Origin of the sequence: Kitasatospora gansuensis (assembly GCF_014203705.1) — a bacterium.
Classification (GTDB): Bacteria; Actinomycetota; Actinomycetes; order Streptomycetales; family Streptomycetaceae; genus Kitasatospora; species Kitasatospora gansuensis.
Window position 1 is genome coordinate 3,543,234 of the sequence record NZ_JACHJR010000001.1, and the last position, 229,767, is coordinate 3,773,000.

204 protein-coding genes, 5 tRNA genes, 3 rRNA genes, 5 pseudogenes and 1 riboswitch (2 of these 218 running past the window's edge) are annotated in these 229,767 nt (G+C 71.8%); of the genes and pseudogenes, 115 read left to right on the forward strand and 102 right to left on the reverse strand.

Annotated elements, in window-relative coordinates:
- The 3 genes from tilS to dacB form a co-directional block, all read right to left on the reverse strand.
- Positions 1-204: the beginning of a tRNA lysidine(34) synthetase TilS gene (tilS, locus tag F4556_RS15445; protein WP_184915705.1), read on the reverse strand. It extends 930 nt beyond the left edge of the window; the window shows 204 of its 1,134 coding nt (coding positions 1-204); it begins with the start codon at positions 202-204; its stop codon lies off the left edge, out of view.
- A 211-nt stretch (positions 205-415) separates the two neighbouring features.
- Positions 416-1,570, reverse strand: coding sequence for an Rv3626c family coenzyme F420 biosynthesis-associated protein (locus F4556_RS15450; RefSeq protein ID WP_246511025.1), 1,155 nt, complete (start codon positions 1,568-1,570; stop codon positions 416-418).
- Between the two features lie 192 nt (positions 1,571-1,762).
- Positions 1,763-3,190, reverse strand: a complete 1,428-nt coding sequence (dacB, locus tag F4556_RS15455; RefSeq protein WP_184915707.1) for a D-alanyl-D-alanine carboxypeptidase/D-alanyl-D-alanine endopeptidase — start codon at positions 3,188-3,190, stop codon at positions 1,763-1,765.
- A 94-nt stretch (positions 3,191-3,284) separates the two neighbouring features.
- Between dacB and F4556_RS15460 the strand changes: the two genes are divergently transcribed.
- Positions 3,285-3,773, forward strand: a complete 489-nt coding sequence (locus tag F4556_RS15460) for an inorganic diphosphatase (protein ID WP_184915710.1) — start codon at positions 3,285-3,287, stop codon at positions 3,771-3,773.
- Between the two features lie 211 nt (positions 3,774-3,984).
- On the forward strand, positions 3,985-4,653 hold the full coding sequence (locus F4556_RS15465) for a biliverdin-producing heme oxygenase (RefSeq protein ID WP_184915714.1): 669 nt from the start codon (positions 3,985-3,987) through the stop codon (positions 4,651-4,653).
- 67 nt (positions 4,654-4,720) lie between these two features.
- Here F4556_RS15465 and F4556_RS15470 read toward each other — a convergent pair whose 3' ends face one another.
- Complete coding sequence (locus tag F4556_RS15470) at positions 4,721-6,274, reverse strand: HtaA domain-containing protein (RefSeq protein WP_184915717.1); 1,554 nt, start codon at positions 6,272-6,274, stop codon at positions 4,721-4,723.
- 41 nt (positions 6,275-6,315) lie between these two features.
- Positions 6,316-7,761: an HtaA domain-containing protein gene (locus tag F4556_RS15475; RefSeq protein ID WP_184915719.1), complete on the reverse strand. Its 1,446-nt coding sequence runs from the start codon at positions 7,759-7,761 to the stop codon at positions 6,316-6,318.
- A 159-nt stretch (positions 7,762-7,920) separates the two neighbouring features.
- Here F4556_RS15475 and F4556_RS15480 point away from each other — a divergent pair, with 159 nt between their 5' ends.
- The 3 genes from F4556_RS15480 to F4556_RS15490 are packed head-to-tail and all read left to right on the forward strand — an operon-like array spanning position 7,921 to position 10,792.
- Positions 7,921-8,928 (forward strand): heme/hemin ABC transporter substrate-binding protein, encoded by a 1,008-nt coding sequence (locus F4556_RS15480; RefSeq protein WP_246511026.1) that lies wholly within the window; start codon positions 7,921-7,923, stop codon positions 8,926-8,928.
- On the forward strand, positions 8,925-9,986 hold the full coding sequence (locus tag F4556_RS15485; RefSeq protein WP_184915726.1) for a FecCD family ABC transporter permease: 1,062 nt from the start codon (positions 8,925-8,927) through the stop codon (positions 9,984-9,986). The genes F4556_RS15480 and F4556_RS15485 overlap by 4 nt, the downstream gene beginning before the upstream one ends.
- A complete protein-coding gene (locus tag F4556_RS15490) occupies positions 9,977-10,792 on the forward strand; it encodes a heme ABC transporter ATP-binding protein (protein ID WP_184915729.1) in 816 nt (271 codons plus the stop codon). Before F4556_RS15485 ends, F4556_RS15490 begins: the two co-directional genes overlap by 10 nt.
- A gap of 21 nt (positions 10,793-10,813) precedes the next feature.
- Here the strand turns inward: F4556_RS15490 and F4556_RS15495 are convergent, their stop codons facing one another.
- Positions 10,814-11,029 (reverse strand): dodecin, encoded by a 216-nt coding sequence (locus tag F4556_RS15495; protein ID WP_184915732.1) that lies wholly within the window; start codon positions 11,027-11,029, stop codon positions 10,814-10,816.
- 62 nt (positions 11,030-11,091) lie between these two features.
- Complete coding sequence (locus F4556_RS15500) at positions 11,092-11,634, reverse strand: RsiG family protein (RefSeq protein WP_184915735.1); 543 nt, start codon at positions 11,632-11,634, stop codon at positions 11,092-11,094.
- A gap of 376 nt (positions 11,635-12,010) precedes the next feature.
- On the opposite strand from F4556_RS15500, the gene dtd reads away from it, so the two are divergent.
- The gene (gene dtd / locus F4556_RS15505; RefSeq protein WP_184915738.1) at positions 12,011-12,460 is read left to right on the forward strand and encodes a D-aminoacyl-tRNA deacylase; all 450 of its coding nucleotides are present in this window, start codon (positions 12,011-12,013) and stop codon (positions 12,458-12,460) included.
- A gap of 1 nt (position 12,461) precedes the next feature.
- Here the strand turns inward: dtd and ygfZ are convergent, their stop codons facing one another.
- From ygfZ to F4556_RS15520, 3 genes are all read right to left on the reverse strand, one after another.
- A complete protein-coding gene (ygfZ, locus tag F4556_RS15510; RefSeq protein ID WP_184915741.1) occupies positions 12,462-13,418 on the reverse strand; it encodes a CAF17-like 4Fe-4S cluster assembly/insertion protein YgfZ in 957 nt (318 codons plus the stop codon).
- Positions 13,419-13,428: 10 nt separating this feature from the next.
- A complete protein-coding gene (locus F4556_RS15515) occupies positions 13,429-13,878 on the reverse strand; it encodes a Fur family transcriptional regulator (protein WP_184915744.1) in 450 nt (149 codons plus the stop codon).
- Positions 13,879-13,957: 79 nt separating this feature from the next.
- The gene (locus tag F4556_RS15520; RefSeq protein ID WP_184915748.1) at positions 13,958-14,542 is read right to left on the reverse strand and encodes a heme-binding beta-barrel domain-containing protein; all 585 of its coding nucleotides are present in this window, start codon (positions 14,540-14,542) and stop codon (positions 13,958-13,960) included.
- Between the two features lie 271 nt (positions 14,543-14,813).
- On the opposite strand from F4556_RS15520, the gene F4556_RS15525 reads away from it, so the two are divergent.
- Positions 14,814-15,176 carry a DsrE family protein gene (locus F4556_RS15525; protein WP_184915749.1) on the forward strand — a complete coding sequence of 121 codons (363 nt, stop codon included), beginning with the start codon at positions 14,814-14,816 and terminating at the stop codon, positions 15,174-15,176.
- On the opposite strand, the gene F4556_RS15530 is transcribed toward F4556_RS15525, so the two are convergent.
- The 6 genes from F4556_RS15530 to F4556_RS15550 form a co-directional block, all read right to left on the reverse strand.
- The gene (locus F4556_RS15530; RefSeq protein WP_184915752.1) at positions 15,170-15,430 is read right to left on the reverse strand and encodes a DUF3099 domain-containing protein; all 261 of its coding nucleotides are present in this window, start codon (positions 15,428-15,430) and stop codon (positions 15,170-15,172) included. The genes F4556_RS15525 and F4556_RS15530 overlap by 7 nt on opposite strands.
- Before the next feature lie 76 nt (positions 15,431-15,506).
- Positions 15,507-15,797 carry a DUF1416 domain-containing protein gene (locus tag F4556_RS15535; RefSeq protein ID WP_057227860.1) on the reverse strand — a complete coding sequence of 97 codons (291 nt, stop codon included), beginning with the start codon at positions 15,795-15,797 and terminating at the stop codon, positions 15,507-15,509.
- A gap of 30 nt (positions 15,798-15,827) precedes the next feature.
- Positions 15,828-16,664: a sulfurtransferase gene (locus tag F4556_RS15540; protein WP_184915755.1), complete on the reverse strand. Its 837-nt coding sequence runs from the start codon at positions 16,662-16,664 to the stop codon at positions 15,828-15,830.
- 216 nt (positions 16,665-16,880) lie between these two features.
- Positions 16,881-16,961, reverse strand: coding sequence for an Ms5788A family Cys-rich leader peptide (locus F4556_RS39730; RefSeq protein WP_369405619.1), 81 nt, complete (start codon positions 16,959-16,961; stop codon positions 16,881-16,883).
- Positions 16,962-17,146: 185 nt separating this feature from the next.
- Positions 17,147-17,860 (reverse strand): hypothetical protein, encoded by a 714-nt coding sequence (locus tag F4556_RS15545; protein ID WP_184915758.1) that lies wholly within the window; start codon positions 17,858-17,860, stop codon positions 17,147-17,149.
- Positions 17,861-18,021: 161 nt separating this feature from the next.
- A complete protein-coding gene (locus tag F4556_RS15550; RefSeq protein ID WP_184924645.1) occupies positions 18,022-18,267 on the reverse strand; it encodes a MoaD/ThiS family protein in 246 nt (81 codons plus the stop codon).
- Positions 18,268-18,983: 716 nt separating this feature from the next.
- Between F4556_RS15550 and F4556_RS15555 the strand changes: the two genes are divergently transcribed.
- The 5 genes from F4556_RS15555 (at position 18,984) to F4556_RS15575 (ending at position 24,280) form a co-directional block, all read left to right on the forward strand.
- The gene (locus F4556_RS15555) at positions 18,984-19,715 is read left to right on the forward strand and encodes a response regulator transcription factor (RefSeq protein WP_184915761.1); all 732 of its coding nucleotides are present in this window, start codon (positions 18,984-18,986) and stop codon (positions 19,713-19,715) included.
- Positions 19,716-19,819: 104 nt separating this feature from the next.
- Complete coding sequence (locus F4556_RS15560) at positions 19,820-20,863, forward strand: LacI family DNA-binding transcriptional regulator (RefSeq protein WP_184915764.1); 1,044 nt, start codon at positions 19,820-19,822, stop codon at positions 20,861-20,863.
- Between the two features lie 88 nt (positions 20,864-20,951).
- Positions 20,952-22,040, forward strand: a complete 1,089-nt coding sequence (locus F4556_RS15565) for a S1C family serine protease (RefSeq protein WP_184915768.1) — start codon at positions 20,952-20,954, stop codon at positions 22,038-22,040.
- Between the two features lie 45 nt (positions 22,041-22,085).
- The gene (locus F4556_RS15570) at positions 22,086-22,859 is read left to right on the forward strand and encodes a response regulator transcription factor (RefSeq protein WP_184915770.1); all 774 of its coding nucleotides are present in this window, start codon (positions 22,086-22,088) and stop codon (positions 22,857-22,859) included.
- On the forward strand, positions 22,856-24,280 hold the full coding sequence (locus F4556_RS15575; protein ID WP_313068316.1) for a HAMP domain-containing sensor histidine kinase: 1,425 nt from the start codon (positions 22,856-22,858) through the stop codon (positions 24,278-24,280). Before F4556_RS15570 ends, F4556_RS15575 begins: the two co-directional genes overlap by 4 nt.
- Before the next feature lie 3 nt (positions 24,281-24,283).
- Here F4556_RS15575 and F4556_RS15580 read toward each other — a convergent pair whose 3' ends face one another.
- The 7 genes from F4556_RS15580 to F4556_RS15610 all read right to left on the reverse strand — a co-directional run bounded on the left by F4556_RS15580 (position 24,284) and on the right by F4556_RS15610 (position 32,288).
- Positions 24,284-24,694: a nuclear transport factor 2 family protein gene (locus tag F4556_RS15580; protein WP_184915773.1), complete on the reverse strand. Its 411-nt coding sequence runs from the start codon at positions 24,692-24,694 to the stop codon at positions 24,284-24,286.
- A 155-nt stretch (positions 24,695-24,849) separates the two neighbouring features.
- Positions 24,850-26,673, reverse strand: a complete 1,824-nt coding sequence (locus F4556_RS15585) for a bifunctional metallophosphatase/5'-nucleotidase (RefSeq protein WP_184915776.1) — start codon at positions 26,671-26,673, stop codon at positions 24,850-24,852.
- A gap of 161 nt (positions 26,674-26,834) precedes the next feature.
- The gene (locus F4556_RS15590) at positions 26,835-28,184 is read right to left on the reverse strand and encodes an ATP-binding protein (protein ID WP_184915779.1); all 1,350 of its coding nucleotides are present in this window, start codon (positions 28,182-28,184) and stop codon (positions 26,835-26,837) included.
- A gap of 21 nt (positions 28,185-28,205) precedes the next feature.
- Entirely contained in the window at positions 28,206-29,774 is a 1,569-nt protein-coding gene (locus F4556_RS15595) for an SCO6880 family protein (RefSeq protein WP_376775705.1), read from the reverse strand.
- Between the two features lie 7 nt (positions 29,775-29,781).
- A complete protein-coding gene (locus F4556_RS15600) occupies positions 29,782-31,023 on the reverse strand; it encodes a hypothetical protein (RefSeq protein ID WP_184915783.1) in 1,242 nt (413 codons plus the stop codon).
- Complete coding sequence (locus F4556_RS15605) at positions 31,013-31,819, reverse strand: hypothetical protein (protein ID WP_184915785.1); 807 nt, start codon at positions 31,817-31,819, stop codon at positions 31,013-31,015. The genes F4556_RS15600 and F4556_RS15605 overlap by 11 nt, the downstream gene beginning before the upstream one ends.
- Positions 31,820-31,955: 136 nt before the next feature.
- Positions 31,956-32,288 carry a DUF8827 family protein gene (locus F4556_RS15610; protein ID WP_184924651.1) on the reverse strand — a complete coding sequence of 111 codons (333 nt, stop codon included), beginning with the start codon at positions 32,286-32,288 and terminating at the stop codon, positions 31,956-31,958.
- Positions 32,289-32,551: 263 nt separating this feature from the next.
- Between F4556_RS15610 and F4556_RS15615 the strand changes: the two genes are divergently transcribed.
- The 4 genes from F4556_RS15615 to F4556_RS15630 all read left to right on the forward strand — a co-directional run bounded on the left by F4556_RS15615 (position 32,552) and on the right by F4556_RS15630 (position 35,983).
- Complete coding sequence (locus F4556_RS15615) at positions 32,552-33,604, forward strand: C40 family peptidase (protein ID WP_184915788.1); 1,053 nt, start codon at positions 32,552-32,554, stop codon at positions 33,602-33,604.
- A gap of 136 nt (positions 33,605-33,740) precedes the next feature.
- A complete protein-coding gene (locus tag F4556_RS15620; protein ID WP_184915791.1) occupies positions 33,741-34,403 on the forward strand; it encodes a phosphatase PAP2 family protein in 663 nt (220 codons plus the stop codon).
- Positions 34,404-34,841: 438 nt separating this feature from the next.
- Positions 34,842-35,693 carry an SCO4651 family lipoprotein gene (locus F4556_RS15625; protein WP_184915793.1) on the forward strand — a complete coding sequence of 284 codons (852 nt, stop codon included), beginning with the start codon at positions 34,842-34,844 and terminating at the stop codon, positions 35,691-35,693.
- A gap of 122 nt (positions 35,694-35,815) precedes the next feature.
- Positions 35,816-35,983 carry a hypothetical protein gene (locus tag F4556_RS15630; RefSeq protein ID WP_184915797.1) on the forward strand — a complete coding sequence of 56 codons (168 nt, stop codon included), beginning with the start codon at positions 35,816-35,818 and terminating at the stop codon, positions 35,981-35,983.
- A gap of 3 nt (positions 35,984-35,986) precedes the next feature.
- Here F4556_RS15630 and F4556_RS15635 read toward each other — a convergent pair whose 3' ends face one another.
- On the reverse strand, positions 35,987-36,337 hold the full coding sequence (locus tag F4556_RS15635) for a metal-sensitive transcriptional regulator (RefSeq protein WP_184915800.1): 351 nt from the start codon (positions 36,335-36,337) through the stop codon (positions 35,987-35,989).
- A gap of 307 nt (positions 36,338-36,644) precedes the next feature.
- Between F4556_RS15635 and F4556_RS15640 the strand changes: the two genes are divergently transcribed.
- Both F4556_RS15640 and F4556_RS15645 read left to right on the forward strand, forming a co-directional pair.
- Entirely contained in the window at positions 36,645-37,265 is a 621-nt protein-coding gene (locus F4556_RS15640; RefSeq protein WP_184915803.1) for a DUF47 domain-containing protein, read from the forward strand.
- Between the two features lie 5 nt (positions 37,266-37,270).
- On the forward strand, positions 37,271-38,266 hold the full coding sequence (locus tag F4556_RS15645) for an inorganic phosphate transporter (RefSeq protein WP_184915806.1): 996 nt from the start codon (positions 37,271-37,273) through the stop codon (positions 38,264-38,266).
- A 119-nt stretch (positions 38,267-38,385) separates the two neighbouring features.
- Here F4556_RS15645 and pstB read toward each other — a convergent pair whose 3' ends face one another.
- From pstB to mshD, 8 genes are all read right to left on the reverse strand, one after another.
- Entirely contained in the window at positions 38,386-39,162 is a 777-nt protein-coding gene (gene pstB, locus F4556_RS15650; protein ID WP_184915809.1) for a phosphate ABC transporter ATP-binding protein PstB, read from the reverse strand.
- 46 nt (positions 39,163-39,208) lie between these two features.
- The gene (gene pstA, locus F4556_RS15655) at positions 39,209-40,279 is read right to left on the reverse strand and encodes a phosphate ABC transporter permease PstA (RefSeq protein ID WP_184915812.1); all 1,071 of its coding nucleotides are present in this window, start codon (positions 40,277-40,279) and stop codon (positions 39,209-39,211) included.
- Positions 40,279-41,259: a phosphate ABC transporter permease subunit PstC gene (pstC, locus tag F4556_RS15660; protein WP_184915815.1), complete on the reverse strand. Its 981-nt coding sequence runs from the start codon at positions 41,257-41,259 to the stop codon at positions 40,279-40,281. Before pstC ends, pstA begins: the two co-directional genes overlap by 1 nt.
- 143 nt (positions 41,260-41,402) lie before the next feature.
- Entirely contained in the window at positions 41,403-42,530 is a 1,128-nt protein-coding gene (pstS, locus tag F4556_RS15665; protein ID WP_184915819.1) for a phosphate ABC transporter substrate-binding protein PstS, read from the reverse strand.
- Positions 42,531-42,764: 234 nt separating this feature from the next.
- Entirely contained in the window at positions 42,765-43,253 is a 489-nt protein-coding gene (locus F4556_RS15670) for an NUDIX hydrolase (protein ID WP_184915822.1), read from the reverse strand.
- On the reverse strand, positions 43,238-44,293 hold the full coding sequence (locus F4556_RS15675) for a CHAD domain-containing protein (RefSeq protein ID WP_184915825.1): 1,056 nt from the start codon (positions 44,291-44,293) through the stop codon (positions 43,238-43,240). The genes F4556_RS15670 and F4556_RS15675 overlap by 16 nt, the downstream gene beginning before the upstream one ends.
- Positions 44,294-44,372: 79 nt before the next feature.
- Positions 44,373-46,700: an RNA degradosome polyphosphate kinase gene (locus tag F4556_RS15680; RefSeq protein WP_246511027.1), complete on the reverse strand. Its 2,328-nt coding sequence runs from the start codon at positions 46,698-46,700 to the stop codon at positions 44,373-44,375.
- Positions 46,701-46,791: 91 nt separating this feature from the next.
- Positions 46,792-47,715, reverse strand: coding sequence for a mycothiol synthase (gene mshD, locus F4556_RS15685; protein ID WP_184915828.1), 924 nt, complete (start codon positions 47,713-47,715; stop codon positions 46,792-46,794).
- Positions 47,716-47,833: 118 nt separating this feature from the next.
- Between mshD and F4556_RS15690 the strand changes: the two genes are divergently transcribed.
- Entirely contained in the window at positions 47,834-48,298 is a 465-nt protein-coding gene (locus tag F4556_RS15690; protein ID WP_184915831.1) for an NUDIX hydrolase, read from the forward strand.
- Positions 48,299-48,391: 93 nt separating this feature from the next.
- Here the strand turns inward: F4556_RS15690 and rrf are convergent.
- The 5 genes and pseudogenes from rrf to F4556_RS15715 form a co-directional block, all read right to left on the reverse strand.
- Positions 48,392-48,508: ribosomal RNA gene (rrf, locus tag F4556_RS15695) — 5S ribosomal RNA — on the reverse strand.
- 88 nt (positions 48,509-48,596) lie between these two features.
- A 23S ribosomal RNA gene (locus tag F4556_RS15700) occupies positions 48,597-51,718 on the reverse strand.
- A gap of 284 nt (positions 51,719-52,002) precedes the next feature.
- Positions 52,003-53,526: ribosomal RNA gene (locus F4556_RS15705) — 16S ribosomal RNA — on the reverse strand.
- Together the 16S, 23S and 5S rRNA genes form the textbook arrangement of a ribosomal RNA operon.
- Positions 53,527-54,183: 657 nt before the next feature.
- Positions 54,184-55,431: pseudogene (locus F4556_RS15710) on the reverse strand (PP2C family protein-serine/threonine phosphatase); the annotation flags it as partial.
- 233 nt (positions 55,432-55,664) lie between these two features.
- On the reverse strand, positions 55,665-57,029 hold the full coding sequence (locus tag F4556_RS15715) for an NAD(P)/FAD-dependent oxidoreductase (RefSeq protein WP_184915837.1): 1,365 nt from the start codon (positions 57,027-57,029) through the stop codon (positions 55,665-55,667).
- A 371-nt stretch (positions 57,030-57,400) separates the two neighbouring features.
- Between F4556_RS15715 and F4556_RS15720 the strand changes: the two genes are divergently transcribed.
- The 3 genes from F4556_RS15720 (at position 57,401) to F4556_RS15730 (ending at position 61,794) form a co-directional block, all read left to right on the forward strand.
- Positions 57,401-58,219, forward strand: a complete 819-nt coding sequence (locus tag F4556_RS15720; protein WP_184915840.1) for a TetR/AcrR family transcriptional regulator — start codon at positions 57,401-57,403, stop codon at positions 58,217-58,219.
- A gap of 305 nt (positions 58,220-58,524) precedes the next feature.
- Complete coding sequence (locus F4556_RS15725) at positions 58,525-60,522, forward strand: sigma-70 family RNA polymerase sigma factor (RefSeq protein WP_246511028.1); 1,998 nt, start codon at positions 58,525-58,527, stop codon at positions 60,520-60,522.
- 63 nt (positions 60,523-60,585) lie between these two features.
- Positions 60,586-61,794, forward strand: coding sequence for an IS701 family transposase (locus F4556_RS15730; protein WP_184915846.1), 1,209 nt, complete (start codon positions 60,586-60,588; stop codon positions 61,792-61,794).
- Positions 61,795-62,121: 327 nt separating this feature from the next.
- On the opposite strand, the gene F4556_RS15735 is transcribed toward F4556_RS15730, so the two are convergent.
- The 3 genes from F4556_RS15735 to F4556_RS15745 all read right to left on the reverse strand — a co-directional run bounded on the left by F4556_RS15735 (position 62,122) and on the right by F4556_RS15745 (position 65,516).
- Positions 62,122-62,811, reverse strand: a complete 690-nt coding sequence (locus F4556_RS15735) for a DsbA family oxidoreductase (protein ID WP_184915849.1) — start codon at positions 62,809-62,811, stop codon at positions 62,122-62,124.
- A gap of 118 nt (positions 62,812-62,929) precedes the next feature.
- Positions 62,930-63,448: a universal stress protein gene (locus F4556_RS15740; protein WP_184915852.1), complete on the reverse strand. Its 519-nt coding sequence runs from the start codon at positions 63,446-63,448 to the stop codon at positions 62,930-62,932.
- Between the two features lie 52 nt (positions 63,449-63,500).
- Positions 63,501-65,516, reverse strand: a complete 2,016-nt coding sequence (locus F4556_RS15745; protein WP_313068318.1) for an asparagine synthase-related protein — start codon at positions 65,514-65,516, stop codon at positions 63,501-63,503.
- A 945-nt stretch (positions 65,517-66,461) separates the two neighbouring features.
- Here F4556_RS15745 and F4556_RS15750 point away from each other — a divergent pair.
- From F4556_RS15750 to F4556_RS15790, 9 genes are all read left to right on the forward strand, one after another.
- Positions 66,462-67,883: an NsdA family TPR-like regulatory protein gene (locus F4556_RS15750; RefSeq protein WP_184915858.1), complete on the forward strand. Its 1,422-nt coding sequence runs from the start codon at positions 66,462-66,464 to the stop codon at positions 67,881-67,883.
- Positions 67,884-68,442: 559 nt separating this feature from the next.
- Positions 68,443-70,002 (forward strand): TROVE domain-containing protein, encoded by a 1,560-nt coding sequence (locus F4556_RS15755; protein ID WP_313069215.1) that lies wholly within the window; start codon positions 68,443-68,445, stop codon positions 70,000-70,002.
- 38 nt (positions 70,003-70,040) lie between these two features.
- A complete protein-coding gene (gene lhgD, locus F4556_RS15760) occupies positions 70,041-71,276 on the forward strand; it encodes an L-2-hydroxyglutarate dehydrogenase (protein WP_184915860.1) in 1,236 nt (411 codons plus the stop codon).
- Between the two features lie 58 nt (positions 71,277-71,334).
- Positions 71,335-72,165 carry a tRNA (guanosine(46)-N7)-methyltransferase TrmB gene (trmB, locus tag F4556_RS15765; protein WP_344371839.1) on the forward strand — a complete coding sequence of 277 codons (831 nt, stop codon included), beginning with the start codon at positions 71,335-71,337 and terminating at the stop codon, positions 72,163-72,165.
- 108 nt (positions 72,166-72,273) lie between these two features.
- Positions 72,274-73,527: a PrsW family intramembrane metalloprotease gene (locus F4556_RS15770; RefSeq protein WP_184915866.1), complete on the forward strand. Its 1,254-nt coding sequence runs from the start codon at positions 72,274-72,276 to the stop codon at positions 73,525-73,527.
- A 53-nt stretch (positions 73,528-73,580) separates the two neighbouring features.
- A tRNA-Met gene (locus F4556_RS15775) sits at positions 73,581-73,654 on the forward strand.
- Positions 73,655-73,783: 129 nt separating this feature from the next.
- A tRNA-Met gene (locus F4556_RS15780) sits at positions 73,784-73,857 on the forward strand.
- Between the two features lie 501 nt (positions 73,858-74,358).
- Complete coding sequence (locus F4556_RS15785) at positions 74,359-76,869, forward strand: tetratricopeptide repeat protein (RefSeq protein WP_184915869.1); 2,511 nt, start codon at positions 74,359-74,361, stop codon at positions 76,867-76,869.
- 49 nt (positions 76,870-76,918) lie between these two features.
- Positions 76,919-77,845 carry a hypothetical protein gene (locus F4556_RS15790; RefSeq protein WP_184915872.1) on the forward strand — a complete coding sequence of 309 codons (927 nt, stop codon included), beginning with the start codon at positions 76,919-76,921 and terminating at the stop codon, positions 77,843-77,845.
- Here the strand turns inward: F4556_RS15790 and F4556_RS15795 are convergent.
- Together F4556_RS15795 and F4556_RS15800 are read right to left on the reverse strand one after the other, a co-directional pair.
- On the reverse strand, positions 77,842-78,537 hold the full coding sequence (locus F4556_RS15795; RefSeq protein WP_184915875.1) for a class I SAM-dependent methyltransferase: 696 nt from the start codon (positions 78,535-78,537) through the stop codon (positions 77,842-77,844). The two genes, F4556_RS15790 and F4556_RS15795, sit on opposite strands and share 4 nt — an antisense overlap.
- Positions 78,538-78,626: 89 nt before the next feature.
- Entirely contained in the window at positions 78,627-79,364 is a 738-nt protein-coding gene (locus tag F4556_RS15800; protein WP_184915878.1) for a sensor domain-containing protein, read from the reverse strand.
- A gap of 125 nt (positions 79,365-79,489) precedes the next feature.
- Here F4556_RS15800 and F4556_RS15805 point away from each other — a divergent pair, with 125 nt between their 5' ends.
- A complete protein-coding gene (locus F4556_RS15805) occupies positions 79,490-80,365 on the forward strand; it encodes a hypothetical protein (RefSeq protein ID WP_184915880.1) in 876 nt (291 codons plus the stop codon).
- A gap of 43 nt (positions 80,366-80,408) precedes the next feature.
- Here F4556_RS15805 and F4556_RS15810 read toward each other — a convergent pair whose 3' ends face one another.
- Positions 80,409-81,233: a M23 family metallopeptidase gene (locus F4556_RS15810; protein ID WP_313068319.1), complete on the reverse strand. Its 825-nt coding sequence runs from the start codon at positions 81,231-81,233 to the stop codon at positions 80,409-80,411.
- A gap of 11 nt (positions 81,234-81,244) precedes the next feature.
- Positions 81,245-81,409, reverse strand: a riboswitch (cyclic di-AMP (ydaO/yuaA leader).
- Positions 81,410-81,624: 215 nt separating this feature from the next.
- On the opposite strand from F4556_RS15810, the gene F4556_RS15815 reads away from it, so the two are divergent.
- The gene (locus tag F4556_RS15815; protein WP_184915883.1) at positions 81,625-81,915 is read left to right on the forward strand and encodes a YiaA/YiaB family inner membrane protein; all 291 of its coding nucleotides are present in this window, start codon (positions 81,625-81,627) and stop codon (positions 81,913-81,915) included.
- 39 nt (positions 81,916-81,954) lie between these two features.
- Here the strand turns inward: F4556_RS15815 and F4556_RS15820 are convergent, their stop codons facing one another.
- A complete protein-coding gene (locus tag F4556_RS15820; protein WP_184915886.1) occupies positions 81,955-82,152 on the reverse strand; it encodes a tautomerase family protein in 198 nt (65 codons plus the stop codon).
- Between the two features lie 102 nt (positions 82,153-82,254).
- Here F4556_RS15820 and F4556_RS15825 point away from each other — a divergent pair, with 102 nt between their 5' ends.
- The 12 genes from F4556_RS15825 (at position 82,255) to F4556_RS15875 (ending at position 93,091) form a co-directional block, all read left to right on the forward strand.
- The gene (locus F4556_RS15825) at positions 82,255-83,079 is read left to right on the forward strand and encodes an alpha/beta fold hydrolase (protein ID WP_184915889.1); all 825 of its coding nucleotides are present in this window, start codon (positions 82,255-82,257) and stop codon (positions 83,077-83,079) included.
- The gene (locus tag F4556_RS15830) at positions 83,079-83,657 is read left to right on the forward strand and encodes a TetR/AcrR family transcriptional regulator (RefSeq protein ID WP_184915892.1); all 579 of its coding nucleotides are present in this window, start codon (positions 83,079-83,081) and stop codon (positions 83,655-83,657) included. The genes F4556_RS15825 and F4556_RS15830 overlap by 1 nt, the downstream gene beginning before the upstream one ends.
- Positions 83,658-83,779: 122 nt before the next feature.
- Positions 83,780-83,989, forward strand: a complete 210-nt coding sequence (locus tag F4556_RS15835) for a hypothetical protein (protein ID WP_184915895.1) — start codon at positions 83,780-83,782, stop codon at positions 83,987-83,989.
- A gap of 85 nt (positions 83,990-84,074) precedes the next feature.
- Positions 84,075-85,205 carry a PP2C family protein-serine/threonine phosphatase gene (locus F4556_RS39450; protein ID WP_184915898.1) on the forward strand — a complete coding sequence of 377 codons (1,131 nt, stop codon included), beginning with the start codon at positions 84,075-84,077 and terminating at the stop codon, positions 85,203-85,205.
- 202 nt (positions 85,206-85,407) lie between these two features.
- On the forward strand, positions 85,408-87,633 hold the full coding sequence (locus tag F4556_RS15845; protein ID WP_184915901.1) for a SpoIIE family protein phosphatase: 2,226 nt from the start codon (positions 85,408-85,410) through the stop codon (positions 87,631-87,633).
- 162 nt (positions 87,634-87,795) lie between these two features.
- Positions 87,796-88,983, forward strand: coding sequence for an ATP-binding protein (locus F4556_RS15850; RefSeq protein ID WP_246511564.1), 1,188 nt, complete (start codon positions 87,796-87,798; stop codon positions 88,981-88,983).
- On the forward strand, positions 88,967-89,380 hold the full coding sequence (locus F4556_RS15855; RefSeq protein ID WP_184915906.1) for a roadblock/LC7 domain-containing protein: 414 nt from the start codon (positions 88,967-88,969) through the stop codon (positions 89,378-89,380). The genes F4556_RS15850 and F4556_RS15855 overlap by 17 nt, the downstream gene beginning before the upstream one ends.
- 34 nt (positions 89,381-89,414) lie before the next feature.
- Positions 89,415-89,756, forward strand: coding sequence for a DUF742 domain-containing protein (locus tag F4556_RS15860; protein ID WP_184915909.1), 342 nt, complete (start codon positions 89,415-89,417; stop codon positions 89,754-89,756).
- The gene (locus F4556_RS15865) at positions 89,734-90,342 is read left to right on the forward strand and encodes a GTP-binding protein (protein WP_184915912.1); all 609 of its coding nucleotides are present in this window, start codon (positions 89,734-89,736) and stop codon (positions 90,340-90,342) included. Before F4556_RS15860 ends, F4556_RS15865 begins: the two co-directional genes overlap by 23 nt.
- Positions 90,339-91,745 (forward strand): cytochrome P450, encoded by a 1,407-nt coding sequence (locus F4556_RS38220; RefSeq protein ID WP_246511029.1) that lies wholly within the window; start codon positions 90,339-90,341, stop codon positions 91,743-91,745. The genes F4556_RS15865 and F4556_RS38220 overlap by 4 nt, the downstream gene beginning before the upstream one ends.
- The gene (locus F4556_RS15870) at positions 91,709-92,818 is read left to right on the forward strand and encodes a cytochrome P450 family protein (RefSeq protein ID WP_313068320.1); all 1,110 of its coding nucleotides are present in this window, start codon (positions 91,709-91,711) and stop codon (positions 92,816-92,818) included. The genes F4556_RS38220 and F4556_RS15870 overlap by 37 nt, the downstream gene beginning before the upstream one ends.
- A gap of 48 nt (positions 92,819-92,866) precedes the next feature.
- A complete protein-coding gene (locus tag F4556_RS15875) occupies positions 92,867-93,091 on the forward strand; it encodes a hypothetical protein (protein ID WP_184915918.1) in 225 nt (74 codons plus the stop codon).
- Here F4556_RS15875 and F4556_RS15880 read toward each other — a convergent pair.
- Both F4556_RS15880 and F4556_RS15885 read right to left on the reverse strand, forming a co-directional pair.
- Positions 93,088-93,900: an isocitrate lyase/PEP mutase family protein gene (locus tag F4556_RS15880; RefSeq protein ID WP_184915921.1), complete on the reverse strand. Its 813-nt coding sequence runs from the start codon at positions 93,898-93,900 to the stop codon at positions 93,088-93,090. The two genes, F4556_RS15875 and F4556_RS15880, sit on opposite strands and share 4 nt — an antisense overlap.
- 59 nt (positions 93,901-93,959) lie before the next feature.
- Positions 93,960-94,439 (reverse strand): carboxymuconolactone decarboxylase family protein, encoded by a 480-nt coding sequence (locus tag F4556_RS15885; protein ID WP_184915924.1) that lies wholly within the window; start codon positions 94,437-94,439, stop codon positions 93,960-93,962.
- 50 nt (positions 94,440-94,489) lie between these two features.
- On the opposite strand from F4556_RS15885, the gene pdxR reads away from it, so the two are divergent.
- Positions 94,490-95,911: a MocR-like pyridoxine biosynthesis transcription factor PdxR gene (gene pdxR / locus F4556_RS15890; protein ID WP_184915926.1), complete on the forward strand. Its 1,422-nt coding sequence runs from the start codon at positions 94,490-94,492 to the stop codon at positions 95,909-95,911.
- A gap of 24 nt (positions 95,912-95,935) precedes the next feature.
- Here pdxR and F4556_RS15895 read toward each other — a convergent pair whose 3' ends face one another.
- The 8 genes from F4556_RS15895 to tsaD all read right to left on the reverse strand — a co-directional run bounded on the left by F4556_RS15895 (position 95,936) and on the right by tsaD (position 105,053).
- Positions 95,936-96,091 (reverse strand): DUF6126 family protein, encoded by a 156-nt coding sequence (locus F4556_RS15895; RefSeq protein ID WP_184915929.1) that lies wholly within the window; start codon positions 96,089-96,091, stop codon positions 95,936-95,938.
- A gap of 14 nt (positions 96,092-96,105) precedes the next feature.
- Positions 96,106-96,690 carry a helix-turn-helix domain-containing protein gene (locus F4556_RS15900; protein ID WP_184915932.1) on the reverse strand — a complete coding sequence of 195 codons (585 nt, stop codon included), beginning with the start codon at positions 96,688-96,690 and terminating at the stop codon, positions 96,106-96,108.
- A 70-nt stretch (positions 96,691-96,760) separates the two neighbouring features.
- Positions 96,761-98,494: a pyruvate dehydrogenase gene (locus F4556_RS15905; RefSeq protein ID WP_313068321.1), complete on the reverse strand. Its 1,734-nt coding sequence runs from the start codon at positions 98,492-98,494 to the stop codon at positions 96,761-96,763.
- A gap of 213 nt (positions 98,495-98,707) precedes the next feature.
- A complete protein-coding gene (locus tag F4556_RS15910) occupies positions 98,708-101,113 on the reverse strand; it encodes a glycoside hydrolase family 65 protein (protein WP_184915935.1) in 2,406 nt (801 codons plus the stop codon).
- Positions 101,110-101,865 (reverse strand): HAD family hydrolase, encoded by a 756-nt coding sequence (locus F4556_RS15915; protein ID WP_184915938.1) that lies wholly within the window; start codon positions 101,863-101,865, stop codon positions 101,110-101,112. The genes F4556_RS15910 and F4556_RS15915 overlap by 4 nt, the downstream gene beginning before the upstream one ends.
- A gap of 93 nt (positions 101,866-101,958) precedes the next feature.
- Entirely contained in the window at positions 101,959-102,741 is a 783-nt protein-coding gene (locus F4556_RS15920) for a VOC family protein (RefSeq protein ID WP_184915941.1), read from the reverse strand.
- Between the two features lie 91 nt (positions 102,742-102,832).
- On the reverse strand, positions 102,833-103,945 hold the full coding sequence (locus F4556_RS15925; protein ID WP_184915943.1) for a winged helix DNA-binding domain-containing protein: 1,113 nt from the start codon (positions 103,943-103,945) through the stop codon (positions 102,833-102,835).
- Between the two features lie 46 nt (positions 103,946-103,991).
- Positions 103,992-105,053, reverse strand: coding sequence for a tRNA (adenosine(37)-N6)-threonylcarbamoyltransferase complex transferase subunit TsaD (gene tsaD / locus F4556_RS15930; protein ID WP_184915946.1), 1,062 nt, complete (start codon positions 105,051-105,053; stop codon positions 103,992-103,994).
- A gap of 118 nt (positions 105,054-105,171) precedes the next feature.
- Between tsaD and F4556_RS15935 the strand changes: the two genes are divergently transcribed.
- The gene (locus F4556_RS15935) at positions 105,172-106,896 is read left to right on the forward strand and encodes a hypothetical protein (RefSeq protein WP_184915949.1); all 1,725 of its coding nucleotides are present in this window, start codon (positions 105,172-105,174) and stop codon (positions 106,894-106,896) included.
- On the opposite strand, the gene F4556_RS15940 is transcribed toward F4556_RS15935, so the two are convergent.
- On the reverse strand, positions 106,886-108,982 hold the full coding sequence (locus tag F4556_RS15940; RefSeq protein ID WP_313068322.1) for a tetratricopeptide repeat protein: 2,097 nt from the start codon (positions 108,980-108,982) through the stop codon (positions 106,886-106,888). The two genes, F4556_RS15935 and F4556_RS15940, sit on opposite strands and share 11 nt — an antisense overlap.
- A gap of 156 nt (positions 108,983-109,138) precedes the next feature.
- Here F4556_RS15940 and F4556_RS15945 point away from each other — a divergent pair, with 156 nt between their 5' ends.
- Complete coding sequence (locus F4556_RS15945; protein ID WP_184915952.1) at positions 109,139-109,663, forward strand: PadR family transcriptional regulator; 525 nt, start codon at positions 109,139-109,141, stop codon at positions 109,661-109,663.
- Positions 109,660-110,370, forward strand: a complete 711-nt coding sequence (locus tag F4556_RS15950; protein WP_184915954.1) for an ABC transporter ATP-binding protein — start codon at positions 109,660-109,662, stop codon at positions 110,368-110,370. Before F4556_RS15945 ends, F4556_RS15950 begins: the two co-directional genes overlap by 4 nt.
- Positions 110,371-110,586: 216 nt before the next feature.
- On the opposite strand, the gene F4556_RS15955 is transcribed toward F4556_RS15950, so the two are convergent.
- Positions 110,587-111,369, reverse strand: coding sequence for a glucosamine-6-phosphate deaminase (locus F4556_RS15955; RefSeq protein ID WP_184915957.1), 783 nt, complete (start codon positions 111,367-111,369; stop codon positions 110,587-110,589).
- Between the two features lie 332 nt (positions 111,370-111,701).
- Between F4556_RS15955 and sigJ the strand changes: the two genes are divergently transcribed.
- Positions 111,702-112,574 carry an RNA polymerase sigma factor SigJ gene (gene sigJ / locus F4556_RS15960; protein ID WP_184924661.1) on the forward strand — a complete coding sequence of 291 codons (873 nt, stop codon included), beginning with the start codon at positions 111,702-111,704 and terminating at the stop codon, positions 112,572-112,574.
- Between the two features lie 55 nt (positions 112,575-112,629).
- Here the strand turns inward: sigJ and F4556_RS15965 are convergent, their stop codons facing one another.
- A complete protein-coding gene (locus F4556_RS15965) occupies positions 112,630-113,310 on the reverse strand; it encodes a TetR/AcrR family transcriptional regulator (RefSeq protein ID WP_184915961.1) in 681 nt (226 codons plus the stop codon).
- 94 nt (positions 113,311-113,404) lie between these two features.
- Positions 113,405-114,271: a pirin family protein gene (locus F4556_RS15970; RefSeq protein ID WP_184915963.1), complete on the reverse strand. Its 867-nt coding sequence runs from the start codon at positions 114,269-114,271 to the stop codon at positions 113,405-113,407.
- Between the two features lie 114 nt (positions 114,272-114,385).
- Between F4556_RS15970 and F4556_RS15975 the strand changes: the two genes are divergently transcribed.
- On the forward strand, positions 114,386-115,150 hold the full coding sequence (locus F4556_RS15975) for an MBL fold metallo-hydrolase (protein WP_184915966.1): 765 nt from the start codon (positions 114,386-114,388) through the stop codon (positions 115,148-115,150).
- A gap of 22 nt (positions 115,151-115,172) precedes the next feature.
- Here F4556_RS15975 and F4556_RS15980 read toward each other — a convergent pair whose 3' ends face one another.
- The 6 genes and pseudogenes from F4556_RS15980 to F4556_RS16000 all read right to left on the reverse strand — a co-directional run bounded on the left by F4556_RS15980 (position 115,173) and on the right by F4556_RS16000 (position 121,401).
- Entirely contained in the window at positions 115,173-115,409 is a 237-nt protein-coding gene (locus tag F4556_RS15980; RefSeq protein ID WP_184915970.1) for a hypothetical protein, read from the reverse strand.
- Positions 115,410-115,507: 98 nt separating this feature from the next.
- Positions 115,508-115,717: pseudogene (locus F4556_RS39865) on the reverse strand (transposase); the annotation flags it as partial.
- Between the two features lie 113 nt (positions 115,718-115,830).
- The gene (locus F4556_RS15985) at positions 115,831-116,049 is read right to left on the reverse strand and encodes a hypothetical protein (protein WP_184915984.1); all 219 of its coding nucleotides are present in this window, start codon (positions 116,047-116,049) and stop codon (positions 115,831-115,833) included.
- 241 nt (positions 116,050-116,290) lie between these two features.
- On the reverse strand, positions 116,291-117,604 hold the full coding sequence (locus F4556_RS15990; RefSeq protein ID WP_313068323.1) for a DNA sulfur modification protein DndB: 1,314 nt from the start codon (positions 117,602-117,604) through the stop codon (positions 116,291-116,293).
- Positions 117,605-118,864: 1,260 nt separating this feature from the next.
- Positions 118,865-119,335 carry an ASCH domain-containing protein gene (locus F4556_RS15995; protein ID WP_184924665.1) on the reverse strand — a complete coding sequence of 157 codons (471 nt, stop codon included), beginning with the start codon at positions 119,333-119,335 and terminating at the stop codon, positions 118,865-118,867.
- Between the two features lie 5 nt (positions 119,336-119,340).
- The gene (locus F4556_RS16000; protein ID WP_184915987.1) at positions 119,341-121,401 is read right to left on the reverse strand and encodes a GNAT family N-acetyltransferase; all 2,061 of its coding nucleotides are present in this window, start codon (positions 121,399-121,401) and stop codon (positions 119,341-119,343) included.
- Positions 121,402-121,560: 159 nt separating this feature from the next.
- Here F4556_RS16000 and F4556_RS38225 point away from each other — a divergent pair.
- Positions 121,561-122,215, forward strand: a pseudogene (locus F4556_RS38225) (IS5 family transposase); the annotation flags it as partial.
- Between the two features lie 352 nt (positions 122,216-122,567).
- On the opposite strand, the gene F4556_RS16015 reads toward F4556_RS38225, so the two are convergent.
- Together F4556_RS16015 and F4556_RS16020 are read right to left on the reverse strand one after the other, a co-directional pair.
- Entirely contained in the window at positions 122,568-122,987 is a 420-nt protein-coding gene (locus tag F4556_RS16015; RefSeq protein WP_184915993.1) for a hypothetical protein, read from the reverse strand.
- A 363-nt stretch (positions 122,988-123,350) separates the two neighbouring features.
- Positions 123,351-123,821, reverse strand: coding sequence for an NUDIX hydrolase (locus tag F4556_RS16020; RefSeq protein ID WP_057234058.1), 471 nt, complete (start codon positions 123,819-123,821; stop codon positions 123,351-123,353).
- Positions 123,822-123,838: 17 nt separating this feature from the next.
- Between F4556_RS16020 and F4556_RS16025 the strand changes: the two genes are divergently transcribed.
- The 15 genes from F4556_RS16025 (at position 123,839) to F4556_RS16095 (ending at position 132,849) form a co-directional block, all read left to right on the forward strand.
- A complete protein-coding gene (locus F4556_RS16025) occupies positions 123,839-124,618 on the forward strand; it encodes a GntR family transcriptional regulator (protein ID WP_184915996.1) in 780 nt (259 codons plus the stop codon).
- A 137-nt stretch (positions 124,619-124,755) separates the two neighbouring features.
- Positions 124,756-125,103: an SCO3933 family regulatory protein gene (locus F4556_RS16030; protein WP_184915999.1), complete on the forward strand. Its 348-nt coding sequence runs from the start codon at positions 124,756-124,758 to the stop codon at positions 125,101-125,103.
- A 5-nt stretch (positions 125,104-125,108) separates the two neighbouring features.
- Positions 125,109-126,488 (forward strand): FtsK/SpoIIIE domain-containing protein, encoded by a 1,380-nt coding sequence (locus F4556_RS16035; RefSeq protein ID WP_184916002.1) that lies wholly within the window; start codon positions 125,109-125,111, stop codon positions 126,486-126,488.
- A gap of 84 nt (positions 126,489-126,572) precedes the next feature.
- Complete coding sequence (locus F4556_RS16040; RefSeq protein WP_184916005.1) at positions 126,573-126,749, forward strand: hypothetical protein; 177 nt, start codon at positions 126,573-126,575, stop codon at positions 126,747-126,749.
- 83 nt (positions 126,750-126,832) lie between these two features.
- The gene (locus tag F4556_RS16045; protein WP_184916009.1) at positions 126,833-127,513 is read left to right on the forward strand and encodes a DUF2637 domain-containing protein; all 681 of its coding nucleotides are present in this window, start codon (positions 126,833-126,835) and stop codon (positions 127,511-127,513) included.
- Positions 127,514-127,528: 15 nt separating this feature from the next.
- Positions 127,529-127,720: a mobile element transfer protein gene (locus F4556_RS16050; RefSeq protein ID WP_184916012.1), complete on the forward strand. Its 192-nt coding sequence runs from the start codon at positions 127,529-127,531 to the stop codon at positions 127,718-127,720.
- 13 nt (positions 127,721-127,733) lie between these two features.
- The gene (locus F4556_RS16055) at positions 127,734-127,922 is read left to right on the forward strand and encodes a hypothetical protein (protein WP_184916013.1); all 189 of its coding nucleotides are present in this window, start codon (positions 127,734-127,736) and stop codon (positions 127,920-127,922) included.
- A 14-nt stretch (positions 127,923-127,936) separates the two neighbouring features.
- A complete protein-coding gene (locus tag F4556_RS16060; RefSeq protein WP_184916014.1) occupies positions 127,937-128,470 on the forward strand; it encodes a DUF6197 family protein in 534 nt (177 codons plus the stop codon).
- 38 nt (positions 128,471-128,508) lie between these two features.
- Positions 128,509-128,955, forward strand: coding sequence for a hypothetical protein (locus F4556_RS16065; RefSeq protein WP_184916015.1), 447 nt, complete (start codon positions 128,509-128,511; stop codon positions 128,953-128,955).
- A gap of 105 nt (positions 128,956-129,060) precedes the next feature.
- A complete protein-coding gene (locus F4556_RS16070; protein WP_184916016.1) occupies positions 129,061-129,246 on the forward strand; it encodes a hypothetical protein in 186 nt (61 codons plus the stop codon).
- A 5-nt stretch (positions 129,247-129,251) separates the two neighbouring features.
- Positions 129,252-129,422, forward strand: a complete 171-nt coding sequence (locus F4556_RS16075; protein WP_184916017.1) for a hypothetical protein — start codon at positions 129,252-129,254, stop codon at positions 129,420-129,422.
- A gap of 145 nt (positions 129,423-129,567) precedes the next feature.
- The gene (locus F4556_RS16080; protein ID WP_246511567.1) at positions 129,568-130,158 is read left to right on the forward strand and encodes an SAM-dependent methyltransferase; all 591 of its coding nucleotides are present in this window, start codon (positions 129,568-129,570) and stop codon (positions 130,156-130,158) included.
- 56 nt (positions 130,159-130,214) lie between these two features.
- On the forward strand, positions 130,215-131,516 hold the full coding sequence (locus F4556_RS16085) for a replication initiator (protein ID WP_184924670.1): 1,302 nt from the start codon (positions 130,215-130,217) through the stop codon (positions 131,514-131,516).
- A complete protein-coding gene (locus F4556_RS16090) occupies positions 131,509-131,730 on the forward strand; it encodes an excisionase family DNA-binding protein (protein WP_184916019.1) in 222 nt (73 codons plus the stop codon). Before F4556_RS16085 ends, F4556_RS16090 begins: the two co-directional genes overlap by 8 nt.
- The gene (locus F4556_RS16095) at positions 131,731-132,849 is read left to right on the forward strand and encodes a tyrosine-type recombinase/integrase (protein WP_184916021.1); all 1,119 of its coding nucleotides are present in this window, start codon (positions 131,731-131,733) and stop codon (positions 132,847-132,849) included. It abuts the gene before it with no gap.
- A gap of 90 nt (positions 132,850-132,939) precedes the next feature.
- Here F4556_RS16095 and F4556_RS16100 read toward each other — a convergent pair.
- Positions 132,940-133,013: transfer RNA gene (locus F4556_RS16100), tRNA-Gly, on the reverse strand.
- Positions 133,014-133,205: 192 nt separating this feature from the next.
- On the opposite strand from F4556_RS16100, the gene F4556_RS16105 reads away from it, so the two are divergent.
- Complete coding sequence (locus F4556_RS16105; protein WP_184916023.1) at positions 133,206-133,427, forward strand: hypothetical protein; 222 nt, start codon at positions 133,206-133,208, stop codon at positions 133,425-133,427.
- A gap of 73 nt (positions 133,428-133,500) precedes the next feature.
- Positions 133,501-134,076 carry a dCTP deaminase gene (gene dcd / locus F4556_RS16110; protein WP_184916025.1) on the forward strand — a complete coding sequence of 192 codons (576 nt, stop codon included), beginning with the start codon at positions 133,501-133,503 and terminating at the stop codon, positions 134,074-134,076.
- Positions 134,077-134,128: 52 nt separating this feature from the next.
- On the opposite strand, the gene F4556_RS16115 is transcribed toward dcd, so the two are convergent.
- The 4 genes from F4556_RS16115 to F4556_RS16130 form a co-directional block, all read right to left on the reverse strand.
- Positions 134,129-135,019 (reverse strand): alanyl-tRNA editing protein, encoded by an 891-nt coding sequence (locus tag F4556_RS16115; protein WP_184916027.1) that lies wholly within the window; start codon positions 135,017-135,019, stop codon positions 134,129-134,131.
- A 32-nt stretch (positions 135,020-135,051) separates the two neighbouring features.
- Positions 135,052-135,924: a Yip1 family protein gene (locus F4556_RS39100; RefSeq protein ID WP_184916029.1), complete on the reverse strand. Its 873-nt coding sequence runs from the start codon at positions 135,922-135,924 to the stop codon at positions 135,052-135,054.
- A 106-nt stretch (positions 135,925-136,030) separates the two neighbouring features.
- Positions 136,031-137,176, reverse strand: coding sequence for a mannose-1-phosphate guanylyltransferase (gene manB, locus F4556_RS16125; protein ID WP_184916031.1), 1,146 nt, complete (start codon positions 137,174-137,176; stop codon positions 136,031-136,033).
- A gap of 228 nt (positions 137,177-137,404) precedes the next feature.
- Positions 137,405-139,615, reverse strand: a complete 2,211-nt coding sequence (locus tag F4556_RS16130) for a (Fe-S)-binding protein (RefSeq protein WP_184916033.1) — start codon at positions 139,613-139,615, stop codon at positions 137,405-137,407.
- A gap of 283 nt (positions 139,616-139,898) precedes the next feature.
- Between F4556_RS16130 and dnaK the strand changes: the two genes are divergently transcribed.
- From dnaK to F4556_RS16160, 6 genes are all read left to right on the forward strand, one after another.
- Positions 139,899-141,740, forward strand: coding sequence for a molecular chaperone DnaK (gene dnaK, locus F4556_RS16135; protein ID WP_184916035.1), 1,842 nt, complete (start codon positions 139,899-139,901; stop codon positions 141,738-141,740).
- A complete protein-coding gene (gene grpE / locus F4556_RS16140) occupies positions 141,737-142,342 on the forward strand; it encodes a nucleotide exchange factor GrpE (RefSeq protein ID WP_184916038.1) in 606 nt (201 codons plus the stop codon). Before dnaK ends, grpE begins: the two co-directional genes overlap by 4 nt.
- A gap of 105 nt (positions 142,343-142,447) precedes the next feature.
- Positions 142,448-143,587, forward strand: coding sequence for a molecular chaperone DnaJ (gene dnaJ / locus F4556_RS16145; RefSeq protein WP_184916040.1), 1,140 nt, complete (start codon positions 142,448-142,450; stop codon positions 143,585-143,587).
- Between the two features lie 7 nt (positions 143,588-143,594).
- On the forward strand, positions 143,595-144,104 hold the full coding sequence (locus tag F4556_RS16150; RefSeq protein WP_246511030.1) for a heat shock protein transcriptional repressor HspR: 510 nt from the start codon (positions 143,595-143,597) through the stop codon (positions 144,102-144,104).
- A 198-nt stretch (positions 144,105-144,302) separates the two neighbouring features.
- A complete protein-coding gene (locus F4556_RS16155; RefSeq protein WP_184916043.1) occupies positions 144,303-145,319 on the forward strand; it encodes a TrmB family transcriptional regulator in 1,017 nt (338 codons plus the stop codon).
- Positions 145,320-145,879: 560 nt separating this feature from the next.
- Positions 145,880-146,503: a TIR domain-containing protein gene (locus tag F4556_RS16160; protein WP_184916046.1), complete on the forward strand. Its 624-nt coding sequence runs from the start codon at positions 145,880-145,882 to the stop codon at positions 146,501-146,503.
- A 17-nt stretch (positions 146,504-146,520) separates the two neighbouring features.
- On the opposite strand, the gene F4556_RS16165 is transcribed toward F4556_RS16160, so the two are convergent.
- The 5 genes from F4556_RS16165 to F4556_RS16185 all read right to left on the reverse strand — a co-directional run bounded on the left by F4556_RS16165 (position 146,521) and on the right by F4556_RS16185 (position 151,807).
- Entirely contained in the window at positions 146,521-147,462 is a 942-nt protein-coding gene (locus F4556_RS16165; RefSeq protein WP_184916049.1) for a LuxR C-terminal-related transcriptional regulator, read from the reverse strand.
- Positions 147,449-148,396, reverse strand: coding sequence for a LuxR C-terminal-related transcriptional regulator (locus F4556_RS16170; protein WP_184916052.1), 948 nt, complete (start codon positions 148,394-148,396; stop codon positions 147,449-147,451). The genes F4556_RS16165 and F4556_RS16170 overlap by 14 nt, the downstream gene beginning before the upstream one ends.
- Positions 148,389-149,348, reverse strand: a complete 960-nt coding sequence (locus F4556_RS16175; protein ID WP_184916054.1) for a LuxR C-terminal-related transcriptional regulator — start codon at positions 149,346-149,348, stop codon at positions 148,389-148,391. The genes F4556_RS16170 and F4556_RS16175 overlap by 8 nt, the downstream gene beginning before the upstream one ends.
- The gene (locus tag F4556_RS16180) at positions 149,345-150,301 is read right to left on the reverse strand and encodes a LuxR C-terminal-related transcriptional regulator (protein WP_184916057.1); all 957 of its coding nucleotides are present in this window, start codon (positions 150,299-150,301) and stop codon (positions 149,345-149,347) included. The genes F4556_RS16175 and F4556_RS16180 overlap by 4 nt, the downstream gene beginning before the upstream one ends.
- A 402-nt stretch (positions 150,302-150,703) precedes the next feature.
- Positions 150,704-151,807, reverse strand: coding sequence for a TDT family transporter (locus F4556_RS16185; RefSeq protein ID WP_184916059.1), 1,104 nt, complete (start codon positions 151,805-151,807; stop codon positions 150,704-150,706).
- A gap of 70 nt (positions 151,808-151,877) precedes the next feature.
- Here F4556_RS16185 and F4556_RS16190 point away from each other — a divergent pair, with 70 nt between their 5' ends.
- From F4556_RS16190 to F4556_RS16275, 18 genes and pseudogenes are all read left to right on the forward strand, one after another.
- Positions 151,878-152,780, forward strand: a complete 903-nt coding sequence (locus tag F4556_RS16190; RefSeq protein ID WP_184916061.1) for a LysR family transcriptional regulator — start codon at positions 151,878-151,880, stop codon at positions 152,778-152,780.
- Between the two features lie 79 nt (positions 152,781-152,859).
- The gene (gene clpB, locus F4556_RS16195) at positions 152,860-155,478 is read left to right on the forward strand and encodes an ATP-dependent chaperone ClpB (RefSeq protein WP_184916064.1); all 2,619 of its coding nucleotides are present in this window, start codon (positions 152,860-152,862) and stop codon (positions 155,476-155,478) included.
- 119 nt (positions 155,479-155,597) lie between these two features.
- The gene (locus F4556_RS16200) at positions 155,598-156,143 is read left to right on the forward strand and encodes a type III secretion system chaperone family protein (protein WP_184916067.1); all 546 of its coding nucleotides are present in this window, start codon (positions 155,598-155,600) and stop codon (positions 156,141-156,143) included.
- A gap of 193 nt (positions 156,144-156,336) precedes the next feature.
- Complete coding sequence (locus F4556_RS16205; RefSeq protein WP_184916070.1) at positions 156,337-157,485, forward strand: acyl-CoA dehydrogenase family protein; 1,149 nt, start codon at positions 156,337-156,339, stop codon at positions 157,483-157,485.
- Positions 157,486-157,668: 183 nt separating this feature from the next.
- A complete protein-coding gene (locus F4556_RS16210; RefSeq protein WP_184916073.1) occupies positions 157,669-158,244 on the forward strand; it encodes a TetR family transcriptional regulator in 576 nt (191 codons plus the stop codon).
- Between the two features lie 196 nt (positions 158,245-158,440).
- On the forward strand, positions 158,441-159,112 hold the full coding sequence (locus F4556_RS16215) for a class I SAM-dependent methyltransferase (RefSeq protein WP_184916076.1): 672 nt from the start codon (positions 158,441-158,443) through the stop codon (positions 159,110-159,112).
- Between the two features lie 23 nt (positions 159,113-159,135).
- Entirely contained in the window at positions 159,136-160,167 is a 1,032-nt protein-coding gene (locus F4556_RS16220; protein ID WP_246511031.1) for a pyridoxal-phosphate dependent enzyme, read from the forward strand.
- 70 nt (positions 160,168-160,237) lie between these two features.
- Complete coding sequence (locus F4556_RS16225; protein ID WP_184916078.1) at positions 160,238-162,007, forward strand: hypothetical protein; 1,770 nt, start codon at positions 160,238-160,240, stop codon at positions 162,005-162,007.
- A gap of 40 nt (positions 162,008-162,047) precedes the next feature.
- Positions 162,048-162,509, forward strand: a complete 462-nt coding sequence (locus F4556_RS16230; protein ID WP_313068324.1) for a DUF2000 domain-containing protein — start codon at positions 162,048-162,050, stop codon at positions 162,507-162,509.
- Positions 162,510-162,545: 36 nt separating this feature from the next.
- Positions 162,546-163,571 carry an NAD(P)-binding domain-containing protein gene (locus tag F4556_RS16235; protein ID WP_184916081.1) on the forward strand — a complete coding sequence of 342 codons (1,026 nt, stop codon included), beginning with the start codon at positions 162,546-162,548 and terminating at the stop codon, positions 163,569-163,571.
- A gap of 100 nt (positions 163,572-163,671) precedes the next feature.
- Positions 163,672-165,108 carry an adenosylhomocysteinase gene (gene ahcY / locus F4556_RS16240; RefSeq protein ID WP_184916083.1) on the forward strand — a complete coding sequence of 479 codons (1,437 nt, stop codon included), beginning with the start codon at positions 163,672-163,674 and terminating at the stop codon, positions 165,106-165,108.
- Positions 165,109-165,147: 39 nt separating this feature from the next.
- Positions 165,148-166,356 (forward strand): methionine adenosyltransferase, encoded by a 1,209-nt coding sequence (gene metK, locus F4556_RS16245; protein ID WP_184916086.1) that lies wholly within the window; start codon positions 165,148-165,150, stop codon positions 166,354-166,356.
- 43 nt (positions 166,357-166,399) lie between these two features.
- Positions 166,400-167,383, forward strand: coding sequence for a carbohydrate kinase family protein (locus F4556_RS16250; protein ID WP_184916089.1), 984 nt, complete (start codon positions 166,400-166,402; stop codon positions 167,381-167,383).
- Positions 167,380-170,907 (forward strand): methionine synthase, encoded by a 3,528-nt coding sequence (metH, locus tag F4556_RS16255; protein WP_184916092.1) that lies wholly within the window; start codon positions 167,380-167,382, stop codon positions 170,905-170,907. Before F4556_RS16250 ends, metH begins: the two co-directional genes overlap by 4 nt.
- A gap of 35 nt (positions 170,908-170,942) precedes the next feature.
- Positions 170,943-171,827, forward strand: a pseudogene (gene metF, locus F4556_RS16260) (methylenetetrahydrofolate reductase [NAD(P)H]); the annotation flags it as partial.
- A gap of 185 nt (positions 171,828-172,012) precedes the next feature.
- Positions 172,013-173,494 carry an FAD/NAD(P)-binding protein gene (locus F4556_RS16265; protein ID WP_184916098.1) on the forward strand — a complete coding sequence of 494 codons (1,482 nt, stop codon included), beginning with the start codon at positions 172,013-172,015 and terminating at the stop codon, positions 173,492-173,494.
- 52 nt (positions 173,495-173,546) lie between these two features.
- Positions 173,547-174,767, forward strand: a complete 1,221-nt coding sequence (locus tag F4556_RS16270) for an ATP-grasp domain-containing protein (RefSeq protein ID WP_184916101.1) — start codon at positions 173,547-173,549, stop codon at positions 174,765-174,767.
- A gap of 5 nt (positions 174,768-174,772) precedes the next feature.
- Positions 174,773-175,705, forward strand: a complete 933-nt coding sequence (locus F4556_RS16275; protein WP_184916104.1) for a hypothetical protein — start codon at positions 174,773-174,775, stop codon at positions 175,703-175,705.
- Positions 175,706-175,763: 58 nt separating this feature from the next.
- On the opposite strand, the gene F4556_RS16280 is transcribed toward F4556_RS16275, so the two are convergent.
- The 4 genes from F4556_RS16280 to F4556_RS16295 all read right to left on the reverse strand — a co-directional run bounded on the left by F4556_RS16280 (position 175,764) and on the right by F4556_RS16295 (position 180,928).
- Positions 175,764-176,936, reverse strand: coding sequence for a hypothetical protein (locus F4556_RS16280; protein WP_184916107.1), 1,173 nt, complete (start codon positions 176,934-176,936; stop codon positions 175,764-175,766).
- 217 nt (positions 176,937-177,153) lie between these two features.
- Complete coding sequence (locus F4556_RS16285) at positions 177,154-178,371, reverse strand: MFS transporter (protein WP_184916110.1); 1,218 nt, start codon at positions 178,369-178,371, stop codon at positions 177,154-177,156.
- 5 nt (positions 178,372-178,376) lie between these two features.
- The gene (locus F4556_RS16290; RefSeq protein ID WP_184916113.1) at positions 178,377-179,624 is read right to left on the reverse strand and encodes an ATP-grasp domain-containing protein; all 1,248 of its coding nucleotides are present in this window, start codon (positions 179,622-179,624) and stop codon (positions 178,377-178,379) included.
- A 23-nt stretch (positions 179,625-179,647) separates the two neighbouring features.
- The gene (locus F4556_RS16295) at positions 179,648-180,928 is read right to left on the reverse strand and encodes an ATP-grasp domain-containing protein (RefSeq protein WP_184916117.1); all 1,281 of its coding nucleotides are present in this window, start codon (positions 180,926-180,928) and stop codon (positions 179,648-179,650) included.
- A 190-nt stretch (positions 180,929-181,118) separates the two neighbouring features.
- Between F4556_RS16295 and F4556_RS16300 the strand changes: the two genes are divergently transcribed.
- On the forward strand, positions 181,119-182,336 hold the full coding sequence (locus F4556_RS16300; RefSeq protein ID WP_184916120.1) for an ATP-grasp domain-containing protein: 1,218 nt from the start codon (positions 181,119-181,121) through the stop codon (positions 182,334-182,336).
- A 224-nt stretch (positions 182,337-182,560) separates the two neighbouring features.
- On the opposite strand, the gene F4556_RS39105 is transcribed toward F4556_RS16300, so the two are convergent.
- Positions 182,561-184,480: an AfsR/SARP family transcriptional regulator gene (locus tag F4556_RS39105; RefSeq protein WP_184916123.1), complete on the reverse strand. Its 1,920-nt coding sequence runs from the start codon at positions 184,478-184,480 to the stop codon at positions 182,561-182,563.
- Positions 184,481-184,750: 270 nt separating this feature from the next.
- Between F4556_RS39105 and F4556_RS16310 the strand changes: the two genes are divergently transcribed.
- The 7 genes from F4556_RS16310 (at position 184,751) to F4556_RS16340 (ending at position 192,200) form a co-directional block, all read left to right on the forward strand.
- Positions 184,751-184,984: a hypothetical protein gene (locus tag F4556_RS16310; protein WP_184916126.1), complete on the forward strand. Its 234-nt coding sequence runs from the start codon at positions 184,751-184,753 to the stop codon at positions 184,982-184,984.
- Between the two features lie 9 nt (positions 184,985-184,993).
- Positions 184,994-186,154 (forward strand): pyridoxal phosphate-dependent aminotransferase, encoded by a 1,161-nt coding sequence (locus F4556_RS16315; protein WP_184916129.1) that lies wholly within the window; start codon positions 184,994-184,996, stop codon positions 186,152-186,154.
- A gap of 335 nt (positions 186,155-186,489) precedes the next feature.
- Positions 186,490-187,059 carry a DUF2617 family protein gene (locus F4556_RS16320; protein WP_184916133.1) on the forward strand — a complete coding sequence of 190 codons (570 nt, stop codon included), beginning with the start codon at positions 186,490-186,492 and terminating at the stop codon, positions 187,057-187,059.
- A 79-nt stretch (positions 187,060-187,138) separates the two neighbouring features.
- Positions 187,139-188,770 (forward strand): spermine/spermidine synthase domain-containing protein, encoded by a 1,632-nt coding sequence (locus tag F4556_RS16325; RefSeq protein WP_376775707.1) that lies wholly within the window; start codon positions 187,139-187,141, stop codon positions 188,768-188,770.
- A 69-nt stretch (positions 188,771-188,839) separates the two neighbouring features.
- The gene (locus tag F4556_RS16330) at positions 188,840-189,721 is read left to right on the forward strand and encodes an SRPBCC domain-containing protein (protein ID WP_184916136.1); all 882 of its coding nucleotides are present in this window, start codon (positions 188,840-188,842) and stop codon (positions 189,719-189,721) included.
- A gap of 26 nt (positions 189,722-189,747) precedes the next feature.
- Complete coding sequence (gene pyrE, locus F4556_RS16335; protein ID WP_184916139.1) at positions 189,748-190,284, forward strand: orotate phosphoribosyltransferase; 537 nt, start codon at positions 189,748-189,750, stop codon at positions 190,282-190,284.
- 92 nt (positions 190,285-190,376) lie between these two features.
- Complete coding sequence (locus tag F4556_RS16340) at positions 190,377-192,200, forward strand: alkyl/aryl-sulfatase (RefSeq protein ID WP_184916141.1); 1,824 nt, start codon at positions 190,377-190,379, stop codon at positions 192,198-192,200.
- An 80-nt stretch (positions 192,201-192,280) separates the two neighbouring features.
- On the opposite strand, the gene F4556_RS16345 is transcribed toward F4556_RS16340, so the two are convergent.
- Complete coding sequence (locus F4556_RS16345; RefSeq protein WP_184916144.1) at positions 192,281-192,988, reverse strand: DedA family protein; 708 nt, start codon at positions 192,986-192,988, stop codon at positions 192,281-192,283.
- Positions 192,989-193,309: 321 nt separating this feature from the next.
- On the opposite strand from F4556_RS16345, the gene fbaA reads away from it, so the two are divergent.
- Positions 193,310-194,332, forward strand: a complete 1,023-nt coding sequence (fbaA, locus tag F4556_RS16350; protein WP_184916147.1) for a class II fructose-bisphosphate aldolase — start codon at positions 193,310-193,312, stop codon at positions 194,330-194,332.
- A 77-nt stretch (positions 194,333-194,409) separates the two neighbouring features.
- Here fbaA and F4556_RS16355 read toward each other — a convergent pair whose 3' ends face one another.
- Positions 194,410-194,829 (reverse strand): DUF3151 domain-containing protein, encoded by a 420-nt coding sequence (locus tag F4556_RS16355; RefSeq protein WP_184916150.1) that lies wholly within the window; start codon positions 194,827-194,829, stop codon positions 194,410-194,412.
- Positions 194,830-195,021: 192 nt separating this feature from the next.
- Here F4556_RS16355 and F4556_RS16360 point away from each other — a divergent pair, with 192 nt between their 5' ends.
- Entirely contained in the window at positions 195,022-195,885 is an 864-nt protein-coding gene (locus F4556_RS16360) for a DUF3152 domain-containing protein (protein ID WP_184916153.1), read from the forward strand.
- A gap of 7 nt (positions 195,886-195,892) precedes the next feature.
- Here F4556_RS16360 and F4556_RS16365 read toward each other — a convergent pair whose 3' ends face one another.
- From F4556_RS16365 to purS, 4 genes are all read right to left on the reverse strand, one after another.
- On the reverse strand, positions 195,893-196,726 hold the full coding sequence (locus F4556_RS16365; protein ID WP_184916156.1) for a sterol carrier family protein: 834 nt from the start codon (positions 196,724-196,726) through the stop codon (positions 195,893-195,895).
- Positions 196,727-196,788: 62 nt separating this feature from the next.
- Positions 196,789-199,044: a phosphoribosylformylglycinamidine synthase subunit PurL gene (purL, locus tag F4556_RS16370; protein ID WP_184916158.1), complete on the reverse strand. Its 2,256-nt coding sequence runs from the start codon at positions 199,042-199,044 to the stop codon at positions 196,789-196,791.
- Positions 199,044-199,721 carry a phosphoribosylformylglycinamidine synthase subunit PurQ gene (gene purQ / locus F4556_RS16375; protein WP_184916161.1) on the reverse strand — a complete coding sequence of 226 codons (678 nt, stop codon included), beginning with the start codon at positions 199,719-199,721 and terminating at the stop codon, positions 199,044-199,046. The genes purL and purQ overlap by 1 nt, the downstream gene beginning before the upstream one ends.
- The gene (purS, locus tag F4556_RS16380; RefSeq protein WP_184916164.1) at positions 199,718-199,972 is read right to left on the reverse strand and encodes a phosphoribosylformylglycinamidine synthase subunit PurS; all 255 of its coding nucleotides are present in this window, start codon (positions 199,970-199,972) and stop codon (positions 199,718-199,720) included. Before purS ends, purQ begins: the two co-directional genes overlap by 4 nt.
- A gap of 465 nt (positions 199,973-200,437) precedes the next feature.
- Between purS and F4556_RS16385 the strand changes: the two genes are divergently transcribed.
- The 7 genes from F4556_RS16385 to F4556_RS16415 all read left to right on the forward strand — a co-directional run bounded on the left by F4556_RS16385 (position 200,438) and on the right by F4556_RS16415 (position 204,846).
- Positions 200,438-200,755 (forward strand): histone-like nucleoid-structuring protein Lsr2, encoded by a 318-nt coding sequence (locus tag F4556_RS16385; protein ID WP_057230366.1) that lies wholly within the window; start codon positions 200,438-200,440, stop codon positions 200,753-200,755.
- Between the two features lie 140 nt (positions 200,756-200,895).
- Positions 200,896-200,968: transfer RNA gene (locus F4556_RS16390), tRNA-Gly, on the forward strand.
- A gap of 24 nt (positions 200,969-200,992) precedes the next feature.
- Positions 200,993-201,065: transfer RNA gene (locus F4556_RS16395), tRNA-Gly, on the forward strand.
- 148 nt (positions 201,066-201,213) lie between these two features.
- Entirely contained in the window at positions 201,214-202,185 is a 972-nt protein-coding gene (locus F4556_RS16400) for an ABC transporter ATP-binding protein (RefSeq protein ID WP_184916167.1), read from the forward strand.
- Complete coding sequence (locus F4556_RS16405; RefSeq protein ID WP_184916170.1) at positions 202,182-202,976, forward strand: ABC transporter permease; 795 nt, start codon at positions 202,182-202,184, stop codon at positions 202,974-202,976. Before F4556_RS16400 ends, F4556_RS16405 begins: the two co-directional genes overlap by 4 nt.
- A 44-nt stretch (positions 202,977-203,020) precedes the next feature.
- Complete coding sequence (locus F4556_RS16410) at positions 203,021-204,241, forward strand: sensor histidine kinase (RefSeq protein ID WP_313068325.1); 1,221 nt, start codon at positions 203,021-203,023, stop codon at positions 204,239-204,241.
- Positions 204,238-204,846 carry a response regulator transcription factor gene (locus tag F4556_RS16415; RefSeq protein WP_184916173.1) on the forward strand — a complete coding sequence of 203 codons (609 nt, stop codon included), beginning with the start codon at positions 204,238-204,240 and terminating at the stop codon, positions 204,844-204,846. Before F4556_RS16410 ends, F4556_RS16415 begins: the two co-directional genes overlap by 4 nt.
- A gap of 144 nt (positions 204,847-204,990) precedes the next feature.
- On the opposite strand, the gene F4556_RS16420 is transcribed toward F4556_RS16415, so the two are convergent.
- From F4556_RS16420 to purD, 4 genes are all read right to left on the reverse strand, one after another.
- Positions 204,991-205,890, reverse strand: coding sequence for a phosphoribosylaminoimidazolesuccinocarboxamide synthase (locus tag F4556_RS16420; protein ID WP_184916176.1), 900 nt, complete (start codon positions 205,888-205,890; stop codon positions 204,991-204,993).
- A 47-nt stretch (positions 205,891-205,937) separates the two neighbouring features.
- Complete coding sequence (locus F4556_RS16425) at positions 205,938-207,488, reverse strand: N,N-dimethylformamidase beta subunit family domain-containing protein (protein ID WP_184916179.1); 1,551 nt, start codon at positions 207,486-207,488, stop codon at positions 205,938-205,940.
- A gap of 163 nt (positions 207,489-207,651) precedes the next feature.
- Positions 207,652-209,211, reverse strand: coding sequence for a hypothetical protein (locus F4556_RS16430; protein ID WP_184916182.1), 1,560 nt, complete (start codon positions 209,209-209,211; stop codon positions 207,652-207,654).
- 497 nt (positions 209,212-209,708) lie between these two features.
- Positions 209,709-210,950, reverse strand: a complete 1,242-nt coding sequence (purD, locus tag F4556_RS16435) for a phosphoribosylamine--glycine ligase (RefSeq protein ID WP_184916184.1) — start codon at positions 210,948-210,950, stop codon at positions 209,709-209,711.
- Between the two features lie 470 nt (positions 210,951-211,420).
- Here purD and F4556_RS16440 point away from each other — a divergent pair, with 470 nt between their 5' ends.
- Complete coding sequence (locus tag F4556_RS16440) at positions 211,421-212,206, forward strand: SLATT domain-containing protein (RefSeq protein ID WP_313068326.1); 786 nt, start codon at positions 211,421-211,423, stop codon at positions 212,204-212,206.
- Between the two features lie 71 nt (positions 212,207-212,277).
- On the opposite strand, the gene F4556_RS16445 is transcribed toward F4556_RS16440, so the two are convergent.
- From F4556_RS16445 to F4556_RS16455, 3 genes are all read right to left on the reverse strand, one after another.
- Positions 212,278-212,925, reverse strand: coding sequence for a putative DNA-mimic protein (locus F4556_RS16445; protein ID WP_184916187.1), 648 nt, complete (start codon positions 212,923-212,925; stop codon positions 212,278-212,280).
- A gap of 45 nt (positions 212,926-212,970) precedes the next feature.
- Positions 212,971-213,870, reverse strand: a complete 900-nt coding sequence (locus F4556_RS16450) for a GntR family transcriptional regulator (protein WP_184916190.1) — start codon at positions 213,868-213,870, stop codon at positions 212,971-212,973.
- Between the two features lie 157 nt (positions 213,871-214,027).
- The gene (locus tag F4556_RS16455; protein ID WP_184924683.1) at positions 214,028-214,825 is read right to left on the reverse strand and encodes a carbon-nitrogen family hydrolase; all 798 of its coding nucleotides are present in this window, start codon (positions 214,823-214,825) and stop codon (positions 214,028-214,030) included.
- A 168-nt stretch (positions 214,826-214,993) separates the two neighbouring features.
- On the opposite strand from F4556_RS16455, the gene F4556_RS16460 reads away from it, so the two are divergent.
- Complete coding sequence (locus F4556_RS16460; protein ID WP_184916193.1) at positions 214,994-215,815, forward strand: maleylpyruvate isomerase family mycothiol-dependent enzyme; 822 nt, start codon at positions 214,994-214,996, stop codon at positions 215,813-215,815.
- A 61-nt stretch (positions 215,816-215,876) separates the two neighbouring features.
- Here the strand turns inward: F4556_RS16460 and F4556_RS16465 are convergent, their stop codons facing one another.
- The 3 genes from F4556_RS16465 to F4556_RS16475 form a co-directional block, all read right to left on the reverse strand.
- Positions 215,877-217,187, reverse strand: a complete 1,311-nt coding sequence (locus F4556_RS16465; protein WP_313068327.1) for an MFS transporter — start codon at positions 217,185-217,187, stop codon at positions 215,877-215,879.
- A gap of 72 nt (positions 217,188-217,259) precedes the next feature.
- Positions 217,260-218,498, reverse strand: coding sequence for a M64 family metallopeptidase (locus F4556_RS16470; protein ID WP_184916196.1), 1,239 nt, complete (start codon positions 218,496-218,498; stop codon positions 217,260-217,262).
- Between the two features lie 157 nt (positions 218,499-218,655).
- Positions 218,656-219,867, reverse strand: a complete 1,212-nt coding sequence (locus F4556_RS16475; RefSeq protein ID WP_184916199.1) for a benzoate/H(+) symporter BenE family transporter — start codon at positions 219,865-219,867, stop codon at positions 218,656-218,658.
- 203 nt (positions 219,868-220,070) lie between these two features.
- Here F4556_RS16475 and F4556_RS16480 point away from each other — a divergent pair, with 203 nt between their 5' ends.
- On the forward strand, positions 220,071-220,895 hold the full coding sequence (locus F4556_RS16480; RefSeq protein WP_184916203.1) for an LPXTG cell wall anchor domain-containing protein: 825 nt from the start codon (positions 220,071-220,073) through the stop codon (positions 220,893-220,895).
- A 58-nt stretch (positions 220,896-220,953) separates the two neighbouring features.
- Here the strand turns inward: F4556_RS16480 and F4556_RS16485 are convergent, their stop codons facing one another.
- The 3 genes from F4556_RS16485 to pdhA are packed head-to-tail and all read right to left on the reverse strand — an operon-like array spanning position 220,954 to position 224,481.
- Complete coding sequence (locus tag F4556_RS16485) at positions 220,954-222,327, reverse strand: dihydrolipoamide acetyltransferase family protein (RefSeq protein ID WP_184916206.1); 1,374 nt, start codon at positions 222,325-222,327, stop codon at positions 220,954-220,956.
- A gap of 13 nt (positions 222,328-222,340) precedes the next feature.
- Complete coding sequence (locus F4556_RS16490) at positions 222,341-223,315, reverse strand: alpha-ketoacid dehydrogenase subunit beta (RefSeq protein ID WP_376775708.1); 975 nt, start codon at positions 223,313-223,315, stop codon at positions 222,341-222,343.
- Positions 223,315-224,481: a pyruvate dehydrogenase (acetyl-transferring) E1 component subunit alpha gene (gene pdhA, locus F4556_RS16495; protein WP_376775709.1), complete on the reverse strand. Its 1,167-nt coding sequence runs from the start codon at positions 224,479-224,481 to the stop codon at positions 223,315-223,317. The genes F4556_RS16490 and pdhA overlap by 1 nt, the downstream gene beginning before the upstream one ends.
- 361 nt (positions 224,482-224,842) lie before the next feature.
- Between pdhA and F4556_RS16500 the strand changes: the two genes are divergently transcribed.
- Entirely contained in the window at positions 224,843-225,502 is a 660-nt protein-coding gene (locus tag F4556_RS16500) for a response regulator (protein WP_184916211.1), read from the forward strand.
- A 59-nt stretch (positions 225,503-225,561) separates the two neighbouring features.
- Complete coding sequence (locus F4556_RS16505) at positions 225,562-226,641, forward strand: phosphotransferase (RefSeq protein ID WP_184916216.1); 1,080 nt, start codon at positions 225,562-225,564, stop codon at positions 226,639-226,641.
- A 167-nt stretch (positions 226,642-226,808) separates the two neighbouring features.
- Here the strand turns inward: F4556_RS16505 and F4556_RS16510 are convergent, their stop codons facing one another.
- Together F4556_RS16510 and F4556_RS16515 are read right to left on the reverse strand one after the other, a co-directional pair.
- Positions 226,809-228,503, reverse strand: coding sequence for a protein kinase domain-containing protein (locus F4556_RS16510; RefSeq protein WP_184916219.1), 1,695 nt, complete (start codon positions 228,501-228,503; stop codon positions 226,809-226,811).
- 156 nt (positions 228,504-228,659) lie between these two features.
- A pseudogene (locus F4556_RS16515) lies at positions 228,660-229,767 on the reverse strand (protein kinase domain-containing protein); its annotated part runs 236 nt beyond the window's last position; the annotation flags it as partial.

Here is a 229,767-nt window from a genome sequence, read left to right on the forward strand (position 1 = left end):
GGGCAGTCCTGACGGGTGTCGGCGGGCGTTGCCGATCAGGGTGGTGGCACCGGCGGCACCGGCGGCGCCGCTCAGGGCCAGCTCGGAAGGCCGGCTGCGGGGTGCCCGGGCGGCGGGGGTGGTCTCGCCCAGGTCGGCGGCGAGTTCGGCGAGGGTACGGCGGACGGCGAGGCGTATCGCCGCGACAGCGGGGTGTGGTCCCACGGGTAAGCACTCCTTGGCGGAGAGGCGGAGCGGATGGTGACGCGGCGTCAGCGCACGGTCACCGGGTGCTCCCAGATGGTCGCAGAATCCGGGCACCGGCTACGCCACCCGCGCCACCGGTACGACCACCGTCCCACGTACGAGTGAATGAAGAAACGTTCATCCGCAGCCAACGGGTCAACCGGCGCGAACGTGCGGACGAGTGGGTCGCTCAGGGCGCCACCCGGGCCACCCAGGCGCCCGGGTTGTGGATCTCCTCGCGGGTGGGCAGCGTGTTCGGCGAGGTCCAGACCCGGTTGAAGCCGTCCATCCCGACCCGGTCCACCACGCCCCGGACGAAGACCGCGCCGTCCTGGTACTGGCGCAGCTTGGCGTCCATCCCGAGCAGCCGCCGGATCACCAGGTCCAGCCGGCCCGCACCGCCGGCCCGGCGCCGCTGGAACTTCTCCCGGATCTCCGCCACGCTCGGCACCACGGCAGGCCCGACCCCGTCCATCACCACGTCGGCATGCCCCTCCAGCAGGGACATCACCGCGGTCAGCCGGTTCAGCGTCTCCCGCTGCTGCGGGGACTGGACCGCCTCCAGCAGGGTGCCCCGGCGCTCCTCACCCCGCCCGGCCAGCAGGTCCCTGGCCCGGTCCAGCATCGCCGCCGGATCGATGTCGGTCTGCGCCAGGAAGGACTGCACCTCGGACTGGATGTGGTCGCGCAGCCACGGCACCGCGGTGAACTGGGTCCGGTGGGTCTCCTCGTGCAGACAGACCCAGAGCCGGAAGTCGTGCGGGTGCACGTCGAGCTCGCGCTCGACCTGGACGATGTTCGGCGCCACCAGCAGCAGGCGCCCCGGGGTCAGCGGCGGGAGCGCCCGCCGCGGCGTGTCCAGGATGCCCGCCGGAGTGTCCGGCGCCGCCGGCAGCGCACCGGGGAACTCGGCCGGGGCGAAGGTCTCGTACTGACCGAGCACCTTCCCCGACAGGAACGCCAGCACCGCACCCACCTCGACCCCGGTGGCCTTCTCGCCGAGCGCACCCAGCGCGGCCGCACCGGGCGAGTCCGAGCGGCGCGACTGCAGCTTCTCCACCAGCGGCCGGACGATGGTCCGGAAGCCCGCCACGTTCGCCCTGATCCAGCCCGGACGGTCCACCACCAGCACCGGGGTGGCGTCCAGCGTCAGCAGACTGCTCGATCCCATCCGGGTGAAGGCCCGGACGTGCTCCTCCGCCTCCAGCGCGTGCCGCCGCAACTCCGAGACCACCGCCCGCGCCTCACCCCGGCTCACCTCAGGCCCCGACCGGGCCAGCCGGGTCGCCGTCGCGACCGCGAGATCCCAGTCGACCATCCCAGCCCCGCCGCTCGCGCTCGTCATGCCTTCACCGTACGGGACCGCGGGGCGCTCAGGCACGGGCTCAGGCATCTACGGTCAGGGGCTCGGGGAACTGCGAGGAGGTCTGGCGCCGGGGTCACTGCGAACGTGCCTGACCAGCTACGCACGGATCACCTTGCACGAGGTCGGCGTCGCCGTTCCCCGAGCCCCTGACCGTAGTCCTGGAGCGCCTGCCTAGTGGCACCCGCAGTTGGCGAGTTGCCCCACGACCCGGTCGACGGCCGCCCGGGCCGCGTCCGGAGCTGCGGTGGTGCGGATCATCAGGGCGAAGGCGAGCGCCCGCCCCTCGGCGTCGAGCACGGTGCCGGCCAGGGTGTAGATGCCGCTGCCGGCCAGTGTGCCGGTCTTGGCGCGGACGATGCCGATCCCGTTCTGCGCCCGGGTCGCGGCGCCGAACCGGCCGAGCAGCGTCCCGGTGAACCCGGCGATCGGCAGGCCGGTGAGCACCGGCCGCAGCCGGGGGTGTTCGGGCGAGGCGGCGAGCGCGAGCACCTTGGAGAGCACCAGCGGCGAGATCTGGTTGCCGGTGTGCAGGCCGCTGCCGTCGTGCAGGACCACGCCCGCCATCGGTACGCCGAGCTTCTCCAGGGTCTGCCGGGTGGCGGCGGAGGCGCCGTCGAAGCTCACCGGCTGCTGGGCGGCGATCGCGACCTGACGGGCCATCGCCTCGCTGAGGGTGTTGTCCGAGGTGGTGAGCAGACGTTCGATCAGGCGGGCGACGGTGGGCGACTCGACGGCGGCCAGCTGCTGGGCCCCCGCGGCGGCCGTACCGGCCTTGGGCTTGCCCTGGACGGCCACGCCCTCGGCGCCGAGCGCCGCGGCGAAGGCTTCGGCGGCCTGGCCGGCCGGGTCGAAGACCCGGGCCGGGCCCTCGTCGGTGGACTTCGGGTCGATCCGGCCCTCGTTGACCATCAGCGGGGTGACGGTGGCGATGTTCATCGCGTCGTGCTGCGGGTGGTTGAGCGGGCCGGTGTACATCGCGGTGTCGTAGCCGAGCTTGACCGAGGCCACCCCGGCGGACTTGAGGGCGGCCGCGGTGCGCTTGGCCAGGTCGGCCACGGTGGCGGGGGCGGTCTCGGCGTCCACCGGCAGGCCGCCGACCTTGACCTGGTCGGCCGGGAGGGTGGAGAGGGTCGGGTCGCCGCCGCCGACCAGGACGATCTCGTCCGGTGCGGCGCCCTTGACCACCTTGGTGGTCAGCCGGGAGTCGCCGGGGATCAGTTCGAGCGCGGCCAGCGCGGTGAGCAGCTTGGTGGTGGAGGCCGGGGTGGCCGGGTTGTTCTCGCCCGCGCCGTACAGCAGCTGCCCGGTGGCACCGTCGGTGACGGCGAAGCTCAGGGTGCCGAGCGCCTTGTCCTGGAGCACGGCGGCCAGGTCACGCTGGAGTCCGGCGCCGGTCGGCATCCCCTCCGCCCCGGTCGTACTGGCCGCGAGCACGGCCCCGCCGGTGGCAACCGCCTTGCGTCCGGCGGCGGTTGGCGGCTGCGGCGTACCGCTGCCGCTCTTGCCCGGGCTGGGCTCGGCCCACGCCGGGCTCAGCACGGCCGCCGTCAGTGCCACCCCGAGCACCCCGGCGACCGCCACTCTGCGGCCACGCCCCACCCCTGCACCTCGCTGCACCGACCGGCCCCTTTCCTGAGCACACCCTCCCGTAGGAGACACTTGGATTCTGTCAGTCCCTACCTTGGAGGAACCGTTGGAGTTCGACGTCCTGATCGAGATTCCGAAGGGCTCGCGGAACAAGTACGAGGTCGACCATGAGACCGGTCGCCTCCGTCTGGACCGGATGCTCTTCACCTCGACCCGCTACCCGGCCGACTACGGCTACGTCGAGGGCACCCTCGCGGACGACGGCGACCCGCTGGACGCGCTGGTCATCCTGGAGGAGCCGACCTTCCCCGGCTGCCTGATCAAGTGCCGCGCCATCGGTATGTTCAAGATGACGGACGAGGCCGGCGGCGACGACAAGCTGCTCTGCGTCCCGGCGACGGACCCGCGCTGGGAGCACCTGCAGGACATCCAGCACGTGTCGGAGTTCGACCGCCTGGAGATCCAGCACTTCTTCGAGGTCTACAAGGACCTGGAGCCCGGCAAGTCCGTCGAGGGCGCCGACTGGGTCGGCCGCGCCGAGGCCGAGGCCGAGATCACGGCCTCGATCAAGCGCCTCGCGGACGCCGGCCACTGAGCCCGGCACCGCCAACGGCCCTGCGGGCCACCCCGGCCGGGGCGAGCAGAGATGCTCGCCCCGGCCGTTTTCTGTCCGCTTAGCGCGACTTGACCCTGGTTTGGGGAGAATGGTGTCGACAGGTTTACCGACACCATGTCGGCATGACATTGACTTAGGTAAGGCTAACCATAAGAATCGGGGCCAGAGCCCGCCCCCATCGGAGGTCCGCATGACCAGCCCTGAGCCCACCCCGTTCTCCACCGTGCTGCGCACCGCCAGCGCCGCCGAGCACGAGGCCGCCGAATCCTCCTCGTTCATGGGGCACCTGCTGAACGGGCGGCTGGGCGTGGAGGCCTACGCGGAGCTCTCGGGCCAACTCTGGTTCGTCTACCGGGCCTTGGAGGGGCGGGCCGCCGAGCTCGCCGAGCACCCGGTCATCGGTCCCTTCATCGACCCGGCGCTGTTCCGCACCGCCGCACTGGAGGCCGACCTGCTGCACCTGCGCGGCGCCGACTGGCAGGACGGGCTGACCGCCTCGCCCGCCACCGCCGCGTACGTGGCCCGGCTGGAGCAGCTGATCGACACCTGGCCGGCCGGGTACCTGGCCCACCACTACACCCGCTACCTGGGCGACCTGTCGGGCGGTCAGATCATCCGGGGCATAGCCGAGAAGACCTGGGGCTTCGAGAAGAAGGGTGCCGGGGTGTACTTCTACGTCTTCGAGCGGGTCGAGAACCCTGCCTCCTTCAAGCGCGACTACCGGGCCAAGCTGGACACGGCCGGCGAGGCGCTGGACGAGGTGGAACGCCGCCGGGTGACCGAGGAGACCAAGCGGGCGTTCACCCTGAACGGCGCGATCTTCGCCGACCTGGACCTGCGGTACCCGCTCAGCGCCTGAGCACAGCAACGCCGTTGCCCCCTGGTGGAGTTGGCCAACTCCACCAGGGGGCAACGGCGTGGTCCGCCTACTTGACCGTGCGGCGGCGCAGCAGCACCGTGGTGCCGCCGCCGAGCAGCAGCAGACCGGCGGCGGTGGCCAGCAGCGGGACGACCGGGGTGTCCATCCCGGTGGAGGCCAACTCGCCTGCGGTGACCGAGGATCCGCCGCTGGTCAGCACTGCGCCGCCGGTGGTGCCGGTACTGCCGCCGAGCGCCGGGGTGGTCGCAGCCGGGGAGCCGGTGGTCGGCGCGGCGGTGGGCAGCGTGGCGCCCTTCTCGAAGGCCAGCGTGGCGGTGACCGGGTCCAGCACGGCACCCGCCTGGTAGAAGCCGCCGAAGGCGGTGGCCCCCTGCTCGGTCAGGGTGGCCGGGAGCCGATCGAGCGTCACCACGCCGTTGACCGGGGCGAAGCTCGCCTTCGAGACGTCGAGCGAGGCGATCTTCGCGCCCTTCAGCTCGCTGACCTTGCCGTCCAGCGCCTTGGACGTCACGTCGGCGGTGAGGAACGCCCCGGCCCGCTCGACCTGGACGCCCAGCTCGGCGAAGGTCAGGTCGAGCTCGTAGCCACCGCCCTTCGGGTGCGCCAGGAAGCGCACCGAACCGTCGAACCCGGCCGTGACGGCGTGGGTCTTCAGGTTGTACGCACCGCTGCCGCCACCGAACCGGTAGTCGGCCGCGCCGCCGCCGAACTCCACCTTGCCGGCCGCCGCCGGGGAGGCCAGGTACTTGCGGAAAGACTCCTTCACGCCCCAGTTCAACGCACCGTCCAGGATGGGCAGTTCGGTGGGCGCCGGGGTGGAGGGGGTGGCCGACGGCGAAGGCGACGCAGAGGCCGAGGCACTGGCCGACGCAGGTGCAGATGCAGAAGCCGAGGCTGAAGCGGAAGCGCTGGCCGACGCCGACGCCGACGCGGACGCAGACGCCGACGCGGTCGGCGTCGACTTGGTGAGCACCAGCTTGACCGGGTCCATCGCCGCACCGGCCTGGTAGAAGCCGCCGAATGCCTTGGCGCCGTCCTCGGTCAGCACGGTCGGCGTGGCCACCCCGGTGGTGGTGTCGCGGCCGACCGCAAAGGTCACCAGCGGGACGTCCGCGCGCTCGACCAGCTTGGTGCTCTTCGCCTTGGTGGCCGGGTCCTCGGTGGTCTCGGCGGTGACCGCGTCCACCGTGATGGTGCCGGTGCTGCCGGAGGTGGTCAGCTTGAAGTCGGTCAGCGCGATGTCCAACTGGCCCTGGTGGCCGGTGAAGTGCAGTCCGCCGGTGAAGGCGCCGCTGATCGTGTGGGCCGTGCCGTCGTACGCGCCGGTGCCGGCCAGGTGGAAGCTGCCGTCGGCGTTGCGGGTGGTGCCGCCGGTCAGCTCGATCTTCCCGCCCTGGGAAGCGGGGCCCTCCAGGTACTTGCGGAAGGACTCCTTGACGCCCCAGTCCAGCGAGCCCTGGTCGTAGACCACCGTGGCGGGCCCGGCGCCGAAAGCCACTCCGGGCATCCCGACGGCGGTCAGGCCGAGCCCGACCGCGACGGCGGCCAGGGCCGGCAGGGGGGTGCGGTTGCGGCGGGCGCTCTTGGTGGTGACGGGCATGGTGCTGGTACTCCTTCAGGGACGGCGGCGGGGGAGAGAGTTCAGACGATCCGGCGGCGCCGGACCAGCCGGGTAACGGCGACGGCCGTACCGGCTGCCAGCACCCCGCCGCCGACGGCGATCCACGGCCAGGGCGAGGAGCCCCGGCCGCCGACCGCCGCGACCGGTGCGGGGGCCACCGGGGCGGCGGGGGTGGCGGTCCGGGTGCTGCCGAGGTCCGGCAGCGGGGGGAGGGCCGCGGCCGGGTCGAGCGCGACGGCGAAACTCAGCGGGTCCATCGCGGTGCCCGCCGGGTAGAGGCCGCCGAAGGCCCTGGCGCCGTCCTCGGTGAGCAGCAGCGGCAGTTCGGTGGCCTTGAGCAGCCCGCCCTCGGGCTTGAGCGCGGCCGCGTCGAAGCTGCCGAGCGGGACGGCCTGGATCTGCTGAGCGGCACCGCCGGTGGTCTTCCCGGTGACGTCAGCCAGCAGCGTGCCCTTGCCTCCGGCCACCTGCACCGCAGGGTTGGTCAGGCTGAGGTCGAGCCCGTACGCGTCGCCGGTCTGCAGGCCGCGGAACCGGACGGCGCCGGTGAAGGCAGCGGTCAGTGCTCCGGTGGCCGGGTCGTAGCTGCCCTTGGCAGGGGTCCAGCGGAAGAACGCTCCACCGTCGGCGGCGCCGTCGGCGAGCTGCCAGTCGCCCCTGGCGATGGTGCCGGTGACGTAGTCCCGGAAGGTCCGGCGGACACCCCAGTCGAGCGCGCCCTTGGCGAACTCGGTCCGGCTCACGGCGGGCGGAGCTGACGGGGTGTCGGCGGCGACCGGAGGGGGCGTCGTGGTCGGCGCGGTGGCGGGCGGGGCGGCCGTGGTGGGAGCGGCAGCAGCCTTGAGGTCCACCGAGACGGTCAGCGGGTCGAGCGCGGTGCCGGCGGGGTAGAAGTTGCCGAACGCCACCGCACCCGAACTGGTCATCACCGTGGGCACGTTGGAGAGCGTCAGCGTCCCGGACCGGCCGCGCAGGTCGAGCCCGTCCAGGCCGAGGTCGACCAGCTTGGCCTGGGTGGCGTTGGTCACCACCCCGGTGTCCTTGGCCTTGCTGCTGACGTCGGCGTACAGCCCCGCGCCGCTGCCACCGGCCTTCAGGGTGAACCGGCTGAGCTTCAGGTCCAGGCCGTAACTTCCGTTGGCCTCATGCCCCTTGAAGGTCACTCCGCCGGAGAAGGCGGCCGTCAGCGCACCGCTCTCCGGGTCGTACGTCCCGGTCGCGGAGTGGAACCGGAAGGTGTTGCCGCCGACCGTGGCGGCTCCGCCGGTCAGACCCCAACTGCCTTTGGCGATCGGGCCGGTGACGTACGTCAGGAAGGACTGCTTCAGCCCCCAGTCGAGCCGTCCGCCGGAGACCGTGCCAGGTGCCGCCAGCGCCGGGACGCTCGGCAGCGCGACCAGCAGCAGTGCCGCGATCGCCGCGACCAAGGTGGCGGCGAGGCGGCGCAGACGTCGCGAAACGGGCATGGCGAAGCGCTCCTCGGCAGCGTGGGGCGGGGCAGGCCCAAAAGGAACCCCCCTTGCGTTACTCAGGTAAGGCTAACCTAATATATGCGTCAAGAGTCACCCCGGATCCACACCCGCTTCACGATCCGGACGTGCCAGCGCCCAGCCAAGGAGCAGCAGTTGACGGGGACCATCCGAAACCGCGCCCGTGCGCTGGGCCTCGCCCTGCTGCTGGCCACCGTCGCCGCCTGCGGCGGCAACGCGGCCGGCACCGGGGCCGGCACCGGGGCGGCGAAGGCCCCGGCCGCACCCGACCGGGTCGAGCCGCTGGCTGCCACCGCTCCCGTACTGCCCGCCACCGTCAGCTCGGCCGACGGCCGCCAGGTCACGGTGGCCGGCGCCGACCGGATCATCCCGCTCAGCGGCAGCCTGGCCGAGCTGGTGTTCAGCCTCGGCCTCGGCGACCGGGTGGTGGCCCGGGACGTCTCCACCACCTTCGAACAGGCCGCCGCGCTGCCCGTGATCACCCAGGCGCACGACGTCTCCGCCGAGGGCGTGCTCTCGCTGCACCCGACCGTGGTCCTGGCCGACCGCTCCACCGGCCCGGCCGAGGCGATCGCGCAGATCCGCGCCGCCGGCGTGCCGCTGGTCGTGCTGGACGACGCCAAGCGGCTCACCGACCTCGACAGCCGGATCGCCAAGGTGGCCGCCGCCCTCGGAGTCCCGGACGCCGGACGGCAGTTGACCGAACGGACCGCCGCCCGCACCAGGGAGGTGCAGGCCGCCGCCCGGCCCACCGGCGGCAGGCCCAAGGTCGCCTTCCTCTACCTGCGCGGCAGTGCCTCGGTCTTCCTGCTCGGCGGCGCCGACTCCGGCGCGGGCTCGCTGATCGACGCGGTCGGCGGCGTGGACGCGGGCACCGCCTCCGGCCTGACCGGCGACTTCACCCCGCTCACCAGCGAGGCCCTGGTCAAGGCCGCCCCCGACGCTCTGCTGGTGATGAGCAAGGGCCTGGAGTCGGTCGGCGGCATCGACGGGCTGCTCAAGCTCCCCGGCGTCGCGCAGACCCCGGCCGGCCTCGACCGCCGGGTGGTCTCGGTGCCGGACGGCGTCCTGCTCAGCTACGGCCCGCGCACCCCCGAGGTGCTCAGGTCGATCTCCGAGCAGCTCTACGGGGCCGCCAAGTGACCGCCACCGCCCTCCCGTTGACCCGCCGCCGCCTCGCCCGCACCACCCTGCTCACCGCCGGTCTCGCACTCGCCCTGCTGGTCGCCGCCCTGCTGGCGGCCGGGGTCGGCGCGTACCGCATCCCGCTCGGCGACCTGCTCGCCTCGGTCACCCACCGGCTCGGGCTCGGCGGCCACCCGCTCGACCGGGTCCCCGAGTCGGTGCTCTGGAACGTCCGCTTCCCCCGGGTGGTGCTGGCCCTGCTGGTCGGCGGCTCGCTCGGCTGCGCCGGAGCCCTGATGCAGGGCGTCTTCGGCAATCCGCTGGCCGAGCCCGGCGTGATCGGGGTGTCCTCCGGCGGCGCGGTCGGCGCGGTCGCCTGCATCGTGCTCGGCCTGGACGCCCTGGGCAGCTGGACGGTCACCGTCTTCGCTTTCGGCACCGGCCTGTTGACGGTCTTCGCGGTGTACGCGATGTCCCGCTCCGGCGGCCGGACCGAGGTGGTCACCCTGGTGCTCACCGGCGTCGCGGTGAACGCCTTCTGCGGCGCGCTGATCGGCCTCTTCCTGTTCACCGCCGACAGCGCCGCGATCAGCCAGGTGACCTTCTGGCAGCTCGGCTCGCTCGCCCAGGCGACCTGGGGCAAGGTGCTCGCGATCCTGCCGTTCGCGCTGCTCGGTCTGGCCGTCGCGCCGTTCCACGCCCGGAAGTTGGACCTGCTGGCGCTCGGCGAACGCCCGGCCAGGCACCTCGGCGTGGACGTCGAGCGGATGCGGCTGGTGCTGATCACCGTGGTCGCCCTGCTGACCGCCGCCGCCGTCTCGGTCAGCGGCATCATCGGCTTCGTCGGCCTGGTCGTCCCGCACCTGCTGCGGATGCTGGCGGGGCCGGGCCACCGCTTCCTGCTGCCCGGCAGCGCGCTGGCCGGCGCGCTGGTGCTGGTGCTCGGCGACCTGGCCGCCCGCACCCTGGCCCAGCCCGCCGAACTGCCGCTCGGGGTGCTGACCGCCCTGATCGGCAGCCCGTTCTTCTTCTGGCTGCTCCGCCGGACCCGTACCAAGCAAGGGGGTTGGGCGTGAAGCGACGCCGCCAGGTGCCCGAGCGTCCGCTCCCGGGCGCCGAACTGCTGACCGCCACCGGCCTCCGGCTGACCGTCGGCGGACGCGAACTGCTGGGCGGCGTCGACCTGGTGGTCCGGGCCGGGGAGGTGCTCGCGCTGCTCGGGCCGAACGGGGCCGGCAAGTCCACCCTGCTCTCCGTACTCGCCGGGGACGTCCCGCCGACCGCCGGCACGGTCACCCTGAACGGCCGACCGCTGACCGGCTACCGCCCGGCCGAACTCGCCCTGCACCGGTCCCTGCTGCCGCAGGCCGCCGCGCTCTCCTTCCCGTTCCCCGCCGGAGAGGTGGTCCGGATGGGCCGCGCGCCCTGGGCCGGGACGGCGGCCGAGGCCGAGGACGACGCGGCGGTGGCCGCCGCACTGGCCGCCACCGAGTCCGCCGCCTTCGTGGACCGCCCGTTCACCGCGCTCTCCGGCGGCGAGCGGGCCAGGATCGCACTGGCCCGGGTACTCGCCCAGCGGGCCGCCCTGCTGCTGCTCGACGAGCCCACCGCCGCCCTCGACCTGCGCCACCAGGAGCTCGTGCTGCGGGTGGCCAGGGACCGCGCCGGGGCGGGCGACGCCGTCGTGGTGGTGCTGCACGACCTGTCGCTGGCCGCCGCGTACGCCGACCGCGTGGTGCTGCTCGCGGCCGGCCGCGCGGTGGCGGACGGGCCGGTCGCCGAGGTGCTGAACGCCCCGCTGCTGACCGAGGTCTACGGGCACCCGGTCGAGGTCTTCCCGCACCCCGGCACGGGCACTCCGCTGGTCCTGCCCGCCCGCTGAGTGCCCGTGCCGGGGTCCTGCTCAGTCCTCGTCGTCCAGCCGGAAGCCGACCTTCAGCCCCACCTGGAAGTGCGCGACCCCGCCGTCCGCGATGTGCCCCCTGATCTGCGTCACCTCGAACCAGTCGAGATTGCGCAGCGTCCGCGAGGCCCGGCCGACCCCGTTCCGGATCGCCGCGTCCACCCCCTCGGTCGAGGAACCGACGATCTCGGTGACCCGGTACACGTGTTCGCTCATGGCTCTGCTCCCATCGATGCGTCCCCGGTCCACCGTGCCCCAGCCGGGCGGCTCCCGCACGCTCACCCGCCGGCGAGCAGGTCGTCCACCCTGGCCTCGCCCTCGCGGTAGCGGCGGGTGATCTCCGCGCTGCAGTCGTCCGCCCGCCGCTGGAGCGCCTGCCGCCGCCCGGAGACCTCCCGCTCGTGCACCGTCAGGCGCTCGACGGCGGCCACCAGTTCGACGGTCTGGTGGGCCTCCAGATCGGCCAGTTGGACGTCGCCCATCAGGGCGTCCGCCTCCCGCTGGTAGCGCTCCCCGCGCGGCGGGCCGAGCCGCAGGTGGCGGGCCGGGCGGCGGACCGGTGACGGGGTGTCCGCCAGGATCGCCGGGAGCTGGTCGAGCAGGGCGTCCGACAGCCCGTCGGCCCCGGGCTCGGCGGACCCGGTGGACCGCCGGCGGGCCAGCTCGGCCCGCAGGATGTCCAGCCGCCCGTGCAGCAGCCGGCGCAGGTACGAGAGGTCGGCCTCCTGGTCCTGTGCGTCCCGGCGGAGCAGCCGGAGCTGCTCCAGCCCGAGGCCGGTGAGGCCGTACTCCCGCTCGTGGGCCGTGCTGCTCGCGTCCATCAACCAACCACCTGCCGCTGTACCGGTCACTGAATCCCCCACTGACTCTCCGCCGCCGGGCGCCCCTGTCTGGTGCACGCCCGCCCGGCGCCGGGGGTTCCCGAAGGGCAGCGACTCCACCCGTGCGAGCGACCCCGGAACTCCGAACCCCCACGTGGCTGCTCGTCCACGCGTCGCCCACAGCGTGCCATCCGGGACCGGCCGGTGCACCGCCCGTGCACCCGAACGGCCCCCTGGCGAAGGGGGGTGGCTGATACGACCGGAACAATCCGCAGGCCGCACCACCCGTCCGACGGCGCGCAGAACGCGCCCCCGGCGCGCGCGCCCCTGCCACGCGCCTGCGGAACGGCCGTACCGCTCCGGCACAATGAGGCCCATGCGAGCAGTGGTACAGCGGGTCGCCGAGGCGGCCGTGACGGTGGACGGCGAGACGGTCGGCGCGATCGAGGGCCCCGGGCTCTGCGTACTGGTCGGGGTGACCCACGAGGACACCCCGGAGAAGGCGGCCCAACTCGCCCGCAAGCTCTGGTCGGTACGGCTCTTCGACGGCGGCACCCCCGACGATCGAAGCGGCGAGCTGTCCTGCTCGGACCTGAACGCCCCGCTGCTGGTGATCAGTCAGTTCACGCTCTACGGCGACGCCCGCAAGGGCCGCCGCCCCACCTGGAACGCCGCCGCCCCCGGCCCGCTGGCCGAGCCGCTGGTGGACGCCGTGGTGGCCGAACTCCGGGCGCTCGGCGCCAAGGTGGAGACCGGCCGGTTCGGCGCCGACATGAAGGTGTCGCTGGTCAACGACGGCCCGTTCACCGTCCTGCTGGAGCTCTAGGTCAGGCGGGGACGATGACGTCCTGGCTGCCCGGCACGCCGTCGGCCAGCAGCACCTCGTCCACCGGCGTGTTCCGCTTCACCAGGGCCAGCGCGATCGGTCCCAGCTCGTGGTGCCGGGCCGAGGAGGTCACGAAGCCCACCGGGCGGTCCTGGCCCGGCCGGAGCACCTCGGCGCCGTGCGCCGGGAGCTTCTCCTCCATGCCGTCCAGGTTGAGCAGCACCAGCCGGCGCGGCGGCTTCCCCAGGTTGTGCACCCGGGCCACCGTCTCCTGGCCCCGGTAGCAGCCCTTCTGCAGGTGCACGGCGGTGGACAGCCAGTCCACCTCGTGCGGGATGGTCCGGTGGTCGGTCTCGAAGCCCAGCCGGGGCCGGTGCCCCTCGATCCGCAGCGCCTCGTACGCCCACATCCCGGCCGCCGGGCCGTAGCCCGCGGTCAGCCCGGCCAGCTCCGCGCGCGGCACGAACAGGTCCCGCCCGTACGGGAGTTCACGGACCGCGGCGGCGCCCTCGGCGGAGACCTCGGAACCGGCCGGCAGGTACACCACGGCGTAGTCGGCGGTCGCGTCGGCGACCTCCACCCGGTAGAAGAACTTCATGCTCTCCAGGTACGCGATCAGCGCCGCCTGGGTACCCGGCTCGACGTGCGCCCAGGTGGTCTCGCCGTCGTCCACCAGGTAGAGCGCGTGCTCGACGTGCCCGTTCGGGGAGAGCACCAGCGCGTCGGTGGCCTGCTGCGGCGGCAGCGCGCTGACGTGCTGGGTGAGCAGCAGGTGCAGCCAGGACAGCCGGTCAGCGCCGGTGACGGTCAGCACACCCCGGTGCGAGAGGTCCACGAAGCCGCGCCCGGCGGCCAGTTCGCGCTGCTCGGGGAAGAGACCGCCGTAGTGCGCGGCCACCCCTTCGTCGGCTCCTTCGGCGGGGACGGCACCGGGCAGGGCAAGCAACGGACTCTTCATGACCGCAAGCTTACGACTGCTCCCCCGCGAGCTTCGCGGTGCAGTCGGCGCAGCGGCCGAAGATGGCGAAGTGCTTGAGGTCGGTGTCGAAGCCGTGCTCCGCGCGCAGGCTGTCGATCAGCGGCGCGGCGATCGCGGTGTCGGTCTCGGTGACGCTCTCGCAGTCCCGGCAGACCAGGTGCAGATGGGTGTGCCGCCCGGCCAGGTGGTAGGTCGGGGCGCCGTGGCCCAGGTGCGCGTGCGAGACCAGCCCGAGCTCCTCCAGCAGCTCCAGGGTCCGGTACACGGTGGAGATGTTCACCCCGCTGGCGGTCTTCCTGACCTCGTGCAGCAGCTCGTCCGGGGTGGCGTGGTCCAGCGCGTCCACGGCCTCCAGCACCAGCTGGCGCTGCGGGGTGAGCCGGTACCCGCGCTCGCGCAGGTCGGCCTTCCAGTCGGAGGGGGTCTCGGTGTCAGCCACGGTGCGCCTGCCCTGCTCTAGGTCGTGCGACAAGTGTAGGGACCGACCCGCGGGCCGGCCCCTACGTTGCACCACTGGCTCAGCGGAAGAAGGCGATGCCGTCGTCCGGCAGGTCCGCGATGTCCTGGATCAGCCTCGCCGGGTTCAGCACCTTCTTGAGCTGCGCCGACATGTACGGCCGCAGCGGCACCTCGGGGGCGGACTTCTCGCCGACCCAGAGCAGCTCCTCGGCGACCATGCCGTACAGCCGCTTGCCACCGCTGTACGGGGCCGCGCCCTCGATCCGGGCGACCGCGTCGGTGGCCAGGTCGATCTGCGGCTTGCCGTCGTGCAGCTTGCCGTACCAGATCTCCACGGTGCCGTCGTCGCGGACCGAGGAGACCTCGATCTCGCGCTCGCCGCTGGTGCCGTGCTGGTTGCTGGTGATCCGCCAGAACGAGTGCTCGGTCTCCAGCGGGCGGACCTTCTCACCCTCGTTGTCCAGCACCCAGGTGCGGGAGCGGAACTCCAGGAACGGGCGGCTGTCGTGCCGGAACACGATCTCCTGGCCGAAGTTGCACTTCTCGGTGCCCGGGAAGTCGTAGACGCCCGCGCCCTCCCAGGTGCCGAGGAGGAAGGCCAGCGGGACGACGTCCTTGTGGAGGTCAGAAGGGATCTCGATCATGTTCCTGGTCGCTGTCGTCGGTGGGGGACTGCGTCAACCGTACGGCAGTCGGGGTCAGCGCTGACCCTGGTAGAGCTTCATGACGGCGAAGATGGCGAACCAGGTGACCAGCACGGCCACCAGGACGAGCAGACCAGTGAAGACGATTTCCAGACCGGACACGGGGCGCTCCCATTGCGGCGTTGCGGTACAGAGCAGGACTGGCTGAGTCTATCGGCCCGGTATGCGCCGGTCTCGGTGAGCCCCACCACGTCCTCTATAGGGTGTCACTATGCCGAAGAAGCTGGTCATCAAGGTCACCGCCGGAGCCGACGCGCCGGAGCGCTGCTCGCAGGCCTTCACGGTGGCCGCCGTCGCGGTCGCCAGCGGGGTCGAGGTCTCGCTCTGGCTGACCGGCGAGTCGACCTGGTTCGCGCTGCCCGGGCGCGCCGCCGAGTTCGAGCTGCCGCACGCCGCGCCGCTGCCGGACCTGCTGGAGGCGGTGCTGGCGGCCGGGCAGGTCACCGTCTGCACCCAGTGCGCGGTGCGCCGGGGCATCGAGGAGAAGGACCTGATCGAGGGCGCCAGGATCGCCGGGGCCCAGCTCTTCGTCCAGGAGATCATGGCCGAGGACGTGCAGGCGCTCGTCTACTGATCCGGGCGGTCCCGGTCGTGCCCCGGCTCGTCCCACTCCGGGTCCTCCCAGCGCGGGTCCTCCCACCAGTCATCCTCGGGGTCGCGCTTGTTGGCGAAGATCGCGGCGACCGGCGGGATCACCATGGCGACCACGCACATCCCGATCGCGGCGCCCACCGAGAAGAACCGCACCACTCCCCAGGCCAGGACGAACATCGTCAGGCAGACGCCCATCATGACGAAGTAGTAGAGGTGCCTCCGCCGCTGCTGCACCCTTCCACGGTACGACCGAGGGCCCCCTGCGCGGCAGAGGGCCCTCGGTCGTACGTCAAAAGCAGCTGTCGGGTCGTCAGACCGCGATCGCGACCTCGGTCTGGGCGCCCTGGGAGGCGACCACGACCCGGTCCACGGTCGCGCCCGGGACCAGCGCGCGCAGCGTCCACTTGCCCGGACGGGCAAAGAAGCGGAACTGCCCGGTCGCCGAGGTGGGCACCTCGGCCGTGAACTCGCCGCCCTCGTCCAGCAGTCGGACGTAACCGTTGACGGGCTCGCCGTCGCGGGTCACCGAACCCTGGATGATCGTCTCCTTGGCCACGTCAACTCCTGCCAGATCGGGGCCACCGGCCTTCGCACCGCACATGATGTCTTCCCTCTTCCTACGGTTCGAGGCTCAGTTGTCGCCGAGCGCGATCGGCACGCCGACCAGGCTGCCGTACTCGGTCCAGGAACCGTCGTAGTTCTTGACGTTCTCCTGGCCGAGCAGCTCGTGCAGCACGAACCAGGTGAGCGCGGAGCGCTCGCCGATCCGGCAGTACGCGATGGTGTCCTTCGCCAGGTCGACGCCCTCGGCGGAGTAGAGCTCCTTGAGCGCCTCGTCCGACTTGAAGGTGCCGTCGTCGTTGGCGTTCTTCGCCCACGGGATGTTGCGGGCGGACGGGACGTGGCCCGGACGCTGCGACTGCTCCTGCGGGAGGTGGGCCGGGGCGAGCAGGCGGCCGGCGAACTCGTCGGGCGACCGGACGTCGACCAGGTTGAGGGTGCCGATCGCGTTCACCACGTCGTCACGGAAGGCGCGGATCGACTTGTCCTGCTCCTGCGCCTTGTACTCGGTCGCGGCGCGCTCGGGCACCTCGGCGACCAGCTCGCGGGCGTCCAGCTCCCACTTCTTGCGGCCACCGTCGAGCAGGCGGACGTCACCGTGGCCGTAGAGCTTGAAGTACCAGTAGGCGTACGAGGCGAACCAGTTGTTGTTGCCGCCGTAGAGCACCACGATGTCGTCGTTGCCGATGCCCTTCTTCGAGAGCAGCGCCTCGAAGCCGGCCTGGTCGACGAAGTCACGGCGGACCGGGTCCTGGAGGTCCTGCTTCCAGTCGATCCGAACGGCGTTGCGGATGTGGTTCAGCTCGTACGCGGCGGTGTCCTCGTCAACCTCGACGACGACGACCTTCGGGTTGTCCAGGTTCTCCTGGACCCAGTCGGCGTCGACCAGGACGTCACTGCGGCTCATGGTGGTGTCTCCATCCGGGGGCGGTACTGCGGAAGGGGGTACGAGGTGCCCGGCACCGGCCGTCCCGGAATTCTGTCCGAATACCGAGACAGCACAGGGGTGGCCAGGATCGAGCTGGAGTCAGGGGCGCCGAGGCGGTCCAAGGCATAAAGCTGCCTGGTCAGAGCCATCGGCAGGGAGTGGGCAGGGCCGGACGTACCGGTCAGAACCGCCCGTTCAGCGCATTCGACACAGGCAGGCGGCCACGCGGCACAGGTCTACCGCCCGCCGCTTCGTGAGGTCCGCCTGTCGCTTCATGCCGACGATGCTAGGGACTCGGACGGGTCGCTGTCATCAGCGTGTCGAATACTGAGACGATTCGCATCACATACTGAGATTTGGGGGTTTCCCGCCGTGGTGGCACCGGGTCCGCGCCGATCCGGCATCCGGGCGGACGGGCCCCGGGAGGGCATTGCTGGACAGTGCGTCTCGCAGAGCGGACGTCAGCCGAGCAGCCACGACCCGATCCAGGCCAGCGGAGCGGCCACCGCGAGCGGCAGCGCCACACCCGCCGTGAAGTGCACGAACCGGGACGGGAAGTCGTACGAGGCCACCCGTCGGCCGACCAGCGCACCGACCGCCGCCAGCCCCGCCACCACCGGCGGAGCGCCCGCGATCACCCCGGCGGCCGCACCCAACAGCAGCGCGGCGACCGGCGCGAGCGCCCCCTGCACCGGGGCCGCAGCCACCAGCGTGGTGACCGCCACCGCCAGCAGCGCGGCCGGGACGTGCCCCGCGAGCAGCACCGACGCCAGCAGCCCGGTCAGCAGTACGCCCGAACCGAGCACCGTCAGCGTGTAGAACCGCTCGGCCGGATCAGCCGGCCTGAACGTCTGCCACACCAGCACCGCCACCAGCCCGACCCCCAACGCCGCCGCGAGCCCGGCCGTCCCGCCCGCCGGCACCGCGACGTCGGCGGCGAAGCCCGCCACCGCCACCCCCGCGATCCCCTGCCGGGCGGGCCACATCCCGTGCAGCCTGAACCACCCCACCGCGGTCAGCCCCTGAGCCACCATCAGCCCGGCCGTCAGGCCGTACCGGCCGCCCAGGGTGGCCACCGCAAGCAGGGCGCACAGCACCCCGGTGAGCAGCGCCGGCAGCGGGCCCGGCTCCACGATCGGCGAACCGCTCTTCGCGGGGGCGGCGGTCAGGACCATCTGTACTTTCCAATCTGGCTCAGCCACGTGAGACCCAGGGGCTCGGGGAACTGCGAGGAGGTCTGGCGCCGGGGTCACATGCGAAAGTGCCTGACCACCTACGCACGGATCACCTTGCAAGGGTCGGCGTCGCAGTTCCCCGAGCCCCTGGATAGTGCAACTCAGCCGCCGGCGAAGGGCGGGAGGGCCTCGATGGTGCCGCCCTCGGTGAGGGGGACGGTGGTGTGGTCGCGGGTGCCGACCTGCTGGGCGTCGACCAGGTAGGAGCAGTGCGCGAGCACCTGGAGCAGCTTGGGGTTGTCCGCGTGGCGCAGCCGGACCGCGGCGAGCGCCTCGCCGAGGGTCGCGGCCTCGTACGGCTCCTCCGGGAGCCCTGCGGCGGCCTTGGCCGCGGCCCAGTACCGGATGGTGCCGGTCACCCTGGCGCCGGTGACTGCCGTCGCTCGTGCGGTGGAAGTGTTCGCTGCCATGGCAGCCCTCCTCGTCGTCCTCGCCCGGTGCGGTGCGCCGGCTCTGCTGCCGGGGCACCCACGCCAAAGGTGTACACGTACGGTGCGGCCGGTGCGGCTCCCATGATGGACCGGCCGGCCCCGGATGCCGTAACGACCCTGGTCGCGCGAGCGCGCGCCGGCTCCCGGTGAACGGTCCGGACGTGGTGGGAGTCACGCCCGGAGTGGCCCGATGTGGCCAACCCCCGGTACGAGGACCTCCCCGTGCGGGGAGTGGTCGGCTATTCTCGTGGCGTGAGGGACCTGGGCAGAGTCGCCCCCGGGTCCTTTTGTGCTTTCAGGACGCCAGGTACGAACGGCCTCCCGGGACGGTGCCCCACCCGCACCGCCGTCGGCGAGGACCGGTCGGCCGGAGCCGCACAACGATGTGCGGGAGCCCGGCCGGGCGGGAGTGCAGCGGGATGCAGACCGGAAGGTTCGCGGATGAGCAGGACTGAGTCGGAACGTCAGGGGTTGCGGGACCTCGGACGCACGCCCCGGCTGGTGCTGCGCACTCACGAACCGGTCGGATCTCACCCCTCGGACGTCCGCTCCCCCACCTTCCCCGCAGCCACCCACCGGCCCCCCGGCCGGACGACTGCGACCGCGACGACCCGGAAAGGGGACTACCGGGTATGAGTTCTCTCCTCCTCCTCACCAACGCACTGCAGCCTTCCGCGGAGGTGCTGCCGGCCCTCGGCCTGCTGCTGCACACCGTCAGGGTGGCCCCGGCCGAGGGCTCCGCCCTGGTCGACACCCCGAGCGCCGACGTCATCCTGGTGGACGGCCGACGGGACCTGCCGCAGATCCGCAGCCTCTGCCAGCTGCTCCGTTCCACCGGGATCGGCTGCCCGCTGATCCTGGTGGTCACCGAGGGCGGCCTGGCCGCCGTCACCGCCGAGTGGGGCATCGACGACGTCCTGCTGGACACCGCGGGCCCGGCCGAGGTCGAGGCCCGGCTGCGGCTGGCGATGGGCCGGCTCCAGGTGACCTCCGACGACAGCCCGATGGAGATCCGCAACGGCGACCTGGTCGTCGACGAGGCCACCTACTCGGCCAAGCTCAAGGGGCGGGTGCTCGACCTGACCTTCAAGGAGTTCGAGCTGCTGAAGTACCTGGCCCAGCACCCGGGCCGGGTCTTCACCCGGGCCCAGCTGCTCCAGGAGGTCTGGGGCTACGACTACTTCGGCGGCACCCGGACGGTGGACGTGCACGTCCGGCGGCTGCGGGCGAAGCTCGGCGTCGAGAACGAGCAGCTGATCGGCACCGTCCGCAACGTCGGCTACCGCTTCGTCATCCCGGAGAAGCCGGACAAGGGCGAGCGGCCGGGCCTGGAGCAGCGGTCCGCTGCGGCCCGCGAGCTCTGACGGACCGTCCGGTGTGACCGGCTTGTCCGACTACGCCCCGGCCTGTCCGGGGCGGGTCGGGCATCCCCCGCACCCCCCTTGCGCCACCCGCGTAGACTCCCCTTGTGGCCAAGGTGACGCGTGACGATGTAGCCCGACTGGCTGGGACCTCGACCGCGGTCGTCAGCTACGTCATCAACAACGGGCCGCGCCCGGTCGCGCCCGCGACCAAGGAGAAGGTGCTCGCGGCGATCGAGCAGCTCGGCTACCGGCCGAACAGCGTCGCCCAGGCGATGGCCTCCCGGCGGACCAACCTGGTCGGCATGGTCCTGCCCGACGCCCGGCAGCCATTCTTCGCCGAGATGGCGCACGCGGTCGAACGGGCCGCCTCCGAGCGCGGCAAGCTGGTCCTGATCGGCAACTCCGACTACGTGGACGACCGCGAGGTGCACTACGTCCGCGCCTTCCTCGGCATGCGGGTCTCCGGTCTGATCCTGGTCAGCCAGGGTCCGTCCCAGCGGGCCGCCGAGGAGTTCGCCGCGATGGAGGGCGCCAAGGTGGTGCTGCTGCACCGCCGGCCCGAGGCGATCGACGACGTCGCGGTGGTCACCGACGACGTGGGCGGCGCCGAGACCGCCGTCCGCCACCTGCTCGAGGTGCACGGGCACCCGTACGTGGTCTGCTTCGGCGGCCCGGTCGAGCAGCCCGCCCCCGGTGACCCGGTGATCGACCACGTCGAGGGCTGGCAGCGCGCGATGGACGCGCACGGCCTGCCGGTCGAGCCCAACCTGGTGGACGCCCCGTTCCACCGCTACGGCGCGTACGAGGTCGCGGTGGCCCTGCTGCGGTCGCCGCAGCGCCCGCCGGCGATCTTCTGCTCCACCGACGACCAGGCGATCGGCGTGCTCCGGGCCGCCCGCGAGGTCGGCCTGCGGGTGCCGGAGGACCTGGCGGTGGCCGGCTTCGACGACATCCCCGAGGCCGCGCTGGCCGACCCGCCACTGACCACCGTCGCCTCGGACCGGGACGCGATGGCCCGGGCCGCCGTCGACCTGGTGCTGGACGACTCGCTGATGGTGCCGGGGTCGGACACCGAGCGGGTCCGGAAGTTCCCGTCCCGGCTGGTCATCCGCCGTTCCTGCGGCTGCGGGGGCCCCTCCGAGGCCTGACCAGGCTTTATGAGAAGTCAACGGGCTTCTCGGGTGGCTCTGACCGCGCTCTCATCCGGCTCTCATCAACCGGGCGGACGTTGGATGCATGAGCGACCAGCACCGCAACTCCGAAGACCAGGGTCCGTACGGCTACCCGGGCTGGACCCCGCCGCAGCCGATCGAGCCGCCGACCGTTCCGACGAACGCCCACGTGATCGAGGGCACCGTGCTCCCGCACGGCCCGTACACCGAGGACTTCACCGCTCCCCCGGCCGAACCCACGCCCCCCGCGAGCCACGCCCGTAAGAGCTTCCTCAAGGGCCGGCTGGCCCTGGTCACCGCGGTGGCCACGGTGGCCGCGCTGCTCGGCGGCGTCACCGGTGGCGTGATCGCCGCCGCCGACGGCCCCGGCGGCTCCAGCTCCAGCACGCTGGTCAGCCCGGTCTCCTCGAAGTCCGACGGCACCGCCGACGTCACCGCGATCAACTCGGCGGTCTCGCCGAGCGTCGTCCAGATCACCGTCAAGTCCAACTCCGGCACCTCGACCGGCACCGGCGTGGTGCTCACCGCAGGCGGCCAGATCCTGACGAACTATCACGTCGTCTCCGGCGCCGTCAGCGGCGGCGGCCAGCTCACCGTCACCTTCAAGGACGGCTCCACCAAGACCGCCACCATAACCGGCACCGACGCCGCCCTGGACGTCGCCGTGATCACCGCCAACGGCGTCAGCGGACTGCCCACCGCCACCCTCGGCGACTCGGCCGGCGTCCAGGTCGGCGACTCGGTGGTGGCCATCGGCAACCCCGAGGGCCTGACCGGCACCGTCACCTCCGGCATCATCAGCGCCAAGGACCGCCCGGTCACCGTCCAGGTCGACGAGTCCACCACCAGCGGCAACGGCGGCTTCGGCTTCCCCAACCTGCCCGGCCAGCGCGGCTCCGCCTCGTCCGGTGGCGAGACCGCGAACTACAAGGCGCTGCAGACCGACGCCGCGCTCAACCCCGGCAACTCCGGCGGCCCGCTGATCAACGCCGCCGGCCAGGTGATCGGCCTCAACTCCGCGATGTACTCGGCCAGTGGCTCCAGCTCCACCGCCGGATCCAGCACCGCGGGCAGCGTCGGCCTCGGCTTCGCCATCCCGATCAACGACATCAAGAACGTGCTGCCGAAGTTGCAGGCCGGCCAGCGGCTCTGAGCTGGACAATGACAAGACGACCGGACTAGGAAAGGTCCCGCCCCGATGACACCCCCCGCCGACGACCGCACCCCTGTCGAGACCCCGGGCAGTACGGCCCGACTCCTCGTGGTCGACGACGAGCCCGCCCTGCGGGACGCCCTGGAGAGCAGCCTCGCCTTCGAGGGCTACGAGGTCACCACCGCCACCGACGGCTTCGAGGCGCTGGACGCCGTCGAACGCGACCACCCCGACCTGGTCCTGCTCGACATCATGATGCCCCGGATGGACGGCCTCACCGCCGTCCGCCGGATGCGGGCCCGGGGCGACACCGCCCCCGTCCTGATGCTCACCGCCCGCGACGCGGTCGGCGACCGGGTCACCGGCCTCGACGTCGGCGCCGACGACTACCTGGCCAAGCCCTTCGAACTCGACGAACTGCTGGCCCGGGTGCGGGCGTTGCTCCGCCGCTCCGCGCTGGCCAGCGAGGCCGCCGCCCGCGCGGCGGTCGAGGCCGAGGACTCCGAGGTGCTCGCCTTCGCCGACCTGCGAATGAACACCGCCACCCGCGAGGTCACCCGCGAGGGCAAGCCGATCGAGCTGACCCGCACCGAGTTCATGCTGCTGGAGATGTTCCTCTCGCACCCGCGGCAGGTGCTGACGCGGGAGCAGATCCTCAAGGCGGTCTGGGGCTTCGACTTCGAGCCCTCGTCCAACTCGCTGGACGTGTACGTGATGTACCTGCGCCGCAAGACCGAACAGGGCGGCCTGCCCCGCCTGATCCAGACCGTCCGCGGCGTCGGCTACGCCCTCCGGTCAGCCACCGGCACAGCGGCGTGAAGAGACTCACCGGCTGGTTCCGCAGCCGCTCCCTCCGGAGCCGGCTCGCCATGCTCACCGCCGCGGCGGTGGCGGTCGCCATCGCGCTGTCGGCGCTGGCCTGCTGGTTCATCGTCAGGGACCGCCTGTACGGGCAGGTCCACGACAGCCTGGTCGAGGCGAAGCTCCCACCGAACCCCACCGTCTTCTGCGGTTCCACGACAGCCGAGGCGCTCGTGAAGGCGAAGGAAGCGCCGAGCGCCGGCCGGTTCCCGAGCAACAAGTGGGACGTGCAGCTGGTCGCCGCCGACGGCCTCGTCTGCTTCCCGGGTGGCGCGGACCGGATCATCAAGACCAGTCCGTCCGACTTCACCATCACCGGCACCACCTACCGCGACGGCAGCTACTCCGACGGTGAAGCCGCCATGGTGCGCCTCGACCGGAGCACGGTCAGGTTCGACGGCACGCTGTACACCGTCACCATGATGACCGCGGTGTCCGTGACCAACGTGGAGGAGTCACTCCAGCAGCTGGCCCTGCTGCTGCTCGGCGTCGCCGCCCTCGGGGTGGTCGGTGCGGGCATCACCGGGCGGCTGGTGGCGCGTTCGGCGCTGAAGCCCGTCGACCAGCTCACCGACGTGGTCGAACACATCGCCCGGACCGAGGAGGTCGGCTCCACGATCCCCGTGCACGGGGACGACGAGATCGCCCGGCTCTCCTTCTCCTTCAACTCGATGTCCACCGCGCTCGCCAACTCCCGTGACCGGCAGACCCGTCTGATCGCCGACGCCGGTCACGAGCTCCGTACCCCCCTCACTTCCCTCCGCACCAACGTCGACCTGCTGATCCGTTCCAACGACACCGGCCGCCCGCTGCCCGAGGCGACCCGGACCAAGCTGCTCGGCAACATGAAGGCGCAGATGCAGGAACTCACGCTCCTCATCGGCGACTTGCTCCAGCTCTCCCGCCCGGACTCCCCCAGGCCCGAGCAGAACCCCACCGTGGTGGCCCTGCACGAGATCACCGCCCGCGCCGTCGAACGGGCCCGACTCCGGGGCCCCGGCCTGCACTTCGCCCTCGCGATCGACCCCTGGTACGTACACGGCGACGCCGCCTCGCTCGAACGCGCGGTGATCAACCTGCTGGACAACGCCGTCAAGTACTCCCCGCCCGCCGGCACCGTCGAAGTCGTGCTCGATCAAGGCAGGTTGACCGTTCGCGACCACGGCCCCGGCATCCCGCAGGACGAACTCCAGTACGTCTTCGACCGGTTCTGGCGTTCCCCGTCCTCCCGCCAGCTGCCCGGCTCCGGCCTCGGGCTGTCGATCGTCGCCCAGACCGTCCGCGACTCAGGCGGCGAGGTGGCGCTCGGCGCGCCCCCGGACGGGACCGGCACGCTGGCCACCGTCCGCCTCCCGGGGCAGCCCGACCGGCCGAGGTGAGGCTCAGGCCTCGGCGGCGGCCCGCACCATCGCGAGCAGGCCGCTGAGGTCCCGCTCGAAGGTGAACTCCCGGACCAGGGTGGTCCATCGGCCGTTCTCCCGCCGCCAGACGAAGGTGTAGAGCGCCGGCAGGCCGCCCTCGACCCGGCGCATCACGATCGTCCCCTGGTCGCCGTACTCGGTGGTGGCCAGGAAGCTGACGCCGTCGAGCGTCTCGCCGACCCGCTGCCCCTGAGCGCCCAACGCCCGGAACCGGGCCATGAACTGCTCCTTCACCAGGGTCACCACCAGGCCCGCCCCGTCGAACCGGACGTTCTCGAACTCCGGGTCGTAGAGGGCGTCCAGCGCCTCCACGTCCATCGCGAGCCCGGCGTTCAGGTACTCCCACATCCGGTCCACCAGCGTCTGATCCATGGTCAACTCCCCTCCCCGGGGCCGCTGGTACGGCCCGTCACTCCCCTAAGGTCGCAGACCCCGCTCACAGTTCACCGGCAGCCCGCTGTCGCCCCGCAAACGCGAGAGGAGCACCCCCGCAGGGGTGCTCCTCACAGTGCGTCAGGCGTCGGGCGTCAGTCGATGTCCTCGCCGACGCCGATGATCTTGATCCGGTCCTGCGCCGGGACCGCCAGCGGGGCGGTGGCGGAGGAGTTCGCGCCGAGGTAGGCGGCGAACAGGTCGAGGTCGGAGGCGCCGACCAGCTTGTCGGTGCCCGCCGCGAAGGTCGGGAAGCCGTCGCCGCCGCCGGCCAGGAACTCGTTGGCCGCGACCCGGTACTTGGCGGCCGGGTCGATCGGGGCGCCGTTCAGCTTGACCGAGTCGGCCGGCACCCGGTCGGCGCCGGTCTTGTTCAGGTTCAGGGTGTAGGTCAGGCCCTTGGAGACCTGCAGGATCTTCGGGGCGGCGGTGTTGCCGCCGCTGACCTGCTCCTTGAGCAGCTGGATGACCTGAGCACCCGTCAGGGTCTTGACCTGCATCATGTTGGTGAACGGCTGGACGGTGAACGCCTCGCCGTAGGTCACCACGCCGTCGCCCTCGGCCCCGCTGGCCTTGTAGACCAGGTCGGAGCGGATGCCACCGGGGTTCATGAAGGCGATCTGCGCGCCGCCCTTGTCGGCCGCCGCGAGACCGGCGAGCTGACCGTCGGCGATCACGTCACCGAGCGGCTTCTCGAAGGCGCTGGAGCCGCGGCCGTTGATGTCGGCACCGATGAAGCCGAGCGAGCGGTTGGCGATCGGGGCCGCCAGCTTGCTGTACTGGCTGATCAGCGAGGTGATGTCCGGCGCCTTCTCGACGGTGCGGCGCACCACGTGGTTGGCGGCGGTGACCGACGGGCGGACGATGGCGCCGGTCCGCTTGTCGAGCTTCAGGTTGATCTCGGTGTACAGGCGGCCGAACGAGGCGGCGCTGGTGACCGAGCGCGGCACACCCTGCGGGTCCGGGATGGAGCAGGCGTACGCGTTGTGGGTGTGCCCGGTGACGATGGCGCCGATCGCCGGGTCGAGGCCCTTGGCGATGTCGACGATCGGGCCCGAGATGCCCTGGCCGGCCGCGCCGCAGTCGTAGTTGTACGTGGTGGAGGCCGGGTAGCCGCCCTCGTGGATCAGCGCCACGATCGAGTCGACGCCACGGTGCTTGAGCTCCTTGGCGTACTTGTTGATGGTCTCGATCTCGTCGCCGAACTTGAGGCCCTGGATGCCGGCGGCGGTGACGATGTTCGGGGTGCCCTCGAGGGTCGCGCCGATGAAGCCGACCTTGACGCCGCGGACGTTCTTCACCCAGTACGGCTTGAGGATCGGGCGGCCGGTCTTCTCGTTGGTGACGTTGGCGGCCAGGTACTGGAAGTCGGCGCCGTCGAACTCGCGGCCTTCCTGGTAGCAGCCGTCGGTCGGGTGGCAGCCACCGTTCTGCAGCCGGAGCAGCTCCTTGGAGCCCTCGTCGAACTCGTGGTTGCCGACGCTGGTGACGTCCAGGCCGACCTTGTTGAGCGCCTCGATGGTGGGCTCGTCGTGGAACAGCGCGGAGACCAGCGGGCTGGCGCCGACCAGGTCGCCGGCCGCGACGGTGACCGTGTTGGGGTGGCCCTCGCGGGCCTGCCGCAGCGCGGTGGCGAGGTACTCCATGCCGCCGGCGGGGGTGTCGATCACCTTGCCGGTCGCCGGGTCGACCTCCTTGATGTTCCCCGAGGAGCCGGCCGGCGGCTCGAGGTTCCCGTGCAGGTCGTTGATGGCGAGGATCTGGAGGTCCTCGGTCTTCGGCTTGTGCCAGTCCCAGTTCCAGTCCCAGCCGTGCGCCTGGGCGGCGCTCGGCACCAGCAGCGTCCCGAACAGGCCGACGGCGACGGCTGCGGCGTACGCGGGTCGACGGAAGCGGCCGAGCTGACCGACATTGGGCATGAGGTTTCCCCTGCACCGTTTGGGGCTCCGTTGTGGGGGGAGCCGAGGGTGGTGTGACCCGATGCAGCCTAGAGTCAACGCGCGTAGCTGTCAGGACCTGTGAGGTAACGAGAGGGTTTCGTGAAGACGAAATACGCCAGGCTCGCCGAGCTGACCCGGCGTCAGCGTCGCGGCTCCGCCTCCAGATGCCGCTCGGCCCGGTCCCGCTCGGCCACCGCGTCCTCGGTCATCGCGCGGTCGGTGTACACCAGCGGGCGCTCGGCCTCGGTGATGATGTGCTTGACCACCTGGACGTTGCCGTTCACGTCCCAGACCGCGATGCCGGGCGAGAGGGTCGGGATGATCTCCACCGCCCAGCGCGGCAGGCCGAGCACCCGGCCGGTGGCTCTCGCCTCGTCGGCCTTCTGCATGTAGATGGTCCGGGTGGAGGCCATCTTGAGGATCGCCGAGGCCTCCTTGGCCGCCGCCCCGTCCACCACGTCGGAGAGGTGGTGGACCACCGCGACGAAGGACAGTCCGAGCCGGCGGCCGAACTTCAGCAGCCGCTGGAACAACTGGGCCACGAACGGGCTGTTGATGATGTGCCAGGCCTCCTCGACCAGGAAGATCCGCTTCTTCCGGTCGGGGCGGATCCAGGTGTGCTCCAGCCAGACCCCGACGATCGCCATCAGGATCGGCATCGCGATCGAGTTCCGGTCGATGTGCGAGAGGTCGAAGACGATCAGCGGCGCGTCCAGGTCGATGCCGTCGGTGGTGGAACCGTCGAACATGCCGCGCAGGTCACCGTCGACCAGCCGGTCCAGCACCAGCGCGACGTCCAGGCCCCAGGACTGCACGTCGTGCACCTCGACCCCGAGCGAGGCGATCGAGCCCAGTTCGGGGCTGCGCAGGGTGGAGATGATGTCCTCCAGCACCGGCTGACGGTCCGTCACGGTGGCCAGCACGTGGGCGTGCGCGGCCTTCAGCGCGAAGCCGGCCCGCTCCTCCAGGCCGCGCCCCATCGCCACCTCGATGATGGTGCGCAGCAGCGACAGCTGGCCGGTGGTGGTGATCGCCGGGTCGAGCGGGTTGAGCTTGACGCCGCCGTCCCTGGCGGCCATCGGGTCGAGCCGGATGGACTTTATCCCCAGCGCGTTCGCGATCAGGTTCCACTCGCCGACGCCGTCCTCGCCCTGCGCGTCCAGCACCACCACCTGGCGGTCCTTGAAGCGCAGTTGGCGCAGCACGTAGGTCTTCTCCAGCGCCGACTTGCCGTTACCGGACTCGCCGAGCACCAGCCAGTGCGGGGCGGGCAGCTGCTGCCCGTACAGCTGGAACGGGTCGTAGACGTAGCCCTTGCCGCTGTACACCTCGCGGCCGATGATCACCCCGGAGTCGCCCAACCCCGGGGCGGCGGTGGGCAGGTACACCGCCTGGGCCTGGCCGGTGGAGGTGCGTACGGGCAGCCGGGCGGTCTCCACCTTGCCGAACATCAGGCTGGTGAAGGCGTCGGTCAGGTTTCCGATGGCCATCAGTGGTCCTCCCGGAAAGGGTCAGCGGCGGATGCCCGTGGCGAACGGGAGGGTGTTGACGAAGGCCCGGTGGTGCTCGCGGTCGCACCACTCCAGCTTGAGGTAGCTCTTGCCCGCCGAGGCGCGGATGGTGCGCTTGTCGCGGGCCAGCGCCTCGGGGTTGCGCGAGGAGACGGTGATGTACCCGACCAGGTTGACCCCGGCCGCGCCGGAGGCCAGGTCGTCGCCGCGCTGGTCCACCCGGCCGGTGTGCGCCAGGTCGCGCGGGTCCACCGTGCGGTTCATCTTGGCGGCCCGGCTGACCTCCGCCTCGTCGTTGGTCTTCTCGGTCAGCATCCGCTCGATCGCGACGTCGGTCGGCTCCAGGTCCATCGTGACGGCGACGGTACGGATCACGTCCGGGGTGTGCACCAGCAGCGGGGCCAGGAAGTTGACGCCGACCGGGGTGAGCGGCCACTCCTTGATCCAGGCGGTGGCGTGGCACCACGGCTCCCTGGTGGCCGACTCACGGGTCTTGGCCTGCAGGAACTGCTGGTGGGTGGCGTCCAGTTCGGCCGGCCAGGCGTTGCGCTGGCTCATCGCCTGGATGTGGTCGATCGGGTGGTCCGGGTCGTACATCGAGTGCAGCAGCGAGGACAGCCTGGCGTGCCCGAGCGGCTGCCTGACCCGGATGTCGGCCTCGGCCAGCCGGGCGCAGATGTCGGTCAGCTCACGGGCCATCACCGCCGCCAGGCCCTCGTCGTCCCTGGCCCGCCGGGCACCGGAGGTACGGCCCATCGCGTGCGCCTCGGCCGCCAGGTCGCGGGTGTAGTGCATGCAGGCCACCAGGTAGGCCCGGTGCTGCTCGGAGGAGGTGGAGACCATCGACTGGAGCTGGTCGTAACTGTCCTGCAGCCAGCCGGGGGAGGACGGGTCGCCCCGCCGCTCGACGTCCTTGGCGTGCGCGTCCGGGTCGGCCGGCAGCGTCCGGGCCAGGATCTGAAGCCGCGTCACGAAGCCGTCCCCGTTGGCCACGTGCTTGAGCAGGGTGCCGAACCGGTCGACCAGCGTCTCCTGGTCCTCCGAGTCGCGCAGCCCGACGCCCGGCCCCTCGATCTCGATCGCGGCCGTCACGGTCCGGCGCTCCAGGTGCATCAGCACCCCGACCTCGTCCGGACCGAACGGCGCGGACAGCCAGCGCAGCCGCCCCACCCCGGGCGGCGGGCCGATCTCGATCTCCCGGCCGTCCAGCCGCGTCCCGGCGTCCACCACGTCGGACCGCCAGAGCCCCCGGCCGCTGCGCACGGTGCGGCGGTAGGTGCGGTTGATCTCCACCCACTTGTAGAACGTCCGGCGCCGGTAGGGCACGTAGACGGCCATCGCGGCGAGCAGCGGCAGGCCGATCAGACCGGCGATCCGCAACGGCAGGACCGGCATCGCCAGGCCCCACACCATGCCGAGGAAGGCGCCGAAGATGATCAGCACGATCTCCCCGGACTCCCGGTTGCGCCCGATCGGCGCGTTCGGGCGGGACTTGCCGATCAGGTAGGTGCGGCGCTGGTGCACGTACGGCTGGGCGTAGGACCCTCCGCCGTACTGATCGCTGCTCACTGGCCGGTCACGCTCCCTTCACTGGGTTGGCGGTCGGGGCGGGGGCCTGGGCCGGCGGGGCCGGGGTGCGGGAGGCATGCGCGGCGATACCGGGGGCGACCGAACCGCCGCCCGCTCCGGTGGAGGCGTTCGCGGTCTGCGGGCCGCCGCGCGAGCCGTGCGTGGAGATGCCCTGCTTGACCAGGTTGGCCGGGCCGTTGATCATCGCCGAGCCGGCCGAGACGGCGCTCGCCCTGGCGTTCCGCAGCTGCATCATCTCGTCGCCGAAGCCGGGGACGAAGCGGTAGACGGCGGCGCTGGCGAAGATCGACAGGAACAGGATGGCGAGGCCCGAGATCACCTTGGAGAAGTCGTCGGTGACCCCGGCGCCGGTGGCGACCGCGCCGGCCAGCCCGAGGATGATCACGATGATCGGCTTGGCCAGGTCGACCGCGAGCATCACCCCGGCCCAGCGCCGGACGTGCTTCCAGAGCTGCTTGTCCACCAGCCCGGCGTACACGGCGGTGCCGAGCAGCGCGCCGACGTAGAGCATCGCGGCCCGGATCAGCAGCTCGATCCAGAGCACCGCCGCGGCCAGCACCGCGACCAGCGAGATGATGATCAGGATCAGCGGCCCGCCGCCGATCGACCCCTTCTCCAGGGTGTCCGCGAACCCGCCCAGATAGGTGCCGGTGTCGGACTTGGTGCCGGCCGAGATCGCGTCGGTCAGACCGTCGGTGGCGGAGACCAGGGTGTAGAGGATCAGCGGGGTGAAGGCCGAGGCGATGACGGTCAGCCAGAGGAAGCCGATCGCCTCCGAGATGGCCCCGGCCAGCGAGGCGCCGCGGACCGCGCGCTTGGTCACCGCGAGCAGCCAGAGCACCAGGGTGATCACGGTGGAGGCCGCGAACACCACCGCGTACTGCTGCAGGAAGGCGGCGTTGGTGAAGTCCACCTGGGTGGTGCCGTCGATCGCGCCGGACAGCGCCCGCACCACGTACGAGGCGGCCTGGGCGCAGCCCTTGGCCAGCGAGCCGAGCGGGTCGGTGATGCCGCCGCCGACGCCGGTGACGCCGCCGCTGGGGACCACCACGGCTCCGGAGGGCGCGTTGCAGACGTTGCCCGCGCCCGGCAGCGGCACGTCACACCTGGACGTCGGCGAGGGCACCACCGGGTCGGCCCACGCCTGCTGGGCGGCCAGCAGCACCAGGACCGGAAGGGCGCCGAGCAGCGTGGCCGCCCGGCCGAGTCGGTGACCGTCAACGGGCATAGCGGAAGCCTCCGAAGTCCTGGACGGCGCCGGTGATCTCCTCGGCGGTGGCGGCCTGTTGGTCGCCGGGCAGTGGGGCCGGACCGGTGCGCCGGGCGAAGTCGGTCAACTTCCAGTCGGCCCCCGTCCAGCGCATCGTGACGGTGAGGGTGTACCAGTTCTCGGTGACCGGCAGCACCGAGCCAGGACCGGCCAGCCCGAGCAGGCCGGTGCACCAGATCTCGACCACGGTGGCGGTGTCGGCGGAGTTGGTGGTCTTGGTGCCGACCGGTACCGTCCGGCTGACGAAGGTCAGCCCCTTCGGGGCTTTCCCCTTCTCGTCCAGGCCGAGCTTGGCCAGCGTCTCCTTGCTGAACGCGGCGTCCAGCCGGGCGGTCAGCGCCGCCTGGCTGGTGCTGTCGGCGATGGTGGCCAGCACGGTGCGCCGCCCCTCGGCCCGGAGCATCTCCGCCGAGCCCAGCGCCACCGCGTAGTTGGCGGCGGCGGACTGCGCGCCCTGGTCGGTGTGCGGGTGGCCGACGCCGATGCCGTTCGAGGCGGTGGCGACCGGCAGCTGGCCGGACGGCGCGGTGGCGGCGGTCTTCGGGGTGGCCGCCTGGTCGGCCGAGGCGGTGCCGACCGGGTCCGGCTTGTCCCGGTTCGCGACGGAGATGGCCACCACCAGCAGGGTCACCACCAGCAGCACCGTCAACAGGGTGCGCAGCGGGCGAGGCTGACGGCCCGTCGACTGGTAGACGGACTGCTCGCCGACCGGCAGCCGCGTCCGGGTGTGCGGCTGGTCGTCGGACACCGGCACGGCGGCCCTCCTGGTACGGGGAGCCCGGCGGGCGCCCAAGCGTGGACTGACTATGCCGCGCGCACATGCTCGGAAGCGCGACAGCCCGGTGGCGACGGCCGCCTGGCCGCACCACCGGGGTAGGACTGTCTGATCGTCAGATGGCCATGCCGTACACAATGGTGAACAGAGTGCCGAGTGATCCGATGATGAACACGCCGGTCAGCCCCGCGACGATCAGCCCCTTGCCCTGTTCGGCCCCGAAGGTGTCCCGCATCGCGGTCGCGCCGATCCGCTGCTTGGCCGCACCCCAGACGGCGATGCCCAGGCAGGACAGGATGGCGACCGCCATCACCACCTGGACCATCGTCCTGGCCTCCGCGCCGAGGCTGGCGAACGGGCCCCAGTCCGGGGCGATGCCGCCGATGATGGTGTCGATGCCGGCCTTCTTGGGCTCTTCGGCCAGGAAGCCGATCCGGTCACTCAGCATGCTGCTCTGGTTCATTCCATCTCACCGCCCGATCAGGCAAATTCAAGGCCCCGGACCAGGGTTGCGCGAAGGGCCGCTACCCATTCTTGGCCAGATCTGATGCCGACTTGGCTGCTTCTCGCGGATTGGTCGTGGGGGATGGGACACGTACGCCAGGATGTCCACCGTACGAATGATACCGCTCACTCTTTGTATCTGCGATGATTGCGCTGAGCAATGCCTTCTCGTACACAGGAAACTGACGCCTCGTCGGGACGGTGCTGATGCTACTCGGGAAGGCCAAGGCCGCCGCAGCCGCCACCGGCGCGCTCGCCACCGGCCTCGTCGGCGTGATCGTGCTCGGCACGTACGCCGCCAGCGGTGCGCCCGCCGCCAACTCCAACACCCCCGGTCTCTCCAGCCGTTCGGTGCCGGCCGCGTTCCAGCCGCTGATCGAACAGTGGGGCACCCTGTGCCCGGAGATCTCACCCCCGATGCTGGCCGCCCAGCTCTACCAGGAGAGCGGCTTCGACCCGGCGGCCCGCAGCCCCGCCAAGGCGTACGGCCTGGCCCAGTTCCTGGAGGGCACCTGGGCGAGCTACGGCCGGGACGGCAGCGGCGACGGCAAGGCCGACATCTGGAACGCGGCGGACGCCATCGCCTCCGCCGCCACCTACGACTGCGCGCTGGCCAAGGACGTCGCCAAGGTCCCCGGCGACCACCAGGCCAACCTGCTGGCCGCCTACAACGCCGGCCCGTACGCGGTGATCAAGTACAACGGCGTGCCCCCGTACAAGGAGACCCAGGGCTACGTCCGCAACATCAAGTCGCTGGCGGTCAGCTTCACCGCGCCCGCGGTGGGCAGCTCGCTCGCGATGTCCGCCCAGTCCGCCGGAGCGATCTACTACGCCCAGCGGACGCTGGGCACCCCCTACCTCTGGGGCGGCAACGGCTGGGCCTCCCAGGACGGCCGGTTCGACTGCTCCGGTCTGACCCAGGCCGCGTTCGCCAGCGTCGGCATCGAGCTCCCCCGGGTCGCCAACGACCAGTGGAACTCCGGGCCGCACCCCAGCCGGGACCAACTCCGCCCCGGCGACCTGGTCTTCTTCGCCACCGACCAGGGCGACCCGCGCTCCATCGACCACGTCGGCATCTACGTCGGCGGCGGCTACATGATCAACGCACCGCACACCAGCGCGGTGATCCGCTACGACAGCATCGACCGGGCCAAGTACTTCGGCGCCACCCGGGTCACCCCCGACGGCGCGGTCGCCCTCCCGGTCCGGAACTCCGAGGGCGCCATCACCGGCAGCGGCCAGGGCACCGTGCGGAGCTGACCCCCGTTCAGACGTCTGTGGCCGCGGAGTGGACGGTCAGTCAAGTTTTCGTAACTCCACTCCGGGGCCGGAACCCGATACCCCGGTTCTGACGTTGTGTCCGGTGGCGAACAATCGGATCCAACGGAGGTGTGGCGTGTCGACGCTGCTCGGCGACACGACCGGGCCGGACCTGGAGCTGCTGCGCGCGGTGAACGGGCTGGCCGAATCCGCCCCCGACTGGATCGACAGCACCGTCGCCTGGTTCGGCGAGTACGGCATCCTGCTCGGCCTGGCCCTGATCGGCGTGGTCGCCTGGCTGCAGGCCCGCCGACGCCCCGACGCCCCGGTCGCCATCGCCGGCCTGCTCTGGGCCCCGCTCGCGGTCGCCCTCTGCGAGCTGGCCAACCTGCCGATCTCCGCCCTGGTGAACCGGCCCCGGCCGTTCGTCGACCACCCCGAACTCGACGTCCTGGTGGCCGGCAAGGAGGGCACCCTCTCCTTCGTCAGCGACCACTCGGCGATGTCGATGGGCATCGCGATCGCCCTGCTCCTGGTCAACCGCCGACTGGGCCTGATCGCCGCCGGGCTCGCCCTGCTCCAGGGCTTCGCCCGGCTGTACGTCGGGGTGCACTACCCGACCGACGTGCTCGGCGGGTACGCGCTGGCGGCCGCGGTGGTGCTGCTGCTCGCTCCGCTCGCGATGGCCGTGCTGGTCCCGCTCTGCCACGCACTCGGGCGGACCGCCCTCCGCCCGCTCCTGATCGCCCCGCAACCCCGCCGCCGCAGCCGGCACGCCGAGCGCGACCTCGCCGCCTAGGCAGGTCCCGAGGTTGCACTATCCAGGGGCTCGGGGAACTGCGAGGAGATCTGGCGCCGGGGTCACTGCGAAAGTGCCTGACCATCTACGCAGGTGCAACGTTTCCGAGGTCGGCGTCGCTGTTCCCCGAGCCCCTGTCTACCGAAGCGTGTGCCAGGTGCTCAGCCGCGTCGCGGCGGGAGCGGTCGCGGGAGCGACGGGCGGGTGCGGACCAGCCGCAGGTGCAGTGGGCGATGGCGAAGGAGCCGCGTTCGTCGATCGTCACCTGATGCTCGCGGGACACCCTGCCACCGTAACCGCTCCGCCGACCGGCGCGAAATGCGTATCGCGCGCCGGTCCGACCGTAACCCCTGGACCGTCAACTCGTTTGCCACGCAAGAGCTCTGCCCATCCGGGGTGGCGCTTGCCGGGTCCAGGCCCGAGGGGGTTGTCGCTGTCGTGAAGAAGTCCGCTCGTACCGCCACCGCCGTGGCGGTGCTCGCCGCCGCTCTGACCGCCTGCGGAGGCGGCTCGGGTCACCCGGCCGGTGCGTCCGCCGACCAGTTGTCGGCCGATCCGCTGACCGCCGTCCGCAGCGCGGCCGACATCACCGGACGCACCGGCTCCGCCCAGGCGGTCACCGAGCTGACCACCGAGTCCGGCGACAAGAAGGCGGTGTTCAACGGCGCCGGCGGCTACGACTACGTGAAGCGGATCGGCCGCCTGGAGATCACCGTCCCGCCGGGTGCCGCGACCACCGGGAAGATCGTCGAGGTGGTGCTGCCCGGCACGGTCTACCTGCAGAACAGCGGGGCGAAGATCCCCGAGGGCAAGTGGGTGAAGCTGGACATCCGCCAGCTCCCGGACGGCAACCTGGTCAGCAGCGGCGCGACCGACCCGGCCAGCGCGGCCGGGGCGCTGCGCGGTGCGCAGCAGGCCGAGCTGGTCGGCACCGAGTCGGTCGGCGGGGTGGAGCTCAAGCACTACAAGGGGATGCTCGACCTGGCCAAGGCCGCCGAGGCCACCGGTGGGCGCGGCGGGGACGGGCTGCGGATGGCCGCGGGCACGTTCACGGTGAAGGAGATCCCGTACGAGGTCTGGCTGGACGGGCAGGGGCGGCTGCGCAAGGTGGTGCAGACGTTCGGGTTCTCCGGGGTGGCCGGTTCGAAGCAGCCCAAGGACCAGGTGAAGGTGGTCTCGGTGCTGTCGCTGTCCGATTTCGGCAAGCCGGTGCAGGCCGTGGAGCCCGCGCCGGCCGAGATCTACTCGATGAAGCCCGGTCAGCCAGGGGCGTCGACCCCGCCGAAGTAACCGCCCGGATGGTGGCCAGAGATGGCCCGTCCGTGCCATGCGGCCGCGCACCCCGGCTCCCTACGCTGGAGTCGGGGGCGGCACGCCACCGGTCGGACGGGTCCATGGGGGTGGAGCGGGTGATGGCGTCCTCGGGGCCCCGTGGCGGCGGTCACGACCAGACCGCCCTGGACGAGATCGAGCTGACCGGGGAGCTGATGATCGCCGCCTCCGGCAGCGAGTGCGAGCGGCTCGCGCCCGAGCGGATCGACGAGGTGCTGCTCGCCGGTGACGAGGCGTCGGCTGACTGAGCCTCAGGTCCGCAGCAGCCGGGAGATGGCGGCGGTCGCCTCGGCCACCTTGGCGTCGAGCTCACCCTCGCCCGCCTCGGCGGCGGCGGCCACGCAGTGCCGCAGGTGCTCCTCCAACAGCGAGAGCGCGAAGGCCTGCAGGGCCTTGGTGTTGGCCGAGACCTGGGTCAGGATGTCGATGCAGTAGACGTCCTCGTCGACCATCCGCTGCAGCCCGCGCACCTGACCCTCGATCCGGCGCAGCCGCTTGAGGTGCTCGGCCTTCTGCGAGCTGTACCCGTGCGGGCCGTGCCCGGTCTCCTGCTGCCCGGTCTCCTGCTGGTGCTCGGCACCCTGTGTCCCGACGCTGGTCATGCCGTCCGCCTAAGTCTCGGTGCTCACCTGTCCGTAGGGCTCCAGTGTCCAACACCACGACCCCCCGGTCTGTTCCTCCGTACGAGCGGCGCGACCGATCCCCGGGCGCAACAGGGGGGTAATTGGGCCGAGGTTCCGTCAGACTGATGGCTCACGTCCGCACGCCGGTGTGCGGACCCGACCGCACCACTTCGCGCCGAAGTGCGGAACCGGACGCTCCGGCTCCTCGAACATCACCCCGTTTGCGTACTTCTGACGCCTTGCGCCTAGCATCGTTCAGTCCCTACCCCGCACATCGGAGATTTCCGTGCGTTTTAGCCTGACCCCGAAGGAGACGAGCTTCTACGACATGTTCGCCGCAGCCGCGGAGAACCTGGTCGTGGGATCGAAGCTCCTGCTGGAACTGCTGGGTTCAGACGTGTCGGCCCGCGCGGAGATCGTCGAGCGCATGCGCGCCGCCGAGCACGCCGGGGACGACACCACCCATGCGGTCTTCCACCAGCTCAACTCCTCCTTCATCACGCCCTTCGACCGCGAGGACATCTACAGCCTCGCGTCCTCGCTGGACGACATCATGGACTTCATGGAGGAGGCGGTCGACCTGGTCGTCCTCTACGACATCCAGACCCTGCCCAAGGGTGTCGAGCAGCAGATCGAGGTGCTCGCCCGGGCGGCCGAGCTGACCGCCGAGGCGATGCCGAAGCTGCGCACCATGGACAAGCTCACCGAGTACTGGATCGAGATCAACCGGCTGGAGAACCAGGCCGACCAGATCCACCGCAAGCTGCTCGCGCACCTGTTCAGCGGCCAGTACGAGGCGATCGAGGTGCTGAAGCTCAAGCAGGTCGTGGACGTCCTCGAAGAGGCGGCCGACGCGTTCGAGCACGTGGCCAACACGGTGGAGACCATCGCCGTCAAGGAGTCCTGACCAGCGTGGATACGGCAGCACTCATCGCCGTCCTCGGGGTGGCGTTCTTCTTCACGTACACCAACGGCTTCCACGACTCGGCGAACGCCATCGCCACCTCGGTCTCCACCCGGGCGCTCACCCCCAAGGTGGCGCTGGCGATGGCCGCGGTGATGAACCTGGCCGGTGCGTTCCTCGGCAGCGGGGTGGCGAAGACGGTCTCCAAGGGGATCATCGAGACCCCGACCGGCAACCAGGGCATGGGCATCCTGTTCGCCGCCCTGGTCGGAGCGATCACCTGGAACCTGGTCACCTGGTACTTCGGCCTGCCGTCCTCCTCCTCGCACGCGCTGTTCGGCGGCATGGTGGGCGCGGCGCTGGCGGGTGGCACCGAGGTGATCTGGTCCGGCGTGCTGGACAAGATCGTCATCCCGATGTTCCTCTCCCCGGTGGTCGGCCTGGTGGCCGGCTTCCTGGTGATGCTGGCGATCCTGTGGATCTTCCGGAAGGCCAACCCGCACCGGGCCAAGCGCAACTTCCGGGTCGCGCAGACCGCTTCGGCCGCCGCGATGGCGCTGGCGCACGGTCTGCAGGACGCCCAGAAGACCATGGGCATCGTGGTGATGGCGCTCACCATCTCGGGTCACCAGAGCGGCAGCGACATCCCGGTCTGGGTGAAGATCTCCTGCGCCACGGCGCTCTCGCTGGGCACCTACGCCGGTGGCTGGCGGATCATGCGGACGCTCGGCCGCAAGATCATCGAGCTGGACCCGCCGCAGGGCTTCGCGGCCGAGACCACCGCCGCGACGATCATGTACATCACCTCGTTCGTCTTCAAGGCCCCGATCTCCACCACCCACGTGATCACCTCGGCGATCATGGGCGTGGGCGCCACCAAGCGGATCCGCGCGGTCCGTTGGGGCGTGGCCAAGAACATCGTGCTGGGCTGGTTCATCACCATGCCGGCCGCCGCCATCGTCGCGGCACTGATGTACTGGGTCGTCCAGCTGTTCTTCGGCTGACAGGCTGACAGCTGACCGCCCGTCGGAAAAAGACGAAGGCCCGCCCCCACATCACGGGGGCGGGCCTTCTCTGACTTCGCGGCGGCACCGCCATGCAGCGCCGCGAAGCAGTCTGGGGTTTAGCCGAACCGGCCCGAGATGTAGTCCTCGGTGGCCTGGACCGACGGGTTGGAGAAGATCCGCTGGGTGTCGTCGAGCTCGACGAGCTTGCCCGGCTGACCGACCCCGGCGAGGTTGAAGAAGGCGGTGCGGTCGGAGACCCGGGCCGCCTGCTGCATGTTGTGGGTCACGATCACGATGGTGAACTGCGACTTGAGCTCACCGATCAGGTCCTCGATGGCGAGGGTGGAGATCGGGTCGAGGGCGGAGCAGGGCTCGTCCATCAGCAGCACCTGCGGCTCGACCGCGATCGCGCGGGCGATGCAGAGCCGCTGCTGCTGACCACCCGACAGACCGGAGCCGGGCTTGTTCAGGCGGTCCTTGACCTCGTTCCAGAGGTTGGCGCCCTGCAGCGACTTCTCCACCACGCCGTCCAGCACGGACTTCTTCTTCACGCCGGCCAGCTTGAGCCCGGCCGCCACGTTGTCGTAGATCGACATGGTGGGGAACGGGTTCGGCCGCTGGAAGACCATCCCGACGGTGCGGCGGACGGCGACCGGGTCGACCGCGGCGGCGTACAGGTTCTCGTCGTCGAGCAGCACCTTGCCCTCGACCCGGGCGCCGGGGATCACCTCGTGCATCCGGTTCAGGGTGCGCAGGAAGGTGGACTTGCCGCAGCCGGAGGGGCCGATGAAGGCCGTCACCGAGCGGGGCTCGACGGTCATCGAGATGTCCTCGATGGCCTTGGTGGTGCCGTAGTAGGCGGACAGTCCGCTGACGTCGATGCGCTTGGCCATGATCTTTCGTCTTCTCTCGTCTTCTGCTGCTGCGTCAGTCGGTGTGTCAGTGACCGGACTTGGGCGAGCGCCAGCGGGCGATGCCCCGGGCGACCAGGTTGAGCGCCATCACGAAGGCGATCAGCACCAGTGCGGCGCCCCAGGCCCGGGCGTACCCGAAGTCGTTGTTGCTCTGGTACTGCTGCCAGATGTAGAGCGGCAACGACTGCTGCGGCCCCTCGAACGGGTTCGAGTTGATGATCTCGGTCCCGAAGACCAGCATCAGCACGGGCGCGGTCTCACCGGTGATGCGGGCCACGGCCAGCATCACACCGGTGGTGATGCCACCGATCGCGGTCGGCAGGACGATCCGCAGGATGGTCTTCCACTTCGGCACGCCCAGGGCGTACGAGGCTTCGCGCAGCTCGTTCGGTACGAGCTTCAGCATCTCCTCGGTGGAGCGGACCACCACCGGCATCATCAGGATCGCCAGTGCGAGGCTGCCCGCGAAGCCGGAGTACTCGAAGTCGAAGAGCAGGATCCACAGCGAGAGGATGAACAGACCGGCGACGATCGACGGGATGCCCGTCATGACGTCGACGAAGAAGGTGACCGCCTTGGCCAGCCGGCCCCTGCCGTACTCGACCAGGTAGACGGCGGTCAGCAGACCCACCGGGGCGGCCAGCGCGGTGGCCAGCCCGACCTGCTCCAGGGTGCCGATCAGCGCGTGGTAGACACCGCCACCCGCCTCGGTGCTGATCACGCCCTTCATGGAGTGGTTGAGGAAGCGGGCGTCCACCACACCGGCGCCCTGCTGGACGGTGTAGAAGATCAGCGCGACCAGCGGGATGACCGCCAGCACGAAGGCCAGCCAGACCACCGAGGTGGCGAGCCGGTCCTTGGCCTGCCGACGGCCCTCGACCTTGGCCGAGGAGGCGTAGGTGATGCCGACGAAGAGCAGTCCGGCGATCAGGCCCCACTGGATCTTGCTGTCCAGGGAGAACCCGAGGCCGATCGCGACAGCGAGCGCGATCGAGAGGACGGCGATGCCGGCCGGGGCCCAGTTCGGCAGCCGATTGGTCGTCAGACCCCGGCGCAGCTGCGGCGCGACGGCCACCGAGTCGGTAACAGCGCTCATCAGTTGGCCCCCGAGTATTCCTTGCGGCGAGCGATGATCATCCGTGCGGCACCGTTCACCAGCAGGGTGATCACGAACAGGACGAGCCCGGAGGCCATCAGCGCGTTCCGGCCGTTCTCGCCGGCCTCGCCGAAGCGGAGCGCGATGTTCTGCGCGAAGGTGCCGCCACCCGGGTCCATCAGGTGCAGCGAGAGCAGCGGGCTGGAGGAGAGCACGGTGGCGACCGCGATGGTCTCACCGAGCGCCCGGCCGAGGCCGAGCATCGAGGCGGAGATCACGCCCGGGCGGCCGAACGGCAGCACCGCGGTGCGGATCATCTCCCAGCGGGTCGCCCCCAGGGCGAGCGCCGCCTCCTCGTGCATCCGCGGGGTCTGCTTGAAGACCTCGCGGGAGACTGCGGTGACGATCGGCAGGATCATGATCGCCAGGACGATGCCGACCGTGAACAGGGAGCGCGGGGCGGCACCGTTCTTGGTCGCGTCGAAGATGTACGTCCACCCGAGGTACTCGTCCAGCCAGCTGGTCAGACCGCTCATGTGCGGGACCAGGAAGAGCGCGCCCCACAGGCCGTAGACGATGCTGGGCACGGCCGCGAGCAGGTCCACCAGGTAGGCGAACGGCTGGGCGATCTTCCGCGGGGCGTAGTGCGAGATGAACAGCGCCACCCCGATCGCCACCGGCACCGCGATGATCATCGCGATGAGCGCGCTGGCGATCGTGCCGAAGGTCAGCACCGCGATGCCGAAGACCGGCTTCGGGGCGTCCGGCAGCCACTCGAAGGTGGTGAGGAAGTTGCCCTCGTTGTGGCCGAGCGCGAGGAACGAACGGTACGTCAGGAACCCGGCGATGGCGGCCATGATGACCAGCAGCAGGATGCCCGAACCACGGGAGAGGTTGAAGAAGATGCTGTCGCCGCGCCGGCTGTCCGATCGGCCCCGGCGGGCCCTGCCGCCGGTGGCGGCAGGGGGAGATGAAGTCATGGTTTCTACTCCGGTCTGGTGGTGCTGCCCCGCGGAGGGCGGCACCATGGCGGCGGTGCCCCGGACTTGTTGCTGATGCGGTGGTGCCGGCCGGGCAGCCCCGCCCCCCTCTTCGAGGGCTGCCCGGCCGGTGGTCAGTCAGATCAGGCGAGCGCGGTGACCGCGGTCTTGACCTTGTCGCTCAGCTCCTTGGGGAGCGGAACGTAGCCCTTGGTGGAGATGGCCTGCTGGCCGCCGTCGCTGATCGCGTAGGTCAGGAAGGACTTCAGGGTGTCCAGCGTCTCCGCCTTGTTGCCCTTGTCGCAGACGATCTCGTAGGTGACCAGGACGAGCGGGTAGGCGCCCTCGTCCTTGGTGCCGTAGTCCAGGCTCAGCGCCAGGTCGCTGCCGGTGCCCGCGATCTTCGCCTTGGCGAAGGTGGTCGCGGCGTTGGCGGCGGTGGCCTCGACCGGCTTGCTGGCGCCGGTCGCGATCGCGGCCGACTTCAGGTTGTTGGTCTGGGCGTAGGCCAGCTCGGCGTAGCTGATCGAGTTCTTGACCTGCTTCACCTGGGCCGAGACACCGGCGTTCTGGGCCGCCGACTGGCCGCCCTTGCCCGCCCAGGTCTTCGCGGCCTTGTACGGCCAGGCGCCGGCCGAGGTCTTCTCCAGGTACTTGGTGAAGTTGTCCGTGGTGCCGGAGTCGTCCGAGCGGTGGACCGCCTGGATCTCGGCGTCGGGCAGCTTGGCGGTCGGGTTCAGCTTGACGATCGCCGGGTCGTTCCACTTGACGATCTTCGAGTCGAAGATGCCCGCCAGGGTCGGACCGTCCAGGACCAGGTTGTCCACGCCGTCCACGTTGTAGACGATCGCGATCAGGCCGGCCACCAGCGGCAGGTTGATGCCCTGGCCGGTCTTGCAGACCTCCTTGGACGCGTCGACCTCGGCCGGCTTGAGCGCCGAGTCGGAGCCCGCGAAGGCGACCTTGCCCTGGTTGAACTGCTGGACACCGGCGCCGGAGCCGCCACCGGAGTAGGTGATCGTCGAACCGGCGCAGGCGTTGCCGTAGGCGACCTTCCAGACGTCGACCGCGCTCTGCTGCGCGGTGGAACCGGCGCCGAGCAGCTGGCCGGCCTTGCCACAGGCGATCGCGGCGGCCGACGGGGCGGCCGAGCCGGACGCCTTCGGGTCGGCGTTGTCGTCCGAGCCGCAGGCCGCGAGCGACAGCGAGCCAACGAGCGCCATGGCACCGATCGCGAGGGCCTTGGAGCGGCCGTTCCGCTGGAGCTTCACAGGGGTTCCCTTTCTGTGGCACCACCCGCTCTCTGCCTGCTCCCGGTGACGGGACGGCGGTACGGGTTCTGCTGTGGTCCGGGGCCCGTGCGGCCCTCCGGTGCTACCGAAGTTAGGCCGGGTAGGTGACGCGTCAGGCGGACGCGAGTGAACGGAGAGTGAACCTGTAGCGGATGACAGGAAACACCGATCGGTAGTAACGGTTGCGTCACAGGCAGAGCGCGGGCAGGTCTCTCATGACGCTCCGTCACCCAAGACCCGCAGCAGCGCGTCCACCAGCTCCCGGTCCCGCTCGTGGGTCAGCCGGGCCTTCGCCTTCCGCGGCGACAGCCACTTCAAACGGTCCACCTCCCGGTTGGGCGCGAACGAGCCACCGGTCGGCACCGCCGCCCAGTACCTGACCTCCTTGGCCCGCCCCTGGGCCAGGTAGTGCTGGGTGGGCAGCTCCACCCCCAGCACGCAGCGCAGCCCGGTCTCCTCCAGGACCTCCCGCAGCGCGGCCGCCCGCCAGCCCTCCCCCGGGTCCAGCTTCCCCTTCGGCAGCGACCAGTCGTCGTACTTCGGCCGGTGGATCAGCGCGATCCGCGGCTTCTTCCGGCCCGTCCCGTCCTTCTTCGGCGGCCCCGGCACCCAGAGCACCGCCCCGGCCGCCAGGATGGTCTGCCCGTGCCGGGCCGGCCGCCCACGCGTCCCCCGGACCGGTGCGGTCAGCAGCTTGCCCATTCATGCCATCCGTGATGCTGGAGAGTCGGCCACTGGTGGCCGAAGGCGTACCGCGCAGCCTCCACCTCCAGCCGCTGATCAGCATGCACCACACCGAGCACGTACGCCGTCGCCGGGGTGATCCGCGGCGTCCGCGCCGCCGTCGACACCGTCACCGCCGCGTCCGCCGCCTCCTGGTGACGGTCCAGCACCTGATCGATCCCGTCCAGCTCGGCCAGCGACGCCCCGCACACCTCCAGCGCGTACCTGGCCCGCTTCACCAGGATCCGCACCCGGTGCCACGGCGCGTCGTCCAGCGCCACCACCGCGTCGGCGTCCGCCGCCACCCCCTGGGCCGGCACCGCCCCCAGCCGGTGCAGACCCTCACCCCCGTACGGCGCCCTGGCCGGCGGCAGCGTCGCCACCCCCGCCGCCAGCAGCTCCAGCGCCGCCGCCACCCGCGGCCGCAGCTCACCGGCGCCCTCCGGCCGCACCGGCACCTCCCCCGCCAGCAGCGTCATCCGGTCGGCCAGCGCGTGCAGCCGGGCCGACCGCAGCTCCTGCAGCAGCGCGGTGTGCGCCCTGGTCCTGGCCAGCGTCAGCTGACGCTCCATCAACGCCCGGGCCTTCGGCGCACCGGCGTGCCCGGCCAGCATGCCGGGCCTGGCCGGATCGGTCTCGCTCAGCGAGTCCAGCGCCGCCAGCAGCCGCGCCGACCGCCGGACGTACCCCGGCTCCTGCGCCAGCAGACCCGACAGCCAGCGCAGCTCCGTCCTGGTCTCCTCCGCCCAGACCGGCTCGAAGACCGGCGAGAAGGTGTGCAGCGCCCCACCGATCCGCCGCACACAGCGCAGCAGCTCCCCCGTACCGGTCGCCACCCCCTGCCCGCCGCCGGTGCCCCCTGCGCTCGGCAGCGAGCCGGTCCTGGACCCGGCCTCCCCCACCGCCAGCGGCAACGCCCGCAGGAACGCCCCCGCCCGGGCGTTCAGGTACCCCTCCAGCACCTCCCCGGCCGGGGCAGGGTGGTCGGTGCGCTCCGTCGTCGTCGGCAGATCGGTCATGCTGATTCCTCGTCCCCCCGAGGGCTGTCCCCGCTGTGGTGGCGATGCCCCGGGGATGGTGACTGTCTCTCAGCTCCTGCTACGGCAGCTTGCGCCGACGCTGCCTGGAGTCGATCAGCAGGTCCTGCACGTGCCGCAGCCGCCGTCCTTCGGCGTCCTGCGAGTGTCTGCTCCACCGGCCGTCCGACCCCAGGTGCCAGGACTCGGTCTCGTCCGACATCCCGAGATCGATCAGCCCCGACAGCTCCGCACGGGCCGCCGGGTCGGTCACCTTCACCAGCGCCTCGATCCGCCGGTCCAGGTTGCGGTGCATCATGTCCGCGCTGCCGAACCACACCTCGGGCTCGCCGCCGTTGCCGAATACGAAGATCCGCGAGTGCTCCAGGAACCGGCCCAGGATGCTGCGCACCCGGACGTTCTCGCTCAGCCCGGCCACCCCGGGCCGGACCGCGCAGATCCCGCGCACCCAGACGTCCACCGGCACCCCGGCCTGCGAGGCCCGGTACAGCGCGTCGATCACGGACTCGTCCACGATCGAGTTGACCTTGATCTTCACGAACGCCGGACGCCCGGCCCGGTGGTGCGCGATCTCCTGCTGGATCCGCGCCACCAGCCCGTCCCGCAGCCCGCGCGGCGCGGTCAGCAGCCGGCGGTAGGACTCCCGGCGCGAGTAGCCGGAGAGCCGGTTGAACAGGTCCGACAGGTCCGCACCGACCTGCGGGTCCGCCGTCAGCAGCCCCAGGTCCTCGTACAGCCTGGCCGTCTTCGGGTGGTAGTTGCCCGTCCCCACGTGGGCGTACCGCCGCAGCGTGTCGCCCTCCTGACGGACCACCAGCGAGAGCTTGCAGTGCGTCTTCAGCCCGACCAGGCCGTACACCACATGGCAGCCCGCCTCCTCCAGCTTGCGGGCCCACTTGATGTTGGCCTGCTCGTCGAAGCGCGCCTTGATCTCCACCAGCACCAGCACCTGCTTGCCGGACTCGGCCGCGTCGATCAGCGCGTCCACGATCGGCGAGTCACCCGAGGTGCGGTACAGCGTCTGCTTGATCGCCAGCACGTCCGGGTCGTTGGCCGCCTGCTCCAGGAAGGCCAGCACCGAGGTCGAGAAGCTGTCGTACGGGTGGTGCAGCAGCACGTCCCGCTCACGCATCGCGGCGAAGATGTCCGGCTGCGAGGCCGACTCCACCTCGATCAGCCCGCGGGCCGTCCCCGCCACGAACTTCGGGTACCGCAGCTCCGGCCGGTCCAGGTCGGCGATGCCGAACAGGCCGGTCAGGTCCAGCGGCCCCGGCAGCGGGAAGACCTCGGCGTCGGTGATGTTCAGCTCCCGCACCAGCAGGTCGAGGATGTAGGGGTCGATCGACTCCTCCACCTCCAGCCGCACCGGCGGGCCGAACCGACGCCGCATCAGCTCCTTCTCCAGCGCCTTGAGGATGTTCTCGGTGTCGTCCTCCTCCACCTCGAGATCCTCGTTCCTGGTCACCCGGAACGCGTGGTGGGCCAACACCTCCATCCCCGGGAAGAGCTCCTCCAGGTGCGCCCCCATCACGTCCTCCAGCGGGACGTACCGCTGCGGGCCCGCCTCCAGGAACCGCGACAGCGACTGCGGGACCTTCACCCGGGCGAAGTGCTTGTGCCCGGAGACCGGGTTGCGCACCACCACGGCCAGGTTCAGGCTCAGCCCCGATATGTACGGGAACGGGTGCGCCGGGTCGACCGCCAGCGGGGTCAGCACCGGGAAGATCTTCTGCCGGAACAGCGAGTGCAGCCGGGCCTGCTCCTTCTCCGCCAGCTCGGCCCAGCGGACCAGCTCGATGCCCTCCGCCGCCAGATCCGTCAGCACCTCGTGCTGGAAGGTCGCGGCATGACGGGCCATCAACTCACGGGACCTGGTCCAGATCTGGTCCAGCACCTCACGCGGCTGCAGCCCGGAGGCCGACCGCTGGGCCACCCCCGTGGCGATCCGGCGCTTCAGCCCGGCCACCCGGACCATGAAGAACTCGTCCAGGTTGCTGGCGAAGATGGCCAGGAACTTGGCCCGCTCCAGCAACGGGATCTGCGGGTCCTCCGCCAGCTCCAGCACCCGCTCGTTGAACGCCAGCCAACTGCGCTCGCGGTCCAGGAACCGGCCCTGCGGCAGCTCCTCCAGCTCCTGGCCGTCGACCTCCAGATCGACCTCGGCCAGCGCAAGCGAGGGCGGCAGGGTGGTGGCGGGCCCCGGGGTCTGAGTCTTCTGGGCCTTCGGGACGGCGGCGGGACGGGGGATGCTCATGGGCTCCAGCTCCTCCAGCAGGACGTGCTCCGGGTACCCGGTGGCAGGCGCCAGCGCCCAGCCGCCGGGGGCGGTGGGCGACCGGTCGGCCGCGGGGTCTCCGGCCGACCGGGGGCTCGGCACTGCTGACGTCATCCTGTGATCTTTGCGGCGACAACTTAATCCACGGTAAACACCGCATGGCCAGGAGGAAAGCTGAGTCGGTCACCCCGTGTCCGGGGTCCGGTCACCTCCCTGCCGCGGTGTCGACGCGGTACACCAGGTCCACCTCGTGCACGGTGAACCCCAGTCGTTCATATACCCGCACCGCGGCCGGATTGTCGGCGTCCACATAGAGCAGTACGGCCGGCACCTTCCGGTCCTCCGCCAGGTGCCGCAGCCCGGTCGCGGTCAGCGCCCGGCCCAGCCCGCTCCCCTGCTCCGCCGGGTCCACCGCCACCACGTACACCTCACCCAGACCGTCCGGGTGCACCTTGGTCCAGTGGAAGCCGACCAGCTGCTCCCCCCGCCAGGCCAGGAACAGCCCCGCCGGGTCGAACCACGACTCGGCCAGCCGCTCGGCCAGGTCCTGCTCGGTCCAGCTGCCCTGCTCCGGGTGGTGCGCGAAGGCCAGCGCGTTCAGCCGCAGCCAGGCCGCCTCGTCCCGGCCCGGACGGAAGGTCCGCACCGTCACGTTGTTCGGCAGTACGGGCTCGTCCGGCACCGGCTCGGCCGGCCTGCGCATCTGCCGCAGCTCCCGGACCAGCTCCGCCCCGTACTCCTCCGCCAGCCGGGCCGCACCCGGGTGGCCGCCGTGCGCCCAGAAGTCCACCGGACCCGCGTCCGCCTCCGCCAGCGCCGCGTCCAGCAACTGCCGCCCGAGCCCGGCCCGCCGGTGGTCCGGATGGACCGTCAGCTCCACCGTGGTCCGCCCCTCGGCCGCCTCCAACTGCGCGTACCCCGCCGGCACCCCCTCCTGACGCTGCACCAGATGGGTCACCCCGGGCCGGGCACTGTCCACCCGCAGCCGCAGCCGCCCCGCCTCGGACACCGCCTCCCGCCCGTCCACCGCACTCGCCGCCGCGAGCACCGCCCTGGCTGCCGCCAGATCGTCCGGACCGAGGGTCTCGGTGCTGCGGATACCGTCCTGACTCGGGTTCGTCGTCTCCATGACGCCGACCATACGCGGCGTCAGGAGCCGGAAAGGGCTGGTCCACCGGGTCCGTCCGGTGATTGGCTGTCGGCTCCCAGCGGACTCGGGCGCCAGTCGCCGGAAAGGAAGCCCTGACATGACAGCGGAGCTGGAACGACGCCAGCGGGTGGCCGCGTACGGAGTGTGCGTCCAGGACGGACAGGTCCTGCTCGCCCGCTGGGCGGCACCCGACGGCACCCACGCCTGGACCGTCCCCGGTGGGGGCCTCGACCACGGCGAGGACCCGTACGAAGCGGTGATCCGGGAGGTGCGGGAGGAGACCGGCTACCAGGTCGAGCCCGAGCGGCTGCTCGGCATCCACTCCCAACGGCTCCTCGACCCGCCCTTCGCCCGGAAGGGATCACCGAAGGACTTCCACGGCCTGCGGATCGTCTACGCGGCCCGGGTGGTGGGCGGCAGCCTGCGGAACGAGGTCGGCGGTTCGACCGACCTGGCCGCCTGGTTCCCGCTCGGGGAGGTGGCCGGCCTGGTGCGGGTCTCGCTGGTCGACATCGCCCTGGAGCTGTACCGGTCGCGGCCGGAGGTCGGGCGGGTGCCGTAGCTGCTTTCTTGCGGTGCTCCTGGGTTGTCCGTCCGGGTCCGGAAATGCAGAAAGCCCCTCCGGGAGACCCGGAGGGGCTTTCTGTGAATGATTGTTCGGCGGCGTCCTACTCTCCCACAGGGTCCCCCCTGCAGTACCATCGGCGCTATGAGGCTTAGCTTCCGGGTTCGGAATGTAACCGGGCGTTTCCCTCACGCTATGACCACCGAAACACTATGAAACTGTATGACCGCACCACACCCGTGACCAAACGGTGTGGGGTCGTTGTTTCAGAACAACACAGTGGACGCGAGCAACTGAGGACAAGCCCTCGGCCTATTAGTACCGGTCAGCTCCACCCCTTACAGGGCTTCCACATCCGGCCTATCAACCCAGTCGTCTACTGGGAGCCTTACCCTCTCAAGGAGGTGGGAATATTCATCTCGAAGCAGGCTTCCCGCTTAGATGCTTTCAGCGGTTATCCCTCCCGAACGTAGCCAACCAGCCATGCCCTTGGCAGAACAACTGGCACACCAGAGGTTCGTCCGTCCCGGTCCTCTCGTACTAGGGACAGCCCTTCTCAATATTCCTACGCGCACAGCGGATAGGGACCGAACTGTCTCACGACGTTCTAAACCCAGCTCGCGTACCGCTTTAATGGGCGAACAGCCCAACCCTTGGGACCTACTCCAGCCCCAGGATGCGACGAGCCGACATCGAGGTGCCAAACCATCCCGTCGATATGGACTCTTGGGGAAGATCAGCCTGTTATCCCCGGGGTACCTTTTATCCGTTGAGCGACGGCGCTTCCACAAGCCACCGCCGGATCACTAGTCCCGACTTTCGTCCCTGCTCGACCCGTCGGTCTCACAGTCAAGCTCCCTTGTGCACTTACACTCAACACCTGATTGCCAACCAGGCTGAGGGAACCTTTGGGCGCCTCCGTTACTCTTTAGGAGGCAACCGCCCCAGTTAAACTACCCACCAGACACTGTCCCTGATCCGGATCACGGACCCAGGTTAGACATCCAGCACGACCAGAGTGGTATTTCAACGACGACTCCACAACAACTGGCGTTGCTGCTTCAAAGTCTCCCACCTATCCTACACAAGCCGAACCGAACACCAATATCAAGCTATAGTAAAGGTCCCGGGGTCTTTCCGTCCTGCTGCGCGAAACGAGCATCTTTACTCGTAATGCAATTTCACCGGGCCTATGGTTGAGACAGTCGAGAAGTCGTTACGCCATTCGTGCAGGTCGGAACTTACCCGACAAGGAATTTCGCTACCTTAGGATGGTTATAGTTACCACCGCCGTTTACTGGCGCTTAAGTTCTCAGCTTCGCCAACCCGAAGATTGACTAACCGGTCCCCTTAACGTTCCAGCACCGGGCAGGCGTCAGTCCGTATACATCGCCTTACGGCTTCGCACGGACCTGTGTTTTTAGTAAACAGTCGCTTCTCGCTGGTCTCTGCGGCCGGCCCCAGCTCAGAGTGCAAGACTCATCACCAGTTCCGGCCCCCCTTCTCCCGAAGTTACGGGGGCATTTTGCCGAGTTCCTTAACCATAGTTCACCCGAACGCCTCGGTATTCTCTACCTGACCACCTGAGTCGGTTTGGGGTACGGGCCGCCATGAAACTCGCTAGAGGCTTTTCTCGACAGCATAGGATCATCCACTTCACCACAATCGGCTCGGCATCAGGTCTCAGCCTTAATGAGTGACGGATTTGCCTATCACTCGGCCTACACCCTTACCCCGGGACAACCACCGCCCGGGCTGGACTACCTTCCTGCGTCACCCCATCGCTCACCTACTACAGACTTGGTTCAGCGGCTCCACCACGTCCCTTTGTCCGAAGACTCCGGGCCGGCTTCGCGGCTTTAGCATTACCTGGTTCGACGTTGGCGCTTCAAAGCGGGTACGGGAATATCAACCCGTTGTCCATCGACTACGCCTGTCGGCCTCGCCTTAGGTCCCGACTTACCCTGGGCAGATCAGCTTGACCCAGGAACCCTTGGTCAATCGGCGCAAGAGTTTCCCACTCTTGTATCGCTACTCATGCCTGCATTCTCACTCGTGAACCGTCCACAACTGGATTCCTCCGCTGCTTCACCCGGCACACGACGCTCCCCTACCCATCACAGCGGGCGTTGGCCCTATAGCTGCAATGACACGACTTCGGTGGTGTACTTGAGCCCCGCTACATTGTCGGCGCGGAATCACTTGACCAGTGAGCTATTACGCACTCTTTCAAGGGTGGCTGCTTCTAAGCCAACCTCCTGGTTGTCTCTGCGACTCCACATCCTTTCCCACTTAGCACACGCTTAGGGACCTTAGTCGGTGTTCTGGGCTGTTTCCCTCTCGACCATGGAGCTTATCCCCCACAGTCTCACTGCCACGCTCTCACTTACCGGCATTCGGAGTTTGGCTAAGGTCAGTAACCCGGTGAGGCCCATCGCCTATCCAGTGCTCTACCTCCGGCAAGAAACACGTGACGCTGCACCTAAATGCATTTCGGGGAGAACCAGCTATCACGGAGTTTGATTGGCCTTTCACCCCTAACCACAGGTCATCCCCCAGGTTTTCAACCCTGGTGGGTTCGGTCCTCCACGAAGTCTTACCTCCGCTTCAACCTGCCCATGGCTAGATCACTCCGCTTCGGGTCTTGGGCATGCAACTCAGACGCCCTATTCGGACTCGCTTTCGCTACGGCTACCCCACACGGGTTAACCTCGCTACACACCGCAAACTCGCAGGCTCATTCTTCAAAAGGCACGCAGTCACGAGACACACAGCAAGCTGCATGTCCGACGCTCCCACGGCTTGTAGGCACACGGTTTCAGGTACTATTTCACTCCGCTCCCGCGGTACTTTTCACCATTCCCTCACGGTACTATCCGCTATCGGTCACTAGGGAATATTTAGGCTTAGCGGGTGGTCCCGCCAGATTCACACGGAATTTCTCGGGCTCCGTGCTACTTGGGAGAAGCTCAAGTGAGCCGCACAGATTTCGTCTACGGGGGTCTTACCCTCTACGCCGGACCTTTCGCATGTCCTTCGACTATCCATACGGTTTCTGACTCACCGACCGGCCGGCAGACCGATCAAGAACTTTCCCACGACCCCGCTCTGGCAACCCCTGCCGGGTCTCACACCAAAACGGTTTAGCCTCATCCGGTTTCGCTCGCCACTACTCCCGGAATCACGGTTGTTTTCTCTTCCTGAGGGTACTGAGATGTTTCACTTCCCCTCGTTCCCTCCACACACCCTATGTGTTCAGGTGCGGGTGACAGCCCATGACGACTGCCGGGTTTCCCCATTCGGAAACCCCCGGATCAAAGCCTGGTTGACGGCTCCCCGGGGACTATCGTGGCCTCCCACGTCCTTCATCGGTTCCTAGTGCCAAGGCATCCACCGTGCGCCCTTAAAAACTTGGCCACAGATGCTCGCGTCCACTGTGCAGTTCTCAAACAACGACCAGACACCCACCCTCGCAGCGCTTTGACGCACCACTCAAGTAGGACCGGCACTGAAGCAACGACCATACGGCCGTTCCCTCAGGACCCAACAACGTGCCCGACACACCCGACCTTGCTTGGTCTCACTTTCCACGCCGAAGCAGTACTTGTGAGGCCAACAGACCGTGTGTGCCGAATAGTCAACGTTCCACCCATGAGCAACCGTGTGAGACATTCGCTCACATCCGGCTATGTGCTCCTTAGAAAGGAGGTGATCCAGCCGCACCTTCCGGTACGGCTACCTTGTTACGACTTCGTCCCAATCGCTGGTCCCACCTTCGACGGCTCCTCCCCTTACGGGTTAGGCCACCGGCTTCGGGTGTTACCGACTTTCGTGACGTGACGGGCGGTGTGTACAAGGCCCGGGAACGTATTCACCGCAGCATGCTGATCTGCGATTACTAGCAACTCCAACTTCATGGGGTCGAGTTGCAGACCCCAATCCGAACTGAGGCCGGCTTTTTGGGATTCGCTCCGCCTCGCGGCATCGCAGCCCTTTGTACCGACCATTGTAGCACGTGTGCAGCCCAAGACATAAGGGGCATGATGATTTGACGTCGTCCCCACCTTCCTCCGAGTTGACCCCGGCAGTCTCCTGTGAGTCCCCATCACCCCGAAAGGCATGCTGGCAACACAGAACAAGGGTTGCGCTCGTTGCGGGACTTAACCCAACATCTCACGACACGAGCTGACGACAACCATGCACCACCTGTATACCGACCACAAGGGGGCGACTATCTCTAGCCGTTTCCGGTATATGTCAAGCCTTGGTAAGGTTCTTCGCGTTGCGTCGAATTAAGCCACATGCTCCGCTGCTTGTGCGGGCCCCCGTCAATTCCTTTGAGTTTTAGCCTTGCGGCCGTACTCCCCAGGCGGGGAACTTAATGCGTTAGCTGCGGCACCGACGACGTGGAATGTCGCCAACACCTAGTTCCCAACGTTTACGGCGTGGACTACCAGGGTATCTAATCCTGTTCGCTCCCCACGCTTTCGCTCCTCAGCGTCAGTAATGGCCCAGAGATCCGCCTTCGCCACCGGTGTTCCTCCTGATATCTGCGCATTTCACCGCTACACCAGGAATTCCGATCTCCCCTACCACACTCAAGCCTGCCCGTATCGAATGCAGACCCGGGGTTAAGCCCCGGGCTTTCACAACCGACGCGACAAGCCGCCTACGAGCTCTTTACGCCCAATAATTCCGGACAACGCTCGCACCCTACGTATTACCGCGGCTGCTGGCACGTAGTTAGCCGGTGCTTCTTCTGCAGGTACCGTCACTTGCGCTTCTTCCCTGCTGAAAGAGGTTTACAACCCGAAGGCCGTCATCCCTCACGCGGCGTCGCTGCATCAGGCTTTCGCCCATTGTGCAATATTCCCCACTGCTGCCTCCCGTAGGAGTCTGGGCCGTGTCTCAGTCCCAGTGTGGCCGGTCGCCCTCTCAGGCCGGCTACCCGTCGTCGCCTTGGTAGGCCATTACCCCACCAACAAGCTGATAGGCCGCGGGATCATCCTGCACCGCCGGAGCTTTCCACCAACCCCCATGCAGAGGAAGGTCATATCCGGTATTAGACCTCGTTTCCAAGGCTTGTCCCAGAGTGCAGGGCAGATTTCCCACGTGTTACTCACCCGTTCGCCACTAATCCACTCCGAAGAGCTTCATCGTTCGACTTGCATGTGTTAAGCACGCCGCCAGCGTTCGTCCTGAGCCAGGATCAAACTCTCCGTGAATGTCTGCAGGTAATCCTGCAACCACTTCGGAAGAGCGGCACGGCAACCACCGGAATAGGCGGCCCCGCGCACTGCGTCCTCGCTAGTGTTTTACTTCATAAAGGAATCTCCAACCCCATCAAACGATGAGGCCGGGGATGTCAACATATCTGGCGCTGACTTTTGGCACGCTGTTGAGTTCTCAAGGAACGGACACTTCCTTCGAGCCGCTTATCAGGCGGACCCTCCGGGCGCTTCGTTCTTTCGTGTTCCGAGCTTATCATGTCCGCCGTTCGGCGTTTCCGACTCGCTCTTTCCTTCGGCCTTTCGGCGCTTCCGACTCTATCAGGTTTCCCTGACCGGCCGTTCCGCGCTTCCGGATCCTCAAGAAGCTTGTGCCGTAACCGACCTGACGGCCTGTCCGACGTTTCAAACCTTAGCCGATCCCCGCTTCACAAAGCGAATCCGGCCGCAATCCCTTAAATGTGCACACGCCAATTCGCACTGGGTCGCGACAAAGCACGAGCCAGCTCAAGAAGTGGAGAAGTGGTGTTTCAGGAGATCGGCTACCCCGGGAACGTCCGTGCAGAGCGCGCGTCCGTTTCTCCCTGTCAGGCAGCTCGAAGAACACTAGACCTCCGAAGGGCCCACGTCAACACCAGCTGGAGCGGCCGCCAGCTGGAAGGCCAGCACCGCCACGTCGTCGTCGTGATCGGAGCTGACACCCATCGCCCGCAGCAGGCGCGAGCAGACCACGTCAGGGGTGCCGACGGCGCCGGCCAGGGTGTGGGCGAGCTGGTCGATGCCCTGGTCGATGTCCTCGTCCCGGCGTTCGACCAGGCCGTCCGTATAGAGGACGCCGGTGGTGCCGGGGAGCAGGCGGAGGGTGTGGGAGAGGTGGGTGCCGCCGCCGGTGCCGAGTGGGGGGCCGTTCTGTTCCTCGCCGCGCAGGACGGTGCCGTCGGGGCAGCGGAGCAGGAGGGGGAGGTGGCCGGCCGAGGCGTAGACCAGGGTGCTGGGGGCCGGGTCCCAGACGGCGTAGGTGCAGGTGGCGATCTGGTTGGCGTCGATCTCCATGGCGAGGCCGTCGAGCAGGGTCATCACCTCGTGCGGCGGGAGGTCGAGGCGGGCGTACGCCCGGACCGCCGTGCGGAGCTGGCCCATCACGGCGGCGGCGCGCAGGCCGCGGCCCATCACGTCCCCGATCACCAGGGCGGTCCGGCCGCCGCCGAGGCCGATGACGTCGTACCAGTCGCCGCCGACCGCGGCCTCGGCTCCGCCGGGCTGGTAGGTGGCGGCGACGGTCAGGCCGTCGGGCTGTTCGAGCTTCTGCGGGAGCAGGCTGCGCTGGAGAGTGACGGCGGCGGCGCGGTGCCGGCCCTCGGACTCGCGGAGCCGGGTGGCGGCCTGGACCTGGTCGGTGACCTCGGCGGCGAAGATCAGGACGCCGATCGGCGGGCCCGGCTCCGCGCCGGCGACCGGGTCGGCCTCACTGCCGAGCGGGACGCAGGAGACGTTGTAGTAGCGGTTGCCGCCGAGGCCGAGGATGCACCGGGACTTCACGCTCCGGGGGCGTCCGCTGCGCAGGGCCTGGTCCATCAGCGGGAGCACGCCCATCGCGGCCAGCTCGGGGAGGGCCTCACTGGCGGGCAGTCCGTTGGTGCGGTCGCCGAAGAGTTCGCGGTAGGCGCGATTGGCGTAACCGAGCTGGTGCTGCGGCCCGTAGGTGACGGCGACCGGTGCGGGCAGCCGGCCCAGGACGTTGCGCAGGTCGTACAGCTCGTGGATCTCGCGCAGGTCGAGCAGCGGTCCCGGCCGGGCGGGCTCGCGCGGGCCGGGGACGGTGAACGGGTCGCCGGTCGCGGTGGGCGGGGCGGCGCGCCACGGGGCTCCGGCGAGCCGCGCGCTCCAGCGCATGAGGTTCAAACGACGGCCATTTCTTTGGGGCGGCGAGCTTTGGGGCGGGGACCAGCGGGACGGCGAGCTTCGGGACGGCGAGCTTGCGGACAGCAGAGATCATCTGACGGATCATCACATCGTGTGCCTGGCAAGACACTAGGCGTGATGATCCGGACGGGCTGATCCTGTCAGGCCGGGCCTCGATTCCGAAAGTCGTACGACGATTGCCGTGCGTCCCGGCCAAGTTCCCCGAGCCGTACTCACTGGCGGAACCCCGCCTCGAACTCCGAGCGCGGGTGCTCGACCGTCCCGAGCGAGACCACCTCCCGGCTGAACAGGCCGCCCAGCAGCCAGCCGGTCAGCACCCTGATCCGCCGGTCGGTGCTGGGCAGTCGCCGCAGGTGGCGGGCCCGGTGCAGCCACCAGGCCCGGCGGCCGGTGAGCTGGCCGCGCCGGGTGTGCGCGACGCCGCGGCCGAGACCGAGCGAGGTGGAGCAGCTCAGCCGGTCCGGCAGGTACGGGGCGGGTTCCCGTGCGTCGAGTACGGCGGCCAGGTTCTCGGCCAGCAGGGTGGCCTGGGCCAGGGCGTGCTGGGCGTTCGGCGCGCAGTACGCCCCGGCGCCCGCCGCCGGGTCGGGGACCGCCGCGCAGTCCCCGGCGGACCAGACGTCCGGCAGTGCGGCGCCGTCCGGGCCGATCGCCTGCAGGGTGGGCAGGCAGCGGACCCGGCCGACCCGGTCGAGCGGCAGGTCGGTGTCGCGGAGCAGCGGTGCGGGCCGGACGCCGGCCGTCCAGACCAGGGTGCGGGCGGCGAACCGGCTGCCGTCGGAGAGGCACATCAGCCGATCGGTGGCCGACTCCAGCCTGGTGGAGAGCCGGACGTCGACGCTGCGGTCGCGGAGCTCGGCCAGGGTGTGCGCGGCGAGGTCCGGCGACTCCTCGGGCAGGATCCGGTCGGTGGCCTCGACCAGCACCCACCGCAGGTCGTCGGCCGCCACGTTGTGGTAGCCCTTGGTGGCGTACCTGGCCATGTCCTCCAGCTCGGCGAGCGCGCCGACGCCCGCGTACCCGGCGCCGACGAAGACGAAGGTCAGCGCGGCCTGCCGGAGGGCCGGGTCCCGGGTGGTGGAGGCCAGGTCGAGCTGTTCCAGCACGTGGTTGCGCAGGCTGACCGCCTCGCCGACGGTGGCGAAACCGAGGCCGTGTTCGGCGAGGCCGGGCACGGGGGCCGTCCTGGAGACCGAGCCGGGCGCCACCACCAGGATGTCGTACGGGAGTTCGGCCGGTTCGGGTCGCTCGCCCCGGCTCGCGCCGTCCACCCGGACCAGACGGGCGGCGTGTTCGATCCCGGTGACCCGGGCGGTCAGCACCCGGCAGTGCGGCAGCACCCGGCGCAGCGGGACCACCACGTGTCTGGGATCGATCGAGCCGGCCGCGACCTCGGCCAGCAGGGGCTGGTAGGTCAGGTACGGCTGCGGTTCGACCAGGGTGATCTGCACCCGGCCGTCCCGGAGTTGGGCCTTGAGCAGCTGCTGGAGGCGGAGTGCGGTGGCGGTTCCGGCACAGCCGCCGCCGACGATCAGGATCCTGATGGGGGCGCCTCCTTCCGGTGTGAGCTGGTTCACGCCTCCATGACGCCCTGTCGGGTGGCTTCTTGTCCACAGGCCGTACCGGATCGGGTGGTTCGATCCGGCCGCCGGTGCGTCGGCGGTCCGTCGCCGATACGCCGTCGGAGTGTCGGTTTTGCCGCGAGGGCGGGGTTTCGGTCCACTTCTGCCGCGAACTTCCTTGAACTATGGTCGGATTGTGCGTCGGGCCGGACCGTTGTCCGGCCTGAGCGGTATCTGACTGCGGCAGGGCCAACCGGGGAAGGGTGGTCCACAGCGGCCGCCCGACCGGGGACGGCCCCGTGGGATCGGGCGCGGTGGCGCACCTGGGGGGTGTGCCACGGCCGGACTGTGGCGCCCGGTGCCGGGCACCTGTGGGGGAGGTTGGGATGACGGATCAGGATCAACTACTGGGACTGCCCGTGCCATCGTCGGCGGGCGAGGGCCCGGTCGGCCATGGCGTGGTGCCGGAACAGCGCGGCCCGCTCCAGCGCGAGTCGTACGGTGCTCCCGGGGCGGTCGCCCCGGCGGCTGCGCCGGCGGCCTCGGCGGACGAGCCGGGCGGCACCGCGCGCCTGCGGGTGGACGCCCGGCGGAACCTGGAGAGCGTGCTGCGGGCGGCCCGACAGGTGTTCGGTGAACTCGGCTACGGCGCCCCGATGGAGGAGGTCGCCCGGCGGGCCGGGGTCGGGGTCGGCACGGTCTACCGGCGCTTCCCGAGCAAGGAGGTCCTGGTCCAGCGGATCGCCGCCGAGGAGGTCGCCTGGCTGACGGCCCAGGCGAAGGAGTCGCTGTACGGCGGCGCCGGACCGTGGGAGTCGCTGGCCGGCTACCTCTCCCGGGCGGTCGGCTCCGGCGCCGGACGGCTGCTGCCGCCCTCGGCGTTCCGGTACGCGGACGAGCTGGCCACCTTCCGGGACGCGGCGGACGTACCGCAGGTGCAGGTGCCGGTGCAGCGGGGCTCCGAACCGGTCTGGGACTCGGATCCGCGTCAGTTACTGCACCTGCTGGCCGCGTTGGTCGCTCGGGCGGCGGCTGCGGGTGAACTGCGGCCGGGGGTGACGGTGTCGGATGTGGTGTTGGTGCTGACGGCGGCGGTGCCGGTGCACGCGCGGCCCGTCCGGGCCGAGGGCGACGAGAGTCAACCTCAGGACACCCCGGGCGAGCGGTTGTTGCACATCCTGCTGAACGGCCTCCGCGCGCGCTAGGCACACGCCAGAGTCTCGGCGAAAACTGCGACGGCGTGCGGGTACAGGCGAAAGTGCCTGACCATTCACGCGGCGATCACGCTCCTGAGGTTGGCGTCGCAGTTCCCCGAGCCCCTGACCGTAGGCACTCGGGCAGCCTGGGACGGTGCCCGATCGGGTGGGGTGGGGGTGGAGCGGCTTCACGCCGGGGCTGCACTATGCCAAGCTTTGGCCGTGGTTGGAGCCATTGTCCCGTTGCGCGCCGTTCGCCCGGCCATGTCCGCGCCCCCTGCGGTCCGGCGTACCCAGGTGTCCGGGAGGGCAGGTTGAGCGCCGAGGAGCAGAACGAGCACGGCTACGGTCTCGGTGCGCCCGGCCAGGTGCCGGACCAGGCGGCTGCGCCGAGCCGTGAGTCGCTGACCGGCCGGGTGCCGGGCCAGGCTGCGGCCGGGCACGGCGGGGTGACCCCGGAGGCGTTCGTCGGTGCCGAGGGTGAGCCGCCCGCCCGGCCGCTGGTGCCGGCGCCCGCCGATCCGGTGGACGGTGAACGGCCGCCCTCCGATGCCGAGTTGACGGCCAAGGTGCGGGCAGGTGACGACACCGCGTACGAGGAGATCTACCGGCGGCACGCGGATTCGGTGCGCCGCTACGCCCGGACCTGCTGCCGGGACAGCTTCACCGCCGAGGACCTGGCGGGCGAGGTGTTCGCCCGTACCCTGCAGGCGCTGCGGGCGGGCAAGGGGCCCGAGTTCGCGGTCCGCGCGTACCTGCTGACCGCGGTGCGGAACGTCGCCGCCGCCTGGGCCAGGAGCGAGCGGCGCGAGCAACTGGTGGACGACTTCAGCACGTTCGCGCAGACCTCGGCCGCCACCATCGACCTCGACCTGGCCGATCCCGGGGCGGATGCCTGGGCGATGGCGATGGCCGACCAGCGGATGGTCATGCAGGCGTACGCCGAACTCCCCGAGGACGACCGGGTGGTGCTCTGGCACACCGAGGTCGAGCGGGAGTCGCCGAAGACCGTGGCGGTGATGCTCGGCAAGACCGCCAACGCGACGGCGGTGCAGGCGCACCGGGCCCGCGACCGGCTGGCCGCCGCCTTCCTGCAGGCCCATGTGTCGGGCAGTCAGGAGCGCGACTGCGAGGCGTACGCCAACCGGCTCGGCGCCTACGCCCGCGGTTCGCTGCGCAAGCGGGCCTCGGCGGAGGTCGGGCGGCACGTCCAGGAGTGCGACCGCTGCACGGCGGCCTACCTGGAGCTGACCGAGATCAACACCGGGCTGCGGGCGATCCTGCCCGGCGGGGTGCTGCTCTGGGTCGGTGCCGGGTACTTCACAGTGGCCGCGGCGGCCGTCGGTGCGGGTGCGGTCGGCGCCGGTGCGCTGGCCGGGGCCGGTGCCGCGTCGTCCGGTTCCTCCTCCGGCGGGGGCGGGGCGGTGGCCGGGCAGGGTCTGGGCACCGCGGCGAAGGCCGGGATCGCGGCCGGGATCGCGGTGGCCGCCGCCGCTGTGGCCGCGTACGCGCTGACCGGGGCTCCTGAGCCGAAGCCGCCGGTGGCGGCTCCGGCGGTGTCCGCCCCGGCGGCGCCCAAGCCCGCCCCGGCTCCGCCGACGCCCACCCCGACGCCGGAGCCCGCGCCGGAGCCCGCGCCGGAGCCCGAACCGTCCCCCACGCCGACGCCGGAGCCCACTCCCCCGCCGAAGCCCGCACCGACGCCCACGCCGACCCCGGCCCCCGAGCCTCCGGCCGAGCCGACGCCGGAGCCCACTCCGACGCCGACCCCGCCGGTGATCGAGCTGCCCCCGGTCCCGACACCGCCGCCGGTGCCGACCCCGACGCCCACGCTCCCGACGCCGCCGGTGCCCCCGATGCTGCCGACCGACTTCTGGGCCGACGTGCTGCCGTTCAGCCGGAACGGCACGCACCGTGACCCGCCGTCCGGCCCCACCATCAGGCGCGGCGGGGACCCGGTCTGGCAGCGCTCCGACCTGTGGGTCGGCGGCAGCGGCTACCGGCACGGGCTGAGCGTCAACACCCCGTCCGCCGTGACCATCGACCTGAACCGGACCTGCACGGCCTTCCAGGCGAAGGCCGGGCTGGACGACTTCGGGATCCGGGTCGGCACCGTCCGGTTCCGGGTCGAGGGCGGGGACGGCCAGGTGCTCTGGAGTTCGGGCCGGGTCGGCCCCGGCGACCGCGCGGTGCCGGTCCGGGCGGACCTGACCGGCCAGCGTTCGATCCGACTGGTCGTCACCCCGGACGAGGGCGGCTGGGGCCTGATCAACCTGGCCGACTGGGCGGACGCCCGGGTCACCTGCGTCTGAACGTACTAGTAGTGCTTTGTTAGGTGTCTTGCCAGGTCTGGGGGTTGGTAGTTCTCTGCCTGTATGAGGGCTGGGGAACTTGCGGTGTGGCGGGGCCGGTTGGAGGAGTTCGCGGCTGAGATGTTCGTGCCCTTGGCCCGTTGTGACCAGCGGGCCAAGGGCGGTCTGTATCTGCGGGGGCTGTTGCTGGAGGGCCGGCGCAAGTCAATGCAGCCGATGGCCGAACGCCTTGGGGTGGACCATCAGCGGTTGCAGCAGTTCATGACCTCCTCGACCTGGTCGGCCCGCGAGGTGGGTCTGCGGCTGGCGTGGCGAGCGGTCCGGGCGGTGCGGCCCGAGGTGTGGGCGGTGGACGACACCGGCTTCCCCAAGGACGGCACCGCCTCGCCCGGGGTGGCCAGGCAGTACTCGGGGACGTTGGGAAAGGTCGGCAACTGCCAGATCGGGGTCAGTGTCCACGCCGTCTCCGACACCGCCTCCTGTCCGCTGTCCTGGCGTCTGTTCCTGCCCCAGTCCTGGGACGGGCCCCAGGCCGAAGCCCGGCGGGCGGCGTGCCGCATCCCCGACGACGTGCGCCACCAGCCGAAATGGCGCCTGGCGTTGGACATGCTGGACGAGCTCGCCGGCACGGGGCTGCGACCCGCGGTGGTGGTCGCGGATGCCGCCTACGGCGCGAACGCCGATTTCCGCCGCGGTCTCGAGGACCGCTCGCTGGCTTATGTGCTGCAGGCCAAGGGCGAGATGACCGCCTACCGCCAGGACGAGGAACCCCATCAGCCGGCCTATGGCGGTCTGGGCCCGCGGCCGCTGCCCCGCTACCGCACCCGTCCACTGGCCTTGCGTGAGCACGCGCTCGCCGCCGGGCGCCGAGCCGGGCGGAGCATCACCTGGCGCAAGGGCTCGAAGGCGGCGATGAGTTCGCACTTCGTCCTGCTGAAAGTCCGCCTGGCCGGACGGCGTCCCAAGCCCGCCGCCGACGGCACGATCCCGCTCACCTGGCTGATCGCGCAGTGGCCCGACGGCGAGAGGGAGCCGGTGAAGTACTGGATCTCCAACCTGCCTGCCGACATCCCCGCCAAGGACCTCGTCCGCCTCGCCAAGTCACGCTGGCGGATCGAACACGACTACCGGGAGCTGAAGACCCGTCTGGGCCTGGACCACTTCGAGGGCCGCTCCTTCACTGGCTGGCACCGCCACGTCACCCTCGTCAGCGCCGCCCACCTCTTCCTCACCGAACAGCGCACCCACCCAAAAGCCCTGTCCAGGGCCTGACCTTCTATCAGACCCTGGACCTCCTCCAGCACCTCATCGCCACCTGGACCGGCCACTGCCCCACCTGCCGACAACCCACCCCCTGGCAGCCCTACGACACCACCTAACAAAGCACTACTAGGGCCTGTCTGACCATTCGCGTCGGATCAGGCCGGGTCGTTCGGTGCGTGCGCTCGGCGTGCGGCCGGGGCGCCCTCGTAGCGGAGCTACTTGGGTGTTTCGGCCGTGCGGCGAGCGTGCGTGCCGGGCGGGCCGGACCCGGCGGGAATGGTCAGACAGGCCCTGGCCCCGGACCGTTGACCGGCCCGGGGCACCTCCGATGATCCGTCAGACGGCGCAGGCGCCGTCCGCGCAGCTGTCCCCGTGCGGGGCCTCGGGCTCGGCGGCGGTCTCGGCCGCGACCTGCTCCAGCACCCGGAGGAAGGTGTCCGCCTCCTGGCCGCCCTGGACGGCCCACTTGCCCTCGAAGACGAAGGTGGGGACGGCCGTGATGCCGATCTCCCGGCCCTCGGCGAGCTGCGCCTGAACGGCGTCCGTGCCCTCGTCACCGGCCAGGTAGGCGGTCACCCGGTCGCGGTCGAGACCGGCGGCCACCGCGATCTCGGTGAGCTGCGTCCGGTCGCCGACGTCCACGCCCCGGCTGAAGTGCGCGGTCAGCAGCGCCTCCTTCAGCACGCCCTGCACCGCCGCGCCGTACTCGCTCTCGGCCAGGTGCAGCAGCCGGTGGCCGAGGAAGGTGTTGGCGTGCAGCGCGGTGTCGAAGTCGAAGTCGATGCCCTCGCCCTTGCCCAGCTCGGTCACCCGGGCGTCCATCGCCACCGACTGCGGCCCGTACCGGTCGGCCAGCCAGGCCCGGTGCGGGGTCGCGGTCTCGGGCGCGTCCGGCACCAGCTGGTACGGGCGGTAGACCACCTCGACGCCGTCCTTGCCCGCGAACCGGTCGAGGGCCTGCTCGAAGCGGCGCTTACCGACGAAGCACCACGGGCATGCGACGTCCGACCAGATCTCGACCTTCATGACGGTGACTCTCCTGCTCTCGGGGCCTCGGGGGACTGACTGGTGAACCCTCAACAATCAGCCCTGATTCCCGGCCGCCGTCGGCTGTGACCGCAGACACCCAGGTCGCCGGAGGGCCTCAGTGGGCGGGCGGAGCCGGGACCACCAGGACCGGGCAGGCCGCGTGGTGCACGGCGGCGGTGCTGACCGAGCCGAGCAGCAGGCGGCTGAAGCCGCCGTTGCCCCGGGTGCCCACCACCAGGGTGTGCTGGCCGCGGGTGCAGCGGAGCAGGACCTCGATCACGTTGCCGAGCACCACGTGCAGGGCCAGCTCGCCCTGGTACGGCCGGCCGCGGGCCTGCTGGACGGTGGTCACCGCCCGGCGCAGGCCGTCCGCCATGCTGGCCGACAGGCGTTCGATGCTCTCCTGCACCAGTTCGATCATCCCCGGCGGGTAGCCGGTCGGGGACGGGTTGACCACCGCGAGCACGTACAGCGGCAGGCCGAAGAGTTCGGCCTCGGCCATCGCCCGGTCGAGCGCCCAGAGCGACCCGTCCGAACCGTCGCAAGCGGCCAGCACCCCCGGCGGATCGGCGGCCGGCAACTCCCCGAACACCGGCAGCACCTCGGGCGCGACGACCTTCTCTGAGCTGGACACGCCCCCATGATGACCCGTCAGATCCCACCATCCGGTGAGGACGCGCGCGGGCTCAGGCCGGGCGGGCCAGGGCCGGGCGGTCCGGCGTGGGCAGGCCGGTCCAGCAGGAGCCGTGCCGGCGGGCCAGGATGCGGCGGAGCCAGAGCTCGGTGGCGACCAGCTCAGCCAGGCCGGCCACCGTCCCCGGCAGCGGCTCGGCCGTCGGGTCGGTGGCCTCGGCGAGGGCGGCCCGGACGGCGGGCAGGTCGATCAGCCCGGCCTCGGCCAACAGGGGGGCGCGGAACAGTTCGGCCAGGCCGTCGGCGGCGAGCCGCAGTCCGTCCCGGTCCGGGCCCTGGCGGTCCGGACGGGCGGCCCGGCCCCAGTCGGGCGGCAGGTCGGCGCGGGAGGCGCCGGTCAGCACCGCCCGCAGCAGCGCGTGCCGGGCGCCGGGCTGGAGCCGGGTCTCGACCGGGAGCATCCGGGCCGCGCGCACCACCTGGTTGTCCAGGAACGGCGCGTGCAGCCGCTGGCCGCGCTGCTCGGCGGCGTGCAGCAGGGTGCGGTACTCGGCCGCGTGCCGGTGCAGCGCGTACCTGGCCCGGCGGGCACCGGGCGGTTCGGCCGGGGCCGGGCTGCGGGCCGCCAGCCGGAGCCGGAGGGCGACGGCGGAGAGCGCGTCGTCCGACAGCCAGCGGGCGGCGGGGCCCGGCACGCACCAGGACAGTTCGGCCGCCGAGACCTCACCGAGGCTGCGCCCGGCCGGACCGTGACGGGCCGTCAGCCGGACGGCCGCGTCGTCCAGGGCCTCCGCGTACCGGGCGCGGGCCAGCCGGTGCGCGGCGCGCCAGACCGTCAGGGGCGTGCGCAGGGTGTCCAGTACGCCGGTGGCCGCCGCCCGTTCGGCCCCGGTCAGCGCGGCCACCGGGGCGGCCAGCCGCCGGGCCCGCCCGGCCCGGACCAGGTCCGCCAGCCGGGCCGGGTGACCGTCCAGCACCTGGCGGGCGCCGTAGCCGGTGAGGTGGTCGGCACCGCCCGCGCTCAGCCGGCTGCCGATCCGGGCCGCCGCCACCAGCGCCGTCCCCGGCTCGTCGGTGAGCGGCCCCGCGGGCAGCTCCGCCCCCGGGTCGGCCAGCTCGGCGTACGGGAGGGTGGACGGCAGCACCAGGTGCCGCAGCCGGGGCAGTTCGGCCACGGTGGCGGCCGGGCCCTCCGCCGACTCCCGGACGGTCACGGCGGTGAGCGTCTCGGGACCGGCGGCCGCCCGGCGGTCGGGGCGGGCCCAGGACCCCTTCACCGCACCGGTCCGGGGAGCCGACGGGGCCTCAGGATCCGGCCGGTCGGCGCTCGGTGGGGCCGGGGCGATCGGTACGGCGGCGGCCAGCAGCGCCACGGTGGCGGAGGCGGTGCCGTACGACAGGTCGACGCCGAGCCGCGGCCGGTCGGTGGAGCCACCGGGGGCGCGCACCCGGCAGCGGACGGACTCCAGCAGCGCGCGGGTCAGTTCGCGCACCGCGGGCGCCTCCTCGCGCTCGAAGGGTGCGCCGCCGCGCTCCGGCTCGTACGCGGAGACGTGCGCGCGCCCGTTCCGCACCCCGAGCAGATGGCCGGGGGCCACCCGCTGCACGCCCAGGTACGGCGATCCCGAGCCGACCGCCTCGGGTGACTCCGGGCAGGCCAGCCGGGCGGCCAGATGCCCGGTGTCCAGCGGGGCCCCGACCAGGTCGGCGAGCGGGAGCGCGGCCGTCGCGTACGCCGTGCCGCCCGCCCACGGGGTGTGGAACACCGGCAGCACCCCGGCCAGGTCGGTGAGCAGCACCGTGCTGCGGGGACCGGTGCGGAGCACCACGGTGTAGCTGCCCGGCCAGGTGGTGAGGTGGCGCACCGCACCGCCCCTGGCGGTGGCCAGGCCGGCCGCGAGCTCCGGGTCCGACGCACCGCAGCGGCCGAGCACGGCCAGTCGCACGGTGCCCGGCTGGTCCGACGCCTCGTCAGGTACGTCCGGCCCCGGCGGTCCGGTGGTCACCGTGGCCGGCGCTCCCGGCCGCAGCGTCACCAGCCGGATCTCGTCCGGACGCCAGTCCCCCACTGCCCACAACGGACTGGGCCCCGGCCACAACGTGACAGCCGCCAACGGACGGACGGTCCCGCCCCCCGGCAGCGCCGTGCCCGGGCACCAGCCCGTGAGCCACCGCATCGTGCCTCCGCTCCGCCGCGACACCTGCCGTACGGAGGCCATCGTGCCACCGGATGACCGAAGTTGGAGCACATGCTTCGGAAGACACCAGGGGCTCGGGGAACGGCGACGCCGGCCACGGGACGGGGGCAAAGTGCGGGAGTGGTCAACCCCGGGCGCGGCTCAGGGTTCAGGCGAAAGTGCCTGACCATCTACGCAGCGATCACGCACCGGAGGTTGGCGTCGCAGTTCCCCGAGCCCCTGGCTGGCGCGTGTGCCTAAGAACAGCAGGGCGGGCCGGGCCTCCCCCTCCGTGGCCCGGGCCGCCCCGGTGGGTGCGGTTCGGCTGGCATGGACATCGCCGGATGGCCGAAAGGTGTCGCACAGCCCGGGAGGGCATCCGCATGCCCTCCCGGACCCCACCACCGCCCGCGGGGATGTAGGCAGCGGTGTCCCCCGGCCCGCCGGGTCCTCGACGACGGGCCGACCCACAGCCTCCAGCGAATCGCCGACCTGCCGATCGGGCCAGGGAGCACGGCCGGGCGCACGTCTGCACCCGACCGGAGCACGCCGGTCCGCCGCGCCCCCGGTGGCTCGGGCCCGCCCGCGCGCCATCCCGTCCGGGACTCGTTGAGCGGCACGCGATCCCGCCATCCGGAATCCGGACTCTTAACCCTCGGAACCCGGACGACTACGCTAGGTGCAACAGTGGCTCGCGCCGGGGCTCGGCAAAAGGCCCGCCACCCCGTCCGCCACCGATCACGATCAAGCCAACTGCCCGGGCACACCGGCCACCAACCAGGCTGACCCGCCCACACCGAGAACCGCCGGACATCGCCAGGGGGTGCCGCAGCCACCATGACCGTCAGCTCACGAGGGCCGAACGAACGGCTCGGCACGCTTCTCGGCCTGGCCCAGATCAGCAACGCGGGCCTGGCCAGGCGGGTCAACGACCTGGGCGCCCAGCGCGGCCTGACGCTCCGTTACGACAAGACCTCGGTGGCCCGCTGGGTCGGCAAGGGCATGATCCCGCAGGGTCCGGTGCCGCACCTGATCGCGACCGCGATCGGCAGCAAGCTGGGCCGCCCGGTGCCGCTGGACGAGATCGGGCTCGGCGACACCGACCCGGCGCCCGAACTCGGCCTGGCGTTCCCGCGCGAGGTGCCGGCCGCGGTCCGTTCGGCCACCGACCTCTGGCGGGTCGACCTGGAGCTGCGGCGGGGGCCCGGCGGCGGGCGCTGGAGCGACAGTCTGGCGGGCACCTTCTCGGTCGCCGCGTACGCGACGCCGGTCTCCCGCTGGCTGATCACCCCGGCCGACGGTTCGGTGGCCCGGGGCGAGCCCGCGCCCGACCTGAGCGGCTACCGGGTCGGCCACTCGGATGCCGCCAAGCTCCGCGAGGCGGCCCAGGAGGCGCGGCGCTGGGACTCCAAGTACGGCGGCGGGGACTGGCGTTCGTCGATGGTGCCGGAGTGCCTGCGGGTGGAGGCGGCACCGCTGCTGCTCGGCTCGTACAGCGACGCGGTGGGCCGCGCGCTGTTCGGCGCGACGGCCGAACTCACCCGGCTGGCCGGGTGGATGGCGTTCGACACCGGTCAGCACGAGGCCGCCCAGCGCTACTACATCCAGGCCCTCCGGCTGGCCCGGGCCGCGGCCGACGTACCGCTCGGCGGCTACGTGCTCGCCTCGATGAGCCTGCAGGCCTGCTACCGGGGTTTCGCCGAGGAGGCGGTCGACCTGGCCCAGGCCGCCCTGGAGCGGAACCGGGGCCTGGCCACCACCCGGACGATGAGCTTCTTCCACCTGGTGGAGGCCCGGGCGCACGCCAGGAACGGCAACGCCCCGGCCTGCGCGACGGCGCTGTCCGCCGCGGAGAGCGCACTCGAACGGGCCCGCGCCGGTGACTCCGACCCGCCCTGGATCGACTTCTACGCCTACGACCGCCTGGCCGCCGACGCCGCCGAGTGCTTCCGCGACCTCGGCGAGCCCAGCAAGGTCCGGCAGTTCACCCGCGAGGCACTGGCCCGCCCGACCGAGGGCTACGTCCGCTCACACGGCTTACGGCTGTTCGTCTCCGCGATGGCCGAGGCGGAGGCGGGCGACCTGGACGCCGCCGTCGCCGCCGGCGAACGCGCGGTGGAAGTGGCCGGCCGGATCTCCTCGCAGCGCAGCCGGGAGTACGTCCGCGAGCTGCTCCGCCGACTGGAGCCGTTCCAGGAGGAGCGCCGGGTCCAGGAGTTGACCGAACGGGCCCGGCTGGTGCTGGTCGCGCCGGTTTAGACCCTCCGGCAATTGGGGGGTGGGTGAAGGAGCGGCGTTGGGGTGCGTGCCTCGGCAGCGCCGAGGAGGGAGTCCATGCGGAGCATCGGCGACCGACGAGAAGCCGGCGAGGTGCGTGCCCCGACGCCGCGACGCCGCCCCCTAATTGCCGGAGGGTCTAAATTCGGATGCCCCGCCGGAGCGCACCGGCTACTGTCACGACTCGCGTCCCCGATGCGCTCGGCCTCCGGTTACTTCACCTGAGAATGCATCACCCCAACACACCGGTCGGTCACTTCTGATCTCGGGGACGCTCCGTCGGCTTGCCCGATGCGCGGTTCGGCTCCTGCGGTGAAACGCCCTCGTGGCACCTCGACACCTGCTGCCACCGCTCCGGGCCGCACTCCCCACCGTCCAGCCCAGCAGGGGGACATCTGCATTGCGGTTCAACCGCCAACAGGCCAAGACCGATATCAGGACCGAGATCCACACCGATCTCCCGGAGCGGTTCCGGCTCGAGCTCCGCCCGGCGGACTCGTCCCACCCGGGCTGGCCGAAGGCCCTTCCCCCGCCGCCCGTCATCACCCGGCCCGCCGTCGTCCACCCGCCGGGCAGCCCCCTGCCCAACCACGAGGGTGGCACCGGGTACGTCCGGGAGCCGAAGGCCGAGCTGTTCCTGCTGGCCGCGGCCAATTTCGTCGGGCAACGCTCGTTCTACGAGAGCGCCGAGGCGCGCGACGACCGGTACTCCGCGCTGGTCCGCCGACTCGCCGTCAGTGACCCCGAGTGGACCCTCGGCCTGCTCCGCTGGCTGCGCCAGGACGCCCAGTTGCGTACCGCCGCACTGGTGGGCGCCGCCGAGTTCGCCCGGGCCCGGCTGACGGCCGGTGCCCGGGGCCACTCCCGGCAGGCGATCGACGCCGTCCTGCAACGGGCCGACGAGCCCGGCGAGTTGCTCGCCTACTGGACCACCCGATACGGCCGCTCGCTGCCGTCACCGGTCAAGCGGGGGATCGCCGACGCCGTCCGCCGGCTCTACACCGGCCGGGCCCTGCTCAAGTACGACACCCTCTCGAAGGACTACCGCTTCGGCGACGTCCTGGAACTGACCCACCCGGCGCCGGATCCCGGGAAGCCCTGGCAGGCCGGGCTGTTCCGGCACGCCCTCGACCGCCGGCACCGGGCGGACCGCGCCACTCCCCCGGCCGACGACCGACTGCTGCTCGCCCGGCACGAGTTGAGCACCGTCCCGGTCGCCGACCGCCGCGCGCTGGTCACCGGGCCCGGTGGTGCGGAGCGGCTGGTGGCGGCCGGGATGACCTGGGAGGCGCTGGCGGGCTGGTTGCAGGGGCCGCTGGACGCCGCCGTCTGGGCCGCCGTCATCCCGTCGATGGGTCCGATGGCCCTGGTCCGCAACCTGCGGAACTTCGACCGGGCGGGCCTCGACGACGAGCCGGCCGCCGAGGTGGCCCGACGGATCGGCGACCCGGCCGAGGTGGCCCGGTCCCGGCAGTTCCCGTTCCGCTACCTGGCCGCGTACCGCAACGCGCCGTCGGCCCGCTGGAAGCCCGCCCTGGAACTCGCGCTCCGCCATTCGCTCGCCAACGTGCCCGAACTCCCCGGCCGGACCCTGGTCCTGGTGGACCGCTCGGGCTCGATGTTCGACCAGCCGAGCGGACGGACCCAGCTCAACCGGGCCGACTCGGCGGCGATCTTCGGTACGGCACTCAAGGTCCGGGCCGCCGACGCCGACCTGGTCCAATTCGGCACCGGCAGCCGGGTGGTGACCGTCCAGGAAGGTGAACCGGTGCTCCGGGTGGTCGGCCGGTTCGGCATGCTCGGCGGTACCGACACCGCCGGTGCGATCCGGAAGCACTACCAGGACCACGACCGGGTGGTGGTGATCACCGACGAACAGGCCCACCCGGGCGCCCCGGTCTTCGGCCCCGTCCCGGAGCAGGTCCCCGTCTACACCTGGAACCTGGCGGGCTACCAGGCCGGCCACGCCTCGAGCGGGCCGAACCGGTACACCTTCGGCGGCCTGAGCGACGCCGCGTTCCGGCTGATCCCGCTGCTGGAGGCGGGCGCGGACACGGCCTGGCCGTGGGAAGTTCCCACCCCGGCCGACGCGGAGCCCTAGCATCGCCCTGGGATCTCGGGGTCGGCGAAGGGGCGGACGTGGTCGAGGAGTTCGACGTCGTGGTGGTCGGCGGAGGGATCGTCGGGCTGTCCACGGCGTACGCGTTGACGGTGGCCAGGCCCGGGGTGCGGGTGGCGGTGCTGGAGAAGGAGCCGGACTTCGCCGCCCATCAGACCGGCCGGAACAGCGGCGTCATCCACAGCGGGGTGTACTACCGCCCCGGTTCGCTCAAGGCCAGGTACGCCACGGCGGGCGCCGCCGAGATGGTGGAGTTCTGCCGCGCGCAGGACATTCCGTACGAGGTCACCGGCAAGCTCATCGTGGCCACCGGGGAGAGCGAACTCCCGCGCCTGCACGCCCTGGCGGAGCGCGGCCGGGAGAACGGCATCCCGGTCACCGAGCTCGGCCCGGCCGGGATCACCGAGTACGAGCCCGAGGTCACCGGCCTGGCCGGGCTGCACATCGGGACCACCGGCATCTGCGACTATCCCGCGGTGGCCCGGCGCTACGCCCGACTGGCCGAGCAGGCCGGGGCGGTGCTGCTCACCGGCACCGCGCTGCGGGCCGTGCACCGCCGCCCGGACGGGCTGACCCTGCACGCCGGGGACCGCGAACTCCGGACCGGCGTGCTGGTGAACTGCGCGGGTCTGCACAGCGACCGGATCGCCCGGCTGGCCGGCGACGACCCCGGGGTGCGGATCGTGCCGTTCCGCGGCGAGTACTACGAACTCACCAAGGAGAAGCGCGAGTTGGTGCGCGGCCTGGTCTACCCGGTGCCGGACCCGGCCTTCCCGTTCCTCGGCGTCCACCTCACCCGGGGCATCCACGGCGACGTGCACGTCGGGCCGAACGCCGTCCCCGCGCTGGCCCGCGAGGGCTACGACTGGCGCACCGTCAGGTTCGGCGACCTGGCCGAGACGGTCCGCTTCCCCGGCACCTGGCGGATCGCCCGGCGGCACTGGCGGTACGAGCTGGGCGAGTTGCACCGCTCGCTGTCCAAGCGGGCCTTCACCACGGCCGTACGGCGCCTGCTGCCCGCCGTGACCGCCGCCGACCTGGTGCCCGCCACCGCCGGGGTGCGGGCGCAGGCGGTGGCGGCGGACGGGACGCTGCTGGACGACTTCGCCTTCGCGGGCTTCGACCCGGCCGACCCGGGGTCGACCCGGCGGATGGTGCACGTGCTGAACGCCCCCTCCCCGGCCGCCACCGCCTCGCTGGCGATCGGCCGCGAGGTGGCCCGGCGCGGGCTCGCGGCCCTGGCCGCGGGTGGCTGAGAGCGCGGCACCGGCCCCAGCCGGCCCTTCGGACGGCCTCCCGTAGACTTGGCCGATTGTGACTGCCACCGCCCCCAGCCCCCAGCCGTCCCCGTCCGCGCGCCTGTCCGCGGCGCCCGCCGGATACCCCGCGCCGATGTACCCGCACCGGGCCACCGAGGCCCAGCACCGCGAGCACCGGATCCGCAGCTTCCAGCCCCGCCGGGGCCGGATGACCCCCGCCCAGGCGGGCGCGCTGGACCGGGGCTGGGAGCGGTACGGCCTGGCCATCGACGGCAGCCCGCTGGACCTGGCGGAGCTGTTCGGCGGCCTGCCGGTGACGCTGGAGATCGGCTTCGGGATGGGCGAGACGACGGCCGCGATGGCGGCCGCCGACCCCTCGATGGGCATCCTGGCGGCCGACGTGCACACCCCGGGCCACGGCAACCTGCTCCAGCTGCTGGAGCGCACCGACTCGCGCAACGTCCGCCCGGCCGCCGGGGACGCGGTGATCCTGCTCCGCGACATGCTGCCGGACGCCTCACTGGCCGGGCTCCGGGTGTACTTCGCCGACCCGTGGCCGAAGCCGAAGCACCACAAGCGCCGCCTGGTCCAGGAGTCCTTCCTCGACCTGGTGCTGCCCCGGCTGGCCCCGGGCGCGCTGGTGCACTGCGCCACCGACTGGGAGCCGTACGCCGAGCAGATGCTGGCCGTGCTCTCCGCCTCGCCCGAGCTGACGAACCTGCACCCCGAGGGTGACGGCTCCGACTGGCTGGAGCCCGCCGAACACCCGGCCGGCACCGTGCCCGGCTACGCGCCCCGCCCGGAGTGGCGGCCGGTCACCAAGTTCGAACGGGCCGGGATCGCCAAGGGCCACGTCGTGCACGACCTGCTGTTCCGGCGCCGCTGACCGCACCGGTCCGGGCCCGGCTGACGCCCTATCACACCGGGTGATCCATTCGGTGCGGATCGTTCCGACACCTCCCGTCGGGGCGAGCGGTTCCCCTACCCTGGCCGCGTGAGCAGTCCGCCCAGTGGCGGCCCGTACCCCCACACCCCGGCCCCGGCCGGGGAACGCGCCACCACCGTCGACCCGCCCACCCGCACCGCCGGCACCCGGACCATCCCGGGGCCCCGGGTGCGGCGGGCGGGCCCGTTGCTGTCCTGGCACCCGTACGTTCGCGCCGAGGACCTGCTCCGCCGTGCCCGGTCGCTGCGCTACCCGGCGCTCTCCTCCGCACTGGCCGCCCTCGCGCTGGCGGGCTGCGGGGTGCTGATCCTGCAGCTGGTGCACCGGCAGACCGGGACCACCGGGCTGCTGGTCGGCCTCGGCCTCGCGCTGCTCCCGCTCCCGTTCGTGCTGGGCGCGCTCGCCTGGCTGAACCAGACCGCCCGGGTACCGCTCCGGCACACCCTGTTCTGCCTGGCCTGGGGCGCCTGCGCGGCCACCACGGTGGCCATCCTGGCCAACGGCTGGGCCAGTGACTTCCTGATCGCCCGTCAGGGCAGTGCCCGGGGCGAGACGCTGCTCGCCGACTTCGCCACCCCGCTGATCGAGGAGAGCGCGAAGGGCGCGGCGCTGCTGATGCTGCTGCTGCCGGTCCGCCGCCGGCTCCGCTGCCACGTGCAGCGGATCTGCGCGGTGCCGCTCCGGCACCGGCCGGCGTCCGGACCGCGGGCGGCCCGGACCGGGCGGCCGTACCGGCGGCCGTCGGGCCGGCCCCGGCTGCGCCCGCTCCCGTACTTCCGCCGCCCGCCGCGCGCCCGCACGCACACCCGGGCCCGGTCCAGCCCCCGCACGCTCTCCGCCGGGGTGGTCCTGGGCGGGGTGACCGCCTGCGGCTTCGCCTTCACCGAGAACGCGCTCTACCTCGGCCGGGCCTTCACCGACGACCAGCAGAGCCGGCTGGACAGCATCGGCCTGGGCGCCGCCCCGAGCCTGCGCGACTTCGACTCCACCGTGCACACCTTCGTGCTGCGCGGCCTGCTCTCGCCGTTCGCGCACCCGCTCTTCACCGCCCTCGCCGGGCTCGGCATCGCGATCAGCCTGACCACCGGTCGGCACTGGCTGGCCCGGCTGGCCGCGCCCGTCGGGCTGCTGCTCTCGATGGCGGTGCACGGGTGCTGGAACGCCGCCGCCGGTCTGGGCACCAACGGATTCCTGCTGTTCTACGCGGCGCTGATGGTGCCCTGTTTCGCGGCCCTGGTCTGCTTCGCGTTCTGGGCCAGGACCAGGGCCAGAGCCGCCCGGCACCGCCCCGCCACGGCCTGAACCGAAAGCGATTTCCCTTTCGCCGGGCAGTCACGTAGTGTCGTGTTTACCGACGCGGGGTGGAGCAGCTCGGTAGCTCGCTGGGCTCATAACCCAGAGGTCGCAGGTTCAAATCCTGTCCCCGCTACTCAGTAGCACAGAAGGCCCGGCAGACACCGTCTGCCGGGCCTTCTGCCATCCCGGGCACGTCCGGAACAGCCCGTACGGAAACCGATTTCCCTTTCACGCAGGACTCACGTAGTGTCGTGTTTACCGACGCGGGGTGGAGCAGCTCGGTAGCTCGCTGGGCTCATAACCCAGAGGTCGCAGGTTCAAATCCTGTCCCCGCTACTCAGTAGCACAGAAGGCCCGGCAGACATCGTCTGCCGGGCCTTCTGCCGTCCCCGGGCGTTCACCGACCGGTCAGCCCGGGCGCCCCTAGGCTCGATCGACCCGGCGCACACGCTGGCGCTGTACAAGCTGGCAGCCGAGCGAGGCGCTGCTGACGGCACGAGCGCTGAACACCCGTCCCGAATAAATCCGTTGTGGCCTCCGGGAGCGCTGCCTACAGTGGGCAGCACACTGAAAGGAGGTGATCCTGAGTTGAGTTCCATCAGGATGTGTGAGGTGGCTGCTCGCTAGAGCCGCCCCTGCCTGTGCAGTAGTGAGGCCGGTACCAGCCTCCGGCGGCAGGCTAATTCCCAGCAGTCACCCGGCCCGTGGGTTCACCGGAGACATCCCCGGTGCCTCGGCGGCCCGCCCTCTTCGGGGGCGGCCCGCGAGGAGCAGACCCACGGGCCGTCTGCATGTCCGGGTCCGGCGGGCCATGATGTGCGCTGGGGGTGAGCGGCGATGGCGGAACAGCGGGTGTCGCGCCAGGAGTTGATCCGGCGCAGGCGGCGGGGCGGGTTCGTCGGACGGCGGGCCGAGCTGGCCGCGTTCCGGGAGAACCTCGACCGCGATCCGGCCGAGGAGGCGTACCAGTTCCTGTTCCACGTCCGGGGCAACGCGGGCGTCGGCAAGACCTCGCTGCTGCGGCAGCTGGAGGCGGTCGCCCGGGAGCGGGACGCGGTCACCGCGTACCTGGACGACGACGTGCACAGCGCGGTCGAGGCGATGGCGGCGATCAGTGCCCAGTGCGAGCGGCAGGGGCGGCCGTTGAAGCGGTTCGACCGGCTGCTGGCCACCTACCGGCAGCGGCGGCACGAGGCGGAGAGCGCTCCGGTCGGCCAGTCGGACGGGGAGCCCTCGGTGGCGGGCACGCTGGCGGCCCAGGTCGGTCTGGCCGGGCTCGGCGCGGTGCCTGTCGTGGGCGCGCTGGCCGGCGCGGTGGACCCGCAGCAGGTGGCGCTCGGCGCGGACCGGCTGCGCGGGCTGCTGAGCGCGCGGCTGCGCAGCCACGACGACGTGCAGCTGGTGCTGACCCCGGTCCCGCTGCTGACGCCGGTGTTCCTCGCCGATCTGACCGAACTGGCCAGGCAGCGGCCCTGGGTGGTGCTGTTCTTCGACACGTACGAGCGGACCGCGCCGGTGCTGGACGGCTGGCTGCGGGAGCTGCTGGTGGACGGCGGGCACGGCGAGCTGCCGCTGAACGTGCTGGTGGTGCTGGCCGGGCAGCGGCGGCTGGACCCGGGGGTCTGGGCCGGTGCGCTGGACCTGGTGGCCGAGCTGCCGTTGGAGGTGTTCACCGAGACCGAGGCGCGGCAGCTGCTGACGGCCCGGGGGATCACCGACGAGCGGGTGACCGGCACGGTGCTGCGGCTGGCGGGCGGGCTGCCGGTGCTGCTGGACACCCTGGCCCAGGCCCGGCCGTCGGGCCCGGAGGCGGTGCAGGACCCGTCGGGCACCGCCGTGGAGCGGTTCCTGCGCTGGGAGGGCGACCCGCAGCGGCGGGCGGCCGCGCTGGCCTGCGCGCTGCCGCTCCAGCTCGACCAGGACGTCTACGGGGTGCTGGCCGAGGGCGACCACTACGCCTGGCTGCGCGCCCTGCCGTTCGTCAACGAGCAGGCGGGAAAGGCCCGTTACCACGACGTGGTGCGGACCTCGATGCTCCGCCTGCAGCGCACCCGGTCGCCGCAGGGCTGGCGCGAGCAGCACACCGCGCTGGCCGAGGCGTTCGGCCGCTGGCGGTCGGCGCTGGAGCGGGATCTGCCCCGGGACGGGCGCTGGGAGGACGGGGCGTGGCTGGAGTACCGGCTGAGCGAGACCTACCACCGGCTCTGCGCCAATCCGCACCAGGCGCTGCCCGGCGCCCTGGTGGAGCTGGTCGAGGCCTGCGCGAGCGGTGACTCGGCCTGCCGGCGGGCGGCCCGGACGGTCGTCCAGGCCGCCCGGGACACCGAGGCGGAGCCGCTCGGCCCCTGGGGCGAGCTGCTCGCCGGGCTGGACGACAGCCCCGAACTCACGGTGCTCACCCTGCTGTTGACCCAGCCCGGACTGCCCGCCGAACACCGGGCGGCCTGCTTCCTGGCCCGGGCCGACCGGCACCAGCTCGGCGGCGACCACCCGGCGGCCGCCGGTGACTGCTCGGCGGCGCTCGCGCTCGACCCGGAGTCCGTCCGGGCCTTCGCGACCCGGGCCCGGAGCCGGCAGGCCCTGAAGCAGCAGCCGGAGGCGCTGGCCGACTGCGACCGCGCCGTCGAACTCGCGCCCGAGCAGGGCGCGTTGCTGGTCCAGCGCGGCCGGCTGCTGCGGACCATGGGCCGATTCGAGGACGCCCTGCGCGACCTGGACCGGGCGGTCGCCCTCGACCCGTCGGACTGGCACCACCGGGCCGAACGCGGCGAGGCCTACCGCCTGGTCGACCGCCCGGCCGAGGCGCTGGCCGAGCTCACCCGGGCCACCGAGCTGAACGGCGCGGAGGCCTGGCCGCTGGCCAGCCGGGGCTGGGTGCTGCACCAGCTCGGCCGGGGCGAGGAGGCGCTGGCCGACCTGGACCGCTCGCTCGACCTGGACCCGCACCAGCCGTGGGCGCTCACCCGCCGGGCCGAACTGCACCGCAGGGCGGGCCGGTTCGACGCGGCGCTGACCGACCTGGACCTGGCCGTCGCGCTCTCCCCGACCTGGCAGTGGGTGGTCGCCGAACGCGGCGAGACCCACCGGGTGATGGGCCGTCACCCCCAAGCGCTGGCCGACTTCTCCCGGGCGATCGAGCTCAGCCCGGCGTACGCCTGGGCCCTGGTCCGCCGGGGCCAGACCCACGAGCTGCTCGGGCAGCACCGGGAGGCGGCCGCCGACTTCACCGAGGCGCTGCGGATCGACCGGGACCTGACGGAGCGGATGCTGACCAGCGCGCACCGTCAACTCGGCAGTTTCCGAGTCCAGTTGGGGACCGGACGAGCCGGGGGCCTGCCCGGAGCGTGACGGGTCCGCTACGGTGGCAGCGCGGTTCGGGCAGCGGGAGGGGTGTGCGGTGGAACTGGAACGTCACGGGGAGTTGGCACCGGTTGTACGGGCGGGACTCGGGGCGGTGGTCGGGGCCGGCGTGCTGGGGCTCGGCCTGTACGCCTCGGCCGCCGAGGACTGGCCCGCGGCGCTGGGCGGCGGCCTGGTGGTGGCGGCCAGCTCGATGATGGTCGGCGGCGGGGCCGGGTTCCTGTTCGGCATCCCCCGACTGCTGACCAGCGGGGCGGCGGCCCAGCCGGCCGATCTGAGCGCCACCTCCACCGGGAGCTACGCGCCGAACACCAACCTGGAGCAGGTCTCCGACTGGCTGACCAAGATCCTGCTGGGCGCCGGGCTGACCCAGATCGGCACCCTGCCGCGCCGGCTGGCGCAGCTCGGCGACGCGCTGGCCCCGGTGGTCGGCGGCGGCAGCGGGGCGTCGGCGTTCGCGGCCTCGCTCGCGGTGTACTTCACGGTGCTCGGCTTCCTCTCCGGCTGGCTGCTCACCCGGCTGCGGCTGGCCCGCGCGCTGTCCACCGCCGACCGGCAGACGCTGGCCGACTCGGTCGGCCAGACCGTCCGCCGGGCCAAGGAGCTGAACTTCACCCCGGCCGAGGTCAGGCGGCTGTTCGAGGCCGAGACCGAGGGCCTGCGGGTACAGGCGCTGGCGCTGTTCCAGGGGCGGCCGGACCACGAGAACCTGCCGCTGGTGATCGGCGCGATCCGAAGCGACCTGTCCGCCTTCGAGCTGCTGCAGGCCCTGCTGGCGGCCCGCGAGGCGGTCCTGCAGCTCCCGCTGACCCCCGAGGAGAAGCGCAGCCTGCGCTTCGCGGTGGAGGACAAGCTGCGCAACTTCCGCACCGCGCCCAAGGATTCGCGCCGCCGGGTGGTCGGTGAGGAGATCCTCAAGAAGCTCCCCGCCCCGGTCCCGAGCCCTGCCCAGGCCAAGTCCTAACGGCCGGCCCGGCGGAGCACCAGCACCCGGCGGGTCCGGCCGTCGCCCGGGCGGGCGAACCGGACGAGCTCGCTGGACACCTGACGCTCCCCCAGGCCGGAGCGCAGCCGCGGCAGGTGCGGGCAGGGGCGGCTGGCGCCGTCGTGCAGCGGGTAGACCCGGACCTCGCCGCCCGGGGCGGTCACCCGGACCAGTTCGAGCAGCCCGGCGAGCTGCCGCTCGGGCGGGAACAGCTCCGGGTAGGCGAACAGCAGGTACGCGCTCAGGGTGAGCGCGAACGAGCCGTCGGCGAACGGGAGCCGGGGCAGCGCGGCAGCCACGTACCGCTCGGGGCGGGCGGCGCTGTCGGCGGCGAACAGCCGGCGGGCCCGGTCCCAGCTGCGCAGGTAGCGCTCGGGCCGCAGGTGCCTGGAGGGCAGGTACCGGTCGGGGGCCGCCGCCAGGTGGGTGGCCATGCTGTCCCGCCCGGCCCTGGCCAGTGCGGTGAGCTCGGGCAGCGGAGCGGCGTACGCGGGGTCGGTGGCGATCACCGTGACGCCGAGCTCGCGGGCCTCGGCGGTCAGTCCGGCCGCGCCGCCGGGGCAGTCCAGGACCGGTCCCGGCAGGGCGGCCAGGGCGGCCCGGGTCAGGCCGAAAAGGCCGCAGTACTCGTCCAGCGGGCGCGAGGTGATCAGCGTGCTGGGGGTGTGCACCGGGCCTCCCGAGGATGCGTCAGGCCCGGTACCGGGGAGCGGTACCGGGCCTGTTCATCGCAGCACGGGAGTGGCGGGGTCGCATCCGGTCAGCGGCCGCCGCACAGCCCCTTGACCGCTGTCCGGGAGACGTTGGTCAGGCCGCGGATCAGCGCCGGGGTCAGGAAGACCAGCACCAGGCCGAGCAGCGAGACGCCCGCGAGGTCGCCGGCCGAGGTGAGGTAGTACTCGTGGTGCACGCCGGCGTCGGTGGTGTAGTCGAAGACCCGGTAGCCCGGCCAGTCGGTGTAGCGGGCGAACACCCAGTGGTAGGCCGGGTAGAGCGCGACCACCCAGCCGGTCACCAGGAAGGTCACGGTGAGGGTGAAGCTCAGGATGCTCCAGGGCAGCATCAGCACCTGGTACAGCGCCGACTTCCAGCCCGCCTTGTCCGCCAGCCGGGCGGTGACGGCCCCCCAGAAACCGGGCCGGGACTGCGTCACCGGAGCGGGTGCGGCCACCTCGGTGGCGAGCAGGGTGCCGGCCCGGTACCGCTCCAGCGCGGCGAAGCCCCGGGAGCCCGAGGTGAGCAGGGCGAGCACCGGCAGCCCGAGCGCGGTGAGCACCAGGCCGAGGCCGAGCGAGAAGAAGGCGACCACGAAGGTGAAGCCGAGGATCGCGATCGGCAGCGAGCCGAGCACGAAGCCGACCTCCCGGTAGGTGGCGGCGGCGAACGGCGCCCGCCAGAACCTCGGGTGCACCCGGCTGCTGCTGTCGCGCTCGGCGTACGGGAAGGTCTGACTGGTCATCACCGGCTCCTCGGTCTGGTTGTCCTGCTCGCTGCCCACCCCTCAAAGGTGCCCGATCGGCGCCGTCGGCGACATGAGGTCCACCGGCGGACCGGGGGTAGGGAGAACCCCACCCCGGTCCGGGCCGAACGGCCTGCGGTCCCGGCACCGGATACCGTACGGGGGTGAACGACGACGACCTCCGGCTCAGCCCGCGTACCCGTGCCGACGACCTGCTCCGGTGGGCGGCCGAGCAGGGTCTCGAGCCCGTCCCGGTGGAGGCGGTCCGGACGGTGCTGGCCCTGCTGGAGCTGGGCGACGGCCGGATGCACGACGGCTGGCCTGAGCTGAGCTCGCCGGTGGTCGAGCAGCTGCTGTACGAGCGGATCTACATGTACGTGCAGCCCGCGTCCGACCCCGGCGCGTACGGGCGGGCGGTCGGGCTGCTGATCGACCATCAGCGGGCCGCCAAGCGGCTGAACGCCAAGCGGCAGGAGCGGCTGCACGCCGAGGTGGACTGGCAGGGCGAGCTGCTCTGCGGGCTGCTCCGGCAGCCGCACCTGGTCACCTGGCCGCGGCTGTACACGCTGCTGCTCCGGGTGGACGGGGTGGACACCGCCGACCCGGCGGCGGTCCGGGCCTGGCTGGACGGCTTCCGCGAGCTGACGGCGGAGCAGCGGGCCGAGGCGTTCGGCGCGCTGACCGAACTGGACGAGATCGACGCCGACGGCGGCTGGGGCCGGCAGCGGCTGATCTCGATCGGGATGGCCACCGACGGCGCCCGGCTACTGCTGGAGAACCGGCTGATGCAGCGCAGCTACCGCAATCTGGCCGGGCTGAACGCGCTCGGCCTGCCGATGCCGGACGAGCTGTCCGGCGACTTCGAGGGCTTCGAGGCCGCGGTGGCCGAGGAGGCGCTCCGGCTGCTGGGCGACTGGACCGTCCCCGGGCTGCCCGCCCTGCTGGTGCACGAGTACCCGGACCTGGCTCCGGAGCCGGGCACCGAGGAGATCGAGGCGTACCTCGCCGAGCAGGCCTCGCAGGCGGAACAGAGCGACTGACGGAGCCGGGCCCGCGCGGTGGCGGGCCCGGTCCGACGGTGCGTCAGGGGTTGATGCCGCGCTCGCGCAGCCAGTCCAGCGGGTCGACCGGGGCGGCGCCGTCCGGACGGACCTCCAGGTGCAGGTGCGGGCCGGTGACGTTGCCGGTGGCCCCGACCTTGCCGAGCACGGTGCCGGGGGCGACCTCGCCCGAGGCGGTGACGATCGCGGAGAGGTGGCAGTACCAGATCTCGGTGCCGTCGGTCAGGGTCTCGATCACCCGGTAGCCGTACGCTCCGGACCAGCCGGCCGAGGTGACGGTGCCCGCGCCGACCGCGGTGACCGGGGTCCCGGTGGCGGCCGCGAAGTCCAGGCCGGTGTGCAGGTGCGACCAGTACGAGCCGGACTGGCCGTAGTGGGCGGTCAGCTCGTAGTTGCTGGTCGGCGCCGTGAACGCGGTGCGCTGCTCGGCCCGCTTCGCCTCGGCCTGCTGGGCGGCGAGCTCGGCCTCCTGGGCGGCCCGCTTGGCCTCCGCCTCCTGGGCCGCGGCCAGCCGGGCGGACTCGTCGGCGGCGGTGCGCTGCCCGTCGGCCTGGAGCTGGATCCGGGCGGCGAGGGCCAGACCGGGGTCGGCGGAGAGCAGGTGCTGCTGCTCGGCCTGCTCGGCGGAGTCGGCGGCCGCGACGGCGGGCGGCTGCGGGGCAGCGGCGGCCGGGCCGGCGGCGAAGGCGGTGGCGCCGAGGGCGGCGGTCATCGCGGTGACACCGATCAGCGGACCGCCGGAGCGGGGCTGACGGGGCATCCGGTGCCTGGCGGCATCCGGGTGGTCCAGCAGCAGCTGGTTGCCCGAGTCGGTACGAGGGTGTGCCTGGGAGTGCGACGACGCCACGGAGGCGCGCTCCTTTCCTTCCTTCTCGCCTACCGGGTTAGCTGACGGGTTCGGAGCAGGAAGGTCTCCTACGACCGGGTTTTGGGACCCGGCCGATTCACCCCAAGGAACGGTGGTTCCCCGGCTCCCGGACCCACCGGTGAAGGCGGGTCCTGAGGATTAGGCGACGGCGCACGGTGCCGTTCTGGTACGGCGTTGCCGACCGCGCTGCGTTATCAAACGTTAATCCTAGGAGCCCATGATTCCAAGCGGCTTGAGAGGTGCAGTCCATATCTTCTGACGACCCGTGACCGGAATGCGGCTTTTGCTCAGCTACTCGGTGACGGTGCGCGACGACCGGTTGAGTATCCGTACTCAGGTGCCCGGCAAGGGAGTTGGAGACCCTCGGAACATGAGCGCTTCGATGCAGCCCCGGACCACCAACGCCTACTACCTGCAGGCCGTCCTGTCCTTCGCCCTGGCCACCGCGGCCCTGGCGATCGGGATCGTCTACCTGCCGGTCGACCCCTGGATGCGCGGCTTCCTGGCGGTCGGCCTGCTCTACGAGATCACCGCGGCGTTCACGCTCGCCAAGGTGATCCGCGACCGCCAGGAGGTCGGCGAGATCGCCAGCCGGGTCGACCAGGCCCGGCTGGACAAGCTGCTCGCCGAGCACGACCCGTTCCGGGTGGACGGGATCTGACCCGGGCTCAGCCCGCTCGGCGCCCGGGCCGGCAACCGATCAGCTGCCGGCCCGCTTGGCGGCATAGGTCTCCCCGCCCGCCGCCCAGTTCTCCAGCGGGATCTCCTCGATCACCACGGTGACCGCCGCCGGGCTCACGCCGGTGATCCGGACGTACGTCTCGGTGAGCTCGCGGGCGATCTCGGCCCGCTGCTCCACGGTCCGACCGGCCAGCTGCTTGACGTTGATGAACGGCATGACGACCCCTCAGGTTCGGTGCGGTGCGATCACTCGCACGCTATCCCACCGCTTTCCGACTCCGGACACCCCTTGACGGCTAAGGCTATTAGCCTTAGCTTTATGGACATGACGCAGACGCTGACCACCCAGTACCTGGATGTCCCCGGCGGCCGACTGGCCTACGACGACACCGCCACCGAGACCGGCCTGCCGGTCGTCCTGCTCCCCGGCATGCTCGACTCCCGCGCGGTGTACCGGCACCTGCGCCCGCTGCTCACCACCGCCGGCCACCGGGTGATCACCCTGGACCTGCGCGGTTTCGGCGAGTCCTCGATCGCCTGGGACGACTACTCCCCCGCCGCGATCGCCCAGGACACCCTGGCCCTGCTCGACCACCTGGGCATCGAGCGGGCCGCCCTGGTCGGCAACTCCTACACCGGCGCCACCGTGGTCAAGGCCGCCACGCTCGCCCCCGAGAGGGTGGCCGGCATCGCCCTGATCGACGCCTTCATCGAGAACCTGCCGCCGACCGCCGTCCAGCGCGCCATGGTCAAGGTGCTCGGAGCCCTGGTGGTGCAGTTCCCCGCCGCCTGGGGCGCCTACCTCAAGAAGGCCCACCCGAGCGGCGGCCCCGCCGACCTCGCCGAGTACCGGGCGGCGGCCGTCGCCGCCCTGCGCACCCCCGGCCGGAAGGTCGCCACCCGCGGGCAGGTGAACGGCGACTCCGCGCCGATCGGCTGGACCGCCGGGGTGACCCGCCCGGCCCTGGTCCTGATGGGCAGCCAGGACCCGGACTTCCCCGACCCGGCCGTGGTGGCCGACCGTCAGGCGGCGGCACTGAAGGCCCGTAAGGTGATGATCGACGGTGCCGGGCACTACCCGATGGCGGAGTTCCCGCAGGCCACCGCCGACGCCCTGCTCCCCTTCCTGCACGAGGTCGCCTGATGCCGAGGGCCGGACTCACCCCCGCCGCCGTGGTCGATCACGCCCTGGAGCTGATCGACGCCCAGGGCCCCGAGGCCCTCACCCTGGCCGCCGTGGCCGGCCGGGCGGGTGTCGCCACCCCCTCGCTGTACAAGCACGTCACCGGCGGCCTGACCGAACTGCGCCGGCTGATCGCCGTCCGGGTCACCGAGGAGCTGGCCGAGCGGCTGGCCGCGTCCGTGCTCGGACTCGGAGCCGACGGGGACGAGGCGATGACCGCCCTGCTGAACGCCTACCTGGACTACGCCGAGCAGCACCCGCGCCGGTACGCGGCCCTGCCGCAGGCCCCCGATCCGGACCGGGACCTGACCCAGGCCGCCGCCCGGCTGGTCGGGGTGATCATCGCGGTGCTGAACGGCTACGGCCTGACCGGCGAGGAGTCGGTGCACGCCGCCCGGGCGGTCCGTTCGACGGCGCACGGTTTCGCCTCGCTCTCGGCGGGCGGGGCGTTCCAGCTGGCGGCGGACCTGACGGTGACTCGGCAGCGGCTGATCCGGGTTCTGGTGGAGGGCTTGCGGGCCTGGCCCCAAAAGGGATAAACCTCAGTTCGTCGGAACGGTATCCGTTCGGGTGGTTTTCGAGACCATTCCGTCGCCGTTGCCCGCCGACACTGGCAGTCTGCAGGCAGCTCGCCTGGCACCAGCACGAAGGATGTGGGCAGATGACGCAGACCGCACGGACGGCCCGCCCCACCACCGCTCACGTTCCCGTCCAGCGCACCCCGGTCGCCGCGCCGGCCGCCCCGGCCGCCGTCGCCGCACCGGAGCCGGGCACCGCCCGCCGCCTCCTGCAGATCCTGCTCGGCGCCCGCTCGCTGCGTCCGGTCGCCGCCGGAGCCCAGTACTCGTACGGCGAGTGCGACGGCCAGTGAGGCCGATCGGCCGCCAATAAAAGGTATGAACCGGACATCTGACGCTAGATTGGGCTGACGGAAGGTCAGCCCCGGCGGAGGTCAGGTGCCCGCAGTCACCACGATGGCCCGGCAGTTCGCCGGGCGGCTGCGGCGTGGCCCGGCCGGCCGCTGGTCCAACCAGCTGCTGGACGGCGACCCGGCCGCCGAGAAGGCCGCGCTCGGTCTGCTGCTGGTCCTGGTCGCGGTGCTCTCGCTGCTGGCCATCGCCGCCCCGACCGGCTGCCCGCCCTCCGCCCTGGTCCTGCCGCTGATCCTCGGTGGCTTCCTGCTGCACACCCGGCGCCAGGTCGGCCTGCTGGCCGGGGTCGGACTCGGCCTGCTCGCCTGCTGGTGGCTGCGCGAACCGTTCGGGGTGACCCCCGGCTCCGCCTGGGTGGTCGGCACCTCGGCCCTGGTGGTGCTGCTGACCTCCCGTTACCGCAGCCGGCTCGGGCTGCGCGGCTCCCGGGGCGACTCGATGCTGCTGGAACTCTCCGAGCGCACCACCGCCCTCGGCCGACTGCCCGACCGGCTGCTGGACTGGCGGTTCCACCAGGCCCTCGCCCCCGTCAGCGGCACCTTCTTCTCCGGCGACTTCCTGCTCTCCGCGCACCGCCCCGACCGGGACCTGCTGGAGGTCCTGTTGGTGGACGTCTCCGGCAAGGGCAGTCGGGCGGCGGCCCGGTCGATGCACCTGTCCGGCGCCTTCGCCATGCTGCTCGGCTCGGTGCCGCCGGAGTCCTTCCTGCCCACCGCCAACGACTTCCTGGCCAGGCTCGACCGGGACGAGGAGTTCGCCACCGCCGTCCACCTCGCCCTGCACCCCTCGAACGGCGGCTACCGCCTCTTCACCGCGGGCCACCCGCCGGCCGCCCAGTACCGTCGCGAGTCCGGCGGCAGCTGGCTGCTGGTCGGCGACGGCGGCCCGGCCCTCGGCATCCTGCCCGGCGCCCCCTACCCAGCCACCGTGGGCCGGCTCGCGCCCGGGGACTCCCTGCTGCTCTACAGCGACGGCCTGGTCGAGGTCCCCGGCGAGGACATCGACGACGGGATCGCCCGGCTGCTCCGGGCGGCGGCGCCGCTGCTCCGCTACGGCGGCGGCGACCCGGCCGCGGAACTCCTCGGCACGGTGGCCCGCAACGTCGCGGACGACCGGACGCTGGTCGTGCTCCGGCGCCTCGGCGCAGGCAACTGACTGCCGAAAGTTGCACTCACTGCGAAAGTGCCTACCCATCTACGCACGGATCACCTTGTATGAGGTCGGCGTCGCAGTTCCCCGAGCCCCTGTCTTCCGAACCTTGTGCCGAGAGTGTCCGGAGCCGCCGAATGAGGGGTGAGCAAATAGGATGTTCACCATTACCCAGGGCTGATGAGCGAGCGGAAGGGCGGGGCTTCCGATGGACCTGACCTCGCCATGGCTGCCGCCGGAGGACGAGACCCGGGTGCAGGGTTCGCGGACGTCGATGCGGTGCGTGCGGCTGCTGCTCCGCAGTGGGAGTGCCACCGAGCTGCTGGGCACCATCCTGGCCGAGGGGCCGGGCTGGATCACCGGTGAGGGTTCCGCGCTGTACCTGATCGATGCCGAGGGCATGTTGCGGCTGGCGGCCTCGCACGGCCTGCCGGAGTGGGCGCACGAGCACTACAGCCTGGTGGACCCGGCGTCCGACCTGCCCGCGGCGCTCGCGCTGCGCCGCCGCGAGACGGTGCTGCTCAGCCCGGAGCAGACCAGCACGGATTACCCGAACACGCTGGCGGGCCGGGGCACCGGGCTGGTCGCGCTGGCGGTCATGCCGCTGGTGGTGGACGGGGTCGCGATCGGGGTGCTGGCCCTGGCGCTGGCCCATCGGGGCACCGTGCCGCGCCGCGACATCGACGTGTTGGAGACCCTGGCGGAGGCCGTCGCGCACCGGTTGTCCCATCTGATCGACCACGTCCAGGCCGCCGAGCACCACCTGCCGCCCGGCGTCCGGGCCGGCGGGGTGCCGACCCGGCAGCCGGTGCTGGCGCTGGCGGCGCTGGCCGCCGGGGCGGGGGCGTTCGACCGGGACCTGGTCACCGGCGAGACCGCGTGGGACGCCCGGGCGTACCGGCTGTTCGGGCTGGACGCGCCGCCGGAGGCGGAGACCGCGCCCGCGCCCGACCTGGCCAAGCTGGTGCACCCCGAGGACCTGCCGGATCTCCAGGCGGGCATGGCCGAGGCGCTCGCCTCGGGCGGCCCGTACCGGCTGCGCTACCGGGTCCGGCGGGACGACGGGAGCAGCGTGCAGGTGCAGGAGGACGGCGAGGTGATGCTCGACACCCACGGCCGCCCGGTGCGGGTGGCCGGCCTGCTGAGCGACCGTCAGCGCACCGGCGGGGCCGCCGATCCCGACCCGGGAGCCTCCGACGGGCCGGTCGCGGGTGCCAGGTCGGCGCTGCTGCTGGCGCTGACCAGGACGCTGTCCCGGGCGGTCAGCGTCCGGGACGTCACCACCGCGATGACGGACATAGCCAGGCCCGCGCTGGGCGCGGCCAGCCTGGTGCTCGACCTGGTGGACGAGGGTCGGCTGCTGCCGGTCTCGCACACCGTGTTCGGCGGCCCGTACCGGACCGAGCTGAGCCGGCTGCACGATCTCTCGGCCGGGGTGATGCAGTCCGCGCTGGCCCGGGCCGTCCCGCTGTTCAGCGAGCCGGGGCAGCGGGCCACCGGCAATCCGCTGGCCCCGGCGGCCTGGGCGGTGCTGCCGCTGGTGGCGTCCGGGCGGCAGGTCGGGTCCTGCCTGATCACCTTCGCCACCGAGCGGGCCTTCAGCCGGGAGGACCGCACCATGTACTCGGCGTTCGCGGGCATCCTGGCCCAGTCGCTGGAGCGGGCCAGGCTGTACGACACCCACCACTACCGGGCCACCGAGCTGCAGCGGGCGATGCTGCCGCGCAGCCTGCCGAAGCTGCCCGGGGTGTCGACCGCCGCGCGCTACCTGCCGAGCACCGAGGGGATGCAGATCGGCGGCGACTGGTACGACCTGATCCCGCTGCCGGACGGCCGGATCGGGCTGGTGATCGGCGACGTGCAGGGGCACAACGCCGAGGCCACCGCCGTGATGGGCCAACTCCGCAGCGGGCTGCGGGCGTACGCCACCGACGGGCACGACCCGGCGGCGACCCTGACCAGGACCAGCCGGCTGCTGTCCGAGCTGGACACCGACCTGTTCGCGACCTGCCTCTACCTGACGCTTGACCCGGTCACCGGGCAGCTCGACGGGGCCAGGGCCGGGCACCCGCCGCCGGTCCGGATCACCGGGCACCGGGCGGTCGAGCTGGAGCTGCCCGGCGGCCCGCCGCTGGGCGTGGACCCGTCCGGGGACTACCCGCTGACGGTGGGTCGGCTCGCCGAGGGCGAGACCCTGCTGGTGTACACGGACGGCCTGGTCGAGGACCGGGGCGAGGACTACGACGACTCGGTGCAGCGGATGATCGGCGGCCTGGAGCTGTGGAGCCGCCGGACCGGCGGGGCGCAGCGGGCCGGTGCCGACGGCGTGCTGGGCGAGCTGGCCGACCTGCTGACTCTGAACGTGACCGAACGGCACTCCCGGCCGGACGACGTCGCGCTGCTCCTGCTGCACCGGACCTTGCCCGCCGACTGAAACTACTTGCCGGTAACGAGAGTTGACGGTACACGGCCGCCCACCTGCGGTTTCCGGGCGCCGAGCGGGCGGTCCTCACACAATTTGACCGGATCAGATCACTGAACGTCAGATACGTTCATACTTCCGTAGGATCACCACCCTAGAATTCGCCGCGTGACGATGACTCAGTGGTTCGGTGCGGCCCTCGCTGCCATCGCCGTTCTCGCCCTCCTTGCCGCCGCCCGGTACCACGCGGTCAGCCGCACCCTGCGGTCCGGGCTGGCCGAGAGCGAGCGGGCGAACGTCGAACTCCGCGAGCAGGTCCGGGTGGAGGCCGAGCGCCGGAGCACCGAGAGCGCCGCCGTCCAGCAGGAGCAGGAGCTGAACTCCTCCACCCAGCGGGCCTTCCTCAGCGTGGCCCGTCGGATCCTGGTGATGGCGCACGACCAGCAGGCCGGGCTGGACGAGATGGAACGCACCCACGACGACCCGGAGTTGCTGGAGGGCCTGCTCCGGGCCGACCACGCGGCCGCCCAACAGGCCAGGCTGGCCCAGACGCTGGCCGTGCTCTGCGGCGCCCGGGCGGGCCGGCACTGGCCCGAGCCGGTCGCGCTGGAGGACGTGGTGCGCGGCGCGCAGTCCCGCATCCTGCCGTTCCAGCGGGTGGTGATCAGCAGCCGGACCGAGACCGCCGTGGTCGGCGCGGCCGCCGAGGCGCTGATCCACGCGGTGGCCGAACTGCTGGACAACGCCACCCGCTACTCCCCGCCCAGCACCCAGGTCTTCGTCACCCTGATGCCGGTGCACAACGGCGCCGTGATCGAGATCGACGACGCCGGCGTCGGCATGCCCGAGCACGCGATCCAGAAGGCCGCCGCCGCCCTGGCCGGCGGCTCGGAGCTGGAGGTCTCCCGGCTCGGCGAGGTCCCGCAGCTGGGCCTGGCGGCGGTCGGCCGGCTGGCCGAGCAGTACGGCTTCCGGGTCACCCTCAGCTCGGCGCCCTCGCCGTACGGCGGGGTCCGGGTGGTGGTGCTGCTGCCGACCGCGCTGCTCACCGAACCGCTGCCGACCCCGACCGCGCCCTCCACCGAGCGGCGCGCCCTGCCCGACCGGCCGCCCGCCGCCAGGACCGGCCAGGGCGGGCTGCCCCGCCGGGCCAACCGGCGCGGCACCGGCGCCGAACCCCCGGCCACCAGCTTCGGCGGTACCCCCGTGCCGTCGCGCACGGCCCGGGAGGCGCAGACGTTCATGTCGCTCTTCCAGGCCGGCACCGCCAGCGGCCGGTCGGCCGCGCGGCACCAGCAGGACCAGTACCCCGACTTCCCCCAACCCCAGCGCTCCGGAGACTCCCATGACCCCGAATCCTGACCTCGGCTGGCTGCTCGCCGACATCGTCACCGTCCCCGAGGTGCAGCACGCCATCGTGGTGTCCAACGACGGTCTCGAGATCGGTCGCAGCGAGCGGATCGCCCGGGACGACGCCGAGCGCCTGGCCGCCGCCTGCTCCGGCCTGCAGTCGCTGGCCAGGGGCGTGGCGCACGGCTTCGGCGGCCCGCAGAGCAGCACCCGGCAGATCATCGTCGAGTACGGCGGCGGCTACCTGTTCGTGGTGGCGGCCGGGGCCGGGGCGCACCTCGCGGTGGTGACCGGCGAGGCGGTGGACGCGGGCCTGGTGGCGTACCAGATGCAGGTGCTGGTCGAACGGATCGGCAGCCACCTGACCAGCCCGCCCCGGGCCGAACACGCGGCCGGGGGCGCCAGGTGAGCGGCCCGCTGAACGGGCGCGGCGGGGTGGTCGCATGAGCGGCCCGGTCCGGCCGTACGTGATCACCGGCGGGCGGAGCCGCCCGAGCCGGAACGTGCTGGCCCTGGAGAGCCTGGTCGCCACCGTGCCCGGCCACACCCCGGAGCCCGCCGGGCTGAACCGGGAGCAGCAGCGGATCCTGACGATCTGCCAGGAACTGCTCTCGGTCGCCGAGATCGCTGCCCACCTGCGGCTCTCGCTCGGCGTGGTCAAGGTGCTGATCGGCGACCTCTGGGACCTCGGCGCCGTCCTGGTCCGTCCCCCCGTGCCGCAGGCCGAGCGCCTGCCCGCCACCCTCCTGGAGGAGGTGCTCCTTGGCCTCCGCCAACTCCGCTGAGCCCCGGCCCGCCTATCTGCCCGACACCGTGCAGAGCGCCGTGAAGATCCTGGTCACCGGACCGTTCGGGGTCGGCAAGACCACCCTGGTCGGCTCGCTCAGCGAGATCGCCCCGCTGCGCACCGAGGAGACCATGACCGCCGCCGGGGCGGGCGTGGACGACCTGACCGGACGGCCCGACAAGACCACCACCACGGTGGCCCTGGACTTCGGCCGGATCACCCTCAACTCCCGGCTCGCGCTCTACCTCTTCGGCACGCCGGGCCAGCAGCGGTTCTGGCCGCTCTGGGAGGACCTCTCGCGCGGGGCGCTGGGAGCGATCGCGCTGGTGGACGCCCGGCGGATCGAGGAGAGCTTCGACGTCCTGGGGCAGTTGGAGGAGCAGCGGATCCCGTTCGCGGTGGCCGTCAACACCTTCCCGGACAGCCCGGACCACCCCGAGGAGGAGCTCAGGGCGGCGCTCGACCTGCTGCCCGAGGTCCCGATCCTCAAGTGCGACGCCCGGGACCGCCGGGCCTCGTACGACGTCCTGATCGACTTCGTCGACCACCTGCACTCGACCGCGGTACTGGAGCTCCAGCGATGACGACCCCTCAGCCGCAGACGGCCGCCGCGGTGCCCCCGCCCGGCTGCCCGGCGCACCGGCCGGCGGCTCTTTTCGGCGCCGCGGTGGCCGAGGACCCGCACGGTCTGTACGCCCGGCTGCGCGAGCAGCACGGCCCGGTGGCGCCGATCGAGCTGGAGCCGGGCGTGGAGGCCTGGCTGGTGCTCGGCTACCCCGAACTGCTCGAACTCACCCGGAACGAGCAGCTGTTCTCCAAGGACTCGCGCCGCTGGCGGGTGCCGGCCGAGGGCCGGCTGAAGCCGGACTCCCGGCTGCTGCCGATGACCTCCTGGCGGCCCACCCTGCTCAACCTGGACGGCGCCGAGCACCAGCGGCTGCGGGCGGCGGTCTCCGAGACGCTGGCCCGGGTCGACCACCGGCAGCTCCGGCAGGCCACCGAGGCCGCGGCCGACACCCTGATCGACGGCTGGGGCCCGGACGGCACCGCCGACCTGATCGCCCAGTACGCCCGCCGGCTGCCGCTGATGGTGTTCACCCAGCTGATCGGCCTGCCGGCGGCGGCCGGGCCGCACATCGTCGAGCTGATCAGCCACTTCGTGGACAGCAGCGACAAGTCGGTGCGGGCCAACGCCGAGTTCCAGGCGATCCTGCTCGACCTGGTCCGGCAGCGCCGCGAGCGGCCCGCCGCCGACCTGACCTCCTGGCTGCTGGCCCACCAGGCCGCGATGACCGACGAGGAGGCGGTGCACCACCTGGTGGTGATCATGGTCGCGGGCAACGAGACCACCATCAACTGGACCGGCAACACGCTCCGGCTGCTGCTCACCGACCGCCGGTTCCGAGCCACCCTGACGGGTGGTCGGCTGACCGTCTCGGACGCCCTCGACGAGGTGCTCTGGCGGGACCCGCCGACCCAGAACTTCCCCGGCCGCTGGGCCACCGGCGACACCGTGCTCGGCGGCCAGTACATCAGCGCGGGCGACATGCTGGTGCTCGGCCTGGCCGGTGCCAACGCCGACCCCTCGGTGCTCACCCCCGACGGCGTCGGCGGCAACCGGGCACACCTCGCCTGGGGCGCGGGCAAGCACGTCTGCCCGGCCCAGCAGCCCGCCCGGCTGATCGTGGAGACCGCGGTGGAGACCCTGCTGCACCGCCTGCCCGATCTCCAACTCGCCGTCCCCGGCCACGAACTGGCCTGGCGTCCGTCCCCCTGGTCGCGAGCCCTGGTCTCCCTGCCGGTGCTCTACAGCGCCTTCACGCCGCCGCGCACTCCCCCCTCCGAAAGGCCCGCATGGACGCCTCCGTCGCCCCCATCCGTCTCGACCCCTTCGGAGGCGACCAGCACGCCGAGAACGCCCGCCTCCGGGCGGCCGGGCCCGCGGTCCTGGTGGAGCTCCCTGGCGGGGTGGTGGTCTGGGCGATAACCCGGCACGACACCCTCCAGACCCTGCTGAACGACCCCCGGGTCGGCAAGAACCCCCAGCTCTGGACCACCTTCCGGGAGGGCCGCCTGCCGCAGGGCTGGCCGCTGCTCAACTTCGTCACGGTGCCGGGCATGGTGACCGCCGACGGCGAGGACCACCGGCGGCTGCGCGGGCTGGTCACCCAGGCCTTCACCCCGCGCCGGATCGCCGAACTCGCCCCCGCGATCGAGGCCAGGGCCGCGCTGCTGCTCGACGAAGTCGCGTCGCTGGAGGGCGACTTCGACCTGCGGGAGCACTTCGCCTACCCGCTCCCGATGCAAGTGATCGGCGAACTGCTCGGCCTGCCGCCCAAGCAGCAGGACGAGCTGCACGAGCTGTCCAACACCCTGGTCTCCAGCTCGGCCACCCCCGCCGCCGCGGTCGCCGCGCAGCAGGGCCTGTTCGCGCTGCTCGCCTCGGTGGTGGCGGCCAAGCGGGCCGAACCGGGCGACGACCTGACGACGGATCTGATCGCCGCCCGGGCCGACGACGACCGGCTCACCGAGCAGGAGCTGGTCGGCACCCTGCTGCTGATGCTGATCGCCGGGCACGAGACCACGCTCAACCTGATCACCAACGCGGTCCGGGCCCTGCTCGCCCACCCGGCGCAGCTCGCGGCCGTGCTGGACGGGACGTACTCCTGGGCCGCGGTGGTCGAGGAGACGCTGCGGTACGACTCGCCGGTCGGGCAGTTCCCGCTGCGGTACGCGACCGAGGACATCGAGGTCGGCGAGGTGACCATCCGTCAGGGTGAGGCGCTGATCGCCTCGTACGCCTCGGCCGGCCGCGACGAGGAGCACTTCGCGGACGCGGACCGGTTCGACCTCGCCCGCAAGCCCGCCAAGCACCTCTCGCTCGGCCACGGCCCGCACTTCTGCCTCGGCGCCGGGCTCGCCCGCCTGGAGGCGGAGACGGCGCTGCGGCAGCTCTTCACCCGCTTCCCCGCACTCCGCCTGGCCGACGGGGCCGTCACTGAGCCGATCGCGTCGTTCGTCAGCAACAGCGTGAAGACCTTGACGGTCCGCACCAGCTGAGACCTGGGGGGAGTGCAACTTTTTCCGAGCGCGGTCGTTGGACCGGCCATGCGTAAGATCACGGCGCTTGCCGCCCTCACCATGGCCGGTCTGGCCCTTGCCTCGCCGGCCGCCCATGCGGACAACAACATGGGCGGCAAGCTCAGCAGCGACCACCCCGTCGGTGCGGCGGGCACCTGCGTGGAGCAGCTCGGCAGCATTCCGCTGGTGGGCAAGCAGGCGTCCGCCGCGACCCCGGTGTGCGGGGCGTACGCGGTGGTACCCCGGGGTTAGTCGAACAGCGCGTTCAGTTCGCCGTACTCCAGACCGCCCGTCAGGGAGTCGTAGCTACCGGAGCCGTAGACCTCCTCGGCGGCGCGGCGGACCGCCGCGTACGCGACCCTGGCCAGGCCGGGGCCGAGGCTGATCCGGGCGACGCCGAGCCGGGCCATGTCGGCGACGTTGGGGGCGCCGGCGCCGCCACCCACGTTCAGCCGGACGCCCGGCAGGGCGGCCAGCAGTTCGGTGATCACGGCCGGGTCGGTCGGGCCGGGGACGAAGATGCCGTCGGCGCCCGCCGCCAGGTAGGCGCGGGCCCGCTCGATCGCGTCCTCGACGGCGCCCGTGCCGAACAGGAAGACGTCGGTGCGGGCGTTCAGGTAGAGCCGGATGCCAGCCGCGTCGGCGGCCGCCCGGGCTGCCGCGACCCGCTCGGCCGCCTCGGCCACCGGGCGCAGCCCGGCTGCGCGGCTGTCCTCCAGGTTCATCCCGACCGCGCCGAGCGCGAGCAGCTCGGTGACGGTCCGGCCGACCCCGGGCGCGTCCTCGGCGAGGCCGTCCTCCAGGTCGGCCGTCACGGGGACGTCCACCGACCTGACCACCAGTTCGGTCTGCGCCAGCGACCCGGCCAGGTCGAGGCCGCCGCCGTCGGCGACGCCCCTGGTCCAGGAGACGCTGGCGCTGGCGGTGGCCACGGCGGGGGCTCCGGCGGCCGCGACCAGCCGGGCGGTCGCCGCGTCCCAGACGTTGGCGAGCACCAACGGCTTCCCGGGGACGTGCAGTGCGTGCAGAAGCTCGGCCTTGGCCTGCTGAGTGGTCGTCATGCTCCCTACCCTGTCAGTCCGGCCCGGGATCGGACCGGCGTTTTTCGGACCTGAACGGGTCAGCTCTGCTTGGGGGCCGGGCTGAGGCGGCAGGTGACGCCGATCCGGTTCCAGGAGTTGATCGAGATGATCACCGCGAGCAGCTGGGAGAGCTCGTTCGGCGCGAAGTGCTTGGCCGCCTGCTCGTAGACCTCGTCCGGCACGTGACCCTCGCTCAGCCGGGTGACCGACTCGGTCAGCGCGAGCGCGGCCCGCTCCTTCGCGGTGAAGAACGGCGTCTCCCGCCAGGCCGGCAGCGCGTACAGCCGGTGCTCCTGCTCGCCCGCCTTCCGGGCGTCCGCGGTGTGCATGTCCAGGCAGTACGCGCAGCCGTTGATGGCGGAGGCCAGCGTCCGGACGAGTTCGCCGATCACCGGGTCCACCAGCGGCCGGGAGGCGGCGTCCAGGCCGATCATCGCGCGGTACCACTCGGGGGAGAGCTCGGGCATCGAGAAGCGCTGCTCGGGGGCGGCCACGTAGTCCTTCGGTGCGTTCGTCATGATCTTCACCCTAGGTGTGCTGCGGCCCGCTCGTATGGTTCATTTGGGCGATGGAATCCTGGGCCACTTTCGGCGGCGACCTGCACCTGGACCTGTCGGCCGGACGGGCGCGTGGGCTCGGTCTGCGCGCCGCCCTGGAGGACGCGCTCCGGGCGGCGGCCCGGGACGGGCGGCTCGCGGCCGGGACCAGGCTGCCGTCGTCCCGAGTGCTGGCGGCGGACCTGGGGATCGCCCGGAACACCGTGGCGGAGGCGTACGCGCTGCTGACGGCGGAGGGCTGGCTGACGGCCCGTCAGGGGTCGGGGACGGTGGTGGCCGAACGTGGGGCGGCCACGGTCAGCACGGCGCCGAGTACACCGCAGCGGACCCCGGCCGTACGGTTCGACCTGATGCCGGGGCGGCCGGATCTGGCACTGTTCCCGCGCTCGGCGTGGCTGGCCGCCGCGCGCCGGGCGCTCGCAGTGGCACCGCACGAGGCGCTCGGGTACTCGGACCCGCGCGGGCGGATCGAACTGCGCCGGGCGCTCGCCGACTACCTCGCGCGGGTGCGCGGGGTGCGCACCGACCCGGAGCGGATCCTGATCTGCGCCGGGTACACCCAGGGGCTCGCGCTGCTCTGCGGGGCGCTCCGCGAACGGGGCGTCGGCGCGGTCGCGGTGGAGGAGTACGGGCTGCCGCCCCAGCAGGCGGTGATCACCGCCGCCGGGCTGGCCACCGTGCCGCTGCCGCTGGACGAGGGCGGGGCCAGGACCGACCTGCTCGGCGGGCTGGACGCCGGGGCGGTGGCGCTCACCTCGGCCCACCAGTTCCCGACCGGGGTCCCGCTGCTGGCCAACCGGCGGGCAGCGGCGGTGAGTTGGGCCCGGGAGACCGGCGGGATCGTGATCGAGGACGACTACGACGGCGAGTTCAGGTACGACCGGCAGCCGGTCGGGGCGATGCAGGCGCTGGACCCGGAGCGGGTGGTCTACGCGGGCACCGCCAGCAAGAGCCTGGCTCCCGGCCTGCGGCTCGGCTGGCTGGCGCTGCCCGCCGCGCTGGTCGAACCGGTGATGCGGCAGAAGGAGCTGGCCGACGGGCAGTCGGGGGTGATGGACCAGCTGACGCTGGCCGAGCTGATCACCACGGGCGGCTTCGACCGGCACATCCGGCGCTGTCGCCTGCACTACCGGCGCCGCCGGGACCAGCTGATCGGCACCTTGGCCGAACGGGCTCCCGAGGTCCGGGTGACCGGGATCGCGGCCGGGCTGCACGCCGTCCTGGAGCTGCCGCCGGGCTCGCTCACCGATGCCGAACTGCTCCGGCAGGCGGGCTGGTTGGGCCTCGCACTGAACACCATGTCGGGCTGCCGCGCCGACTCCGCCGGACCCGCCCCGGACGCCCCGTCAGCCCTGGTGATCGGCTACGGCACGCCGCCCGAACGGGCCTGGCCCGGGGCGCTGGACGCGCTCTGCACGCTGGTCTCGCTCTGATCAGGCGGGTTCTGATCGGCGGGTTCAGCCCCGGCCGCCGAGCTCGAAGAGCAGCGCCAGGAAGCCCAGGAAGACGTGGGTGGCGACCATGTAGATCAGGACCCGCTTGAGCACCCGGCGGTCGGTGCGGCTGCCGGCGTCGGTGGTCGTGGTGGTGGTGGTGGTGGCGAGCTTGGTCATGGCGGGCATCCCCTTCAGTGCGGGTTGCCCAGGCAGAGGTTGCTGCCGGGGCTCTGGAGCAGGGTGTGCAGGAAGAGCAGCTCGACTCCGTCCGGGGAGTCGGCGGCGATGCAGTGCGGGGTGAGCGAGTCGAAGTGGGCCGAGTCGCCCGGGTCGAGCAGGTGGGTCTGCTCCCCGAGGGTCAGCCGCAGGCGGCCCCGGGTGACGTACAGCAACTCCTCGCCTGGGTGGACACGCACGACGGCGTCCTGCAGGCTCGGCGGCACCTGGACGTGCAGCGCTTGGAGCGCGCGCCCCGGCGCGCCCGCCCGGCGGTAGCCCCAGCCGCCGGCCCGGTCCGGCTCGATCGCGCCGCCCCGGATCACCGGCTCCGGCTCGCCGGGCTGCTCGCCGAGCAGGTCGGAGACGGTGGTGCCGTACGCCCGGGCCAGGCCGAGCAGGACCGGGAGCGAGGGCTGCCGGAGACCGGTCTCCAGCCGGGAGAGATAGGCTGGGGAGAGTCCGACCCGGCCGGCTGCCGCCTCCAGGGTGAGACGGCTGGCCGAGCGGTGTTCGCGCAGCCGGGGGCCGAGGCCCTCGACCTCCTGGTCCTCGTTCATGGCTTCAGTTCACACCCGCCGTGCCTGAGCGGCAAGCAGTTTGCCTCTGAGGCAAACCGGCACCGGGCACTCAGGGTCGGGGGACGTTCCGCAGGTTGCTCCGGGCCAGGTCGATCATCCGGCCCACTCCGCCGGAGAGCACCGTCCGCCCGGCCGCCAGCGCGAAGCCCTTCAGCTGGGCGGCGGTGATGTGCGGCGGGATGGAGAGCGCGTTCGGGTCGGTCACCACGTCCACCAGCACCGGCCCCGGCCGCCCCAGCGCCTCGGCCAGCACCTCGGGCACCTTCGCCGGGTCGGTGACCCGCTCGGCCTGGATGCCGAGCGCCCGGGCGAGCGCCGCGTAGTCCACGTCACCGTTGTCGATTTCGGCCTCGGGATAGCCGCTGACCAGCATCTCCAGCTTGATCATGCCGAGCGCCCCGTTGTTGAACACCACGACCTTGACCGGCAGTTGGTACTTGGCCACGGTCAACAGCTCACCCAGCAGCATGCCGAGACCGCCGTCCCCGGACATCGAGATCACCTGCCGCCCGGGAGAAGCCAGTTGAGCCCCGATCGCGTGCGGCAGCGCGTTCGCCATCGAGCCGTGCAGGAACGAACCGATCACCCGCCGACGCCCGTTGGGCGTCAGGTAGCGGGCCGCCCAGACGTTGTTCATCCCGGTGTCGACGGTGAACACCGCGTCCTCGGCCGCGAGTTCGTCCAGTACCGAGGCGACGTACTCCGGGTGGATCGGGACGTGCTTCTCGATCTTCTTCGTATAGGCGCCGACCACCTCCTCAAGTGCCTTGCAGTGCTTGGTCAGCAGACCGTCCAGGAAGGACCGGTCGGTCTTCTGCTCCAGCAGCGGCAGCACCGCTCGCAGGGTGGCCGCGACATCGCCATGCACCGCGAGCTCCAGCGGCGTACGGCGGCCCAGCCGGGTGGCGTCGTGGTCGACCTGGACGGTGTTGGCCCCGGGCAGGAAGGAGTCGTACGGGAAGTCGGTGCCGAGCAGCAGCACCAAGTCCGCCTCGTGCAGCGCCTGGTGGCAGGCCCCGTAGCCGAGCAGCCCGCTCATCCCGACATCGTACGGGTTGTCGAACTGGATCCACTCCTTGCCGCGCAGCGAGTGCCCGATCGGGGCCAGCACCCGCCCCGCCAGCTCCATCACCTCCCCGTGCGCCTCGCGCACCCCGGCACCGCAGAACAGCGCGACCCGCTCGGCCGCGTTCAGCCGCTCGGCCAGCGCCTGCACCTGGGACCACGGCGGGGCGGCCACCGCCTGCTCGGTGAGGAAGTGCCCGGTCCCGGTCGGGTTGGCGGCGGGCAGCGCGGCCACGTCACCGGGGAAGACCAGCGTCGAGACGCCCCGGGCGCCGAGCGCGTGCTGCACCGCGACCCGCAGCAGGCGCGGCAGCTGGGCCGGGGTGGAGACCATCTCGCACCAGCTGCTGCAGTCCGTGAACACCCGCTCCGGGTGGGTCTCCTGGAAGAACCCGGTGCCGATCTGGGCGCTCGGGATGTGCGAGGCCAGCGCGAGCACCGGGAGCCCGCTGCGCTGGGCGTCGTACAGGCCCTGGATGAGGTGGGTGTTGCCGGGCCCGCAGGAACCGGCGCAGACCGCCAGACGACCCGTCAGCTCGGCGTCGGCCGCCGCCGCGAAGGCGCCCGCCTCCTCGTTCCTGACGTGCACCCACTCGATCCCGTCCGCCCGCCGGATGGCGTCCACCACGGGGTTGAGGCTGTCCCCCACCACGCCGTAGACCCGCTCCACCCCGGCCTGCCGGAGCACCTCGACCATCTGCTCGGCCACACTGACCACGGTTCCACCTTTCTTGGCACACGGTTCTTGGCACACGGTTCGGAAGACAGGGGCTCGGGGAACTGCGACGCCAGCCTCCGAAAGGTGATCGTCGCGTGGATGGTCAGGCACTTTCGCAGTGACCCGCACGCCAGATCTCCTCGCAGTTCCCCGAGCCCCTGGACAGTGCAACCGAGCGCCCTGCCAACAGTGCAGCCCCTGGCCGGGGCCGGCCTATTCGGCTGCCAGGTGCGGCGGTTCGGCCCCGCTGCCGACCGCTGGGCCCGACTGCTGCTGGCGCCGGGCCGGCTCCCGGCCGGGGGGCTGGAGGCAGCGTTCGGGGGTCTCCGGGACCGCCATCGGGCGGGAGGCGGGGCGGCCGGGTTCGACCCGGAGCGGTTCGCCCTCGTGCAGGAGGTTCAGCGAGGAGCCCCGGCGGAGCGTGTAGGTGGTCCTGGTGTGGGTGATCTCGACGTGCAGCAGGGTGCCCCGGATCTTCATCGCGAAGGCGAGCCGCCGCAGCCCGGCGGGCAGCCTGGGCCGGAACGACAGCTGGTCGCCGTGGTCCCGCAGGCCGCCGAACCCGGCCACCAGGGCCAGGCAGGCCCCGGCCAGCGAGGCCATGTGCAGGCCGTCCTTGGTGTTGCCGCCGAGGTCGTGCAGGTCCATCAGGGCGGCTTCGGCGGTGTAGTCGTAGGCCAGGTCGAGCTGGCCCACCTCGGCCGCGATCACCGCCTGGGTGCAGGCGGAGAGCGAGGAGTCCCGGACCGTCAGGCGTTCGTAGTAGGCGAAGTTGCGGGCCTTCTGCTCGTCGGTGAAGGCGTCCCCGCGCACCTGCATGGCCAGCACCAGGTCGGCCTGCTTGACCACCTGCTTCCGGTACAGGTCGAAGTAGGGGTAGTGCAGCAGCAGCGGGTACTTCTCCGGCGGGGTGGCGTCGAAGTCCCAGAGCTGGTGGTCGGTGAAGCCGTCGGCCTGCGGGTGCACCCCGAGCTTCTCGTCGTACGGGATGTACATCGCTCGGGCGGCGTCCCGCCAGGCGGCGGTCTCCTCGGTGTCGACGCCGAGCGCGGCGGCCACCGTCTGGTGCCGGGCGGCGGCCTCGGCGGCGGCTCGCAGGTTGGTCTGCGCCATCAGGTTGGTGAAGACGTTGTTGTCGGCCACCGCGCTGTACTCGTCGGGACCGGTGACGCCCTCGATCCGGAACCGCCCGGCCGCGTCGTGGTGACCGAGCGAGCGCCACATCCGGGCGGTCTCCACCAGCAGTTCGAGCCCGTACGCCTTCTCGAACTCCACGTCGCCGGTGGCCCGGACGTACCGGACGGCGGCCACCGCGATGTCGGCGCCGATGTGGAACGCGGCGGTCCCGGCCGGCCAGTAGCCCGAACACTCCTCGCCACGGATCGTCCGCCAGGGGAACACCGCACCGGCCAGCCCGAGTTGGGCCGCCCGCTCGCGGGCCAGCGGCAGCGTGGTGTGCCGCCAGCGGAGGGCCTGCTTGACCGCGTCCGGCAGGCAGTAGGTGAGCACCGGGAGCACGAAGGTCTCGGTGTCCCAGAAGCTGTGCCCGTCGTAGCCGGGGCCGGTCAACCCCTTGGCGGGGATGGCCCGTTCCTCGCTCCGGGCGCCGGCCTGGAGCACGTGGAAGAGCGCGAACCTGACCGCCTGCTGGAGTTCCACGTCGCCGTCGATCTGGATGTCGCTGGTCTCCCAGAAGTCCTTGAGGAACTCCCGCTGTTCGGCCACCAGGCCGTTCCAGCCGGTGTACCGGGCGGCGGTCAGCGCGGCCTCCACCTGGTCCCGGACGGCGGGCAGCGAGCGGGTCGCCGACCAGCCGTACGCGGTGAACTTGGTCAGCCGCAGCTCCTCGCCGGGGTGCAGCACGGTGGTGACGCTGACCCGGCCCTGGTCCTCGGCGCACTCGGCGGTGACGTGGAAGCCCTCCGGGCCCTCGATCAGGTGGTCCATCCCGACCGCCACCCGCTGGCCGCTGTACCTGGTCCGGTGCACCAGCACCGCCTTGGTACCGGCCGCCATCCGGGCCTCGGCCACCAGCGGGGCCTCCAGCACGGCGGCCGCCCTGGGGTCGGCCTCGGCCCCGCCGGGCAGCTGCTCGTTGGCCACCAGCTCGGACTGCAGCACGACCCGGATCGGGCCGTCCACGGCGGTGACCCGGTAGTCCACCGCGGCGATCGCCCGCTGGGTGAGCGAGACCAGCCGGGTGGAGGACACCTTGACGGTCCGGCCGGCCGGCGAGGTCCACTCCGCGTCCCGCCGGAGCAGGCCCTCCCGGAAGTCCAACCGCCGCTGGTGGTGCCGGAGTTCGCCGTACCTGAGATCGAAGGGCTCGTCGTCCACCAGCAGTCGGATGATCTTGCCGTTGGTGACGTTGATGACGCTCTGGCCGGACTCGGGGTAGCCGTAGCCGCCCTCCGCGTACGGCAGCGGACGGAGCTCGAAGACGCCGTTCAGGTAGGTGCCGGGCAGGCCGTGCGGCTCTCCCTCGTCCAGGTTCCCGCGCAGGCCGATGTGGCCGTTGGAGAGCGCGAAGACCGACTCGGCCCTGGCCTGGCCGCCGAGGTCGAGGCCGTGCTCGGCGATGCCCCAGGGGTCGACGGTGAAGGTGGTCTGCGGGCTCATCGGCCGGCCTCCCGCTGACCCTCGATCAGTTCGGCGAGATCGTCCACCACCAGGTCGGCGCCGTGCTCGCGGAGCGCCTGGGCCTGCCCCGTCCGGTTCACCCCGACCACCGCGCCGAACCCGCCGGCCCGGCCGGAGGCGACGCCCGCCAGCGCGTCCTCGAAGACGGCGGCGTGCGCGGGTTCGGTGCCGAGCGCCCTGGCCGCGGCCAGGTAGGTGTCGGGGGCGGGCTTGCCTGGGAGGTGCTCCCGGCCGGCCACCAGTCCGTCGATCACCACGTCGAACATGTCGTCGATCCCGGCCGCGCGCAGCACGTCCCGGCAGTTGGCGCTGGAGGACACCACCGCGCGGGGCAGGCCGAGCTCCCGCAGCCGGTGCAGGTAGGCCACCGAGCCGGGGTAGGGCTGGACGCCCTGCTCCCGGATCATCCGCAGCACGGTGTCGTTCTTGGCGTTGCTCAGTCCCTGCACCGACAGGCTGCCCGGCGGATCGTCCGGCCGGCCCTCGGGCAGCGTGATGCCGCGCGAGGCCAGGAAGGTCCGGGTGCCGTCCAGGCGTGGGCGGCCGTCCACGTACTGGTCGTAGTCCTCCGGCTCGAACGGGGCGAACCCGGTGCCGGTCCGGAGGGCCTCGGCTCTGAGGAAGGTGTCGAACATGTCCTTCCAGGCGGCCGCGTGCACCTTGGCGGTCTGCGTCAGCACGCCGTCGAGGTCGAACAGGAACGCTTCGATGTGGTCCGGGAGCCCCAGCATGACTGCCAGTCTGGTCCTCCCGACCGCCGAAACCGCCCATTCGCGGCGTCTCTGGCGCGTCGCGAACGGGCGGCAGCGGTCGTCCGCACCGAACTACATCGGGACGGGCTTGAGGACGGCGAACACCGCACCGTCCCGGTCCTGCACCAGCGCGACCCGGCCCCAGGGCTGGTCGGTCGGCGGTTCGAGCACGTTGCCGCCCGCCTTGACCAGCGCGTCCACCGTGCTGTCGGTGTCGTCCACGGCGAAGTAGGTCCGCCAGTGCGCGACCGTGCCGGGCGGGTCGCCCTCCAGGTTGCAAACGCCACCGACGTCGCGGCCGCCGACCCGGAAGGAGAGGTAGTCCGGCATCTGCTCCATCGGGGCGATCCTGGCCCCGAACACCGCGTCGTAGAACACGCCCGCCGCGTCCGAGGCAGGCGTGTGCAGCTCGTTCCAGACCACCGCGCCGTGCTCGCCCACCACCTGGGCGCCGGGGAAGTCGAGCGGCTGCCAGACGCCGAACACCGCGCCGGTCGGGTCGGCCGCCACCAGCATCTTCCCGGTGGTGCCCACCGTCATCACGGGCACCAGCACGGTGCCCCCGTTGTCCCCGATCGCGGTGAGCGTCGCGTCCGCGTCGTCGGTGGTCAGGTACGTCGTCCAGGCCGACGGCACCGCCGGCTGCCCCTCTTCGGTCGGCACCGGGCCCATGATCCCGGCCACCGCCTTGCCGTTCTTCTCGCAGACCGAGTACCCGCCGAACTCCTCGGCCCCGATCTCACCCTGCCAGCCGAACAGGTCCCGGTAGAAGTCCAGTGCGGCCTGCTGGTCGCTCGCGTTCAGATCCACCCAGCACGGCGTCCCCACCGCATAAGCTTCCGTCACCTCGACCATGCGTCATCTCCCATCGAACCGACCCCCGCCGCCCACCCTCACCGGCGGGACCGCATCCCGCCACCGGAGCGGACGGCGGCGCACCCGGCCGTCAGCCGGGCTCGGGCGCGGTGATCCGGACCTCGTGGCGGGTGCTCTTCGGGGCCAGGAAGCGGCTCAGCTGCTCGCCCTCCGCCGTCAGTTCGTGCTGCTCGGTCTTGGTGAGCTTCCGGAACGGGCGGACCGTCAGCACCGCCTCGGCCTTGGTCGCCGCGAAGCGCCAGGTGGCGGCCACGAAGCCGTCCACCAGGACCGAGCGCGGCATCTCGTTGCTGCCGCCGAAGAAGCCCTGGTCGGCGAAGTCCACGGTCAGCACCCGGCTGCGGTCGGCGTGCGAGAGCAGCAGGTTGTCGAAGTCGTACAGGTAGCGCACCGGGGCCGGGGTGTCGGCGGGCGGTCGGGGTGCGTCCGGCAGGTCGAACAGCTCCCGGCCCTGCTCGTCCTTGAACACCACCAGCTGCGGGCGGAGCCGGTCCAGCACCTCGGCCAGCCGGGTCAGCCCGCTCCACTGCTGGATGTCCTTCACGGTGCACGGGCCGAAGCCGGCCAGCTGGCGCAGCACCAACTGCTCGACGCCGGGCGCCGGTTCGAGCTCCCGGCCGGGCCACTGCTCGACCGGGAGGTGGGCGACCGGGCCGCTCCGCCCCCAGAGCCCACGCGGCGGCACCTGCACCAGCGGCACCGAGGCCCGGACCATCTGGGCCATCGCCGCCCCGTCGTGCGCCGGGAAGCGCTCGGTCAGCAGCTTCCCCAACTCGGCGAAGGTCAGCGCCCGTTCGGCGAACGCGGCCCGCCCGGCCGCCGTCAGCTCGGCCAGGTCGAGGCCCGCCAGCTTCCGTCCGAAGGCCGCCCGGGTACCGCGCTCGATCACCGGTTCCACCAGCGGCCGCAGCCAGAGCGCGTCCTCCGCCGTGACCAGGTGGATGGTGCCGCGCATCAGCGCCATCCGCAGCACCCCGCCCTCGGTCAGCAGGTCGGAGGTCTCCTCGGGGGTGTAACCGGCCAGCCTGGTCCACAGCCCGACGTACCAGGTCTGCGGGGTCTGCGCCTGCAGCCCGACCAGCCGCTCCAGCGCCTGGTGCACCGTCAGGTCCGCGCGTTCCAGCAGCAACTGGCGGGCCAGCGTGGCCCGGTTGAGCTCCCTGTTGTCCAGCGTGACGGTCATCGCTCCCCCTCGGATCCGGTTCTGCGGCCGACCGTACCGGCAACGATCAGGCGGCGCCGACCCGACGGTCCGTCAGCGGTACGAGGGCGGCGAACTCCAGCGGCGCGGACGGGTCGACGGACAGCTCCGCCGGGGCCGGTTCGGCGCCCGCCCGGACCAGCAGGTCGCCGATCGCGGCGATCATCGCGCCGTTGTCGGTGCACAGGCCCGGCGGCGGCACCCGCAGGGTGATCCCGGCCGAGGCGCAGCGCCGCTCCGCCAGCTCGCGGACCCGGGAGTTGGCCGCCACGCCGCCGACCACCACCAGGGTGGTGATGCCGTGGTCGGTACAGGCCCGGACGGCCTTGCGGGTGAGCACGTCGGCCACCGCCTCCTGGAGCGCGGCGGCGGCATCCGGCACGTGCGGGGTCTGCTGCGCCTCCACCCAGCGCGCGGCGGCGGTCTTCAGGCCGGAGAACGAGAAGGCGTACGGGGCGTCCTGAGCCCTCGTCAGCGGGCGCGGGAAGCGCACCGCCTTCCGGTCGCCGGTCCTGGCCGCGCGGTCGATCGCCGGGCCGCCCGGGTAGGGGAGGCCGAGGATCCGGGCCACCTTGTCGAAGCACTCGCCGGCCGCGTCGTCCAGGGTGTCGCCGAGGTGCGTGATCGGGTCCCTGGCCAGGTCGCGGACCAGCAGCAGCGAGGTGTGGCCGCCGGAGACGATCAGCACCACGCAGGGGTTCGGCAGCGGCCCGCCGTGCAGGCCGGCGGCGGCCACGTGCCCGGCCAGGTGGTGCACCCCGTAGAGCGGCACCCCGAGCGAGAACGCGTAGCTCTTCGCGGCGGCCACCCCGACCTGCAGCGCCCCCGAAAGGCCGGGCCCGCTGGTCACGGCCACCGCCCCGACGTCGGCCAGGGTCAGCCCGGCCCGCGCCAGCGCCTCGGTCACCACCGGGGCGACGGCGTGCACGTGCGCCCGGGCGGCGATCTCCGGCACCACCCCGCCGAACCGGGCGTGCTCGTCCATGCTGGACGCCACGGCCTGCCCGAGCAGCACCCCGTCGCGCACCAGCCCGGCGCCGGTCTCGTCGCAGGACGACTCGATGCCCAGCACCACCGGTGAATCCGGCATGACCTACCTCACTGCCCACTGCTCGAAAAAGTACTTGCACATAGTGTGCAACAAGGCCGGTCCGTCCTGGCGCACTGATCTCCTGTCACGCCCACCCTCCCGACGGTAGGTTGAGCGGGTGGGCGAGCGGTGGGGTGAGTGGGTGCGGGTCCCGGTCGGGGACGAGGCCGCACGGTGGGCGACCCGGGGCGGCAGTGCGAAGGTCCTGCTGGTCGTGCACAACGTCACGTCCGCGACCAGGCTGCTCGACGTGGTGCCGCTGTTCCGCGACGACCTGCGGGTGCAGCTGCTGGCCACCTGCACCGGCTCCTCACCGTTCCAGGCCGGACTGGCGGAGCTGTTCGACGCGGTCGGCGTGCCGGTACTGCCCTGGGAGCAGGCCGTCAGCACCCCGGTGGCGCTGGCGATCTCGGCCAGCCTTGGCGGTCAACTCGACCGTATCCAGGGCAAGTTGGTGATCCTGTCACACGGGGTCGGGTACAATAAGATACTCGCGCCAGCCAGCCAGCCAGCCAGCCAGCCAGCCAGCCAGCCAGCCAGCCAGCCAGCCGTTCCGTTCGTGTTCGGCTTCGATCCGGCGCTGCTGCTGGACGCCGACGGCGTCCCGTTCGTGGACGCGATGGTGCTCTCCCACCCCGAGCAGGTCGAACGCCTCCGGGCCGCCTGCCCACCGGCCGCCCCGACGGCGGTGCTCGCCGGTGACCCCTGCTACGACCGACTGCTGAGCGAACGTCCGCTCCGCGAACGCTTCCGCCGCACCCTCGGCGTCCACCCCGGCCAGCAACTGCTGCTGCTCAACTCCACCTGGAACCCGAACTCGCTGTTCGGCGACGGCGGCCCGGTGGACCTGCTCCCGCTGCTGTTGCCCCGGCTGCGCGCCGAACTCCCGGCCGACGAGTACCGGGTGGCCGCCGTCCTGCACCCCAACATCTGGCACGGCCACGGCCCGGGTCAGATCCGGCTCTGGCTGGACGCGGCGCAGCGGGCCGGGCTGACCCTGATCGATCCGGTGCACGACTGGCGGCAGGCGCTGCTCGCCGCCGACGCGGTGCTCGGCGACTTCGGCTCGGTCAGCTACTACGCGGCCGCCCTGGGCACCCCCGTCCTGCTCGGCGCGGCCTCGCTCGACACCCTCGGCCCGGACAGCCCGGTGGCCGACTTCGTGCGCAAGGCACCGCAGTTGGACCCGTACACCGCCCTGCTGCCGCAGCTGGACCGGCTGCAGGACGAGCACCGCCCGCTCCCCGGCCCGGCCGCGCTGACCAGCTCCGACCCCGGCCGCTCGGCCGGGCTGCTCCGCTCGCTCTGCTACCGCCTGATCGGCCTGACCGAGCCTTCCGCACCGGCCCGGCTGGACCGGCTGCCCCTGCCGCCGTACCAACCGCCGTTGCGCACCGCGCCGTTGCGGGTCTGCACCCGGGTGCTCCGGCAGGGCGTGGTCGAGCTGCACCGGACGGTCTCCCCCGAGTACGAGCCGGACGGCCCGGGGGACGGCCACCTCGCCGTGCACGAATCCACCCTGGACCGGGAAGTGCTCGAACTGGCCGACCTGGTCTACCGGTACGGCGCCCCGGACGACCCCAGGCTCGGCCCGCCCGCCGACTGGGCCGCCGAGATCCTCGACCGGTTCCCCGGCTGCTCGCTGGCCGCCTACGTGACCGGCCCGCACAGCTGCGTGGCCCGCCACCGCAACGGCCTGCTGGTCGAGTTGAGCACCCAGAACGGCGGAGCCGACCCGGCCGCCTGGGCCTCCGCCCTGCTGGCCCGGCCCACCCTCGCGCCGCTGACGGTCCGCACCGGCAGCACCACCCACCGGATCCGGGTCACCGACCTCAGGCGTTAGCGCGCTCGCGCAGCGCGTGCAGGAACGGCAGGTGCAGCACGGCGTTCTCCCGCCCGAGCAGCACCAGTGCCTCCTCGATCACCACCGCCGCCTCCGCCGGGCGCCCCTGGGACAGCCGGGCCTCGGCCAGATTGGTCAGCGTCCGGGCGGTGTTGTAGTCGTCGCCGTGCTCCCGGAACCAGGGCAGCGCGAGCTCCAACTGCTCGACCGCACGCGCCGGTTCACCCGGCAGCGCCCGCCCCCGGTGCCGTCGGAGCAGCGCCCGGGCCCGGGGTACGTCCGCGTGGCCGCGCTCGCCCTCGGCGATCCCGTCGAGCAGCCGGTCGGCCTCCTCGAAGCAGTCGTACGCCTCGCTGAACCGCCACTGCCGCAGCCGCAGCAGCCCGAGCGACTCGACGGCGGTGGCCTGCCCGCGCAGGTGCCCGGCCTGCCGGTCCGCCTCGGCGGCGGCCATCAGCTCGGTCTCGGCCTCGTCGTACTTCTTCGACTCGACCAGGGCGAAGGAGAGTTGGGTGTGCATCCGGCCCGCCAGGTCGGTCCCGGGAGCGTACTCCTCGGCCGACCGGACGCCCGCCCGCAGCGCGGGCAGCAGCAGATCGTGGCTCGCCGCCTTGAGCTGCAGCGCCCAGAGCGCCTCGACCAACTGACAGACCAGGTCGTGCCAGTTGAACTCCTCGGCGGCCCGGACCGCCTCCAGCAGGTTGCCCAGCTCCCCGCTCAGCGCGGCCAGCGCGGCCCCCGGGCTCTCGTACTCGCCGGGCCCCAACTCCCGGTACAGCGGCCCGAGCTGCCACCGGTGCGGCAGCGCGGCGCAGTCCGCCCGGACGGCGAACCGCAGCAGCGACTCCACCGCCCGGCGGACCGCCGCCGAACCGGCCGCCAGCCCGTCCTGCCGGACGGCGGCCTGCTCGGCGTGCGCGCGCACCACCGGTCGGTACCGGTAGCGCCCGTCCCGCTGCGGCTCCAGCAGCCGCTGCTCGGCCAGCTCGGCCAACAGTTCGTCAGGTTCGGTGAACCCGCCGATGGCGTGGGCGAGTTCGGGCCCGACCGCGGCCCACGGGCGGAGCCCGCAGAGCCGGTACAGCCGGGCCGCCTCCGCCGACAGGCGGCCGTACGCGTCCTCCACCGCCACCTGGGCCGCGTCCGCCTCGCCGACCCGGGGCGCGGGCACCGTGGCCAGGTACGGCGCGGCCGCCCGCAGCGCGAACGGCGAACCGCCGCAGCGGGCCAGCACCGCGGGCAGCGTCGCCTTCGCCGCCCCGACCGCCTGACGACCCGCCAGTTCGGTGAGCAGCCGGGTGGCGTCCTTCCCGCTCAGCGGGCCGACCGGTACGCCGACCGCGTCCAGTCCGGTCAGCGGGCGGCGGGCCACCACCACGGTGAACACCCCGGGCGCCGAGGTCACCAACGGCAGCACCTGGGCCGCCGACTGGGCGTGGTCGAGCACCAGCAGCAGGCGCCGGTCGGCCAGTGCCGTCCGGTAGGCGGTCAGGCGGTCGTCCAGTCCGAGCGGGACGGAGTCCGCGGGCATCCCCAGGTCCAGCAGCAGCCGGCGCAGCAGCGCGGTCGGGGTCGGGCTGGTGCCCAACGCGCCGCCGCGCAGGTCGAGATAGAGCTGCCCGTCGGGGAAGCGTCGCAGCTCGCGCGCGCCCCAGTGCACCGCGAGCGTGCTGGTGCCGATGCCCGGCGGCCCGTGCAGGACGGCGATCCGCGGCCGTCCGTCGGGCTTCCGGTCGGCCTCCTGGTCGAGCTGCTTGAGCGCCTCCCTGCGGTCGGTGAAGAACCGCACCGAAGGGGGCAGCGCCATCGGCACCGTCGGCCGGTACGCGCCGGACCCGGCGTTGCCGTTCAGCCAGGCCGACAGCTCTTCCGCGAAGGCCGGGTCGATCGCGGCCCGCGCCACCAGCCGTCCGGCCAGCAGCTCGCGCTCGGCCGCCCCGGTCGGCGCCGGCACCTCCCGCCCGAACGCCCGCCTGGTCAGCCCGCCGACGGACTCCCAGGCCCACCTGCCCGCCTCGTTGGCCATCGAGGCACCAACGGCGCCGAGCACCACGGTGACCGCCGACATCGACAGCGGATCGAGCACGCCACTCCCCCTGGTCCGACCGGCTCTTCGGCCCCACCGTAGCCTGCCGCCGTCGCCGGGCGGGGTCCGTTCCCCGATCCGGCCGTACGACGCGGCCGCTCACCCGCCGCGCCCGACTATGAACCCGCGCTATACACGCTGGGTAGAGTGCGGACCATGTCACTCGGTCAGATCCTCCTCGGCCTCCTGGAGTCCCAGCCGCGCCACGGCTACGACCTGAAGCGCGCCTACGACGAGCAGTTCGGCCGCACCCGGTCGCTGCACTACGGGCAGGTGTACTCGACGCTGTCCCGGCTGCTGAAGAGCGGGCTGGTCGAGGTCGAGGGCGTCGAGCCGGGGGACGGCCCCGAGCGGAAGCGGTACGCGATCACCGAGGCCGGGGTGACCGACGTCGGCGAGTGGCTGGCCCGGGCCGAGAGCCCGGAGCCGTACCTGCAGAACACGCTGTACGCCAAGGTGGTGCTGGCGCTGCTGACCGACCGTCCGGCGGCGGAGGTGCTCGACCTGCAACGAACCGAGCACCTGCGGCAGATGCGCGCGCTGACCCGGCGCAAGGAGGACGGCGATCTGGCCGACCAGCTGATCTGCGACCACGCGCTGTTCCACCTGGAGGCGGACCTGCGCTGGCTGGAGCTGACGGCGGCCCGGCTGGACGAACTGCGCGGGCAGGTCGGCCGATGACCGCCCCGACCGAGGCCACTGCCCCCACCCGGACCGCACCGCCGTCGGCACTGCTCAGCGGCACCGGCCTGGCGAAGGCGTTCGGCCCCACCACCGCGCTGCACGACGCCTCGCTGAGCATCGAGGCCGGCGAACTGGTCGCCGTGATGGGCGCCTCCGGCTCCGGCAAGTCCACCCTGCTGCACTGCCTGGCCGGGATCGTCCGGCCGGACACGGGCAGCGTGAGCTACCGGGGCAGCCGACTGGAGCAGCTGACCGACGCCGGGCGCAGCGCGCTGCGCCGCAGCGACTTCGGCTTCCTGTTCCAGTTCGGCCAGCTGGTACCGGAGTTGACCTGCCTGGAGAACGTGGCGCTGCCGCTCCGGCTGAACGGGCTGCGCCGCCGTCCCGCCGAAAAGCTGGCCCGGGAGTGGCTGGAGCGGCTGGAGGTGACCGGCTCGGCCGCCCAGCGGCCCGCCGCCGTCTCCGGTGGCGAGGGCCAGCGGGTGGCGATGGCCCGGGCCCTGGTGACCGGCCCGCGGGTGGTCTTCGCCGACGAGCCGACCGGCGCGCTGGACTCGCTGAACGGCGAACGGGTGCTCAAGCTGCTCCGGGCCGCCGCCCGGGAGTCCGGCGCGGCGGTGGTGCTGGTCACCCACGAGGCCCGGGTCGCCGCGTACGCCGACCGCGAGGTCGTGGTCCGCGACGGGCGCACCGTGACGCGCTAGGCGCTAGGCGCTAACGGAGCGTCAGGATCGCGGCGGCCACCGCCAGGAGAGCGTCAGGATCCGGCTGGATACGAACGACCCGGCCTAGAGTCGGGGATGTCGACGGCGCCCGCCCCGCTCCGTGGGGGAAGCCGGGTGCGGGCCGACAACGGAACGAGCCGCAGGCCCCCGGGGGTCTGCGACTCGTTCCGTGCCGCCGTTCGGCGGCGCTGCGGATCAGATGGACTGCCAGGCCGGCTTGGCCGCGTAGGTGGCGCGGAAGTAGTCGGCCAGCTTCAGGCCGGACGCGGCCGCCTCGTCCACCACCACGGTGGCGTGCGGGTGCAACTGCAGGGCCGAGGCCGGGACCAGCGCGGAGAGCGGGCCCTCGACGGTGGCGGCGACGGCGTCCGCCTTGGCCTCACCGGTGGCCAGCAGCACCAGGTGGCGGGCCTCCAGGATGGTGCCGATGCCCTGGGTGATGACGTGGTGCGGAACCTCGTCCAGGCTGTCGAAGAAGCGCGCGTTGTCGACCCGGGTCTGCTGGGTCAGCGTCTTGATCCGGGTCCGCGAGGCGAGCGAGGAGCACGGCTCGTTGAAGCCGATGTGCCCGTCGGTGCCGATCCCGAGCAGCTGCAGGTCCACCCCGCCGGCGGCGGCCAGCGCGTGGTCGTACGCGATCGCCTCGGCGGCGACGTCCTCGGCGGCGCCGTCCGGACCGAAGAAGGACGCCTCGGTCAGCCCGAGCGGCTCGATCACCTCGCGCAGCACCACCGAGCGGTACGACTCCGGGTGCCCGGTCGGCAGGCCGACGTACTCGTCCAACTGGCAGACCCGGGCCCGCGAGACGTCGAGCGCCCCGCCCCGCACCTTGGCCGCCAGTGCCTGGTAGATCGGCAGCGGCGTGGAGCCGGTGGCCACCCCGAGCAGCGCATCGGGCTTGCGCGTCACCAGCTCGGCCATCGCCGAGGCGATGAGCTCGCCGCCGGCTGCGGCATCGGGGACGATGACGATTTCCATGGCTCCACCGTTCTGAGTCGCGCTGTGGTCTAGACCAGACAGACCCAAGCTTATCGCGCCCACCGCCGCCCGGGCAGGCCCGCCGCCCGATTGCGTGCAGCCGTTCCGGCCCTTGAGACCAATGCGACAGCCGGTCACCCCGGACAGCAACCGCGATCCGGCCGTCAGGGTGTGCTTGAACGCGTTCAAAAGAACGTCTACTCTCAGCCCCGGCCGATCGGCCGCCCGGCTCGGGAAAACGATCACTCTGCGGCCGATCACCGGGTAGAACAGTCGGAGAGCGGCGGCGGTGCGCCGCCACGGGGAAGGAACGTGACACGGTGGACGAGGGCATGGAGCTGATAGAGCGGTTCGAGGAGCACCGGCCGCACCTGCGCGCGGTGGCCTACCGGATGCTCGGCTCGCTCAGCGAGGCCGACGACGCGGTGCAGGAGGGCTGGCTGCGCCTCAACCGCACCGATACCAGCGACGTCGAGAACCTCGGCGGCTGGCTGACCACGGTGGTGGCCCGGGTCTGCCTGAACATGCTGCGCTCCCGCGAACAACGCCGCGAGGACCCGCTGGAGCTGCGGATCCCCGATCCGGTCATCAGCAACCAGCGCGGCATCGACCCCGAGCAGGAGGTGCTGCTCGCCGACTCGGTCGGCCTGGCGCTGCTGGTGGTGCTCGAATCGCTGAGCCCGGACGAGCGGATCGCGTTCGTGCTGCACGACATGTTCGCCGTGCCCTTCGACGAGATCGCCCCGATGCTCGACAAGTCGACCGCTGCCGTACGGCAGTTGGCCAGCCGGGCCCGCCGCAAGGTGCAGGGACAGGCGCCGGCTCCTGATCCCGACCTGAGCCGTCAGCGCCTGGTGGTCGACGCCTTCTTCGCCGCCGCCCGGGACGGCCGGTTCGACGCCCTGGTCGCCGTCCTGCACCCCGACGTGGTGCTCCGCTCGGACGGCGGAACGGCCCGGGCCAAGCAGAACGTCGTCCTGCACGGCGCCGAGACGGTCGCCTCCCAGGCCGTCACCTTCAACAAGCTCGCCCCGTTCGCCCGGCCGGCCCTGATCAACGGCGCGGCCGGGGTGGCGGTCGTGGTGAACGGCAAGCTGGTGTCCGTGATGGCCTTCACGGTCGTCGACGGTCAGGCCGTGGCGATCGACGTGATCGTCGACCCGGACCGGCTCGGGCGGTTCGACATCACCGCGCTCGACCTCTGAGCCCCGGTGGGGTGGATCGGCCGGCCGGGCGAGCGGGGTGGCCCTGCCGGTCGGCTCAGCCCGCCGGCCGGGCGGCGTACCCCGCGAGGAAGAGGTCCACCCCCGAGGTGACCACCCGGGTCAGCTCGGCATCGTCGATGACGGCGTCCGGCGAGAACGTCCGCACCCGCTGCAGCACGCCGACCGTGACCGCCACCAGCTGCTGCACCGCCAGCGCCGGGTCGGGGGTGGCCAGCGTCCCGCGCGCGTTCATCTCGGTGAACGCCTCGACCAACGGGCCGTTGATCATGTCGTAGCTGACCCGGTACCAGAGCTGCCCGAGCTGCGGGAAGCGGTCGATCTCGCCGATCACCAGCCGGCGCAGCAGCATGATGTCGGGCCGCAGCAGCGCCCGGGCCGAGCCGGTGGTCAGCTTGATCAGCGCGGTCCGCAGGTCGGGGGCCTCGGCCAGGGTGGCGCGGCAGGGCTGGAGGCCGGCGTACGTCCGGGGCAGCATGCCGCCGACGACGGCCAGGAACAGCCGCTCCTTGCTGCCGAAGTGCTTGTAGATGGTCGCCTTGGAGACCCCGGAGCTACTGGTGATGGTGTCCATCGAGGCCGCCGAGTAGCCCTCGGCGAGGAACTCCGCGAGGGCCCCGTCGATGATCGCCTGCCGCTTGCGCTGAGCGGAGTCGGTGGGGTCCGGGATGATCGGGATCCCGTACTCGTCGACGGCGTCCGCGGGGCCGGCTTCCATGGCGGTGTCCTTCGAGGATTGGGGCGGTGGGCCCGTCAGTATATGAACTGAACCGTTTGGTCGGCAAAGGCGACCGCCCCGCCCGGAGGCCGTCTCAGTCGGAGATCAGACCCATCCGCCCCTGACTGAAGTCCTGCTGCGCCTGCCGGAGTTCGGCGACGGTGTTCATCACGAACGGGCCGCTGCGGGCGACCTGCTCGCCGATCGGCTCACCGGCCAGCACCAGCAGCTCCGCCGCCCCGTCCGGCGCCTCGACGCCGAACCGCTCGCCCTCCCGGTCGAACACCGCGAGGTGACCGTCCGGGAGTTGGGCATCGGCGGTGGCGGCCGCACCCGACAGGACGTACACCATGGCGCTGTGCCCGGCCGGGGCGCTGAACTCGACCCGGCCGCCCGCCGCCAGGGACGCGTGCACGACCAGTGCCGGGGTGTGCGTCTCGAACGGGCCGGTCACGCCGTGGGTGCTGCCCGCGATCACCTTCAGTTCGGCGCCGTCCCCGGCGTGCACCACCGGGATCTCGGAGGCGGCCGCGTGCTGGGCACGCGGCGGGAGGCCCTTGAGCCGGGCCGGCAGGTTCAGCCAGATCTGCAGCAGGTGCTGACGGCCGCCCCGGGCCGTGAACTCCGGGGTGGGGCGCATCAGATGGACGATCCCGGACCCCGCGGTGAGCCACTGGACCTCCCCCGGCCCGACCACTCCGCGGTGCCCCTGGGAGTCGGCGAAACCGGCATCGCCCTCGATCACGTACTGGATGGTCTCGAAGCCGCGGTGCGGGTGAGCGGGCGCGCCCTTGGCCTCGCCCGGGCCGAGCGTGTGCGGACCGACCTGATCGACCATCAGGAACGGGTCCACGAAGCCGAGATCGGCCGTCGGGAACGGGCGGCGGACGGGGAAGCCCTCGCCCTCCAAGGTGAGTACGGGGCGGGCGACCTGGACGGTGGAGCGGGCGGCTGAAGTCATGGCAGGACTGAACTACACGATCCAGTTCACTGTCAAGACTGAACCGTACGGTTGACAGACTGAACTGATCGGTTTAGCTTCTGAATGCCAGCACACCTTCCCGAGGAGCCCGCCATGACCATCCCGGCCAGCGTCACCTACATCGGCACCGCCACCGTCCTGCTGCGGATCGGCGACCTCACCCTGCTCACCGACCCCGCCCTCGACCAGACCCCCGGCGACTACCCGGCCGAACGCCCGCTGCGCCGTACCGCGGGTGCGGCCCTCGCCGCCGACCGACTACCGCCCGTCGACCTGGTCCTGCTCTCCCACGACCAGCACTCCGACAACCTCGACCGCACCGGCCGCGAGGTCCTCGCCCGCGCCGCCGCCGTCCTCACCACCCCCGAGGCCGCCACCCGGCTCGGCGGCCGCGCGACCGGCCTGTCCCCCTGGGACCAGCGGACGATCACCGTCGGAGCCACCACCGTCACCATCACCGCCACCCCCGCCCGGCACGGCCCGGCCGGCACCGAGCCCGCCACCGGCCCGGTCACCGGCTTCGTCGTCGAGTACGACGGCGGCACCCTCTACGTCTCCGGCGACACCGTGCGCCACGACGCCCTGGACGAGATCGGCCGACGCTTCACCATCGACACCGCCTTCCTGCACTTCGGCGACGCCCACTTCCCGTCCACCGGCGACCGCGCCTTCTCCCTCAGCAGCACCGAGGGAGCCCAACTCGCCCGCACCCTCCGCGCCCGCACCGTGATCCCCCTGCACTTCGACTCCTGGGCCCACTTCACCGAGGACCCGGCCCGCATCACCGAAGCCTTCACCACCCCGGACCTGACCGGCCGGCTCCGCCGTCTCACCCCGGGCACTACCGAACAACTCTGAACTCCGGCCCCTGCAGCCGGAGTTACCGCCCCGCCGACGAGCCCGCCCCGACAAGCACCTTCTCCAGCTCCACCGGCAGCCCGGTCGCCAGCAGCATCGCCGCGCCACCACCGTGCTGCAACCACCGCAGGTGCGGGTCCCGCAGGCTCTCCATTTGCTCCGAGGCGAGCATCTCCTCAAGCTCCGCAGGCAGTCCCGTCGCCAGGAGCATCGCCGCGCCACCCTGCTGCATCCACTGAATGTTCTGGTTCGTCGTCATGCAGAGAACGCTACGGACTGCCGAAAGCCCCCAACATCCGATGCTCCCCCGGACGTTGAGGGGGGTTGTCCCCCGTACCGCCCGGCGGAAATCCCACGAACGTAGCGGCGGACCTCGTCGCGCACCGCGGCCATATTCCAGCGGGCAGTCCTCACTAGCCGCTGCATCGGCCTGGAACGGGCATGACCTGCGTACTCCGCGAGCTGCCAGCAGTTCTTGCGCTCGGCACCGGACAGCAACCCGAGCAGATAGACACGGGCGGTGGCGCGAGGTTCCACCCATCCGAACGGGCCCGCGATCCGGGCCATGGCCTGGTCGAACAACGCCCGCCATCGGGCAGGGGCTGCGCTATGGCTCGCGGCCATCGCACGATCCTCAAGAGTCGACACAACCCTTGATCATCCCGCGGTGGCTGCACGCGTCAAGCGTCGTAGTACTCGCCGTCGTCACCCTGGACCCGCGCGCTCAGCACCTTCGCCACCTGGCACATCGTCGCGATCACCGCATCGCTCGGGTTCTTGGACACGAACCGGCCGGCGCTCCACCACATCGGGGCCATCGCGAGGCCGGGATCGCCAGCGACCACCGCTTCCCATTCCGCCGTGCTGATGTCCTGGCCTTCTTCAGCCCACCAGTTCACACGCCGCTGATGTGCACGTCATAGCCCATGGCCAGCCATGGGCAGGCCATGCGACCGACATGATCGCGAAGCCACACTGGGGTACTAACTGCCTCCAACCGGCATGTTGTAGGGCCTCCGAGTTCGTGGTGGCGTCTCGTGGATCACGGCGGGTTGTTGGCGTTAGGCCATCAGTCCGATCTTGGTATGCGAAGGTGACGGAAGCCCCTCCCTGCTTCACTCAGGGAGGGGCGTTGTCGTTCTACACGCCGGCCGGGGCCTTCTTGTACCAGTCGGTGACGACCGCAGTCAGGTGAACGATGTTCTGCTGGCGCATGATCGGCGCGGAAGCGTTTGGCTCGAAGTCCGTGTTCGTCTCGGCGTTGGCACGCCAGATGCTGGTCTCGGTGGCGGGAGCAGCCATGTGGCGGTCCAGGCGCTTGAAAAACTCCTGGATGTCGCCGTCCTCTGCGCCGCTGTCCCGGAGGTTGCGGTAGACGCCGCCCAGAACCCGAAGCATGCCGACCGAGCCGAGCAGGGAGTTCCTCCGCAGCTCCTGGGCATTGGTGGGCTCCGGTACGGGCTCGCCTTTCTTGGGCTTCTCGGCGAGGGCGGCACGGTAGTTGTCGGTGTCCTCCTCGGTGACCGCAGCGAGCCCGAGGAATGCGGTGGAGAGGACGTCGAGGAATCCGCGGACGGTCTCGATGACCTCCTGATCGGTCATCGCCTCGACCTTCTTGCTGGCCCGACCGCCAGGTCCGGCGATGACGGCGCGAGTGATATCGGCGACGTGCTTGGCTCCAATCAGGTTTCGATTTGAGTCGGTCATCCGGTCCCGCTCGATGTCCACCTTCCCGTTGAGCAGAGGGTGGGTGAGGATGTCGGACAGCGTGCGGTTGGCGATGCGGGAGGTATCGAAGCGGGCCTTCACGGCACCGGAGATGCCCTTGGCGTTATCGGCGACGTCGACGAACATTTGCTGACCCTTAATGGCGTCCTTTTCAACATATATGTCGATTCCGACGTACTCCTGTTCGAGCCGTTCCATACGGGCCAGTAGGGCCTTGCGCTCGGCCTCCAGCCTCGCCTTGCGGGCAGCGGTGGCGCGGTACAGCTCCCGATCAACGCGGCTGATTTCGTCGGTGAGGTGCTTCTGCTCCAGATGAACGCCGAGGATGCGGTGCTGACCGTCGATGGTGATCAGTCGGCCGACGCCACCGACGGCCCAAGGAACGATCAGGTAACCGATCCGGCCGTCCTCGCCAATCATTTCGAACCGGCACGAGCCGGCGTCGCGCACCAGGAGGGCGGGCGCCACCCAGCCCGGGTTTTCGGCGAGGTACAAGCCGAAGCCCTTGGCGTGGCGCAGGTCCACACGGCGGTTGTCAGGGTCGACCTTGTCGGGGTCGGGGATGGGGAGGATGACGGACAGCTCCGACAGGGGAACGCGGGTGCTGTAGACGGTCCGGCCGCCCTGGGTGGTCCTGATCGCTAGGTAGGTGGACTCCTTACGGCTCAGCGTCAGGCGCCGGGGATCCACGTTGATGTCCGGCGTGCCGGTGAAGGTTTCGGTCACAGCAAGCCCATCTTTTGCGGCCGGTAACGGTTGCCAGCCTCGAATGGGGCGCAACCGTAGCAGGATTGCTGACTAAGCATCAAATCTACTGGTAGTCCTAGAAGTTAAGCGCTTACTGTGCCTGTGGGACCCGCTAAGCTGAGGGCCGCGCCGGTCCACCGGCGCTGCACGGCGTGCCCCGGTCAGCGACGCCGCCGACGCCATTGCCCCGTTCGGCGAGAAGTACGGCGACACCGTGCGCATCGTCGACTTCTCCCGCGAGCTGTGCGGCGGAACCGACGTCGCCACGGCTTCCAGGTCGGCGCCTTCCGCCTGCTCAGCGAATCCTCAGTTGGCTCCAACCTCCGCCGCATCGAAGCCTTCGCCGGCCACGGCACCCTCCGCCACTACGACACCGAGCGCCGTCGGCTCGAAGAGGTCTCCACACTCCTCGGCACACGCCCGAAGAATGCCCCAGAGGCCCTGCGCAAGCGCCCCGACGCCCTAGCCACCACGCAGCGGGAACTCGTCCGCCTGCGCGGGGCCGAACTACGGAGCCAAGTGGGACAGCTCGTCTTGGGCCCCACCAGGCACCCGGGGCCGGATCGTCTCGCAGCGGGTCATGGGGCTGGGTGCGGACGACCTCCGCGTCCTCGCGCCTCTGGAGGCCGCCCACCTCCGCAACGACCGAGCCGTGATTCTCGGGACCGAACACGACGGCAAGGCCCTGCTCATCGCCGCCATCACGCCCAGGATCGTCAGTGACGGAGCCGAGACCAGTAAGATCCTGCCGCTGCCGCCTGCGCCATAGGCGGAGGAACAGGCGGCATGGGACCAGTCGCCAGCGCCGGGAGCCACCGCGTTGAAGCCCTCGACGAAGCCCTCAGCGCCGCTTTCCAGGAAGCGGCCGCACCCCCAACCGGGAAACGCCCACGTGCATGAGCATGTTGCGGGCGTCGGCCACGCACGGAAGGCCGCCTCCCGCAGCATGCCTCCCGCCCCCACGATCAGCGTGCCAGTAGGTCTTTCACCAGGACGACGCTGTCGTAGTTGATGACGTCCCACCGCCACGTGGCCATCAGCACGTAGCCACGTCGGCGATACCAGCCGACCAACTCGGTCGCCTGGAACGACGTGCCGATCACTACCTATCAAGAAGCCAGCGCGGCAATCCGTTCCTCTGCAAGCGTCAGCCGCCGTTGCCCTAGCCCGGTGCCCCGCTGTGGCAGCTCCACGCTCGGCGGAATCCGAGCGTGGAGCCTTTGCGGCCGTGAACCGCCCCTATGCGAGAGCGGGCGCACTCATGACGCTGAGAAGGGCCGTTCCCGCCGCTGGAGAAGCCGTTGCCATCTGCCGAAGAGCTTCGCCTTGGAGGTAGCGGTAGCTCTGCGGCGGGTGAAACGCTCCGGCGGACCGCAGCGCACTGAGCGGCACCGGTTCCTCGAAGGCGACCGGCTCCTCCAACGTGAGACCGCTGGCCTGGGTGGCGCCGCTCATGTACTCGTCGTACTCGCGCCGGGTGATGCCGGTACGGGAACGGCTAGTTGACCAGACCTCCCGAGGGGTGCCGACCTGGACGGCGGCGACGCGGGCCATGCCCACCAGGGCCATGGTGGGCGCGGTGGCGTAGAGCACGACAGGCGTTCCGGGAGGGACAGCGACTCGCTGGCGTCGCACCTCGACTGTCTTGCTGCCCGCGAGGATCGCGGTGGCAAAGCGCGGGTGGACTGAGAGCAGGAGCGCGCGTTCCATCTCGTTCACGTCCGTCGGTGCCCTTCCTGGTAAACCGCCTGGAACAGCCTGTTGTCGATCTTCGTCAGCGACATCAGGGACAACCGTAGCCCTAGGCCCTCTGCCAGCGAGGTCAAGCGCCGCAACGTTACCGCCTTGGGGAAGAGCTCGGTGTCCGAGAACCGCAAGGCCATAGCCTTGCCTGACGATCTGTCAGCGATTTTGTGGATCTCCCTCTGACCATATACGCCCAAGTGTTCGAATCGCGCACGCAGGGCCTCGGCTGAGTCGACCACCACTTCCTCCAGTCGCGAGCAGCCGATCACCAACTGCCCTTCCTGGTTGGACAGTCCCTTGCTGACGTACCAGAGCAGGCGGGCTGGGATGCTCTCGCCGCGGTGGCCGGGGGAGCGGTAGTAGACGTGCTCCCTGCTGATGCCCAGTTCGTTGCGCCGGGGCAACAGCATCGCGGGCACGTTGAACAACTCCGTGGACCAGCGCGGGTCGATTGGCACGATGAATGAAGGCAGCTGCGAGTCCATGACCTTCGCCGGCCACCAGGACCGTTCGGCCACGCCGGCAACTTCGGCCGAAAGCTCAGCGGGGAGGGTGTCCGCCGTTTTGCCTAGCTCCCGTGCTGCCAAGGCGGCTGCATTGGTGATCGCAGAGGATGTTCCGCAGATGTCCACCAGCAACGTTGCCTGACCGCCGGTGTACTCGAAGAAGCCGTCGTCGCTAGCTGCTGCCCGCGCGGTGGCTGATACGAAGGGATCGGTGAGGCGCACGACGTGGGCGCCGGATTCGCGAGCGCTCTGCTTCAAAGTGAAGAGCAGTTGCCGCGCCAGGGTCTCCTCCAGCGGATGGCTGGCGGTGCGCAGAACCGGGACGGTTAGCGTGCGGCCGTCGACCGCCCAAGCGTACAGCGCGACTGGATGCCCGCTGCCGTCGCGGATGAGTTCGCGGCGCCAACTGAGTGAGTCCTGTGCCAGGGCCCTCAGGCGATCGGCGAAGGCTGAGCCGCTGTCGCCGCCCGTCTGTTCGAAGAAGGCCACCAGCTCTGCCTCTGCGCCCGGCGCGACCTCGTTGATCCGGAACTCAGTGCCCATCAGGCCGACCGGCCGGTAGACCTGAGCCTGTCTCAGCTCGTCCACGTGCAGTGTCACCACCGACGGTGCCACCACGTGGACCCCGGCAACTGACCAAGCCACATCCGCCAGCTGCGCGAGCAGCGCATCGCGGGTGGCCAGTACCTGTAGTCCGGCGGCCGAGGTCTCGGCGACGTAGCGTAGCCGTGCTTCCAGTCCGGACCGTTCGGTGAGGTCGGGAAAGGCTGCGACTGCGGCGTTCAGCAAATCGCGACCGCAGGTGGCGGCGGCCTCGGGATCGGGCGTGATCTCCCGCAGCCCGGTGAGAGCCGAGCGCTGGTGCTGGCGCTCGACGGTGTCCTCGATCGCGCGGATCTCGTGATTGATCCGAGGCGTGATCGCCACCTCGACCAGGTCTGCCATCCAGTCGGCCGCGAGCGCCTGCGACTCGGCGGCGTCGGGCGGCAGCACCCTTCCGTGCAGATCCGCGAAGACGCCGTGATCCACCACGACGGTCAGCAGGGCATCGCTGTCCACCTCGGCAAAGAGGCTCGGGTGCCGGAAGTCCAACCACCAGGCATCCAGAATGTGGCCGCGGCGACTGCGACCCTTGACCTCGCCCCGCGGATTGAATCCGAGGCTCTCCCACATCCCGGTGAGCCCGTAGTCCCGCCGGCACTTGGCCTTGATCCCGAACCGCTGCCTGTGGCTGGCCCGGATCGCCTCCACCAGGTGGCGTGCTATTCCCCTGCCTCGGTGCTCCTGGGCAACGCAGAGATGGGCCAGCCGCACGTGCGGAGTCCGCTTCGGGAGCCCGAACAGCGCGTAGCCGACAACGTCGGCACCATCAACGGCAACGAGCAGCCCGCCGTCATCCGCCATCTTCTCGTAGGCCGGCGGCGTCATCAGGCCCAGCGTCTTGGTGTAGCGATCACCCAACGCGATCGTCGCAGCGAGCAATTCCTCCTGCACCCCCGACACAGGCACGATCTTGATCCCCATTGATTCCCCCTCCCACCGACCACCCAAGTGGTACCGGCCTTAGCAATATCGACATCGTGAACCGGTTCAAACCAACGCCGCCCAGCCAGTTGCCAGCAGCCCAGGCTCGCTGCCTCATTTAGAGGTCATGTCATTTGGGCGATTGAGCAGACTCCGGGCGTGCTGATCACGGAGCATCTGGTGTCGGATGAGCTGTGGGAACTGTTCCAGCTGGTCGTGTCGGCCCCTCCGGTGTGTCCGCAAGGCGGTGTTCGGCGTCGGCACGGGGATCGCGAGGTGCTGGCCGCGATCGTGTTCGTTGCCACCTCCGGGTGCACCTGGGCCCAGTTGCCGTCGTGCTTCGGCCCGTCCGGACCGACGGCCCATCGGCGTTTCGCCGAGTGGGGCAAGGCCAGGGTGTGGGCCAAGCTCCACCGGGTCCTCGACGAGGTCGGCTCGCGGGGCGAGCTGGACCGGTCGCGGTGCGCGGTCGACTCGGTGAACGTGAGAGCCCTGAAAAGGGGGTACTGACAGGTCCGAATCCCTGTCGATCGGGACAAGCGCGGGTCGAAGATCCACCTGCTCACCGAACGTGCCGGTTTACCCCTGTCGCTCGCGATCCCCGGGGCCAACGTCCACGACAGTCAGGCCCTGATCCCGCTGGCCGACGCCATCCCCTCCATGGCGCAGACCCGGCAAGCTCCACGGCGACAATGCCTACGACCACTGTTTCATCCGTGCCTATCTGCGATAACGTCAGATCTCTGCCCGCATCGCCCGCCGGGGCATCGAGTCCTCTGCACGCCTCGGCCAACACCGCTGGGTCATCGACCGGCACCAGCATCGCCGCAGCACTCATCTGCCTGCGGAGCTCTCTAAGTGAGATGACTTCCTATCCGACCCTCCGTCAGTCCCATCTGGCACAACAACCCAGAATTGGTCCAGACGGCAAGAAAGCCACAGGTCGTTGACCTGCGGCTTTCTTCGTGGAGCGGGCGACGAGAATCGAACTCGCGCTATAAGCTTGGGAATCTCGCTAACTTGGCCGCCCTACGGGGCCTCTGACGTGCAGTAATGTTCACGCCTAGCCCGTGCTGGACCCAGTCGCCAGACACCACTGTTGCCCGTCACTTACCGCTCACCCCCGCTCCTTAGGGCACGGATGGGGCACGCCATCCCGGGCACTCCTACCCGAGGACGGGCCGAAGATCATCAGCCAGGGCTCCGACCAATACCTTGGGATACCGGCGAAGCCACCACTCGTCCTCGTCAATCCGGAAGAACTCACCGAGGGCTCGGCCGTCGTCCCAGACGGTTGCATCCCGGAACCGACGGTCAAGCTGTTCGACCTCCGCTCCCCACCGGTTGATGTCTACGGCCGGGAGCAGGATCCACGCCTGGTGCAGCCACTTCCGGGGAGAGAGATCGTTCAGGTACTCGTACACCATGTCGGTGTAGCCAGTCTCAATCTGACTCACTAGCCGAGCCCAGGACCGGACCCTCTCCTCAACGGTGAACGCCTGCCGCCAGCCGCGTGCATGCAAGATCTGCCCAGCGGTCCGACCGTCAGGCGCGGATGGGGGGACTGGCTTCTCAGGCTCGACCACGGCAGCAGCGTACCCGCGCGGGTGGTGGAGCGGTTTTGGCCGGTGTCCTGTCTGGTCTGGGTCCGAGCATGATCGGGGGGCCGTAAGCTCACCCGCGAATCGGGCAGGCTCCTCGCCTGCCCGCAATCTGGCCGAGTGGCCCCCCGGTCTTGCTCGGTGCGGGTCCCGGTCCTGACAGGTGGGTAAAACCGCGTAGCCGCCCGCCCCCGGCCCCGGCGGGGTCTGAACATCCACTCGGCACCTTGGCCGCCAGCAGCTGGCGCGGCCGGCGCCGCCGAAGCGGGGCGAAGACAGGAGCGACGGCGAGCGGCGGGCCAGCGCCGCGAGCGCAGCGAGCCTTGAACCCGTAGAGAAGGTTTTTACTCAACGCCCCGACATGGTCAACGTTCGCCCATCGTGAGAACGCACATGGGGAGCGTCGTCCTGGAGTGCATCCGTGATCCGTACGGCAAAGACCTCGCCCATGTGGGCGCTGGCCTCCTCGGGCGTTAGCCACTCGACGGCCGTCGACTCCTCCGAGAGCTGCTCGCTCCCGCCCTCGGGGTGGCACCGGAAGACCAGGGCGACGATGCCACGGGTCATGTTCTTGTAGACCCCGGTCAGCCGGTCCACGGTGACCTTGATGCCGGTCTCCTCGTAGATCTCCCTGCGAACGCCGTCCTCGACCGTCTCGCCGAGTTCGAGCACGCCGCCCGGGGGCTCCCAGGTTCCGTTGTCGGCCCGGCGGATAGCCAGGACTCGGCCGTCCTCACGGACCACGACGCCGGCCACCGACACGGAGTGGAGCGGCGTTGACGGGGCTTCTCGGCGGCTGCTACTCATGTACAGGAGGATAGGAGAACAGAAGGACTATGGCGAGCGGTGAAGCGGCCTCTACGGCCAAGGCGAAGTATCTGCAGATCGCGGACGACATTGCGGCGCAGATCCGCTCCGGAGCGTTGGCACCTGGTGCAGCGGTGCCCAGTGAAACCGAGCTGATGGCAAGGTACGGCGTCGCATCCGGCACGGTGCGGAAGGCGATTGCCGAACTGCGGACGATGCAGTTGATCGAGACTCACCACGGCCGCGGCTCCTTCGTCCGCTCTCGCCCTCCGGTGCAGCGCAAGTCCTCGGACCGGTTCCGTCGTGCCCACCGGCTTGCCGGCAAGGCGGCCTACCTGGCTGAGGCGGAGCAGTCCGGCGGCATCCCATCGGTGAACGTGCTCTTCGTAGGGCCGGAGGACGCTCCACCGGACATCGCTGAGCGGCTGGGGGTCAAGCCTGGCGCCAAGGTGCTGGCACGCAAGCGGCGGTACTTCCGAGACGGGACACCCACCGAGGAAGCCACCTCCTACCTGCCCTGGGACGTCGTCAAGGACATCCCCGAGATGTTCGCCGAGAACCCTGGTGGCGGAGGGATCTACGCCCGCCTTGAAGAACGCGGTTACGTGCTCGCCGAGTTCACGGAGACCGTGCGCGCCCGGTTGGCGACCAAGGCTGAGAGCTCCGCTCTCGCGCTGAGCCCCGGCTCACCTGTCATCCACCTGATTCGGGACGCGATCACCAGTGAGGGCCGCGTGGTAGAGGTCTGCGACACCACCATGGCCGCTGACCAGTTTGTTCTTGACTACCGCTTCGCAGCTCGCGACTGACGGACCATCACCCTGACAGCCCGCCACAAGATTCTTTCTCGTGGCGGGTTGACTCATGTACAGGAGTCAGGCACTCTTTTACCTACCAGCTCATGTACATAAGTACATGAGGGAGCCTCTTTTAGAGGAGTTGCACGATGGCCGTCTTCAAGATCGACACTTCGACCGCGTTCGTGTTCGTCGTCATCCCGCCGGCGCCGAAGCTGGTGAACAAGCAGACGGGTGAGATCGCCCTCGACCGTGAGACCGGCGCGAAGCTGCTGACGGTGGGTCTGACCATCGCCGACGACGGTGAGGCGAACCTCTACACCGTGACCGTGCCGGAGACGGGCGTCTCCGAGGGGCTGATGGTTGGTCACCCGGTGGCGGTGACCGGCCTCAAGGCCCGCGACTGGGAGAACGAGTTCAACGGCCAGAAGCGGCACGGCATTTCGTTCCGCGCGATGGCCATCACGTCCCTCGTCCCGGCTTCGGCGAAGGGCTGAGTACCGTGTCCGAGCTGCTGACGCTGGCTGAGGTGGGCGGTCCTGTGGCCGCTGTCGCCGGTGGTGCGGCGTACGCCCGGGTCAAGGCTCCGGCGGTGTACTGGTCGGCGGTCGGTCTTCCGGTCACGGCGGTCAGGTTCTCCGCCACCTACGGCAGCACGATGGACGCCTGCGGCCTCACGGTCGCTCCGTCCCGGCTCCGGGTCCTGATCACCCGGGCGACCACCCGGCGGGAGATCCGCCCGGTCCCCCCGAAGATCCGCCGCGTCCGTCCGACCTCGACGGGCCTGCGGGTCCGCCTGCGGCTGGCACCCGGCCAGGAACCGGCGGACATGGCCGCCTCGGCGGAACGCCTTCGCCACGCCTGGGGCGTGCACGCCGTCCACGTGGCGTCGGTCAAGCCCGGCGTTGTGGAACTGCGGATGACCGGCTTCGACGTGCTTCGCAACGTGCGGATGCCGCGTCGGCTGCCGGCCGGTGAGCTGCTGGTCCCGGTCGCGCTGCGGGACGACGGTACGGCTTTCGTCCGCGACTACCGGGCCATCCCGCACTGCCTGACCCTGGGTGCGACGCTCACCGGCAAGTCGGTCTACATGCGCAACCTGATCACCGGGCTCGCCAAGCTGAACGTGGCGCTGGTGGGGATCGACTGCAAGCTCGGCGTCGAACAGGCGCCGTTCGCTCCCCGGCTGTCGGCGCTGGCGACCGACCCGGACAAGGCAAGTGCGCTGCTGGACAAGCTGGTTGCCGAGATGGAAGCCCGCTACGACCTGATCCGCGGCCAGCAGGGGATCACCGGTTCGGTGCCGGACGACGAGATCACCTCGGACATCTGGGGCCTGGCGGCCAAGCTGCGGCCGGTGCCGCTGGTGCTGATCGTGGACGAGGTCGCCGAACTGTTCCTCGTCGCCACCCGCAAGGACGAGGAGCGCCGGGACCACATGGTCACCCAACTCATCCGCCTCGCCCAACTCGGCCGCGCCGCTGGGATGTTCCTGGAGGTGTGCGGTCAGCGGTTCGGCTCCGAGCTGGGCAAGGGCGCAACGATGCTCCGCGCTCAGCTCACCGGCCGCGTGGTCCACCGCGTCAACGACAAGACGACCGCCGAGATGGGTCTCGGCGACATCTCGCCCGAAGCGGTGCTCGCCGCAACGCAGATCGCCCCGGAGACGCCCGGCGTGGCGGTGGCCGGTGACTCCTCCGGCGGCTGGTCCCGCATGAGGACCCCGAACCTGTCCCTCGCGGACGCCGCCCGGATCTGCCGGGAAACCGCCCACCTCGCCCCGGTCCTGCCCGCGCTGGCGGCCTTCCGCCCCTACGTCCCGCCCGTGACACCCCCGGTCGGCGGCCCCTCGCTGGTCAAGCCCCGCCCCGTCACCGGCTGACCCACCACTCCCGCCCGGTCGGCGTGACCGCCTTCGCGCCAAGTCCCTACCCGAGCCATGCCCGTAGCCGGAAGGACCCGCCCCATGGCCGCCAGGAAGACCACCCGCACCAAGCCCGTCCCGCCCAAGTGCGCCGCCTGTGCCGGAGAGGGCTGGGTCACCGAGACCCACACCGTCGGCCGGGGCAAGAAGACCCGCCCCGCCGGAGAGGTCGAGGTCCTGTGCCCGACCTGCCTCGGCTCCGGCACCGCCGCCGCGTAGCCGCCCAGAGTGCCAGGACCGGGCGGCCAGCCACTCCAGGCCCCGCCCGGCCCCGGCCCCAACTCCCGTAAGGAGAAGGCCCGATGCGACTGCCCCGCACGGACGCCGTACTCGTCCAGGCCGCCATCGCCGGCGCCCTGTCCTTCGCCCACCTCCACGACCTCGCCAACGCCGCCGGGCAGCACGGCTGGAAGGCATGGGCCTACCCCGTCTCCGTCGATCTGCTCCTGGTCGCCGCCTGGCACCGGATGCGCGTCCTTCGAGCCACCGGCTCCCCCGCGCGGGCTGCCTGGACCTGGTTCGCCATCGCCCTGGCCGCATCGCTCGGCGCCAACGTCGCCACCGCTGGTCTCCTCGACCTCGACCACGTCCCGGCCTGGCTGCGAATCCTCGTCGCCGGCTGGCCCGCCCTCGCCTTCTTCGGCGGCACCCTCCTCGCCCACACCGCCACCGCCACCGCGCTCCCAGCTGATCCAGAGCCCGAACTGCCGCTCTACGAGCCGGAGATCGCACCCACGCCCACCCCGGTGACCGAGCCCTCGCCGGAAGCTGTCGAAGCTCCCGAACCGGTCCCCGCTCTCCCGGCTGCACCGGCCCCGGCCGTCCCGACCGTGGCGGTTCCCGCCGCTCTGATCGAGCACGCCCGCAAGATCGCCGACGACCACCGGACCCGCACCGGCGCCCCGATCGACTCGGCCACCCTGCGCGTCCGCCTCGGTGTCCCACCGCAATTCGCCGACGCCATCGCCGCCCAACTCGCCTGACAGGAGGCCCAATCCATGCCCCGCCCGATCCGCCCCCGCAACACGATCCGCATCGGTCCCGTCCAGGTCGCCACCTACTACGACGGCCACGGCCGCGAGAAGCACACCGCCGTCTGCACCGCCCCGCGCTGCGGCTTCTCCGCCGACTACGACTCCCGCGCCGCCGCCGAGATCGCCGCCCGCACCCACCGCTGCACCGTCCGCTGACAGGAGACCCGCCGTGAACATCACCCTGCCCCTGGTCCTCGTCCTGGGCGGCGCCGCCTACGCCGCGATCAAGCTCCTCGGCATCCGCCTGTGGGTCGCCGCCCTGATCGCCCTCTTCGGCTTCTACCTCGCCGGCACCTTCCTCGCCCCCGTCATCGACCAGACCACCCGCTCCGGCGTCAACGCCGTCACCGAGAAGTGAGAGGACAACCCGCCATGACCAGCACACTCCTGGCACCGCCGATCACGCTCATCCCGGACGCCTCCGGCCTGATCGCCGAGATCGAGGCGTACCTCGCTACCTTCCCCGCCCCGGCCCGAGTGCTCGTCCCGTACGTCTGCCCGCTCGGCAGCACGGTGCAGCTCTGGAACGCCGGGTTCCCGGAGGCTCGTCCGACGTTCCTCGATCGGATCGCCCACCGCCCGGCCCGGCCGACCCCGGTGAGCATCGCCGATCACCTCCGCCTCGCCTCGCGCTACATCAACGCCTTCGGCTGGGTGCAAGGCGCGTTGTGGGACTCCGCCGGCCGGGTCTGCCTCCTCGGCGCACAGGCCGCCGTCCTCGCTCACGGCTACGGCACCCCGGACACCGTCCGTCGGGCCCGCATCCAGGTGATGGAAGTCCTGCACGCCACCGGACGTCCCGTCAGCTCCCCGGACGCCTTCAACGACACCCCCGGCACCCGCCAGGCCGACGTGCACCACCTGCTCGACCGCGCCGCCACCCGCGCCAGCTCGCTGGGGCTGTGAGCGCAATGACTGATCATCAGGCCGCCCAAAGTACCGACGTGACGCTGACTGACCCGGCGGGCTTGTTCGCCGCCCTGCGCGATCTCCAACTGCCCGCCGGCGACTACGTGGTGTGCGGTTCGGCGGCCCTGCTCGCCCGGGGCCTGCGGGCCAGAATCGGCGACCTGGACGTGCTGGCACGTGGCCACGCCTGGCAGATCGCCACCACCCTCGCCCGCCCCGTCCGACCGCCGTCCGGCCACGGCTGGGCCGTTCACCACCCCACGGCCGCGATCGAGATCGTCGACCGCTGGACACCCAGCTGGTCCACCGACCGGATCATCACCGACGCCGACGTCATCGACGGCATTCCTTTCATGCGCCTGGGCGACGTCCTCCGCTGGAAGGAAGCGCACCAGCGGCCCAAGGACCTGCCCGACATCGCCGCCATCCGCTGCCTGCACCGGCTGTGGACCGGCGAGCAGATCGAACCCTGGATCGCCTGACCAGCCTCCGGGGCGGCCACAAGCCGCCAAGCATCGCACCGCCCCGGAGACCACGCCCCTCCCGAACCCGCAGCACAAGACCACGACCAGAAGGAGAGCTTCATCATGCCCCAGCACAACCACGCCCCGGCCCGTCACTGCTCCGACTGCTCCGGCTTCGCCAGCGTCGCCATCGCCACCGGCCTCCGCCGCACCGACGGCTCCCGCGACACCGTCCCGGTGAACTGCCCGGCCTGCCACGGCACCGGCACCGTCCCGGCCCCCACCCGGCGCGCCCTCACCCGGGCCTGACCCCGGTGGGCGCCCACTTCAACTGGTCCGACAAGAACCACTGGTCCCCGCGCCCGGAGCCCTGCGGCATCTGCGACAAGCCCACCAACCTCCGCTCCGACCGGGGCAAGCCCGCCCACAAGGTCTGCGCCGAGACCTGGACCGACCAGCACACCAAGCCCGCCGGCAAGTCCTGACCGCCCGGCCCCGGAGCCACCCGCAAACCGGCTCCGGGGCCGCCCTCGCCACACCGGAGGTGTCCCCGTGCTCACCCAGCTCCCCAACCGTCTCGCGAACGGCCTGCGCGTCCTCGACCTCTTCTGCTGCCAGGGAGGCGCCGGCATGGGCTACCACCTCGCCGGATTCGACGTCACCGGCATCGACCTCGCCCCGCAGCCCCGCTACCCCTTCACCTTCCGGCAGGCCGACGCCCTCGCCTACCTCGCCAAGCACGGAACGGAGTTCGACCTGATCCACGCCTCCCCGCCCTGCCAGCGCTACACCAACGCCCAGAAGATCCGGGGCAACGACCACCCCGACCTGGTGCAGCCACTGCGCGAACTGCTCACCGCCACCGGCCGCCCCTACGTGATCGAGAACGTCCCCGGCGCCCCGCTCCTCAGCCCGGTCGAGCTGTGCGGCTCCATGTTCGGCCTTCGCACCTACCGCCACCGCCTGTTCGAGACCTCGTTCCCGATCTCCGCCCTGCACCACCCGCGCCACCTCGCCCCCAATGCCAAGATGGGCCGCCCCGTCCGCGACGGCGAGTTCATGCACGTCGTCGGCAACTTCTCCAACGTCCCCCTCGCACGCGACGTGATGGGCATGCCCTGGGCCTCCCGCGACGGACTCCGCGAAGCCATCCCGCCCGCCTACACCGCCCATATCGCCGCCCAGTACCTCGCCAACAGCCCTCAGGCGGTGGCCGCTTGACCACCACCACGCCCGTCCCGGTCGCTGACCTGACCGCCTTCGCCCAGCTCGGCACCATGCCCGCCCTCATGCGGCAACTCGCCGGACTCGGCGGCTGCGGCCGACCCGTCCGACTCGACGGCCACCGCACCGAACACAGCGTCAACACGACCACCGGCGAGATCGGCCCCGTCATCCACCACCTCAACTCCACCGACCTCGCCGCCGGCCACCTGCTCGTGCGCTGCAACAACCGCCGCACCACCCGCTGCCCCGCCTGCGCCGAGACCTACCGCCGCGACACCTACCACCTGATCACCGCCGGACTCACCGGCGGCAAAGGCACCCCCGCCACGGTCACCGCACACCCCCGCGTCTTCGCCACCTTCACCGCCCCCGGCTTCGGCGCCGTCCACAACCGCCCCACCACCGGACGCTGCCGATGCGGAACCCAACACCCCGAAGGTGCAACCGAGTTGGGCACACCCCTCAACCCGGACACCTACGACTACCGCGCCGCCGTGCTCTGGAACGCCCACGCCGGGAAGATCTGGGCCCGCTTCTCGATCTACCTGCGCCGGGAGATCGCCAAGCGCGCAGGCCTCACCCAGCGTCAGTTCCGCGACCACGGCCGCGTGTCCTTCGCCAAGGTCGCCGAGTACCAAAAACGCGGCGCCGTCCACTTCCACGCCGTCATCCGCCTCGACGGTCCCGAAGGCGGCGACACACCGCCCCCGGCCTGGGCAACACCCGATCTCCTCGCCGACGCCATCCGCGCCGCTGTCGCCGCAACCGAGATCCCCGGCCCCGTCCTCGACGGCACCGCCCACACCTTCGCCTTCGGCAAGCAGCTCGACATCCGAACCATCCGCACCGCCGACTTCACCGCGGGCACCACCCTCACCGAACGCGCCGTCGCCGCCTACATCGCCAAGTACGCCACCAAGGGCGCCGAGACCGCCACCGGCACCCTCGACCGCCCCGTCAAGCTCCTCGCCGAGCTCGCCCACCTCGACCTCACCGAGCACGCCCGCCGCCTCGTGCGTACCTGCTGGACCCTCGGCGCGCGCCCCGAACTCGAAGAACTCCGCCTCCGCGCCTGGGCCCACATGCTCGGCTTCCGGGGCCACTTCTCCACCAAGACCCGCCGCTACTCCACCACCCTCGGCGCCCTCCGCGAAGCCCGCGCCGCCTGGCGCAAAGCCCAAGCCACCACCGGCACACCGCCCCTGCCCACCCCGGGCGACGACACCGAACCGACCACCCTCGTCCTCGCCCACTGGACATTCGCCGGCGTCGGCCTCACACCCGGCGAACGCTGGCTCACCGAAGCACTCACCCCCGCACCCGGAACCGAAGGAGAACCCACCCATGGCTGACCAACTGCTCACCATCAAGGAGGTCGCCGAACGGCTCGGCACCTGGGAGACCAGTGGGGAGCGCTTCCCGCGCCGGCTGATCGCCGAACGCCGGATCGCGTACGTCAAGGTCGGGCGCCATGTCCGTGTCTCCGCTGCCATCCTGGCTGCCTTCATCTCTGCCAACACCGTGCAGCCGCGGCAAGCCCGGCGGACCATGCGGGCGGTGGCGTAAGTGGCAGGCAAGCGCCGGCAGTTCGGCCGAATCCGGAAGCTCCCGTCCGGGCGCTACCAGGCCCGCTACCCCGACCCGGACGGTCTCCTGCGCCCGGCTCCGGAGACGTTCGAGACCAAGCGGGATGCTGATGACTGGCTGGCGGCTACTCAGACTGCGCTCAACAACAAGGACTGGCGTGACCCCGATGCCGGGGCGATCAACTTCACGACGTACGCCGAAGCTTGGATCACCGAGCGGGACCTCATGGCCACAACGGACGAGCTGTACCGCCGTCTGCTGCGGCTCCACCTCGCGCCGACCTTCGGGGTGTGGGACCTGGACGAGATCACCGCTCCCCGCGTGCGCACCTGGCGCGCCGAGCTGCTGGCCTCGGGCAAGCGCATCACGACGGCCAAGGCGTACCGGCTCCTAAAGGCGATCCTCGCGACCGCCGCCGACGACGAGCTGATCAAGCGCAACCCCTGCCGGATCAAGGGCGCAGGCAAGGAGTCGTCAGAGGAGCGCGGTACCGCCACAATTGAGCAGGTCTACGAGCTGGCCGAACTCGTCGGCGCACGCTGGCGGGCCATGGTCCTGCTCGCCGCGTTCACCACGCTCCGCCCGGAGGAACTGGCCGCGCTGCGGCGCCCGGACGTTGACCTGGTGGCCGGCACCGTACGGGTCCACCAAGCCGCCCCCGAGCTGAACACCGGTCAGCGGGTGGTGGGCGACACCAAGTCCGAGGCGGGGAAGCGCACCGTGACCATCCCCTCCGTGGTCCTGCCGGACATCCGGCTGCACCTGGAGCTGTTCGCCGAGAAGGACGCTCAGGGTCTGCTGTTCGTCGGCGAGAAGGGCGCTCCGTTCCGGCGCACCTCGTTCGGGCGGATCTGGAAGAAGGCACGCGACAAGGCAGGCATGCCGGGCTTCCACTTCTACGATCTGCGGGGCACGGGCAACAACCTGGCGGCCACGACCGGCGCGAGCCTCAAGGAGCTGATGGCCCGGATGGGGCACGCCTCGGTGCGGGCCGCGCTGATCTACCAACACGCCACCAGCGAACGGGACAAGAAGATCGCCGACGGCATGGACGCGGCGATCACCAGGGCCCTCGGCAAGGACACGGAAAAACCCTAAGGGCACGCGGGGGGCACGGGGCCGAAAACGACCCACCAAACACAAAAGGCCCGGCTCGGGGATAACGCCCCTGAGCTGGGCCTTTACTGCTGGAGCGGGCGACGAGAATCGAACTCGCGCTATAAGCTTGGGAAGCTCATGTTCTACCATTAAACTACGCCCGCGCTGATGAGCCGTCAGTGACTGCTCGATCGTCCAACACTCTACCCCATCCGTCGGCTGACCTTGGTCGGCGTGGGGAGGGGCGGCGAGTTGGCGCGGTGAATGTCCGGTAGATCCCCTAATGTGACGCTGGCTCGGGGTGTTTGTGGCCCCTGGGGCGTGGTGGCGTCATCAGGTTTGGGAAGGGGATCGCGATGGAGCAGCGTACCGTCGTCCGCTGTGCCGAGGGGCACCTGTTCAGTACTTCGACGTTTCCGATGCAGACGCTCGGGGCGGGGCGGCTGGGGCCGGGGCGGTTGATCCGGTGTCCGCGGTGCGGGCGGTTGCGGAGCTCGGTGCCGGCGGATGTGAGTGAGTTGTCGGGGGTGCAGTTGGCGCGGGCGCTGCGGCTGGAGGCGGCGGAGTTCCTGGCCTGAGCAGGGGACGAAGGTCGGCCGCGCCCCGGACGGGATTCGTCCGGGGCGTGGTCATGCACGTACCCTCGGGGGCGTGCTGCTCTCTGACAAGGACATCCGTACCGAAATCGACAAGGGCCGGGTCGTGATCGACCCGTTCGACCCTGCGATGGTTCAGCCGTCGAGCATCGACGTCCGGCTGGACCGTTTCTTCCGGGTGTTCGAGAACCACCGCTACCCGTTCATCGACCCCTCGCAGGAGCAGTCGGACCTGACCCGGCTGGTCGAGCCGGACGGGGACGAGGCGTTCATCCTGCACCCGGGCGAGTTCGTGCTGGCGTCGACCTACGAGACGGTCACGCTGCCGGACGACATCGCCTCGCGGCTGGAGGGCAAGTCGAGCCTGGGCCGGCTCGGTCTGCTGACGCACTCGACGGCGGGCTTCATCGACCCGGGCTTCAGCGGGCACGTGACGCTCGAGCTGTCGAACGTGGCGACGCTGCCGATCAAGCTGTACCCGGGGATGAAGATCGGGCAGCTCTGCCTGTTCCGGCTGTCGTCCCCCGCCGAGTTCCCGTACGGCTCGGAGCGGTACGGCTCGCGGTACATGGGCCAGCGCGGCCCGACGGCTTCGCGCTCGCACCTGAACTTCCACCGCTCGGACGTGTAGCGGGCGACGCGGAAGGGGGCCGGTCCACCAGGACCGGCCCCCTTCCGCGTGTTCAGGCCCGCTTCGGGCGGGTCACCGCGACGAGTTCGCTGCCGTCCTCGGAGAGGGTCAACTCGGTGCGGAGTTCGGCCAGTTCGCCGAGGTGGTGCAGGTGGGTGCCGCCGCAGGCGATGGCGGCGGAGCCGGCCGGGAGCTCGCAGTGCCACTGACGGCGGGCGGTGAGTTCGGGGCCGGGGACCTCGATCCGGACCGGGGCGTCGGCGGCGACCCAGGCGGCGAGCTGGGCGTTGACGGCCTCGGTGACGGCGGGGAGAGCGTCGGCCAGGGCCGGGAACTCCTCGGTGGCCTCGGCGGTGAAGCCCTTCTTACGGAGCGACTTGCCGAGCCGGTAGGTGTCGGTGCTGGCTTCGGTGTCCATCACCGAGGAGGCCATCGCCAGGCTGTCGAAGTCGGGGCTGCCGAAGGCGTCGGAGCGGCCCGGGTCCTTGCGCCAGCGCGGCGCGAGCGCGGCGTTCAGGGCCAGCGCGAGCAGGTGGCAGCCGCTGTGCGCGGCGGAGAGCAGCGCCCGCCGCTCGGCGTCGACCGCCAGCCGGGCGTGCTGGCCGACGACCGCGCCCGGGTCGGCGGCCAGCACGTGCAGCACCAGCCAGGACCACTCCTCGTCGCCCCGCCGGACCGGGATGTCGGCGCCGACCAGGAACTCCCCGGCCGGGCCGTACCCGCCGGTCAGGCAGTCCACCACGGGATGCGTGACGGAGCCGACGGTGAGGGTGCCGAGGTCGGCGGGCTGGTCGGGCCAGGTGTGGTCGAGCGGGTGGAACGGGGTCGCCTCGGTGACCACCGCGTACCGGCCGTCGGCGAGCGGGTGGACGGCGAGCACGGGGGACTCGCCGGTCACCGCCCCGGCGGGGAAGCTGACGTGGGTGGTGGGGAGGGTGGTCATGCGGGAGCTCCGTACGAAGAGACAGGGATGGATCAGCCGAGCGTGGGGAGCTTGATCAGCACCAGCAGGGCGAGCAGTTGCAGGGCGGCGGCACCGGCCGCCTTGCCCCATGGCAGGTCGTGCACCCGGCGCACCATGGTGGTCAGCAGCACGGCGCAGATCAGCCAGGTGGCCCAGCCGAGCACCTGGACCACGACGTTGTCGGCGGGCAGGAAGAGTGCCAGCAGCAGCCGGGGAGCGTCGCTGGTCCAGCCGATGATGACGGCCAGGCCGACGGTGGACTGCCAGGGGCCGTCACCGCCGAGCTGGCGGGCCAGGCCGTAGGTGACCGCGCCGAGCATCACCCCGGCCAGCGTGAAGCCGACCGCCGCACCGGCGATCGCGGTCAGCGCGACGGTGAAGGTGGAGTTGACCACCTCGTCCTTGGTCAGGCCGATGCCGAGCACCGCGAGCACGCCGTAGGCCAGCGAGACGGTGAGCGCGGGCAGCCAGACCTGGTGGTCGCGCATCCGGTCGAAGGTGGCGGACGGGGCCCGGTAGACGCCGGTCAGCAGTTCCTTCCAGCCCAGCCGGGGGCCGCCCTGGTGCGGGGCGGACTGGCCGCCGGCCCGGTACACCGCGACGTTGTCCTGCCCCTGGGGGGCGGAGTAGTCGGGGGTGCTCGAGTAGTACTGCTCGTCCTCGACCGTGAAGGCCCGGGTGTGCCCGGGCTGATCGGGGTCGTAAGCGCCGGGAGCACCGGGCGCCCCGGGGTCGTAGCCCGGGTGGGGTGCGGTGAAGTACTCCGGCTCCCCCACCGGGCCGCCCCCGGGGTACTGCTGCGCGTCCTGCCCACCGGGCGCCGCTGCCCACCCCCGTCGGGGGTCGACGGCGCCCTCGCCGTTGTCGTATCCGTTGCCAGCCACGAGTCGAAGGTACCCGTTCGAGCTGACCGGCCGTCGGTTGATCATGGCTTCGGCGCGGGATTGCAGCACTGCTGTGACCCCGTCACGAGCAGCGCCCGCAGACGGTTCAGCGCGCGGCGACCGAGCGGGCGTGCACGACGGCCGCCGAGGTCTCCCCGGCGGGGCAGCCACCCGGGCCCGCGGTGGTGCGGACGGCGCCGACCGGGAGCAGGACGCCGCAGGCGATCCGGATGCCGGCGGGCAGTTCGTTGTCGGACTCGACGGTGGCGCCGTCGCCGATCACCGCGCCGTCCAGCGAGCTGCGCGCCCCCACGGTGGCGTACGCGCCGACGATGGAGTCCTTCACGTAGGCGTCCGGGCCGATCACGGCGCCGGGCAGGATCACGCTGCCCTCGACGATCGCGCCGGCCTCGACCACCGCGCCCTCGGAGACCACGGTGCCGGAGCTCAGCACGGCGGCCGGGGCCACCGTGGCGCCCGGCAGCAGCAGCGCCTCGCCGGTCGGTCCCGGCACCGCCGGGGAGTCCACCAGGCCGAGCACCAGGTCGGCCGAGCCGCGGACGAAGGCGCCGGGGGTGCCGAGGTCGAGCCAGTACGAGGTGTCCACCACGCCGCGGACCAGCGCGCCGGTCTCCAGCAGTTCGGGGAAGGTCTCGCGCTCGACCGAGACCTCACGGCCGGCCGGGATCCGGTCGATCACCGAACGGGTGAAGACGTAGCAGCCGGCGTTGATCTGGTCGGTGACGATCTGCTCGGGCGTCTCCGGCTTCTCCAGGAACTCCAGCACTCGCCCGTGCGCGTCGGTCGGCACCAGGCCGAAGGCGCGCGGGTCCTCGACCCGGGTCAGGTGCAGCGTGACGTCGGCCCCGGCGGCCACGTGGCCGTCCCGGAGCGAGGCGATGTCCAGGCCGGAGAGGATGTCGCCGTTGAAGACCAGCACCGGCTCGTCGGGGCCGCAGGTCAGCCCCGAGGCGGCGTTGCGGATCGCGCCGCCGGTGCCCAGCGGCTCCTTCTCGGTCAGGTAGACCAGCTCGATGCCGTACGGGCTGCCGTCCTGGAAGTGGTCCTCGAAGACCTCGGCCAGGTACGAGGTGGCCAGCACCACCCGGGTCACCCCGGCGGCGGCCGCCCTGGCCAGCTGGTGCGCGATGAACGGGACACCCGCCACCGGCAGCATCGGCTTCGGGGTGTGGGTGGTCAACGGGCGCAGCCTCGTGCCCTTACCACCGACCAGCATGATCGCCTCGGTCATGGTCCGCGCCTCTCCCCTTGCCCCTTGCCGTCACCGGCTGTTCCGGAGCGACGTACCTGTCCTGTCGAGGACCCGCACGACACGGGTACCGCGACTAACTGTATTTCCTTCCAAAGCCCCCCTGTTCCAGCGGGGTTGCGACACGTACCGACGCACCGTTCAGGTGCCTGAACGGGACCGGCCCCGGCTGCCCCACCAGGGGGCACCGGGGCCGGTGTTGACGTACGGTCAGGCCTCGACCGGCTCCGGTTCGGCCGGGAGGGCCTTCACCGAGTCGAGCAGCAGCTGGGCCACGTCGACCACCTTGAGGTGCTCCTTGGCCGCGCCTTCGTTCTTCTTGCCGTTGACCGAGTCGGAGAGCATCACCAGGCAGAACGGGCAGGCGGTGGAGACGATGTCGGGGTTGAGCGACAGCGCCTCGTCCACCCGCTCGGTGTTGATCCGCTTGCCGATCCGCTCCTCCATCCACATCCGCGCACCACCGGCGCCGCAGCAGAAACCGCGCTCCTTGTGCCGGTGCATCTCCTGCTGGCGCAGACCGGGGACCTTGTCCATGATCTCGCGCGGCGGGCTGTAGACCTTGTTGTGGCGGCCCAGGTAGCACGGGTCGTGGTAGGTGATCAGGCCCTCGACCGGGTTGACCGGGAGGAGCTTGCCCTCGTCGATCAGGTGCTGCAGCAGCTGGGTGTGGTGGATCACCTCGAAGTGCCCGCCGAGCTGCGGGTACTCGTTGGCGATGGTGTTGAAGCAGTGCGGGCAGGTGGCCACGATCCGCTTGGTCGGGGCGTCCTCCAGCGCGGCGTTCAGGGTCTCGACGTTCTGCGCGCCGAGCATCTGGAACAGGAACTCGTTGCCCAGGCGGCGCGGGGAGTCGCCGGAGCAGGTCTCCTCCTTGCCGAGGATGGCGAACTTCACGCCCGCGGTGTGCAGCAGCTCGGCGAAGGCCTTGGTGGTCTTCTTGGCCCGGTCCTCCAGGGCGCCGGCGCAGCCGACCCAGTAGAGGTACTCGACCTCGGCCGGGTCGATGTCCTCACCGATCACCGGCACCTCGATGCCGGTCTCCTTCTTGAGCTCCTTGACCCAGTCGAGGCGGGCCTTGGTGGCCATGCCCCACGGGTTGCCCTTGTTCTCCAGGTTCTTGAGCATCGTCCCGGCCTCGGTCGGGAAGGAGCTCTCGATCATCACCTGGTAGCGGCGCATGTCGACGATGTGGTCGATGTGCTCGATGTCCACCGGGCACTGCTCGACGCACGCGCCGCAGGTGGTGCAGGACCACAGCACGTCGGGGTCGATGACCCCGTTCTCCTCGGCGGTGCCGATCAGCGGGCGCTCGGCCTCGGCCAGCGCGGCGGCCGGCACGTTCGCCAGCTGCTCGGGGGTGCCGATCTCGTTGCCCTCGGCGTCCTTGCCGCCGCCGGCCAGCAGGTACGGCGCCTTGGCGAAGGCGTGCTCCCGCAGGCTCATGATCAGCAGCTTCGGGGAGAGCGGCTTGCCGGTGTTCCAGGCCGGGCACTGCGACTGGCAGCGGCCGCACTCGGTGCAGGTGGAGAAGTCGAGGATGCCCTTCCAGGCGAAGTGCTCGACCTGGGAGACGCCGAAGTTCGCGTCGTCGGCCGGGTCCTCGAAGTCGATCGGCTGCCCGCCGCTGGTCATCGGACGGAGCGCGCCGAGGGCGACGCCGCCGTCCTCCTCGCGCTTGAAGTAGATGTTGAAGAACGCCAGGAAGCGGTGCCAGGCCACACCCATCGAGGGGTTGATGCCGATGGTGGTCGCCCACGCGAACGAGATGCAGATCTTCAGCATCGCGAACAGGTAGATCAGGTTCTCCAGGGTGCCGTGCGCGAGGCCCCGGAAGGCCACCACCAGCGGGTAGGAGACCAGGTACGCCGCCTCGTAGCTCTCGACGCCCGCCAGCGCGCCCTCCAGGCCGCGCAGGATCATGATGCACAGGCCGATGCCGAGGATCGTGTACTCGACGTAGAAGGCCTGCCAGGCGATCGACCCGGCGAACCGGGACTTCCGCCCGGCCCGGCCCGGCAGGCTGAGCAGGCGGATCACCATCAGGGTGGCGATGCCCAGCGTGGTCAGCGTGCCGACCAGCTCGGTGAAGATCTCGAACGGCAGCCAGTGGCCGATCACCGGGATGACCCACTCGGCGTCGAAGAGCTGGCCGAACGCGGTCACCAGGGTGGAGACCAGGGTGAAGAAGCCGACCGCGACGAACCAGTGCGCGACGCCGACGACGCCCCACTTGTTCATCCGGGTGTGACCGAGGAACTCGACGGCGACCGTCTTCGTCCTCTGCACCGGGTTGGCGGTACGGGTGGAGTCCGGCGCGCCGGTCTTCACCACCTTGTAGATGTACGCGGCCGCGCGGGCGGCGAGCGCGGTGCCGATCACAGTCGTGACCAGCGAGATGACGATCGCTGCTAGCTGCATCGGCTCTCCGTCTCCAGCGGCTGGGGTGTAGCGGGCTCCCCTGAGTGTACTCATCAGTAACTTTCAGGGGTGACGCGCCGGAGACTACCGCGCGTTAACACCGATGAAGAAGACGCTCAAGGTATGGCGGCAGTCACTAAGGGCAGACTCACCCGTCCGGCGGAGCCCTGCGGATAAGCGCGCAGTAAAGTTGAGCGCAGCAGACTCATGCCTGTTGACGCACACGATCGGGTCGTGCATCCTTGAGCCTGTAAAGCTCAACTTCTTCATGGAGGTACCAACGATGGCACGCGCGGTCGGCATCGACCTCGGCACGACGAACTCGGTCGTCAGCGTTCTCGAAGGCGGTGAGCCCACCGTCATCACCAACGCCGAGGGCGCCCGGACCACGCCGTCCGTCGTCGCCTTCGCCAAGAACGGCGAGATCCTGGTCGGCGAGGTCGCCAAGCGCCAGGCGGTCACCAACGTGGATCGCACGATCCGCTCGGTGAAGCGCCACATGGGCACGGGTTGGAAGATCAACCTGGACGGCAAGGACTTCAACCCCCAGCAGATCAGCGCCTTCATCCTGCAGAAGCTGAAGCGCGACGCCGAGGCGTACCTGGGCGAGACGGTGACCGACGCGGTCATCACCGTCCCGGCGTACTTCTCCGACTCGGAGCGCCAGGCGACCAAGGAGGCCGGTGAGATCGCGGGCCTCAACGTCCTGCGCATCGTCAACGAGCCGACCGCGGCCGCGCTGGCCTACGGCCTCGACAAGGACGACCAGACCATCCTGGTCTTCGACCTCGGCGGTGGCACCTTCGACGTCTCCCTGCTGGAGATCGGCGACGGGGTCGTCGAGGTGAAGGCCACCAACGGTGACAACCACCTCGGTGGCGACGACTGGGACCAGAAGGTCGTCGACCACCTGGTCAAGGTCTTCCAGTCCGGCCACGGCGTGGACCTCTCCAAGGACAAGATGGCGCTCCAGCGCCTGCGCGAGGCCGCCGAGAAGGCGAAGATCGAGCTGTCCTCGTCCTCCGAGACCTCGATCAACCTGCCCTACATCACCGCTTCGGCCGAGGGCCCGCTGCACCTGGACGAGAAGCTCACCCGGGCCCAGTTCCAGCAGCTGACCGCGGACCTGCTGGAGCGCTGCAAGACCCCGTTCCACAACGTCATCAAGGACGCCGGCATCGCGCTGTCCGAGATCGACCACGTGGTCCTGGTCGGTGGCTCCACCCGGATGCCCGCCGTCGCGGAGCTCGTCAAGGAGCTGACCGGCGGTCAGGACGCCAACAAGGGCGTCAACCCGGACGAGGTCGTCGCCATCGGCGCCGCGCTGCAGGCCGGTGTGCTGAAGGGTGAGGTCAAGGACGTCCTGCTGCTCGACGTCACCCCGCTGTCCCTGGGTATCGAGACCAAGGGCGGCATCATGACCAAGCTGATCGAGCGCAACACCACGATCCCGACCAAGCGCTCCGAGATCTTCACCACGGCCGAGGACAACCAGCCGTCCGTGCAAATCCAGGTCTACCAGGGCGAGCGCGAGATCGCGGCGTACAACAAGAAGCTCGGCATGTTCGAGCTGACCGGTCTGCCGCCGGCCCCGCGTGGCCTGCCCCAGATCGAGGTCACCTTCGACATCGACGCCAACGGCATCATGCACGTCGGTGCCAAGGACCTCGGCACCGGCAAGGAGCAGCGGATGACCGTCACCGGCGGCTCCGCGCTGCCGAAGGACGACATCGAGCGGATGATGCGCGAGGCCGAGCAGTACGCGGCCGAGGACCACGAGCGCCGCGAGGCCGTGGAGACCCGCAACCAGGGCGAGCAGCTGGTCTACTCGACCGAGAAGTTCATCGCGGACAACACCGAGAAGCTGCCCGAGGACGTCAAGACCGAGGTCGAGACCGCGATCGGCGAGCTCAAGGAGAAGCTGAAGGGCGAGGACGTCGCGGCGATCCGCGAGGCCACCGAGAAGGTGTCCACCACCGCCCAGAAGCTCGGCGCCGCGCTGTACGCGCAGAACGACGCCGCGGGTGCCGCCCCGGCCGGTGACGCCGCCGGTGCCGCCAAGGACGACGACGTGGTCGACGCCGAGATCGTCGACGACGAGAAGCCCAAGGGTGGTGCCGCATGACGGAGAAGCCGCAGGGCGGCGAGCCCGGCGACGACTCCGCCGCCGAGGAAGCCGTGCTGAAGGCCGCCGAGGAGGCCGTCGCGGGCGCCGGTGCCGATGAACTCGCTGCTGCGAAGCGTGAGTTGACCGAGCGTACCGGTGACCTCCAGCGCCTTCAGGCCGAGTACCAGAACTACCGCAAGCGGGTCGAGCGGGATCGTCTGACGGTCCGTGAGATCGCGGTCTCCAACATCCTGGAGGCCCTGATCCCGGTGCTGGACGACATCGGCCGGGCCCGTGAGCACGGCGAGGTGACGGGCGGCTTCAAGTCCGTCTCCGACAACCTGGAGACGGTCGTCGCCAAGCTGGGCCTGCAGCAGTTCGGCAAGGAGGGCGAGCCCTTCGACCCGACCCTGCACGAGGCGCTGATGCACAGCTACTCCTCGGACGTCACCGAGGACACCTGCGTGCAGATCCTCCAGCCCGGTTACCGGATCGGCGAGCGGATCATCCGTCCCGCGATGGTCGCCGTCGCGGAGCCCCAGCCGGGCACCCAGAGCACTGCCGCGCCGGATGCCGACTCGTCGGACTCCGACAAGGCCGACGGTGCCACGGAGAGCTGACCGAACGAGCGCTGCGGAGTCGTCCGTCGTCCTGGACGACGGACGGCTCCGCAGCGCCGTGTCCGAACAAGCAACAGCGAACGACGCCGGGAGGTGGCAGCAGCCATGAGCGCGAAGGACTACGTGGAGAAGGACTACTACAAGGTCCTCGGTGTGCCCAAGGACGCCACCACCGCCGAGATCAAGAAGACCTACCGGAAGCTCGCCCGCGAGTTCCACCCCGACGCCAACAAGGGTGACGCCAAGGCGGAGGACCGGTTCAAGGACATCTCCGAGGCGTACGACGTCCTGTCGGACGACAAGCGCCGCAAGGAGTACGACGAGGCCCGCAGCCTGTTCGGCAACGGCGGCTACCGGGCCGGCGGCCCGCAGGGCGGCAGCTTCGACTTCGGCGACCTGTTCGGCAACAGCCCGCAGGGCGGTGGCGGGGTCGGCGACATCTTCGGCGGCCTGTTCAACCGGGGCGGCCGGCAGCCGCAGCCGCGCCGGGGCGCCGACGTCGAGACCGAGGTGACGCTCGCCTTCGAGGAGGCGGTGGACGGTGCCACCGTCCCGCTCCGGATGACCAGTCAGGCCGCCTGCCGGTCCTGCTCGGGCACCGGCGCCAAGGCCGGCACCACCCCCCGGGTCTGTCCGACCTGCGTGGGGGCCGGCACGGTCAGCCGGGGCCAGGGCGCGTTCGCGCTGTCCGAGCCCTGCCGGGACTGCAAGGGCCGCGGCATGCTGGTCGACGACCCCTGCACGGTCTGCCACGGCAGCGGCCGGGCCTCCTCGGCCCGCACCATGCAGGTCCGGATCCCGGCCGGGGTGCAGGACGGGCAGCGGATCAGGCTCAAGGCCAAGGGCGCCCAGGGCGAGCGCGGCGGCCAGCCCGGTGACCTCTACGTCACCGTGCACGTCGACACCCACCCGGTGTTCGGCCGGAAGGCCGACAATCTGACCGTCACCGTGCCCATCACCTTCCCCGAAGCCGCGCTGGGCGGCACCATCGAGGTGCCGACGCTGAACGGCCCTTCGGTCAAGCTCAAGCTCCCGGCCGGGAGCGCCAACGGGCTGACCATGCGGGCCCGCGGCAAGGGCGCCACCCGCACCGACGGCACCCGCGGCGACCTGCTGGTCACCGTGGAGGTCGTGGTCCCCAAGCACCTCGAGGGCGACGCCCTGGAGGCACTGGAGCAGTACCGCGAGGCCACCGCCTCCGACGACCCGCGAGCCGCCCTCTTCAAGGCGGCAGAGGGAGCGTGATGACCCGATGACCCCCGACAGCCCGATCGGTCCGGGACCCGGCCTCGGCGAGGGCCTCCCCGGCGGCCCCGGCCTGGGCCGCCCCCGCCCCGCCGCGACCCACTACGTCCTGACCGAGGACACCCCGGTCTACGTGATCTCGGTCGCCGCCGAGCTCTCCGGCCTGCACCCGCAGACCCTGCGCCAGTACGACCGCCTCGGCCTGGTCTGCCCCGACCGGACGGCCGGCCGCGGCCGCCGCTACTCCGCCCGCGACATCCAGCAGCTCCGCGAGGTCCAGCGGCTGTCCCAGGACGAGGGCATCAACCTGGCCGGCATCAAGCGGATCATCGAACTGGAGAACCAGGTCGCCGCCCTGCAGTCCCGGATCGGCGAGCTGGCCGACTCCCTGGAGGGCGCCGCCTCGGCGCTCCAGCAGCGGGAGGCGGCGGTGCACGCCTCGTACCGCCGGGACCTGGTGCCCTATCAGCAGGTGCAGCAGTCCAGCGCGCTGGTGGTCTGGCGGCCGAAGCGCTGACCCTGCCTCGTGACCTGAGCCGCCGGTACCCCCAGTCAGGGGGCTACCGGCGGCTCACGTGCAGTGGGAGAGTGCCGGATACCGACGGTTCGCTTTCGGCCGTAGCAGAACGGATACCGCGGCGGAAGCCTAAGATCCCCTCTGTACCCCATGTGTCCGCGACCAGCAGCCTGCTGAGCCAACTCCGAGGAGCCGCAGATGAGTGAGACGGCTGAGCCCGGCCTCACCACAGGCGGGCTGAACATCCTGTCGGCGGACGCCAGGGAGTTGTACCGGGCGGTGGTCCGATCCAAGGTCGAGCTGGCTCCGAGCGAGCTGCCCGCGGAGGCGAAACCGGCCCTGCAGGAGTTGCTGGACATGGGCCTGCTGGTACCGGACACCGACCATCCCGACGTACTGGTAGCGGTCGATCCGCAACAGCTGGCGGAGGGGCTCGCCGCCTCCTGGCAGCGAAAGGCGCTCAGTCTGCTCACCCGCGCGGTGGCCCTCCCGGCGGCGCTGAAAGACCTCACCGAGGAATTCCACACCCCGGAGCAGTCCGGCGGCACCATTGAGTACGTACGCGGAAAGGTGCTGATCAACCAGCGGCTCCAGCAGCTCACCAACAGCTGCTCGGAGGAATTCCTGGCCGCCCAGCCCGGCGGGCCCCGCCCGCCCGAGGCCCTCGCCAGCAGCATCGACCGCGACCTGGCGCTGCTCCGCCGAGGGGCGACCGCCCGCACCATCTACCACCCGAGCACCCGCTACCACGCCCCGACGCGCGACTACGTCGCCGCCGTCACCCAGGCGGGGGCCCAGGTCAGGACGTTGGACGAGCCGTACACCCGCATTCTCGTGATCGACCGGCGCACCGCGATCATCCCGGTCGCCGACGACCTGAGCCTGGCCGCCTTCGTCCACGACCAGGCCATCATCAGCTACATCGTGGCCGAGGTCTTCGAGCGCAACTGGAACCGCGCGATCGACTTCGACGGCGCCCGCGCCGTGCCCCAGCAGGTCGTCTCCCGGCTGCGGCAGACGATCATCGACCTGATGCTCAAGGGGACCAGCCACCGCGTGATCGCGCGCAGCCTGGGAATCAGCGAACGCACCCTGGCGCGGCACATCGCCGACATGCGCGAGGACTATCACGTCGAGTCGCTGTTCCAGCTCGGGTACGTGCTGGCACGGTCGAACTCGGCACAAGCCGAGGTCGAGGCACCCGGTTTCGAGTGATCGGTCCCCCGTTACCGATCACCGATCACGGATTCCATGGGGCTCAGGTCCAGTTGCTGTCCTCGAGAGCCACCACGGTGGTAACCCGTGCGCTCACGCTATTGGCAGGCTCATGCGAAGAAATGCTGTCGACGACCTGCCCGCCAACTGCGAGAACCCCGAGAGCGACCACAAACGACACCGCTATGCGGCGCACCGAACGGTAGAAGCCTGACACGCGACCACAACCTCCCCTAGCCCTGCGGCATCCAGAAAGTACCAATGAATAAGACAATCGCCCACATGATGCCGCAGAATGCGGCTTCATGTCACCAGAGGCTGGTCATCTCGGGTGCGTCATCTGCCTGCCATGCAGTGAGATGACACCACGGAGCAGTGGACGGGAAGAGAGCAACCGATGGACGATCAGTTCGCTCCCGATGCCCCGGCTTGATCACCACACTTGCCGGTGAACATTCAAATTGTCCGGCGTTAACCGCCGAACCACTGATCTTCCCCCAGCAGCCACCAAACACAGTCGGCCGGAGTGCAGCATCCCGACCGGCGAGCCCGGAGTCGACATGAGTGAGCCCTACCTGCGCAATCGCGCCGTTCAGACCCCCGAGGGTCGGCGCGCTCGGGTGTTCCTGGCCGCGCCGCTCATGCGGCTGACCGGGCCGGCCGACAGTGTGGTGACGCTGGCCAGCCGGACCAGGCTGACCACCCTGCGCTCCACGCTGCTGAAGAGCGGCGCCGCCGTGTACAGCGCGCACCACAGCGACGCCTGGACCGTGGCCGGCCGCGCGCCGGAGCCGCGGGTGCCCTCCGACTTCCGGGCGCTGCAGACGGCGGACCTGGTCTTCGCCTACGTCGGTGCGCCGCTCTCGGCCGGCGTCGCGCTCGAACTCGGCTGGGCCTCCTCGCTGCGCAAGCCGGTGGTGCTGCTGGTGGACGAGGCGATCACCCACAACCCGTTGATCGCCACCATCGAGCAGGTCGCCCCCGTCCTGCCGCTGGTGTTCGACGACACCTGGTCGCAGGACGCCCTGCGGCACACCGTGGAGACCGCGCTGGACTGGGCGGGCATGGCCCTCTCGCTCCGCGAGGGCTTCTGGACCGCGCCGACCGAGGCCTTCCCGAGCCCCCGCCAGGAGCCCCCCGTCTCCGGCTTCGGCTACTGGGCCCCCGGCGTCGCCACCGGCTGAGCGGATGGGTGGGGCGGTCAGCCCGCTGACACGCCCTCCGCCCCACGCATCTGCCAGCCCAGCTGGAACAGCGTCTCCGCGTCGTACCGCTCACGCAGTCGGGCGATGTGCCCGGCCACCGTGCGCTCGCTCAGCCCGAGCCGACTGGCGATCTTCCGCTGGGTCAGGCCCTGGGTGAGCAACTGCCCGACCTGCTCGTGCATCCGGTCGCCGACCACCTGCCAGCGGACCCGCTCGGCCCGCTCCCAGTCCCGTTCGAAGCCGCTGACCAGGAACGAGACCACGGCCGGGTCCTCCACGATGGCAGCCCTGGTGTGATCGGCGGAGGCCGAGATGACGGCCGTCGTCCGGTCATAGATCAGGATGCGGCTGAACGGCTCGTCCAGGACGCGCACCCGCGCGCCCCACTCGCTCACCATCGCCGCGTACTCCGCCGTCGGACCGTCCGTCCGGGCGGCGCCCTGGTAGAGCACGTGCAGCACCCCGCCGCCCTCGACGAAGCGGCGGGTCCGGTCCATCCCCACCCGGACCAGGTCCATCGGCCGGGCCCCGCCAGGGTGCGCGGCCAGCAGCTCGTCCCGGCGGTCGGCGTCGAGCTGGACGATCCTGGACCGGATCTGCTCCATGTCCTCGATGTGCAGCACCGTGCTGGTGCTCTCGATCCGGCGCGGCGCCGCGTCGTACGCCCGGGCCAACTCGCCCAGCAGATCCGGCACTTCGTCGGCCTGCCGGAGTGCGCCGGTGCCCGCCCTACGGAGTTCGGTGGCGCGCTGCTCGGCCACCGTCCGCGGGTTGACGGCCGTCAGCGTGGCGTCCCCCGTGTGGTGGATCAGCAGTCCGAGTTCGAGCAGCCGGAGCACGGTGGCGGCGTCCTGCTCGGCCACGTCGCGGAACAGCACCTTCCCGCCCTGCGCCAACACCTCACCGTAGAACGCCCGCTCGGCCTCACCCACCAGCACGGGCGCCCCGCATCTGCCAGCCAAGCTGGAACAGGGTCTCGGCGTCGTGGAGTTCGCGCAGCCGGGCGATGTGGCCGGCCACCGTGCGCTCGCTCAGGCCGAGCCGACTGGCGATCATCTTCTGGGTCAGGCCCTGGGTGAGCAGTCGGCCGACCTGCTCGTGCACCTGGTCGCCGACCGCCTGCCAGCGGACCCGCTCGGCCCGCTCCCAGTCCCGTTCGAAGCCGCTGACCAGGAACGAGACCACCGCCGGGTCCTCCACGACGGCGGCCCTGGTGCGATCGGCGGACGCCGGGATGACGGCCGTCGCCCGGTCGAAGATCAACATCCGGGTGAACGGCTCGTGCAGGATCCGCACCCTGGCCCCCCATCCGGTGACCGTCGCCGCGTGGCGGGCGGTGGGCTCGTCGCTCCTGGCCGCCTCCTCGTAGAGGACCCGGAGCGTGGCGCCCCGGGCCAGCAGGCGGTGCAGCCGCTCCACCCCGCCCTCCAGGTGCTCGACGGGGCGGGCGCCACCGGGCTGTGCGGCCAGGCACTCGTCCTGGCAGTCGGCTTCGAGCTGCAGCATCCGGGAGCGGATCTCCTCCATGTCCTGGATGTGCAGCACCCCGCCGACCCGCTCGACCTTGCGCGGTGCCGCGTCGTAGGCGCGGGCCAACTCCTCCAGCGGCGCCGGGATCTCCTCCGCCCGGAGCAGCATCCGGGTGCCGGCCGAGCGGAGGTCGGCGGCGAGACCTTCGGCGACGGTGCGGGGGTTGACGGCGGTGAGGGTGGCGTCGCCGGTGTGGTGGATCAGCAGACCGAGTTCGAGCAGCCGGAGCACGATGGCGGCGTCTTGGTGCGCCACGTCGCGAAACAGCACCTTCCCGCCCTGCGCCAACACCTCGGCGTAGAGGGCGTGTTCGGCCTCACCCGGCATCGGGAGGTCAGGCATCGCGGCCGCCGCGGAGCAGCCAGCCGAGCTGGAACAGGGTTTCGGCGTCGTGGAGTTCGCGGAGGCGGGAGATGTGCCCGGCGACGGTGCGTTCGCTGAGGCCGAGGCGGGTGGCGATGGTGCGCTGGGTGAGGCCGGTCGCGAGCAGGCGGCCGATCTGTTCGTCGACCGGGCGTTCGTCGGCGCAGGTGTCGGCGTCGCTCCACTTGACGCGTTCGGCGCGGGCCCAGTCGCGCTCGAAGCCGCCGATCAGGAAGGCGACCACGGCCGGGTCCTCGACGAAGGCGGCGCTGCTGTGGTCGGCGGCGGCCGGGACCACCGCGACGGTCCGGTCGAAGATCATCGCCCGCTTGAAGGGCTCACCCAACACCCGGACCCGCATCCCGAGTTCGCCGATCGCGGCGGCGTAGCGGACGGTGGACTGGTCGGTCCGGACGGACGGTTCGTAGAGCGCCCGGACGGTGCCGCCCCGAGCGGCGAACTCGTGGGCCCTGGCCACCGCGCGGTCGAGCTGGGCGGCCGGCAGCGGGCCGCCGGGCTGGGCGAGCAGGATCTCCTCCCGGGCGCCGGCCTCCAACTCCCGCATCCGGTGCACGATGTCGGCGGCGTCGTGCACGTGCCGGACCACGCTGGAGCGGACCGAGCGGCGTGGGGCGCTCTCGTACACCTTCGTCAACTCGCCGAGCAGGATGGGCAGTTCTTCGGCCTCGACCAGCAGTCTGGTGCCGGCGGAGCGGAGTTCGGCGCTGATCCGGGCGCCGACGGTGCGCGGGTTGACGGCGGTGTAGCCGAGGCCCTGGGCGCTGCCGATCAGCAGGCCGCTCGCCAGCAGCCGGGCCAGCGCGTCCTGGTCGGCCGTGGCGGCCATCGCCAGGGTGATCCGGCCGCCCTGGGCGAGGACGTCCAGGTAGAGCTCGCGTTCGGCCTCGTCCGGCAGCCGTACCTCGGTCACTTCGCCCTCCCCCGCATCTGCCAGCCGAGCTGGAACAGGGTCTGCGCGCCGTACTGCTCGCGCAGCCGGGCGATGTGGCCGGCCACGGTCCGTTCGCTCAGCCCGAGCCGGGTGGCGACCGCCCGCTGGGTCAGGCCGGCGGCGAGCATCCGGCCGACCCGGTAGGCGGCGGCCTGGAGCGGCGACCCGGTGCCCAGCCGGGACCAGTCGACAGTCTCGGCCCGGCCCCAGTCCCGCTGGTAGACCGCGACCAGGAAGGCGACCGCGGTGGGGTCGGAGATGAAGGCGGCCCGGCCGTGGTCGTCCGCGGCGGGCACCACGGCCACCGTGCGGTCGATGATCAGCATCCGCTGGAAGCACTCGTCCAGGATCCGCAGTTCCGAGCCCTGCTCGGACATCGCGACGGCGTAGTCGACCGTGGCGGGCTCGGTCAGCGCACCGGGCTGGTAGACGGTGCGGAGCCGGATGCCGCGCCGGCGCAGGGCCAGGTCCTGTTGCCGGGCCAGCACCAGGGTCTCCGGGTGCCGGGGGCCGGGCTGGGCGGCGAGCAGTTCGGTGCGGCACTCGGAGAGCAGTTCGGCGATCCGCTGCCGGATCTGCTCCCGGCCGTCGACGCAGGTGGACCGGGCGGGTTCGAGGACCACCCGCGGGGTGGACTCGTACGCCCGGGTGAGCCCGCTGAGCGCGTCGGGCAACTCCTCGGCGCGGAGCAGCAGTCTGGTCGCCGCCGAGCGCAGTTCGGTGCAGAGCCGCTCGCTGACCGAGCGCGGGCTGACGGCCACGTAGGTGCTGTCGAGGGCGTTGGGCAGCACCAGCCCGGAGTCGACCAGCTGGTCGAGGGCGGCGCGGTCGGCCTCGGGGAGCTCGGCGAACGGGAGCCGGCCGCCGTTGGACAGGATCGAGAGGTAGAGCTCGCGGGCGGTCTCGTCGGGGAGCTCCTCGGTGGAGGCCATGTGCGGTGCACCTCCTGCCGTCGCTCACCCATGGGTCCGTCCCGCCCATGATCCCCCAGGGATGATCCGACGCGTCCCCCGGAGCCCTGAGGCCCGGGGAACCCGTCGATCTCACGCCGGTCAAAGCGCTTCCAGCGAGGCGGAGCAGCAACGCCTCGCCGACTCCGGACCGGGGCCATCACCACACATGGCGATCCGGCCGGGGCTCCACTTCGTTGCACCGGCACGCGTACGTACCGGGGCACCCCCGTAGCGGAGCAAGTCGCCGTTCACGGGCTGCGGTTGCCCGGACGACCTTGGCGTGGTTCCACCCTCACAGCGGGGCGGCCGGTGAACAAGGGGCGCCCGACTGCATGTTCCCGCAAGTGCAGGAACCTGCAGTCGGTGCGGCCGGACGGGCCGTCAGGCCGCCTGCAGCCGGCCGAGCAGCCGGCCGTCGAGCAGGCCGCCCAGGGTACGCACCAGGGCGACCGCCCAGGCGGTGACCAGCAGCAGGTAGAGCGCCACGGCCAGGCCGGTGAAGCCGTCGAAGCCGGTGTGCCGGGCGAGACCTGCGGTGCCGGTGACCATGGTGCCGACCGGGAAGGTGAAGGCCCACCAGGTCATCGCGAAGGGCATCTCGGCCCGCAGCGCCCGCAGGTTGGCGGTGAGCGCCACCCCGAGCCAGAGCACCCCGAAGCCGGTCATCGCGACGCCGTACAGGATCGCGAAGCCGAGGGCGAGCCCGGCCAGCGCGGGGGCCACCGACTTGGCGGCGTCGGCCAGCTGGTTGACGGCGGTGGTGGACTGGCCGAGCGGGCCGAGCACCAGGAACAGCGAGGGGGTCAGCACCAGGGCGGGCAGCTTGCTGTGCACCAGACCGGCGAAGACCACCGGCAGCACCAGCAGGGTGCCGAGCAGGCTGGCGCCGAACAGGGCGTAGCAGCCGTACAGCATGGTGGAGCCGAGCGCGGCGGGCAGGTGCGGGATCAGGGCGGGGCCGAGCGCGGCGGCGACCATCGGGGCGACCACGGGGAGCAGCCAGGTGGGGTTGGCCTTGAGGGCGGAGACCCGGTGCCGGGTGATCATCAGGTACGGGATGCCGGCCGCCACCAGGACGGCGTAGAGGGTGCCGACGGTCCACAGCACCAGGTCGATCGCGACCGCGGCCTCGGTGCCGATCAGCCGGGAGCCGAGGGTCAGGGTGCCGAAGCCGACCGCGATCAGGGCCATCGGGGGACAGCCGTAGAAGACCGCGGTGGCGGGCTCGTCCAGCAGCTGTTCGCGGGCGGTGGCCCGGTGCTTGGTGAGGTGCACCGCGCGGCCGGTCACCAGGGCCGCCAGGGCGAGGAAGGAGAGCGCCCAGACCGCCTCGCCGAAGCCGATCAGGCCGGGGAGGTGGACCGGGAGGGCGCCGGCCGCGTTGGCGACGATCGCGGTGCCCATGACGGCGGCGTACCAGTTGGGGCCGAGCCGGCCGAGGTCGAGGCCGTAAGCGGCGGTGCGGGGTGCGGTGAGGGTGGCCATGACTCCACCGTGCCGCCCGGAACGATCATCCGGTAGCGCAGCGTGCCCTATGAGCACATAGCCTGACCCTATGCCCCTCTCCCCGCGTGTCCCCGAGCTCGGCGCCCTGGAACTGCTGCTCGCGGTGGCCAGGCTGGGCAGCGTCGGCCGGGCGGCGGCCGAGCTGGGGGTCAGTCAGCCCGCCGCCAGCGCACGGATCAAGGGCATGGAGCGGCAGATCGGGGTCCCGCTGCTGGAGCGCTCGCCGCGCGGCTCGCGGCCGACCGAGACCGGCCGGGTGGTGGTCGAGTGGGCCCGCAACGTGGTCGAGGCGGCGCAGGCGCTGGACGCCGGGATCGACGCGCTGCGCGAGCGCCGGGACGCCCGGCTGACCGTGGTGGCCAGCCTGACCGTGGCCGAGTACCTGATGCCGGGCTGGCTGCTGGCGCTCCATCAGGTCAGCCCCGACACCTCGGTGACCCTGCGGACCGCCAACTCGGCGGACGTCGCCGCCCACGTGCTGGCCGGGGACGCCGACCTCGGCTTCGTGGAGGGCCCGACCACCCCGCCCGGCCTGGGCGGCGCGGTGGTGGCGGCGGACCGGCTGGTGGTGGTGGTCGCGCCCAGCCACCCCTGGGCCCGCCGCCGTACGCCGCTGACCGGCGCCGAGCTGGCCGCCACCGCGCTGGTGCTGCGCGAGCCGGGCTCGGGCACCCGGGAGGTCCTGGAGCAGGCCCTGGCCCCGTACGGCGGAGCCGCCAAACCCCGGCTGGAGCTGGCCTCCTCGACCGCGTTGAAGGCGGCCGCGATGACCGGCGCCGGGCCGGTCTGCCTGAGCGAGCTGGCGGTCATCGAGGAGCTGGCCACCGGTCGGCTGGTGGCCGTCCCGGTGGAGGGGGTGGACCTGGCCCGGCCGCTGCGCGCGGTCTGGCCGGCCGGTCACCGCCCGGCCGGACCGGCCCGCGAACTGCTCGGCCTGACCCGGAAACGCTGAAGACCCTTACTCCGCAAAGTTGAGCGGGGTAGACTCAACTTGTCGAACAGTCCGCCTGTCATAGAGGAGGCCGCCCGCAGTGGACGCCAGCAAGTTCACCAGCAAGACCCAGGACGCCCTGTCCGCCGCGATCCGACAGGCCAGCGCCGCAGGAAACCCGGACGTCAAGCCGGTGCACATCCTGCTGGCCCTGCTGGAGCAGCCGGAGGGCATCGCCCGCCCGCTGCTCGAAGCGGTCGGCGCGGACGTCCCCGCCGTGCTCGCCGCCGCCCGGCGGCAGCTCACCGCCCTGCCCAGCGCGCAGGGCTCCACCGTCTCCGCGCCGCAGCTGGCCCGGGACACCATGGCCGTGCTCGCCGAGGCCGGCAAGCGCGCCGAGGACCTGGACGACCAGTACCTCTCCACCGAGCACCTGCTGGTCGGCCTGGCCGCCGAGGGCGGGCAGGTGGCCGACCTGCTCCAGCAGTACGGCGCCACGCCCAAGACGCTGCTGGCCGCCTTCAAGGACGTCCGGGGCAGCGCCAAGGTCACCTCGGCCGACCCGGAGGGCACCTACAAGGCGCTGGAGAAGTACGGCACCGACCTCACCCAGGCCGCCCGGGACGGCAAGCTCGACCCGGTGATCGGGCGGGACCAGGAGATCCGCCGGGTGATCCAGGTGCTCTCCCGCCGGACGAAGAACAACCCGGTCCTGATCGGCGAGCCCGGCGTCGGCAAGACCGCCGTGGTCGAGGGCCTGGCCCAGCGGATCGTGGCGGGCGACGTGCCGGTCTCGCTGCGCGGCAAGCGGCTGGTCTCGCTGGACCTCTCCGCGATGGTCGCCGGGGCGAAGTACCGCGGCGAGTTCGAGGAGCGGCTGAAGGCCGTGCTGAACGACATCAAGTCCAGCGACGGCCAGGTGGTCACCTTCATCGACGAGCTGCACACCATGGTCGGCGCGGGCGCCGGCGGCGACTCCTCGATGGACGCGGGCAACATGCTCAAGCCGATGCTGGCCCGCGGTGAGCTGCGGATGGTCGGCGCCACCACGCTGGACGAGTACCGCGAGCGGATCGAGAAGGACCCGGCGCTGGAGCGCCGCTTCCAGCAGGTCATGGTCGGCGAGCCGAGCGTCGAGGACACCATCGCCATCCTGCGCGGCCTCAAGGGCCGGTACGAGGCGCACCACAAGGTGCAGATCTCGGACGCCGCCCTGGTCGCCGCCGCCACCCTGTCCAACCGCTACATCACCGCCCGTTTCCTGCCCGACAAGGCGATCGACCTGGTGGACGAGGCGGCCTCCAGGCTCCGGATGGAGATCGACTCCTCCCCGGTCGAGATCGACGAACTCCAGCGCGCCGTCGACCGGTTGCGGATGGAGGAGCTGGCGCTGGAGAAGGAGTCCGACCCGGCCTCGGTGGACCGGCTGGCCCGGCTGCGCCGCGATCTGGCCGACAAGCAGGAGCAGTTGAGCTCGCTCAACGCCCGCTGGGAGCAGGAGAAGAAGTCGCTGAACCGGGTCGGCGAGCTCAAGGAGCGCCTCGACGACCTGCACGGCGCGCTCGAACGCGCCCAGCGGGACGGTGACTTCGAGCGCGCGTCCAAGCTGATGTACGCCGAGGTCCCGGCCGCCGAGCGGGAGCTCGCCGAGGCCCAGGAGCGGGCCCAGGACGAAGACGCCGGCGAGTCGATGGTCAAGGAGGAGGTCGGCCCGGACGACGTGGCCGACGTGGTCGCCTCCTGGACGGGCATCCCGGCCGGCCGGCTGCTGGAGGGTGAGAGCGCCAAACTGCTCCGGATGGAGGAGGAGTTGGGCCGCCGCCTGATCGGCCAGCGGGAGGCGGTGGGCGCGGTCTCGGACGCCGTCCGGCGGACCCGCTCCGGCATCGCCGACCCGGACCGGCCGACCGGCTCGTTCCTCTTCCTCGGCCCGACCGGTGTCGGCAAGACCGAACTCGCCAAGGCGCTGGCCGACTTCCTCTTCGACGACGAGCGGGCCATGGTCCGGATCGACATGAGCGAGTACGGCGAGAAGCACTCGGTCTCCCGGCTGGTCGGCGCCCCGCCCGGGTACATCGGCTACGAGGAGGGTGGCCAGCTCACCGAGGCGGTCCGCCGTCGCCCGTACAGCGTGGTGCTGCTGGACGAGGTGGAGAAGGCCCACCCCGAGGTCTTCGACGTACTGCTCCAGGTGCTGGACGACGGCCGCCTGACGGATGGTCAGGGGCGGACGGTGGACTTCAGGAACGCGATCCTGATCCTCACCTCCAACCTGGGCTCGCAGTACCTGGTCGACCCGACCACCCCGGAGGAGCGGAAGAAGCAGCTGGTGCTGGACACCGTCCGGTCCGCCTTCAAGCCCGAGTTCCTGAACCGGCTGGACGACATCGTGGTCTTCGAGCCGCTCGGCACCGCCGAGCTGAGCCGGATCGTCGACCTCCAGGTCGGCCTGCTGGGCGACCGGCTGCGCGACCGCCGGCTCACCCTGGACGTCACCCCGGCGGCCCGCGACTGGCTCGCCCTGACCGGGTACGACCCGGCGTACGGGGCCCGGCCGCTGCGCCGGCTGGTGCAGTCCGCGATCGGCGACCAGCTGGCCCGGGCGATCCTGTCCGGGCAGGTCCACGACGGTGACACGGTGCTGGTGGAGCGGGACGAGGACGCCGACCGGCTGACCGTCCGGGCCGAGCAGCCGACCGCTCCGCCGGCCAGGCACTGACCTCGTATTCGCGGCCCGGGTGCCCCCTGTGTCCCGGGCCGCGAATGAGGCAGGATGGTGCCTGGAAGGGCGGCCCCTCATTGCCAGCCACCCTTGTGCACTGAGAAGAGGACCCCCTGATGAGCATCGACCCGTCGTCCATCCCCTCGTTCGGCGCCCCGCAGGGCGGCCAGCCGGGCCCCTCCGGCCCGCCGCCGATCGTGGTGCCGGACCAGGCGCTGGTCACCCAGTTGCTGGACCAGATGCAGCTCAAGCACGTCGTGGACGACGAGGGTGACCTCACCGCGCCGTGGGACGGCTTCCGCGTCTACTACATGTTCCGTGGCGAGCAGAAGGAGCTCTTCGCGGTCCGTGCCTTCTACGACCGGTCCTACCCGCTCGAGGACAAGGGCGAGATCCTTGACCTGATCGACGAGTGGAACCGCGAGACCCTCTGGCCGAAGGTCTACACGCACACCCACGAGGACGGCGTGGTCCGTCTCATCGGTGAGTCCCAGATGATCGTCGGCACCGGCGTGAACCTGGAGTACTTCGTCACCACCACCGCCAACTGGACCCAGGCCGCGGTCGGGTTCGAGCAGTGGATCGTCGAGCGCCTCGGCCTCCAGAAGGAGATCGAGAGCGAGAACGGCGAGGGCGACGCCGCCCCCGGCGACGAGGCCTGATCCCCCGCGCAGCTGCGGAACGGCCCGCTCCCCACCTGGGGGCGGGCCGTTCCGCATGTCCGGCCGCAGGACCTCTTGCAGATACCTTCCGGCCGGTATATTTTCTCTCTCACCCCGCCACGTGATCATCCGGTCACGGTGTGGCGGGGGCCGCCGGGGCCTGGGGAGGGCCCGCGAGGAGGGGACCACGCGCATGACCGTCAGCACGCTTCTGCCCACCGCACCGCACCACACCGCACCGGCCGTCACCCCGGAGGGCGTGGCCGCACTGGCACGCCGCTCCGGCCCGGCCGTGGAGGACGCCCGCCGGCTCACCCCCGAACTCGCCGGGGCGCTGTCGGAGGCCGGCTTCGCCCGGCACTTCGTGCCCCGCCGCTGGGGCGGCACCGCCGGCACCTTCCGCGCGCTGGTCGCCGGGACCGCGACCGTGGCCGAGGGCTGCGCGGCCACCGCCTGGTGCGGCGCGCTCTACGCGGCCCACGGCCGGCTCGCCGCCTACCTCCCGGAGGCCGGGCAGCGCGAGCTCTGGGGCGCCTCCCCCGACGTCCGGATCGCCGCCGCCGTGGTGCCGCCGTCCGGCACGGCGGTCCGGGTGGGCGAGGGCTGGCGGCTGTCGGGCGAGTGGACGTACGCGAGCGGTGTCGACCACGCGCACTGGGTGCTGCTGGCGAGCCGGGTGGCGGGGGCGGAGATCCGGATCTTCGCGCTGCCCCGGGCGCAGTTCGAGATCCGGGACACCTGGCGGACCCTGGGCCTGCGCGGGACGGGCTCCAACACCGTGGTGGTCCGGGACGCCTTCGTACCTGACCGGCTGACGCTCACTCAGAGCGACCTCGGCACGGTGCGGTCCGACGTGGCCCGCTGCCACCGGGTGCCGTTCCCGCTGGTGGCCCAACTCCAGTTCGCCGCACCGATCCTGGGGGCCGCGCAGGGGGCCCGGCAGATCTGGGCGCAGACGGCGGCCCGCCGGGTCAGGGCGGACGGTCAGCTGACCGCCCAGACCGCCGCCGGGCAGCAGGTGCTGGCCCGGGCGGCGGGCGAGATCCAGGCGGCCCGGCTGCTCCTCGAGGGCGCCGCCGCGCGGGCCGACGACGGCGTGGTGACCCCGCTGGCGATCGCCGAGAACCAGCGGGACTGCGCGCTCGCCGCCGAGCTGGCGGTGGCCGCCGTGGACCGGCTGTTCCGGGCCGGCGGCGCGGCCGGGCAGGCCGACGGGGACCCGGTGCAGCGCCACTGGCGCGATGTCACGGCGGCCGCCGGGCACGCCGCCCTGCGGTTCGAGACGGCCGCCGCGGCGTACTCCGCCGTCGAGCTGTCCGGCCTCGGCCGGAGTGCCGACTGACCCGCCCCATGCACCCAACGGCCTTGGCGGCAGCGTAGTCTGACTGTTCGTCAGAGCAGGCCCACCATCGCCGCGGGCAGACGGGTCGAGTGCCATCCAATGCCCGGTTTTGCGTGATTTCAAAACATACCTGTGAGAAGGTATCTTCGAGCCGAAGTCGGCGAGAGGCGGAAGGGCGGTGCCATGAAGCAGGAGCGCGCGCGACGCACTCGCGAACTGATCCTGGATGCGGCGGCGGAGGAGTTCGCCCTCCAGGGGTACACCAACGCGACCGTACAGGCCGTGGCCGCCAGAACCGGCATGACCAAGGGCGCCCTCTACGGGCACTTCGGTACCAAGGAGCAGCTGGCCGACGAACTCGTGCGCCAGGCGCAGGAGTTCTGGTGGCTGCTGATGGACGGCTCCGGGGACGGTGAGGCACCCGCCTTCGAGGTGCTGCGGGGGCTGGTCCTCGGCCTGTCCCGGCAGTACCACGGGAACGTCCGGATCCGGGCCGCCTTCCGGCTGCTGGTGGACCGGCCGCCCGCCGCCGGGGAGCCGAGCCTGGTCGAGACGGTCGAACGGGACCTGGCCGGCGCGGTCGAACGGGCCCGGCCGGGCGGGGCCGGCACGGACCTGCCGGCCGAGACGGTCGCCATGGTGCTGCTCGCCATGGTGGTCGGCATCCACCTGATCCGCCGCGCCGAACCGGAGGCCGAACTGCCGGGCCGGATCGACCAGTTCTGGTCCGTCCTGGCCGAGGCGCTGGTGCGCACCTGAGCGACGCCACCACGACGGGACCCCTGGCCGCCGGAGGCCGGGGGTCCCGTCATGTTCCCGGGCCGCGCTGCCGGTTGGCCGCCGCTTGGCCGTGGCCTGGTCGTCGCTTGGCGGGCCGCCCGCAGGCTCTGAGGGCGGGCGGGAACGCAGCCCGACCCGCGAACCACCCGGCGCACCATCGATCTTGGAGGTAAGAATGACCACCGATGTCTCCTACAAGGAGCTCCAGTACGGCTGGGAGGCGGCCTACCAGCAGCAGACCGACGACGCCCCGCTCTGGCAGGAGGACCCGATCCCGGTCATCCCGCAGGCCATCAAGGCGCTCACCGCCCGCGAGGTGCGCACCGTGGTCGACCTCGGCTGCGGCGACGGCCGCAACCTGGCCGCGCTGGTCGACGCCGGCTTCACCGCGCTCGGTGTGGACATCGCCCCGACCGGTCTGCAGAACGCCAAGCGGATCATCCGTCAGCGCTCGTTCCTGCTCCGCGCCGACGCCACCGAACTCCCGCTGATCGACGCCTCGGTGGACGCGGTCACCTGCTTCGACGTGTTCGGCCAGATCGAGGACCCGAGCGCGCTGGTCGCCGAGGCCCGCCGGCTGCTGGTCGAGGGCGGCATTTTCGTGACCAACGCCTTCACCCCCGAGGACCAGACCTACGGCGAGGGCGAGGAGATCGCGCCGAACACCTTCGCCTACAAGGACACCCTCTTCAAGTACTACAGCGAGGAGGACATCCGGGCGCTCTTCGACGGCTGGGAGATCATCGCGCTCGAGCGGGTCTCCTGGGACGACCCGCCGCACGGCGACTTCCGCCCGTACCCGCACACCCACGACAACTGGATCGTCTACGCGACCCCCTCGGTCTGACCGGACGGAAGGGATCAGGCGTGATGTCGATGAAACAGCGGCTCGAACACTTCGAGGCGCTTCTCGGACCGACGCCGGTACTGCCCGTCACGCTGACCATCGGCGGTCGGCCCCGTGTCATCCACCTCAAGCTCGAAGGGCACAACGTCGCCGGCTCGATCAAGGCAAGGACCGCCTTCGGGCTGGTCCGGGCCCTGGTCGAGTCGGGTGAACTGCAGCCCGGCGGAAGGCTCCTGGAGTCCACCTCGGGAAACCTGGGGATCGCCCTGGCGATGCTGGCCCGCTATCTCGGGGTGAGTTTCACCGCGGTGGTCGACCCGCTGATCGCGGCGGAGTGCCTGGAACGCCTCAACGATCTGGGCGCGGAGATCATCACCGTGACCGAGCGGGACGAGTCCGGTGGCTATCTGCTCTCCCGGCTGAGCCGGATCGCCGAACTGCGCGAGCAGGACAGCTCGTACGTCTGGACCAACCAGTACGACAACCCGGAGAATCCGGCGATCCACCGCGGGATGACCGGCCCGGAGATGTTCCGGCAGCTGCCGCGCGCACCCGACGCGGTGTTCGCGGCGATCTCCACCGGCGGGACGTTCTCGGGGCTCAGTCAGTTCTTCCGCTCGGTCTCACCCGCCACCCGGATGATCGCGGTGGACATCGAGGGATCGATCGCCTTCCACGGCAACCCCGGCAAACGGCACCTCTCCGGAATCGGCGCCAGCCGGCCTTCCACCTTCCTCGACAGTTCTCTGGTGGACCAGCTGGAGATCGCCAGCATCAGCGAATCGGCCCACTACTGCCGACTCGTGCAGCGATCGGCCGGACTGCATATCGGGGCCTCGGCCGGATCGGTGGTGGCGGCCTGTGTGCGATATCTGGAAATGCATCCCGAGATCGAGCTCGCGGTGTGTCTCTGCGCGGACAGCGGAGACAAGTACGCCAGTACGATCTACAGCGAGACCTGGCTCCGCTCGATCGGCGTGGAACTCCCGGCCGACGACCTCGCTCCGGCTACCCCGGAACATCTGCCGGGCGCTATCCTCTCAGGAGTTGCGTGAAATAGTTTCAGAACAGTCCGAGATCCGCGAAAAGTCCGAAAGCGGCGGATCCGCGTACCGAAGGGCCGTCATGCAGGGGATCTCAGAGATCAGCCGCAATCTCCGGGCCGCCGCCACGGCGGGCGATTCGACGCCCGCCGGGCCTGCCCTGGCAGAGCTGGAGGACCTCTCCGAGAGCATCCTGCACCGGACCGACGAGCACGATCTCGCCATGCTGCTCTGCCTGGCCGGGATCTGCTCGGTCCGGACCGGCGCGGGCCTTCCGGCGGCAGCCCTGCACGGGATCGCCGACCGTTACGCGGACACCTCCGTTCTCTACACCGGGCGTGTTCTCCCCCGCATCAAGGAAGCGATCGGCCGGCTCTACGAGGGCGCCGAGGAGAAATCCCTCGAAAAGCTCGTGGAAGTGGCCGACCACATCAGTCAGGGTTGGCCCGGATATGCCGATTCGGTATTCCCGGAGGCATTCTCCGGGCTGGCCCGCGAACTCGGCCTCGGTGACGGCGGCGGACTCTTTCTGGAGACCTCGTTTATCACCTGGCGGCGCGGTCTCGAGGAGTGCGAATCCGGCCGCCCGGAAGCCGCGCTGAATCCCTTCGCGACCAGTCTGGAGAAATACCGCGCATTCTCCTACTACGCGGATGCGGCCTGGCTGTACGCGGACCTCGTCATCGCCCGGCTGACCGCCGGCGACACCGAGGCCGCGGCCCGGACCGCCGACGCCCAGCGCCGGTACGTGGACGGCGTGATCGCCGAGGCGGGGGACCTCCCGGTCCGGGAGGACGCCGCCTTCGCCTTCCACTTCGGCGACGTCCGCAGCGGCGCCTACAGCTCCTTCGTGGACTCCGCCACGATGGGCCCGCAGGGGCTCACCCCGGACGACCGCGCGCTGCTGCGCCGGTACGTCCGGGTGAGCGAGAGCCTGCTGTCGTACGCGAGGTCCCACTCCGAGCGGGACCTCAACGCGGCCGTGGACCTCTTCTCGTTCGGCTGGCAGGGCTACCTGTCCTCTCCGTACCCCGAGATCTTCCGCCGGCTCGCCCACCAGGTGACCGGCGAACTCCCCCGCTCGGCCGTGCTGTTGACCGCACACGTCCGCTGGCGCGGGATGCTGCTGGCCAGTCAGCTCCGGCTCAAGTCACCGGATCTGATCCGGTCCGCGATGGAGCTCCACGAACGGCTCCGCGCGGCCGGGCTCGACCAGGAGGCCGACATCGCCCTGCTGGACGGGGGCATGCTGCACTTCGCCCTCTACGGCAAGGCCTCCACCGCCGTCTGGCTCTCCCAGCACCTCGGGGAGCTGCGCGAGCGGGTGTCCCGGCCGCTGCAGGCGGTGGTGGCCGCACTCCAGGTGCCGCCGCAGGCCGGGCTCCAGGCGGTGTTGGCCGGCTATCTCGGGGCCCGATCGCTGTACCGGGTGCCCGACTTTCTGCCGGCCCTCGGCATCTTCCGTCAGGGCCACCGGAGTTGGCGGGAGCAGCGGACGGAGCTCGACCTCGCCGTGTACGGCGAGAGCCTGTGGATCAACGGCGTGATGATCTACGAGAGCACCCCGCCCGCCCTGCTGGCCATCTTCCGCGAACTCGCCGGGGACCTGCGGGCCGCCCGGGCCGAGGAGCGGGAGGTCCCGTACGTCCCGGCGGCCGAACTGGCCGCCAGGACCGGGCGGTCCGGCAGTGCGATCGCCCAGGTGGTCCGGCGGTTCCGGATCGCCTGCCAGGAGCAGTTCGCCCGCTCGACCGAGATCGGGATCGAACCGGACGGCCTGCTCCAGGGCCGGCCCGGCTACCGGCTCAACCCCGCCGTCCTGGCCGAGGCCGAGTTCTACCTCGCGCCCTGACCGCACCCGTCCCAAGTCACGTACCCACGAAGGAGTTTCCGTGTCCGACCTGTTCACCGAGCCGTCCGCCGTCGACGCCGACTGGAAGTTCGTGGTGGTCCTCAAGGCGAAGCTGCCCACCGGGGTGGCGCTGAACGCCGTCGCGCACAGCACGCTCGGTCTGGCGGCCGCCGCCGCGGCGAACGGTCCGGAGCTGGCCGGGAAGATGTCGTTCCTCGACTTCCGGGACGCCGACGGCGGTTCGCACGGGCCGGTCTCGGGCCTGTCGCTGATCGTGCTGGAGGGCCGGGCCGCTGGGCTGCGCCGGTTCCGCGGCGAGGCGTTGGCGGCCGGGCTGCTGGTGAACGACTTCACCTCGGCGATGACCGGGGACACCTTCGCCGAACAGCTGGTCAAGATGGCCGGCAGCACCGAGGAGGAGCTCGAGTACTACGCGGTGGCGGCCTTCGGCCGACGCGACGAACTCGACCCCCTCACCAAGAAGTTCTCCCTGTGGAAGTAGCCCGGGGAGACCGAGGATCACAGGAGATGAGATTCCGTGAGCAGCACCCCACCCGACCTGGCCGTGGTACCCGGCCGACTGGTCGACGAGGTCCTCCGTAGCGCGCACGCCGAGGCCAAGCGCCTGGTCGAGGAGGTCTACGTCCAGAGCGCCCAGGGCCGGCTGGTCAACCCCGACAGTTCCTTCCTGCGCCCCGACCCCGAGGCGCGCGAGCGGGTGATCGCCCTCCCGGCGTACGTGCCGGAGCCGGTGCCCGCGATGGGCATCAAGTGGATCTCCAGCTTCCCGGAGAACCTCAAGCTCGGCCTGCCCCGCGCCTCGGCGGCCATCGTGCTCAACGACACCACCACCGGATTCCCGGTGGCCCTGCTCGAAGGGGCCAGGATCAGCGGTTTCCGGACCGCCCTCTCCGCCCTGGTCGGCGCCGACGCCCTGACCGAAGGCGCCCGCCGGGCAACGAAGTTCGCGGTGCTCGGCACCGGCTACATCTCCGCCACCACGGTGCAGACCTTCCTGGCGGACGGCTGGAGCCTGGACCAGGTGGCCGTCTTCGACCTCTCGGCCGAGCGGGCCGCGGAGTTCGTCCAGGAGCTGACGGACGGTCACCAGGGCCTGCGGGTCACCGTGGCCGACTCCGCCGCCGACGCCCTGCGGGACGCCGACCTGGTCCTGCTGGCCACCACCGCAGTCACCCCGCACCTCGACCGGCTCGACGGCCTCGCCCCCGACGCGATCGTCCTGCACATGTCGCTCCGCGACCTGACCCCGGAGGCGCTCGCCGGCGCCGAGCACGTGGTGGACGAGGTCTCGCACTCGCTGCGGGAGAAGACCTCGCTGGCCCTCGCCGTGGAGGCCGGTGTGGTCGCCCGGGAGGACGTCCGCCCGGTCGGCGACCTGCTCACCGGCGAGTGGAAGCGCACGCCGGGACGGACGGCGGTCTACGCGCCCTTCGGCCTCGGCTCGCTCGACATCGCGCTCGGGACCCTCGTGCTGGCCCGCGCCCGGGACCTCCCCGGCGTCCTGACGGTCGAGGACTTCGCCGGCCTCGCCCCGCAGCACTGATCACGCCGAGCACACCCCCCGTCAACTCCGGATCGCCCACGCCCCGTTGGGCCGTTCCGTCGATCCCTCCTGCCCTTTCACCCCTGCTTGGAGCCTGCCCATGTCGCGCCCCGCCTTCGACGACTTCAAGGTCGCCGACCTCTCGCTTGCCGCCTTCGGTCGCAAGGAGATCCAGCTCGCCGAGCACGAGATGCCCGGTCTGATGTCGATCCGCAAGGAGTTCTCGGCCACCAAGCCGCTGGCCGGTGCGCGGATCACCGGTTCGCTGCACATGACCGTGCAGACCGCCGTCCTGATCGAGACCCTGGTGGCGCTGGGTGCCGAGGTCCGCTGGGTCTCGTGCAACATCTTCTCCACCCAGGACCACGCGGCCGCCGCCATCGCGGTCGGCCCGGAGGGCACCCCCGAGAACCCGTCCGGTGTCCCGGTGTACGCCTGGAAGGGCGAGACGCTGGAGGAGTACTGGTGGTGCACCGAGCAGGCGCTGACCTGGCCGAACGGTCAGACCCCGAACATGATCCTGGACGACGGCGGCGACGCGACGCTCCTGATCCACAAGGGTGTTGAGTTCGAGAAGGCCGGCCAGGTGCCGGACCCGTCGACGGCCGACAACGAGGAGTACGCGCTCGTCCTGGAGTTGCTGGGCCGCTCCACGCTCCCCTGGTCGGAGATCGCCGCCTCGATCAAGGGTGTGACGGAGGAGACCACGACGGGTGTCCACCGTCTGTACGAGATGCACCGTGACGGTCAGCTGCTGTTCCCGGCGATCAATGTCAACGACGCGGTGACGAAGTCGAAGTTCGACAACAAGTACGGCTGCCGGCACTCGCTGATCGACGGCATCAACCGGGCCACCGACGTGCTGATCGGCGGCAAGGTCGCGGTGGTCTGCGGCTACGGCGACGTGGGCAAGGGCTCGGCGGAGTCGCTGCGCGGCCAGGGCGCCCGCGTGATCATCACCGAGATCGACCCGATCTGCGCGCTGCAGGCGGCGATGGACGGCTACCAGGTGACCACCCTGGAGGAGGTCGTCTCCATCGCGGACATCTTCATCACCACCACGGGCAACAAGGACATCATCCTTGCCAAGCACATGGAGCAGATGAAGCACCAGGCGATCGTCGGCAACATCGGCCACTTCGACAACGAGATCGACATCGCCGGTCTGTCGAAGCTGCCGGGCATCGTGCGGACCGAGGTCAAGCCGCAGGTCCACGAGTGGCGCTTCGCCGACGGCCACACGATCATCATGCTGTCCGAGGGCCGTCTGCTGAACCTCGGCAACGCGACCGGTCACCCGTCGTTCGTGATGTCGAACTCCTTCGCGAACCAGACGATCGCGCAGATCGAGCTGTTCACCAAGACCGAGGAGTACCCGGTCGGCGTCTACGTGCTGCCCAAGCACCTGGACGAGAAGGTGGCCCGCCTCCACCTGGACGCCCTGGGCGTCAAGCTCACCGTCCTGAGCCAGGAGCAGGCCGACTACATCGGCGTCCCGGTCGAGGGCCCGTACAAGGCCGAGCAGTACCGCTACTGACGATCCGTCAACTTCCCTTTCGAGCACTGGAGCTGAGTCATGTCCCGCCGTCTCTTCACCTCGGAGTCCGTCACCGAGGGACACCCCGACAAGATCGCTGACCAGATCAGCGACACCATCCTGGACGCCCTTCTGCGGGAGGACCCGAAGTCTCGGGTCGCCGTGGAGACGCTGATCACCACCGGTCAGGTGCACATCGCCGGTGAGGTCACCACCAAGGCGTACGCGCCGATCGCGCAGCTCGTCCGGGACAAGATCCTGGAGATCGGCTACGACTCGTCGAAGAAGGGCTTCGACGGCGCCTCGTGCGGCGTCTCGGTGTCCATCGGTGCGCAGTCGCCGGACATCGCGCAGGGTGTCGACACTTCGCACGAGGCCCGGGTCGAGGGCGATGAGGACGACCTGGACAAGCAGGGCGCGGGCGACCAGGGCCTGATGTTCGGCTACGCGAGCGATGAGACGCCGGAGCTGATGCCGCTGCCGATCACGCTGGCGCACCGGCTGTCCAAGCGGCTGTCGGAGGTGCGCAAGAACGGGCAGATCCCGTACCTGCGTCCCGACGGCAAGACCCAGGTCACCATCGAGTACGACGGTGACAAGGCCGTCCGTCTCGACACGGTGGTGGTGTCCTCGCAGCACGCGAGTGACATCGACCTGGAGTCGCTGCTGACGCCGGACATCCGTGAGTTCGTGGTGGAGCCGGAGCTGAAGCGCCTCGCGGACGACGGCATCAAGCTGGTGACCGAGGGGTACCGGCTGCTGGTGAACCCGACCGGTCGTTTCGAGATCGGCGGCCCGATGGGTGACGCGGGTCTGACCGGCCGCAAGATCATCATCGACACGTACGGCGGCATGGCCCGTCACGGTGGTGGCGCGTTCTCGGGCAAGGACCCGTCCAAGGTGGACCGCTCGGCCGCGTACGCGATGCGCTGGGTGGCGAAGAACATCGTCGCCGCGGGTCTGGCCTCGCGGGCCGAGGTCCAGGTCGCGTACGCGATCGGCAAGGCCGAGCCGGTGGGTCTGTTCGTCGAGACCTTCGGCACCGAGACGGTGCCGGTCCTGAAGATCCAGGCCGCCGTGTCGGAGGTCTTCGACCTGCGTCCGGCCGCGATCATCCGTGACCTGGACCTGCTGCGGCCGATCTACGCGAAGACCGCCGCGTACGGCCACTTCGGCCGGGAGGACGCCGACTTCACCTGGGAGCGCACCGACCGCGTCGAGAAGCTGCGCGCCGCCGTCGGCGTCTGACCACGTCCCCCGCCCACCCCGCACCCGTTAGGAGAAAACCACCGTGCGCATCGCAGTCACGGGTTCGATCGCCACCGACCACCTGATGCAGTTCCCCGGCCGGTTCACCGACCAGTTGCTCGCCGACCGTCTCGACACGGTGTCACTCTCCTTCCTGGTCGACCAGTTGGAGGTGCGGCGGGGCGGGGTGGCCGCCAACATCGCCTTCGGACTCGGCGGCCTCGGCCTCCGGCCGGTACTGGCAGGCGCGGTCGGCAACGACTTCGCCGAGTACCGGCACTGGCTGGAGGAGCACGGCGTGGACACCGACTCGGTGCACGTCTCGGAGACCCGGCAGACCGCCCGGTTCATGTGCACCACCGACCTCGACCAGAACCAGATCGCCTCGTTCTACGCCGGCGCGATGGCCGAGGCCGACCGCATCGAACTCGCCCGGATCGCCAACCGGACCGGCGGCCTCGACCTGGTCGTGGTCTCCCCCAACTCCCCCGAGGCGATGCTCCGTCACACCGAGGAGGCGGTCGCGCTGGCCGTCCCCTTCGCCGCCGATCCCTCCCAGCAGCTCGCCCGGCTGGACGGCGAGCAGGTCCGTCAACTGGTGGACGGCGCCCGCTACTTGTTCACCAACGAGTACGAGTCCGCGCTGCTGGCCGAGCGCACCGGCTGGACGGCAGAGCAGGTGCTCGGCCGGGTCGGTGTCTGGATCACCACCCTCGGCTCGCGCGGCGTACGGATCGAGCGGACCGGCGCCAACCCGATCGAGGTGGCCGCCGTCCCCGCCGAGCGCTCCGCCGACCCGACCGGCGTCGGCGACGCCTTCCGGGCCGGCTTCCTGGCCGCCGTCAGCTGGGGCCTCCCGCTGCAGCCGGCCGCGCAGCTCGGCTGCGCCCTCGCCACCGTCGTCCTGGAGACCGTCGGCACCCAGGACTACCGGGTGCTCCCCGGCCAACTGGCCGCCCGTATCGAGGCCGCCTACGGCGAGCAGGCCGTCACGCTGCTCGCCCCGCACCTGGCGGCAGCGGTATGACCACCACTCAGCACCAGGCGCGTGCGGATGCGTTGCGTGAAGCGCTTGCCACTCGGGTGGTGGTGGCCGATGGTGCGATGGGCACCATGCTGCAGGCGCAGGATCCTTCGATGGAGGATTTCCAGCAGCTTGAGGGCTGCAACGAGGTCCTGAACCTGACCCGCCCCGACATCGTGCGCTCGGTGCACGACGCGTACTTCGGTGTGGGTGTGGACTGTGTGGAGACGAACACCTTCGGTGCGAACCACGCGGCGCTGGCGGAGTACGACATCCCGGAGCGGGTGTTCGAGCTGTCCGAGGCGGGTGCGCGGGTGGCGCGGGAGGCGGCGGACGCGTTCACCGCCGGGGATGGGCGGATGCGGTGGGTGCTGGGGTCGATCGGTCCTGGGACGAAGCTGCCGACGTTGGGGCATGCCCCGTACGAGTTGCTGCGGGACGGGTTCCAGCGCAACGCGGCGGGTCTGATCGCGGGTGGTGCGGATGCGCTGCTGGTGGAGACGAGTCAGGATCTGCTGCAGACGAAGGCGGCGATCCTGGGCTCGAAGCGGGCGCTGGCCCAGGCGGGGCTGGATCTGCCGGTGCTGGTGCAGGTGACGGTGGAGACCACCGGCACGATGCTGCTGGGCTCGGAGATCGGCGCGGCGCTGACCGCGCTGGAGCCACTCGGTGTGGACTACATCGGGCTGAACTGCGCCACCGGCCCCGCCGAGATGAGCGAGCACCTGCGCTACCTGGCGAAGAACGCGAAGATCGGCCTCTCGTGCATGCCGAACGCGGGCCTGCCGGTGCTGGGCAAGGACGGCGCGCACTACCCGCTCAGCCCGGCGGAGCTGGCCGAGGCGCATGACACCTTCACCCGCGAGTACGGCCTGTCGCTGGTCGGCGGCTGCTGCGGCACCACCCCCGAGCACCTGCGCGCCGTGGTCGAGAAGGTCCAGGGCCGCCCGGTCGCCGCCCGCGACCCGCGACCCGAGCCGGCGGCCGCCTCGCTGTATCAGCCGGTGCCGTTCCGTCAGGACACCTCGTACCTGGCGATCGGCGAGCGGACCAACGCCAACGGGTCGAAGAAGTTCCGCGACTCGATGCTGGCCGGTGACTGGCAGGCGTGTGTGGAGATCGCCCGCGACCAGATCCGTGACGGCTCGCACCTGCTGGACCTGTGCGTCGACTACGTCGGCCGTGACGGTGTCGCCGACATGAAGGAGATCGCCGGCCGCCTGGCCACCGCCTCCACCCTGCCGATCGTCCTGGACTCCACCGAACCGGACGTCCTGCGCGCCGGCCTGGAGGCCCTCGGCGGCCGCGCGGTGCTGAACTCGGTGAACTACGAGGACGGGGACGGTCCGGAGACCCGGTTCGGGCGGATCGCGTCCCTGGCGCGTGAGCACGGTGCGGGGCTGATCGCGCTGACCATCGACGAGGAGGGCCAGGCCCGCACGGCGGACGCGAAGGTGGCGATCGCCGAGCGCCTGATCGGCCAGCTCACCGGCGAGTACGGCGTCGACGAGGGTTCGATCCTGGTGGACTGCCTGGCCTTCACCCTGGGCACGGGTCAGGAGGAGTCGAGGCGGGACGGCATCGAGACGATCGAAGCGATCCGCGAGCTCAAGCGGCGTCACCCCGACGTGCAGACCACGCTCGGTCTTTCCAACATCTCGTTCGGGCTGAGCCCGGCGGCCCGTCAGGTCATCAACTCCGTGTTCCTGCACGAGTGCGTCGAGGCCGGTCTGGATTCGGCGATCGTGCACGCCTCCAAGATCCTCCCCATCGCCCGCATCCCCGAGGAGCAGCGCACGGTCGCCCTCGACCTGGTCTACGACCGCCGCCGCGAGGCCACCGACACCGAAGAGGGCTACGACCCGCTGCAGCGCCTGCTGCAGCTGTTCGAGGGCGTCAGCATGGCCTCCAGCGCTGCGTCGAAGGCGGAGGAGCTGGCCGCTCTGCCGCTGGAGGAGCGCCTGCAGCGCCGCATCATCGACGGTGAGCGCAAGGGCCTGGAAGCCGACCTGGACGAGGCCCTCACCGAGCGCCCCGCACTCGAGATCGTCAACGGCACACTCCTGGCCGGGATGAAGGTCGTCGGTGAACTGTTCGGCTCAGGCCAGATGCAGCTGCCGTTCGTCCTGCAGTCCGCCGAGGTGATGAAGACCGCCGTCGCCCACCTCGAACCGCACATGGAGAAGTCCACAGAGACATCGGAGGGGGGCTCGGGCAAGGGCACCATCGTGCTCGCCACCGTCAAGGGCGACGTCCACGACATCGGCAAGAACCTCGTCGACATCATCCTCTCCAACAACGGCTACACGGTGGTCAACCTCGGCATCAAGCAGCCCGTCACCGCCATCCTCGACGCCGCCCAGGAACACCGCGCCGACGTCATCGGCATGTCCGGCCTCCTGGTCAAGTCCACCGTCATCATGAAGGAGAACCTGCAGGAGCTGAACCAGCGTCAGCTCGCCGCCGACTTCCCCGTCATCCTCGGCGGCGCCGCCCTCACCCGCGCCTACGTCGAACAAGACCTCCACGAAATCTACGAAGGCGAAGTCCGCTACGCCCGCGACGCCTTCGAGGGCCTCCGCCTCATGGACGCCCTGATGTCCGTGAAGCGCGGCGTCCCGGGTGCCTCGCTCCCGCCGCTCAAGCCGCGCCGGGTCGCCGCCGTCGCCCGCCCGGCCGAGCCGGCCCCGTACACCGGGCCTGCCAGGTCGGACGTGGCGGCGGACAACCTGGTCCCGACGCCGCCGTTCTGGGGCGACCGGATCGTCAAGGGCGTCCCGCTCGCGGAGTACGCCGGGCTGCTGGACGAGCGGGCGACCTTCCTCGGCCAGTGGGGCCTGAAGCCGGGCCGGGGATCCGACGGCCCGTCGTACGAGGAGCTGGTGGAGACCGAGGGCCGCCCCCGGCTGCGGATGTGGCTGGACCGCCTGCACACCGAGGGGATGCTCGAAGCCTCCGTGGTCTACGGCTACTTCCCGTGCGTCTCCAAGGGCGACGACCTGATCATCCTGAACGAGCACGGCTCCGAGCGGACTCGGTTCACCTTCCCCCGTCAGCGCCGTGACCGGCACCTGTGCCTGTCCGACTTCTTCCGCTCCGAGGAGTCGGGCGAGACGGACGTGATCGCCTTCCAGCTGGTCACCATGGGCAACCGGATCGCCGAGGCGGCCAACGAGCTGTTCGCCGCCGACGCCTACCGGGACTACCTCGAACTGCACGGCCTGTCCGTCCAGTTGACCGAGGCACTGGCCGAGTACTGGCACGCCAGGGTCCGTACCGAACTGGACGTCCACCGGGAGGACTCCAGCTCGCTGGACGAGGTGTTCCGCCAGGGCTACCGGGGTTCGAGGTACTCCTTCGGGTACCCGGCCTGCCCCGATCTGGGCGACCAGCTCCAGCTGATGGAGCTGCTGAAGCCCGAACGGATCGGTGTGCTGCTCTCCGAGGAGTTCCAGCTGCACCCCGAGCAGTCCACCTCGGCGCTGATCGTCCATCACCCCGAGGCCAAGTACTTCAACGCGCGCTGACCCTGCTCCGACCATCCAAGAAAGGAAACTCCCCGATGCCCCACCACGAAGCGCCGCAACTCGGCGCACCCGCCGGCGAGCCGACGTACTCCTTCGAGTTCTTCCCGCCCCGCACCGAGCTCGCCGAGCGGCGCTTCTGGAACGCCCTGCGGCGGGTCGAGGCGGTCGGCCCGGCGTTCGTCTCCATCACGTACGGCGCCGGCGGCTCCTCGCGGGAGAAGACGGTGCGGATCGCGGAGCGGATCGCCACCGAGACCACGCTCACCCCGGTCGCCCACCTCACCGCCGTCGGGCACTCCCGGGCCGAGCTGCGCAACATCATCGGCCAGTACGCGGACGCCGGGATCACCGATGTGCTGGCGCTGCGCGGCGACCCGCCGGGCGACCCGCGCGGGGTGTGGCGGAAGCACCCGGAGGGCTTCCGGCACGCGGTCGAACTGGTCGAACTGGTCCGCGCCACCGGGCGGTTCAGGATCGGGGTGGCCGCCTTCCCGGAGGGGCACCCGCGCTCCCCCGACCCCGAGAGCGACCTGCGCCACTTCGTCGACAAGTGCCGGGCGGGCGCCGACTACGCGATCACCCAGATGTTCTTCCAGGCCGAGGACTACCTCCGGCTGCGCGACCGGGTCGCCGCCGCCGGCTGCGAGACGCCGATCATCCCGGAGATCATCCCGATCACCGACCACGGCCAGCTCGCCCGGTTCGCCGAGCTCAGCGGTGCCACCATCCCCGCCGAGCTCGCCGACCGGCTGGAGCGCTGCCGGGACGACGCGGCCGAGGTCCGCCGGATCGGGCTGGCGCACGCCGTCGAGATGAGCACCCGCCTGGTCGCCGAGGGCGCGCCCGGCCTGCACTTCATCACCCTCAACCGGGCGGACGACGCCCTGGAGATCCACCGCGCGGTCCGCCGGACCGCCACCGACCATAGGTCGGCCGGCAATTGGGGGGCGGCGTCGCGACGCCGGGGCACGCACCTCGCCGGCTTCTCGTCGGTCGCCGATGCTCCGCATGGACTTCCTCCTCGGCGCCGCCGAGGCACGCACCCCACCGCCGCTCCTTCACCCACCCCCCAATTGTCGGCCGACCTTAACCCGATGAGTGCCTGATGCACCCTCAGCCAGACCTGGAGCCCGCGTGCCCGACCATGACCACCAGCCGGGATGTCGTGATCGTCGGCGGTGGCGCCACGGCGGTCAGTTCCTTCACCCAGCTCGCTGCGACGCTCTCCCCGGGCGACTCGGTGACCATCGTCGATCCGAACCCGGTGGGCTTCGGCCACGCCTTCGGCACCAGCGATCCGCTGCTGCTGTGCAACACCTCGGTCGATGTCACTTCACTCCGCGCTGACGACGGCTCGGACCTGCTCGACTACCTCTCCTCCCGGGGCTGGCCCGCTCACCCGGAGGACTTCGTGCCCCGCTACCTGGTCGGGCAGTACTGCCGCGAGCGCTACCAGGAGAGCCGCCGCCGGGCCGAGCGCCGGGGCGTCCGGATCGAGCACCGCCGCACCCGGGCCACCGCCGTACGGCGCGATGGAACCGGCTACACCGTCGAACTGACCGACTCCACCGCCCTGTTCGCCACCGACGTGCTGCTCTGCCTCGGCCTGGACCGCCCGGTGCTGCCCGAGCCGGTCCGCCGGCACGCCGGGCACCCGGCCCTGCTGGACGCCCCGTACCCGGTCGACCGGCTGCGCGGACTGCCCCGGGACGCCGAGGTGCTGGTGCTCGGCACCAAGCTCTCCGCGATCGACGCGGCGCTCGTCCTGTGCCGGGACGGCCGCCGCACCGTGATGACCTCGCCCTCCGGCGAACTCCCCGCCGTCCGCACCCGGTTGCGCCGCCCGGAACGTCCGCTGCTGGACGCCGACCGCTGGCAACGGCTCGCCCCGGGCGCGGCCAACCTCGACCGGGAGGTCGCCCGGCTGCTGGTCGAGGCGGTCAACCGGGCCGACCGGCCGCTGCCGCTGCGCGAGCAGACCAGCCCTGCCGACGCCCCCGCCCCGCGCCTGGAACGGGAGTTGGCGCTCGCCGCGGCCGGCCGGGTGCCCTGGCAGGACGTGGTGGCCGAGGTGATCGACACCATCAACGACTGGACGGCGGCCTGGCCTGCCAGCACCCGGGCCGACGTCCTGGGCCGGTACCGGACGGTGATGTCCCGCTACATCTCCGCCATCCCGGAGCGCAACGCCCGGCTGCTGGCCGGCCACCTGGCGGACGGCCGGCTCTCGGTCGCCACCGGGTACCCGACCTCGATCGAGCCCGAGGGGCCGACCTCCTGGCGGGTCGAGTGGCCGGACGGCCGGGTCGAGCACTTCACTCACGTGGTCTGCGGCACCGGCTTCCAGAAGCCGCAGCTCTCGCTGGCCGGTCCCGGCCGCTACCGGATCGGCCCGGCCGAACCGGGCGCGGCCGTTCCCGAGATCACCGCCGAGCTGCGCCTGCGCGAGCCGCAGCACCCCGAGGCGGACCGGATCTGGGTGGTCGGCGCGGCTGCCCACCACCGCACCGCCATCGTCAACTACCTGAACGCGGCCGCCAAGCAGGCCGCCAGGATTGCCGCGCAGTTCGCCGCCGTACCCGTCTGACCCACCGTCACTCACCCCGAAAGGCAGTCCCGTGATCGTCCTTGTCAGCCCCGTGTCCACCGGAGCGGCCCTCGCCAAGGCTTTCCGTGAGGAGGGCCAGGCCTGCCTGCACCTGTACGACACCGGCCTGCAGGCGGCCCACCGGGCCGACACCTCCGCGCACACCATGCTCCACCAGGACCTGGAGACCACCCTCGCCGTGCTGCGGGAGCTGCGCCCGAGCGCGGTGATCGCGGCCAGCGAGTACGGCGTCATCCTGGCCGACACCCTGGCGGCCGAGCTCGGACTCGACCACCACCGGCCGGAGTTGATCGACGCGCGGCGGGACAAGCACCTGATGGTCCGGGCCCTGGAGCAGGCCGGTGTGCCCGCCGCCCGGACCGTCGCGGTCCGCACCGGGGCCGAGCTGGACGCCGCGCTGGCGGACTGGACCGAGGGCTTCCCGGTGATGGTGAAGCCGCGCAACAGCGCGGGCAGCGACGGCTGCCGGATCTGCCACACCCCCGAGCAGGTGGTCGCGGCCTTCCACGCCATCGCGGACGCCCGGAACCTGATGGGCGAGGTCAACGACGAGGTGCTGCTGCAGGAGTTCCTGGCCGGGACCCAGTACATCGTGAACACCGTCAGCCTGGCCGGCCGCCACCTGCTCAGCGAGGTCTACGCCGAGCGGATCGACCACATCGACGGCGCGCCGGTCCTCCGGCACATCGTCTCCCGCCCCGAACTCGACCGGGACGAGCGCGAGTTGGTCGACTACGTGCTGGCCTGCCTGGACGCGCTCGGCATCCGCGAGGGCGCCGCGCACACCGAGGTGATGCTCACCCCGCGCGGCCCGCGCCTGGTCGAGGTCAACTCCCGGGTGATGGGCCCCTCGCTGACCCCCGACCCGTACCACGCCGCCTTCGGCTACAGCCAGCAGCACCTGGTGGTCGAGCGCTACCTGCGCCCCGCCGAGTTCGCCGCCCGGCTGGACCGGCCGTACGCCCCGCCGCAGACCGTGGCCAAGGTCTTCCTGCGCCCGCACCGCGAAGGTACTGTGCAGTCGATCGACGGGCTGCGGACGCTGCGCCGGCTGCCCGGCTTCCACAGCGTGGAGCGGCTGCCCGCGATCGGCGAACCCATCCGCGACCGCCACCTCACCACCGGTGCGACGGGCATCGCCTTCCTGGTGCACGAGGACGGAACAGTGCTGCAGAAGTCGCTGGCGGAGCTGCACCCGCTGGAGGACGCCGGCGGGTTCTACCGGCTGGCCGACCAGCCGACGGAAGGGTGACGGCCGTGCCGATCCTGCTCATCGTCGTCTCGGTGGTCCTGCAGGCCTGCGCGGACGGCTACCTGTCCGGGCGGCTGGAGTTCGGCGACAGCCTGCTGTTCTCCTGCCTCGCCTTCGTCGCGGCCACCGTGCTGTTCGGCTCGCTGTGCCTGATCCGCCGGGCCCGGCAGGGCGCCCGGCCGGACCGCGGCGCCGAGCAGCGCGGCACGGTCCGGAAGCTGATCGTGCTGATGAACCTGGCCACCGCCGTCACCTTCCTCGGCTTCTTCTCCGCACTGGCCTGGGTTCCCGCCGCGCTCGCCACCAGCGTCCAGTCCGGCATCGGACCGCTCGCGGTGGTCTGCATCGCGCTGATCCGCCGGGAGAGCGCGCCCGCCGCCGGCCGGCTGGCCGGGGCCCTCGGGCTGCTCGGGCTCTCGGTGCTGATCGCCGTCCGGCTGAACCCGGAGCCCGGCGCGCTCTCGCTGCCGATGGTCGGCGGCACCCTGCTGGTCGCCGTCTCCGGCGTCTCGGCCGCCCTGCTGGCCCGGATCTCCCGCCAGCTCGGCGCGGCCGGTGCGGACCCGCTCTGGGTCACCGCCAACCGCTTCCACTTCACCTACCTGGCGGCCGGCGCCCTGCTGCTGGCCCGGGGCGGCGTGGGCGGGACGGGCGGCGCGGACCGGATTCCGCTGCCGCTGATGGCGCTGACCGCGCTGGCGGCGGTGGCGCTGCCGCTCTTCCTGCTCCAGGTCGGGCTGCAGCGGGCCGAACCCCTGCTGGCGATGGCCCTGTTGAGCACCCTGCCAGGGATCACCTACCTGAGCCAGACCGTCTTCGGCGGTCCGCTCGACCCGGTGGCCTGCGCGCTGATCGGGCTGCTCGTCCTGCTGGCGGCCGCCTGCGCCCGGCAGGCCCGCACCGCCGCCCCGGCCCGTCGGGTGGCGGCACCCGCCTGACCGTCCGTCATCCAATGCTTGAGGGGGCCCGCAGTCGCGGGCCCCCTCAAGCATTGGATCAGAGCGCGAAGAGTTCGCCGGTCTCCTCCATCGCGTGCACCACCGCGACCGAGCTGTGCAGCAGACTGTCGTCCTCGTGCACGAAGTAGGCCACGCCCCAGCCCTGCGCCGAACGCTCCACCATGGCGGCCGGGGTCCCGGTCTCCGGCAGGCCGGTCACGCTGTGGAAGCCGGGCAGCCGCCGCAGCCGGTCGAGGCCGGGCACGGCCCGCAGGGTGCCGGTCGCGCCCGGCACCCGCAGCTCGATCCTGGCCAGCGCCCGGGCCGGCCGGTACGGCAACTCCAGCCGGCGGGCGAACCGTTCGGGGTGCAGGAAACGCTCCGCGAGCAGGTGCACCCGGGTGTAGCCGAAGGCCGCGAAGTACGGGTCGGCCGAGGTCCGCGGACCGGTCGGCCAGGGCTGCACCCGGACCGGCCGGAAGCCGTCGGCAGTCCGGCGGAGCTCGGTGCTCGCGGTGCCCTCGCGGACGCCGAGCGCGTCCAGCGCCTCGACGGCGGCGGTGATCGCCCCCAGGTCACCGGGCCCGAGCAGGCTGTGCGCCACGCTGTCCCGGTGCGTGAGCACCCCGCCGCCCTCGCTCTGGTGCCGCAGGTAGACCTCGGCCACCAGGTGCCGGCCCGCCGCGCTGACGGTGTGCACCGCGTACGTCTCGCCGTCCGGCAGCCCGTGCAGCAGCACCGGCCGGCCGGTGCGCAGCGGGCCCCGGCTCAGCTCGGCCACCGCCGCCCCGGCCTCGGCCGGCGTCCGGCACAGCCGCCCGGGTTCGGTGCCCGCGCCGGTGGCCGGGCGGGCCAGCACCGGCCAGTCGGTCCAGCCGTCGAGGACCGCTGCCGCCTGCTCGGGCGTCTCCACCACGGCCCCCGCGACCGCGGGCAGGCCCGCCGCCCGCAGGGTCCGGCTCATCACCGCCGGGTCGCACCGGGCGGCGGCCAACTCCGGTGCGTGGTACGGAAGTCCGAGATCCCGGGCGAGCTGCTCGGCCAGCCTGCCGCCGGAGCCGCTGGCCGCGATCACCGCGTCCGGCCGGCGTCCGGCCGGCCCGGCCCAGGGCGCCGGGGCGCCGGGGCGGCCGGCCTGGCTGCTGAACACCGGGAGGTAGTCGACTCCTTGCTCCCGAAGGGTGCGGGCCAGGTCGGCACCGCTGAACACTGGATCGACGAGCAGGAACACGGGTCGCTACCTCGGGTGGTCGTTGGGCGAACTGACGACGGATCAGGCCGCTCGGCCCGCGCCGTCCGTCAGCACAGCAGACCGGCACCCGGTCCGGGAAGCCGCGCTGAGCCGCGCTCGGCCGAGGCTTGACCACGCCTTGACCACGGCCGCTCCGCAGCGGTCGTGGTCAAGGCGGTCGCGGTCAGGGCGGCTTCCCGGACCGGAGCGTGCAGCCTCAGGCCGACACCGCGACCGGGCTCGGGTCGGCCTCGGCCGGGGTGCGCGGCACCGCGCGGACGCCGGCCAGCACGGCGGCCACCGCCAGCGCCCCGCAGGCCACCGGTACGGCGAACGCCGGGCCCGCGCCGGACCGGTCCACCACCGCGCCCGCGAGCGCGGCACCCAGCGCGATGCCGAGCCCGAGGCCGGTACTGGCCCAGGTCATACCCTCCGTCAACTGACCGCGTGGCACGGCCAGTTCGACCATCCCCATGGCGGTGGCCATGGTCGGCGCGCAGGCCGTACCGGCCACGAACAGCACCACGCCGAGCAGCAGCAGATTGCCGGTGACCAGCAGCGGCACCATGGTCACGGTCATCAGCAGGGTGCCGGTCAGCAGCCGGCCGCGCACCGTGCCACGCGGCGTCAGGCCGCCGTACACCAGCCCGGCCAGCGCGCTGCCGATCGCGTAGACCGCCAGCACCCAGCTGGCCATCGCCTTGTCCCCGCGCTCGGCGGCGAAGGCCACGGTGATCACCTCGATCGAGGCGAAGACCGCCCCGATCGCCAGGAAGGTCACCACCAGCGCGGGCAGACCCGGGTTGCGGATCGCCGAGCCGGACCGCACCCGCTCGGCCGGCCGGACCGGCGGCTCCGTGGCGCGCTGCCCGGCCAGCAGCCAGCTGCCCAGGGCGAGCAGACCGGCCGCGGCGAGCAGCCCCGCCTCCGGGGCGAACGCGGTGGACAGCCCGATCGCCAGCACCGGCCCGAGCGTGAACACCGTCTCGTCCACCACCGACTCCAGCGAGTACGCCGGGTGCAGTTGGTCGGTGCCGCGGAAGATCTCGGCCCAGCGGGCCCGGACCATCGAGCCGACGTTCGGGATCACCCCGGCCACCGCGGCGGCCAGGAAGAGCGTCCAGGACGGCGCCGCCAGCCGGTGGCAGAGCGCCAGCACGGTCAGCGCGACCGCGCCGACCGCGGCGGCGGGCAGCAGCACCCGCCGCTGGCCGTGCCGGTCCACGGCCCGGGCCAGCCTGGGCCCGACCAGCGCGTACGCGATCGCGTGGGTCGCGGTCACCGCCCCGGCCAGGGCGTATTCGCCGGGCTGCTGGGAGAGCATCGCGACGATGCCGAAGCGGGTCATCGCGGTGGCCAGCCGGGCGACCAGCCCGGCCGAGCTGAACGCGGCGGTGCCGGGGACGGCGAAGATCTGCCGGTAGGCGTTGGCCATCGCGCTCACCGCGCCGGCTCGGGCACGGCGACCGGCTGGACGTCGTCGGCGCTCTCGGTCGGCAGGTCCGCCAGCACGCACCGGTAGTCCCGGATGGTGGCCCGGATCGCCTCCTCCACCTCGGCCGCGCTCCCCGCGTGGTAGCGGAACCGGCCCAGGATGAACCGGTAACCGCCCTTGCCGTCGAACTTGTGCCCGGGCTCCGGCAGTTCCTCCGCGTACAGGCCGGGCACCGCCCCGACCATGGACGGCCGGGAGACCAGCTCCTGGCCCAGCGGCTCGGGGACCAGCAGGAAGCCGCCGTGCCCGCGGTCGGGGCCCGGGGCGGGCAGGGTGACGGGCCGTTCGCCCAGTTCGAGCCGGATCCAGTCGCCGATCAGGTCGACGCCGTAGACGTCCTGGAACACCCAGGGGATCTCGCCGCCGCCGAACCGCGCGCCGACCTCCAGGAAGACCGGCCCGGTAGGCGTCTGGATCAGCTCGAAGTGGAACGCGCCGCGCTCCAGGCCCAGCGCCTGCAGGCAGGCCTCGGTGAAGGCGAGCATGGTGTCGGCCTCCGGACCGGTCTGCACGGCCGAGCCCAGCGGGTGTCCCTGGGAGAAGCCGTAGCAGGTGTCCATGTAGCGGGAGGCCCGACCGAAGGCCATCGAGCCGTCCGCCATCAGCCCGTCCACGTGCCAGATCGGGCCTTCGAGGTACTCCTCCACCTGATAGTCCGCCAGGTCGGTGTCCGCCAGGGTGGCGGCCAGGTCCTGGTCCGGACCGACCACGAAGATGCCGATGCTGGCCGCGCCGGTCCGCGGCTTGACCACCACGGAGGCGCCCAGCTCGGCCCGGAAGGCGGTCATCTCCTCGATGGTGGTGGCCTGTTGGAACTGCGGCACCCGCAGACCGGCCGCGGCCACCTTGGCCTTCATCCGGGTCTTGTCGCGGAAGACCAGCACCGCTTCGGTGTCCGGCCCGGGGATGCCCAGACGTTCGCGGATCTGCGCGCCGGTCAGCAGGTCGAACTCGGAGAGCACCAGCAGCCGGTCGAAGTCGCCGCAGGCCCGGTGGGCGGCGACGGCCGCCTCGATCACCGGCTCCGGCGACAGGTAGTTCTCCACCACCTGGATGTGCCGGGCCGTCGCCGGGATCCGGGGCACGTGCTTGGGCACGGTGACGTAGCTGACCTCGTGCGCTGAGTGGTCGATCCGCGAGCCGTAGTCGCTCTGGTGCTCGTCGTCCCACCGGTTGATGATCAGGATCTTCATCGGACTTCCCTCCCTTCGGCGACTCAGGCGCCGACGGTCACGGCCGTCTCCACGGCCTCCTGGACGAACCTGTCGATCCGGGCCAGCCGCTCGGCGAGCGCCTCCCGGTCGGGCGCGGCGAGGGCCACGTGGCCGAACCTGCTGTGCAGGTCGACCGCCGGACGCAGCACCGCTCCCGCGGCCGCCGTCACCTCCGCCTCGATGCACCCCTCGATGGACCGCAGCTGCTCCAACAGCCGTGCCGGATCGGTGAGTCGGCCCTCCTCGGCGACGCTGAAGAACCGCACCGCAGCGGCTCCCGACCGTCCCTCGACGATCGGCGCCTGCGGTTGGCCGGCGAACGAACGGACCGCCAGCTCCCACATGTCGGCCCCGTGCACCGCCTGCACCAGCCACGGGATCCGGTCCCCGCCGAGCCGGGCGCCGACCTCCATCACGTACGGACCGGCCGGGGTCAGCCGGGCCTCCAGGTGAAAGCAGCCGACCGTGATGCCCAGCGCCCGGACCGCCCGCTGCGCCGTGTCCACCAGGGCCGCGCGCTGCTCGGGCGCCAGCGGCGCGTCCACCACGTGGCCGACCTCGACGAAGGTCGGCTCGGGCCCGAGGTGCTTCTCGGTCACCGCGAGCACGTGCACCCGCAGCGCGCCGGGGACGCCCTCGACGTACCCCTCGACGCTGTACTCGGGACCGGCCACGTAGCTCTCGGCCAGCAGCGAGAGGCCGAGCAGCTGGCCGTAGTCGTCGATCGGGTTGGCCCGCACCTCGGCCAGGTAGTCGGCCAGTTCGGCCCGGCTGTCGACCCGGCGGACGTACTGGCTGCCGGAGCCGTCGACCGGCTTCAGCACGGCCGGCAGTCCGACCGCCGCCAGGATGTCCGCCGGGTCGGCGGCGGCGCCGAAGACCTCGTTGCGCGCCACCAGCACGCCGGCCTCGGCCAGCACCGCCTTCATCCAGCCCTTGTCCCGCAGCGCGCCCACCGCCGCCGGGTCGAGACCCGGCAGGCCGAGCGCCCGGGCGGTGTGCGCGCAGACCTCGACGGCGTACTCGTAGCCGGGCACCACGGCGACCACCTCGGTGGAGCCGGCCAGCGCCCGGGCGGCGGCGATCACCACCTCCCGGCTGCGGATCTCCAGCCGGGTGTAGTCGGCCCGGCCCTCGGCCACCGCGCGGCGCACCTGCTCGGGGAGCCGGTCGACCGGCTTGCGGTCGAACACGTGGGGGCGGTGGCCGAGCCGCTCGGCGGCGGCGACCAGGCCGATGCCGGAGGAGTTGGGCTCGATGACCAGCACGGTGCTGCGGGACATGGCAGGACCTCTCGATCGATGACGGGGCACAGGAATCGAATGGCATCTCCGTTACTCTGGATGCCTTGCTGATGTCATCTTAGGCACTCGAAATGACAGATGGGAAGATCGAGGGAGTGCCGTCTCGCAGTTCGGACGGTCACCCGGAAGAGCTGTCGGTATGCCCGGCGGGCCGGTATAAGTCAGGGGCATGACCACGACTTTGATCATCGGCGGCGCCGCACCGGCGACCACCGGCTACGTGCACGACATCTGCGCCCGAGCCCTCGCCCAGCTCCGCGCCAGGGGCAGCCGGATCGTCCTCACCGACACCGCCGAGAATCTGGCGGCCGGCCCGGAGCTGGTCCGACTCGCGGACGAGGTGGGCGAGTTGGACTTCACCGATGCCGACGCCTGCGTGGCCTGGGCCCGCGCCAGGGCCGAGCGGGAGCCGATCGAGGCCGTGCTGGCGTTCCGCGAGTACGCGGTGGTCGCCGCCGCCGAGGTGGCGGCCGCCCTCGGCCTGCCGGGCAACCCGCCGGAGGCGGTCCGCCGGGTCAGGACCAAGGACGTCTGCCGCGAGTACCTGCGCGAACGCGGCTTCCGGCAGCCCGCCCTGCGGCTGTGCGCGAGCGCCGCGGAGGCCGAGGAGTTCCACCGCTCGGTCGGCGGCACCGTGATCGTCAAGCCGCGCAGCGGCTCCAGCAGCGAGGGCGTCCAGCAGGTCGACGACCCGGCCGGGATCGCCGCCGCGTTCGCCCAGGCCCGCGACGAGGACGGTCACGCCCTGGTCGAAACCTTCGTCAGCGGACCGGAGTTCAGTGTCGAGGGCATCATCACCTCGGGCTCACCCCAGGTCCTGGCAGTCACCGGCAAGCAGGTCGTCGGCACCTCCTTCGTGGAGTGCGGCCACACCATGCCCGCCCCGATCGCACCGGAGGACACCGACGCGATCACCGAGGAGGTGGCGAACGCCCTGCGCGCACTCGGGCTGCGGCACGGCCTGTTCCACGTCGAGTGCTGGCTCACCGACCAGGGCGTGGTGCTCGGCGAACTGCACGTCCGGCAGGGCGGCGACTGGATCCACGCCATGGTCGAGTGGACCCGCCCCGGCCTCGAGCTGTACGGCAGCTGGCTGGACGACCTGCTCGGCCGGCCGGTGCAGCTGCCCGCCGCCGCCCGGGGCGCCGCCACCCGCTTCCTCACTCCCCCGCCGGGCACCGTCGACTCGGTCCGGGGCTGGGCCGAACTCGCCGCCCGCCCCGAGGTGCTGGCCGCCTCCTGCGAGCTCGCGCCGGGCACCGAGATCCGCCCGATCGCCTCCAACCTGGAGCGCTACGGCGTGGTCGTGGTCGGCACCGCCGAGCCCGAGGCGGCGGGGCCACTGGCCGACAAGCTGCTCGCGGAACTCGACATCCGACTGCGCTGAGCACGACGCGGGGGCCCGCCGACCGCCGCGAGGCGGGCAACGGGCCCCTGCTCCCTACTCGTTCAGCGCAGCGCGAGCGTTCACCGCAGCGCAAGCGTTCAGCGCAGCACGAGCGTTCACCGCCACGCGAGCGTTCACCGCAGCGCAAGCCTTCACCACCACGCGAGCGTTCACCACAGCGCAAGCCTTCACCACCACGCGAGCGTTCACCACAGCGCAAGCGTTCAGCGCAGCGCGAGCGCCGGACGCCCCGAGCAGTGCCCCCGGCGGGCCCGCCGCCCGGCGTCCCGGTAGCGGACCGCCGAGGGCTGCTCCGCCGGGCCACCCGCGCCCGGACGGCTCAGCAGCGCGCAGACCGGCGCGGTGCCGGCCAGCCGGACCAGGTCGGGCAGCCGGAAGCCGGCCGCCCCGCCTTCGGTCCCCAGGTCGGCCAGCAGATGGGCAGAGAGCAGCCGGTCCACCAGCAGCCCGGCCGGCCCGGCCTCGACGCCCAGCACCCGGGCCGCCTCGGCGATCCCGAACGGCCGCCCGCCCAGGCCAGCCAGCACCCGCAGCGCCTGCTGCTCCCCCGCCGCCAACCGCCGGATCGCCTCCGCCAGCCGTCCGGCGACATCCAGGTCACCCACCCCCAACTCGGCCAGCCGGCCCCGCTCCGCGCGCAGCCGAGCCGTCAACTCCGCCACCCCCAGGCCGGGTCGGGCCGCCAGCCGCTCCCCCGCCGCCCGGACGGCCAGCGGCAGCAGGTCGCACAGCTCCACCAACTCCCGTGCCACCGCCCGCTCGGCACCGATCCGCCCCGGCCCCGCCACCGACTCCAGCAGCCGCAGCCCGTCCGCCGGACCGAGCGCGGCGAGCTGCACCCCGACCGCCCCGGACAGCCCCGCCAGCCGCTGCCGGGCGGTGATCAGGGTGGCGCAGTCCGGTCCGCTCGGCAGCAGCGGCAGGACCTGCTGCACGCTCGCCGCGTCGTCCAGCACCACCAGCACCTTGCGGTCAGCCGTCCAGCTGCGGAACAACCGGGCCGACTCCTCCCAGGACCGGGCGGGCTCCTCCGCCGAACCCGGCGGCTCCTCCAGACCGGCCGCCCGGAGGAAGGTCGACAGCACCTCGGCGGGCCCGAGCGGAGCACCGTCCGCGCCGTGCAGGGTGACGAACAACTGCCCGTCCGGATAACGCTCCTTGACCCGCTGCGCCACCTCGGTGACCAGCGCGGTCTTCCCCACGCCGGGGCCGCCGACCACGCAGGTGACCGAGCAGAGCCGCCCCATCCCCCGCCGGATCCGCTCCGACTCCGACTCCCGGCCGACCAGCCCGGGCGGCGCCGCCGGGATCTCGGCCGGCCGCCCGCGCCCCACCGTCCGGACGGTGACGGCCCGTTCGGGCGCGGCCAGGCCCGGCGCGGCCGAGAGCACCGCGCGGTGCAGCCGCTGCAGGCGCTCGGAGGGCTCGAGCCCGGTGTACTCCACCACGCTCCGCCGCAGCCGGCCGTACGTGCTCAGCGCGTCCTCCTGCAGCCCGGAGCGGTACGCGGCCAGCATCAGCTGCGCCGCGAACTCCTCCCGGGTGGGATGACGGACCGTCAATGCCTTGAGTTCGCCCACCAGTTCGCGGTGCCGACCCAGCCTGAGGTCGGCCTCCACCCGCTGTTCGAGCGCGCCGAGCCTGGCGTCCTCCAGCCGCGCGGCCTCGGCCGCCAGCACCGGCCCGTGCGGCAGGTCGCCGAGCGCGCCACCACGCCACAGCCCCAGCGCCTCGCGCAGTACGGCGGCCGCCCGGGCGTGGTCGCCCTCGGCCAGCGCCGACCGACCCACCCCGACCCGCTGCTCGAACAGCCGGAGATCCAGCTCGCCGGGCTCCAGCAGGATGCGGTAGCCGTTCGGGCGGGTCTCCAGCAGCTGCCGTCGGCCACCGGTCGGACCCGCCGCGAGTGCCTTCCGCAGCTGGTAGAGGTAGGTCTGAATGGTCTTCCTGGCCAGCTTCGGCGGCTCGTCGTCCCAGAGCTCCTCCTCCAGGGTCGCGTTGGAGACCGTCCGCCCGGCCTGCAGCAGCAGGGTGGCGAGCACCCGCCGGGGCATCGCGGCCGCAGGCGTGAGGTCTTCCTGCTCGTCGCGCACCTCGACCGGTCCCAGCACGGCAAAGTCCACGATCTTCTCCCTTGGTGGCACCTGGGGCAGATAAAAAACCTTCGAGAAGGTTTTTAGCATGGCTCTATGTCAGGTTCAATCAACTTGGCCACACCCGTCCCGCCCGCCGGACGGCCGCCGCCGACCGGGCCGTGGGCATCCGCGCAGGTCGGCGACGGCCCGTCAGGTCCACGGTCTCGGCAGGTGAGATTTTCCTTGCAGATTAATATTCCTACCCGTAGGTTTTTTCTGCTCGCGCCGCCCGGCGCGTCGAGGGAGGGGTCTGAACCAATGCGGGTCACGCTCGAAGCGCTCGGCCGCCGCCTGCGCCACCTGCTGGTGCTCTGGTGGCGCGACCTCCACCCGGTGATGGCGATCCGGGTCCCGCTCCCCTACCCACTGCTCCGCGAGCCGACCGCACCCGAGCCCTCCGCCGGGCCGAGGCAGGCCGAACCCGCCGGTGCCGAGCAGGACTTGTTCTCGGGTCGGGCGGCCCGGAGGATGGTCCCCGACGACCGACCTTGAGGAGCCGGGATGGGTACGAGGCCGCTGCTGAACCGCAGGCTGGCGGGCATGGGTTCGACGATCTTCGCGGAGATGTCCGCGCTGGCCGTCGCCACCGGTTCGATCAATCTGGGGCAGGGCTTCCCGGACACCGACGGACCGCGCGAGATCGCCGAGGCGGCCGCCAACGCCGTCCTGACCGGCCGGGGCAACCAGTACCCGCCGGGCCCCGGCATCCCGGAGCTGCGGGCGGCGGTGACCGAGCATCAGCAGCACTGGTACGGGCTGTCGTACGACCCGGACACCGAGGTGCTGATCACCGCCGGGGCGACCGAGGCGATCGCCGCCGCGCTGCTGGCGCTGCTGGAGCCGGGCGACGAGGTGATCGCGATGGAGCCGTTCTACGACTCCTACGCCGCCTGCATCGCGATGGCCGGCGCGACCCGGGTGCCGCTCACCCTGCGGGCGCCCGGCTTCCGCCCCGACCTGGACGAGCTGCGCGCCCTGATCACCCCGCGCACCCGGCTGCTGCTGATCAACACCCCGCACAACCCGACCGGCACCGTGCTGACCCCGGAGGAGCTCCGGGGCATCGCCGAACTCGCCTGTGAGCACGACCTGTTGGTGATCACCGATGAGGTGTACGAGCACCTGGTGTTCGCCGGCGCGCACCACCCGCTGGCCGCCCTCCCCGGCATGCGGGAGCGCACGGTGAGCATCTCCTCGGCCGGCAAGACCTTCTCCTTCACCGGCTGGAAGGTCGGCTGGGTGACCGGCGCCCCGGAGCTGGTGGCCGCGGTGCGGACCGCCAAGCAGTACCTGACCTTCGTCAGCGCGGGCCCGTTCCAGTACGCCGTCGCCGACGCGCTGCGGCTGCCCGACAGCTACTTCGACACCCTGCGGGCCGACCACCTGCGCAAGCGGGACCTGCTGGCCGAGGGCCTGGCGGCGGCCGGCTTCGAGGTGTTCCGGCCGGAGGGCACGTACTTCATCACCACCGACATCACCCCGCTCGGCGAGACCGACGGCCTGGAGTTCTGCCGCAAGCTGCCGGAGCGCTGCGGGGTGGTGGCCATCCCGAACGTGGTGTTCTACGACAACACCGAGGCCGGGCGCAGCCAGGTCCGCTGGGCCTTCTGCAAGCGGGACGACGTGCTGGCCGAGGCGGTGACCCGGCTCCGGCGGCTCTGACCCCGGCCCGGCTGCCGCCGCCGGGCGCACCCCGGCGTACGACGGTGGTGCACGGCGCACGCCCCGGTGAGAGGGGCGCGCGCCGGACAGAGTCATGCACCGGGTCGATCACACCCAGGCGGAGAGTGCTACCGGAACGGTGAATGCCGGGCAAAGCTGGGTAAATCCCTGACGGACCCGGAGAATTCGTGCTTCTCTGCTGCTGAATCTCCAGCCGGAATCCTTCCTTCCACGGTCGGCCGCGCCAGGGACCGCACAGCCTCGAACAGCCCCGCCACCGTGCCGGGCCGGATGCTGACGGCGGGCGCGCACGGAGCTGAAACGCGGAGCCCAGCATGCTCACCACACTGCAGACCTCCTACACGGACACCCGGGCCGGGGACCTGGCCTGGTGCCTGGGCGGCAGTCCGCTGCCCGCGCTCGCGGTGCGCGACCTGAGACTCGACCGCCTCGGCACCGACCGGCTCTCCGGCGGGACACTGCAGCTCAGACTGCTCGGCGCCTCCCACCAGGTGATCCTGGCGGCCGGCCCCGGCGAGTGCCTGGAGACCGTGGCCTGCCTGCCCGGCCGCCGCACCCCGCTGCCCGCCCGGGTGGCCGAGCAGGTCGGCGGCTGGGAGTACGAGTTCGCGGCCCGGATCGAGGAGCTGCCGCCGCACGTCTTCGCCGCCCGCGCGCAGGAGCTGCTGGCGCTGGTCGAGGGCCATCCGAGCGCGCTGGCCGGGGTGTTCCCGGGCGACCCGAGCGCCTTCACCGCGCTGGTCGCCAGCGGGGACGAGCGCCGGGTGAACTGGCGGACCTGGCACGCCTACCCGCAGGAGGGCCGGCTGGTCTGCACCCGGTCCTCACTGACGGTCTTCGGAAGTCAGTCCGAGCCGGACCCGAGTGGCGGTAGCCCGTGTTGATGAAACGTCAATTCAGTGCACGGCCCTGTCCGTCGAATGGGTGCAGCGGTCGGCCACCCACCTCGCCTAGCGTTTGTTCGTGATCAACCATCCGGCGGGCCCGCCCGTCCAGCCGAGCACCGAGGACCCGGCCGGGCTGGCCGGGATCGGGGCCCGCGCGGTCCGGGCCCGGGGCCCCGGCGGCGGCCGCGACCGCCGCCGGCCGGGCCGGGGCCGGGCCCGCCCGGCCCGGCTGCTGGTGCTGCTCGCGGCCTTCGTCTGCGCGGCCTGCGGTCTGGTGTACGAACTCGAACTGGTGGCCCTGGGTGGACATCTGATCGGTGATCCGATGACCCAGACCTCGGTGGTGCTCTCCGTGATGGTGTTCGCGATGGGTGTCGGCTCGCTCTCCGCCAAGCGGCTCACCCGCCGCCCCGCCACCTCCTTCGCGCTGGTCGAGTGCGCGCTCGCGCTGACCGGCGGGCTCTCCGTGCTGCTGCTCTACTCGGCCTGGGCCTGGCTGGACCGGTACGGCGCCACGATGGCCGGGGTGGTCGGCACCACCTTCGTGATCGGGGTGCTGATCGGCGCCGAGATCCCGCTGCTGATGACCCTGATCCAGCGGATCCGCCGGGAAGACGCGGGCCGGGCCGCCGCCGACCTGTTCGCCGCCGACTACGTCGGCGCGCTGGTCGGCGGGCTGGCCTTCCCGTTCCTGCTGCTGCCGCTGCTCGGCCAGACCACCGGGGCGCTGCTGACCGGCGCGGTGAACGCGGTGGCCGGGGCCGCCGTGGTGCTCTGGCTGTTCCGGGACGAGCCCTCGCCCCGGAACCGGCTGCTGCTCTGGGCCGGCTGCGGCCTGGTCCTGGTGCTGCTCGCGGTGGCCGCCGCCTTCACCGGCGTGATCGAACGGGCCGCCAGGAACGCGCTGTACGGCGCCCAGGTCCGGCTGGCGATCCAGAGCAGGCACCAGGAGATCGTGCTCGCCGGGTCCACCGGCGAGGGCGAACCCGAGGCCAGGGTGCCCCCGCAGCGCGCCCCGCTGGAGCTGTACCTGAACGGGCGGCTGACCCTCTGCGGCCCGGACGAGTACCGGGAGCACGAGGCCCTGGTGCACCCCGCGCTCGGCACCGGCCCGGTCGGCCGGGTGCTGCTGCTCGGCGGCGGGGACGGCATGGCGCTCCGCGAGGTGCTCGGCCGGGCCGGGGTCCGGGACGTCACGGTGGTCGAACTCGATCCGGCGGTACCGGAGTTGGTCCGCCGGGACGCGGCCCTGTCGGCGCTCAGCCGGCGCTCGCTGGAGGACGCCAGGGTCCGGCTGGTGACCGCCGAGCCGCTGCACTGGCTGCGCGGCGCGGGCTCGTACGACGTGGTGCTCTCCACCCTGCGCGGACTGCCGTACGACTCCCGGGAGTTCTACGGCCTGGCGGCCCGGGCGCTGGCGCCCGGCGGCCGGCTGGCGGTGCGCACCGACGACGTCTGGGCCACCGAGGCCACCGTCCGGGCGGTCGGCCTGCAGACCGTCCCGTACGCCGCCGCCGACGGCCCCCGGAGCTGCCAGGCCGGGCCCCGCGAGCTGGAGACCTTCGTGCTGGCGGCCCGCACCCCGCCGAGGCTGACGCTGGCCGCCCCGACCCGCTCGCTCACCACCGAGAGCCTGCTCGGCGCCGCCGACCGGCTCGCCGCCCGGCGGCCCGAGCGGGTGCCGGAGCCGCGCAGCCTGCTGGACTGAACGGCCCGGGAGCAGATCGACCTGACCGGATGCTCTCCGTCCGGGGGTCGGGTCGGTAGGCTCGCGGGCATGGAGCATGAGGTTGTCGTCCAGCTGCCGGCCACCGTCGTCCAGCAGGCGCTGCGGGACCGGGATCTGCTGGTGCGCAGTGTCCCCGGCCTGAGCATCGAGGCCGAGGCCGCCGGTGACGAGCTGGCCGGGCGGCTGCGGCTGCGGATCGGTGGCTCGACCATCACGTACAAGGGTGTGCTCTCACTGATCGAGGGCCGCGAGGGCGTGCTGACCGCACTGGCCGAGGGTCAGGAGTCCCGGGGCAGCGGCGAGGTGACCGCGACCGTGCGGCTCTCGGTGCAGCCCGGCGCGGACGACACCAGCAGCGCGCTGCACTTCACCGCCGACCTGACCGCCACCGGGCGGCTGGCCGAGTTCGACGCGGTGGCGCTGGGCACGGCGGGTCGCCGTCTGCTGGACCGGTTCGCCAACGACCTGGCGGCCGAGGTGAGCGGCGCCGAACCGGAGGCCGCCACCATCCTCTACCTGGAGGACCACACGGCGGGCTTCCCCGGCGACCTGGACGATGATCTGGCCGACCTGATCGCGTTCGCCGACGAGCCGACCCCGCCGACCGAGCCGGCCGAGCTGCCCGAACCGACCCGGCAGCCGGCCGCCGAGGACCCGGCCCTGGAGTACCTGACCGGCGACCTCGGCAGCGCCCCGGTCCGGCGCAGCATCGTCGGCCGCTCCGCCGAGGAGGTGGACCACGCGCCGCCGCGCGGCCGGTACGCCCCCGCGCTGCCCGCCCGCAGCGCCCGGGCCAGGGCCGCCACCCGCTGGAGCGGCCCGGAGCAGCTGCCGCAGTCCGACCGCACCGCACTGCCGTGGATGATCGGCGGCGGGGTCGCGCTGATCGGCGGCGCGGTAGTGCTGGTCCGCGCCCTGCGAAAGCGCTGAACCGCTCGCCCGTAGACTGACTGCCCATGAGCAACGACCGCGACGCCCTGCTGGCGCAGATCAAGGACAAGGCCGTCGTGCACGGCAAGGTCACCCTCTCCTCCGGGCTGGAGGCCGACTACTACGTCGACCTGCGCCGCATCACGCTGGACGCCGAGGCGGCGCCGCTGGTCGGCAAGGTCATGCTGGACGCCGCCGCCGAGCTGGACTTCGACGCGGTCGGCGGCCTGACCCTGGGCGCCGACCCGGTGGCGGCCGCGATGCTGCACGCCGCCGCCGCGCGCGGGCGGAAGCTGGACGCCTTCGTGGTCCGCAAGGAGGGCAAGGCGCACGGCCTGCAGCGCCGGATCGAGGGCCCGGACGTGAAGGGCCGCCGGGTGCTGGCGGTCGAGGACACCTCGACCACCGGCGGCTCGGTGCTCACCGCGGTCGAGGCGCTCCGCGAGGCGGGCGCCGAGGTGGTCGGTGTCGCGGTGATCGTCGAGCGCGGTGCCGCCCCGGCGATCGAGGCCACCGGTCTGCCGTACATCACCGCCTACACCCTGGACGACCTCGGTCTCTGACGGTCCGACAGCTGACGGCCCGGTGTTTCACGTGAAACACCGGGCCGTGCCATATCCGGCAAAAGCGGACATTTCATGGCAGGGTCGCCCTCATGGCGACTCCTTCCTTCGAAGACACCGAGGACTTCACCGACGCGGACCGCGGCTTCCTGGAGGCACTGGACCCCGCGATCGTCACCGACGCGAGCGGCCGGGTGATCTGGGACAACGACGCGTACTCCTTCCTCCAGAAGGACTGCCCGGACACCGCGAACCCCAGCCTCTGGCGACAGGGCCAACTCAGCTCCCGACAGGGCCTGTTCGAGGTCACCGAGGGCATCTACCAGGTGCGCGGCCTGGACCTCTCCAACATGACCCTGGTCGAGGGCGACCGGGGCGTGATCGTGATCGACCCGCTGATCTCCGCCGAGACCGCCGCCGCCGCACTGGCGCTGTACCGCCGCAACCGGGGCGACCGCCCGGTCACCGGCCTGATCTACACCCACTCGCACGGCGACCACTTCGGCGGCGCCCGCGGCGTCGTCCCGCACGGCCACGAACCGGTACCGGTGCTCGCCCCGGCCGGCTTCCTGGAGCACGCGGCCAGCGAGAACGTGTACGCGGGCACCGCGATGACCCGGCGGGCCGTCTACATGTACGGCGCCCAGCTGCCCAAGGCCCCCGACGGCCAGATCGGCTGCGGGCTCGGGATGACCACCTCCACCGGCACCATCACGCTGATCGCGCCCACCGTGGACATCACCGAGACCGGCCAGGAGGAGGTGGTGGACGGCGTCCGGATCGTCTTCCACCTCACCCCGGGCACCGAGGCGCCGGCCGAGATGAACTTCCACTTCCCCCAGCGCAACGCCCTCTGCCTGGCCGAGAACGCCACCCACAACATGCACAACGTGCTGACCCTGCGCGGCGCGCTGGTCCGGGACGCCCGGGTCTGGGCGCACTACCTGGACGAGGCCTGGCAGCTGTTCGGCGAGCACACCGACGTCTCGTTCGCCTCGCACCACTGGCCGACCTGGGGCCGGGAGCGGATCGGCGAGTACCTGACCAAGCAGCGCGACCTCTACGCCTACGTGCACGACCAGAGCCTGCGCCTGCTGAACAGCGGACTGACCGGCCCGGAGATCGCCGAGCAGATCACCCTGCCGCCCGCCCTGGAGCAGACCTGGTCGCTGCGCGGCTACTACGGTTCGCTCAGCCACAACGTGAAGGCGGTCTACCAGCGCTACATGGGCTGGTACGACGGCAACCCGGCCAACCTCTGGCCGCACCCGCCGGCCGAGCAAGCCGCCCGGTACGTCGAGCTGCTCGGCGGCCCGGACGCGACGGTGACCAGGGCGCGGGAGTTCGTGACGAAGGGCGACCTCAGGTTCGCCGCCACCCTGCTCAACCACGCGGTCTTCGCCGACCCGGAGCACACCGGGGCGCGCGAGGCGCTGGCCGCCGTCTACGACCGGCTCGGCCACGGCGCCGAGAACGGCACCTGGCGGAACTTCTACCTGACCGCCGCGATGGAACTGCGCGGCACCCCCGCCACGGTGGAGCTGGAGACCGCCAACCCCGAGCTGGCGATGGCCCTGACGGTCGATCAGCTGATCGACTCGCTGGCGGTCCGGGTGAACGGACCGCGCGCCTGGGACACCCCGCTCACCGTCGACTGGCTGCTCACCGACCAGCGGCGCGGTTGGCGGCTCACCCTCTCCAACGGTGCGCTGACCCACCGCAGCGCCCCGGCCGGACAGCCGCTCGGCGCGGGCGGCGCCGACCTGACGCTGACCCTGACCAAGCCCCAGCTGCTCGGCCTGCTGGCCGGGCAGCAGCCGGACGGGATCGAGCGGTCCGGCGACCCGCAGGCGCTGGCCCGGCTGTTCGCCGTGCTCGACACCCCGGACCCGAACTTCGCGATCGTCACGCCGTAGACGTACCGCCGTGGATCTCCCGCCCTGGACATGCTGAAGGGGGCCCCACCCGGGGCCCCCTTCAGCGCGCTCGTACGGGCTCAGCCCTTGCGGTGCCGGCCGCCGACGACCGGCTCGCCGCTCTCGACGGCCTCGGCCTTCTTCTTCTTCCGCTCGCGCAGCACCTCGACGATGATCGGCGACACCGAGACCAGGATGATCAGCGCCATCGCCGGGATCAGGTACTTGTCGATCACCGGCGCGAGCTGGGCACCGGTGAAGTAGCCGATCAGCAGCATCGACTCGGTCCACAGCACGCCGCCGACCACGTTCCAGACGAAGAAGGTCCTGGCCGGCATCTCCAGGGTCCCCGCGACCGGGTTCAGGAAGGTGCGGACGATCGGGATGAAGCGGGCCAGCACCACGGCCTTGGCCGGGCCGAACTTCTCGAAGTACTCCTCCGCCTTCACCACGTACTCGCGGCGGAAGATCTTCGAGTTCGGCTTGTCGAACATCCGTGGGCCGACCTTGGCCCCGAAGTAGTGCCCGAGCTGGGCCCCCGCGACGGCGCAGACCGGCGCGCCGATCAGCAGCAGCGCGATCGACAGCTGGGCGCCCTCGCCCAGCACCGAGGAGGCGGCCGAGGAGGCGGCCACCCCGGCCAGGATCAGCAGCGAGTCGCCCGGGAAGAAGAACCCGACCAGCAGGCCGGTCTCGGCGAAGATGATCGCCAGAATGCCGATCGCACCCACCGATGCGACAAGGGCTTTGGCGTCAAGCAGGTTGACGGCGAGCTGGTTGTAGTCCACGGGCGCAGGATAGCGCCCCGGCCTTACCGCAGCCTCAACGTCCCTCTCGTACCGGGCCTCCGGGCCCCTCTCCCGCCCCCGTCCGTCCCAACCAGCGGGCCGCGGGGTGTCCGGCGGCGGGAGTCTGGGAAGATGGCACAGGTGTCCGGCCCGCGGTAGCGCCCACCCTCAGTGCACCCGCGACGGACTCCGTCGAACCGAGGTACCACCAGCCGCACCGCAGAGCCGCGTCGGCGTTCCCGGTACCGCGCGTCGTACCGAAGGCGTACCGAGCGTCGGACAGGTCGTCCGTACGCCGAGCACCGACAGGAGCGGATTCGCATGCCCATCGCAACTCCCGAGGTCTACAACGAGATGCTGGACCGGGCCAAGGCGGGCAAGTTCGCCTACCCGGCGATCAACGTCACCTCGACCCAGACCCTGCACGCCGCGCTGCGCGGCTTCGCCGAGGCCGAGAGCGACGGCATCATCCAGATCTCCACCGGTGGTGCGGAGTTCCTGGGTGGCCAGCACAACAAGGACATGGTGACCGGCGCCGTCGCGCTCGCCGAGTTCGCCCACATCGTGGCCGCCAAGTACGACATCACCGTCGCGCTGCACACCGACCACTGCCCCAAGGACAAGCTGGACGGCTACGTCCGCCCGCTGCTCGCCATCTCCGCCGAGCGCGTGAAGAACGGTCAGAACCCGCTCTTCCAGTCGCACATGTGGGACGGCTCGGCCGAGACCCTGGCCGACAACCTGGCGATCGGCCAGGAGCTGCTGGCCCAGGCCAAGGCCGCGAAGATCATCCTCGAGGTCGAGATCACCCCGACCGGTGGCGAGGAGGACGGTGTCTCGCACGAGATCAACGACGAGCTGTACACCACGGTGAACGACGTGGTCCGCACCGCCGAGGCGCTCGGCCTGGGCGAGCAGGGCCGCTACCTGCTGGCCGCCTCGTTCGGCAACGTGCACGGCGTCTACAAGCCGGGCAACGTCGTGCTCAAGCCGGAGCTGCTGCGCGAGCTGCAGGACGCGATCGGCAAGCAGTACGGCAAGACGGACCCGTTCGACTTCGTCTTCCACGGCGGCTCGGGCTCTTCCGCCGAGGAGATCGCCACCGCGCTGGAGAACGGCGTCGTGAAGATGAACCTCGACACCGACACCCAGTACGCCTTCACCCGCCCGGTCGCGGACCACATGTTCCGCAACTACGACGGTGTGCTGAAGGTCGACGGCGAGGTCGGCAAGAAGAACACCTACGACCCGCGCACCTGGGGCAAGCTGGCCGAGGCCGGCATGGCCGCCCGCGTGCTCGAGGCGACCCAGGCCCTGCGTTCCGCGGGTACCCGCATCAAGTAGTCGGCGCAGCAGGTAGTCGGTACGACGGAGCCCCCTCGACCCTTCCCGGTCGAGGGGGCTCCGTCATGTCCTGAGGGCTACTGCTTCAGCTCCGCGTACGCCTCGGCGCTGCTGTCCTTGAGGAAGGTCCAGCACCGCTCCGCCTCCTCGGTCTCCTGGATCGCCTCGGCGGCCCGGGCGAGCCCGGCCAGGCAGCGCAGGAAGCCGCGGTTGCCCCGGTGCTCCCACGGCACCGGCCCGTGGCCCTTCCAGCCGGCCCGCCGCAGCGAATCGAGACCCCGGTGGTACCCGGTGCGCGCGTACGCGTACGACTCGACGACCCGCCCGGCGTCGAACGCGTCGTCCGCCAGCATCGCCCAGGCCAGCGAGAAGGTCGGGAACGCCGCGGCGACCTGGGTCGGCGAGGCCGACTCCTCACCCAGCATCCGGTAGGGCTGCTCGTCCTCCGGCAGGCGGGTCGGCTCGGGGCCGCCGAGGAGGTTCTGGTGAATACTCATACGTGCAGTCTGCCAGCCGAGCCGACCGGGTCAACCACGACCGTTGGGCGGCGGCGCGAAGATCCGGTGTCCCTGCCGCCGGGTGGCCGGGGTTCCCGGGGCTCGGCCCGGTTCCAGGGAACTGGTGGGGCGACGGGTATCGTCCTGCTCGACAGTGCGTCAGTTCTGCCGGCCGACCAGAGAGCTTCCGTAGTGCGAGCCAACCCCAGCAGCTCCCCCGCCCCGAGCCGTCGGCGTGCCGCCAGCGCGCGACGGCGGAAGCAGCGGGTGCTGCGGCGCAGGCGGCAGGTGTTCGGGGTCGGGCTGGTCGCGGTGCTGACGGTGATCGGCGGCGCCGTGTACAAGCTGACCGGTGACTCCGCCGGGACGCCGACCGGTGCGGCCACCACGCAGGCCAGGGCGGTGCCGGCGGCCGAGTCCCCCGCAGCCGCCACCACCCCCCCGCCCGCCGAACCCGCGACGCCGACGCCGGCCCCGACCCCGGTGGTCGAGGGGAAGGGGCGCGGTACCTTCACCACCGTCCAGGCGAACGGTCCGGTGGTCGGCAAGGGCGAGACCCTGCGCAAGTACAAGGTGGAGGTCGAGGACGGCATCGGGATCGACGCCGCGACCGCCGCCAAGCAGGTTCAGAACATACTCTCGGACAAACGGAGTTGGACCACCGACGGGAAGAACTCGTTCCAGCTGGTGGCCTCCGGCAGCTACGACTTCACGGTGAAGATCGCCTCCCCCGAGGTGGTCGACAAGATCTGCGCCACGGCCGGGCTGGACACCGGCGGCGAGGTGAACTGCGACGTGGACCGCCAGGTGATGGTCAACGTCAAGCGCTGGAACACCGGTTCACCGAAGTTCAGCGGCCCGATCGAGGAGTACCGGGCCCTGATCATCAACCACGAGGTCGGCCACCGGATCGGCCGCAACCACCTGGGCTGCCCCGGCCCGGGGCAGCCGGCGCCCGCGATGATGCAGCAGATCTACGGCCTGGAGGGCTGCGTCTCGAACGCCTGGCCGTACACCGAGGCCGGGAAGTACCTCAGCGGTCCCGCCCGGCCGTAGCGGCTCGCTAGCCCATGATCGGCAGGTACTCCGCCAGGTCGCTGCGCTCGCCGCTGGCGTGCACCGCCGTGTCGACCACGTCGGCCCAGCCGGTGCGGCCGGTGGCGAGGCGGATCCAGCTGAGCGGGTCGGTCTCCACCACGTTGGGCGGGGTGCCGCGGGTGTGGCGGGGACCGGGGACGGCCTGGACGACCGCGTACGGCGGGATCCGCAGCTCGACCGCACCGCCGGGGACCTGGTCCGCGAAGGCGTCCGCCAGCAGGCGGGTGACGGCGGCCACGGCCTGACGGTCGTGCGGGAAGTCGGGCAGGCCGAGGGCGGCCGCCAGGTCGTCCGCGTGCACCACCGTCTCGACCAGCCGGGTGACCAGGAAGTCGGTCAGCAGGATCGGCCCGAACCGGATCACGAACCGCCGTGCGGGGTCGGCGACTTCGGGCCGCTCCAGGGCCGCGAGCAGCAGGTCGCAGGCGAGGTCGAACTCCTTCGCCACCTCCGCCGGGGAACCCGCGAAGGCGCCCTCCGCGTGCTCCTGCACGGCGGCGTCGATCGCGGCGGCGGCGGTCCTCGTCACGCCGACCCACTGCAGCAGCGAGAGCGGCGCGCCGTCCGGCACCGGCTGCTCCAGGTGCCGGGGCAGCCAGTCCAGACAGAAGCCGAGGTGCGCGATCAGCTGCCGGACGTTCCAGTCGCCGAGCCGGGTGGGCTGCTCGAGCACCGAAGCGGCATCCGGGCGGGCGCACAGCTCGTGCACCGCGCCGCGCAGCGCCTCGGCCTGCCCGGCCAGGGCGGACCGCACCTTGGCGGAGTCGTAACTACGGGGACGGTTCGCGGAGTTCGCCATTCCGCGAGGGTACAGCGAAGGGGCGGCCCGACCGGGCCGCCCCCTCAACCACTGAGACACCGTCAGGCGAGCAGTGCCTCGATCACACCGGTGTGCGCGTCCGTCAGCTCGGCCAGCGAGACGGTGAACTGGCCCTGGATCTCCAGGGTGTCACCGTCCACCACGCCGATCCGGGTGGCCGGCAGGCCCCGGGCGCCGCACATGTCGTTGAACCGGAGCTCCTCGCTGCGCGGGATCGACACGATGGCGCGACCCGCGGACTCGGAGAACAGGAACACGAACGGGTCGAGACCGGCGGGCACGATCAGGCGCGCGCCGTTGCCGCCCTTGAGGCAGCTCTCCACCAGGGCCTGGGCCAGGCCGCCGTCGGAGAGGTCGTGCGCGGCGTCGATCATGCCGTCGCGCGAGGCGGCGATCAGGATGTCGCCGAGCAGCCGCTCGCGCTCCAGGTCCACCTTGGGCGGCAGGCCGCCGAGGTGGTTGTGGGCGACCTGCGACCAGGCGGAGCCGCCCAGTTCGTCGGCGGTGTCGCCGAGCAGGTAGACCAGCTGGCCCTCCTCGGCGAAGCCGATCGGGGTCCGCCGGGTGACGTCGTCGATCACGCCGAGCACCGCGACCACGGGGGTCGGGTGGATGGCGGTCTCACCGGTCTGGTTGTACAGCGAGACGTTGCCGCCGGTGACCGGGGTGCCGAGCACCAGGCAGGCGTCGGCCAGACCGCGGGTCGCCTCGGCGAACTGCCACATCACGTCCGGGTCCTCGGGGGAACCGAAGTTGAGGCAGTCGGAGACGGCGAGCGGCTTGGCGCCACCGGCCGCGACGTTGCGGTACGCCTCGGCCAGCGCCAACTGGGCGCCGGTGTACGGGTCCAGCTTGGTGAAGCGGCCGTTGCCGTCGGTGGCCACCGAGACGCCGAGGTTGGTCTCCTCGTCGATCCGGATCATGCCCGAGTCCTCGGGCGTGGCCAGCACGGTGTTGCCGATCACGTAGCGGTCGTACTGGTCGGTGATCCAGGACTTGGAGGCCTGGTTCGGCGAACCCGCGACGGCCAGCAGCGCGGCCTTCAGCTCCTCGCCGTTCGACGGCCGCGCGAGGCGCTCGGCGGTCGGCGCGTCCGCCTGCAGGGCGTCCTGCCAACTCGGCCGCGCGTACGGGCGGTTGTAGGTCGGGCCGTCGTGCGCGACCGAACGCGGCGGGACGTCCACGACCAGCTCGCCGTGCCAGAAGATCTCCAGCCGCTCGCCCTCAGTCACCTCACCGATGACGGTGGCGATGACGTCCCACTTCTCGCAGATCTCCAGGAAGCGGGCGACCTTGCCGGGCTCGACGATCGCGCACATGCGCTCCTGCGACTCGCTCATGAGGATTTCCTCGGGCGAGAGCGTGTTGTCGCGCAGCGGTACGGTGTCCAGCTCGATCCGCATGCCGCCGGAGCCGGCCGAGGCCAACTCCGAGGTGGCGCAGGAGAGTCCGGCGCCGCCGAGGTCCTGGATGCCCAGCACCAGCTTCTCGGCGAAGATCTCCAGGGTGGACTCGATCAGGAGCTTCTCCTGGAACGGGTCACCGACCTGGACGGCCGGGCGCTTGGCCGGGCCGGTCGCGTCGAAGGTCTCGGAGGCCAGCACCGAGACACCGCCGATGCCGTCGCCACCGGTACGGGCTCCGTACAGGATGACCTTGTTGCCCGCGCCGGACGCCTGCGCGAGGTGGATGTCCTCGTGCTTCATGACGCCCACGCAGAGCGCGTTGACCAGCGGGTTGCCCTGGTAGCAGGCGTCGAAGACGACCTCGCCGCCGATGTTCGGCAGGCCCAGGCAGTTGCCGTAGCCGCCGATGCCCGCGACGATCCCGGGCAGCACGCGCCGGGTGTCGGGGTGGTCGGCCGCACCGAACCGCAGCGGGTCCATCACGGCGACCGGGCGGGCGCCCATCGCCAGGATGTCGCGGACGATGCCGCCGATGCCGGTGGCCGCGCCCTGGTAGGGCTCGATGTACGACGGGTGGTTGTGCGACTCGACCTTGAAGGTCACCGCGTAACCCTGACCGACGTCCACCACACCGGCGTTCTCGCCGATGCCGACCAGCATCGCGTCGCTGTCCGGCTTCTTCTCGCCGAACTGCTTGAGGTGCACCTTGGAGCTCTTGTACGAGCAGTGCTCCGACCACATGACCGAGTACATCGCCAGCTCGGCACCCGTGGGGCGGCGGCCGAGGATCTCCCGGATCCTGGCGTACTCGTCGGCCTTCAGGCCGAGCTCGGACCAGGGCTGGTCGGCCTCGGGCGTCTGCTCGGCGTTCTTGACGGTGTCGAGAGTCATCAGGCGTTCACCAACTGCTTGAGGACGGAAGTGAAGAAGCCCAGGCCCTCGGTGGTCGGGCCGGTGAGCGGCTCGACCGCGTGCTCCGGGTGCGGCATCAGGCCGACGACGTTGCCGGCCGCGTTGGTGATGCCGGCGATGTCGCGGTACGAACCGTTCGGGTTGACGTCGAGGTAGCGGGCCACGATCCGGCCCTCCGCCTCGAGCTGGTCCAGCACGTGCTCGTCGGCGACGAAGCGGCCCTCGCCGTTCTTCAGCGGGACGACGATTTCCTGACCGGCGGAGTAATCCCGGGTCCAGGCGGTCCCGGTGTTCTCGATCCGCAGCTTCTGGTCGCGGCAGACGAAGTGCAGCGAGTCGTTGCGGGTGAGCGCGCCGGGCAGCAGGTGCGATTCGCAGAGCACCTGGAAGCCGTTGCAGATACCGAGGACCGGCATTCCCAGCTTCGCCTGCTCGATGATGGTGTCCATCACCGGGGAGAAGCGGGAGATCGCGCCGCAGCGCAGATAGTCGCCGTAACTGAATCCACCCGGGAGGACGACCGCGTCGACCTGGTGGAGATCCTTGTCACGGTGCCAGAGCGCGACCGGCTCGGCGCCGGCCAGGCGGACCGCGCGCTGGGCGTCGCGGTCGTCGAGGGAACCGGGGAAAGTGACGACGCCGACGCGGGTGGTCACTTGCCCTCCTCCTCGATCCGGACGACGAAGTCCTCGATCACGGTGTTGGCGAGGAAGGTCTCGGCGGCTTCCCGGATCCGGGCGAGCGCGGCGTCGTCGACCGGACCCTCCAGCTCCAGTTCGAATCGCTTGCCCTGACGGACATCGGCGATCCCGGCGAACCCAAGCCGGGGCAGTGCACGCTGCACCGCCTGGCCCTGGGGGTCGAGGATCTCGGGCTTGAGCATGACGTCGACTACGACGCGAGCCACTGGCACTCCCGGTGGTGTGGTGCGTGAGGCGGGGGACCTCCAGACTACCGGGGCATTCGGGCGACTTTGCTGGCCGGGCCGGGTCCGGAGAAGGCGACGCGCGTAGACCTATGACCCTTACGCCCCAAGGGTTCCGCCCTGCTCACGACCCGCGCCCACCCCTGTTTACGACGGATTCCGCAGTCGCTTCTGGAACGCCCGAATACCGGCACTACGGGACAGAACGACCATCCACATCACCTGCTATCCCACACCGGCGAACTCTCGTGAATATCCGGAAAAGAAAGCAGGACTCTTCGATTTCGGCCCGCTTTGGGTGCAGAATAGGGCCACCGGTGACGGCGAGTGCTGCGTATCCAGCGCGGCTTCCTGCCTGCCCGTAAGCGCTCGCGTGACTGGTGCACATCGGGCCGCACGGGCGCATCCCGCATCCGGCGGCCGAATTGCCCGAGAGGATCGACACCCATGGCTCAGCGTGTAGTTGTCACGCTCTCCGACGACCTGGACGGCGGCGCCGCCGCCGAGACCGTTCACTTCGGCGTGGACGGAAAGTCGTACGAGATCGACCTGTCCCTGGACAACGCGGAGAAGCTGCGGGAGGCTCTCGCCCCGTTCGTCGCGGCCGGCCGTCGGCAGAGCCGCGCCGGAAAGTCCTTCCGCCGCACCGCGCTCACCCCGGACCCGGCCGCCGTGCGCGCCTGGGCCCAGTCCCGCGGCATGGAGCTGCCCGCCCGGGGCCGCATTCCCAAGCACGTCTACGAGTCCTTCGCCGAGGCCAACTGACCTGGCCCGACCGGCTCGTCGCCCCCGCCCCGACCGCCCCGGCGGAAAGGGTGGGGCGACCACTCGTTCCGATGGGGTAGAGTTCTTTCTGTCGCCAGCCCGGGAGACCGGAAGGCGGCCGGTGCTTCAAGAAGCATCGTGCGGACGTGGCTCAGTTGGTAGAGCATCACCTTGCCAAGGTGAGGGTCGCGAGTTCGAATCTCGTCGTCCGCTCGCAGTAAAATAACCGAAGATCGTGCGGACGTGGCTCAGTTGGTAGAGCATCACCTTGCCAAGGTGAGGGTCGCGAGTTCGAATCTCGTCGTCCGCTCAGTTGAAGGGCCCCCTCATCGAGGGGGCCCTTCGTCGTACCCGCCCGCGCACCCCTGACATTTGTCACCGCCGACCCGTGTGAACGCGGCCCCGACCGGTGACGGCGCGCACTGCCCACCGGGCCGCCCCGCCGGGAGGCTTGGGGCATGGACAACAGCCGCACCGAGCCACCCGTCATCGAGGTCACCGGCCTGCGCCGGCACTACGGCCCGGCAGGACCGGCCGGCTTCGACGCCGTCCGCGGCCTCGACCTCACCGTCCGCCGGGGCGAACTCTTCGCCCTGCTCGGCACCAACGGCGCCGGCAAGACCTCCACCATGGAGCTGATCGAGGGCCTGGCCGCACCGACCGAGGGCCGGATCCGGGTGCTCGGGCACGACCCTTACCGGGAGCGGGCCGCCGTCCGGCCGCGGATCGGGATCATGCTCCAGGAGGGCGGCTTCCCCTCCGAACTGACCGTCGCCGAGACCGGCCGGGCCTGGGCCGGGATGACCACCGACGCCCGCCCGGTGGACGAGGCGCTCGACCTGGTCGGCCTGCTGCACCGGCGCACCGTCCGGGTCAAGCAGCTCTCCGGCGGCGAGCGCCGTCGGCTCGACCTCGCGCTGGCCCTGCTCGGCCGCCCCGAGGTGCTCTTCCTGGACGAGCCCAGCACCGGCCTCGACCCGGAGGCCAGGGCCGCCACCTGGCGGCTGGTCCGCGAGCTCCGCGCCGAGGGCACCACCGTGCTGCTCACCACCCACTACCTCGAAGAAGCCGAGGAACTGGCCGACCGGCTGGCCATCATGCACGCCGGACGGATCGTCACCGAGGGCACCGTGGCCGAGGTGATCGCCGGCCGCCCGTCCCGGATCGCCTTCGAACTCCCGGAGCGCAGCGGCCCGTTCGAGACCGTCGAGCTGCCCGCCCTGCCCGGCGCCGAGGTCACCGCCGAGGGCCGCCGGATCACCGTCCGGACCCCGACCCTGCAGTCCACCCTCACCGAGCTGCTCGGCTGGGCCGCCCGGCACGAGGTGCCGCTCGGGGCGCTGGACGCCCGCAGCGCCTCGCTGGAGGAAGCCTTCCTCGCCGTCGCCGCCACCCCGTCCACCCCTGAGCCGACCGGAGCCGTCCGATGACCACCGCCACCAGCCGCCTGCTCGCCCTCGGCCGCGCCGAGACCACCTTGCTGCTGCGCAACCGGACCGCCCTGTTCACCGCGCTGGCGCTGCCGCCGCTGCTGGTGGTCGCGCTGGCCGAGCCGATGAAGCAGCAGGCCGCCGACTTCCCCGGGATCAGCACCGGCGGCCTGCTGGTCAGCGGACTGCTCGGACTGATCCCGATGTTCGTCGTCTACTACAACCTGACCGCCGCGTACGTCGCCCGGCGCGGCGAGCTGGTGCTCAAGCGGCTGCGCACCGGCGAGGCCCGCGACCTGGAGATCCTGGCCGGCACCGCCGTACCGTCCGTGAGCCTGGCCGTGCTGCTGAGCGTGGTGCTGTGCGGCGCCGGGGCGGTCGGCCTGGACCTGCGGATGCCGGTCAATCCGGTGCTGGTGGTGCTCGGGCTCGCCCTGCTGATCGCCGTACTGGTCGGGCTGGCCGCCCTCTCCAGTGTGGTGACCAAGACCGTGGAGAGCGCCGGGATCACCACTCTGCCGGTGCTGCTGCTCAGTCAGTTCGGCTCCGGCCTGATCATCCCGCTCGACACGATGCCCGACCAGCTCGCCGGCGTCTTCCGGCTGCTGCCCACCACCCCCGCCTTCCAGCTGATCCGGCTCGGCTGGTTCGGCACCGAGGGCTCGGCCCCCGCCGTCGGCTTCGTCGCCAGCTGGGCGGAGGCGCTGCCGATGCTCGCCCTCGCGGTGACCTGGACCGCCGCCGTCGGTTGGGCCACCAACCGCTGGTTCCGCTGGGAGCCCCGACGCTGACTGATAAGAAGACTGCAGCACCCGCCGCCATCCGAGGAGACCACGTGGAACACCCGCTGCGCCGCTGGCAGGCTCAGGGCAAACCGCAGCGGACCGAGCTGTACGTCCGCTGGTCGCTCTACCTGGCGGTCGCCGTCGAACCGCTGGCCGTACTGGGCACCGCCGTCGGCCAGGCCGAGAAGCTGTCCGTGGCGACCCTGCGCGTGCTGGCACTCGCCTCGCTGACCGGAACGGTCCTCTCGGTCATGCTGGTGCGGGCCGCACTGGCCCACTTCCTCGGCCGCCGGTCACGCCCCGTCCCGCTGCTCGCCGTCTCCACCGCGGTGGCGCTGGCCGGCGTCTGGGGGGTGGTGCTCACCGCCGGGGACGACGCGTCCGGGGCGTCGATGACCCCGCTGCTGCTGATGTTCTGGTTCGGCCCGGTCACGGTGGCCCTGCCGCACCGGCAGTCCGCCGCGCTCGGTGGCACCGTCCTGCTGCTGGTACTGCCCGCCCTGCTGCTGGGCGGCTTCTCGGTCGGGACCGCCCTCGGGGTGCTGGCCGGCGTCGCGCTGTCCTGCCTGCTGTTCGCCGCCACCTGCCGCTCCTCGGCCTGGCTGGCGGGCGTGGTCTGGGAGTTGGACGGGGCCAGGGAGACCCAGTCCCGGCTCGCGGTGGCCGAGGAGCGGCTGCGGTTCTCCCGCGACCTGCACGACGTGCTCGGCCGCAACCTCACCACCATCGCGCTGAAGAGCGAACTGGCCGCCCAACTCGCCCGCCGGGGACGCCCGGAGGCCGCCGACCAGATGACCGAGGTGCAGCGGATCGCCCAGGAGTCCCAGCGCGAGGTCCGTGACGTGGTCCGGGCCTACCGCACCGCCGACCTGCACGCCGAGCTCACCGGCGCCCGCTCGGTGCTCCGCGCGGCCGACGTGGCCTGCGAGGTCGAACTCGGCAGCGTCGACCAACTCCCGGTCACCGCACAGTCGGTGCTCGGCTGGGCGGTCCGTGAGGCCACCACCAACGTGCTCCGGCACAGCGAGGCCACCAGCTGCCTGATCCGGCTCCGGGTCGGCGGCGGCCAGGCCCTGCTGGAGATCGAGAACGACGGCGTGACGGAGGATCAGCCCGGCGTCGGCGGCACCGGCCTGACCGGCCTGACCGAACGTCTGGCCGTGTACGGTGGCACGCTCCGCACTCCCCCGGCCGGCCCCGGCCGGTTCCGGCTCACGGTGGACCTCCCCCTGACCGCACCCGCCCTCTCGATGGAGGTCTCCGCCGGATGACCATTCGGATCCTGCTCGCCGACGACGAACACCTGATCCGGGGCGCGATGGCCGCCCTGCTCGCCCTGGAGGACGACATCTCCGTGGTGGCCGAGGCCGCCACCGGCCCGGAGGCGCTGGCGATGGCCAAGGCGCACCGGCCTGACGTCGCGGTCCTGGACCTCCAGATGCCCGGGATGGACGGCATCGAGGTGGCCACCGAGCTGCGGCGGGTCCTGCCGGACTGCCGCACCATGATCGTCACCGGGCACGGGCGCCCCGGCTACCTCAAGCGCGCCCTGGAGGTCGGGGTCCGGGGCTTCCTCCCGAAGACCGTCTCCGCCGCCGACCTGGCCGGCCTCATCCGCACCGTCCGGGCCGGCGGGCGGTACGTCGACCCCGAGCTGGCCGCCGACGCCATCGCCGCCGGCGAGAGCCCCCTGACGCCCCGTGAGACCGACGTCCTGGAGCTCGCCGCGCACGGCACCTCGATCGCCGAGATCGCCGAACGCGCCTCGCTCTCGGCGGGCACCGTCCGCAACTACCTCTCGGCCGCCGCCACCAAACTCGGCGCGGAGAACCGCCACGCAGCCGTCCGCATCGCCCGCGAACACGGCTGGATCTGAAGGATAAGTTGCACTGTCCAGGGGCTCGGGGAACGGCGACGAGATCTGGCGTTCGGGTCAAAAAGCAAAAGTGCCCGACCACCTACGCACGGATCACCATGCCCGAGGTCGGCGTCGCAGTTCCCCGAGCCCCTGGTGGTTGCCCTACTGCCAAGCGGTGCCGGTGAGGCGCTCGTACGCCTCGATGTACTTGGCGCGGGAGGCCGCGACGATCTCCGCGGGCAGCGCCGGCGGCGGGAGTTCGCCGCTGGGGTCCCAGCCGGACTCCGGGGAGGCCAGCCAGTCGCGGATGAACTGCTTGTCGAAGGAGGGCTGGGCGCGGCCCGGCTCCCACTGGTCGGCGGGCCAGAAGCGCGAGGAGTCCGGCGTCAGCACCTCGTCGCCGATCACCAACTCGCCGTCCAGCAGCCCGAACTCGAACTTGGTGTCGGCCAGGATGATGCCCCGCTCGCGGGCGATGTCCCGGGCCCGGCCGTACACCGCGAGGGTGGTCTGCCGGAGGGTGGTGGCCAGCTCGGCGCCGAGCCGGCGGGCGGTCTCCTCGTAGGGGACGTTCTCGTCGTGCTCGCCGACCTCGGCCTTGAGCGCGGGGGTGTAGATCGGGGCGGGCAGCTCCGAGCCGTCCTCCAGACCCTCCGGGAGGGCGATGCCGCAGACCGTGCGGTCCGCGCGGTACTCCTTCAGGCCGGAGCCGGTCAGGTAGCCGCGGGCCACGCACTCGACCGGGGCCATCTCCAGGGCGCGGCAGATCAGCGTGCGCCCCTTCCAGTCGGCGGGCGCCCCTGCCGGGACCTCGGTGGAGATCACGTGGTTGGGCACGATGTCGGCGATCCGCTCGAACCACCAGAGCGAGAGCTGGGTGAGGATCCGGCCCTTGTCCGGGATCTCGTTCGGCAGCACCCAGTCGAAGGCGGAGGTCCGGTCGCTGGCCACCATCACCAGGTCGCCGTTGGCGGCCCGGTAGAGGTCGCGCACCTTGCCGGTGTGCAGGTGTTCCAGACCAGGTACCTGGACCGGCTCGGGCTTGGTGACAAATCCGCTCAAGGTCGTCTCAGTCCTCAGAGAATGGGGGGCTCTGGGCACCGAGTCTTTCATGCGCCGCCGGATCCCTCCTTGCACAGGTGGTCGAGCAGGTTGGCGGTGGCCCGCTGGACGCGCTCGTCGGTGTGGCCGGGCCGGTCCAGCGCGGGTGACCAGGCGAAGGTGCCCGCCGCGAAGACGTACGCGCCGCTGGGCGCCCGGTAGAGCGAGGTCTCCTGGTACCGGGTGCGGCCGGCCGTGTCCCGGTACGGGGAGTGCGCGAGCAGGGTGCGCTCGGTGTGCTCGGGCAGCGCGACCTTCGGGTAGTAGCGGTCGGCCTCGCCCGCCACCAGGCCGGCCAGTCCCTCGCCCTCGTGCAGGCCGGTGCCCTCCCAGAGCCAGTGGCCGGTGTTCCGGGCCACCAGCGGCACCGGGGTGGGCACCCGGCCGGCGTACTGGACGCCGAGCAGGTGCTGCTCGGGCTCGGCCGCGTCCCGCCAGAGCGCGCTCTGGCTGCCCGCCGCCCCGGCCGCCGGGTGGCCGGGGTGCAGGCGCTGGCGCTTGCGGCAGTTGAGCAGCCGGTTGGGCTCACCGGCGGGGCTGGGGGTGAGGTCGACCCGCCAGTACATGGTGTTGGCGGACAGGAAGACCAGCGAGGTGCCGCCGTCCCTGGCCTGTTCGGCGGCCCGCCGCATCGGCTCGGACCAGTACTCGTCATGGCCGGGGAAGATCAGCGCCCGGTGCCGCCCCGGGTCGACCAGCCCGGCGTGCAGGTCGGTCGCGGTGGCGTAGGCGAGGTCGTAGCCGTACCGCTCGGCCCAGCGGATGAAGTCGTAGGCGTGGCCGACGTGCAGCGGCAGCCCGGCCCCCGCGTGCGGGCGGTCGAAGGAGACCGTGACGGCCGCCTCCTGCTCGCCGAGCAGCCCACCGGCCCCGTCCCAGGCGTGGTAGAGGCTGGCGCCGGTCTGCCCGTCCTCAGGGAACAGGTTGTACGCCTGCCAGGTGACGTCCGGGATCACCAGCAGCAGTTCGGCGGGGTGCGTCTGCTCGTCGAAGTCCCGTACGGTGAACGGGATGTGACTGCGGTGCAGGTTGTCGGCGGTGGTCAGCACCGCGACGTACGCGCCGGGGCGCCAGTGCGTCGGGACGTGCAGCCGCCAGGACTGCCACCAGTGGTGGCAGGAGACGGTGCGGCCGACCACCAGCGGGGCGGGCTGGGCCAGCCCGGCGATCAGCGGACTGGACGTCATGTGGTGGGCGCCGTCGCCGCCGTAGTGGCCGATCCGGTAGACGTCCACGGTGAACTCGCGCGGCGGGTTCACCGTGACCCGCAGGTCTATCGAGCCGCCGGGGCGGATCACTCCGGCCGAGGCGAAGCCCTTGATCTGCTGCTGCACGTCGTCGGAGTTGGCCGGGGTGCCGACCGGCGGCCTGGGGCGGGGCACGCCCGCCGGGAGCTGGCCGGGCGCGTCCAGGCTGACGTACCACGGGACCGCGCCCTCGATGCCGGCCACGTACTGGTCCGGGCTCCGCAGCCACGGCAGTGGGCCCTGGCCGAAGGGGTCGGAGACACCGTGCTTCAGCGTGCCCGACTCCCAGCGGCGGTTGAGTTCCGTCCCCACGCGCCCCTCCCACACTCGCACCGGCCCGACTCGGCCCCCGGTGGCATGTGCCAAGCGGATGTGCGTGCGGTCCAGCACACCACAGTGCTGGCGCTGCGTCACCCCACCGTAGCAACAAGTATTGTTGAAATTTGGTTCGTCCTCGGAGCGAGCCGACGGGCCGTCAGAGCCGGACCGGACCCGCCAACCGCAGCCCGGCCGCCTCCAGCCAGGAACGCAACGGGGCGTCCTTGCCCTGCTCCACCGCGTCGGCCACCAGCGCCCCCAGCTCAGGGCGCCGGGTGCCGCCGAGCAGCAGCACCGGGCCGTCCAGCCAGTCCATGCCGGGGCGGCCCAGGCCGGTGTCCAGCGCCGCCAGGCAGACCAGCGCGGTGACGTGGTCGACCAGCAAGTCCCGCCCGCTGCGGACCACTTGAAGAGGGGGCGCGATCTGCGCGGCGCGCGCCAGGTGGGCGGCGAGTGCTGCGGCCAGGGGCTCGCCACCGCCGTCCGCGAGCCGGGCCAGCACCAGCTGCAGGGCGGGGGCGGCGTCCTCGGGCGCCCCCTCGCCGAGCACGGCGCGCAGCGCCGCGGCCTGGCCGCGCCAGCCGAGCTCGACCACCTCGGCCGGGTAGTCGGCCCAGTCCAGCTCCCGCCAGCCGGTGCCCGCGGTGCCGAACGGCTCCCCGAACAGCACCTCGGCGGCCAGCAGCGACACCGCCGCGTCCACCGAACCCGGCTCCTCCAGCAGGTCACAGGCGGGCCGGTCGCCGAGCCGCGTCCCGTACCCGTCGGCCAGTCGGTCCCGGCGGGACAGCTCGGTGAGCGCGGAGACCACCCCCGCGTTCAGGTGGGCCGGGTGGCGGCCGAGCCGCCAGGCGGGCAGCGCGACCCGGGTGAGCAGCCTGTCCCACCCCGCGTAGGCGAGGCCGACCTGCTCCTGGGCGGCGATCCGCAGGCCGTAGTCGACCGACTTGGCCTGCTCGGAGGCGGCCGCCGCGACCGCCCGTTCCAGCTCGGCCGAGTGCTCCCGGCAGGCGCCGAGCAGCAGTTTGGTGAGCCGGTCCAGCAGGGCGGCGGGCCCGCGCCGGGGCTCGCCGAGCGAGGCGTCCAGGCCGCGCAGGAAGCGCCGGGCGGCGGCGATCTCCGGGTCGGCCGCGGCCGCCGTACCGGCGACCACCGGGGCCAGCAGGGCGCGCAGCTCGCCGGCCCGCATCCACCAGAGGAACGGCGAGCCGATCACCAGCACCGGCGCGGGCTCCGAAGCCCGGTCGGGCGCGCCGGACAGCACCTCCCCGGCGACCGGGGCGGCCCGGCCCGCCGAGCGCCGCCGGCTGGTCCGGTGCACCTCCTCCAGCCAGCTGTCGCAGTCGGGGGTGAGCGCGATCCCGGACGGGGCGGGCACCCCGAGCCGCTCGGCCAGCTCGCCGATCTGCCGGTAGAGCTCGGGGGCGGCGGACTCCGCGACCGGCACCGCGGGCGTGCGCGGCGGCACCGCCCTGGCGTACGTCCTGGCCACCAGCCAGGTGGCGAGCAGCACCAGGACGGCGAAGCCGCCGACCACCCAGCGGGCCGCGTCCCAGGCCGCCGCGTCGTCGGCGCCCGGGGCACCGATCCGGCCGGTGAACCGGCCCGCGAACAGCACCACCGCGAGTGCGGCGGGCAGCGCGGCGACACCCAGCGCCCGCCCGCGGACCCGGAGCACGGCCTGGGCACGTGCGCGGGCTGCGTCGACAGCGGCCATACGGCGCGGCACCCCCTTCGGAGCCGGCGTCCACGGCTCGCGGCGCCCTCCGGTTACCGGGAGGCCGGCCACGACCCGGACACCCGAGCCGACTCGAAATGATCAGTATCCGAACGGAGGACGACGGACGTCGGCCCCGCTTGTGCATCGTGCATGGCACTTCTGACAGTTCTGACGCCTGCCCGTGGGCGGGCGTTCCGGATCGGTACCGTTTCCACCCGTCCTGATGACACGACGGCCGGACCGAGCGCCACCGACAGCATCCCCCCGGCCGCGCCAGGGCACCCGGCGGCGGCCGCACCGGCGGGCAGCCCGCCGACGCGATCCAGCGCACCCTACGACCCGGGGCCCGGTCACGTCAGCCGGATGGCGACCGGATCACCCGAAGGACTGGAATCCTGCCGCCGACCGGTGTGGCGACTGGTGCCCGACAACGCCGGAGGGCGCTGCGTCCGGTGGGATGACCCGGTCGCAGCGCCCTCGTGGAACGGTCCGGACTACCGCGCCGCCTTCAGCGCGATGTCGGTGCGGTGCTGCCCGCCCTTGAGCGAGATCCGGGCGACCCCCCGGTAGGCCAGCTCGCGCGCCTCGGCCAGGTCGGCCCCGGCCGCGGTGACCGAGAGCACCCGGCCACCGGCGCTGAGCACCTCGCCGTCCGGGCCGGTCGCGGTGCCGGCGTGCAGCACGAACGCGCCCTCGGCCTCAGCCTCGGCCAGGCCCTCGATCGGGTCACCGGTGCGCGGGGCGGCCGGGTAGCCCTCGGAGGCGATCACCACGGTGACCGCGGCGCCCTCGTCCCAGCGCAGCGGCTCCAGGGTGTCCAGGGTGCCGTTGGCGGCGGCCAACAGGACGCCGGCCAGCGGGGTGCGCAGCCGAGCCAGCACGACCTGGGTCTCCGGGTCGCCGAAGCGCGCGTTGAACTCGATCACCCGGGTGCCGCGCGAGGTGAGCGCCAGGCCGGCGTAGAGCAGGCCGGAGAACGGGGTGCCCCGGTGCCGCAGCTCGTCCACGGTCGGCTGCAGGACGGTCTCCAGCACCTCCTGCACCAGACCCTCGGGGGCCCACGGCAGCGGCGAGTACGCGCCCATGCCGCCGGTGTTCGGGCCCTGGTCGCCGTCCAGCGCGCGCTTGAAGTCCTGCGCGGGCACCAGCGGCAGCACGGTGACGCCGTCGGTGATCGCGAACAGCGAGACCTCGGGACCGTCCAGGTACTCCTCGATCACCACCCGGTCGCAGGCGAGCGCGTGGGCCAGCGCCTCGGCGCGGTCCTCGGTGACCACCACGCCCTTGCCGGCCGCCAGGCCGTCGTCCTTCACCACGTACGGGGCGCCGAAGGCGTCCAGCGCCTCGACCGCCTCGGCCTCGGTGACGCAGACGTAGGAGCGCGCGGTCGGCACGCCGGCGCCGGCCATCACGTCCTTGGCGAAGGCCTTGGAGCCCTCCAGCTGGGCGGCCTCCCCGGACGGGCCGAAGACCGGGATGCCGGCCGCCCGGACGGCGTCCGAGACGCCCGCGACCAGCGGGGCCTCCGGGCCGACCACGACCAGTTCGGAGCCGAGCCGCCGGGCCAGCGCGGCCACGGCCGCACCGTCCAGCTGGTCGACCGGGTGGACCGTCGCCACCTGTGCGATCCCGGCGTTGCCCGGGGCACAGTGCAACTCGGAGACGGCGGGATCTTGGGACAGAGAGCGGCACAGGGCGTGTTCGCGGGCGCCGCCGCCGATGACGAGGACCTTCACGCTCTGAAGGGTAGTCGGTGGCCGGATCGCACCGGTCGCTGGGCCCGTCGGAACCTCCAACCGAGCTCGTCGGTGGACGGACGAAACTGGAGGATGCTCCAAGCCCTGCGCCGAACGGGACTGGGCAGAGTGGCCGGGTCAGGGTGACGGGACCGGACGGGCTCGCTCGGAAGGGTGAAATCTCGCCGACCGCCGCAACTCTCCCACCTCGGCTTGATGGGGTGAATTCCGATAACGATCGCTGCCGAAGCGGCCCCACGGTCAGCCATTTGGCGGTAAGAAGTGCTGTTGGACGAGCACCGGCCGTCACCGTTGCACGACACCATGGGCGACCCACACCGCTCGCGGTGCCGACCGTCCGACGAAGTGTCACATCTGGCCGGTGTCCGGAACACTGGCCGCTCGACGCACCGTCAGGCCCGGTACCCGCCAGGGCCTCAGCAGTCCGCCCGCCACAGGGAGCCCCACAGGTGAGCCAGCCGGAAATGCAGCCCGAGGAGAGCCCCTGGGGCAAGGAAGTCGGTGAGGAGGACCAGCCCGTCGCGGCCTCCGCCGCACGGACCCCCACCCGCCGCCGCACCGATCTGAGTGCCCGCCAGTTCCCGCTCGGGGACTGGGGGGAGCCCGCCGAGCGGCTGGAGGAGCTCTACCGCTGGTCCGAGGAGCGGGCCGTCGAGGCGATCGACTGGTACCGCCGGGACCGGGTCTGGAAGCGGCGCTGGGCCAGGCTGCTGCGGTTCGGCGCGGCCGGGTTCGCGGTGGCCGGGGCGACCGCGCCGCTGCTCTCGCTCAGCGGGGTCTCCTGGGCCTCGCCGAGCTGGGGGTACGTCGGCCTGGCGCTCTCCGCCGCCTGCCTCGGGGTGGACCGGGCGTTCGGCCAGACCTCCGGCTGGATGCGGGACGTCAGCACCGCCCAGGCACTGCAGCGCCGACTGGAGGCGTTCCAGTTCGACTGGGCCTCGGAGTGCGTGCGCGAGGTGCTCGGCCCCACCGAGGGGACGGCGGGCGAGGCGGCCGAGCGCTGTCTCGGCGTGCTGCGCCGGTTCTGCGAGGACGTCTCGGACGTGGTCCGGGGCGAGACCTCGGAGTGGATGCTGGAGTTCCGCGCCACCATGACCCAGCTGCCCACCCAGTCCCCCGGCCCGTGGGGCGGCCGCACCGAGAGCGGGGCCGGCGCCCAGGTCCGGATCCTGCCGCCGCCGGGCACCCGGCCGACCATGCCGCGGCAGCGTCCGCCGGAGGGTCCGCTGCGCTAGGCCGTTCGTTCCCGCGGGACGCCCGGCTGCCGGGTGTCCCGCAGAAACGATCCATCAGCCCTGATCGGGCGTCAGGCGAAGACGATCATCGAGCCCTGGGTGACGCTCCGGGTGGCCGCCGCGTACAGCCCCGCCCAGGCGTGCCGCTCCCGGGCGAACGGGTGCTGGTCGTCGATCGGCGGCTCGAAGGTCTGCTCCAGATCGGTCGGCGCGAGCGGCCGGGTCGGAGCCGGCGGGTTCAGCGGATCGAGGCCCAACACCGGCGCCACCGCCTGGAGTTCGCGCAGCAGGCCGAACGAGGAGCCGAGCGGGCCGCCCGAGGCCAGCAGCTCGTCCGCGACCAGCGGGAGCTGGAAGTCGATCGGCACGTACGCCCCGGCGTGGTCGAAGTGCCAGACCAGGTGCGACTGTTCGGCCGTCGACTCGAACATCTCCAACAGCTGCTCGTAGTCACCGCCGAGCGCGTCCACCGGCTCGATCGCGAAGCCGGTCAGCCCCAACAGGTAGGCCCGCCTCAGGAAGTGCAGCGAGTCGTAGTCGAAGGCGGCGATCGGCTCCACCGAGCCGCTGAGCTCCGGCGAGTACCGGTACACCGGGACCTCGGGCAGGCCGTGCGCGGCCAGCGCCGCGTTGTAGCGGACGAGGTCGTCCCGGAACGGGTTCTCGGGGCTGTGCGTCAGGACGTCCACCAGCGGGACGAGCCAGAGGTCGCAGGCCATGGGCCGGCTCTTCCTCTCAGAGGGCGGACACGGGAAGAGCCCACCCTACTGCGCCACCGGCTCCTCGGTACCGGCCCCGGCCTCGGTCTGCCGCGGGCGGCCGAAGCGGCCGGGCGGGACGGCCCGGGGCAGCGGCACCAGCCCGAGCCCGATCTCGTCCGCCGACGCGGGCCTGACCGGCTCCGCGACGGTCTCCACGACCGGCTCCACCGAGCTGCGGAGCAGCGGCAGCACCGCCACCGACTCCAGCGGGCGGCCGGTCAGCCTGGCCAGCAGCTCGACCGTGAACAGGTTGTACTCGTTCACCACCCGGTGCGCCCCGGAGACGTCCCGGGCCTCGATCCGGTCCACCAGCTCCGGGTGCCGGTCCCAGCAGACCTCCTCGAGCTCCCCGGCGGCCCGCAGGTAGGGCGCCGCGAACATCCAGGACTGCACCCGCAGCCAGCCCAGGTAGCCGGAGATCCGGGTGTTGTCGAGCAGCGCCCCGGCCTCGTGCCAGAACCGCAGGTCGCAGCCGACCAGCACGTCCAACTGGCCGGACCGGGCCGCCCGTTGGGCCGCCTCGGCCCGGCGGCGCAGCGACGGCAGGCGCCGCCAGTCGTACCCGCTGACCCGGGCCCCGAGCTGGCGGAAGGCACTGTCCGTCAGCATGGTGCGGGCCTCGAATATCTCCACGAAGTCCGACCAGTCGAACTCCGGGACGGTGAAGCCGCGGTGGTGCTCGGCCCGGAGCAGACCCTGCGCCGCCAGGTCGACCAGGGCCTCCCTGGCCGGGGTGGCGGAGACGCCGTACAGCTCGGCGATCTCCTTGACGGTGAAGTTGCGGCCGGCCGCCAGGCGGCCGGCCATCATCTCCTCGCGGAGCGCGGCGGCGATCTGCTCGCGCAGGCTGTTGCGCTGGATCGCCGGGCGGCCGTCGCCGGGCGGAGCCGTGGGGCTGGACATCCGGGCGGCAGCCTCCTCTCCGGGCTCGGCACTACGCGGCGGCCGCTCCGAGCGGAACACGACCAGGGCTCATCTTCTCAAATGCGCCCACCTGGTGCGCAAGAGCCCTATCAGTGTCCATACCCGGACATGCACCCGGCCCCCCGTACGGGATCCGTCAGCGCTGGACCGGAGCCGGGATACCGAGCAGCCGGTCGCGGTGCACCGGGAACTCGGACCGGGCCTTGGCCGCCCCCGCCGGGTCGAAGTCGACGGTCAGCACCTGCTCGCCCGAACCGGCCTCGGCCAGCACCTTGCCCCAGGGGTCGACCACGATGCTGTGCCCGGCCTGCTCGACCCCGCCGTGCGTCCCGGCGGTGTTGCAGGCCAGCACGTACGCCTGCTCCTCCACCGCCCGGGCCCGGGCCAGCAGGGTCCAGTGCTCGCGCCGCCGCTCCGGCCAGGCGGCCGGGATCAGCAGCAGTTCGGCCCCGGCGTCCAGCAGGGCCCGGAACAGCTCCGGGAAGCGCAGGTCGTAACAGGTCGCCAGACCGATGGTGCCGAGCTCGGTGGTGGTGGCCACGATCTCCTGCCCGGCGCCCATCGCGATCGCCTCGCCGCTGTCGAAGCCGAAGCGGTGGATCTTGCGGTAGGTGGTGGTCAGCTCCCCGTCCGGGGCGAACAGCAGCGAGGTGTTGTAGATCGGGCCGTCCGGATCGCGTTCGACGATCGAACCGGCGTGCAGCCAGACCCCGGCGGCCCGGGCGGCCGCCGACATCGCCTCGGCGGTCGGCCCGTCCAACGGCTCGGCGCCGTCCGACCAGGCGTCGTAGGCGAAGCCGCCGAGCGGCCACAGCTCGGGCAGCACCACCAGGTCGGCGCCCTCCTGGGCACGGACCAACGCGGCTACCCTGGCCCGCCGTTCGGCGGGCGGTTCGACGTCCGAGACGTCGATTTGGATCAATGAAGCGCGCACACTACCACCGTCCATGAGACCAGTCCTACGATCGTCACCCGAAAGCACTGCCCGGCTGTCACCCGGCAGCGTAACGTGCGGTTAGCGCCGCCGCCCGGAAGCCGGAACACCCGGGTTCGCGCTCCAGGGCGGCACAGTACGGAAGCTGACGGAGGGCCGGAGAATCCCGTGACGGAGAACCAGACCGTGCAGGCTTGCATCGACGCGTGGACGCAGTCCATCGAGGCGATATCCGAGCTGCTGGCCCCGCTGCCCACCGACGCGTGGAACCGCCCCACCGAATGCCCCGGCTGGTCGGTCCGCGACGTCGTCTCGCACGTCATCGCCCTGGAGTCCGAACTCCTCGGCGACCCCCGCCCGATCCACTCGCTGCCCGGCGATCTCCGGCACATCACCGGCGAGTTCGCCCGCTACATGGAGCTCCCGGTCGACAAGCGGCGCTGCCACACCGCACCCGAGATGACCGGCGAGCTGGAGTACACCGTCATCCGCCGCTCGCGCGCACTGCGCAACGCCAAGCACGAGCCGGACGACCTGGTCCGCTGGCCCGCCGGACCGCTCTCCCGGGACGTCACGTACACCGAGCTGCTCCGGCTGCGCGCCTTCGACGTCTGGGTGCACGAGCAGGACCTCCGCCGGGCCCTCGGCGTCCCCGGCAACCTCGACTCCGCCGCCGCCCTGATCTCCCGCGACATCATGCTGGCCGGCCTCCCCAAGGTGCTCGCCAAGTCCGTCGGCGCCCCGCCCGGCACCACCCTCGCCCTGGACGTCTCCGGGCCGGTCGAGTTCCTCCGCACCGTCCGGATCGACGACGACGGCCGCGCCACCATCGACGAAACCGTCAGCCTCGCCCCCGACGTCCGCCTCACCCTCGACTGGGAGACCTACCTCCGCCTCGCCTGCGGCCGAGGCCGCCCCGGCCCGGTCACCGTCGACGGCGACCAGGAACTCGGCGCCCGACTCCTGGCCCACTTCGCCGTCACCCCCTGACGGAGCGTCATGCACGGCGGGGTCGGGCCGTTCAGGTTCCGGACGGGGGTGGCCGGAAACCCTAGACCTGCCGCCGCAGCCGCAGGATCATCCCCGTCCCGACCCCCAGCGGCACGAACAGCCAGCACAGCGCCCACCGGTACGCCTCCGCCGAGTGCACCCCGTCCGCCCCCGCCAGGGTGTCGAGCAGCAGGCCGACGCCGAAAAGCGTGATGACCGTGCCGATGAAGCCGCCCATGTTGGCGATGCCGGAGGCCGTGCCCAGCCGTTCGGGCGGGTTGTGGGAGCGGGCGTAGTCGAGGCCGACCAGGGAGGCGGGGCCGTTGGTGCCCATCACCACCAGCAGGATGAGCAGGAGCCAGAGTGGCGGGTGCGCGCCCGGCCAGGACAGGACGGCGGCCCAGCTGACCGCCGTGGCGGCGATCACGGTCAGGGTGATCGGCATCCGGGCCCGGGCCGACCGGGAGAGCACCCGTCCGAGCAGCAGCGCGAAGACCATGTTGCCGCCGACCAGGACGGTGAGCAGCCCGCCCGCCTCGCCCCGGGTCATGCCCTGACCCTCCACCAGATACGGCATCCCCCAGAGCAGCCCGAAGGCCGCGCCGGGGAACGCGGTGGTGAAGTGCACCCACATGCCGAGCCGGGTGCCGGGCTCGCGCCAGGCGTCACGGATCTGCGAACGCACTGCGGGCCGCCGCCCGGCCGCCGGGACCACCGCCACGCCCGCCGGGGCCTCCCGGAGCAGCAGGGCGACCAGAGCGAAGACGCCGATGCCCAGCAGGGCGACGAAGGCGAAGCTGGCGGTCCAGCCCTGGCGGTGCAGGGCCTGGGCGAGCACCACGGTGGTGATCAGGTTGCCGCCCATCCCGGCCAGGCCGGTGAGCTGGGCGATCAGCGGGTTCTTGGCGGCGGGGAACCAGCGCGCGGAGATCCGCAGCACGCTGATGAAGGTCATCGCGTCGCCGCAGCCGAGCACGGCCCGGGAGACCAGCGCCGGTCCGAACGAGGTGGAGAACGCGAAGGCGAGCTGACCGAGGCTCAGCAGCAGGATCCCGGTGAGCAGCACCCGGCGCGGCCCGAACCGGTCGACCAGCAGGCCGACGGGTATCTGCATCGCCGCGTACACCAGCACCTGGAGCACCGCGAAGGTGGAGAGCGCGGAGGCCCCGATCCCGAACCGTTCGACGGCGTCGATCCCGGCCACGCCGAGGCTGGTGCGGTGGATCACCGCCAGGACGTAGACGCTGACCCCGATCCACCAGGCGAACCAGGCGGCCCGGCCGCCCGGCGGGGTGACCGGCAGGGGTGCCCGCTGACCGGGGACGACGGCACGAGCGGCGGCGGGGCTGGCGGTCTCGGGGTCCACGGTCACGTCGACCAGACTATGCAGCGCGTCAACCACGAAAGCCCCGGCCGAGCAACGATCCGAGCACGAACGGCTGCCTCAGTCCCGGAGCCGCCAGCTCACCGTGCGGGTCATCCGCTGCTCCCGGAACGCCTCGTCGCGGACCCAGTCGGTCTCGTCCCGGACGGTCGCGGTGACCGTGACGGTCCGGCCGGCCGGGACGGTCAGCCCGAGGGTGTCCAGCCAGCTCCGGTCCTCGGCCGGGCTCTCCACCACCCGGCCGTCCACCTTCCACTCCACCGCGAGCTGGCGCGCCCCGGTCAGCCGCAGCGGCCGTACGCCCAGCCGGGGCCGGCCGGTCACCTCGCCGGCCGCCGGGACGGGCGGATCGGTCGGGCCCACCCGCTGGTAGATCTGCTTGATGATGGCCTCCCGGGAGGGCAGGTTGTAGCTGCCACCGAGGGTGCGCATCACCGAGTCGGCGGTCGGCCGGTAGACGCCGTTGGCGCTGCGGTACGCGCCGATCACACCGCCGCCGTCCGGCGACTGGGTGCCCAGCCAGCGCCACCACTTCTGCTGCCCCCGGCGCATCTCCTCGACGTCCAGGGTGGACAGGTTGGGGTAGTCGGCGTCGGCCGGTGCGCTGTCGTACTCGTCGCCCAGCTCGCCGACGGTGTGCCCTATCTCGTGCTGGATGATCCGCCCGGCGTCCGGGTTGCCGCCCGCCAGGGTGGTCACCCCGGTACCGCCCGCGCCGCCGTACTCCTTGGAGTTGGCCAGCGCGATCAGGTACTGCGGCCCCTCGCCCTCCCCGGCGTACCTGGCGGTGGCGCTCTCGTCGGCACAGAGCAGCCGGGCGGTGCCCTCGCACCAGAAGTGCATGCCGAGCGGCGAGTCGGGCCGGCGGCCGGACTGGTCGCCCTCGACGATGCCGGACGACGGGGAGACCACGTCGACCCGCCTTATGTTGAAGAAGCCCTGGTAGCTGCGGAACGGTTCGATCTCCATCAGCGACTGCCAGGTCAGATCGGCCTGCTGCCGGAACAGCTCCTGCTGCTCGGCGGTGTAGCCGTCGCCGAGCAGCACCAGGGTGATCCGGTCGGCGGGCGCCCCGGTCCGGCGTATGTCGACGGTCGGGGCGGCCCCGGCGGTCCGCAGCTCGGCCTGCCGGACGACATGCGGCGGCACGGCCAGTTCGGTGACCGGGGACCGGGCGCCGATCACGTCGTACGGCGGCGGGGCGGCCAGCTCCAGCGCGGCGGGGAGCACGGCGGCCGCCAGCAGCACGGACGCGGCCAGACCGCGGAGCAGACGACGGCCAGGATTGCCAGAAGGCATACGGGTTCGTCCTCGCTGCTCCGGTCACCCGGCGGGGGCTCGGGTGGGGGGTCGCGAAGACGTACCCGTCCCGTACGCCCCCGCAGTCCCCCGGCGCGCCAAGTTCCCCGGACCGGTGCAAGCGGTCGGCCGACCGGCCCAGCCCCGGTTGCGCGGGTCAGCTCTTGCGAGCGCGCCCGGTCTGCAGCACCAGGTGCGTCGCGACGCCGAACAGCAGGCCCCAGAAGGCCGAGCCGATCCCGTACAGGGACATCCCCGAGGCGGTGGCCAGGAAGGTCACCACCGCGCCGTCCCGGCCGTACTCGTCGGCCGTCGCCCCGGCCAGGCTGCCCTGGAAGGAGGCCAGCAGGGCGGTGCCCGCGACCACCGCGATCAGTGCGGCGGGCAGGCCGGTGAAGAGGCTGACCAGCACCCCGGCGAAGCTGCCGATCAGGATGTACAGCACGCCGGTGGACATCCCCGCGATGTAGCGGCGGCGCGGGTCGGGGTGGCTCTCCGGGCTGGTGCAGATCGCGGCGGTGATCGCGGCCAGGTTGACCCCGGGCGAGCCGAACGGGGCCAGCAGGACGGAGAGCCCGCCGGTCGCGCCGATCAGCAGCCGGTCGTCCGGCTCGTAGCCGGAGGCCCGCATGATGCCGAGGCCGGGGGCGTTCTGCGAGGCCAGTGCGACGATGGTGAGCGGCAGCGCGAGCCCGACCATCGCGGCCCAGCTGAACTGCGGCACCGTCAGCTCGGGCCGGACCGGACCGCCGTGGCCGAACTGCAGCGGCAGCCCGACGGTGACGGCGGCCAGCAGCCCGCCCGCCAGCAGGGCCACCGGCACGGCGTACCGGGGCACGACCCTGCGGGCGGCCAGGAAGGCCGCGAAGCTGCCCAGCACCAGCACCGGCGCGGCCTTCAGCGAGGTGAAGATCCCCGCGCCGAACGAGAACAGGATGCCCGCCAGCATCGCGTTCACGATCCCGACCGGAATCGCCCGGATCAGCCGCCCGAACAGGCCGGTCACCCCGAACAGCGCCACCGCCACGCTGCTCACCAGGAACGCCCCGACCGCCTCCCGGTACGGGTACTCCCCCAGGCTGGTCACCAGCAGTGCCGCACCCGGCGTGGACCAGGCCGCGATCACCGGGGTCCTGGTCCACCAGGACAGCAGCAGACAGCTCAGCCCGCTGCCGATCGACACCGCCCAGATCCACGAGGCGGTCTGCCCCGCGTCCAGCTGCCCCGCCTTGGCCGCCGCCAGCACCACCACCAGCGGCCCCGAGAACGACACCGCCACGCACACCAGACCGGCCAGCAGGGCCGGCCCCGACACGTCCCTGCGCAGCGACGGCCGAGGCTCGGTGGTGCCCTGCGGTGCCGCTGTCATCCCCCGTAGTTCTGTCACCCGGGCAGTATCCCGGAGGGGCCCGAACGGCGCTCGAAAAAAGTTCTGCGCCCACCTGCAACCATCGGCGGGGATGCGCGTCTTAACGGTTGAAGGCACGGAGAGCGGGGCCCGGCGGGAGCCGGCCCAGGCGGCACCCCTTCACCAACTCGTCGTCAGTTTCAGTTCTTTGGGGGAACCACGTCATGCGCGCGCCCGTTATCAACCGTTTCGCGAAGATCATCCCGCTCGCCGCCGTCGCCGCCCTCACCGCCGGGCTCACCGTCATCCCCGCCTCCACCGCCTGGGCCTGCGGCGACGAGCCGGCCCCGGCCGAACTGAACCGCTTCTTCGATGCCACCAACTCCCTCGTGGCCCCGGTGCCCACCGCCATCACGCCCGGCGGCCCGAAGGTCGAGCTGGGCATGCAGCTGGTCAACTCCACGGGTGCGCCGTTCAAGCGGATCGCCCCGAAGCTGACCTTCGACAGCACCTACGCCGAGGCGGGCGCCGCACTGCGAATCGAGGACGTGACCGTCGAGCTGATGCGCGGTGGCGAGTGGAAGCCGGTCAAGCTCCGGAGCAGCTGCGACCCCCTGCTGTGGGCGGAGACCGACGCCCTCGTCAACGACGCGCTGCCGGAGGGCGGTTCGCAGCGCTACCTGTTCCGGGTCGGCCTCTCCGCCAAGGTCTCCGAGAAGCAGCGCTCGTTCACGGTCGGCGGCGGCCTCGACGCCAAGGGGCACTCGGTCAGCACCGTCCTGAACGTCACCCGGCCGACCCCCGCGCCGAAGCCCGGCACCCCGAAGGCCACCCCCTCCGCCCCGGCCGCCGTGCCCGCCGTCGCCAAGGACGCGCCCACCGCCACGCCGACCCCGAGCGCCACGCCCGTCACCTCCACCGCCACCGAGCTGGCCGAGACCGGCAGCAGCACCCCGAACACCTTCCTGCTGGCCTCCGCCGCCGCCCTGGTCGCGCTCGGCGCCGGCGTGCTGCTGGTGGTCCGGCGCGGCCGTCGCGCCCGGGGCTGAAACGCCGGACGGGCCCCACTCCCGAGGGAGTGGGGCCCGTCCGCGTGCTGACGCGGGGTCAGCCCCAGGTGATCAGGCGCTTCGGGCGCTCCAGGACGGCGGCCGTGTCGGCCAGCACCTTGGAGCCCAGCTCGCCGTCGACCAGGCGGTGGTCGAAGGAGAGCGCCAGCGTGGTGACCAGACGGGGCACCACCTTGCCCTTGTGGACCCACGGCAGCTCCCGGACCGCGCCGAAGGCCAGGATGGCGGCCTCGCCGGGGTTGAGGATCGGGGTGCCGGTGTCGACGCCGAAGACGCCGACGTTGGTGATCGTGACGGTGCCGCCGGACAGGTCGGCCGGCGAGGTCTTGCCCTGGCGCGCGACGTCGGTCAACTCACCGAGGGCGGTCGCCAGTTGCGGCAGGGTCTTGGACCCGGCGTCCTTGATGTTGGGCACCAGCAGGCCACGCGGGGTGGCCGCCGCGATCCCCAGGTTGACCTGGCCCTTGAGCACGATCTCCTGGTTCGCCTCGTCCCAGGCGGCGTTGATCTCGGGGTGCCGCTTGATGGCGGTGAGCAGGGCCCGGGCGACCAGCAGCAGCGGGCTGACCCGGACGCCCTCGCCCAGTTCGCCGCTGGCCTTGAGCTCGCGCACCAGCTTCATGGTCCGGGTCACGTCGACCTGGATGAACTCGGTGACGTGCGGCGCGGTGAACGCCGACGCGACCATCGCCTGCGCGGTGGCCTTCCGGACACCCTTGACCGGCACCCGGACGTCGCCCGTACCGACCGGCAGCGGAGCGGCCACCGGAACGACGGCCTCGACCACCGGCGCGGGCGCGGGTGCGGGTGCGACGGCGGCGTGCACGTCGTCCCGGGTGATCACACCGTCGGGGCCGGTCGGGGTGACCGTCCGCAGGTCGACGCCGAGGTCCTTGGCCAGCTTGCGCACCGGCGGCTTGGCCAACGGCCGCTCCCCGGCGACGGGTTCGGCCTGTGCGGGCACCACCACGACCGGGGCCACGACCGGCGCGGCCACCGCGGCGACCGGCGCCTTCCGGGCCCGCCGCTGGGCACCGCCCGTACGCGGCCCGTACCCGACCAGCACCTCGCGGCGCTCGGGCTCGGCCGCGGCCGGCGCCTCGACGGCCGCGGCGGCCGCGACCGGAGCGGCGGGCGCGGGCTCGGCGGCCCCGTCCCCCACCGCGACCGAGATGATCGCGGTGCCGACGTCCACCGTCGAACCGGCCGGGAAGAACAGCGTCTCGACGACCCCGTTGAACGGGATCGGCAGCTCGACCGCCGCCTTGGCGGTCTCCACCTCACAGACCACCTGACCGTCCGTCACCACGTCGCCGGGCTTGACGTACCAGGTCAGGATCTCGGCCTCGGTCAGACCCTCGCCGACGTCCGGCATCTTGAACTCGCGGAGCGAGCGCACCTCAGTGGTCATTTCGCTCCTCTTCTCAGAACGCCATCGTGCGGTCGACGGCGTCGAGCACACGGTCCAGGTCGGGCAGGTAGGACTCCTCCACCCGGGACGGCGGGTACGGGGCGTGGTAGCCGCCGACCCGGAGCACCGGGGCCTCAAGGTGGTAGAAGCAGCGCTCGGTGATCCGGGCGGCGAGCTCGGCGCCCAGGCCCATGAAGACCGGCGCCTCGTGCACCACGATCGCCCGGCCGGTGCGCTTCACCGACTCCTCGACGGTGGCGAAGTCGATCGGCGAGATCGACCGCAGGTCGACCACCTCGAGCCGGCGGCCGTCCTCCTCGGCCGCCGCGGCGGCCTCCTGACAGACCTTCACCATCGGCCCGTACGCGATCAGCGTGACGTCGGCGCCGGGGCGGACCACCCGCGCGGAGTGCAGCCCGAGGTCGGCCGAGTCGCCGACCTCGCCCTTGTCCCAGTAGCGGCGCTTCGGCTCCAGGAAGATCACCGGGTCGTCGGAGGCGATCGCCTGCCGGAGCATCCAGTGCGCGTCGTGCGCGTTGGAGGGGGTGACCACCCGCAGGCCGGCCGTGTGCGCGAAGTACGCCTCGTGCGACTCGCTGTGGTGCTCGACCGCGCCGATGCCGCCCGCGAACGGGATCCGGATGGTGACCGGCATCTTCACGTGACCGAGCGCCCGGGCGTGCATCTTGGCCAGCTGGGAGACGATCTGGTCGAAGGCCGGGTAGACGAAGCCGTCGAACTGGATCTCCACCACCGGGCGGTAGCCGCGCAGCGCGAGACCGATCGCGGTGCCGACGATGCCGGACTCGGCGAGCGGGGTGTCGATCACCCGGTCCTCGCCGAAGTCCTTCTGCAGGCCGTCGGTGATCCGGAAGACCCCGCCGAGCTTCCCGATGTCCTCGCCCATCAGCAGGGTCTTCGGGTCACTCTCCAGCGACTTGCGCAGCGCCTCGTTGAGCGCCTTGGCGATGCTGAGCTGACCGGCCATCAGTGGTTCTCCCCGCCCTCGAAGGAGGCGGCGTACGCCTCGTACTCGGCCCGCTCCTCGTCCACCAGAGCGTGCGGCTCCGCGTAGACGTGGTCGAAGATCAGCGTGGGGTCCGGGTCGGGCATGTTCCGTACGCCCTCACGGACCCGCAGGCCGAGCTTCTCGCTCTCGGCCTCGACCTCGGCGAAGAACGCCTCGTCGGCCAGGCCCTCCGCGTCCAGGTAGGCCTTCAGCCGGGAGATCGGGTCCTTGACCTTCCAGGACTCGGTCTCCTCGGTCGCCCGGTAGCGGGTCGGGTCGTCCGAGGTGGTGTGCGCGCCCATCCGGTACGTGAACGCCTCGACCAGCACCGGGCCGTTGCCGCTGCGGGCGTGGTCCAGCGCCCAGCGGGTCACCGCGAGGCAGGCCAGCACGTCGTTGCCGTCCACCCGGACACCCGGGAAGCCGAAGCCGGAGGCGCGGCGGTAGAGCGGGATCCGGGTCTGGTTGGTGGTGGGCTCGGAGATCGCCCACTGGTTGTTCTGGCAGAAGAACACCACTGGCGCGTTGTAGACCGAGGCGAAGGTGAACGCCTCGCTCACGTCGCCCTGGCTGGAGGCGCCGTCACCGAAGTACGCGATCACCGCGTCGTCGGCGCCGTCCTTGGTGATGCCCATCGCGTAACCGGTGGCGTGCAGGGTCTGCGCGCCGATCACGATGGTGTAGAGGTGGAAGTTCTTCTCGTTCGGGTCCCAGCCGCCGTGGTTCACGCCGCGGAACATGCCGAGCAGGTTCAGCGGGTCGACGTCGCGGCACCAGGCCACGCCGTGCTCCCGGTAGGTCGGGAAGGCGTAGTCGCCGGTGCGCATCGCGCGGCCGGAACCGACCTGGGCGGCCTCCTGGCCGAGCAGCGAGGCCCACAGGCCCAGCTCGCCCTGGCGCTGCAGCGAGGTGGCCTCGGCGTCGAAGCGCCGGACCAGCACCAGGTCCCGGTAGAGCGAGCGGAGCTCCTCGGGCGTGGTGGTCAGCGGGAAGTCCGGGTGCTCGACCCTGATGCCTTCCGGCGTGAGCAGCTGGACCAGCTCCGGCTGGGCGTCCGACTGGGTCTCGGAAGAACCCGACGGGAGGGTGTCAGGGACGGCGGGGGCAGCCTTCTTGCGCGCCCTCGTCGTGCTTTTGACGGTCACGTTCACTCCTCGGTCTGTCCGGCCGCCCGGGGTCGCCGGTGACCGGTCCGGTCACCGCCTCGCAGGAGCGCGTGGGTATGCGCACCGATCTGCTCAGCAGGTGGTGTTCCTTTTCCGACGGCGTCCCTCACGAGAACGTTACCCAGCGCAGCCCCTTGGCGCTTCTGCGCTAGGACGTCCTAGTTGTTCGGGTCGATGAGCGCCACGGGTGTGGCGCGGCTCTCATTTCGTGGCCGTCAGGACACCTGCGCACGCTATCCGGGCAGCAGTCTCCGCGTAAGGGGGTAACGGGCATCAATTTCCGGATGGTGGTCGGCACGGATGATAGGTCTGCTGTACGTATTTATGGGAGCATTTGGCCGTGACTGGAAACGGACAAATCAGGGTATTCCTGCTCGATGATCATGAGGTCGTCCGACGGGGCGTACACGAGCTGCTCTCGATCGAGGACGACATCGAAGTGGTCGGCGAGGCCGGCACCGCCGCCGAGGCGCTCACCCGGATCCCGGCCGTCCAGCCGGACGTCGCGGTGCTGGACGTCCGCCTGCCGGACGGCAACGGAGTCGAGGTCTGCCGCGAGGTGCGCTCCCAGCACCCGGAGATCAAGTGCCTGATGCTCACCTCCTTCTCGGACGACGAGGCGCTCTTCGACGCCATCATGGCCGGGGCCTCCGGATACGTACTGAAGGCGATCCGGGGCACTGACCTGCTCTCGGCCGTCCGCGACGTGGCGGCGGGCAAGTCGCTGCTCGACCCGATCGCGACCAGCCGGGTGCTCGCCCGGCTCCGCGACGGGGGCGAGAAGGAGGACGAACGGCTCGCCCAGTTGACGAAGCAGGAGCGCCGGATCCTCGACCTGATCGGCGAGGGGATGACCAACCGTCAGATCGGCAACGAGCTCCACCTGGCCGAAAAGACCGTCAAGAACTACGTCTCCAGCCTGCTCGCCAAGATGGGCATGGAGCGCCGGACCCAGGCCGCCGCGTACGTGGCCAGGCACCAGGCGGACCATCAGCACTGAGAGCAGATCGCTGACACTCTGTCAAGTACCCCTGCCGGTGGGCACTACGCTCAGGGGACGTGAACCACGGCACCTCCTTCGCGTGCGCACCGGCCCGCCCGGACACCAGCGCACCCCCCATCGGCACGCTCAGCCCCCCGGTCCCCGACCGCACCCTGGCCGGGGTGCTGCGCACCTACCGGCTGACCCGGTTCAGCGCCATACCGGTCGCCGAAGGACTGCTCAACCGGGGGTACCGGGTGCAGACCGACACCGGCCGGTTCTTCCTCAAGTGCTACGTCGACCAGGCCACCGCCACCCGCCCGGTGGTCGCCGCCCAGCACCGCGCGACCACCGCGCTGGCGGCGCTCGGCCTGCCGGTCGCGCCCCCGGTCCGGACCCGGGACGGCCGCACCTGGACCAGCCACGGCGGCCGGCTGTTCGCCCTCTTCCCCTGGATCGAGGGCGGACACCGGCACGGCACCGAGCTGGACCTCCGGGAGAGCGGCGACCTCGGCGCGCTGCTCGGCCGCCTGCACGGCGCCCTCGGCGAGGTCTGCGCCCCCGTCCGGCAGCCGGCCGGCCACCGCTCCGCCGACCCCGAGGAGACCGCCCGCCTGGTCGACCGCCTCCGCGAACAGGCCCGCACCGCCGGGCCCAGCCCCTTCGACACCCTCGCCGAACGACGGCTCACCGAACGGCTCGACCTGCTCGACACCCACCGCCACCGCCGCCCCGCCCCGCAGGCCGCACCGCCCACCGGCTGGACCCACGGCGACTTCCACGGCCTCAACCTGCTCTACCGGAACGGCCGGGTGACCGCCGTCCTGGACTGGGACAAACTCGGCGTCCGCCCGCAGGCCGAAGAGGCGGTCCGGGCCGCCACCCTGCTCTTCGACGACCGCACCACCGGCGCCCTCGACCTCAACCGGGTCCGCCGCTGGTCCCGCGCCTACCGCGCGACCGGCGCCGCCACCACCACCGACCTGGCCGCCGCCGCACACCGGGTCTGGTGGGAACGCCTCAACGACCTCTGGATGCTCCAGTGGCACTACCAACGCGCCGACCACCGCGCCGACCCGCTCTTCCCCTCTTCGGCCGCCCAACTCACCTGGTGGTGCCAGGAGTACGAACAGGTCCTGGACGCCCTGACCAACTAGGCACACGCTCAGCCCCCAGGGGCCCGGGGAACGGCGGCGCCGACCTCGGGAAAGGTGATCGCCGCGTAAATGGTCAGGCACTTTCGCAGTGACCCGAACGCCAGATCTCCTCGCAGTTCCCCGAGCCCCTGGACAGTGCAACCGAGCGCCCTGCAAAAAGCTGAGAGTTACGAGTTGGTCTGGTTCGGGTTCGCCGCAGGCGTGCTCGGCGGGGCCGGGTTGGACGAGGAGTTGGCGGGCGACGGGCTCGGCGACGGCGACGGGCTGGGTGACGGGCTCGGGGACGGGCTCGTCGACGGCGACGGGCTCGGCGATGCGGAGTGGCTCGGCGACGGGCTCGACGAGGCCGACTGGCTCGGTGTCGGGCTCGAGGACGGCGACGGCGTACGGGGAGTGCTCTTGGGGGCCGACGGGGTCGGGCTGTCCGCCGACGGGCTGGGCGAGGCCGAGGCGGAGGCGGACACCGCCGGGGTTACCGGGTTCTCGGTGCCCTTGTCGCCGTTCAGCGCCAGCCCGATGCCGACGCCTGCGGCGCCGAGCACCAGCAGCACCCCGGCCACCACCGGCCAGGGGTTCCGGCGTCGCTTCGGCTCCTCGTCGTCCGAACCGCCGTCACCTCCGCCGTCGACCGCGGGGTACGGCGCGGACGGCGTCCGGAACGGCGAGCCGACCGGGTACCCGAGGACGGCCGTCGGATCGCTGCCCGCCCCGACGCCACCGAGCGGCTCGGTGATCGCGGTGCCACCGCTCGGGATGCCCTCGTAGCCGGGGTAGCCGCCGGTGTTCCCGGACCCGGCCGCCGCCAGCCCCGCCGCGGCGGCAGCGGCGGCCGCGGCACCCGCCGCGTACCCGGCCCCGGCCGCACCGTGCATCTCGCGCAGCGCGTGCTGCAGGTGGGCCCGGAACTCGTCCGCGCTCTGGAACCGGTCGTCCGGGTTCTTGGCCAGCGAGCGCAGCACCATCGCGTCCAGCGCGACGGGCACCCGGTCGTTGGCCTCCGAGGGCGGCACCGGCGCGTCCTGGACGTGCTGGTAGACCACCGAGAGCGGGGTGTCGCCGGTGAACGGCGGGCGCAGCGCCAGCAGTTCGTAGAGCATGCAGCCGGCCGCGTACAGGTCGGAGCGGTGGTCGACCGCCTTGCCGAGGGCCTGCTCGGGCGAGAGGTACTGCGGGGTGCCCATCACCATGCCGGTCTGGGTCATCGTGCTGGCCGCGCCGGTGAGCGCGCGGGCGATGCCGAAGTCCATCACCTTGACCGCGCCGCCGGTCGTGATGATCACGTTGGCGGGCTTGATGTCGCGGTGCACGATGCCGTGCCGGTGGCTGTAGGCGAGTGCCTCCAGCACCCCGGCGATGATGATCAGCGCCTGGTCGACCGGCGGCGCCTCCTCGTCCACCAGCAGCTCGCGGACGGTCCGGCCCTCGACCAGCTCCATCACGATGTACGGCGTGGACTCGCCGTTCTCGATCTCCTCGCCGGTGTCGTAGACCGCGACGATCGAGTGATGGTTGAGCGAGGCGACGGAGTGCGCCTCGCGGGTGAACCGGAGCCGGGCGGTCTCGTCCTGGGCGAGTTCGGTACGGAGCAGCTTGACCGCGACGGTCCGGGCCAGCCGGACGTCCTGGGCCGCGAACACCTCGGCCATCCCGCCCCGGCCGAGCCGGTGGGTGAGCCGGTAGCGGCCGTCGCCGACGGTGCCGAGCGGTGCGGCGGTGCCCCGGCCGGGGGTGGCGGGACCGGAAGCGCCGGCGGGCAGCACGGCCGTCTCCGCCGTCTCGGCGGTGCTGGGTGTGGCCGTCGGCACCTCGGGCGTCTCGGGGGTCTCGTCCGCGCCGTCGCCCGGCTGCTGTGTCTGTGCCATCACTCCTCGCCCCGGGCGGGTCGCCCTGTCAGTTGCGTCCTTGGAACGCTACCGCTTCGGCGGGCGCGCCGTGCCGTGGCGGAGCCGGTGCGACGGTCAGATCGGCCGGTCCGGGAGGTACTGGCTCGAAGCCGTCGAGGCGCCGGTACCGTACGTGTCGTCCTGCCGGTTCTGCTCCTGCTTGGCCGCCACGATGGCGACGATCACCACGGCCAGCACGATCACCCCGATGATCACCCCGACCACCACCAGCGCGGTCGAGCAGCCGTTCCCCTTCGCCGGCTGCGGGGCGAACTGCGGTGCAGTGTACGGCTGCTGGGGGTACGGCTGCCCCACCTGGTACGGCGAGGGCTGCTGCTGCGGGAACGGCCCCGGCGTGTGCGGCCCCGGGTACGGCTGGGCGAAGACCGGCGGCGGCGGGGTCTGCGGGCCGTACGGCGGCGGGGTGGACGGCTGGTACGGCTGGTGCACCTGCGGGGTGGGCCCGCGCAGGTCGCCGCCGACCTGCGGGAAACCGGTCAGCGAACTCCCGGCCGCCCCCGGGCCGCCGGCCGACACCGAACGCGGGCCCTCGCCGATCACCAGCGGGGTGGCCGCGCGCAGCGGCGCACCGCCGTCCGGCACCCCGGCCGCGATCCGCTCCAGCTCGGCCCGCATCGCCTCGGCGGTGGGGAACCGGTGCGCCGGGTCCTTCCGCAGCGCCCGGGCCACCAGGGCGTCCACCCCGGGCCGGACCGCCGGGTTGAGGCCGGAGGGCGAGGGCGCCTCCTCCTGCACGTGCTTGTACGCGATCGAAAAGGGCGAGTCGCCGTCGAACGGCAACTGCCCGGTGAGCAGCTCGAACAGCATGCAGCCGACCGAGTAGAGGTCCGAGCGGGCGTCCACGCTCTTGCCGAGCGCCTGCTCGGGCGAGAGGTACTGCGGGGTGCCGACCACCATGCCGGTCTGGGTCATCGAGGTCACCCCGGACTGCAGGGCGCGCGCGATGCCGAAGTCCATCACCTTCACGGTGCCCTTGGCGCTGACCATCACGTTGCCCGGCTTGATGTCCCGGTGCACCAGGCCCTGGTCGTGCGAGGCCTCCAGCGCGGACAGCACCGCCCCGGTGATCTTCAGCGCCTGGTCGGCCGGCATCGCGCCGTGCTTGGCGATCGCCTCGTTCAGCACGTCGCGGAGCGCCTGGCCCTCGACGTACTCCATCACGATGTAGGGGGTGGTCGCGCCGTCCGGGCCGATGTCCTCGCCGCTGTCGAAGACCGAGACG

Coding starts and splice junctions, on each gene's coding strand:
- tsaD (WP_184915946.1), bottom strand. CDS start 105,053: ATGCCGGATTCACCGGTGGTGCTGGGCATCGAGTCGTCCTGCGACGAG.
- F4556_RS16330 (WP_184916136.1), top strand. CDS start 188,840: ATGGAGCATGAGGTTGTCGTCCAGCTGCCGGCCACCGTCGTCCAGCAG.
- F4556_RS15630 (WP_184915797.1), top strand. CDS start 35,816: ATGGCGTCCTCGGGGCCCCGTGGCGGCGGTCACGACCAGACCGCCCTG.
- F4556_RS16300 (WP_184916120.1), top strand. CDS start 181,119: ATGACCACGACTTTGATCATCGGCGGCGCCGCACCGGCGACCACCGGC.
- grpE (WP_184916038.1), top strand. CDS start 141,737: ATGACGGAGAAGCCGCAGGGCGGCGAGCCCGGCGACGACTCCGCCGCC.
- F4556_RS16060 (WP_184916014.1), top strand. CDS start 127,937: ATGACCAGCACACTCCTGGCACCGCCGATCACGCTCATCCCGGACGCC.
- F4556_RS15525 (WP_184915749.1), top strand. CDS start 14,814: ATGCCGAAGAAGCTGGTCATCAAGGTCACCGCCGGAGCCGACGCGCCG.
- dnaJ (WP_184916040.1), top strand. CDS start 142,448: ATGAGCGCGAAGGACTACGTGGAGAAGGACTACTACAAGGTCCTCGGT.
- F4556_RS16310 (WP_184916126.1), top strand. CDS start 184,751: ATGCGGGTCACGCTCGAAGCGCTCGGCCGCCGCCTGCGCCACCTGCTG.
- F4556_RS16510 (WP_184916219.1), bottom strand. CDS start 228,503: ATGGCACAGACACAGCAGCCGGGCGACGGCGCGGACGAGACCCCCGAG.
- F4556_RS16415 (WP_184916173.1), top strand. CDS start 204,238: ATGACCATTCGGATCCTGCTCGCCGACGACGAACACCTGATCCGGGGC.
- ygfZ (WP_184915741.1), bottom strand. CDS start 13,418: ATGAAGAGTCCGTTGCTTGCCCTGCCCGGTGCCGTCCCCGCCGAAGGA.
- F4556_RS16340 (WP_184916141.1), top strand. CDS start 190,377: ATGGCGACTCCTTCCTTCGAAGACACCGAGGACTTCACCGACGCGGAC.
- F4556_RS15925 (WP_184915943.1), bottom strand. CDS start 103,945: ATGACCGTCACGCTGGACAACAGGGAGCTCAACCGGGCCACGCTGGCC.
- F4556_RS16130 (WP_184916033.1), bottom strand. CDS start 139,615: ATGCAGCTAGCAGCGATCGTCATCTCGCTGGTCACGACTGTGATCGGC.
- F4556_RS15820 (WP_184915886.1), bottom strand. CDS start 82,152: ATGCCGTTCATCAACGTCAAGCAGCTGGCCGGTCGGACCGTGGAGCAG.
- F4556_RS16315 (WP_184916129.1), top strand. CDS start 184,994: ATGGGTACGAGGCCGCTGCTGAACCGCAGGCTGGCGGGCATGGGTTCG.
- metH (WP_184916092.1), top strand. CDS start 167,380: ATGACCACCACTCAGCACCAGGCGCGTGCGGATGCGTTGCGTGAAGCG.
- mshD (WP_184915828.1), bottom strand. CDS start 47,715: ATGGAGACGACGAACCCGAGTCAGGACGGTATCCGCAGCACCGAGACC.
- metK (WP_184916086.1), top strand. CDS start 165,148: ATGTCCCGCCGTCTCTTCACCTCGGAGTCCGTCACCGAGGGACACCCC.
- F4556_RS15690 (WP_184915831.1), top strand. CDS start 47,834: ATGACAGCGGAGCTGGAACGACGCCAGCGGGTGGCCGCGTACGGAGTG.
- F4556_RS15730 (WP_184915846.1), top strand. CDS start 60,586: ATGAGGGCTGGGGAACTTGCGGTGTGGCGGGGCCGGTTGGAGGAGTTC.
- F4556_RS15785 (WP_184915869.1), top strand. CDS start 74,359: ATGGCGGAACAGCGGGTGTCGCGCCAGGAGTTGATCCGGCGCAGGCGG.
- F4556_RS16210 (WP_184916073.1), top strand. CDS start 157,669: ATGAAGCAGGAGCGCGCGCGACGCACTCGCGAACTGATCCTGGATGCG.
- F4556_RS15680 (WP_246511027.1), bottom strand. CDS start 46,700: ATGACGTCAGCAGTGCCGAGCCCCCGGTCGGCCGGAGACCCCGCGGCC.
- F4556_RS16475 (WP_184916199.1), bottom strand. CDS start 219,867: ATGACAGCGGCACCGCAGGGCACCACCGAGCCTCGGCCGTCGCTGCGC.
- F4556_RS16080 (WP_246511567.1), top strand. CDS start 129,568: ATGGGCTACCACCTCGCCGGATTCGACGTCACCGGCATCGACCTCGCC.
- F4556_RS16090 (WP_184916019.1), top strand. CDS start 131,509: ATGGCTGACCAACTGCTCACCATCAAGGAGGTCGCCGAACGGCTCGGC.
- F4556_RS15615 (WP_184915788.1), top strand. CDS start 32,552: ATGCTACTCGGGAAGGCCAAGGCCGCCGCAGCCGCCACCGGCGCGCTC.
- F4556_RS15880 (WP_184915921.1), bottom strand. CDS start 93,900: ATGACGACCACTCAGCAGGCCAAGGCCGAGCTTCTGCACGCACTGCAC.
- F4556_RS15875 (WP_184915918.1), top strand. CDS start 92,867: ATGCGTAAGATCACGGCGCTTGCCGCCCTCACCATGGCCGGTCTGGCC.
- F4556_RS15475 (WP_184915719.1), bottom strand. CDS start 7,761: ATGCCCGTTTCGCGACGTCTGCGCCGCCTCGCCGCCACCTTGGTCGCG.
- F4556_RS15995 (WP_184924665.1), bottom strand. CDS start 119,335: ATGGAACGCGCGCTCCTGCTCTCAGTCCACCCGCGCTTTGCCACCGCG.
- F4556_RS16050 (WP_184916012.1), top strand. CDS start 127,529: ATGCCCCGCCCGATCCGCCCCCGCAACACGATCCGCATCGGTCCCGTC.
- F4556_RS16290 (WP_184916113.1), bottom strand. CDS start 179,624: ATGAAGATCCTGATCATCAACCGGTGGGACGACGAGCACCAGAGCGAC.
- F4556_RS16000 (WP_184915987.1), bottom strand. CDS start 121,401: ATGGGGATCAAGATCGTGCCTGTGTCGGGGGTGCAGGAGGAATTGCTC.
- F4556_RS15500 (WP_184915735.1), bottom strand. CDS start 11,634: ATGGACGCGAGCAGCACGGCCCACGAGCGGGAGTACGGCCTCACCGGC.
- F4556_RS16180 (WP_184916057.1), bottom strand. CDS start 150,301: ATGGCCTCCACCGAGGAGCTCCCCGACGAGACCGCCCGCGAGCTCTAC.
- F4556_RS15885 (WP_184915924.1), bottom strand. CDS start 94,439: ATGACGAACGCACCGAAGGACTACGTGGCCGCCCCCGAGCAGCGCTTC.
- F4556_RS15900 (WP_184915932.1), bottom strand. CDS start 96,690: ATGAACGAGGACCAGGAGGTCGAGGGCCTCGGCCCCCGGCTGCGCGAA.
- F4556_RS15945 (WP_184915952.1), top strand. CDS start 109,139: ATGTCACTCGGTCAGATCCTCCTCGGCCTCCTGGAGTCCCAGCCGCGC.
- F4556_RS15965 (WP_184915961.1), bottom strand. CDS start 113,310: ATGGAAGCCGGCCCCGCGGACGCCGTCGACGAGTACGGGATCCCGATC.
- F4556_RS15495 (WP_184915732.1), bottom strand. CDS start 11,029: ATGAGCGAACACGTGTACCGGGTCACCGAGATCGTCGGTTCCTCGACC.
- F4556_RS16190 (WP_184916061.1), top strand. CDS start 151,878: ATGCCCCTCTCCCCGCGTGTCCCCGAGCTCGGCGCCCTGGAACTGCTG.
- F4556_RS15600 (WP_184915783.1), bottom strand. CDS start 31,023: ATGCCCGTTGACGGTCACCGACTCGGCCGGGCGGCCACGCTGCTCGGC.
- pyrE (WP_184916139.1), top strand. CDS start 189,748: ATGAGCAACGACCGCGACGCCCTGCTGGCGCAGATCAAGGACAAGGCC.
- F4556_RS16115 (WP_184916027.1), bottom strand. CDS start 135,019: ATGACCACCCTCCCCACCACCCACGTCAGCTTCCCCGCCGGGGCGGTG.
- ahcY (WP_184916083.1), top strand. CDS start 163,672: ATGTCGCGCCCCGCCTTCGACGACTTCAAGGTCGCCGACCTCTCGCTT.
- F4556_RS15735 (WP_184915849.1), bottom strand. CDS start 62,811: ATGAAGGTCGAGATCTGGTCGGACGTCGCATGCCCGTGGTGCTTCGTC.
- F4556_RS15825 (WP_184915889.1), top strand. CDS start 82,255: ATGGACATGACGCAGACGCTGACCACCCAGTACCTGGATGTCCCCGGC.
- F4556_RS16155 (WP_184916043.1), top strand. CDS start 144,303: ATGAGTGAGACGGCTGAGCCCGGCCTCACCACAGGCGGGCTGAACATC.
- F4556_RS16085 (WP_184924670.1), top strand. CDS start 130,215: ATGCCCGCCCTCATGCGGCAACTCGCCGGACTCGGCGGCTGCGGCCGA.
- F4556_RS16295 (WP_184916117.1), bottom strand. CDS start 180,928: ATGTCCCGCAGCACCGTGCTGGTCATCGAGCCCAACTCCTCCGGCATC.
- F4556_RS15570 (WP_184915770.1), top strand. CDS start 22,086: ATGACACCCCCCGCCGACGACCGCACCCCTGTCGAGACCCCGGGCAGT.
- F4556_RS39730 (WP_369405619.1), bottom strand. CDS start 16,961: ATGAAGCGACAGGCGGACCTCACGAAGCGGCGGGCGGTAGACCTGTGC.
- F4556_RS15520 (WP_184915748.1), bottom strand. CDS start 14,542: ATGATCGAGATCCCTTCTGACCTCCACAAGGACGTCGTCCCGCTGGCC.
- F4556_RS15540 (WP_184915755.1), bottom strand. CDS start 16,664: ATGAGCCGCAGTGACGTCCTGGTCGACGCCGACTGGGTCCAGGAGAAC.
- F4556_RS15465 (WP_184915714.1), top strand. CDS start 3,985: ATGACCAGCCCTGAGCCCACCCCGTTCTCCACCGTGCTGCGCACCGCC.
- F4556_RS15565 (WP_184915768.1), top strand. CDS start 20,952: ATGAGCGACCAGCACCGCAACTCCGAAGACCAGGGTCCGTACGGCTAC.
- dtd (WP_184915738.1), top strand. CDS start 12,011: ATGCGAGCAGTGGTACAGCGGGTCGCCGAGGCGGCCGTGACGGTGGAC.
- F4556_RS15835 (WP_184915895.1), top strand. CDS start 83,780: ATGACGCAGACCGCACGGACGGCCCGCCCCACCACCGCTCACGTTCCC.
- F4556_RS16265 (WP_184916098.1), top strand. CDS start 172,013: ATGCACCCTCAGCCAGACCTGGAGCCCGCGTGCCCGACCATGACCACC.
- F4556_RS15830 (WP_184915892.1), top strand. CDS start 83,079: ATGCCGAGGGCCGGACTCACCCCCGCCGCCGTGGTCGATCACGCCCTG.
- F4556_RS16225 (WP_184916078.1), top strand. CDS start 160,238: ATGCAGGGGATCTCAGAGATCAGCCGCAATCTCCGGGCCGCCGCCACG.
- F4556_RS16040 (WP_184916005.1), top strand. CDS start 126,573: ATGGCCGCCAGGAAGACCACCCGCACCAAGCCCGTCCCGCCCAAGTGC.
- F4556_RS15670 (WP_184915822.1), bottom strand. CDS start 43,253: ATGGGCAAGCTGCTGACCGCACCGGTCCGGGGGACGCGTGGGCGGCCG.
- F4556_RS15635 (WP_184915800.1), bottom strand. CDS start 36,337: ATGACCAGCGTCGGGACACAGGGTGCCGAGCACCAGCAGGAGACCGGG.
- pstC (WP_184915815.1), bottom strand. CDS start 41,259: ATGACTTCATCTCCCCCTGCCGCCACCGGCGGCAGGGCCCGCCGGGGC.
- sigJ (WP_184924661.1), top strand. CDS start 111,702: ATGGAGCTGATAGAGCGGTTCGAGGAGCACCGGCCGCACCTGCGCGCG.
- F4556_RS16405 (WP_184916170.1), top strand. CDS start 202,182: ATGACCACCGCCACCAGCCGCCTGCTCGCCCTCGGCCGCGCCGAGACC.
- F4556_RS15450 (WP_246511025.1), bottom strand. CDS start 1,570: ATGACGAGCGCGAGCGGCGGGGCTGGGATGGTCGACTGGGATCTCGCG.
- F4556_RS15470 (WP_184915717.1), bottom strand. CDS start 6,274: ATGCCCGTCACCACCAAGAGCGCCCGCCGCAACCGCACCCCCCTGCCG.
- F4556_RS16285 (WP_184916110.1), bottom strand. CDS start 178,371: ATGGCCAACGCCTACCGGCAGATCTTCGCCGTCCCCGGCACCGCCGCG.
- F4556_RS16030 (WP_184915999.1), top strand. CDS start 124,756: ATGGCCGTCTTCAAGATCGACACTTCGACCGCGTTCGTGTTCGTCGTC.
- F4556_RS15555 (WP_184915761.1), top strand. CDS start 18,984: ATGAGTTCTCTCCTCCTCCTCACCAACGCACTGCAGCCTTCCGCGGAG.
- purL (WP_184916158.1), bottom strand. CDS start 199,044: ATGACTCTCGACACCGTCAAGAACGCCGAGCAGACGCCCGAGGCCGAC.
- F4556_RS15860 (WP_184915909.1), top strand. CDS start 89,415: ATGAGCGGCCCGGTCCGGCCGTACGTGATCACCGGCGGGCGGAGCCGC.
- F4556_RS16200 (WP_184916067.1), top strand. CDS start 155,598: ATGAGCATCGACCCGTCGTCCATCCCCTCGTTCGGCGCCCCGCAGGGC.
- F4556_RS15750 (WP_184915858.1), top strand. CDS start 66,462: ATGACCGTCAGCTCACGAGGGCCGAACGAACGGCTCGGCACGCTTCTC.
- F4556_RS16470 (WP_184916196.1), bottom strand. CDS start 218,498: ATGCCTTCTGGCAATCCTGGCCGTCGTCTGCTCCGCGGTCTGGCCGCG.
- F4556_RS15535 (WP_057227860.1), bottom strand. CDS start 15,797: ATGTGCGGTGCGAAGGCCGGTGGCCCCGATCTGGCAGGAGTTGACGTG.
- F4556_RS16215 (WP_184916076.1), top strand. CDS start 158,441: ATGACCACCGATGTCTCCTACAAGGAGCTCCAGTACGGCTGGGAGGCG.
- F4556_RS15895 (WP_184915929.1), bottom strand. CDS start 96,091: ATGACCAAGCTCGCCACCACCACCACCACCACGACCACCGACGCCGGC.
- F4556_RS16385 (WP_057230366.1), top strand. CDS start 200,438: ATGGCTCAGCGTGTAGTTGTCACGCTCTCCGACGACCTGGACGGCGGC.
- F4556_RS16025 (WP_184915996.1), top strand. CDS start 123,839: ATGGCGAGCGGTGAAGCGGCCTCTACGGCCAAGGCGAAGTATCTGCAG.
- F4556_RS16400 (WP_184916167.1), top strand. CDS start 201,214: ATGGACAACAGCCGCACCGAGCCACCCGTCATCGAGGTCACCGGCCTG.
- F4556_RS15915 (WP_184915938.1), bottom strand. CDS start 101,865: ATGCTGGGGCTCCCGGACCACATCGAAGCGTTCCTGTTCGACCTCGAC.
- F4556_RS15975 (WP_184915966.1), top strand. CDS start 114,386: ATGACCATCCCGGCCAGCGTCACCTACATCGGCACCGCCACCGTCCTG.
- F4556_RS16445 (WP_184916187.1), bottom strand. CDS start 212,925: ATGGCCTGCGACCTCTGGCTCGTCCCGCTGGTGGACGTCCTGACGCAC.
- F4556_RS15955 (WP_184915957.1), bottom strand. CDS start 111,369: ATGGAAATCGTCATCGTCCCCGATGCCGCAGCCGGCGGCGAGCTCATC.
- F4556_RS16070 (WP_184916016.1), top strand. CDS start 129,061: ATGCCCCAGCACAACCACGCCCCGGCCCGTCACTGCTCCGACTGCTCC.
- F4556_RS15815 (WP_184915883.1), top strand. CDS start 81,625: ATGAGCGCTTCGATGCAGCCCCGGACCACCAACGCCTACTACCTGCAG.
- F4556_RS16150 (WP_246511030.1), top strand. CDS start 143,595: ATGACCCCCGACAGCCCGATCGGTCCGGGACCCGGCCTCGGCGAGGGC.
- F4556_RS15580 (WP_184915773.1), bottom strand. CDS start 24,694: ATGGATCAGACGCTGGTGGACCGGATGTGGGAGTACCTGAACGCCGGG.
- F4556_RS15545 (WP_184915758.1), bottom strand. CDS start 17,860: ATGGTCCTGACCGCCGCCCCCGCGAAGAGCGGTTCGCCGATCGTGGAG.
- F4556_RS16320 (WP_184916133.1), top strand. CDS start 186,490: ATGCTCACCACACTGCAGACCTCCTACACGGACACCCGGGCCGGGGAC.
- F4556_RS15950 (WP_184915954.1), top strand. CDS start 109,660: ATGACCGCCCCGACCGAGGCCACTGCCCCCACCCGGACCGCACCGCCG.
- F4556_RS15970 (WP_184915963.1), bottom strand. CDS start 114,271: ATGACTTCAGCCGCCCGCTCCACCGTCCAGGTCGCCCGCCCCGTACTC.
- F4556_RS38220 (WP_246511029.1), top strand. CDS start 90,339: ATGACGACCCCTCAGCCGCAGACGGCCGCCGCGGTGCCCCCGCCCGGC.
- F4556_RS16490 (WP_376775708.1), bottom strand. CDS start 223,315: ATGGCCGGTCAGCTCAGCATCGCCAAGGCGCTCAACGAGGCGCTGCGC.
- pstA (WP_184915812.1), bottom strand. CDS start 40,279: ATGAGCGCTGTTACCGACTCGGTGGCCGTCGCGCCGCAGCTGCGCCGG.
- F4556_RS15850 (WP_246511564.1), top strand. CDS start 87,796: ATGACTCAGTGGTTCGGTGCGGCCCTCGCTGCCATCGCCGTTCTCGCC.
- F4556_RS16430 (WP_184916182.1), bottom strand. CDS start 209,211: ATGGCCGCTGTCGACGCAGCCCGCGCACGTGCCCAGGCCGTGCTCCGG.
- F4556_RS16205 (WP_184916070.1), top strand. CDS start 156,337: ATGACCGTCAGCACGCTTCTGCCCACCGCACCGCACCACACCGCACCG.
- F4556_RS16365 (WP_184916156.1), bottom strand. CDS start 196,726: ATGGCGAACTCCGCGAACCGTCCCCGTAGTTACGACTCCGCCAAGGTG.
- F4556_RS15675 (WP_184915825.1), bottom strand. CDS start 44,293: ATGACCGATCTGCCGACGACGACGGAGCGCACCGACCACCCTGCCCCG.
- F4556_RS15845 (WP_184915901.1), top strand. CDS start 85,408: ATGGACCTGACCTCGCCATGGCTGCCGCCGGAGGACGAGACCCGGGTG.
- F4556_RS15585 (WP_184915776.1), bottom strand. CDS start 26,673: ATGCCCAATGTCGGTCAGCTCGGCCGCTTCCGTCGACCCGCGTACGCC.
- F4556_RS15920 (WP_184915941.1), bottom strand. CDS start 102,741: ATGGTCGAGGTGACGGAAGCTTATGCGGTGGGGACGCCGTGCTGGGTG.
- F4556_RS15910 (WP_184915935.1), bottom strand. CDS start 101,113: ATGAGCCCGCAGACCACCTTCACCGTCGACCCCTGGGGCATCGCCGAG.
- F4556_RS16220 (WP_246511031.1), top strand. CDS start 159,136: ATGTCGATGAAACAGCGGCTCGAACACTTCGAGGCGCTTCTCGGACCG.
- F4556_RS16485 (WP_184916206.1), bottom strand. CDS start 222,327: ATGACCACTGAGGTGCGCTCGCTCCGCGAGTTCAAGATGCCGGACGTC.
- F4556_RS15855 (WP_184915906.1), top strand. CDS start 88,967: ATGACCCCGAATCCTGACCTCGGCTGGCTGCTCGCCGACATCGTCACC.
- F4556_RS16045 (WP_184916009.1), top strand. CDS start 126,833: ATGCGACTGCCCCGCACGGACGCCGTACTCGTCCAGGCCGCCATCGCC.
- F4556_RS16355 (WP_184916150.1), bottom strand. CDS start 194,829: ATGAGTATTCACCAGAACCTCCTCGGCGGCCCCGAGCCGACCCGCCTG.
- pdxR (WP_184915926.1), top strand. CDS start 94,490: ATGGAATCCTGGGCCACTTTCGGCGGCGACCTGCACCTGGACCTGTCG.
- F4556_RS15590 (WP_184915779.1), bottom strand. CDS start 28,184: ATGGCCATCGGAAACCTGACCGACGCCTTCACCAGCCTGATGTTCGGC.
- F4556_RS16160 (WP_184916046.1), top strand. CDS start 145,880: ATGAGTGAGCCCTACCTGCGCAATCGCGCCGTTCAGACCCCCGAGGGT.
- F4556_RS16480 (WP_184916203.1), top strand. CDS start 220,071: ATGCGCGCGCCCGTTATCAACCGTTTCGCGAAGATCATCCCGCTCGCC.
- F4556_RS15720 (WP_184915840.1), top strand. CDS start 57,401: ATGACGGATCAGGATCAACTACTGGGACTGCCCGTGCCATCGTCGGCG.
- F4556_RS16105 (WP_184916023.1), top strand. CDS start 133,206: ATGGAGCAGCGTACCGTCGTCCGCTGTGCCGAGGGGCACCTGTTCAGT.
- dnaK (WP_184916035.1), top strand. CDS start 139,899: ATGGCACGCGCGGTCGGCATCGACCTCGGCACGACGAACTCGGTCGTC.
- F4556_RS16170 (WP_184916052.1), bottom strand. CDS start 148,396: ATGCCTGACCTCCCGATGCCGGGTGAGGCCGAACACGCCCTCTACGCC.
- fbaA (WP_184916147.1), top strand. CDS start 193,310: ATGCCCATCGCAACTCCCGAGGTCTACAACGAGATGCTGGACCGGGCC.
- F4556_RS15610 (WP_184924651.1), bottom strand. CDS start 32,288: ATGCTGAGTGACCGGATCGGCTTCCTGGCCGAAGAGCCCAAGAAGGCC.
- F4556_RS15980 (WP_184915970.1), bottom strand. CDS start 115,409: ATGACGACGAACCAGAACATTCAGTGGATGCAGCAGGGTGGCGCGGCG.
- pstB (WP_184915809.1), bottom strand. CDS start 39,162: ATGGCCAAGCGCATCGACGTCAGCGGACTGTCCGCCTACTACGGCACC.
- F4556_RS16185 (WP_184916059.1), bottom strand. CDS start 151,807: ATGGCCACCCTCACCGCACCCCGCACCGCCGCTTACGGCCTCGACCTC.
- F4556_RS16450 (WP_184916190.1), bottom strand. CDS start 213,870: ATGTCCAGCCCCACGGCTCCGCCCGGCGACGGCCGCCCGGCGATCCAG.
- manB (WP_184916031.1), bottom strand. CDS start 137,176: ATGACCGAGGCGATCATGCTGGTCGGTGGTAAGGGCACGAGGCTGCGC.